General features: G+C 36.2%; 196 protein-coding genes and 2 pseudogenes (1 of these 198 running past the window's edge). 46 read left to right on the forward strand and 152 right to left on the reverse strand.

Annotated features, from left to right (window positions below; all coding sequences use genetic code 11):
* Positions 1–55 precede the first annotated feature (55 nt).
* The 8 genes from RBU59_RS05690 to kduI all read right to left on the reverse strand — a co-directional run bounded on the left by RBU59_RS05690 (position 56) and on the right by kduI (position 6,953).
* The gene (locus RBU59_RS05690) at positions 56–598 is read right to left on the reverse strand and encodes a GNAT family N-acetyltransferase (RefSeq protein ID WP_308146911.1); all 543 of its coding nucleotides are present in this window, start codon (positions 596–598) and stop codon (positions 56–58) included.
* Positions 595–1,779 (reverse strand): serine hydrolase domain-containing protein, encoded by a 1,185-nt coding sequence (locus RBU59_RS05695; RefSeq protein ID WP_308146912.1) that lies wholly within the window; start codon positions 1,777–1,779, stop codon positions 595–597. The genes RBU59_RS05690 and RBU59_RS05695 overlap by 4 nt, the downstream gene beginning before the upstream one ends.
* Positions 1,780–2,109: 330 nt before the next feature.
* Positions 2,110–2,373, reverse strand: coding sequence for a CD3324 family protein (locus tag RBU59_RS05700; protein WP_308146913.1), 264 nt, complete (start codon positions 2,371–2,373; stop codon positions 2,110–2,112).
* Between the two features lie 171 nt (positions 2,374–2,544).
* Positions 2,545–3,591: an FAD:protein FMN transferase gene (locus RBU59_RS05705; protein ID WP_308146914.1), complete on the reverse strand. Its 1,047-nt coding sequence runs from the start codon at positions 3,589–3,591 to the stop codon at positions 2,545–2,547.
* 59 nt (positions 3,592–3,650) lie between these two features.
* Positions 3,651–4,088: a DUF3788 domain-containing protein gene (locus tag RBU59_RS05710; RefSeq protein ID WP_308146915.1), complete on the reverse strand. Its 438-nt coding sequence runs from the start codon at positions 4,086–4,088 to the stop codon at positions 3,651–3,653.
* A gap of 206 nt (positions 4,089–4,294) precedes the next feature.
* Entirely contained in the window at positions 4,295–5,086 is a 792-nt protein-coding gene (locus tag RBU59_RS05715; protein ID WP_308146916.1) for a DUF7402 domain-containing protein, read from the reverse strand.
* Between the two features lie 19 nt (positions 5,087–5,105).
* Positions 5,106–5,909 carry a gluconate 5-dehydrogenase gene (locus tag RBU59_RS05720; protein WP_308146917.1) on the reverse strand — a complete coding sequence of 268 codons (804 nt, stop codon included), beginning with the start codon at positions 5,907–5,909 and terminating at the stop codon, positions 5,106–5,108.
* A gap of 180 nt (positions 5,910–6,089) precedes the next feature.
* Positions 6,090–6,953 carry a 5-dehydro-4-deoxy-D-glucuronate isomerase gene (gene kduI / locus RBU59_RS05725; protein WP_308146918.1) on the reverse strand — a complete coding sequence of 288 codons (864 nt, stop codon included), beginning with the start codon at positions 6,951–6,953 and terminating at the stop codon, positions 6,090–6,092.
* 266 nt (positions 6,954–7,219) lie between these two features.
* Between kduI and RBU59_RS05730 the strand changes: the two genes are divergently transcribed.
* The gene (locus RBU59_RS05730; protein WP_308146919.1) at positions 7,220–8,074 is read left to right on the forward strand and encodes a helix-turn-helix domain-containing protein; all 855 of its coding nucleotides are present in this window, start codon (positions 7,220–7,222) and stop codon (positions 8,072–8,074) included.
* A gap of 12 nt (positions 8,075–8,086) precedes the next feature.
* Here RBU59_RS05730 and RBU59_RS05735 read toward each other — a convergent pair whose 3' ends face one another.
* Entirely contained in the window at positions 8,087–8,668 is a 582-nt protein-coding gene (locus RBU59_RS05735) for a DUF6143 family protein (RefSeq protein WP_308146920.1), read from the reverse strand.
* 273 nt (positions 8,669–8,941) lie between these two features.
* Here RBU59_RS05735 and RBU59_RS05740 point away from each other — a divergent pair, with 273 nt between their 5' ends.
* Positions 8,942–9,382, forward strand: coding sequence for a C40 family peptidase (locus RBU59_RS05740; RefSeq protein ID WP_308146921.1), 441 nt, complete (start codon positions 8,942–8,944; stop codon positions 9,380–9,382).
* A 102-nt stretch (positions 9,383–9,484) separates the two neighbouring features.
* On the opposite strand, the gene RBU59_RS05745 is transcribed toward RBU59_RS05740, so the two are convergent.
* Positions 9,485–10,480, reverse strand: coding sequence for a LacI family DNA-binding transcriptional regulator (locus tag RBU59_RS05745; protein ID WP_308146922.1), 996 nt, complete (start codon positions 10,478–10,480; stop codon positions 9,485–9,487).
* A 19-nt stretch (positions 10,481–10,499) separates the two neighbouring features.
* Positions 10,500–12,044, reverse strand: coding sequence for a glycoside hydrolase family 32 protein (locus RBU59_RS05750; RefSeq protein ID WP_308146923.1), 1,545 nt, complete (start codon positions 12,042–12,044; stop codon positions 10,500–10,502).
* A 198-nt stretch (positions 12,045–12,242) separates the two neighbouring features.
* Between RBU59_RS05750 and RBU59_RS28760 the strand changes: the two are divergent.
* Positions 12,243–12,428: pseudogene (locus tag RBU59_RS28760) on the forward strand (TetR-like C-terminal domain-containing protein); the annotation flags it as partial.
* 8 nt (positions 12,429–12,436) lie between these two features.
* Here the strand turns inward: RBU59_RS28760 and RBU59_RS05755 are convergent.
* From RBU59_RS05755 to RBU59_RS05870, 24 genes are all read right to left on the reverse strand, one after another.
* Entirely contained in the window at positions 12,437–13,174 is a 738-nt protein-coding gene (locus RBU59_RS05755) for a CPBP family intramembrane glutamic endopeptidase (RefSeq protein WP_308146924.1), read from the reverse strand.
* 116 nt (positions 13,175–13,290) lie between these two features.
* Entirely contained in the window at positions 13,291–14,100 is an 810-nt protein-coding gene (locus RBU59_RS05760) for a MerR family transcriptional regulator (RefSeq protein WP_308146925.1), read from the reverse strand.
* 55 nt (positions 14,101–14,155) lie between these two features.
* A complete protein-coding gene (locus RBU59_RS05765; RefSeq protein ID WP_308146926.1) occupies positions 14,156–14,545 on the reverse strand; it encodes an FMN-binding protein in 390 nt (129 codons plus the stop codon).
* Positions 14,546–14,708: 163 nt separating this feature from the next.
* Positions 14,709–15,506 carry a LuxR C-terminal-related transcriptional regulator gene (locus tag RBU59_RS05770; protein WP_308146927.1) on the reverse strand — a complete coding sequence of 266 codons (798 nt, stop codon included), beginning with the start codon at positions 15,504–15,506 and terminating at the stop codon, positions 14,709–14,711.
* Between the two features lie 245 nt (positions 15,507–15,751).
* Complete coding sequence (locus RBU59_RS05775) at positions 15,752–17,260, reverse strand: ATP-binding protein (protein WP_308146928.1); 1,509 nt, start codon at positions 17,258–17,260, stop codon at positions 15,752–15,754.
* Positions 17,250–18,620 (reverse strand): vWA domain-containing protein, encoded by a 1,371-nt coding sequence (locus RBU59_RS05780; protein WP_308146929.1) that lies wholly within the window; start codon positions 18,618–18,620, stop codon positions 17,250–17,252. The genes RBU59_RS05775 and RBU59_RS05780 overlap by 11 nt, the downstream gene beginning before the upstream one ends.
* A 242-nt stretch (positions 18,621–18,862) precedes the next feature.
* Positions 18,863–19,858 carry a leucine-rich repeat domain-containing protein gene (locus RBU59_RS05785; protein ID WP_308146930.1) on the reverse strand — a complete coding sequence of 332 codons (996 nt, stop codon included), beginning with the start codon at positions 19,856–19,858 and terminating at the stop codon, positions 18,863–18,865.
* 703 nt (positions 19,859–20,561) lie between these two features.
* Positions 20,562–20,774, reverse strand: coding sequence for a cold-shock protein (locus tag RBU59_RS05790; protein ID WP_308146931.1), 213 nt, complete (start codon positions 20,772–20,774; stop codon positions 20,562–20,564).
* Between the two features lie 230 nt (positions 20,775–21,004).
* Complete coding sequence (locus RBU59_RS05795) at positions 21,005–21,496, reverse strand: CarD family transcriptional regulator (protein ID WP_308146932.1); 492 nt, start codon at positions 21,494–21,496, stop codon at positions 21,005–21,007.
* A gap of 209 nt (positions 21,497–21,705) precedes the next feature.
* Entirely contained in the window at positions 21,706–21,876 is a 171-nt protein-coding gene (locus RBU59_RS05800) for a chorismate--pyruvate lyase (protein WP_308146933.1), read from the reverse strand.
* A gap of 18 nt (positions 21,877–21,894) precedes the next feature.
* On the reverse strand, positions 21,895–22,335 hold the full coding sequence (locus RBU59_RS05805; protein ID WP_308146934.1) for a GNAT family N-acetyltransferase: 441 nt from the start codon (positions 22,333–22,335) through the stop codon (positions 21,895–21,897).
* An 18-nt stretch (positions 22,336–22,353) separates the two neighbouring features.
* Entirely contained in the window at positions 22,354–23,439 is a 1,086-nt protein-coding gene (locus tag RBU59_RS05810; RefSeq protein ID WP_308146935.1) for a 4Fe-4S binding protein, read from the reverse strand.
* Between the two features lie 157 nt (positions 23,440–23,596).
* Positions 23,597–24,073 (reverse strand): glutathione peroxidase, encoded by a 477-nt coding sequence (locus RBU59_RS05815; protein WP_308146936.1) that lies wholly within the window; start codon positions 24,071–24,073, stop codon positions 23,597–23,599.
* A 229-nt stretch (positions 24,074–24,302) separates the two neighbouring features.
* Positions 24,303–25,157 carry an AraC family transcriptional regulator gene (locus RBU59_RS05820; RefSeq protein WP_308146937.1) on the reverse strand — a complete coding sequence of 285 codons (855 nt, stop codon included), beginning with the start codon at positions 25,155–25,157 and terminating at the stop codon, positions 24,303–24,305.
* A 186-nt stretch (positions 25,158–25,343) separates the two neighbouring features.
* Positions 25,344–26,738 carry a L,D-transpeptidase family protein gene (locus RBU59_RS05825; protein WP_308146938.1) on the reverse strand — a complete coding sequence of 465 codons (1,395 nt, stop codon included), beginning with the start codon at positions 26,736–26,738 and terminating at the stop codon, positions 25,344–25,346.
* A 360-nt stretch (positions 26,739–27,098) separates the two neighbouring features.
* Positions 27,099–28,727: a PEP-utilizing enzyme gene (locus RBU59_RS05830; protein WP_308146939.1), complete on the reverse strand. Its 1,629-nt coding sequence runs from the start codon at positions 28,725–28,727 to the stop codon at positions 27,099–27,101.
* 55 nt (positions 28,728–28,782) lie between these two features.
* Positions 28,783–31,116: a PEP/pyruvate-binding domain-containing protein gene (locus RBU59_RS05835; protein WP_308146940.1), complete on the reverse strand. Its 2,334-nt coding sequence runs from the start codon at positions 31,114–31,116 to the stop codon at positions 28,783–28,785.
* A gap of 1 nt (position 31,117) precedes the next feature.
* A complete protein-coding gene (locus tag RBU59_RS05840; protein WP_308146941.1) occupies positions 31,118–31,762 on the reverse strand; it encodes a TetR/AcrR family transcriptional regulator in 645 nt (214 codons plus the stop codon).
* Positions 31,763–31,925: 163 nt separating this feature from the next.
* The gene (locus RBU59_RS05845) at positions 31,926–32,192 is read right to left on the reverse strand and encodes a hypothetical protein (protein ID WP_308146942.1); all 267 of its coding nucleotides are present in this window, start codon (positions 32,190–32,192) and stop codon (positions 31,926–31,928) included.
* A 28-nt stretch (positions 32,193–32,220) separates the two neighbouring features.
* On the reverse strand, positions 32,221–32,658 hold the full coding sequence (locus RBU59_RS05850) for a DUF2752 domain-containing protein (RefSeq protein WP_308146943.1): 438 nt from the start codon (positions 32,656–32,658) through the stop codon (positions 32,221–32,223).
* A gap of 260 nt (positions 32,659–32,918) precedes the next feature.
* Positions 32,919–33,809, reverse strand: a complete 891-nt coding sequence (locus tag RBU59_RS05855) for a GNAT family N-acetyltransferase (protein ID WP_308146944.1) — start codon at positions 33,807–33,809, stop codon at positions 32,919–32,921.
* A gap of 274 nt (positions 33,810–34,083) precedes the next feature.
* Positions 34,084–34,341: a CD3324 family protein gene (locus tag RBU59_RS05860; protein ID WP_308146945.1), complete on the reverse strand. Its 258-nt coding sequence runs from the start codon at positions 34,339–34,341 to the stop codon at positions 34,084–34,086.
* Between the two features lie 331 nt (positions 34,342–34,672).
* The gene (locus tag RBU59_RS05865) at positions 34,673–35,098 is read right to left on the reverse strand and encodes a DMT family transporter (protein WP_308146946.1); all 426 of its coding nucleotides are present in this window, start codon (positions 35,096–35,098) and stop codon (positions 34,673–34,675) included.
* Positions 35,099–35,352: 254 nt separating this feature from the next.
* Entirely contained in the window at positions 35,353–36,180 is an 828-nt protein-coding gene (locus tag RBU59_RS05870) for an AraC family transcriptional regulator (protein ID WP_308146947.1), read from the reverse strand.
* A 219-nt stretch (positions 36,181–36,399) separates the two neighbouring features.
* On the opposite strand from RBU59_RS05870, the gene RBU59_RS05875 reads away from it, so the two are divergent.
* Positions 36,400–37,881: an alpha-L-fucosidase gene (locus RBU59_RS05875; RefSeq protein WP_308146948.1), complete on the forward strand. Its 1,482-nt coding sequence runs from the start codon at positions 36,400–36,402 to the stop codon at positions 37,879–37,881.
* A gap of 39 nt (positions 37,882–37,920) precedes the next feature.
* Positions 37,921–38,775, forward strand: a complete 855-nt coding sequence (locus RBU59_RS05880) for an NAD-dependent epimerase/dehydratase family protein (RefSeq protein ID WP_308146949.1) — start codon at positions 37,921–37,923, stop codon at positions 38,773–38,775.
* A gap of 226 nt (positions 38,776–39,001) precedes the next feature.
* Here RBU59_RS05880 and RBU59_RS05885 read toward each other — a convergent pair whose 3' ends face one another.
* The 4 genes from RBU59_RS05885 to RBU59_RS05900 form a co-directional block, all read right to left on the reverse strand.
* Complete coding sequence (locus RBU59_RS05885; protein WP_308146950.1) at positions 39,002–41,626, reverse strand: glycosyl hydrolase family 95 catalytic domain-containing protein; 2,625 nt, start codon at positions 41,624–41,626, stop codon at positions 39,002–39,004.
* A gap of 97 nt (positions 41,627–41,723) precedes the next feature.
* A complete protein-coding gene (locus RBU59_RS05890; protein ID WP_308146951.1) occupies positions 41,724–42,608 on the reverse strand; it encodes a carbohydrate ABC transporter permease in 885 nt (294 codons plus the stop codon).
* A gap of 11 nt (positions 42,609–42,619) precedes the next feature.
* A complete protein-coding gene (locus tag RBU59_RS05895) occupies positions 42,620–43,606 on the reverse strand; it encodes an ABC transporter permease (RefSeq protein ID WP_308146952.1) in 987 nt (328 codons plus the stop codon).
* Positions 43,607–43,754: 148 nt separating this feature from the next.
* Entirely contained in the window at positions 43,755–45,368 is a 1,614-nt protein-coding gene (locus RBU59_RS05900; RefSeq protein ID WP_308146953.1) for an extracellular solute-binding protein, read from the reverse strand.
* Between the two features lie 195 nt (positions 45,369–45,563).
* Here RBU59_RS05900 and RBU59_RS05905 point away from each other — a divergent pair, with 195 nt between their 5' ends.
* Positions 45,564–47,294 (forward strand): sensor histidine kinase, encoded by a 1,731-nt coding sequence (locus RBU59_RS05905; protein WP_308146954.1) that lies wholly within the window; start codon positions 45,564–45,566, stop codon positions 47,292–47,294.
* A 151-nt stretch (positions 47,295–47,445) separates the two neighbouring features.
* Positions 47,446–48,213, forward strand: coding sequence for a response regulator transcription factor (locus tag RBU59_RS05910; protein WP_308148549.1), 768 nt, complete (start codon positions 47,446–47,448; stop codon positions 48,211–48,213).
* Between the two features lie 157 nt (positions 48,214–48,370).
* Here RBU59_RS05910 and RBU59_RS05915 read toward each other — a convergent pair whose 3' ends face one another.
* The 4 genes from RBU59_RS05915 to RBU59_RS05930 form a co-directional block, all read right to left on the reverse strand.
* Positions 48,371–49,900 carry a glycoside hydrolase family 43 protein gene (locus tag RBU59_RS05915; protein WP_308146955.1) on the reverse strand — a complete coding sequence of 510 codons (1,530 nt, stop codon included), beginning with the start codon at positions 49,898–49,900 and terminating at the stop codon, positions 48,371–48,373.
* Positions 49,901–49,957: 57 nt separating this feature from the next.
* Positions 49,958–50,809: a carbohydrate ABC transporter permease gene (locus tag RBU59_RS05920; RefSeq protein WP_308146956.1), complete on the reverse strand. Its 852-nt coding sequence runs from the start codon at positions 50,807–50,809 to the stop codon at positions 49,958–49,960.
* Between the two features lie 18 nt (positions 50,810–50,827).
* The gene (locus RBU59_RS05925; protein ID WP_308146957.1) at positions 50,828–51,736 is read right to left on the reverse strand and encodes a carbohydrate ABC transporter permease; all 909 of its coding nucleotides are present in this window, start codon (positions 51,734–51,736) and stop codon (positions 50,828–50,830) included.
* Positions 51,737–51,900: 164 nt separating this feature from the next.
* Entirely contained in the window at positions 51,901–53,205 is a 1,305-nt protein-coding gene (locus RBU59_RS05930; protein WP_308146958.1) for an ABC transporter substrate-binding protein, read from the reverse strand.
* Positions 53,206–53,595: 390 nt separating this feature from the next.
* Here RBU59_RS05930 and RBU59_RS05935 point away from each other — a divergent pair, with 390 nt between their 5' ends.
* Complete coding sequence (locus RBU59_RS05935) at positions 53,596–56,106, forward strand: GH39 family glycosyl hydrolase (protein WP_308146959.1); 2,511 nt, start codon at positions 53,596–53,598, stop codon at positions 56,104–56,106.
* 109 nt (positions 56,107–56,215) lie between these two features.
* Here RBU59_RS05935 and RBU59_RS05940 read toward each other — a convergent pair whose 3' ends face one another.
* The 6 genes from RBU59_RS05940 to RBU59_RS05965 all read right to left on the reverse strand — a co-directional run bounded on the left by RBU59_RS05940 (position 56,216) and on the right by RBU59_RS05965 (position 63,488).
* Positions 56,216–57,583: a hypothetical protein gene (locus tag RBU59_RS05940; RefSeq protein WP_308146960.1), complete on the reverse strand. Its 1,368-nt coding sequence runs from the start codon at positions 57,581–57,583 to the stop codon at positions 56,216–56,218.
* A gap of 86 nt (positions 57,584–57,669) precedes the next feature.
* Entirely contained in the window at positions 57,670–58,935 is a 1,266-nt protein-coding gene (locus tag RBU59_RS05945; protein WP_308146961.1) for an FAD-dependent oxidoreductase, read from the reverse strand.
* 362 nt (positions 58,936–59,297) lie between these two features.
* The gene (locus RBU59_RS05950; protein ID WP_308146962.1) at positions 59,298–60,512 is read right to left on the reverse strand and encodes a pyridoxal phosphate-dependent aminotransferase; all 1,215 of its coding nucleotides are present in this window, start codon (positions 60,510–60,512) and stop codon (positions 59,298–59,300) included.
* 15 nt (positions 60,513–60,527) lie between these two features.
* On the reverse strand, positions 60,528–61,514 hold the full coding sequence (locus RBU59_RS05955) for an NAD(P)-dependent oxidoreductase (protein WP_308146963.1): 987 nt from the start codon (positions 61,512–61,514) through the stop codon (positions 60,528–60,530).
* 31 nt (positions 61,515–61,545) lie between these two features.
* Entirely contained in the window at positions 61,546–62,448 is a 903-nt protein-coding gene (locus RBU59_RS05960) for an AEC family transporter (protein WP_308146964.1), read from the reverse strand.
* A gap of 14 nt (positions 62,449–62,462) precedes the next feature.
* Positions 62,463–63,488 carry a hydroxyacid dehydrogenase gene (locus tag RBU59_RS05965; RefSeq protein WP_308146965.1) on the reverse strand — a complete coding sequence of 342 codons (1,026 nt, stop codon included), beginning with the start codon at positions 63,486–63,488 and terminating at the stop codon, positions 62,463–62,465.
* 197 nt (positions 63,489–63,685) lie between these two features.
* Here RBU59_RS05965 and RBU59_RS05970 point away from each other — a divergent pair, with 197 nt between their 5' ends.
* The 10 genes from RBU59_RS05970 to RBU59_RS06015 all read left to right on the forward strand — a co-directional run bounded on the left by RBU59_RS05970 (position 63,686) and on the right by RBU59_RS06015 (position 71,799).
* A complete protein-coding gene (locus tag RBU59_RS05970) occupies positions 63,686–64,855 on the forward strand; it encodes a PucR family transcriptional regulator (RefSeq protein WP_308146966.1) in 1,170 nt (389 codons plus the stop codon).
* A 205-nt stretch (positions 64,856–65,060) separates the two neighbouring features.
* Positions 65,061–65,786 (forward strand): hypothetical protein, encoded by a 726-nt coding sequence (locus RBU59_RS05975; RefSeq protein WP_308146967.1) that lies wholly within the window; start codon positions 65,061–65,063, stop codon positions 65,784–65,786.
* A 452-nt stretch (positions 65,787–66,238) separates the two neighbouring features.
* Positions 66,239–66,448, forward strand: a complete 210-nt coding sequence (locus RBU59_RS05980) for a spore coat protein (RefSeq protein WP_308146968.1) — start codon at positions 66,239–66,241, stop codon at positions 66,446–66,448.
* A gap of 36 nt (positions 66,449–66,484) precedes the next feature.
* Positions 66,485–66,847, forward strand: coding sequence for a spore coat protein (locus tag RBU59_RS05985; protein WP_308146969.1), 363 nt, complete (start codon positions 66,485–66,487; stop codon positions 66,845–66,847).
* A gap of 18 nt (positions 66,848–66,865) precedes the next feature.
* Complete coding sequence (locus RBU59_RS05990) at positions 66,866–68,002, forward strand: zinc-dependent alcohol dehydrogenase (protein ID WP_308146970.1); 1,137 nt, start codon at positions 66,866–66,868, stop codon at positions 68,000–68,002.
* Between the two features lie 18 nt (positions 68,003–68,020).
* Entirely contained in the window at positions 68,021–68,245 is a 225-nt protein-coding gene (locus RBU59_RS05995; protein WP_308146971.1) for a spore coat protein, read from the forward strand.
* A gap of 27 nt (positions 68,246–68,272) precedes the next feature.
* Positions 68,273–68,578, forward strand: a complete 306-nt coding sequence (locus RBU59_RS06000; RefSeq protein WP_308146972.1) for a spore coat protein — start codon at positions 68,273–68,275, stop codon at positions 68,576–68,578.
* A 252-nt stretch (positions 68,579–68,830) separates the two neighbouring features.
* Complete coding sequence (locus RBU59_RS06005) at positions 68,831–69,907, forward strand: FecCD family ABC transporter permease (protein ID WP_330698489.1); 1,077 nt, start codon at positions 68,831–68,833, stop codon at positions 69,905–69,907.
* Between the two features lies 1 nt (position 69,908).
* Positions 69,909–70,670 carry an ABC transporter ATP-binding protein gene (locus RBU59_RS06010; RefSeq protein WP_308146974.1) on the forward strand — a complete coding sequence of 254 codons (762 nt, stop codon included), beginning with the start codon at positions 69,909–69,911 and terminating at the stop codon, positions 70,668–70,670.
* 10 nt (positions 70,671–70,680) lie between these two features.
* Complete coding sequence (locus tag RBU59_RS06015) at positions 70,681–71,799, forward strand: ABC transporter substrate-binding protein (protein ID WP_308146975.1); 1,119 nt, start codon at positions 70,681–70,683, stop codon at positions 71,797–71,799.
* Positions 71,800–72,047: 248 nt separating this feature from the next.
* Here RBU59_RS06015 and RBU59_RS06020 read toward each other — a convergent pair whose 3' ends face one another.
* The 13 genes from RBU59_RS06020 to RBU59_RS06080 form a co-directional block, all read right to left on the reverse strand.
* A complete protein-coding gene (locus RBU59_RS06020; RefSeq protein ID WP_308146976.1) occupies positions 72,048–72,749 on the reverse strand; it encodes an MBL fold metallo-hydrolase in 702 nt (233 codons plus the stop codon).
* A gap of 94 nt (positions 72,750–72,843) precedes the next feature.
* Positions 72,844–73,746: a competence protein CoiA family protein gene (locus tag RBU59_RS06025; protein WP_308146977.1), complete on the reverse strand. Its 903-nt coding sequence runs from the start codon at positions 73,744–73,746 to the stop codon at positions 72,844–72,846.
* A gap of 318 nt (positions 73,747–74,064) precedes the next feature.
* Complete coding sequence (locus tag RBU59_RS06030) at positions 74,065–75,303, reverse strand: radical SAM/SPASM domain-containing protein (protein ID WP_308146978.1); 1,239 nt, start codon at positions 75,301–75,303, stop codon at positions 74,065–74,067.
* Between the two features lie 83 nt (positions 75,304–75,386).
* Complete coding sequence (locus RBU59_RS06035) at positions 75,387–76,676, reverse strand: ATP-binding protein (RefSeq protein ID WP_308146979.1); 1,290 nt, start codon at positions 76,674–76,676, stop codon at positions 75,387–75,389.
* Positions 76,673–77,383: a LytR/AlgR family response regulator transcription factor gene (locus RBU59_RS06040; protein ID WP_308146980.1), complete on the reverse strand. Its 711-nt coding sequence runs from the start codon at positions 77,381–77,383 to the stop codon at positions 76,673–76,675. Before RBU59_RS06040 ends, RBU59_RS06035 begins: the two co-directional genes overlap by 4 nt.
* A 19-nt stretch (positions 77,384–77,402) precedes the next feature.
* Positions 77,403–79,073, reverse strand: coding sequence for an ATP-binding cassette domain-containing protein (locus tag RBU59_RS06045; protein ID WP_308146981.1), 1,671 nt, complete (start codon positions 79,071–79,073; stop codon positions 77,403–77,405).
* 23 nt (positions 79,074–79,096) lie between these two features.
* The gene (locus RBU59_RS06050; protein ID WP_308146982.1) at positions 79,097–79,738 is read right to left on the reverse strand and encodes a CPBP family intramembrane glutamic endopeptidase; all 642 of its coding nucleotides are present in this window, start codon (positions 79,736–79,738) and stop codon (positions 79,097–79,099) included.
* Positions 79,738–80,535, reverse strand: a complete 798-nt coding sequence (locus tag RBU59_RS06055) for an ABC transporter permease (protein WP_308146983.1) — start codon at positions 80,533–80,535, stop codon at positions 79,738–79,740. Before RBU59_RS06055 ends, RBU59_RS06050 begins: the two co-directional genes overlap by 1 nt.
* Positions 80,519–81,418, reverse strand: coding sequence for an ABC transporter ATP-binding protein (locus tag RBU59_RS06060; RefSeq protein ID WP_308146984.1), 900 nt, complete (start codon positions 81,416–81,418; stop codon positions 80,519–80,521). Before RBU59_RS06060 ends, RBU59_RS06055 begins: the two co-directional genes overlap by 17 nt.
* A 471-nt stretch (positions 81,419–81,889) precedes the next feature.
* The gene (locus RBU59_RS06065; RefSeq protein ID WP_308146985.1) at positions 81,890–84,583 is read right to left on the reverse strand and encodes an HD domain-containing phosphohydrolase; all 2,694 of its coding nucleotides are present in this window, start codon (positions 84,581–84,583) and stop codon (positions 81,890–81,892) included.
* A gap of 324 nt (positions 84,584–84,907) precedes the next feature.
* Positions 84,908–87,559 (reverse strand): translation factor GTPase family protein, encoded by a 2,652-nt coding sequence (locus RBU59_RS06070; protein ID WP_308146986.1) that lies wholly within the window; start codon positions 87,557–87,559, stop codon positions 84,908–84,910.
* 503 nt (positions 87,560–88,062) lie between these two features.
* Positions 88,063–88,791, reverse strand: a complete 729-nt coding sequence (locus RBU59_RS06075) for a histidine phosphatase family protein (protein WP_308146987.1) — start codon at positions 88,789–88,791, stop codon at positions 88,063–88,065.
* A gap of 177 nt (positions 88,792–88,968) precedes the next feature.
* The gene (locus RBU59_RS06080) at positions 88,969–90,993 is read right to left on the reverse strand and encodes a putative bifunctional diguanylate cyclase/phosphodiesterase (RefSeq protein WP_308146988.1); all 2,025 of its coding nucleotides are present in this window, start codon (positions 90,991–90,993) and stop codon (positions 88,969–88,971) included.
* Between the two features lie 255 nt (positions 90,994–91,248).
* Between RBU59_RS06080 and RBU59_RS06085 the strand changes: the two genes are divergently transcribed.
* Positions 91,249–91,950: a glycosyltransferase gene (locus RBU59_RS06085; protein WP_308146989.1), complete on the forward strand. Its 702-nt coding sequence runs from the start codon at positions 91,249–91,251 to the stop codon at positions 91,948–91,950.
* Positions 91,951–92,081: 131 nt separating this feature from the next.
* Here RBU59_RS06085 and RBU59_RS06090 read toward each other — a convergent pair whose 3' ends face one another.
* The 6 genes from RBU59_RS06090 to RBU59_RS06115 form a co-directional block, all read right to left on the reverse strand.
* Positions 92,082–92,873 carry an alpha/beta fold hydrolase gene (locus RBU59_RS06090; protein WP_308146990.1) on the reverse strand — a complete coding sequence of 264 codons (792 nt, stop codon included), beginning with the start codon at positions 92,871–92,873 and terminating at the stop codon, positions 92,082–92,084.
* Complete coding sequence (locus RBU59_RS06095; RefSeq protein WP_308146991.1) at positions 92,866–93,696, reverse strand: sugar phosphate isomerase/epimerase family protein; 831 nt, start codon at positions 93,694–93,696, stop codon at positions 92,866–92,868. The genes RBU59_RS06090 and RBU59_RS06095 overlap by 8 nt, the downstream gene beginning before the upstream one ends.
* Positions 93,697–94,830, reverse strand: coding sequence for a Gfo/Idh/MocA family protein (locus tag RBU59_RS06100; protein WP_308146992.1), 1,134 nt, complete (start codon positions 94,828–94,830; stop codon positions 93,697–93,699).
* Positions 94,831–94,908: 78 nt separating this feature from the next.
* The gene (locus tag RBU59_RS06105) at positions 94,909–95,661 is read right to left on the reverse strand and encodes a DeoR/GlpR family DNA-binding transcription regulator (RefSeq protein WP_308146993.1); all 753 of its coding nucleotides are present in this window, start codon (positions 95,659–95,661) and stop codon (positions 94,909–94,911) included.
* A gap of 188 nt (positions 95,662–95,849) precedes the next feature.
* A complete protein-coding gene (locus tag RBU59_RS06110) occupies positions 95,850–97,175 on the reverse strand; it encodes a CapA family protein (RefSeq protein WP_308146994.1) in 1,326 nt (441 codons plus the stop codon).
* A 36-nt stretch (positions 97,176–97,211) separates the two neighbouring features.
* Entirely contained in the window at positions 97,212–98,519 is a 1,308-nt protein-coding gene (locus tag RBU59_RS06115; RefSeq protein WP_308146995.1) for an amidohydrolase family protein, read from the reverse strand.
* A gap of 264 nt (positions 98,520–98,783) precedes the next feature.
* On the opposite strand from RBU59_RS06115, the gene RBU59_RS06120 reads away from it, so the two are divergent.
* Complete coding sequence (locus RBU59_RS06120; protein ID WP_308146996.1) at positions 98,784–99,359, forward strand: helix-turn-helix domain-containing protein; 576 nt, start codon at positions 98,784–98,786, stop codon at positions 99,357–99,359.
* Between the two features lie 290 nt (positions 99,360–99,649).
* Here RBU59_RS06120 and RBU59_RS06125 read toward each other — a convergent pair whose 3' ends face one another.
* The 3 genes from RBU59_RS06125 to RBU59_RS06135 form a co-directional block, all read right to left on the reverse strand.
* On the reverse strand, positions 99,650–100,414 hold the full coding sequence (locus RBU59_RS06125) for a flavodoxin family protein (protein WP_308146997.1): 765 nt from the start codon (positions 100,412–100,414) through the stop codon (positions 99,650–99,652).
* 12 nt (positions 100,415–100,426) lie between these two features.
* The gene (locus RBU59_RS06130) at positions 100,427–100,996 is read right to left on the reverse strand and encodes a TetR/AcrR family transcriptional regulator (protein ID WP_308146998.1); all 570 of its coding nucleotides are present in this window, start codon (positions 100,994–100,996) and stop codon (positions 100,427–100,429) included.
* 216 nt (positions 100,997–101,212) lie between these two features.
* Positions 101,213–102,400 (reverse strand): MFS transporter, encoded by a 1,188-nt coding sequence (locus RBU59_RS06135; RefSeq protein WP_308146999.1) that lies wholly within the window; start codon positions 102,398–102,400, stop codon positions 101,213–101,215.
* A 165-nt stretch (positions 102,401–102,565) separates the two neighbouring features.
* Here RBU59_RS06135 and RBU59_RS06140 point away from each other — a divergent pair, with 165 nt between their 5' ends.
* Entirely contained in the window at positions 102,566–103,453 is an 888-nt protein-coding gene (locus RBU59_RS06140; RefSeq protein ID WP_308147000.1) for an AraC family transcriptional regulator, read from the forward strand.
* Between the two features lie 220 nt (positions 103,454–103,673).
* Here the strand turns inward: RBU59_RS06140 and RBU59_RS06145 are convergent, their stop codons facing one another.
* Positions 103,674–106,808, reverse strand: coding sequence for a glycosyl hydrolase (locus tag RBU59_RS06145; protein ID WP_308147001.1), 3,135 nt, complete (start codon positions 106,806–106,808; stop codon positions 103,674–103,676).
* Between the two features lie 112 nt (positions 106,809–106,920).
* Between RBU59_RS06145 and RBU59_RS06150 the strand changes: the two genes are divergently transcribed.
* Complete coding sequence (locus tag RBU59_RS06150; protein WP_308147002.1) at positions 106,921–107,808, forward strand: AraC family transcriptional regulator; 888 nt, start codon at positions 106,921–106,923, stop codon at positions 107,806–107,808.
* Positions 107,809–107,891: 83 nt separating this feature from the next.
* Here the strand turns inward: RBU59_RS06150 and abc-f are convergent, their stop codons facing one another.
* The 4 genes from abc-f to RBU59_RS06170 form a co-directional block, all read right to left on the reverse strand.
* Positions 107,892–109,484 carry a ribosomal protection-like ABC-F family protein gene (abc-f, locus tag RBU59_RS06155; protein WP_308147003.1) on the reverse strand — a complete coding sequence of 531 codons (1,593 nt, stop codon included), beginning with the start codon at positions 109,482–109,484 and terminating at the stop codon, positions 107,892–107,894.
* 188 nt (positions 109,485–109,672) lie between these two features.
* Positions 109,673–109,936, reverse strand: a complete 264-nt coding sequence (locus RBU59_RS06160; RefSeq protein ID WP_308147004.1) for a CD3324 family protein — start codon at positions 109,934–109,936, stop codon at positions 109,673–109,675.
* Between the two features lie 183 nt (positions 109,937–110,119).
* Positions 110,120–110,542 (reverse strand): CoA-binding protein, encoded by a 423-nt coding sequence (locus RBU59_RS06165; RefSeq protein WP_308147005.1) that lies wholly within the window; start codon positions 110,540–110,542, stop codon positions 110,120–110,122.
* A 258-nt stretch (positions 110,543–110,800) separates the two neighbouring features.
* Complete coding sequence (locus tag RBU59_RS06170) at positions 110,801–111,979, reverse strand: PucR family transcriptional regulator (RefSeq protein WP_308147006.1); 1,179 nt, start codon at positions 111,977–111,979, stop codon at positions 110,801–110,803.
* 291 nt (positions 111,980–112,270) lie between these two features.
* Between RBU59_RS06170 and RBU59_RS06175 the strand changes: the two genes are divergently transcribed.
* A complete protein-coding gene (locus RBU59_RS06175; protein ID WP_308147007.1) occupies positions 112,271–112,432 on the forward strand; it encodes a hypothetical protein in 162 nt (53 codons plus the stop codon).
* A 193-nt stretch (positions 112,433–112,625) separates the two neighbouring features.
* Here RBU59_RS06175 and RBU59_RS06180 read toward each other — a convergent pair whose 3' ends face one another.
* The 4 genes from RBU59_RS06180 to RBU59_RS06195 all read right to left on the reverse strand — a co-directional run bounded on the left by RBU59_RS06180 (position 112,626) and on the right by RBU59_RS06195 (position 116,535).
* Entirely contained in the window at positions 112,626–113,636 is a 1,011-nt protein-coding gene (locus RBU59_RS06180) for a CgeB family protein (protein ID WP_308147008.1), read from the reverse strand.
* A gap of 155 nt (positions 113,637–113,791) precedes the next feature.
* Positions 113,792–114,331: a PadR family transcriptional regulator gene (locus RBU59_RS06185; protein WP_308147009.1), complete on the reverse strand. Its 540-nt coding sequence runs from the start codon at positions 114,329–114,331 to the stop codon at positions 113,792–113,794.
* A 67-nt stretch (positions 114,332–114,398) separates the two neighbouring features.
* Positions 114,399–115,583 carry a macrolide family glycosyltransferase gene (locus tag RBU59_RS06190; RefSeq protein WP_308147010.1) on the reverse strand — a complete coding sequence of 395 codons (1,185 nt, stop codon included), beginning with the start codon at positions 115,581–115,583 and terminating at the stop codon, positions 114,399–114,401.
* Positions 115,584–115,920: 337 nt separating this feature from the next.
* Positions 115,921–116,535, reverse strand: coding sequence for a TetR/AcrR family transcriptional regulator (locus tag RBU59_RS06195; protein ID WP_308147011.1), 615 nt, complete (start codon positions 116,533–116,535; stop codon positions 115,921–115,923).
* A gap of 156 nt (positions 116,536–116,691) precedes the next feature.
* Between RBU59_RS06195 and RBU59_RS06200 the strand changes: the two genes are divergently transcribed.
* Complete coding sequence (locus RBU59_RS06200) at positions 116,692–118,128, forward strand: MFS transporter (protein WP_308147012.1); 1,437 nt, start codon at positions 116,692–116,694, stop codon at positions 118,126–118,128.
* 314 nt (positions 118,129–118,442) lie between these two features.
* On the opposite strand, the gene RBU59_RS06205 is transcribed toward RBU59_RS06200, so the two are convergent.
* The 4 genes from RBU59_RS06205 to RBU59_RS06220 all read right to left on the reverse strand — a co-directional run bounded on the left by RBU59_RS06205 (position 118,443) and on the right by RBU59_RS06220 (position 122,026).
* A complete protein-coding gene (locus RBU59_RS06205; RefSeq protein WP_308147013.1) occupies positions 118,443–118,850 on the reverse strand; it encodes a DUF1801 domain-containing protein in 408 nt (135 codons plus the stop codon).
* Positions 118,851–119,149: 299 nt separating this feature from the next.
* Positions 119,150–119,953: an EFR1 family ferrodoxin gene (locus RBU59_RS06210; protein WP_308147014.1), complete on the reverse strand. Its 804-nt coding sequence runs from the start codon at positions 119,951–119,953 to the stop codon at positions 119,150–119,152.
* Positions 119,954–119,994: 41 nt separating this feature from the next.
* Entirely contained in the window at positions 119,995–120,744 is a 750-nt protein-coding gene (locus RBU59_RS06215) for a helix-turn-helix transcriptional regulator (RefSeq protein ID WP_308147015.1), read from the reverse strand.
* A 94-nt stretch (positions 120,745–120,838) separates the two neighbouring features.
* The gene (locus tag RBU59_RS06220) at positions 120,839–122,026 is read right to left on the reverse strand and encodes an alpha/beta fold hydrolase (RefSeq protein ID WP_308147016.1); all 1,188 of its coding nucleotides are present in this window, start codon (positions 122,024–122,026) and stop codon (positions 120,839–120,841) included.
* Positions 122,027–122,146: 120 nt separating this feature from the next.
* Between RBU59_RS06220 and RBU59_RS06225 the strand changes: the two genes are divergently transcribed.
* Complete coding sequence (locus RBU59_RS06225) at positions 122,147–122,740, forward strand: TetR/AcrR family transcriptional regulator (protein ID WP_308147017.1); 594 nt, start codon at positions 122,147–122,149, stop codon at positions 122,738–122,740.
* Positions 122,741–123,078: 338 nt separating this feature from the next.
* Here the strand turns inward: RBU59_RS06225 and RBU59_RS06230 are convergent, their stop codons facing one another.
* The 10 genes from RBU59_RS06230 to RBU59_RS06275 all read right to left on the reverse strand — a co-directional run bounded on the left by RBU59_RS06230 (position 123,079) and on the right by RBU59_RS06275 (position 133,456).
* On the reverse strand, positions 123,079–125,013 hold the full coding sequence (locus tag RBU59_RS06230) for an FtsX-like permease family protein (protein ID WP_308147018.1): 1,935 nt from the start codon (positions 125,011–125,013) through the stop codon (positions 123,079–123,081).
* Positions 125,010–125,696 carry an ATP-binding cassette domain-containing protein gene (locus RBU59_RS06235; RefSeq protein ID WP_308147019.1) on the reverse strand — a complete coding sequence of 229 codons (687 nt, stop codon included), beginning with the start codon at positions 125,694–125,696 and terminating at the stop codon, positions 125,010–125,012. Before RBU59_RS06235 ends, RBU59_RS06230 begins: the two co-directional genes overlap by 4 nt.
* 16 nt (positions 125,697–125,712) lie before the next feature.
* Complete coding sequence (locus RBU59_RS06240) at positions 125,713–126,960, reverse strand: FtsX-like permease family protein (RefSeq protein ID WP_308147020.1); 1,248 nt, start codon at positions 126,958–126,960, stop codon at positions 125,713–125,715.
* Positions 126,961–127,199: 239 nt separating this feature from the next.
* Positions 127,200–127,637, reverse strand: coding sequence for a hypothetical protein (locus RBU59_RS06245; protein WP_308147021.1), 438 nt, complete (start codon positions 127,635–127,637; stop codon positions 127,200–127,202).
* On the reverse strand, positions 127,630–128,082 hold the full coding sequence (locus tag RBU59_RS06250; protein WP_308147022.1) for a LytTR family DNA-binding domain-containing protein: 453 nt from the start codon (positions 128,080–128,082) through the stop codon (positions 127,630–127,632). The genes RBU59_RS06245 and RBU59_RS06250 overlap by 8 nt, the downstream gene beginning before the upstream one ends.
* A 32-nt stretch (positions 128,083–128,114) precedes the next feature.
* Complete coding sequence (locus RBU59_RS06255) at positions 128,115–129,422, reverse strand: alpha/beta hydrolase family protein (RefSeq protein ID WP_308147023.1); 1,308 nt, start codon at positions 129,420–129,422, stop codon at positions 128,115–128,117.
* Positions 129,423–129,570: 148 nt separating this feature from the next.
* Positions 129,571–130,323, reverse strand: coding sequence for a hypothetical protein (locus RBU59_RS06260; RefSeq protein ID WP_308147024.1), 753 nt, complete (start codon positions 130,321–130,323; stop codon positions 129,571–129,573).
* Between the two features lie 106 nt (positions 130,324–130,429).
* Positions 130,430–131,827 carry a sensor histidine kinase gene (locus tag RBU59_RS06265; RefSeq protein ID WP_308147025.1) on the reverse strand — a complete coding sequence of 466 codons (1,398 nt, stop codon included), beginning with the start codon at positions 131,825–131,827 and terminating at the stop codon, positions 130,430–130,432.
* Positions 131,824–132,522, reverse strand: coding sequence for a response regulator transcription factor (locus tag RBU59_RS06270; protein WP_308147026.1), 699 nt, complete (start codon positions 132,520–132,522; stop codon positions 131,824–131,826). The genes RBU59_RS06265 and RBU59_RS06270 overlap by 4 nt, the downstream gene beginning before the upstream one ends.
* Positions 132,523–132,913: 391 nt before the next feature.
* Positions 132,914–133,456 carry a beta-class carbonic anhydrase gene (locus RBU59_RS06275; protein ID WP_308147027.1) on the reverse strand — a complete coding sequence of 181 codons (543 nt, stop codon included), beginning with the start codon at positions 133,454–133,456 and terminating at the stop codon, positions 132,914–132,916.
* A gap of 257 nt (positions 133,457–133,713) precedes the next feature.
* Between RBU59_RS06275 and RBU59_RS06280 the strand changes: the two genes are divergently transcribed.
* From RBU59_RS06280 to RBU59_RS06290, 3 genes are all read left to right on the forward strand, one after another.
* Positions 133,714–134,409 carry a response regulator transcription factor gene (locus tag RBU59_RS06280; protein WP_308147028.1) on the forward strand — a complete coding sequence of 232 codons (696 nt, stop codon included), beginning with the start codon at positions 133,714–133,716 and terminating at the stop codon, positions 134,407–134,409.
* A gap of 1 nt (position 134,410) precedes the next feature.
* Positions 134,411–135,799: a sensor histidine kinase gene (locus tag RBU59_RS06285; RefSeq protein WP_308147029.1), complete on the forward strand. Its 1,389-nt coding sequence runs from the start codon at positions 134,411–134,413 to the stop codon at positions 135,797–135,799.
* Between the two features lie 112 nt (positions 135,800–135,911).
* Positions 135,912–137,810 carry a serine hydrolase domain-containing protein gene (locus RBU59_RS06290; RefSeq protein WP_308147030.1) on the forward strand — a complete coding sequence of 633 codons (1,899 nt, stop codon included), beginning with the start codon at positions 135,912–135,914 and terminating at the stop codon, positions 137,808–137,810.
* Positions 137,811–137,936: 126 nt separating this feature from the next.
* On the opposite strand, the gene RBU59_RS06295 is transcribed toward RBU59_RS06290, so the two are convergent.
* A complete protein-coding gene (locus RBU59_RS06295) occupies positions 137,937–139,382 on the reverse strand; it encodes an MDR family MFS transporter (protein WP_308147031.1) in 1,446 nt (481 codons plus the stop codon).
* 170 nt (positions 139,383–139,552) lie between these two features.
* Here RBU59_RS06295 and RBU59_RS06300 point away from each other — a divergent pair, with 170 nt between their 5' ends.
* Complete coding sequence (locus tag RBU59_RS06300; protein WP_308147032.1) at positions 139,553–140,170, forward strand: TetR/AcrR family transcriptional regulator; 618 nt, start codon at positions 139,553–139,555, stop codon at positions 140,168–140,170.
* Between the two features lie 151 nt (positions 140,171–140,321).
* On the opposite strand, the gene RBU59_RS06305 is transcribed toward RBU59_RS06300, so the two are convergent.
* The 23 genes from RBU59_RS06305 to RBU59_RS06415 form a co-directional block, all read right to left on the reverse strand.
* The gene (locus RBU59_RS06305) at positions 140,322–141,296 is read right to left on the reverse strand and encodes a serine hydrolase domain-containing protein (protein WP_308147033.1); all 975 of its coding nucleotides are present in this window, start codon (positions 141,294–141,296) and stop codon (positions 140,322–140,324) included.
* A 117-nt stretch (positions 141,297–141,413) separates the two neighbouring features.
* Complete coding sequence (locus tag RBU59_RS06310) at positions 141,414–143,795, reverse strand: excinuclease ABC subunit UvrA (RefSeq protein ID WP_308147034.1); 2,382 nt, start codon at positions 143,793–143,795, stop codon at positions 141,414–141,416.
* 30 nt (positions 143,796–143,825) lie between these two features.
* The gene (locus RBU59_RS06315; RefSeq protein WP_308147035.1) at positions 143,826–144,755 is read right to left on the reverse strand and encodes an AraC family transcriptional regulator; all 930 of its coding nucleotides are present in this window, start codon (positions 144,753–144,755) and stop codon (positions 143,826–143,828) included.
* 599 nt (positions 144,756–145,354) lie between these two features.
* Complete coding sequence (locus tag RBU59_RS06320) at positions 145,355–146,719, reverse strand: MATE family efflux transporter (protein ID WP_308147036.1); 1,365 nt, start codon at positions 146,717–146,719, stop codon at positions 145,355–145,357.
* Between the two features lie 18 nt (positions 146,720–146,737).
* Positions 146,738–149,482, reverse strand: a complete 2,745-nt coding sequence (locus RBU59_RS06325) for a sigma 54-interacting transcriptional regulator (RefSeq protein WP_308147037.1) — start codon at positions 149,480–149,482, stop codon at positions 146,738–146,740.
* Positions 149,483–149,557: 75 nt separating this feature from the next.
* Positions 149,558–150,382, reverse strand: a complete 825-nt coding sequence (locus RBU59_RS06330) for a histidinol-phosphatase HisJ family protein (RefSeq protein ID WP_308147038.1) — start codon at positions 150,380–150,382, stop codon at positions 149,558–149,560.
* Positions 150,383–150,433: 51 nt separating this feature from the next.
* Entirely contained in the window at positions 150,434–151,402 is a 969-nt protein-coding gene (locus RBU59_RS06335) for an SIS domain-containing protein (RefSeq protein ID WP_308147039.1), read from the reverse strand.
* 125 nt (positions 151,403–151,527) lie between these two features.
* The gene (locus tag RBU59_RS06340; RefSeq protein ID WP_308147040.1) at positions 151,528–152,364 is read right to left on the reverse strand and encodes a PTS system mannose/fructose/sorbose family transporter subunit IID; all 837 of its coding nucleotides are present in this window, start codon (positions 152,362–152,364) and stop codon (positions 151,528–151,530) included.
* Positions 152,348–153,127, reverse strand: coding sequence for a PTS mannose/fructose/sorbose/N-acetylgalactosamine transporter subunit IIC (locus RBU59_RS06345; RefSeq protein ID WP_308147041.1), 780 nt, complete (start codon positions 153,125–153,127; stop codon positions 152,348–152,350). The genes RBU59_RS06340 and RBU59_RS06345 overlap by 17 nt, the downstream gene beginning before the upstream one ends.
* A 22-nt stretch (positions 153,128–153,149) precedes the next feature.
* Positions 153,150–153,620, reverse strand: coding sequence for a PTS sugar transporter subunit IIB (locus tag RBU59_RS06350; protein ID WP_308147042.1), 471 nt, complete (start codon positions 153,618–153,620; stop codon positions 153,150–153,152).
* A gap of 53 nt (positions 153,621–153,673) precedes the next feature.
* Complete coding sequence (locus tag RBU59_RS06355; RefSeq protein ID WP_308147043.1) at positions 153,674–154,078, reverse strand: PTS sugar transporter subunit IIA; 405 nt, start codon at positions 154,076–154,078, stop codon at positions 153,674–153,676.
* Between the two features lie 454 nt (positions 154,079–154,532).
* Positions 154,533–154,934 (reverse strand): putative PEP-binding protein, encoded by a 402-nt coding sequence (locus tag RBU59_RS06360; RefSeq protein WP_308147044.1) that lies wholly within the window; start codon positions 154,932–154,934, stop codon positions 154,533–154,535.
* 84 nt (positions 154,935–155,018) lie between these two features.
* Positions 155,019–155,678, reverse strand: a complete 660-nt coding sequence (locus tag RBU59_RS06365) for an HAD family hydrolase (protein ID WP_308147045.1) — start codon at positions 155,676–155,678, stop codon at positions 155,019–155,021.
* 11 nt (positions 155,679–155,689) lie between these two features.
* Positions 155,690–156,103: a cupin gene (locus RBU59_RS06370; RefSeq protein WP_308147046.1), complete on the reverse strand. Its 414-nt coding sequence runs from the start codon at positions 156,101–156,103 to the stop codon at positions 155,690–155,692.
* A gap of 45 nt (positions 156,104–156,148) precedes the next feature.
* A complete protein-coding gene (locus tag RBU59_RS06375; RefSeq protein WP_308147047.1) occupies positions 156,149–157,036 on the reverse strand; it encodes a fructoselysine 6-kinase in 888 nt (295 codons plus the stop codon).
* A 66-nt stretch (positions 157,037–157,102) separates the two neighbouring features.
* Entirely contained in the window at positions 157,103–157,891 is a 789-nt protein-coding gene (locus RBU59_RS06380; protein ID WP_308147048.1) for a PfkB family carbohydrate kinase, read from the reverse strand.
* A gap of 4 nt (positions 157,892–157,895) precedes the next feature.
* Positions 157,896–158,327, reverse strand: a complete 432-nt coding sequence (locus tag RBU59_RS06385) for a secondary thiamine-phosphate synthase enzyme YjbQ (RefSeq protein WP_308148550.1) — start codon at positions 158,325–158,327, stop codon at positions 157,896–157,898.
* A 3-nt stretch (positions 158,328–158,330) separates the two neighbouring features.
* The gene (locus RBU59_RS06390) at positions 158,331–159,182 is read right to left on the reverse strand and encodes an amidohydrolase family protein (RefSeq protein ID WP_308147049.1); all 852 of its coding nucleotides are present in this window, start codon (positions 159,180–159,182) and stop codon (positions 158,331–158,333) included.
* Positions 159,183–159,201: 19 nt separating this feature from the next.
* Positions 159,202–160,749 (reverse strand): FGGY-family carbohydrate kinase, encoded by a 1,548-nt coding sequence (locus RBU59_RS06395; protein WP_308147050.1) that lies wholly within the window; start codon positions 160,747–160,749, stop codon positions 159,202–159,204.
* Between the two features lie 12 nt (positions 160,750–160,761).
* Positions 160,762–161,571: a BtpA/SgcQ family protein gene (locus RBU59_RS06400; protein ID WP_308147051.1), complete on the reverse strand. Its 810-nt coding sequence runs from the start codon at positions 161,569–161,571 to the stop codon at positions 160,762–160,764.
* Positions 161,572–161,581: 10 nt separating this feature from the next.
* Positions 161,582–162,397 carry a sugar phosphate isomerase/epimerase family protein gene (locus RBU59_RS06405; protein WP_308147052.1) on the reverse strand — a complete coding sequence of 272 codons (816 nt, stop codon included), beginning with the start codon at positions 162,395–162,397 and terminating at the stop codon, positions 161,582–161,584.
* Between the two features lie 112 nt (positions 162,398–162,509).
* The gene (locus RBU59_RS06410) at positions 162,510–163,832 is read right to left on the reverse strand and encodes an anaerobic C4-dicarboxylate transporter family protein (protein ID WP_308147053.1); all 1,323 of its coding nucleotides are present in this window, start codon (positions 163,830–163,832) and stop codon (positions 162,510–162,512) included.
* Positions 163,833–164,350: 518 nt separating this feature from the next.
* Complete coding sequence (locus RBU59_RS06415) at positions 164,351–165,364, reverse strand: SIS domain-containing protein (protein ID WP_308147054.1); 1,014 nt, start codon at positions 165,362–165,364, stop codon at positions 164,351–164,353.
* 206 nt (positions 165,365–165,570) lie between these two features.
* Here RBU59_RS06415 and RBU59_RS06420 point away from each other — a divergent pair, with 206 nt between their 5' ends.
* From RBU59_RS06420 to RBU59_RS06435, 4 genes are all read left to right on the forward strand, one after another.
* A complete protein-coding gene (locus tag RBU59_RS06420; protein ID WP_308147055.1) occupies positions 165,571–166,287 on the forward strand; it encodes a GntR family transcriptional regulator in 717 nt (238 codons plus the stop codon).
* Between the two features lie 222 nt (positions 166,288–166,509).
* Positions 166,510–166,890, forward strand: a complete 381-nt coding sequence (locus RBU59_RS06425) for an RrF2 family transcriptional regulator (protein ID WP_308147056.1) — start codon at positions 166,510–166,512, stop codon at positions 166,888–166,890.
* 93 nt (positions 166,891–166,983) lie between these two features.
* Positions 166,984–167,586: a class I SAM-dependent methyltransferase gene (locus tag RBU59_RS06430; RefSeq protein WP_308147057.1), complete on the forward strand. Its 603-nt coding sequence runs from the start codon at positions 166,984–166,986 to the stop codon at positions 167,584–167,586.
* A gap of 3 nt (positions 167,587–167,589) precedes the next feature.
* Positions 167,590–168,978, forward strand: a complete 1,389-nt coding sequence (locus tag RBU59_RS06435) for an MATE family efflux transporter (protein ID WP_308147058.1) — start codon at positions 167,590–167,592, stop codon at positions 168,976–168,978.
* A 40-nt stretch (positions 168,979–169,018) separates the two neighbouring features.
* On the opposite strand, the gene RBU59_RS06440 is transcribed toward RBU59_RS06435, so the two are convergent.
* The 12 genes from RBU59_RS06440 to RBU59_RS06495 form a co-directional block, all read right to left on the reverse strand.
* Complete coding sequence (locus tag RBU59_RS06440) at positions 169,019–170,095, reverse strand: lysylphosphatidylglycerol synthase transmembrane domain-containing protein (protein WP_308147059.1); 1,077 nt, start codon at positions 170,093–170,095, stop codon at positions 169,019–169,021.
* Positions 170,096–170,106: 11 nt separating this feature from the next.
* Positions 170,107–171,132: a glycosyltransferase family 2 protein gene (locus tag RBU59_RS06445; protein ID WP_308147060.1), complete on the reverse strand. Its 1,026-nt coding sequence runs from the start codon at positions 171,130–171,132 to the stop codon at positions 170,107–170,109.
* 307 nt (positions 171,133–171,439) lie between these two features.
* Entirely contained in the window at positions 171,440–172,723 is a 1,284-nt protein-coding gene (locus tag RBU59_RS06450; protein WP_308147061.1) for a LysM peptidoglycan-binding domain-containing protein, read from the reverse strand.
* A gap of 174 nt (positions 172,724–172,897) precedes the next feature.
* Positions 172,898–173,371 carry a TspO/MBR family protein gene (locus tag RBU59_RS06455; RefSeq protein ID WP_308147062.1) on the reverse strand — a complete coding sequence of 158 codons (474 nt, stop codon included), beginning with the start codon at positions 173,369–173,371 and terminating at the stop codon, positions 172,898–172,900.
* A 227-nt stretch (positions 173,372–173,598) separates the two neighbouring features.
* Entirely contained in the window at positions 173,599–174,207 is a 609-nt protein-coding gene (locus RBU59_RS06460) for an ABC transporter ATP-binding protein (RefSeq protein ID WP_308147063.1), read from the reverse strand.
* Complete coding sequence (locus RBU59_RS06465) at positions 174,197–175,117, reverse strand: ABC transporter ATP-binding protein (RefSeq protein WP_308147064.1); 921 nt, start codon at positions 175,115–175,117, stop codon at positions 174,197–174,199. Before RBU59_RS06465 ends, RBU59_RS06460 begins: the two co-directional genes overlap by 11 nt.
* Before the next feature lie 14 nt (positions 175,118–175,131).
* The gene (locus RBU59_RS06470) at positions 175,132–175,974 is read right to left on the reverse strand and encodes an ABC transporter permease (RefSeq protein WP_308147065.1); all 843 of its coding nucleotides are present in this window, start codon (positions 175,972–175,974) and stop codon (positions 175,132–175,134) included.
* A complete protein-coding gene (locus RBU59_RS06475; protein WP_330698491.1) occupies positions 175,971–176,957 on the reverse strand; it encodes an ABC transporter permease in 987 nt (328 codons plus the stop codon). Before RBU59_RS06475 ends, RBU59_RS06470 begins: the two co-directional genes overlap by 4 nt.
* Positions 176,958–177,033: 76 nt before the next feature.
* Positions 177,034–178,665: an ABC transporter substrate-binding protein gene (locus RBU59_RS06480; protein ID WP_308147066.1), complete on the reverse strand. Its 1,632-nt coding sequence runs from the start codon at positions 178,663–178,665 to the stop codon at positions 177,034–177,036.
* 377 nt (positions 178,666–179,042) lie between these two features.
* The gene (locus RBU59_RS06485; RefSeq protein WP_308147067.1) at positions 179,043–181,424 is read right to left on the reverse strand and encodes a hypothetical protein; all 2,382 of its coding nucleotides are present in this window, start codon (positions 181,422–181,424) and stop codon (positions 179,043–179,045) included.
* Between the two features lie 476 nt (positions 181,425–181,900).
* On the reverse strand, positions 181,901–182,719 hold the full coding sequence (locus tag RBU59_RS06490) for a MurR/RpiR family transcriptional regulator (RefSeq protein WP_308147068.1): 819 nt from the start codon (positions 182,717–182,719) through the stop codon (positions 181,901–181,903).
* A gap of 276 nt (positions 182,720–182,995) precedes the next feature.
* A complete protein-coding gene (locus RBU59_RS06495) occupies positions 182,996–183,448 on the reverse strand; it encodes a chemotaxis protein CheX (RefSeq protein ID WP_308147069.1) in 453 nt (150 codons plus the stop codon).
* A gap of 332 nt (positions 183,449–183,780) precedes the next feature.
* On the opposite strand from RBU59_RS06495, the gene RBU59_RS06500 reads away from it, so the two are divergent.
* From RBU59_RS06500 to RBU59_RS06525, 6 genes are all read left to right on the forward strand, one after another.
* Positions 183,781–185,058, forward strand: coding sequence for an acyl-CoA thioesterase/bile acid-CoA:amino acid N-acyltransferase family protein (locus tag RBU59_RS06500; RefSeq protein WP_308147070.1), 1,278 nt, complete (start codon positions 183,781–183,783; stop codon positions 185,056–185,058).
* Positions 185,059–185,190: 132 nt separating this feature from the next.
* The gene (locus RBU59_RS06505; RefSeq protein WP_308147071.1) at positions 185,191–185,742 is read left to right on the forward strand and encodes a MarR family winged helix-turn-helix transcriptional regulator; all 552 of its coding nucleotides are present in this window, start codon (positions 185,191–185,193) and stop codon (positions 185,740–185,742) included.
* 58 nt (positions 185,743–185,800) lie between these two features.
* Positions 185,801–186,487, forward strand: coding sequence for a response regulator transcription factor (locus tag RBU59_RS06510; RefSeq protein WP_308147072.1), 687 nt, complete (start codon positions 185,801–185,803; stop codon positions 186,485–186,487).
* Positions 186,474–187,463 carry a sensor histidine kinase gene (locus tag RBU59_RS06515; protein WP_308147073.1) on the forward strand — a complete coding sequence of 330 codons (990 nt, stop codon included), beginning with the start codon at positions 186,474–186,476 and terminating at the stop codon, positions 187,461–187,463. Before RBU59_RS06510 ends, RBU59_RS06515 begins: the two co-directional genes overlap by 14 nt.
* Before the next feature lie 259 nt (positions 187,464–187,722).
* Positions 187,723–188,406 (forward strand): ABC transporter ATP-binding protein, encoded by a 684-nt coding sequence (locus tag RBU59_RS06520; protein WP_308147074.1) that lies wholly within the window; start codon positions 187,723–187,725, stop codon positions 188,404–188,406.
* Positions 188,403–191,012 carry an ABC transporter permease gene (locus tag RBU59_RS06525; RefSeq protein ID WP_308147075.1) on the forward strand — a complete coding sequence of 870 codons (2,610 nt, stop codon included), beginning with the start codon at positions 188,403–188,405 and terminating at the stop codon, positions 191,010–191,012. The genes RBU59_RS06520 and RBU59_RS06525 overlap by 4 nt, the downstream gene beginning before the upstream one ends.
* Positions 191,013–191,114: 102 nt before the next feature.
* On the opposite strand, the gene RBU59_RS06530 is transcribed toward RBU59_RS06525, so the two are convergent.
* The 9 genes from RBU59_RS06530 to RBU59_RS06570 form a co-directional block, all read right to left on the reverse strand.
* Positions 191,115–191,744, reverse strand: coding sequence for a TetR/AcrR family transcriptional regulator (locus RBU59_RS06530; RefSeq protein ID WP_308147076.1), 630 nt, complete (start codon positions 191,742–191,744; stop codon positions 191,115–191,117).
* Positions 191,745–191,975: 231 nt separating this feature from the next.
* The gene (locus RBU59_RS06535) at positions 191,976–193,019 is read right to left on the reverse strand and encodes a ketopantoate reductase family protein (protein WP_308147077.1); all 1,044 of its coding nucleotides are present in this window, start codon (positions 193,017–193,019) and stop codon (positions 191,976–191,978) included.
* Positions 193,020–193,059: 40 nt separating this feature from the next.
* The gene (locus RBU59_RS06540) at positions 193,060–194,289 is read right to left on the reverse strand and encodes an alpha/beta hydrolase family protein (RefSeq protein ID WP_308147078.1); all 1,230 of its coding nucleotides are present in this window, start codon (positions 194,287–194,289) and stop codon (positions 193,060–193,062) included.
* A 47-nt stretch (positions 194,290–194,336) separates the two neighbouring features.
* On the reverse strand, positions 194,337–195,551 hold the full coding sequence (locus RBU59_RS06545) for an alpha/beta hydrolase family protein (protein WP_308147079.1): 1,215 nt from the start codon (positions 195,549–195,551) through the stop codon (positions 194,337–194,339).
* A 651-nt stretch (positions 195,552–196,202) separates the two neighbouring features.
* Positions 196,203–199,625, reverse strand: coding sequence for a glycoside hydrolase family 2 TIM barrel-domain containing protein (locus tag RBU59_RS06550; protein ID WP_308147080.1), 3,423 nt, complete (start codon positions 199,623–199,625; stop codon positions 196,203–196,205).
* Positions 199,626–199,650: 25 nt separating this feature from the next.
* Positions 199,651–201,837: an alpha-galactosidase gene (locus RBU59_RS06555; protein ID WP_308147081.1), complete on the reverse strand. Its 2,187-nt coding sequence runs from the start codon at positions 201,835–201,837 to the stop codon at positions 199,651–199,653.
* A gap of 184 nt (positions 201,838–202,021) precedes the next feature.
* Positions 202,022–203,794 carry an ABC transporter substrate-binding protein gene (locus RBU59_RS06560; RefSeq protein ID WP_308147082.1) on the reverse strand — a complete coding sequence of 591 codons (1,773 nt, stop codon included), beginning with the start codon at positions 203,792–203,794 and terminating at the stop codon, positions 202,022–202,024.
* A 45-nt stretch (positions 203,795–203,839) separates the two neighbouring features.
* Positions 203,840–204,757: a carbohydrate ABC transporter permease gene (locus RBU59_RS06565; RefSeq protein ID WP_308147083.1), complete on the reverse strand. Its 918-nt coding sequence runs from the start codon at positions 204,755–204,757 to the stop codon at positions 203,840–203,842.
* Positions 204,758–204,926: 169 nt separating this feature from the next.
* Positions 204,927–205,856 (reverse strand): ABC transporter permease, encoded by a 930-nt coding sequence (locus RBU59_RS06570; protein ID WP_308147084.1) that lies wholly within the window; start codon positions 205,854–205,856, stop codon positions 204,927–204,929.
* Between the two features lie 417 nt (positions 205,857–206,273).
* Here RBU59_RS06570 and RBU59_RS06575 point away from each other — a divergent pair, with 417 nt between their 5' ends.
* Both RBU59_RS06575 and RBU59_RS06580 read left to right on the forward strand, forming a co-directional pair.
* On the forward strand, positions 206,274–207,848 hold the full coding sequence (locus RBU59_RS06575; protein WP_308147085.1) for a response regulator transcription factor: 1,575 nt from the start codon (positions 206,274–206,276) through the stop codon (positions 207,846–207,848).
* 26 nt (positions 207,849–207,874) lie between these two features.
* Positions 207,875–209,665: a sensor histidine kinase gene (locus RBU59_RS06580; protein WP_308147086.1), complete on the forward strand. Its 1,791-nt coding sequence runs from the start codon at positions 207,875–207,877 to the stop codon at positions 209,663–209,665.
* A 127-nt stretch (positions 209,666–209,792) separates the two neighbouring features.
* Here RBU59_RS06580 and RBU59_RS06585 read toward each other — a convergent pair.
* Positions 209,793–209,898 (reverse strand): annotated as a pseudogene (locus RBU59_RS06585) (aminoglycoside 6-adenylyltransferase); the annotation flags it as partial.
* Between the two features lie 245 nt (positions 209,899–210,143).
* Positions 210,144–210,842 (reverse strand): nuclear transport factor 2 family protein, encoded by a 699-nt coding sequence (locus RBU59_RS06590; protein WP_308147087.1) that lies wholly within the window; start codon positions 210,840–210,842, stop codon positions 210,144–210,146.
* Between the two features lie 627 nt (positions 210,843–211,469).
* On the opposite strand from RBU59_RS06590, the gene RBU59_RS06595 reads away from it, so the two are divergent.
* Both RBU59_RS06595 and RBU59_RS06600 read left to right on the forward strand, forming a co-directional pair.
* Entirely contained in the window at positions 211,470–211,742 is a 273-nt protein-coding gene (locus tag RBU59_RS06595) for a CD3324 family protein (RefSeq protein WP_308147088.1), read from the forward strand.
* A gap of 121 nt (positions 211,743–211,863) precedes the next feature.
* Complete coding sequence (locus tag RBU59_RS06600) at positions 211,864–212,310, forward strand: GNAT family N-acetyltransferase (RefSeq protein ID WP_308147089.1); 447 nt, start codon at positions 211,864–211,866, stop codon at positions 212,308–212,310.
* A gap of 246 nt (positions 212,311–212,556) precedes the next feature.
* On the opposite strand, the gene RBU59_RS06605 is transcribed toward RBU59_RS06600, so the two are convergent.
* The 3 genes from RBU59_RS06605 to RBU59_RS06615 all read right to left on the reverse strand — a co-directional run bounded on the left by RBU59_RS06605 (position 212,557) and on the right by RBU59_RS06615 (position 215,422).
* Entirely contained in the window at positions 212,557–213,390 is an 834-nt protein-coding gene (locus RBU59_RS06605; RefSeq protein ID WP_308147090.1) for a DUF1835 domain-containing protein, read from the reverse strand.
* Positions 213,391–213,522: 132 nt separating this feature from the next.
* Entirely contained in the window at positions 213,523–214,488 is a 966-nt protein-coding gene (locus RBU59_RS06610) for a helix-turn-helix domain-containing protein (protein WP_308147091.1), read from the reverse strand.
* Positions 214,489–214,606: 118 nt separating this feature from the next.
* On the reverse strand, positions 214,607–215,422 hold the full coding sequence (locus tag RBU59_RS06615; protein WP_308147092.1) for a hypothetical protein: 816 nt from the start codon (positions 215,420–215,422) through the stop codon (positions 214,607–214,609).
* Between the two features lie 324 nt (positions 215,423–215,746).
* On the opposite strand from RBU59_RS06615, the gene RBU59_RS06620 reads away from it, so the two are divergent.
* Entirely contained in the window at positions 215,747–216,109 is a 363-nt protein-coding gene (locus RBU59_RS06620) for a BlaI/MecI/CopY family transcriptional regulator (protein WP_308147093.1), read from the forward strand.
* Between the two features lie 2 nt (positions 216,110–216,111).
* Positions 216,112–218,061: a M56 family metallopeptidase gene (locus RBU59_RS06625; protein WP_308147094.1), complete on the forward strand. Its 1,950-nt coding sequence runs from the start codon at positions 216,112–216,114 to the stop codon at positions 218,059–218,061.
* Positions 218,062–218,639: 578 nt separating this feature from the next.
* Here the strand turns inward: RBU59_RS06625 and RBU59_RS06630 are convergent.
* The 8 genes from RBU59_RS06630 to RBU59_RS06665 all read right to left on the reverse strand — a co-directional run bounded on the left by RBU59_RS06630 (position 218,640) and on the right by RBU59_RS06665 (position 229,467).
* Positions 218,640–219,281 (reverse strand): DUF4397 domain-containing protein, encoded by a 642-nt coding sequence (locus tag RBU59_RS06630; protein WP_308147095.1) that lies wholly within the window; start codon positions 219,279–219,281, stop codon positions 218,640–218,642.
* Between the two features lie 68 nt (positions 219,282–219,349).
* The gene (locus tag RBU59_RS06635) at positions 219,350–219,523 is read right to left on the reverse strand and encodes a hypothetical protein (protein ID WP_308147096.1); all 174 of its coding nucleotides are present in this window, start codon (positions 219,521–219,523) and stop codon (positions 219,350–219,352) included.
* A gap of 32 nt (positions 219,524–219,555) precedes the next feature.
* Positions 219,556–220,443, reverse strand: a complete 888-nt coding sequence (locus tag RBU59_RS06640) for a carbohydrate ABC transporter permease (RefSeq protein WP_308147097.1) — start codon at positions 220,441–220,443, stop codon at positions 219,556–219,558.
* 16 nt (positions 220,444–220,459) lie between these two features.
* Positions 220,460–221,389: an ABC transporter permease gene (locus RBU59_RS06645; RefSeq protein WP_308147098.1), complete on the reverse strand. Its 930-nt coding sequence runs from the start codon at positions 221,387–221,389 to the stop codon at positions 220,460–220,462.
* Between the two features lie 86 nt (positions 221,390–221,475).
* Complete coding sequence (locus RBU59_RS06650) at positions 221,476–223,041, reverse strand: ABC transporter substrate-binding protein (protein WP_308147099.1); 1,566 nt, start codon at positions 223,039–223,041, stop codon at positions 221,476–221,478.
* A gap of 146 nt (positions 223,042–223,187) precedes the next feature.
* On the reverse strand, positions 223,188–224,768 hold the full coding sequence (locus tag RBU59_RS06655) for a response regulator transcription factor (protein ID WP_308147100.1): 1,581 nt from the start codon (positions 224,766–224,768) through the stop codon (positions 223,188–223,190).
* A complete protein-coding gene (locus RBU59_RS06660) occupies positions 224,765–226,513 on the reverse strand; it encodes a sensor histidine kinase (RefSeq protein ID WP_308147101.1) in 1,749 nt (582 codons plus the stop codon). The genes RBU59_RS06655 and RBU59_RS06660 overlap by 4 nt, the downstream gene beginning before the upstream one ends.
* Before the next feature lie 23 nt (positions 226,514–226,536).
* Positions 226,537–229,467 (reverse strand): glycosyl hydrolase family 28-related protein, encoded by a 2,931-nt coding sequence (locus RBU59_RS06665; protein ID WP_308147102.1) that lies wholly within the window; start codon positions 229,465–229,467, stop codon positions 226,537–226,539.
* A 467-nt stretch (positions 229,468–229,934) separates the two neighbouring features.
* Here RBU59_RS06665 and RBU59_RS06670 point away from each other — a divergent pair, with 467 nt between their 5' ends.
* Positions 229,935–230,686 carry the 5' portion of an ADP-ribosylglycohydrolase family protein gene (locus RBU59_RS06670; protein ID WP_308147103.1) on the forward strand. 268 nt of this gene lie beyond the right edge of the window, so the window shows 752 of its 1,020 coding nt (coding positions 1–752); it begins with the start codon at positions 229,935–229,937; the stop codon falls past the right edge of the window.

Genomic DNA, 230,686 nt, shown 5'->3' on the forward strand with positions numbered 1-230,686 from the left:
TAAACATCTTTCTGCCTCTAATTTGGTATTCCCTAATCACCGTAAGAACAATTAATCAAATTAATCTACCCATTATAACCGTATCGTAGTAATTACCGTCCGATAGAATCTTATCTTTTCTTAATACTCCTTCTACCTCAAAACCAAAACTTTTATACAGGGAAATTGCCTTTTCATTTGTTTCCAAAACATTTAAAGTCATTTTCTTAATATGGTTGGAATCTGACCAATTAATAGATTCATTTAGAAGATTTTTTCCGATTTTATAACCCCAGAATTCCTTAAGTACACATATTCCGAATTCTGTTTTATGGGAAAAACGTTTAAGGTAAGTACCCTGACATCTTGAAAACCCCAACAACTTATTATCTGTTTCCGCAACTAAAAACAGATTCCTGGTTTTCTCACTGTCCTCTTTTATTAACTGCTTAAAATCCTCTTCGTCGATACCGGCTTCCCCTTTTTCCCTATCCAGATTCTCCGTTTCTCCATCAATCTGAACTCTTAGCCCAGATAATGCTTTCGCATCCGTCTGCACCGCAGATCGTATTATATAGTTTAATCCATTACTATGATATTCTTTTTTCGCTATAATCATCTGACCTCCTGTGAACTTAAAATAATATTACGAAGTTTTCTGGTAAGTGAGGTTGTTCCCGTATCGGTTTTCTGCATCATAAAAAGGATAGTTAATTTCTCCTTGGGACAATTACAGAAATATGCTCCGAGCCATCCATCCCAGCCATATTCAGAAAGGCATCCCATATCTCCCGCTTTACTGCTGTCTTTCATTACACGCATTAAATTACCGTAACTAAAACCGCATAAAGTCTGCCAGAGGTCAAATCCTCTCTGCTGAGTCTCATTTAATGTACCGGAGGTTAAATATTTGACTGTTCTCGGTTTTAGGATTGTAACACCATTTAAGTTTCCTTCCCTCATAAGCATATTAGCAAACTTCGCATAATCATCTATGGTTGAAACCAAACCGGCTCCACCGGACTCAAAAGCCGGCTCCCTGTCCATCTGCTGAATTATTCCCAAATGATTACCGGTATAAAGTTTTAATCCGCCCTCACCGTTATCTGCGTATGTCTTAACCAATCGGCTTCTTTTATCGGGTTCAACCCAAAATCCCGTATCAGTCATTCCAAGTGGTTCAAATATCTCTTTCTTTAAAAATTCTCCAAAAGACTTACCACTGGCTGCCTCCACAACAGCACCCAATACATCGGCAGATGTTCCGTACTGCCAGAAAGAACCCGGTTGATAAGCAAGGGGACACCTGCCAAGTTTATTCATCGCTTCTGCCGTACTCATGGGTGAATCGCTAAATAACCGGTCATCTATCTCTTTAAATAAGCTTTCCGTATCCTGCCCTGCCGGGTCAGTTCCGCCATAAACCAAACCGGAAGTCATGGATAGCAGGTCTTTTATTGTCACTTCCCGTTCTGCAGGAACCAGTTTATTTCCGCTAACAACCATTTGGTTTTTAAAACCAGGCAGGTATTTACTAACAGGTTCATAAAGATCTATCACCCCGCGCTCCAGAAGAAGCATTACTGACGCTGCTGTAACAGGTTTACTCATGGAATATAATCGAAAAATGGAATCTCTCTTAATAGGTATCTTGGCAGCAATATCTGCAAAACCATCCTCATGGTAAAAGATTTCTACTCCTTCTTTTATGATCAGTAAATTACCACCGGCTATCTCCTTTTTACCTACACTTGTTTTTAATAATTCCGTTATTTGTTTACTTTCTGTTAACCCAAACATAGTTATCCTCCTATGATTATTCAATCCATTTTAGCTATCATTTCGATAAATTTTAGATGAAACGAAAGTTAATCCGGAATGTCAATTTTAAGTTGATTATAGCATATTCTTCCAGAAGATAAAATATATAAATCAAAAAGGCAGCGGGTACACCCACTGCCTTTTAAGGTATTAACTATCAAACACCTCTGAGTTTTTCAATCTAACCATCCCCTTTCAAACTTAATTGACCGGTCAAATGTATTATCTCACAGATTAAAGAAGAAAAAAAGGAATTAAATAGTTATATTTATTTTTTATTTTTTTATCAAATATCTGTTCATACTTATTTCACTGTTTCTTATAAATAATTTTTCGTATGGTGTCTTCACCCAGATGAAATCGTTCTGCCAGTTCTTTTACTGTATCTCCCTGTTCAAATTGTAATTTTATCTTATTATTCCTTATGTCAATAAATTGACGGGTACCGCTTAAATAGCCCCAGCCTGCCTTATTACTTTTTTTAGGAATATAGATCAGGGATCCTTCCACATATTCCTGTATTTCTCTCAACAGGCGGTCCGGCAATACATCTACACCTTTTTTGTATTTCAAATAGCATTCCCTCCCAAAATAAATTGCTGCCATAACTGATACAATCAAAGCTTCTCATGCAAGCCACCTCCTTAAATTTTTAATGAAACAAGTATAACATAACTTTCAAAATTAATCCATTATTTTTCAATAAATGACTGTTAAAAGTTTAGATAATATATATTATGAATACTAATTAACTAAAGTAAATTCCGGACTGATATTCTCCATATCATCTTTCCATCCGGAGGATTTATAAATCTTATAATCTGTGGTTACGGCAATGCATTCCACTCCCTGAATGCTGTTTATAATGTGAAACCCTTTTTCTATTCCGGATACAAAAGTAACTTTTGTCAAGATATCCGCTAGCATATTACAATTTGGTGTATCACTGCTAATTACAATCGTATCACTCATAACTTTCGCATCTGCCGGATAACCGGTAAATGGATTCAAAATATGATGATACCGTTTTCCGTCTTTGATAAAATACCTTTCGTAATCACCGGAAGTTGACAGCGCCTGTTCAGGCATACGTATGATACACGTATAATTTTTATTGTCATCCTTTCTCGGATGCTGTACAGCAATCGCCCATAAGGATTTATCCTGTTTTTCTCCAAGAGCATAAACACTGCTTCCGCCAAGATTAATAATAGCACTCTTTACTCCATACTCTTTTAAGATTCTTACTGCTTCATCTGCCGCATATCCCTTGGCTATTCCTCCAAGATCAATTGACATTCCCTCTTTTAACAACTTTACACTATTATCCGCTTCTTTAATGCTTATATTTTTATAACCTACAAGTGGTAAAACCTTTTTTATTTCACCATCCGTTGGTACTTTCTGATTCTCTGTACCAATTCCCCACAGTTTTATTAAGGGGCCGACCGTTATATCAAAAGCTCCTTCGCTTAACTCAGAATATTTTATTGAAGTTTTTATCATATTTATGATTTCCGGATGTACCTTTACATACTCCTTGCCGGATGCACTGTTTATCGCACTGATATCACTTGTTTCTACTGAAGCGCTGGCTATTTGTTCAATTTCATCTATCCTATCAAATGCAGCATTGATAGCTTTATCAGCTTTGGGACCATAGGCTTTGATATCCATAATCGTATCCATTTTAAAGGCTTGTTTATCTACTTCTTTCATTTCATTGGAACAGCCGGTAAATAAACTCAGTAATAATATACCTATTCCTATAACATATAACTTTTTTAACATTTATATCCTCCAACTCCATGTAAGCTCTCTATTCTACTGCTACTTAGGAGGTCTTAAAATTACTTATTTTTTTCTTTCGGTTTTACTCTTAATTGTATTAGTTTAATTACATCACCCAATATTGAAAAGTTCGTAACCTGCAGCATCAACCACCGGCCGCCTAATGAAAATGCTGTACTTTCATATAAGGCTCTTGTATATTCACTGCAGGATGGAAGAAGCATATCAGCTTCAGAAGCCTCCTTATTACCGATTACAACAAGAGCTATAAAAGTATTCTGCATAGGATAAAGGGTGCATAAAGCTTTACCGCTTTTTTGATATTTTACATTCCACCCCGGCTGCATCGAGCATCGGCTGTATGATAATTTGGGAAGAATCTGATAAGTATCCTGCAAATAAGTATTTAGGTTCTGCCATAGTTCATTATTGACATATTCGTCTATCTGACCAGAAGCAGGTTGATTATCCGAACCGTATAGCAAACTCCATTCCATATGATACCTCCTTGAAAATATACTTCTTTAAAGCTATTGAAGTTAAAATACCGAAATTCAAAATAATACTGTGTATAAATGATTATTATATATATCAATTTTTTACCAATTATTTAGATTATAACACAAGAATAAAAAAATCCAAAGCTGCTGCCTTGGATTTTTAGATTATTTTATATAATTAAAGTCCTATAACTTCAACTGACCTATGAAATATCCGTACCGTAGACTTCAATCTGAGTTAAAGCAGGAAATGGTGACGGATCCTCCGATTTTATTAATTTGGACAATTGTACCCAGTTTATCTGCATTTTTTCAAAGCGGATTTCATGAGGATGGTCACTTTTATCTAACTCGGATATAATAGATTTTCCATTTGAAAAGGTTAAGGTTACCGATTTCCACCAGTTATCATGTGGAAAATCTGCTCTGGTGTAAAGTAAAACACAATCTATTTCCACGGTCCTGCCAAATTCCACTTTAATAGCAGCATCATCCTGTTTATTTATTCCCCAGGAAGCATAAGGCCAATTTCCGTGGCTGTCATTTATCGTAATACCATCAATAGCATTTTTGGCAGCAAATACTGACTCTCCTCTGGTCTCAACATTAGCAGAAGCATGGGGATAACAGGATACGGTGCCAGGTTTATCATATACATTAACAGCCAGGTTACGGTAAGTTTTATACTCAAACTCTTTTGCATCTTTTACGGTTAATAAATGTTTGTTACCGGAAAATGCTTTAGGGGACAGATTAAGACGCTTTTCTCCAAACGGTATTTCGTAACAAACCTTACCGGTAATATAGGTAAGTGATTTACCCAAAGCATCATCAAATTGAAGCCATATAAGAATATCTTTTTCAGAAGATTCTAATATAAACTTATCCCCCGGACAATATTCCCTTTGACAAAAAAGGGTTACTTCACCCTCACCATGGTTTTGGGCAATCATTTTATTTTCCTGATCTAATACTTTTAGTATAAATTCTGCCATATTTACTCCCCATATTTACTTATTTGGGCTGTTTACCAATATAAGCTAAGATACCACCATCAACATATAGAACATGTCCATTTACGAAATTAGAAGCATCCGATGCCAGAAATACTGCCGGACCTTCTAAATCCTCTGTTGTTCCCCACCGGGCAGCCGGAGTTTTGGCAATAATAAACTGGTCAAAGGGATGTTTGCTGCCGTCTGCCCGCAATTCACGCAGCGGTGCCGTCTGGGGAGTCGCTATGTAACCCGGACCGATACCGTTACACTGAATGTTAAACTCTCCGTATTCTGATGCAATATTTTTAGTCAGCATTTTTAATCCGCCTTTGGCTGCCGCATATGCAGAAACCGTTTCACGGCCCAGTTCACTCATCATGGAACAGATATTTATAATTTTACCATGGCCTTTTTTTATCATGCCTGGAATGACTGCTTTCGATACGATAAACGGTGCATTCAGGTCAACATCAATCACCTGCCTGAACTGTTCTGCCGTCATTTCACACATAGGAATACGTTTGATGATTCCTGCGTTATTCACCAGAATGTCAATCACTCCCACTTCTTTTTCAATAGCCGCTATCATTCGTTGTACCTGTTCTTCATTTGTAACATCACAAACATACCCATGGGCATCAATGCCCAATTCTTTATAAGCTTTTAATCCTTTATCCACTAATTCCTGATTTATATCATTAAAACAAATAACCGCTCCGGCATTTGCATATGCACTAGCAATCGCAAAACCAATACCGTAGGATGCTCCTGTTATTAATGCGATTTTACCTTCCAAAGAAAATTGATTTAATATGCTCATATTTTACACCCATTGCATATCGCAGGCAGTCCTGCGATACTGCCACAGAATAAAATGCGAAACAAAAGTTTCGCAGAGTGAAAGAATCACAGTGGCAACCTTCCTTCTCAAAATTTTCTTTCACTCCTGTTACTCCACAATAAACTTTTCTTTCTTGCTAATTTATAATATTATTATATCTTATCTGAGATCACGGTTATCCACTGCATCCATATCGCCAAACTCCTGATTTTCACCAACCATACCCCAGATAAATGTATATGCTCTTGAGCCGCTTCCGCTATGAATTGACCAGCTTGGTGAAATAACAGCTTCTTCATTTCTTACCACAATATGCCTTGTTTCGGTTGGTTCTCCCATATAATGCATAACAAAGGCATCTTCCGGAATGCCAAAATATAAGTAAACTTCCATCCTTCTGTCATGAGTATGGCATGGCATGGTATTCCAGACACTGCCTGGTTTTAAGGAGGTCATTCCCATAACCAGCTGACAGCTCTTAACTTGTCCCGGAAGAATATATTTACATATTACACGGTGATTGGATTCTTCCAGACTGCCCAGTTCAACTTTATTTTCCTCTTTGATGATAACAACGCCGTCTTCCTCATCCCCTTCCCTTTTAATCAATACAGTGGGGTATGATTTATGAGCAGGGGCACTGTTAAAATAAAATTTAGCTGGATTGTTTGTATCCTCACTGGTAAATGAAATCTCCCTGGCACCCATACCGACATATAATCCTTCCATACGACGGACTGCATATTTTTTGCCGTCAATCACAACGATTCCACTTCCTCCGATGTTAATGATTCCCAGCTCTCTTCTTTCTAAGAAGTATTCACAATGAAGCTCTTTTCCGGAAGATAACCCTAAAATTTTATTTACCGGAGTGGCTGCTCCTGTAATAATACGGTCAATATGACTGTATACCATTTTAATTTCATCTTTTGTAAACAGATTTTGAATTAAAAATTCTTCTCTTAGCCGGTCTGTTGTATAAGTCTTTATGTCTTTTGGTGATACTGCTGTTCTAACTTCCATTTTAATACCTCCTATATGCTACGTTAAACTGATTCTATAACTATCGCTGCGAATGATTCTGGAATTTCCATTCCTTATATTCCTTAAAAAGAATTATAGCATATAACATTTTCTCTTTCTTGTGATATATTGCATAAAATATTGCAAATATTGAACAGTATGATATACTAGGACTATTATCAGGGTAATTCTACTTGGACTGATTATTAACTGAGGGACTTTGGTACCCAAACATAGAATTGATTGTTTTAAGAAAGGAAAAAGAAATGAAAGCATTCAGTACCTGTAAAGCAGCAATGGATTCTTGTATTGAGAATAAAAATTTTGCTATTGCCCATCTGTATAATGACGAAAAACCTATGAATATGCATATTCATGACTGTTATGAGATCTACTATTCCATTTCCGGTGGCAAACAGTTCTTAATTGATAACCGGTTTTATAATATACAACCCGGAGATATTTTCTTTATTAACCAATACGAAAGCCACCACTTAATACAGATTGACCAGGAAATACATGAAAGAATCATTCTATCAGTGTATCCTGATTATTTAAAAGCCCTGTCGTCTATTGAAACAGATATAAATTATTGCTTTTCCAGAAACTTAACCGAACTGCATAAACTTACCTTAAGCTCACAGGATCAAAAACGCTTTTTATATTATATACATAAAATTTTAAGCACAAATGGCTTTGGGGCGGATTTAATCGAACAATCCGCCTTTATTGAATTAATGGTTTTTTTAAACTGCTTATTTCAGAGTAAACAAAAATTGTATGATTCCAATGATGAGTCCCTGTATCACGAACAGGTGGACCGGATTCTTACATACATTAATCAAAACATACAGAATCCCCTTACCATTAATGAGTTATCCGATCATTTCTTCCTGAGTACTTCTTATATATGCCGTATCTTTAAACTGGCTACCGGTACTACTATAAATAAATACATTACAGCCAAACGTATAACCATTGCCAAGTCCCTGCTTTCAGAGGGTTATACCGTGAATGAAGCAAGCGAAATGTGCGGGTTTAATGATTACAGTAATTTCTTAAAATCCTTTACTAAAGCAGTCGGCGTAACCCCTAAGAAATATGCCAGATTTACTTTATAATAATACTTCGAATCAATTGATACATTTTCCATTCAAAGGTTCTTCCCACCAGCCAAACGCAATTCTTCCCTGTGCTGTTACATCCGGTGATTCCGGATTGGATAAGAATATTAAAAAGGATCCTCCTGGGGGAAATATAAATTTACCTTTCTCTTCTGCCACCAAAGTTGTTTCAGGCTGCCCCCTTCGAACAAATGCTTTCATCCCACCGTTGGGATTACCGGCTACATTAGATGCGGATTGTAATTTGATCTTAGGTTTTGGAAGAGGAAATAGGGCTGTATTAGCCGGAGTAACATTCACTGAATCAATGGGTTCTCCCGGAGGAATTGTATTAAACCAGATCTGTGCCCGGAAAGTGGATTCCGAAATATCAGTTACCGTCCAGACATTAACATGGAGATTAACACCGGAATCTAGGGGATTATACAGCCATCCCCATGCACTGTTGCCGTTACCGAAAGTTAAATTATCATCATATCCAACAAAATATGCACCTTGTAATGATTTATATAATTCAATGGGTATATCTGCCATTTTGGTGAAATTACACTGTGAGTTGTTATAAGACAAATTCTGATAATAAGGAAGCATCTGAGTCACCTGCTTATTGTTATTAATTAAATAACCTTCATTAAGGTACTTCAATATAACTTTTTTTAATTTATTACTATTTTATGTTAAGCACATTATATTGTGATTAAGAAACTAGCCTTTTGCCATATAGTAACAATTTTCGACATTGGAACATAAGATAAAAAGACAGGTAATTGTGAAACAAGTATTAATTGTATGATATATACAGAATACTGGATATTTTTCCAATAACCTGGAAGAAATAAGATACGAAAGGAGAGTGAAAGTGAATTGAAATCTAAAAAAATCAAGGTCTTAACTTATTTTATCATTCCTTACAGCGCATCTGAAAAGTCAAAAAAAGATTCCACAGGTTTCCGCAAAGAAATTGTAAACTACGCACTGAAATTTGAAGGGAATCCGTATGTCTGGGGAGGAACCAGTTTAACAAATGGAGCTGATTGTTCCGGTTTTACGCAATCAGTTTTTAGAGATAAAGGAATTGATATACCCAGAACATCAAAACTGCAGGCAGCAGAAGGGCAAGCTATTTCTCTTTCCGATATAAAACCTGCCGATTTATTATTTTATAAGAAAAACGGCATTATTAACCATGTTGCCATATATATCGGGGATGGCAAAGTGATTTCTGCAGGCAGTCCAAGTACAGGTATCCGGGTATTGGATTATAATTACAGAAAACCTTATAAAGCAGTCAACTATATTGACTGATAGAACGAGAGGATGTTACAAAATAGTCTGAATATCCGGCTGTTAATTTTGCAACATCCCCGCCATAGAGTAGCTGAATACATACCAAACATTATTAATCTTTTATCTTGTAGTACCGCCGTCAACAAAAGAAACCGGTAAGATTGTTAAGTCCTCTATAGTTTCTTTATTGATTAATTTCATCAAGTGATTCACACAAGTAAACGCCATATCCTTTACCGGCTGCTTTATGCTGGATAATTGATATGCTCCAACATTTAAGGCTCTCAGCCCATCGTATCCGATTACCTGGACATCCATTGGAATATTAAGTCCCATTTGCTTTAATTTTTCTATTATTATCTGTCCTAACGAATCTGAACTTGCAAAAATTCCATCATATACAAATTTATCATGATTCATACATTCTTCCAGAAAACGACAGACCTTATGTTCCGTCTCTCCGCCCTTTTCTAGCGTAGTTTCTTCCCCGAATTCCATAGCACAGTAATCTATTCCCGTTTTTTTACAAGCATCCATAAAACCCTGCCCTCTTTTTAAGGTTTCACTACTTATGGTAGAACCGTTTCTGATATAGATAATATTTTTACATCCTGTTTCTATTAATTTTTCAGCAGCGATTTTACCGCCATAATAATTGTCACTGGCTACACAACACACTTTAGACTTAAAATGACGGTCGATGGAGATAATCGGTAAATCATCACTTAAATATTCATCACTGTTACTATAGGTTACACATATAAGCCCGTCCACTTTATTTTGCTTTGCCATATTAATATAAGCAAATTCCTTTTCTTTCTTACAATGTGAATTGCAGATTAATAATTTATAATTTATTTCTGCAAGTGCCTGCTCTACATAATTGACCAGCAAGGCAAAAAAAGGACTGATCAGATCGGGCACAATAATTGCAACCGTATTGGTCCTTTGTGCTTTTAATCCTCTCGCATAAGTATTAACCTGATAGCCTAACCGCTTAATTGACTGTTCTACTTTTTCTTTATAAACTGCCGTAACATATATATTATTAAGTACTTTTGATACGGTACCAACGGAAACGCCGGCATCTTGGGCAACATCTTTTATGGTAACCACAGCAAAAACCCCCGTCTCCTTAGTTTATTGAAAGTTCACACCACTCTTTTGTAATACTGTTTCCGGTTTCTATTATTTTTACAGATTTACCAAGTATATTTTCTTCCACTTCCACCGCACCGTATATTGTTCCGTTGTTACAAAGGAATTCTATTACCTCTTGGTCCAGAATAATTTTAAGCTCCTGTTTCTTATTACTGCCAAGAGAAATGATTGAACTTTCACTGTCCTTCTCAATTGTATTAATAATTAATTGGCTGGCTTTTAGGTTTAAGCATATCTCTGAATTACCGATTTGAATCTTTGTATCTCCTTCTGCCGAACTCTCCCAACTGAGTTTAATACAGACCGGATTACCTTCTAACGTTATTTTTTCTTCAACGAACGGACGGTATTTCCCCTCCAAACGTCTGAATTCCTCCATCGGATTTAATTTTAACCGTAACCCCTCCTCCGATTTGGTAAGAGATAATTCCATAGGAAGGGACATTAAACCGCAGTAATTTCCTCTATGGTTTTTCATCCGCAGCCAGGCTACACTGATAACTCTGTCCTCTATTCCGGAATATGTCTGAGCCGCATAAGATAACTTTGTACCGTAAGCACTTAAAACTCCGCTTTCCGCTTGGAATGTATAACCATCAAATGTACCGACTACATAATAACCGTCAGCTGACCAGAATACCCATCTGGTATCAGAAGTATTACCCACCGGCAGTTCAAATAAATCCGGACATTCCCACATTCCATCAAAATGCAGTATCTGGGTTTCTTCCCACTTAATCAGATCATCGGAACGAAAAATAGCAAAATCGTTACCATCTAAATACAACACCATAATATAGGCAGCGGATTTATTATGATAAAATACTTTAGGGTCCCTGTTTTCCTTTATTATATGATCCATACAAAAATGTTCATATTTTATTAAGGTGTTACCGCCATCTGTAGAATATGCCATTCTCTGAGTAAACAGGATATCACTTTTCTTAGACCATTCATTAGTCCCGCCTGCAGCTGTATAGTAATAAACTTGGGTATTTTTACCGTAGTTTAAATTATTAAAAACATCTATAATACCGCTTCCTGAAAAAATTGTACCATTTTGATCCGGACTAAGAGCTACTGGTTTATGTTCCCAATGCATTAAATCCTTACTTACCGCATGTCCCCAATGCATATTGCCCCAGGCAACACCGTAAGGATTCCACTGGTAATATAAATGATAAAATCCGTCTGCAAAAAGCATTCCATTAGGATCATTATGCCATCCTATCTCCGGTGCAAAATGAAGTTTTGGGCGGTAAGGATAAGAATACTCCGGTTTTTCCTCTTTGAAAATAAAAGATGCAGCAAATACTTCTCCACCATCACTTAATACAGTGATTTCCTTGCCCATCCACTTTGATACTTCCAGAGAAGCATAAAAATCACATTCCCTGTTTCCTAAACAAATATCGATTTCCTGTAATTTTTTGCCCTCTGAATAAAGATGCAGTTTAACCTGTTTTGAATTAACGGAAACGGGCATCCATAAAAATTGATTTGTAACTTTTAAATTCAAACTTTAATCCCCTTTCTTTAAGGTATAGCAGTAATATGAATCGTTTCATATTATAATACTACATTCCCTTAAACAAGTCAATATTTTACAGATATGTAAGCATTAAATCCTATTACAACAAATAGGAAGGCATTAAGTATTAACGGAGATATTACAATTATAAAACAATTGGAAAATTAGTTACAGGATAAGTTATCAGATATTATAAAATCTTTTTTTACAAAGGCAAAATCAGCCAATTACCCTATAATAAATGTTTTTTATTATAACAGCTGTATTGGAGCGTTTGAAACATGGCTTTCAACCGGTCAGAAACAGACTCCAGAGGAATTGGCTGTAATTATTGCAAATATAATAAAGAAATGTGAAACAGTGATTCACTAAACGATTGTTTATTTTAACAGACTAAGTACAGCCATGATAACGCTGGCAGTATTAAGGGTACAATGTACTATCATTCCAATATAAATATTTTTCTTTTTATAAACACAATATACAAAAGGAAGACACGCGATTATTCTTGTAAGAAATTCCCATGGCGAGAATAAATGATAAGCTGAAAATAACACCGTTATTATTACTGGAGTCCAGTTACCAAATCGGTTTATTCTCGGCATTAAAAATCCTCTGAAATAAAGTTCTTCCGCAATCGGTCCCAAAATTCCATTTGAGACGGCATATAATATGAAACTGATTATAATAATACACCTTGGATAATCTTTATAATGTATAAAGAAATCGGAAAGTTTAAAATATTCTGGTACATTTTGATATATGGTGTGAAACATTATATTTCTTTCAATCGGTGAAACGAAAGTAAACACAATTCCGCCAATAAGTATTAACACTGCCGATATACCTATTATTTTATATACCGGCATTTTTTCATGCTTAATAAAGGCGCTTAAAAGATTTAAATGGTTCGTTTCCCGTTTAGAAAAGAATAAGATAATACCGATCTCACTGGGAATTAATATAATTAAAATAATTACCGTAAAACTTAAGAAAGGCGGAATAACTGCCTCAAATTGAGTTGCCCAGAAATAAGTTCCAAAGATTAGAATAGCAGGAATAAAAACTAATAAAAGTAATTTTGGTACCGATAATTGTTTGATTTTATTATCCGTCATTTTTTGCTACCTCCAAGATTTTTGATTGACAGCCACTCAAGTGAACTTGGTGATTGTTCTCTTTGCTTTCCTGGAGATTATAAACCTTGGTATCATACCAAGGTCAATACCTTTATTTATTCAATTGGAGCAAATATTTCCAAATAGGCTTTTGCAGTTCCATGATTTACTGTAATTAGCATCATACTTATAATCACAATGCCCTTTCCATTTAACTGATTTTTCTTGGCATAATTATAACATTTATGAAACATATCCGGTAATATATCACCTTTATCAATGGAATCTTCCACTATGGTGTATAAGCATTTCTTATAAGACATTAAATTAGTATTATTAACGGTACTCTTACTGACATTCCGGGTTATTATCATTTTATTACTTTCAATTCCCTTTTTCGAATAGGTCAACAATCTTTTTATACTATCAACAATTGGTTTTCCACCTAGCTCAATTTTTTTCTTATGTATGTTTTCATATTCTTTATAGGCTCTATAGTCAGATATCTCTCCAATTACTTCAAACGCGGGCATTGACTGTACAGAAAATTTATCTAAATTCCTTGCTATCCTGTCACATGCCTCTTTTCCTTTATTTATGCTAGAGAGATAATTATTGAGTTCCTCTATCTTAGAAGTGATCTCCTTCTCCTTATCTGCCAATACGGATGAAATTTCTCTATAACTGTCACCTGACCATATACTGCCTATTTCTTTTATACTTAGATTCATGGAAAGGTAAAATTCTATGGAAAGCACCTTATCAATATCACTTATCGTATAGTTTCTATAATTATTGTCATTATTTTGATTTGGAAACAAAAGCCCTTTTTCTTCATAATATCTTAACCGATCTCTTGATATTCCGGTAATTTCTGAAACCTGCCCTATGGTATAGGTAGCGTATCTATTTTCTGTAGAACCCATTATAGATTCCTCCGTAATATTGTTTACTGCTCTAAAGGGCAGGTAAATGATTTATTTATTCTCTTAGCGCGTTTTCCACTGCTTTAAGTAGAGCCTTACTTGTTGTAGTTGCACCTGATACTACATCCACATCAATTTTCTGTTCAGTAAGTATATTATCTAAAACACCTTCCGCTGCTTTTGCATGTTCACTGACGCGTCCGTTAATGACGTCAATACTTTTAATTTCATGATTTTTAACAGTCACCTCAACCTGATATGTATAATGTCCATAAGTATACTTCCCATTATATGTCCCGTCATTCACTTTTTCTAAATCAACATTGTTAATTTCCATATTCCGAACCTTTTCATAATTCATTTCAGGAATAACCAACGTAAATATAAGAATTGCTAAGGTAACTGTCAGTACCATACCTACTAATATTACAATTTTTTTCTTCATACTATTTTCCTCCAATTATCATTTTTGTATATGTAAGTATATTTTATATTTCTTCTTAAAATAGACTATCATGAAATTGGATGATTTATCGCAAATACTTCTAATACTTTTGTATGATACTTCCTAATAACAGGCACTTCCACACGCTTTAACGATTTATGTTTTATTTTTCAATATCAATATTATTTTGAAGAATATTAATTAACTCTATTTTATTTTTAATCCCAAGTTTCTTATATATATTATATATATGAGTTTTAACGGTTGGAAGAGAAATTACAAGTTTATCACCAATGCTTTTATAACTATGTCCTTCAATCAGGAGATTTATTACTTCCCTTTCCCGATTTGTTATATTAAAATTTTTAAAAATTTCTTCCATCTGTTCTGAATGTGAATTAACGTCGGTTATTCCAACATTTTTTATTGAATTAGCCGGTGTGTTGCTTAATATAATAAAATTCTTAATGATGTAAAAAAGACTCATTCCGGAAAATAGGATATAATATATAAATATAGAAAATATCCCATATGGGAAATATCCCCCTATTACAGGTAACTTTTCTATCAACGTATCCAAAACCATAATTGGAAACATGATAAGTGATACTATTAGTAATTTTTTTATCCCAGATTTAATCATACTCTCATTAATTTTATCAAGATTTATTATCAATACTATAATATTATAAAGTACTACTCCAAAAAATATTATATTCGCAGCAATTAATATAAGTTGGCTATTTGAAATTTCATAAAGAGTACTTGCTAAGATAGGTATCATGGAAAGAAAAATCAGATACAAATCACTTTTTTTTGTTCTAATATAACCTTTTATTATCCTGATCAGTATAGTAAATGCATAAATCATTAATCCGCAGCCTATCGATGAAATATATCTTAATATAATAACAAGGCTTTTATTTTCTATCGTATTTACCAGATCATAAGCTGTTATCATTTGCTCCAATAGTATCAGTGTAAGGGATAAAGATGATATAATATGATATTTAAGTATCTTTTGCCGGTTCTTTAACCACAGGAAAAATCCCACTATGATAAACGATAAACCAATTGTATAGGAAATAAAATAAAAAAATATTATAAAATGCTTCATAAACCAACCCTATCCATCCCTGATATTCTTTAAATTATTGATATTTATTCGTTAATAGTCTATATTTATGCAGTCCATTTAATCATATCTTATAATTTACTAATTTCTTCCATGATATCCATATGCCTTTCTTCAAATAACAGGCTTCGGTTATATTTCGTATACATCTCACTTCCATATTCACCGATAAACTTCGAACTGTAAAAATTCACTGTAAGCTCCGTAACAAAGAAAACCATCTCCTGACTTTCTCCAAAGGCAGTTTCCATAAATTCGAAGACATATTCCAACGCATTGCCGGTTTCGGTTATTAGCTCCTTATGTCTCCCAGTTTCCTCATCAAAAAGAGACTTTATCACTTCAAATGCTCTTTCCGGCTCTTTTACCATCTTATTATTTAACTCTTCCGCATACCGTTTAAGACTTCCGCCGATTCGGTTTGATACGATAATATCTGTTTTGGTAGACTGTCCGCTTTCTTTTAACCACGTAAGCTTCCCCTCTTCTACTTCCATCAGATTCTTAAGAAGCACTTCCGGTACTCCAGCTTCCGACTCAAATATCTGCTGTTTCCATTCTTTTAAACAGTTAAACAACCGCTCCACGTATAAATCCATCTGATAAACTACTTTAAATTTGTCGTTTAAGCTGCTTAAAAGAAGACCGATAACATTCAATTTCTCATCAAAAGGAGCCCGACCAATCTTTGCAATAGCATTTTGTGTTATATTTCCCTTTAATATTTCCTTAACGGAATAAATTTGTTTGTATTTATTATATAATTCATAATAATTTGCAAAATCCCTCGCAATAGAATTATACTGGATGTACTGGATTACTAAATCTTCTGTAACCGGTATGTTTAAATTCTCGCAGGTTATTATCATTTCCGATAGATCTTCCCAGCCTCTGGCAGTTACAAAAAAAGTACCGTCAGGAGTCGTCTCAGCACGGTAAAAATTTTCTTTCCGAATATCAAGATAAGAAATTATGGAGCCGTGTATTCCCTGCTTATAGGCATATTCCCTCCAGGATGCTAAGTCCGGTTCGATATCAATTTTCCTTACTCTGTCAAGGGTTACTGTATCAAAATCACGCACGGAACGGTTATATTCCGGAGGATTACCGGCCGTAATAATAATCCAGCCTTCCGGTATCTTTTTGTTTCCAAAGGATTTATACTGCAGAAATTGCAGCATGGTAGGAGCTAAGGTCTCCGATACACAGTTTATTTCATCAATAAAGAGGATACCCTCTTTTAATCCGGTAAGTTCTATCTTATCATAAACCGATGCAATGATTTCACTCATGGTATATTCTGTTACGGAATATTCTCTGCCGTCATATACTTTTTTCTGGATGAAAGGAAGCCCCACTGCACTTTGCCTGGTATGATGGGTAATTGTATAAGCCACTAAAGCCACCTTGCATTCCCCTGCTACCTGTTCCATGATCTGGGTTTTACCGATACCGGGAGGTCCGATTAACAGAATCGGCCTTTGCCTTAAATTGGGAATACGATAATTGCCATATTCATCTTTCGCAAGATATGCTTTAACAGTATTTTTAATTTCTTCTTTTGCACGCTTAATATTCATTTTTGGAAGCCTCCAAGCTGTTTTCCTTTAAATTTATTAAATTTTCTATATTATCTCTTTGTTTTAAATCCTCAGGTTCGATAATGAGTTTCATTGCCCAGGGCGGTACCGAAGCATCTTCGTAGTTTTCTCTTAAAAAAGCAAAAGCTGTATCGTAAGGAGGTCTTGATTGCGGGAAAGTTCCCTGACCATCTGTAAAATATATGAGTCCTTTTAAATTTCTAAATACTTTTTGTTTTAAAAGTTGATTTACATAATCAAATACCGGGCGAAAATCCGTTCCGCCATTTCCGATTAATTCAAAATGGTCCATATATTCCTTTAATTCATCCTGACCGGTTATTTTCCTATCGGACCGTACCTGTTCGTCACATTGGATAATATGTATATTTATTTTTCGGAAATAACTTTCGTTTTCTTTTAAAACAGTGTATGTCTGCTCCAGAAACTCTCTCACCAGTTCACCGGAACAGGATAAAGAGGTATCAATTGCGATTACGATTTCCTCCACTTTCTTTGTTTCTTTGGACTCTTGCGGTTCAATCAAAGGCATATTACCATACAGCTGTAACCCGTAAGAATAAAGAAAAGTATCAAAAGAATCAATATCAACTACCGGTTCTTCTCGTAAAACAGCGAATTTTCTTAAGAACTTACGGTAATCATATTTTTTTCGGTTTTCTATTTTTACTTCTTCTTTTAGAGTTTCTGAGTTTTCGGCTTCCTCATTGGAAAATGTATCCATCTCTGTCTGCATCTTTTCACTGATATCTTTCCATTTTTGTTCCAGGGCTTCCATATTTGGATTTGGGCTTTGATTTGCATTCGGCCAAAGAGAATGATCATCCATTCGAAACTCCAGTTGCAGCTGCTCTAAATCCATAGGGGCCATATCAAGATTCAGGAGTAAACCATAAATTTTTTCTGCAGTGGGAACTTTAAATTTATTTCTAAGATTTTCATAAAAAACCAGACGAAATCTGGATGATGGATATTTAACACACCGGTATCTGATGCCATCAATTATATATTCCATAGCAATATCACAGGCAAGATCCCAAATTACTTTATTCTCCCTGTGCGGTTTAAACAGGTGACGGAAAATACAATGGAGAACTACATGCAGATAAGTCCTGTTTATAAGTATGGGATTGCTTTTAAAACGTTCTATTAGAATTTCCGGATCATAAAAAAGTCCCATTCCATCCGTACCTAAAAATTTCGTACCTGGTTTATACTCATAGTGTAAACTGCTTAAAGGAAGATTTAGAAACCGCATATACAGACTTAATTCTGACCTTGCTTCCGTTAATATGGTTTTTCCTACTTTCTGCAGTTGTTTTTCTCTGTCTTCTTCCATAATAATACCTCTTGCATAACACATCTGCGGGGGGGAGATACGTTACTGCCACATACCATTTATGGTATTCCTTTCTTCCCTTATACTTTCATTCAACAATGCTTCAGCCCTTGCATAAGCCATGTACTGCAAATGATTTACTTCAATTATATCATGCCTTCCTGGTTTAAATCTAAAGATTAGTTATTTCAGTGCTTCTTCATAAATCTTGTATTCTGGCTTATCGGTATTTGCTTAAATGATTATAGCTCAAAACTCTTTTCCTTTGGCGGATAATAAAACAGCCGTGCTTTTAATAAAATTCCCGCACATTCCCTGCGCCCGGTTCTGACTGCTTCCTCCAAGGCCTCCGTATAAATTTCCTTGGACATAATTCCAAGATTGGTTAAAAAATTAAGACCGTCTATATTATCTTTATGAATCATTATGTTTACAGCTTTATCAATATGTTTGGATATGTAACTCAAATACAGTTCTTCCAGACCCTCCTGCAATTTGTAAGGATATTTAAGCCTTACAAAAGCGATATTTAGAGCTGTTTCATGAATTGTCTGAATCTCTTCCAATTGAAAAACCAAATCATATTCTATTATATTCAGTTTTCCCTGTTCAAAGCACTGGCGGTACCGATAACCGGCTCCGTGAAGCTGATACTGAAAAACCCTCGCTGATATATTTTCAATAGATTCCTCATAATATTCCGGGAAAATAAATACTCCTTTTTCTTCTCCCTTGATAAATGTTATACATAATTCACTTGTAAGTTCTGTTAAAATTCCTCTCACACCGGTTATGTCCTCCGGTTTTGCTTTCACATTAATAGACAAAAGCTTCTCACAGTTCATAAATGCACCATTATCTATTCTGATTTTTCCGCCGTACATATTTACCGTACTCAGTTCCTTACAATTATAAAAAGCATATCCGTCGATTACCTCCAGATCCTCAGGTAAAGTAATCTCCTGCAACCGCTGTCCGTATATGTATTCTTTTTCACTGCCAGGTACCTTAAGACCCGCAATCTGCTCCTCAAGGATTTCAATTCCATCTGATAGTATGCTAAAAGCCCTCAGGGGATCTGAAAATGCATAAGGTCCTATTTTATTAACTGAATATCCATTGATAAAGGAGGGCAGGCTCACTGTATTCCCATACCCTTTGCAGGCTATAATGGTTATTTTATTCTGGTCCAAAGTATATTGTATTGTTATTTCAAGATTGGTATTATCCTGTTCCAATTTTATTAAAATTCCTCTCTTTTACGCATTTCATGGCATCTACTGCATGGGAATCCGTTTGCAATACATACCGTTACCGGTCAAAGCTCTGTGTTAACTCCATCTTAATATTGTCCTTTCACAATAGTCATATATTTATGACTATGTAAGATAAATGTGCTCTCTTGTACTCTTTCAAGTTCTGATTTATATTATACTAATCATAATTAAAAAAATCAATGAGGTGTATCAGATGTAAGAAGTATTAAAACTATTAAAAGAGAATGTAAATGGATATCTTGCAACTATAGACAACGGAATGTGTTTGAACCGATAAAACAAGGATATAAATCCGCGGATAATCCTGTCTTTAAAGTATTTTATGTGGAACATTGAGTTGCTTCCATTATGGATTTTTTCAGGAAAACCTCCAAGAAAAATCGAATTTTAAGCTAGTTTAAACTTAAAAGAATCTAGCTTACTGTCACTTAAGTGATTGATTTCCAAATGATCTTGTCCTTGTGTCTATACATGCGAACCCTGCCTGAAAGGCTTTTTAGTACATAGGAAGTTCGTAGAAATAACTATGAACTAAAAAAAGGATAGCACTAAGGCTATCCTACAAAACGTTCAGATTAAAATTGATATAAATATTCAAATGGATAATTACTTTCTAACACCAGAATAATATACTTTTTGAAACAATCCTCGTTTTATTCCGGATTTAAGCTACACAAACATTAACAGCTTTCAGTTTTCTGCTGTCTTTAGGATCTTTTTCGATATCAAAAGTTACTTTCTGACCATCTTCTAAGCTCTTAAAGCCGTTCGTTACAATTGCTGAAAAATGTACGAAAACATCATCTCCACCGTTATCGTTAGTGATAAATCCAAATCCTTTTTGTGCATTAAACCATTTTACTGTACCGTTATTCATTTAGGTACCTCCATTATAATATTTATATCAATTTAAACACTCGAGTATACTTTCGTGTAAACACCTTGACCTGACTTTAGCAGACATCATATGTTAATAAAAAAGCTGATCATATTCACAAATCATCAAAAATGACTTACAAATATAGGTCAGCTTCAAAATTTAAATTGATTATTAACATAATATAACACACTTGTTTTAAAAAGTCAAGTAATTTTTTTATTTTTTTACTAAAACATTGCATTATTAATTCTAAGTTTTGCCTGTTCCGTGGTTATATTAAAAACTATAGAGAATTCATCATTTAATAATTTTTCTACCCGCTGTAAATTTCTTTCATCCGTCATATTTAATGTCTTGCCTGTTTCAAGTTTCTTATTTCGCTCCCGTAGTATACCTTTTAGCATTGAAAGGCACTGCTTACATTCACACGCTTTTAATATATCACGATATTCTTTTTCTCTGGTTTTGTCATTCGCATTATATATTCCATTCATACTTGGAAGTTCTGATAAAAACAATTCCGCTTCTTCTAATGATGTTATTGATCGGAACATCAATTTATCCCGGTTTATTTTAACATATAATTTCCCGTTTAAGTCAAAAATAGGTGTTATTTGATAATATTGCTCCTGGGTTTCTACAAAACAGGGTATACCTATGTCCTCAATTCTACATACTCCGCTATTTTTATAAACAATCATATCATTAATTTGATACATACTAATACCCTTACTTTCTGTGCTTTACAAAAGGAAAAAACTACTTCGACAACACTTTACTGTTATCTAAGTAGTTTGTTATAGAAATAGTATATCACAAAATCTCAATTTCAGCTATCTATAAATAAGTTTTTTACCTTACTGCATATCGCTACTGTTCAGCCATAAAAGCAGCGCCTTTTCAGAAGTTTAAAACATCTTCTGATAAATTATAGTATAGTATATTCGAAAAATTCATATTTTAAATTGGTACCCTCCGTGATTTCAGGCGGCAATAAAGCCCGTGCAACCAGCTTTAATTCCGTCTCTGTAATATCCGTTCTTCTCAAATACGCATAATCTCCATCAATTCTTTCAACGATATAGTTCCAGATTTCCATTCCGATTCCTTCTTTCTATTATGTATCCAACCGTTTTAATTGCTGAATATTCTTATTTCGATATATTAAATCCTCTCTTTTTGTAAATCCTTGTTTTTCCCAAAAAGAATTACCTGTTTCATTTTTTTCAAAAGCTACCAGCGCAACTTTGTTAATTCCCTCCAGTTTTAATGCTTCCATAACATGTTCAAGTAAAGTGGCTGCAATTCCTTTTTTTCTGTGTTCTAAAGCTACGGCCGTATGGTGAATAAATCCTCTTCTTCCGTCATGACCGCTTAATATAGCCCCAATAATATTTCCTTTCTCCTCCGCAACAAAACAAGTAACAGGATTTCGTTTTAAATATCTCTCAATCCCTGCTTTGGAATCATCGAGATTATTAAGCCCCATACCTGGGGTGTGAATCCATAAATCATATACTCCATCATAATCCTCTAATGTCATATTCCTTATTACCATCTTTTACTTACCTCCAACCTATTTATCAGTCATGTATTTCCTATAACATTTGTTATACAGAAACCTGGTCGTATAAGAAAGGGTCCGAGTCGGACAGGCATCAACACAGTGGCTGCAGCCGACACATCGTAAACTTATCACCGATTCTCCTAACATAGCTTTACTCTTAATGTCAATTGACATAGGACATGTTTCATTACACTGACCGCATTGTATACATTTTGTATTACCAGTCGTTATTTTTTGTCCTGATAATTTACTGAGTAACCCCAGAAATGTTCCCAACGGACAATAATAACAATATCCCCTGCCAATGAAAGCAATCCAAAAGTATAGTATCATAAGAAGTTCGGCGGTAAGGTATTTATAATTTTCCACTTTACTAATTACTTGAGGAATACCTGGGATTGATATACCTGATAAAAATAATATCCACCATATTGTAAAGAAAAGTGCGATTCCAAGAAAAACCCAGCGGATTATGGTAAATGCAAATAGCATTTTAGGCTTTAACTTTTTCTTTTTTCCTATAAGGGGAATGGCCGAATCAAAAACTTCCGCAGCAAATCCATTAAAAAGACATAAGGTTGAGCATTGCCAACGCCTCCCGAATAACAGGGTCCCTACAATCACTAAAATGCTGAAACATAAATAAAATATTAAGACTGCTGATATTCCTGCTATTCCCCAACTTTGTAAGTGACTCTGGTAAATCGAAGATTCTGGGTATAACAGCTGCAAGGGAATTGTAGTCCATGGCAGCGGCATAACAAAAAAGTATATTTCTCCATTATTTAAAAATATAGGTGTAATAATATGTACAATTAAAGCAGTAATGATAAATCCAATTAAATTTCTTTTCCGTTTCCAGGTTCTATGGGACTTCAAAATTATTTTCAGCGTTAAAACAGAACATATTAATATAAATATGGTCTTAATCCAGTTCTCGTAAAATTGCCAGAACCATGATATCAATGCTGCGGTTTTGGGAGTTGCATGGCTGGCATAACCGTAATTTATTCCTGCTATAATGATACAGAGACTAATGTAAATCCAAAGAATCGTTTTTAATGCTACTAACTCTTTTGACTTTTTTGCTCTCATTTTGTTATTAAGTTCCTCTCTGAACTTCTGTTTAATTCAATTATAATTGTGTATATTTATTAAGTCAATCCATAAAAATAGCCGCTAATTAAGATTTATACTTAACCAGCGGTTATTAGCTCCACCCCTTTGCTTCTTATAGTGCAAGTGATGTTCTCTATTTTAAAAGCGCAGCTATGTCTTTCTCTAACTTTTCAGGTTTATCCGTAGGGCTATAACGTGCAATAACATTTCCCTCACGGTTTATTAAAAACTTAGTGAAATTCCACTTTATATTCGTTCCCATTAAACCTCCCTTAGCTTTTTTTAAAAAAGTATAAAGTGGGGCAGCGTTTTTACCATTCACATCAATTTTCGTAAACCGAGGAAAAGTTGTACCGTAATTTAGCGTGCAGAAACTGTTAATTTCGGCATCACTGCCCGGTGCCTGTTTTGCAAACTGGTTGCAGGGAAAATCTAAAATTTCAAAACCCTGATTTTGGTATTTAGTGTACAGTTTCTGCAAACCCTCATATTGAGGTGTAAAACCGCAGCCTGTTGCTGTATTCACAATTAGAAGAACTTTTCCCTTAAAGTTTTCTAAAGCAATCTCTTTATTCTGTATGTTTTTAACCTTATAATCATATATACTCATAGTTTAAAGTCCTTTCGATGAATAATTGCTATTAAGTTATCATTTGTATTTTTTAAAATTTAATTGTTTACAATTTTATTATATTCATTTCATCTTCTATTGTCAAGTAAGAATTAATGAGGACGTATTAATTTTAAAAGCTGTGTTTTCCTTGGGAAAACACAGCTTTTAAAATTATATTCTATAAATATTTAGTTATATCAGTAAACACCGGTTATCCCATGATTACTTATAACTTTTTCGTAACCGGAATCCAAATCTCAAATTTAGCATTTTTGGGTTCGGCATTCAGGTACAATTCAATATCAGGTGCATTGGCATATTCATATCCTGAAGTTGGAAGCCATTCTGTAACAATTCTTTTCTCCAGTTCCTGAATGGAAGCAGGCATCGTACCCTCACCTCTAAATATAGCCCATGTTGCAGCCGGCACTGTGTACTCCTCAAACGGTTCTTCTAAAGGTTGATCACTTGCTACGGCAATAAAATATCTCCATTCTTCTTTCTCGATACAGACACTGACACCAAGTACCCCCATAGGCTCTTTATTTATCATTGCAGCAATTTTTTCAAGAGTACCATCCATAGCAATCTTCTGCCACATCTGAGGTACAACTTCAAAATTTTTTTCGATATCCTGAGCTAACGGCTCAGCTACACCGATGATTCTAAATGCATTCTTTTTTTCAATCCTGTAATTCATTTCAGCAGCTCCCTTAATTGTAATTTTGAAGCTGACAGGCGGATAAGCCTTTAAGGTTACACCGTCAGCCTTTGCCTGCGAGGGTGTAATACCATGAACATTAGAAAATGCACGGGTAAATGCCGTTGGAGAATCATATCCATACTTAATTGCGACATCAATTACTTTTTCCTCTCCGCTTTGCAGATCAACTGCAGCCATAGCCATACGCCTTAAGCGGATATATTCGGAAAGCGGCACATTTGCAATATAGGAAAACATTCGTTGAAAATGAAAGACAGAACAGCAGGCAATCTTGGCAGCCTGTTCGTAATCTATTTCATCCGATAAATGTTCTTCAATATAATTAACAGCGTTGTTCAAACGTTCAATCCATTCCATCTGTTCAGCTCCTTATGAATTAAGTATACCAGCTTTCATATTATTCACCTCTCATTTACATGACCAATAATGAGAGGTAATCTTACTTTAATCAATTCTATCGTAATCGCTAACCAAAACAGTTTGATTTATTTTATATTAATAGAGATAAATTTACAACCATTATCTTTTCGATTAATAGTATTTCTATTCTTCATAACTGATAACCGGAATACCCGCTTCAATATTTTCAAAAATTTTTTTAGCTAGATGTAACGGAGCATTGACACAACCATGGGTACCTCTTCTTTTATATATTTCTCCTCCAAAGGAATATCTCCAGCTGGCATCGTGAATTCCTATGCTGCCATAAAAAGGCATCCAGTACTTTACTTCAACTTTATATCCCGGTCCCTTTAGCGTCGCTCCTTTTTGTTTATAATTAAGCATATAAACGCCGACAACCGTAGAATTTCCCTTACCCGGGTTCCCTGTAACCACAGAACCTTGCGCTATAAGTACTCCGTCCTTATAAAACCAGAGGTGCTGCCTGGTAATATTTAATTCCACATAAGTATTACCGATTTCATTTCCCTCCCTGGATAAAGCTTTTTGCTTATAAATCGGTTCTTTGGCAATAACCTTACCTTGTATAATATTATCCATTAATGCTTTCACTTCCATATCCTGATCAATTTTCCATCCATATAACCCGCCTTTTATCTCTAACCTTTTTCCAACGGAGGTTTTAAACTCTCTTGTAACACCGACAGTGTCATACTTTTTACTCAATTCTTTTATATAGTTTTCAATCTCGGATTTATTTATAATTATATCTAAATCCTCATTGACATTAAGCCAGTCTTTTATCAAACTTCCATCCAGTTTTTCATAGTTACTGCCAAACTGATAAGTAATTTGGGCAGATACATACTTATTTAATAACTTTCTGGTTTCTTGTGTTTTAGACGAATGAACGGTATATTTAGGATTCTCATAACATTGCTTTTCTTCTAAGTCTAACTTATTCTCTCCTTTTGATATGCTGTTTCTTATAACCTTATACAATTTTTCCCGATTTATCTTATTTCCATATACCTCTTCCATTACCGAATAGAAACCATCGGAATATGTAAAACGTACATTTTCCGGTTCGATTACTTTCCTGTTCAGACATTTCAATTTTTTTATTTCTTTATATAATTTTTCTTTATCATAAATATATAAATCTTTTATATCATAATTCTGATATTTGAATAAAGAACTGATCCATCCGGTGGCTTTCTGGATATGATAAATCTGAGAAATATCGTTATTCTCATTGTATTTCAAATTAATGGCATATCCTTTCAGTTCATTCGTATCGCCGTTTTTTTCTATTAACTTAAGTTTATAATTGTTTATGTAACGTATGAATAATTGATCCGTTTGAGCATATGCCTTTAGTGAAACATTCACACCATTGATTACCGTATGAAAAAAGAAATGATTACTAAAAAATAACGAGACAATTAAGTATATTAACAAAAAGGAAATCGTAACCGTGATACTATTCCTTTTAATCTTTTTTTTAGATAACACCATAATCTTAATAGACTTCATACTGATTTCTGCCCTCATCAAAAATAAGCTTACTTAAACCTAATAATTAATTCATCATATGTAAGCATATTTAATTTTAAAACTTGATAATAACTGTAAACCAGTTTATTAATATGAAAGTGCTGCTGAAATAATTTTATTACAGCAGCACTAAAATAGATTAATTAAGCTCAGGGGGTTTTTGATAATCCTTTTAAAAACAAAACCAAGATTAGTAGTAACCCAGCGCAATTGAATTTTACTTAAGATGATACCATATATTAATGAACCAAAGGGCATACCCCCTTTTGATATCATCCCAACAATTGTAAATACCCTGGACATATACGCATCAGGAGTAGATCTTCTTACCGGTCGCATTCATGATTTGGCCTCATCAATAATTTCTACATAACCTTCTGTACCATTAACACGGATTCTCTGACCATCCTTAATAACCTTTGTTGCATTTTCCACACTTACAACCGCAGGCAGTCCATATTCTCTTGCTACAACGGCACCATGTGTCATCATTCCTCCAACTTCTGTAACCAACCCTTTAATGGATACAAATACCGGTGTCCAGCTGGGGTCGGTAAATGATGTGACTAATATATCACCCTCTTCAATATTAGCATCTTCCATTTTGAGTATAATTCTTGCTCTGCCCTCAACTACTCCCGATGAAACAGCTACACCCGCCAAAGCGCCTTTTGGTATATTACCCGTATCATATTCACCGGATATAATTTCACCATCCGAAGTAATTACACGGGGAGGAGTAAGTTTTTCATTAATCTCATATTTTTCTTTTCTTTTTTCAATGATATTAAGATCAACGTTATTAGAATGAACGGTCTCGCAAAGTTCTTTAAAAGTCAGATAATAAATATCTTCCTTGTTACTAATTACTCCATTTGCAACTAATTTATCTGCTTCTTTCAACAAAGACTGTTTCACTATCCACATGTACCAGATAATCACATACTTGTTATATTCTCTGAAACCAGCATAGTTTCTTAATATACTGATAACTTTTCTGGTTTTTTTAGCTTTACTCTTTCCTCCTGGAAGTTTAATAAGCCGTCTTACGATATCCTCTTCCTTACTCTTAGCTTCCTTTAGTCCCTGTTCAAATTTCGTATTATGAGCACCTGGGCCAAAGGTTTTGATATTGCTTAAAATCATAGGTACTAATATCGTCGGCTTCTCATTCCACCTGGCTCTGGTGATGTCTATCTCAGCGGAACACCTCATTCCATAATTTTTAAGGAAATCCCTCAGGGCATCCCCTACTTCTTTTCCTCCTGTAAGACTTTCCAGATCTTTATAAAAAGTCTCATCACTGGCATACTCGAAATAATCCATAACCGCAGGATACTTTCTAACAACATCTGCTACATCTAAAAGCTTTAGACCCATTTCCGAGGTAACATTATCATAAACAGATTGGGCAAGGATGTCCGCAGCATTTTTCTCATTCAGCCATTTATTCATATTTTTGTTTATCCAGCTGGTAGCATAAGCAGCTGCAAACTCCGGACCATAATTTTTAAATATCTCATTTTTAATATTTTTAAAATCTTGTGAAATAAAGTCAAAAAGAGCGTCTCCCGATAAACCGGCTATTTTTTTCTCCCGCTCCAACATTAAAATTTCATTTTGTTTCATTCGTTTTTTCACAATAGCATGATCATTACGGCGATAACATTTTATAGTATCAATTCCCCATTTCAGCCATACGGAAGTTTTCATCATTGGTGCTTTTTGCTTATTTAACGATTTAATAAAATCTTTCCGTTTCATTAAATTAATTAAAGCTTTCTGCATTAGAACATCAACCGCATCAATACTCTTAACAAATATTTTTCCGGTTACTGGCGACCTAAGTTCTCTGGATATATCGATATATAATCTGTCTCCGATATTAATCATGGCAGAACCGGATACTAAACCGAAAAATGTCTGAAAAAAGGATAGTCCTAATGGTTTCATTGCTTCCGTCATCATTTGACGATGTCCAAAAGAAAAATAAAGGAAAATAATATTTTAGAGTATTTATGTCCTAACTTAACTTTTTAGTTATAATCCCTGTACTTCCATTGACCTTAACCAGATCACCTGTTTTAAGCTCAGTTGTTGCAATACCACAGCCCACCACCGCCGGTATTCCCAATTCCCTTGCTACAATTGCAGCATGGGATAATGGAGCTCCAAGATCCGTAATAATCGCCGCCGCTTTAGGAAATAATGGTGTCCATCCGATGTTTGTAACAGTGGTTACAAGTATTTCACCTTTCTTAAAATCTTTTGCCTCCTCAAAATTATACAAAATACGTACTACTCCCTCTACGGTACCCGGAGCCCCGGCAAAACCCTTGATGGAATCTTTATTGTCTACAATAACTTCTGCATTAGGATCATAGTAATCCTGTCGTTTATCTTTCGAATTCATCCATTCTTTTGTATTAAATCTGCCTCTGATTAATTGTGGAAAAACAGGCAGTTTTTGATATTCTTCAAAATTCTCCCGTCTCTTTGAAAGTTTATCCAGCATATTCGTATCACCCTGTAAGAAACCAGGAACTTCATTACAATACATCATAAATATATCTTCTCCGATCCCAGTGACAGAACCGATTTTCAGAAGTAAATGCCGCATAACCCGAAAAACTTTTACAAACTCATTTCTCAGGGATTCGCGGGTATTAGCATCCTTTGATAATTGTTCCAGTTTTTTATTTAGCCATTTTTGTTTACCAGGAAATTTTTGTACAAAAAGCTCTTTACCTTTCATAAATTCATTTTGCTGCTTTTTTAATAATTCAGCCGGTCTGAGGTTAGCATTTTTGAATTCGTTTATCTGATTTTCAATAAAATAAGGATCATCTGCCGGATATTTATAATAAACCTCAAATTCATGGGGACTCCTGTGGCCGTATAACTCAAGATATTTCTCAGGAGTTAAGGCGCCGTTTATTACCTGCTCAATCGCTAGTAACGGCTTCATACTTACAAGGGTCTGTTCACCGCTGAAATTAGAGCATAATAGATTCGCCAGCTCTTCTCCCGCCATCTTAGAAAGCTTTCTTCTAAGTGTAACCAATGTTGCACTTCCCGCGCCGCCAAACCAGATATACCATAAAGCAGATAAATATGGGCGTACATCCGCTGTCCACAATTGTAACAAATCCTGTCTGGTTTTCGTCTTCTCTATACTTTCAAGAGTTTTCACGTACCACACCGGTGTATGTTTCAAATAATACTCCTTTTGCTTTTTAGATTCTTTCATACGTTTCAGGCTTTTTTTTGCCCGAAGAAACATCTCCTTGATTAAATACAGCGTACTAAAAGGGTAAATCGGCACTTCAATATTATCCGGAATATAACCAAATACATCGCCTATTAATTCCTTGGCTTTTTTCACATCATATCCCAATACCTTTAATGAAGATATCATTACACTGATATTGGAATAGGTTCTCCCACAGATATTACCGAACATATAATACCCAGGTACTTTCTGGCACTCCATATCCATTTCATGGAGTAAACTAAAGGTAAACGGGCTCATCACATCAGGAACAGCTTCCCCTACATTGTTACTGCTCCAAAGAGCATCCATATCAAGACTCTGATTGATTTCATAAGTATCATAATCAATTGTTTTAAGAGTTGTAATTGGTCGTGCCTGAACAATATAAAGCCTTTTATCTTTCACCACCCATTCGAGATCAAGCTTACTTCCAAAAATCTTCTCGGCTCTCAAAGTGGTTTTATACATGGATTTTGCATATGGGGCAAAGGATTTATCACCCTGATATTTACTTTTCCTCCTTGATATGGTGAAGGGAAAAGCATTTTTTTCACCTGATACCAGTTGTTCGCCTGCTCCATAAACAAAATTCCCTACCATATTGACATGACTGCCGGTAATAGGATCAGCCGAAAATAACACTCCTGCCATCTCAGCCCTTATCATGATCTGAACTACAACTGCTATTTTGTGTTCTTCCTTAATTCCATGAATCTTACTATATTCAGTCACACGCTCTGATTGTACCGAAGCGGCAACCGTTTCTATTGCAGAAAATATATCTGCTTTTTTAACATCCAGTACAGATTCAAATTCGCCAGCAAAGGAAGTCTTATCACTATCCTCTGAAAGAGCGGAGGACCGGACTGCAAACGAACCGTCAGGCAGCAGGTCAAGACATTTTGAAATATCAGAAAAAGCTTCTGTCTTCAGCTTATTATTGTAAAACGCAGTGGACAAAATAACAAAACCGTTCGGTACATTAATTCCAGCCTTATACATCCTGCAAAGGGAGCTGCCCTTTCCTCCGGTATAATTTAAAGCTTCCGATGTAATATCCTGAAAACCATAAGCATAATTCATACTAGTTGACCTCCTTATAAAATGCATAACGTAATACCGCTATATATTCATCTATCTCTTTTATATACTTGTTATGTTCCTTACTATAATCGTTGCAGCGTTTTTCCGGAGAGGCCTGGGATTCACTATATCCTCTTAAGGTAAATACGATCACATCCAGGGCTTTTTCAACATCAACTAAAGGTTTAAAAAGTGAGTAATCAATATCCTTAAATAACTCCTTACGGACATCATAATACAACAGATTGGAGTACTCTTGCATTTCTGCACTTACTACAGGATCCTTTTCATAATAAGCGGATGCTGTAAAATCAAAGATAGCCGGGTATTTATTGGTTAGTTTTAGTTTTAATAGAAACATATCTCGAAATCTCTTTAAAACATCCCTTTGCTTCAAGTCTAATTGTGCATAATAGTCATCCATAATAATTTTGTAGGCATATTTAAATAAAAAAACATATAGATCCTTTTTTGTACCAAAATAATGAAATAGCAGCCCTTTTGATATTTCTGCCTCTGCAATGATTTCATCCGTAGTGGTTTTTTTGTAGCCATTTTTTGCAAACTTATTCATGGCAGCTGCTAATAAAACCTCTCTCTTAGTTTCTTCCATTGTAAATATTTTATGTTTCGTTAAATCCTCCATATAAATCCTCCCAAAAAACACTATTGACTAATTCAGTCAACGACATTATAATGTCATTGACTGAATTAGTCAATAGTGTTTTAAAATAAATTAATAGAATAAAACCAAATAAAGCCGGTATAAAATATACCGGCCCTTGATATTTATGTTTTATCAATCTTTATTATAATATTATTGCTAATGAACTAAATGCACTTGTTAATGCTGCTGCTATTGAAGCATAGAATACAAGACCTAGAACAATTCCAATAGCCGCAAAGATCAATGTTGCACGGCAATAATTTCTTCTGTTCGTATTTCCTTGGCCAAACCCCCATACAAACATCATGATTAAACCAACGCAAGGGATTGCTAATACAATAAGCGTTATAACCCAATCACCTAAACTCATTGGTTTTTCCAGTCCTCCATTTTGAAAATCGTTATCCATTACTACTCCTCCTTTGTACGTATGTGTGCTATTCATGAAGTTTATATTCCCAGTAAAGTTTCACTGCTTTATGCAAGTAATTATCTTTCCAGTATACTAACGGTTCTACGTTAGGATAATATACTTTCATACGATAAATATAAAAACTAACAAAAATAACCATACATATTATAACATTAAAGTTTATAAAAAATCTACATTTTTTTAATAAATTCTTTATAATTTTACAAATTATGACCTCAAACGCTATAAGCAGTAACAAAGGATGCATTTGAAAGGATTCTCTGAAATGACCAGTCAGTAATAATTTAGTTGCTCTGGTTATACCGCATGCAGGGCAGGGAATTCCTATAAATATTTTACTCAAGCATACAGTTCCAAAGATAGAATTCAGAATAATCATAGCAATTATACATAATACTACTCCTAACCAGTACTTCTTTATTAATTCTAATAGCTCATTCATTAATTTCTCCTATGTATTCAAAGGATATGATATTTTATATCTATCCTTGCTTTTTAATGATCATTCATTCTTACCATTCCAAAGATTAGAAAGTAACGTTTACTCTAAGAATGAAATAATAACCATTTTATAATAAAGTATATAGTTAGTCAAATTTTACCGTTATCTATAGATCAAAGTGCTTTCACGTTGATTTTTTCTTGCCCAAGTAATTTATACCGAATATACTACCTTTTGATAAATATACTAGAATATCTTTACTACTTCATTTTCCATACTGTTGCGGTAGTGTAAGGCCGAAGCCCAATACTATAATAAAATTGCTGTGACGAACCCACTACAGCAAGCTTTGCTCCAAGTTTCCCTACACGACTGATTCCCTCTAAAACCGCGGCCTTACCTAAACCCATTTTACGGTAATCCGGATCTGTTGCCACCGGTTCAATAACTGCATAACCGGCTTTTGGATCATACCACATACCGCAATAGGAAACAAAATTTCCGTCAGGAGCTGCAACGGCAACTTTTAAGTTTAGATCTACATTCGGACGAATCATTTCCTGTTTTGCTTCCTCCTCTGCTTCACTTGAAAAAGTAAATTCACCCTCTCCATTCAGCTCATGGTTAAAACCTTTCCACAATACCCGTCTGTATTGATATAGATCAAAAGTATCTTTCATACTTGTAACATAAAACCCTTCCGGCAGCTTATATTCAGTACTGGTCTTTTCCAGATAAAAGACGGCATCATTTTCTTTCCTATCTGTCGCAATTAAGCCCGACTTGGAAGCAATATCCTGAAATAATACATCAGTATCCGGGATAATTACTCCAAAATTACAATTATATGAAAGCTTATTCTTGGAATACTCCACTATTTCTTTTTTTAAATCAGTAAACTCCGGGAGAGTTAAACAAAAAGTCTCTCCCATATGACAATCAAAAGTGGCCAACCCAACTATTTCATTATTATTCTCCCATATACCAATCTTACCTATCGAGGATTTATCAAGCCAACCATGAGTAGCCATCCAGTCCCATCTCGCGTATGTATATTCTGAATATCCTAATTTAACAAGAAATGCTCTTACCTTAAAGTAATCCTCCGTAATACCGGCTATATTTGTATAATTTCTAAATTTGATCTGCATAAAATAATCCCCCTTTTTGATTTACATTACTTCTTTCGTTTCAAGTATCAGGTAAATACTATATCAACTATATACTTCCTTAAAATACTCTTTTTAGACTTTTATTCCTCAATCCTATCTTATTATATATAAATTATGAAAGAAATTATATTCCAAATATATCTATATTTATTCTTACCCAAAGTTCAGAGTACCCGGCTCTGTCTCGATGTTCTTTGACCTGTTATATAAAATAACAGAGGGCTTGGTATCATTGACCAGGCCCCCAGTTTTGTTATTCTTTATATACAATTTTTCTTACCGTTTCATATGCTAATCCAAATTCCTCTGATATTTGATTTATGGTATATCCCAACTGATACTGGATTTTTATCTTATTATTTCTGTTCGCAAAAAATCGTTTGGAGCCGTTTTTTTCTCCCCACTTTTGCTTCTCAACGCTGGGTATATATAATATTTCTCCGCTTATATGTTTTTGAATTTCGATTACCAGCTCTTTTGGTAATACTTCTGCTGCATTTAAATATTTCATGCTATCCGCTCCTTATTTAACTAAATTTCCATTTATTAAAATAAAGTGCAGAGTGTAGCAGACAGCTTTCTATGTTCCCATACAGAATAGTATACTATCGCTTACTCTGCATGGGATACTGCTTGATCGAGACTATTTCGTAAAATGATTCTGATTTTCATAACTTTTACACCTCCTAAAAGAAGTACTTAACCGCTTATATACACCATAAACCAATATGTGGAATGTGTCAAATTAATTATATAATATCAAAACGGATAACCAAATAAAATGACATACAATCTAGCCGAATCCGATAAAAATATTTACATGACTGGTTCATGTCCGAGACTTAGCCTTTTAGAAAAATAACCGCCCCCATTAGAAATAATATCATTCCAGCCATCTTCTTAAAACTGATTTCTGCGTTATTTATCAATGCATCAATCAGCAGCCCGCTTACCATCTGACCTGCCAGAACTAAAATTAATGTATTTGAGATACCTAGTTTAGGAATTGCTTTTGAAGACAGATAAATGATAAATGCACCAAAAAATCCTCCTATCAGCCAGATAGGATTCACAGTAGTCACTTTAGCATATCTTGGAACATTTCCCAGGCACAGATTAATTAGCAGCATAAAAGATAAACCTACAATCAGGCTATGTAAAGTTGCAATACTTGGCGTTAAATATTTGCCAAGCTGTGAATTGATTCCCGATTCAATTGTTGTAAAAATTCCTGCCAATATGGCCAGCAGCATTGCAAATATGTTCATAAAACTTCTTCCCCCAAATATCTATTATACATTGTAAACTGCGAAAGCATATTTGTATTAACTGTATGAATTTGTAATACGAACAGTATCGCAATCACTTGTCATTATATTAGATATGTGGCAAAAGATTATTATATACTCATAAACAATCTAAATTATATAAATATATCTTATACTTCCTGCTGTAACGCTGATTTACACAGACTCAATTAAATAATTTCTTTAAACCTTTGAATTAAGAATCTACTATCTCCTTATTTTTGCAATCCTTTGTAAGCAGATGGCGTCATTCCGTATCTTTTTTTAAAGACCCTGCCGAAATACCGGTAATCTTTGTAACCAACGGAATATGCTACCTGTTCAATACTCATATCAGGTTTCGTAAGAAATAATTGAGTCGCTTTCTCAAGCCGTAGAATATTGACATATTCCATCGGTGAAACGGAAAAGTATTTTTCAAAAAATTGTATGAAATAATTGGGGTGCAAAGGAACAATTTCCGCAATACTCTTTAACGTTATAACCGATTGCAGGTTTTGTAAAATATAATCATTTATCTTGGTTATAAAACTATCCGAACTCTGGGGTATTAATTTTTGAGGGTTTATATGTTCCAAAAAAATCTTGAATAATTCAATGAGAATCGCTTTCTCTGATAAGATATCCAGCAAACTTGATGAAGAATCCAAACTGATAAGCCGCTCAAAGAGCGGTGCAACTACCTCCCGGGGCGGTAAACAATGTAAAGTTTCCTTACTGTAAACCACCTTTTGTTCTCCGTTAAAGTTTAGATCAAAGTGGCACCAATATTTTAATACCGGATTTAATGGATTATGCATGTAAGTATGCTTTGTATTTGCGGGTATCAAATATAATTCTCCGGGTTTCGGGTAATAGGTATCTCCATTGATGATTATAGTTGCCTCCCCCTCCATAAAATAATAAAACTTGTAATAACCGTAAATACAGTCTGTTTCTCCCCAATCTGGCGCACATACATTAAAACCACGTAATAAACATTTCATCATTATCGTATCAAAGATATTTTTGTTTAATGATTTTACCTCATTTAATCCACTCAACTTTTTCCCCTCATTTCCATTCAAACTGCAACATAACTATTTGTCTCTATATTACGATAATGCATTAATTTTGTCCACATATATATTAAAATACGCCATTAATTTAATGAGATAAATACGTATAATTAAATTTATAATTTTATTGTTAATGGTGGCAGTGCGATAGCGGCTCCTTCCATGAAATTTTATGCTGCTGTGGCAGCGGAACGAGAGGTATTTATGAATAATAAAGTAGCTGAATATTTAGAAAAGATTAATAATGTAATTGAAAAAGGACATTATAAGGATGATTGGGAATCCCTTCAAACTTATCCTGTTCCAAAATGGTATAAAAATGCTAAGTTCGGCATTTTTATACACTGGGGAGTATACAGTGTTCCCGCTTTTGGCAATGAATGGTATCCAAGAAATATGTACATCCAGGGAACAAAGGAATATGAACACCACATTAATACCTATGGTGCTCATAAAGATTTCGGATACGCGGATTTCATACCGATGTTTAAAGCAGAACATTTTAATGCCGACGATTGGATGAAACTGATAAAAGCCTCCGGTGCAAAATATGTTATGCCCGTAGCAGAACATCATGATGGTTTTCAAATGTATGACAGTGCTTTATCTGATTGGAATGCGGCCAAAATGGGACCAAAAAGGGACATTCTGGATGAATTGAAGACTTCTGCCGAAAAAGAGGGACTTGTATTCTGTGCTTCCGACCATCGTGCGGAAAACTATTGGTTTTTTGGCGGCGCCCGTGATTTCAATTCCGGACTAGAGGATATAGAGTTTCAGGAACCATATGGTTATGCACATCCCGATTATTCCAAGGCAGAAACTGTGGATACGATTTCTAATGATATATATTCCACTCCCGCGTCAAAAGAACATTTGGATAATTGGCTGGCAAGAACCTGTGAGCTGGTAGATAAGTATCAACCGAAAGTAGTCTGGTTTGACTGGTGGATCCAAAATATCTCATTTAAACCATATTTAAAGAAGTTTGCCGCCTATTATTATAACCGCTCACTTGAGTGGGGTGAAGAAGTTGCAATTAATTATAAATTTGATGCCTATGCTTATCAGACGGCTGTTTTTGATGTTGAGAGAGGCCAGTTAAAAAATATTCGTCCCAGACTATGGCAGACCGATACGGCTGTTGCGAAAAATTCATGGGGTTATACGGAAAATAATGATTTTAAAAATCCTGTTGATATAGTTTGTGATATCATTGATATAGTAAGCAAAAACGGCTGTATGCTCCTAAACATCGGACCGAAATCCGACGGGACTATTACCGATGAGGATAAGGAAGTACTGCTCTCCATAGGCAAATGGTTAAATATAAACGGTGAATCTATCTATGATACTACTTTCTGGCAGACATATGGGGAAGGACCTACTGAAATAAAAGAAGGTGCCTTCACCGATATAGACAGAGCGCCGTTTACCAGTGAAGATATCCGTTTTACCTATATAGCGCCCTATTTGTATGCCAATGTTTTAAAATGGCCCAAAGATGGTGAAGTTACCATTAACTCCCTTGGGGAAAACACCTTTCGCGGCGCTGTAAAAGAAATTCAGATTCTGGGATTTGATGTGGCTGCTGCCTTTACGAGAAATAAGGAGGCTTTAACAATAAAAGTACAGGATCCTATTGACTCAGAATATCCGGTTTGTTTAAAGATCCTAATTGATTAACGGAGCACAATTTCAGATCGGAGATGGAGGAAACTTAAGATGAAAAAAATAGTTGTAACCGGCGGAAGCGGTAAGCTTGGAGTATGGGTTATTAAAGATCTGCTGGAGCATGGATATGAAGTTCTTAATGTGGATTCGAAAGTACCCAAAGAAAATATCTGTGATACCGTTTATGCAGATTTAAGGAATCTTGGAGAAGCTTATGGCGTTTTGCAGGGTGCGGATGCAGTTTTACATTTGGCTGCCATCCCTGTTGCTTTTTTATACCCTAATGAAGTAACGTTTCAAAATAATGTCATGGCCACTTACAATATACTTGAAGCTGCCGCAGGACTGGGGATTCAAAAGGCGGTTTTAGCATCCAGTGAAACTGCGTATGGTATCGGTTTTGCCAAAGAATTACACGCCCCTGTCTATGTGCCGTTGGACGAAGAACATCCCTGTCTTCCTGAAGATCCCTACGGGCTTTCTAAAGTAGTAAGTGAAAATATAGCAGAAGCCATTCACAGAAGGACAGGTATGCAAATACTTTGTCTTAGATTCGGATATATTCATACTCCGGAAATGTTTAAAAATTACCCGGAATTTAACAAAGATCCCTGGCAAAGGGTACGTAATTTATGGAATTATATCGATGTACGAGATGCCGCCAGTGCTTGCAGATTAGGTCTGGAAACCGATAGCCTTGGATGTCTTGCATTAAATATTGTTGCAGATGAAACGTGTATGGATCTTAAAAGTCTGGATCTTATGACAGCTGTATTTCCGGAGGTTAAGGATTATCGCGGTCCTCTGGATGGTTATACTGGTATTATCAGCAATAAAAAAGCCAAACAGCTTCTTAACTGGAAGCCGGTACATTCCTGGAGAGATAATATCAAAGAATTCGTTTGAGGCGGGAAAACCTTGATCTCTCCGGTAGTAGAACATAATAATATTTGCGCTCTCGATTAAGGAATTCAAGTAATCTTGCAGTCGTTTAAACTCTACTGTTACGTTATTGCGAATCGTCTCGTCAAGAACATGCGAGTCTTAGAAGAATAGCAAAAGTTTTTTATTTTCTATGAAAAAATTACCCCCGCAATCAATTAGTTAATAATTTATTACGGGGATAATAACTCTAGTTCGTTCTCTTCAGAAAAATTGTTATTTCATCCTGCATTTTAAATACGATTTCATCACCATTTTTATAGGTTATTCCATCTGATGTTTGAAAAGTACCGTTACCGACCAGACATCCGATTTTAATTGTCTGATTCGAATTTGACAATATAGAACATGCCACTCTTTCTTGTTCTGTATCCCATTCCAGCTTAGTAATCTTTGCATTTGTCCTGGTCATAAGCCCATAGATGGAGCCTTTTTTCCATTGAGCGGGAAGAGCCGGAAGAAGTTCGATTTCACCGGTATTGGAATATACTAACATTTCGTTTATTATACCGACTGTACCAATTGATGTATCCGTGCAGAAGACTCCCATGTTCCTATCTGTATTATGGTCTGTCATTAGAGAGTTAAAATATATATCACTGGACATAATGGTAGTTAACAAATCATATACTGCAGCTCCATTTTTAAGTCTGGTAGCAACCAATGCCTTATGAACCCACCCATGTGAGGCAGTATCATCTTTACCCGCATTTTCACGGTTTCTGTTCTCAATTGCTGTATTGCAGGCTTTTGAGAGTTTTTCATTATTCTGCGCTTCATAAGCAGGCCAGGCACAATATAAGTGGCTTATATGACGGTGCTCATTATTCTCATCATATTCGTTCATTGCCCACTCACAGAGTGCGCCTGTCTTATCATATTTATAATCGGGAAGCTTCTCCATTAGATTTTCCCACTTCTTCACTTCTTTTTCATATCCCTCATATGCCAAAGCTTTTTCCAATTTGATCATCATCTTAAGTCCATCCCTGGCAGCTGAAATATCCATAGTCGCATTTGCTGTTATAGTACTACCGTAGCCATTCGGTTTATTTTCCGGAGAATAAGATGGAAGAATGATATATTTCTCCCCGTCTGCAAGTTCTTTTTTCCCTTTTTTGTAACAGGCCTTTCCGTTAATATCGGTATAATATTCGGCAGTACAGAGCTGCTGCCAAAAATTAGCCTGTTTCACGGCAAGGGGATGTAATATATCTTTTAACAGGTCCAGGTTATCCTGCTTATATATATGACTTATCTTATCATTTACAGGTATTATCCGGTTTCCGAAACATTGCCAGAATTCATAGATAGGTAAGAGCATCCAGCTGGCACCGGCATTCCAGTATTGAAATGGATAGTACTGATCATATTCAACCATAATAGCTCTATCCCCGTCCGTATTGACAGGAACCAGAATTGCATCTTTCATTGAATAAACCATGGCCGCATTCTCTTCCCAATCCTTTAACTGTCTCAAGATGAAATAGATATATCCGACTGCAGCATCATATACATTACCTGTGTTCATACCGGAAACCTGAAGATTCACATTGGCATCCATTGTGTAGGCACCATTCCATCCAGGATTCCATTCACCGGTCCAAAGCCCGCAAAGTCTGGGTGCCGAAAATCCGGAACAGCAGGCTAACGCATACCTCCCCTGATTATAGACCCGTTCAACCAAAGCATCCTGTAAGCTTTTATTGTGCTTTTGTTTTTTTAATAAATCTTCGTTATAAGCGTCTTTGTCCTCTTTTGAACCAAGGCTGAAAGAAACGGAGTTATACAAACCAGCATGCTTTTTCCTGTGAGGCGTAAGTGCTAAATCATAAGAGAAGCAGCCTCTTTCATCTACGTATTTCTCAGCTATCTTTTGCGTATCGGATAGCAATTCACTCACAATATCATATTCTTTCAGGGTTGCGAAAACATCCAAGCTGCCCATATGGTGGGTACGTAACGTCTTTGTAATTAAATATATTTCATCCGCATCCGTGACGTTTACAACAGGATTTTTCGCAATTCCTACGTTAATTATTTCATTCGTATCATCACCAATAATCTTCTTTCTTGTTCCACCGACTGTTATAATTCTTGTAACACCTGCATATCCACCTTCCGACAACTCACTTCCTTCAAAAAACGGGTAGTGTGCAACCATAGCGACATAGGAGCATTCTTCATCCACAAGCTTCTTATACTGCATTTTTTCTTCCGGGCGATTTCCCTTACTATCAAAGACACCACGGTTAAAATTCTTCATACCGGAAAGGTCGTCAATTGAAATAGCAACATTAATTTTTGCTCCGATATCTGATTTGGTAATTTTTGTGACCGTGACATTATCTTCCCTTGAGCTAAAAGTGCTTCTCGCCCAGGTTCCGTTTTTATCGGTATAATTTACTGTTATTTCTGCTGTTTCATAATTTGTTTCCCTGGTGTAATTTAATAATTCCTCTTTTGGCATATTAAGTCTGACCTGGTGACCCGGATGAAAACAATAAAGAAAGGTACGGTTTCTGTTATGAATATTCCAACTGTCATCAAAATTTATAACAGCCTGTCTGGCTTCCTGAAGTTCTTTCGTTACTTCAGGCGGCACCGTACGGGGTTGACTGGAGGGAATAATAAAATACATATTCTGGTAGATTAACGTATCCGAATAAGGAGAGCAGGAGCATACAACGCCGTTTTCACCGTTACCGGATACCATTCCGTCACGCCACCCTGATTCTGTCTTATTATATTGATAGTATGGAATAATCTCCGTAAATGAATTGGAAGTTATTTTGGTACTATATTTATATGACATATTTAAGTCCTTTCGTTTAATTAGTTATATTATATAAAACGATATAGATTTATAAACCATAGCATTGACTTTTATAAAAGGAAAATGTCGTATTTTCCTATTCTTTTACCGAACCAACCATAATGCCTGTAACAAAATATCTCTGAAGAAACGGATAAACACATATGATCGGCAAAGTCGCTATTATCATGGCAGCGGTCTGAATTGAAACTGTTGTAGTACTTGAACTTGCACCAAATTGCTGAGATATAGCACTTACCTGGGTAGAATTAATTACTTCCATCATCAGATAGGATAAAGTCTTCAGGTTTTTCGACCGAACAAAAAATGCTGAATCATACCAATTATTCCAGTGCCCTACTCCAACAAACAATATACAGGTTGCTATAAAAGGAGTTGAGATAGGCAATATAATTTTTCTAAAAACCCTCCATTCGCTGGCACCGTCAATCTTAGCTGATTCCCTTAAAGAAGACGGAATATCAGAAAAAAATGACAGTCCTACCAAGATAAAGAAGGTATTTAACGCCCCGGGTATAATATATACAGCAAAAGTATCAATAAGATGCAATTCTTTCAATAATGTATAATAGGGTATGATACCTCCGGAAAAATACATACTGATAATTATAATAACCATATACAACTTGCGGTTCACCAATTCTTTAAAGGATAACCCATATGCTACCAGTGTGGTAAAAAGAATTCCTATGAAGGTTCCTAATATGGTTCTCAACACAGTTATTCCCAAACCCCTCAACCATTTAACATCTGAGAAAAATTTCTGGTAATTATCAAGTGTCCATTTCCTGGGCCACCAATATATGCCCCCCAATGAGGCATCTACTCCTTCATTGAAAGAAACAACCAATATATAATAAAACGGATAGATTGTTACAAACATTATTATTATACATAATAGATAATTAAAAAAATCAATAACTATGTCTTCCTTACTTTTCATTTTCCATGCTTTTAACATTATGGTTCCTCCTAAAACAGTCCGCTGCCAGATATTCGTTTTGAAACAAAATTAGTTGAAAATATTAAAACTAATGAAATAACAGATTGAATCATACCTACTGCAGTTGCATAGGCATAACGTCCCTGCGCTAAACCTACATTAAAAACATAAGTCTGAATGATATCGGAAGATGCACTATTCATTGTGTTACCAAGCAGGTAGCTTTGTTCAAAATTGGAACCGCTTAAACCTCCGCCGAATAAATTACCAATTGCCAATATTAGTACGGTGACTATAGTAGGTTTTATACATGGCAATGTAATGTACCAGATTCGCTTTAACCTGCTTGCACCATCAATTTGGGCCGATTCATACAATTCCTGATTAACACCTACAATCGCTGCCAGGAAAATAATGGTCCACCATCCTAACTCTTTCCATATATCAAGAGAGATTGTCAAACCCCAAAATAAATTAGGATTCGTCAGAAAACCCACCGGTTCGTTTATTACTCCAATCTTACCTAATACTGTATTGATAATACCCTCGCTTGAAAAGAATTGGAATGCGATTCCTGATATAACTACCCATGAAATAAAATGTGGCAAATAACTGCAGGTCTGAACTGCTTTTTTAAATCCCAAAGTCTTAATTTCATTTAACATGATAGCAAAAAGGATAGGAAACGGAAATGTGAATATCATTTTCAATACACTAATTGCTATAGTATTTCGAACTAACCGACTAAAATTATAATCATTAAAAAATTCTTTAAAATATTTAAAACCAACCCATTCACTGGTGAATATTCCCTTTACACCCATAATGATATCATATTTCTTAAAGCCCATAATAAGGCCAAACATAGGTATAAAACTGAAAATAATCAAGTAGAGTATTCCTGCTAAGACAAATAACTGTAATGGCAGCTGCTTTTTAAATGTATGTGTTTTATTTTTGTTTTTTGGCACAGACAGAAATTTATTCGCCGCTGCCTCCTGTTTTATTCTTTCCATCTTCCTTAAACCTCCTGCATGGATACCGTAACTACTTACCTCTGCTTATGCGTTAATAAGAAAAAAGAAAGCAACGTATAGTAAAAAACAAATGTGCTTACGTTACTTTCTCCTTCCTATCAGTCATTTAATCATATATACGATATGGTTAAAAACCGTACTTGTCCTTAATTTCCTTGATTTTTTCATTCATATAGCTGTTATAGGTATTGACACCTATCTTATCAAGCGCATCCATTAATTCTGTATAACTGCTTTCAAAGGCCTCATCATTATCTGAGAAGATAATTTTACCTTCCATATTTTTTTTCATCTCATCGAGTTTTGCCTTGATTACCCCTTCATCCGATGACGAGGTAGGCATGGCAATACCAACCTCCGGATATGATTTATAACCAGCACCATAAGGCGTATACTGAGCGGCTATGCTCTCATCAATCCCCGAAAAGTCCGCTAGCAAGCTAATCGTTTGCCTTGTACCAAGATAAAACCAAGTGTTGTATTTCTCGTTCATTTTTGCAGGATCTGATCTGGTTGCAAGCCAGTCTTCACTAAACTGAGGTACTCCATCAACTTCAGTATAATCAATACCTTCACGTCCCCACATAGTTAACTTCTGGCCTTCTTCTGAATAAAGGTAAGACAACACTTTAGCTGCTGCTTCAGGATTCTTACAAGTTTTACTTACAAATGTTCCTGCCCAACCCTTTCCAGTGGAATAAGCTGCATGAGTAACACCATTATCATCTGCCAAAGGACTTAATAAAGCCCAATCCGCACTTTCAGTAATTTTTTTCGATTCAGATTGCAATTGGTTTAAATTACCAACAGTTGCATACCAGCAATAAAATACACATCCGTTATTGTATGCATTCTGATGACCATCGGCTTCATTTTCATTTGCATAATCTTCAGCAGTAACAAAACCACTTCTGTACAAACTATTACAATATTGAAGATATGATTTATATAGTGGTGCTGTACAATCATAATAATAGGTAGTTCCGTCATAAGCACTATCCATCATACCATTCCATGTAGTAAACGGCTGGAATTTCCAGGCACCTCCAAGACCGTAAGGTGTCATATTGGGATAGGCTGTTTTTACTTTAGCTAAACATTCTTTAAATTCTTCCATAGTAGTCGGGACTGGTATACCTGCCGCATCTAACAAATCCTTGCGATAAAAGATCGCAGATTGCCCGGGTGCACCAACTTTTAAGTTATTCCATTCCTCTTTTGTATCATACCAATTAAGTAAGCAATAATAATTATCGTCGGATGATAATGATTTTGCTATAGCTTGTTGCTCATCATTCCCTGGAATTTTTACACCATACTTTTCTTCCAGTTCCGGATAAGAATAACTAAGGGACGAATTCGAGAGTCTGTCAAGTTCTGTTGATGATAATACTAAATCAGGTAATTCACCGGATGCAATCATAACCCCTAATTGGGTACTGTCACTTGCTACATTAACATTCAATTTAACACCTGTTTTTTTTGTAATTTCTTCCGGAATAATTCCAGTAAAAGTATTCACCGGCCACCAGGATTCATTGATATGCAGATCCAGTTCAACAACATCCTCGGAAGATGAAGCCGAATCCCCACTTGTACTGCTTCCCCCATTGTCCTGTGCCGTCGATTCCGGTATATCCTTTCCTGCAGTATTACTGTTTTTACTGCAGCCTGTCATACCAATTATCATGGTAATTGCCAGAATCACTACAACTGTTTTCTTAAATAACTTACTTTTCATAATACCTCTCCTTTCCTTGTTGTAATCTAAGTATATAACAGTTTTTTTTTACTATCCACTGCTAGAAATTAATGTTCTATGCGCTTTTTTAAGCATACATCTAAATTTAATTGACTCCTGCCTCTAATTGCAGTATCGTTTATTTAAATCATTTTTTTCTAATTCATATAAAGTATAGCAAAAGGCGGAAAAGTCATGTATGTAAGATGCATCAGTATCCTGATGAAATTAAAATATTTATATATGAATCTACAAATTACACGTAAATTAGTAATCGGCTATTTTATAGTTATATTAGTTCCAACCTTTGTATTGGAGTGGTCATTCTATCAGGCTAATTATTCTGCATTTATCAAAAATTATCTTCTTAACCAGCAGTATTCCCTCAATATTGCAAAGCAGAATTTTGATATTCAGTTGGAACAGATTTCCTCTGCAACAGCACCTTTCGAAAATAATGCAATACTTAAGAATTATCTGCAGGGCAATTATAGTACTGTTGCAGAATCACTTTATAACTACCTCCAATACTTACAGCCTCTGTATACTTCCACTAAAATTAATCCCTACTTGGCTAACCTTACTGTTTATGGTTACGAAAGATATCCTATGGATCTGGCAAATCGATTAACTTCCATCGAAAATATCAATGTTGATGGAGCATATATTGAAAAAATCAAAAGAAGTGCACCCGGTTTATGGAGATTCTCAGTGGATGATAATTATGCTCCGAGACTGGATTATTATAAAATGATATACTCAACCACTTATCCGTATTATCTTGGAATCATTAAAATAAAAACAAAGGTTCCTAAAGTTTTCAACAGTTTTAATTCCTTATCAGAGAACGATCTTTATCTCTATGTTGAAAGCAGTGGACAGCTTTATACATACGAGGGAAATACCCTGACAATTTCAGATAACACTTTGGACAGCCTTTATGAGGAAAATAGAAATTACCAGACCGTTGATATAGAAGCTCTATCCTGTAAAATCATACAGGTCAATCATACTAATTCAATCGTTAGTTATGACGGGAACCGTCTTATTGCTTTACTTATCATATTATTTCTGGTTCTTACTGTGCTATATTATATGATAGCGTCTTCCATCACAAGACGATTAAAAGCATTTAGTCAATATGTAAACGATACTGATGCAAATAATCTGGAGGAATTTCAGGCTCCTTTATATAAAGATGAAATCGGTGTCATGATTACTTCCCATAACAATTTGATTGAACGTATCATCCAGCTAACCAATGAAAATTTTCAAAGTCAAATTCAAAAAAGAGATGCTGAATATTATGCACTCCAGGCTCAGATAAAACCTCATTTTCTATATAATATGCTGGAAAATATCCGTATGAGTGCCGAGACACATAATGACACGGAAACAGCCGATATGCTTTTGACCCTGGGAAAGCATATGCGGTATAGCCTCAATATGAAGACAAATAAGTCTACACTGGAAAACGAGCTGTATTTTGCCAAAAACTATTTACAGATGCAGAAAATCAGATTAAAAGAAAAAATTGAGATAGCGATTTCCGTGTTAACGGAATTAGACAATGTATACTGCCCAAGGCTTATACTGCAGCCAATACTGGAAAATGCTATAAAGCATGGATATTGTATCGGACAGGTATTAAAGATTTTTATCCATGTTAAAGAAGGAACGGGCTCAGGAAACGAACCTAACATTCTGGTGGAAATAATTGATAACGGTAATGGAATAAATAAAGAAACCTTATCTTCTATTAATGCGGATTTAGAACAGATGAAAGTTGATTCAAATCAACATATCGGGATAAACAATGTGAACAGCCGACTAATAACATTCTACGGTTCAAGAGATGGCAGGCTTTATATTAATAGTGAACCTGGATTAGGAACTACTGTAAGCTTCTACTTAAAAAGGTTATGACATAATCCTAATCTGCCATCAGCTATAAGTTGAGATTTGCGGTTTTTTATTATATAATGGCATTGGATTAAGTTAACCAAAATGTACTAACGTAATAATAGATAAATATGAAATATTCATACAGGAAAGGAAATGAAAACTTTTGAAGATAATGATTGTTGACGATGAAGAAAATATAGCCAATGGTATTTTGTCTATCATAGAATCCAATGTAGATTTTCCTACATCTATTCATCTAGCTTACGACGGTCAGCAGGCTTTTGATATTGCAGCTGCTTTTAAACCCGATTTAGTTATCACGGACATCCGTATGCATATGATGAATGGGTTGGATCTGGTAAAAAACCTAAAGGAAAAAGAGTTGTGTAATAATTTTATTATTATCTCCGGTTATGATAAATTTACATATGCACAAACCGCTATACGGTTCGGAGTGATTGGGTATTTATTAAAACCAATTGATAAGCAGGAATTGCTATCGCTTATATATAATGTATATAATTCTCTACCTCAGACCTATTCTCTCATTAAGGATAGAATTCTTCCGGATTTGGAATACTTTTCAGTGAATCTGGATGAGGAAAATTATCCGACTTCTCTAAAAAAAGCAATTTTATATATTGAGAAAAATTACATGAATGATATCTCTCTGCAGACACTGAGTGATGAATTGTTGTTGCATCCCTGCTATATTTCATCACTTTTTGGCAAATTTACAGAAAACAGTTTTAAAAGTCTATTGGAATATATCAGAATTAAAAAAGCGGCTGAGCTGCTGCTGTTTGAGAAAGATATTACCGTATCGGAAATCAGTTATCTTGTTGGTTACAACAATGAAAGAAGACTTTATGATGCTTTTCAAAAACGTTTAAACTGCACTCCGGGAGATTTTAAAAATCTGTACTCCACAGCACAATAATTTCTTTTTTATCCGAATAGGATTATTAGTAAAATGCTCTTTGTTGATTACTGTGTTATTATAATAACAATCCTTAATGGAAACAAGTATAGACATATAAAAAACGCAGAAGAATGTATCACTCCTGCGTGGATTTACTTCTTATTCCTTAAAAAATCTAATCCAATACCAATACGTTAAAATCTTTAAAAATACTCTGCCCGTTTTCAGCAAATAACCCAATGTAAGTTCCTGTAAAAGTCATGGTTTTTGTACTTTCCGTGCAAAGCCCAACCACAAGTCCTGTTCCTATTTCAGTATAATGCTCACCATCCAGACTATAAGAAAATCTATAATATGTTTTATCAGATACTATTCTAAGATATATATTATCACCATTTGGAATTTCAACACTTGAAGTAACTGTAATAATATCATGAATGTGCTTTGCCAGACTTACCTTATAAATATTAGCTTCCACCGTAAGATATATTTCATAATGATACGAGTCATTATAAAATGCCGTTAGACCTGCTCTCATTCCCTGTATGGCTTTTGGAATACTCACATTAACTGTTGATACCGTTTCAAACCCTTTCTGGCGGATACCAAGCCAGGTTGGTGAATCTACCTGATCAAGTGTAATTTCAGTACCTGTTAATATCAGTTCTTTCTTTATACTATTTAAGATATAATTTTCCATATGTGGATTTCTGATGAAATTATAATGGAGACTGAATTTATCCCCTGAAAAATCATCATGGAAATTGTGATTAACGGGTTTCGGCTCACTTCCCGGAAGCGGTCCGTCCATTTCCAGAGAAATGAGGCCCTTCTCTCCTACTACCGGCCACCCGTCTTCTGTCCATGTAACCGGTGTCAAAAATGTTTCCCTTCCAAGGTTATGCAGTAATACTCTGTCAGGTTTTTCCTGGCAGGGGCGGATCCCCAGGCATACCAGCCACCAGTTCCCATTATGGTCCTGCATTATATCGGCATGTCCGGTGCTGTATATTTCCTCCCGCATATCATCTCTATGGGTCAAAATCGGATTAAAAGGACATTCTTCATACGGTCCGTAGGGATTTTCTGCCCTTAACATGGTTTCCATATGACCATATTCCGTACCGCCTTCTGCTAACATAAGATAATATTTGCCAAACCATTTGTACAGATGAGGACCTTCCGCATATCTGCCTCCGCAGCCCCGGCTGATCACTACACTTTCCGTTAAACGTTCTCCGGTAAACGGGTTTACTTCACATAAAAACATGGCTTGCATTCCATTTTTATCCATAGTGGTCGATACGAAATAAACTTTTCCGTCATCATCAAAAAGCAAGGACGGATCTATCCCTCCCTGATCAACCCATGCCGGTTCTGACCATTTCTTTGATATATCTTCAGTATGTACGATAAAATTACCTTTATCGGAAACATTGGTAGTTACCATAAAAAATGTTCCGTTATGATAACGTAATGTCGGGGCAAATATTCCACCTGATGGCCGGCAGCCTTTCAATTTAAGCTGGCTTTCTTCTGTCAGACAATACCCCTTTAACTCCCAGTTCGCCAGATTCTTGCTATGATAAATAGGCACACCTGGAAAATACTCAAAAGTTGAATTAACAATATAATAATCATCTCCTACTCGACATATAGACGGATCCGGATTATAACCGGAAATAATTGGATTTCTGTATTTCATCTGCTATTCTCCTATTATAATATTTCTTATTTGGCAATTGCGAATCTAATCACTCCATCAGCCTTTCAACCCGGACATTTTGATTCCCTGTATAAAGTATTTCTGGCAGGTCGCAAAAATTACAAGTACAGGGAGCAAGGAAATCAGCGCCATTGACATCATTTGTCCGATTTGTACATTCCCCTGAGAACCTTTAAAGAATTGTAATCCGATCGCAATTGTAAATTTTTCATTGGAATTCAAATAAATCAATGGGTTGAAAAAATCATTCCAATTATAGACCAGAGCCATAACCAATACGGCTAACATGACCGGCTTTACAGATGGCAGCAGGATTCTGGCAAATACCTGGAAAGAGTTTGCTCCATCAATCTTAGCAGCTTCATCTAATTCTTTAGGCAAGGTTCTGAAGAACTGAATGAAAAGGAAGATATTAAAAGCACCCCCACCCAGCCAGCTGGGAATAATTAATGGCCAGAAAGTATCCAGCATTCCCATCTTGTAATAAAGCAAATACTGAGGAATTAATGTGACCTGTGAGGGCAGCATCATGGTTCCCAGTAACACCATAAATAATACTTTAGACATTCTGGATTGAAATCTAGCAAATCCATAAGCTACAACGGAGGATGAAAGCACCGTACCGATTGTTGCCAGAAACGTAATGATTGCCGTATTTTTAAAATACATTTGGAAACTGGCACCTTTCCAGCCTTCCACAAAGTTTTCTACAGTTATTTTTTCCGGGATTAAGGACGGAGGCATTTTATAAATATCCGACATTGGTTTAAACGATGTGGATATCATCCATATAAACGGAAACAGACAGACAACCGCTGCAAAAATTAAAATCAAATAAGTAACAATCCTTGCAGCAATTTTGGTTTTTTTCTGTGATCTTGTATGCATTTTTAAATCCTCCTCTCATTAATCATCATAAAATACCCAGTGTTTAGACGTTGATACAACAACTATGGTAATTAACATAATAACTGCAAACATACCCCATGCCATCATAGAGGCATAACCCATTTTTCCATACAGGAATCCATTATTATATAAGTGGATAGCTGCAGTATATGTACTGTTCAGCGGCCCACCGTTGGTTAAAATCAATGGCTGCTGGAAGACCTGGAAGGCTGCGATAACCGTAACAATCAGATTAAAATATATCGTTGGTGTACATAATGGCAAAGTAATAAAACAAGTCTGGCGTATAGAACCTGCGCCGTCAATTTGTGCACTTTCGTAATAAGACTGGGGAATGTCCTGGATTCCGGCTAACATAATAATAATGTTATTTCCTATTGTCCATAATGCTAAGATAACAATGGATACCATCGCTATATTTTTGTCTCCCAGCCAGTTAGGTCCTTTTAACCCTACCAGAGATAAGACATAATTGATAATTCCGTAATCTTTCTGGAAAATCCATCCCCAGAGAATCGTAACTGCTACCCCTGATGTAATATATGGAATATAAAAAGCTGTTCTGAAAAATCCCAGCCCTTTTACTTTCTTACTTAATAACAAAGCAATAAAAAATGCAACTATAATACTGCTTGGCACAAACATTACAACATATTTCAGTGTATTTAAAAACGCTTTTCTAAATAAGTTATCATCTGTAAATGCATATTTCCAATTCTCAAGTCCAACAAATTCACCAACACCGGTTAGATTCATGTTGGTAAACATAAGATAAAATGAATATAGAATTGGATATAATGTAAGCACAAGGAACCCTATCAGCCATGGAGCAGTATAGATGTAAAAATTTCTTGCTTCTCTTCTTTTCATTGTTGAATATTGTTTTACTTTCTTTTGATTATTCAATTTTGCTATACCTCCTATCCTGTTATACAGGCATTTCAGCCGGAACATGGACTTAACCATTTTTCCGGCTGAAACAAAATTCCCAACCCCTTCTTATGCTTTGTAAGCGGTGATACTTACCTGTAAAATTAAACTCTGTTATAACCCTATTTTTAATGAACAATTTATTTGCTGTTTGCTTCATTAAATGCTTTTTCCAGGGCCGGATAATATTCATTCATCGCTTCATCTGCAGTCTTTTTATCAATTGTGACCGACTGCCAAATTTGTGTCCATACGTCTCCTACTGCTGAAAAAGCACCGCCCCAGATATTAAGTTTTGCACTGGCCAACCCATCCAGATAAATGCTATTGCTGATTGGCCCGTTCTTAATGTCTTTATAATAACTTTCTGCTACAGTTTTACAGGATGTTAAACCGACTTTGCAGGTTTCTTTTGCCATATCTTCATTAGTATATGCAGCTTCTTTTAAGAATGTCCAGGCAGCATCTTTATTCTTCGCGGTATTCACCATTGCATAACCGGTTGCATACATCAAATTGTTCTTTCCTCCGTTAGCAACTTTCGGCATAGGTACCGCATCCCATTGAAAATTGTCACCTACTTCATCAGAAATCAGCTTTGTTTCAAATCCACCCAATGTATACATTGCCGCATGTCCGGATACAAATAACTGTTCTTTCGGAAGGCTCTTTGCCGCAGTATCATCCGGCATTGCACCGCTTTGTATTAAATCACCAAATAATGTCAGTCCGTCTTTTACTTCCTGACTGTTAATTTGTAATGTTTTCAGATCATCGGAATATGCGCTTCCGCCTTTGCAGATGATTGACATACCTGCATCAATCCAGTGATTAACAATACCGTATGTAGCGTCCGCTCCTTCCCCGCCTGCAAATTTTTTCGCAGCTTCCGCTAAGTCATCCCAGGTCCAGTCTGCAGTCGGATAGGAAACCCCAAACTTGTCGAACATATCCTTGTTATATGCCAGCACAAATACATTTTCCAATAGAGGCATAGCTTCAAGTTTACCGTCCGGCCGGTAATAAGGTTCAATCATTCCTTCCGTAGTCACAGACTTAAGATCTACCCCTTCTTTTTCCACATATGGATTTAAATCCTCATAATATTTTGTATACAAACCATAATAGTCCGGAGACATCTGGATAACATCCGGTCCGGTGCCGGCTGAAAGAGCCGCTGTCATTTTCTGATCCCATACATGATCTGCCGTAGGAATAACAGAATGTTCCACTTCAATTTCCGGGTGAGCTTTCTTAAATACCTCTACCATGGATTCTCTGGATTTTTTCTCTTCATCTGCCCCCCAAGACCAGATTACCAGCTTTTGTTTTCCCCCATTTGCTGATGAGCCCTCAGTCTTAGCTGAATTTCCACCGCCACACGCCATAAGACTTGCTGCCATGATACCCGCCAAACCTATAGCTGCTAATTTTTTTAATATCATTTTTTCCTTCCTCCAATCCATAAACTCTTAAATAAATTAATAGTTATATATATACATCAAAGCTGCGCGCTTAACTTTGATATATTATCTTAATAAGGGTTCTGTAGTTTTCCTAATTTGTATATTGACTATACTATTTGTATATTTTCTATATTATTTAGAATTTTTTGTGATTTATAGCGTTATATATATTATACTTTTTCACCTTCGGGAAGTCGTGTCTATTTTAAGAATTTATACCTCACATTTTGCTCATCTACGTTAATTTTGTTGGCAATGGCTCAAAAATTGCTTTTTCACTTGTATTTGAAACAATGTTTTTGTATAATTTTTATACAATCTACGACATTTTTCAAACATGATTAATAAAAGTGACAGGAGAGTTAAAAAATGGTAGCAAAATATGAGTTAATTAAATACCCAAATGGAATGTCTATCCTTTTCTACGATATCAACTATTTAAAGGCAATTCCTCACTGGCATAACGAAATTGAGATAATTTTCGTTATTTCCGGCACCTTAGAATGTATTATTAGTGGAGATACCTTTTGTCTGAATAAAAACGAAATCGCAATTGTAAACTGTGAACAGATTCATTCCTGTATAAGCAGTAAAGAAAAAACCACTCAGATTTTGTTGCTGCAAATTAATGAACAGCTTTTCAAAAGCCTTAACATTGATTTATCCTCCATACACTTTGTCAATCAAATAAGTACTGATATTCAGTCAGACTACTATCATGAGAATTGTGAAGCCTTAATTAAATTATCAAAAAAACTGGCTTCGATCATCCCTCCTAAAAAAGATTCCAATCAATCTGCCATTAATCTTCTTTGCTGTAATATTATTTCTATGCTGCCAGTAGACGATTCCTATGCTGCTACCTCTGACAGACAGCTGGCAATAAAAAATAATCAGATTAACAGAATAAAAAATATCTTTGCTTATGTAGAAAAGATGTACCGCGAGGATATCTCGTTAGAGGATTTAGCGAGCTCTGAAAATTTCAGTCCCTATTATCTCTCACATACTTTTAAAAAATATACAAATACAACATTCACTCAATATCTTAACAGTTATCGGATCAGTATGATTCAAAAAGATCTAAGAAATACAAGTGATTCCATAACAGAAATCTATCTTCGCCACGGCTTTGGCAATAACAAGACTTTCAACCGTACTTTTCATAAATTGACCGGTTGTTCACCAAGCGAATATAGAAATAATTCAGCTACAGCATCGGAAGAATTTCACGTAATTCCCAAAAATGAAACGATAGATACCGGCATCGGCACCTATATTTATTATAATTCACCCAAACTTAATACCGGGAAATATCTGCTATCCGGACAAATAGATGAGGAAGCTCACCCGGCTCTGGCAGCCAATACCGAATCGAAACGTATCCTGATTACTGCTTCCACTTCAAAACGTCAATTTAAAAAATACTTTCTTACCACTACTTCAACCGGCAGGGCACACGATATTCTTCTGGCAAAATGGCGTCAGCAATTTGAAGTATTGCAAAATACATTGCATTTTCAATATATACGCTTTCACGGTATCTTCAACGACGAAATTGGTATAATAACCCGTTTTAAGGAAACTTATCAATATAATTTCTTTTATATTGATGATATCTTTGATTATTTACTAAGCCAGGGCTGTAAACCTTATATTGAGCTTGGTTTTATGCCAGAAGTTCTGAAATCGGATGAACAGACCATTTATTTCTATAAAGGTCATACCTGTCCCCCGTCCTCCCTATCTAAATGGATCGAATTAATACAAGCTTTTATGGAACATATCATAGGACGATACGGTAGGGCAGAAGTACTGACCTGGTTTTTTGAGGTATGGAATGAAGCGGATCTAAAAGATTTTTGGAGTGGTACTATAGAACAATATTTAGAACTATATGAAGCTACCGTTAAAACAATCAAGGCTTATGACCAGGGTTTTAAAACTGGAGGTCCCGCCGCTTCCAGTGCGGTTTATTGGGATTACAATATACTTCCCGATTTTTTAACATTTTGTTCTGCAAAACGGATTCCGTTAGATTTTATAAGTGTTCATTGTTATCCTGTTTCATTCCGAGTACTACCGGAATCAAAGAATAAACGACGTATTTATCATGATATCAATGACTTAACAAGGAATTTTGACTGGATCTATACACAGCTTAGCGGAACTGTTTTCACTGATGTTCCCATTCATATTACCGAATGGAATTCATCCCCTTTTGCCAATGATTACATACATGATACTGCTTTTATGGCTACCTTTATACTACATAACGTTATCGCGAATATAGATAGGGTTGAGCAGCTGGTGTTTTGGGAATTATCCGATCTTTTGGACGAAGATTATGTACCGTTTAACGAATTCGGTGGCAAATATGGTTTAATGAACCGCTCCGGTTTAAAAAAACCCTCATTTTTTGCTCTACAGGCTCTTTCCAGATTATCAGATGAAATCCTTAGTTGGGGAAGCGATTATATCGTAACAAAATCGCAGAACTGTTATCAGATATTATGTTTTAATCACTGCCATTATTCGGATGATTTTACTTCAGGGAAGGAAAATGTATTATCCTATTACGACAGATATTCTATTTTTGAGCAGGGACAAAAAAGACAATTTCAGTATACGATTGTAGAACAAGGAGATTTCTCTTATGAAATAGTCAAATATCAATTTGACCGTGAGAATGGAAGTATTTATGATTTTTGGTTAAAAAATGGTGCTCCTGAATATCTTACTGCTTCGCAGTTAACTTTCTTTCAGGCGAATAATCACCTGAAGCAATCCATTGAGTACCGAAGCTGCAGGGATTTTCTTATATTAAATGCAGAAGTTGAACCTTTAGGTTTTATTTTATACGAAATTAAACGGTTGTAGCAAAAATGGGCATTTGTAAAATTCTTAGCTTAAAAATAAGCACAATCATAAGTAAACTAAGGATTTCACAAAACCCTTTCAGTTATTCAATCAGTTTTCTTTATGTATCCTATACTAAAAACAGTGCTACAATTATCGTTGCTCCTAATCCGCTTAAAACTGGGATCAAATTCTTTCTTGCAAGTTCGGTTGCTTCGATTCCGCATATAGCTGCAACGGGAATTACTCCCCATGGAATAATAGTACCGCCGCCTACCCATACCGTAACAATCTGGCCAAGGGCAGCAAGTGATGCTATATGTATATCGCCTATTGCTGAGAAAGTCTGTGCAATGGAACCAACTAACGGAAGCCCGGAAAATCCTGATCCATCCAGTCCGGTAATAACTCCGACTGCAGTTTCTGTTAATACCATCGTAAATTTTGAAAGGGGAATCTGCGATGAAATCCAAAGCCCGATATCATTTAAAAGACCTGTTGCTTCCGGTCCAAGTACCGTCTTCGCAAACCCCTCACTTCCCATAAAAAAGAAGGAAGCAATAACAATTACCGGTGCAAATATTTTTATTGCAAACTTAAACCCCTCCTTTAAATGGTCTGTTGCTGTTTCAAGCGCCTGGCCAACTCCTTTATCCAAAATAGTAATAATACAGGTTAGGATTAGTGCCGTACCTGCAACAAGTGCTGTTGCATCTCCGCCGTTAATCTTAAAGGTAATCATGATAATAATATCTGCGATAAAGGAAAGCGGCATAAAAACTGCTATAAATCTGGCACGTTTCGGTTTCTTAATTTCTTTTAACACAAATTCTTTTTTTGTTATTGTCTGTGTACCCTTATTAAGCTTCATTTCTCTAAGCATCATAAAAAATGCTACACCTGCTGTAACCACCGACATTGTAATCCACAATGGTATCGACGCCTTTATTACTTCATTCACATCAATACCTGCCGCGGCTCCTGTAATGGAGGGAGCTCCCTGTATTACAAAATCAGAGGATAGACCCATACCATGACCGAAAATATTCATTGCAACCGCTGCCCAGATAACCGGAAGTCCAACTTCTCCGGCAACCGGAAGTAATAGAGCTCCGATTAATGCAACTGCCGGAGAGGGCCATATCAGCCATGAAACAATTAACATTGTAAATCCTATAATCCAGAAAGCGGCCTTATTATTCTTTATAATTTTCCTGACCGGAAACATCATCACCTCATCCGCCCCCAGATCGATCATGGCTTTTGACATTGATACAACCAATGCAATTACTATAATAATACTTAATAACTCAATAAATGAATGAATCAATGCATTATTAAGGATCTGTATTGCTTTAATAGCACTTCCTGAATAGATAAATCCGATGATAAGGGTACCTGCAATACAAGGAACTACTATTTCTTTTTTAAATAAAAGAGCAATTAATATAATAACGGTAATGACAATATAAGCAATATGCAATGATGTAAGTTCCATTCTGATTTCCTCTCTTTCCTTTTTGTTTACCCGGCTAAAATGCGAAACAAGATTATTTTAATTCGTTTCGCAATTGCCTATCCTGTTTACGATGCAAAAACATTCCATAGTCCTTCTTTTTTAATATTCTCTTCTATTTTATTAATATCCGTTTCATATAATCCAAGTTTCTTCATATGTTCAAATAGAACAGAACCGGAGAAAGTATATTTCTTACCAAGTCCCTCTTTTTTCTCCATTTCTTCATTCACATATGCGATTGCCTCACCGATTGCCGTTTTTCTGGATAGTTCAAGCAATGGTTTATTACGTAAGAATCTTGTACTGTTAAACCCTGCCAGAACCCCTGTTACAATAGCTTCCGTATGACCTACCAAAAGACCTGCTTTCTCACCGGCACAGAACAGATTCTTTATACCCTTTACCTGTAATGCATTGGTTCTTGGAGACATATCAAAATATCTCATAGAGTTTCCTTTTCCTCCGGCATAAGGATCTTCATATCGGGCATTCTCAAAACCAGGAATTTTATGAAGTTTTTCGATTGAATAATACGGTGTCATCAGCTTTGCGTGTCCGGTATCAAGAAGAATGATATTCTCAGCAAATTCCTTTAGGGCATATTGCTGACAGGCCTTTACACTTAAATGGTTTTCCATGAGTTCCTCCGGCAGCGGTATTACTGCAACACCTGTGGTATTCAGGGTTTCAACTATTTCAGGTGCCAAAGATTCTTTATAAAGCTTACAGGAACCGCTCATTGCGCCGATGGAGTCATCTGCTTTTTTTCCTGTTTTCTCGGTTATACCGCAAACACCGGTAAGACTTACCCTGCCGCCGAAACTCGGGCATCGAAGTACGCACATTGCACATCCATTGCCGTACTTACTGCAATTATTTATGGGACCGGCAGTTCCTGTCGTATCAATAAAAACATCACCTGCGTAAACCTCTCCGCTTGATGTCTGAATACTCCTTAAAACTCCATCTTCTACCTGTGCTCTGACTATTCTCTCCTGGAGTCTGATTTCAACTCCGATTTCTTTTAAGTAATTTGTAATAGCAACTGGTGTTTTTGCAATGTCATACAGGCTTGCATGGGCATGTCCCGGAAAATTGATATTGGTATGCCGGCAGTTTTCATCAATCATCTTAAATATATCTCCTCCGCCCATGGCAATCATTTCTTCTGTTGCGGTATATCTTCCGTTATTTCTCATGATTCCGCCGACTAAACCGGTTCCGAGAAGTAAATCCGTTCTTTCTATCAAAATAACATTTGCTCCCTGTTTTCTTGCCATATATGCTGCGGAACATCCTGCCCATCCGCCTCCGGTTATTATTATGTTCATTTGTATCCTCTCCGCCTTTCTGCTAAATTAATATTATCTTTTCCATATTGCTGCAATTTTATATAATGTATACCAGTCAACTGCCAAACTATTTAACCGGTATAAAAAAAAAAGCAAAGGAGCAGTAATTTTTCTGCTTCTTTGCTTTTTTTAAACTTATGAACTTATTTCTCTTTTCTATTAATGAAAAGAGTATACCTGTAGTTATCTTATTTTACAATAACCATATTGTACATTTTTCGACAAAAGTTATGGACACTTTGTATAATCAGATGACTAAAGCAGTAAAATAATACTTTAAAACCCTATTTTTACCTGCATTTAATCCAATCGGCACAAAGGGTTCCTACCTGCTTGTAAGCTCAAATCGAGCTCACCTTATCAAGTTCCTTAACAAATTCATCTAATTTATTCAGAGCTTTCTGTATATTTTCTGTAGATGCAGCAAAAGAAATTCTTATAAAATCTGAACATGACTTACCCAGACCCACACCCGGAATTACAGCAACATATTTTTCCTCTAATAATCTGCTTGCAAATTCCATTCCGCTCAGTCCTGTTTTAGAGACATCTACCATAATGTAAAACGCTCCTTTGGGAATTACGTAGGAAAGTCCTTTTATATTATCAAGTCCTTTCATAAGCAAAATTCTTCTTTTTGCAAATTCATGAATCATTGAGGTAATTTCTTTTATGGTTTGTTTTGTATCCATACCCTCTTCTACCCCGATCTGTATAAAAGTCGGTGAGCAAGTGGTAGAATACTGGTGTATTTTTAAAATTCCATTGATTCTTTTTTCACTGGCTGTAATATATCCTAATCTCCAACCGGTCATAGCATAGGTTTTTGAAAATCCGTTTATTATTACAGAACGTTCTTTCATACCCGGAAAGGAGGCAATCGACGTAAATTCAGTATCATCATATACCAGTCTGTTGTACATCTCATCCGATACAATAATAAAGTTATGCTTTATGGATAATTCACACAACTGTTTTAGCGTAGCGTTGTCATAAACCGATCCAGCCGGATTATTAGGATTATTGATTACTAACATTTTGGTTCTTTCCGTAATCTGTTTTTCCACTTCCCCAATATCAATCCCAAACTGATTCACCGGCTTCAGATTGATAATAACAGGTATACCACCGCTTATTTTAACCATGTTTTCATAATTCACAAATGCGGGAGAAAATATTATGGCTTCATCCCCCTCGTCAATAATGGATAAAATCGTATTATTGATGGCTTCGGCACCGCTGCTGGTTACTAATATTTCAGATTGGTAATCATATTCTATACCGGTTTCCTCCAAAGTCTTTTTGGCTATCTTTTTCCTTAATTTTTCATAACCCCTGTTAGAACTGTAATGGGTATGATTCTGGCTGATTGCATTAATGGCAGCCTCCTTAATATCCCTCGGTGTATTAAAATCCGGTTCACCGGCACTTAATGCGATGATTTCCTTGCCGCTTTTTCTTAATTCATCCACCCGGTTAAGAACTGTTCTAATGAGAGAGGGCTCAACCTTTTTAACACGGTTTGATTCTGCGGTAATATCATAAGTTTTGTTCATATTAATCCACTCCTTTTAGATAATATCATTCGAGCAAAATCCTTTATTTTCATATTCTTCTAGATTTTCAAAGGTTGTTTTGATCATATTCTCAATTGCCGTATCCGTATAAAAGCTCATATGAGCCGTATATATAACATTTTCATACTCCATAAGTTTTTTCAGAGTTTCACTTATGAATTTATCACGATCCACCTTTTTTCTTATATATGCAGTTTCAGAATCATATACATCAAAAGCTGCCGCACTGATTTTCCCAACTTCTATGGCATTTAAAACTGCTTCATAATCCATCAGGCCTCCTCTTGCCGTATTAATCAGCACTGCCCCGTGTTTCATGCGGTTTATGGTGTCGTGATTAATAAATCTTCTATTTTCTTCTGTTAGTGGACAGTGAAGTATAAGAATATCGCTTTCAGAAAATATATCATCTAATTCCGAATAAGTAACAAGATTTGTTACACTTTGATTCGCATACAAATCATAAGCCAGAATTCTGCATCCAAAACCACTTAATAATTTTATGGTCTCCGTACCAATTCTGCCGGTGCCTACAACTCCCACCGTCATATTGCGAAGTTCCCTGCCTTTTAATCCGGTTAAGGTAAAATCATAATTCTTTATCATTGTAAGCTCAAGCTTCATTTTTCTAAGGCACATTAAAACCATGCAAAGGGTATGTTCAGCTATGGCATTTGGTGAATACCGTGGAACATTTGCCCCTTTTATACTATTTTCTTTCATTGCTGCAAGATCCATATGATCCGTGCCGGCTGCCCTTGATACAATATATCTGACACCGGCCTTTTTTAATTGCTCCGTTTTCAACTGTGTTACTTTACAGTTGGTTGTAATCCATACCGCATCATAACCTGTGAATTTATCTGAATCAGAAGAATTAAAATCAAAATCTGCCATTTTAAGGTCAAACCTAAACTTCCGGTTGCATTCCAGAATATATTCTGTTTCATCCTGATTTACATAAAACAATAAAACTCTCATCTTAGCACTCCTTTCATTTTAAGGTTATATATTAAACCAATAAGATACTTACAAATGGTATTGTAATCAAAGATAATACTGTACTGACAAATACACAGGAGGACGCGAATACTGAATTACCTCCATATTTATCGGCAAGCATTACTGTTGTACTTCCGGCCGGCATTGCGGATAGCAATACAATCACTCCAATTACCAGGCTGTCGACAGCAAATAATTTTAATATTATAAGTATAACAGCAGGTATGATGATTAACCTAATGGCCGAATAGTAGAACAGTTCTTTATCCAATATTTCTTTTACATGAATTTCTGCCAGAATGGATCCGATCACGATCATGGAAATTGCCGTATTACAGTTTCCGATTCCGGAAAGTGTTTTTAACATAAAACCCGGCAGCTTAATCTGTGTAAACATTAAAATAAATCCTATGAATACAGCAATAATGCAGGGATGTGTCATCAATTTTTTTGCTGTGGATTTCCCGTCCGTATCGGTAAATAACTTAAGACCTGAAGACCACATTGCAAACCGGAGGGGAATAAGCGCAACAGATGCAAATAAAAGGCCCTGACTCCCAAAGACGGATTCTACAATTGGGTTTCCTAAAAAGCCTGCGTTGGAGCAAATGATTGCGTACCGTAACACAGCTTGTTTATCTTTACTGCTTTTTCGAAAAAGCATCCTGCTTACAATTACATAGATCACCTGGGTAATAATGGCTGCAGCTAAAACCGTAATGCAATTAATAAGTATACTGTAAGACCAATCTATTAGAAATGAATTTACAATATTGCAGGGGAGTATTATTTCTATAATCAGATCCGTCATTTTTTTTCTGTTATGGCACGTAATAATTCCTTTCTTCTGGGCATAGATCCCAGCAAGTATTAGTAAAAACAAAGTTCCCTGCATATTAAGCATCGATAACATATCCTCTCCCCGCTTTAGTACTTATCACCGAATTCATACCGGTAATAATTCATCACTGCCGTAATACCTTTATTTTCCTCAAAGCTGTCTTTTATCTTATTCACCGGATAGGAAACCGGTCGTTTCTCCAATACTTCCGTAATCCCCAGTGCAGCCTGATATGCCATTCTCTCAAGCGCTTCCGTGGTAAATGCAGCGGTGTGAGGTGTAACAATTACGTGCTCCATATGTAACAGAGGATTATCGGGTTTAGGAAGATTACCCTCAAATACATCAAGTGCTGCTCCCATGATTTTATGCTCTTTCAGAATATTGATTAATGCACTCTCATCAATAATCTCTCCCCTGCCGGTATTGATAAGATATGCTTCTTTTTTCATTAAAGAAAGTTCCCGCTCTCCGATTATATGCTTTGTCGAGATACTTCCCGGCAAATGCAGGGATAAAAAATCAGCGGACGAAATCACTTCATCCATATCATCCGTGAGAAGTGCATAATCCGTTTGTTTCTTCCCTTTTATCCTCCGGTTATAACCGATTACTTTCATATTTAGTCCGAATGCTGCAATTTTAGCCACCTGTGTACCGATATTTCCCATACCTATAATGCCAAGTGTTTTGCCGGATACATCACTGCCATACATTTTTCGTACTTCAAGATTGCCGCTTTTTAAACCATTGTTATAATGAATGGATCTTTTAGCAAGCATTAATATAAGTCCGATTGCATATTCGGCCACGGAGCTCTGGTTGGAACTCGCTGCGTTAGTAACCTGAATTCCAAGCCTGGTTGCAGCATCTACATCGATACAATCAACACCCACTCCATGCATGGCTACCACTTTTAGCTTTTTACAGGTTGTAAGGACCTTCTCCGTAATATTCCCATTCCGTGTCAGTATGCCGTCGCAATCCACTCCTTCCTCCATCAGTATTTCTTCCGTAATACCGGAACCCATCTTTAGCTCATACCCTTCTTCTTTCAGATATTCAATACCTTTTTTATCAATTGGTTCCGTAATTAATATCTTATATCCCATACAGCACCTCCGTTTTTCTTTATTTGATATAAAAAGTATAAAAGTATGCCTGTTTTCTTACAATAATCACTATGTACTGAATTAATTTAATTCGGTGGACACTTTGTCCATTTTCTTATTATCCTAAGAAAAATATCGTTGACGAATAACATATCTTGGCAGTATCCTTATAGAAACAGGAAAGTGTGGTGATTTTTATGAGCTTGATGATCAGACATATCGTTGAAAATCAATTACTTAGAGGTGTTAAGCTGGTTGCAGGTTTTTCCGGAGAATCCAATGTGATATCATGGGTTAACGTAATGGAAATACTTGACTCACCTAACTCAGTGCAAAGAGGTGAGCTGCTTGTAACAACCGGTTATAATCTAAACGAACATGAATTATTTTCTGATCTTATTTTAACACTTAAGAATAATGGTGTAAGCGGTATTGCAATTCAAACCGGATATTACATCGATAAGATACCCGGTTATGTCTTAGACGAATCTGACCGGCTTGGTTTTCCTGTGCTGGAAATTCCGAAAGATCTTACTTTCTCGGATATTCTTCGAATTCTGATACAAAAAATAAATGCATCAAAATCAGAAAATGAATTGTCAGATGAAGCAGCAAGGTCCAGATTCCAATCGATATTTGAAACTCTTAAGCAATATTCACAGATTTTGTTTCATGAATATACCGGTAAGGTTGCACATCTTTTTTATGTTCAACCCATTAATCAATATGCAGTCAGTGAGACAACTGCTCTTACTTGTATGAACAGGATTAAATCTTATCTGACCGACCGGGCTGATACCTGTGAATATCATACAGCCAAAAATGGTATCACCTCTTTTCTCCTTATTTTTGAAACAGAAAATAAATACCTGTCCATGATCTATGATTTTAGTATTGAACTGACATTTTTATCCGAACAGCAGGGTATTCATTATTATGTTGGCATTGACCGGATAAAATCTCTCGAATCCTTATATCTTTCATTTGAGCATGTTTTAGAATGCACTGAGTTACTAAAATCCATACATGCTAAAAGAGGTGTATGTTCTTACGACAATATGACTTTTATCAAAATGTTTGGGATTCTGCATCAGAATGAACATTCATTTGTATCAGATAATCAGGCTCTTCAGATTCTTCTTAACTATGACAGGATTAACCAAACCAATTATGTACAAACCTTAAGATATTATCTTGCGGATAACTGTAATGCCTCCAAAACTGCGGCGAGGCTTTATATCCACCGGCATACGCTTCAAAAACGTCTTGAAAAAATCTATGATTTATGCGGAATTAATTCAGATGATTATTTTGCACGGTTGTATATGTCCATATCACTGCTTTTTCACGATTACTTTGCTTTCTGACTGGTTTTTTTTAATATGGACAACCTGTATATGTTTTTTAACAAAGTGACTACTCTTTCAGGAAATCTCTTATATGGCTTTACATCATATAATCCATATGCTATTTTGAATTCAGAAATTACAATCGGCAATTGCGAAACTATATAGTTTTTTGAATATACCATGCAATTACTTAAGAAATTCCAACTACGAAAGGAGCCGGGATATGAGAATAAAAGGTGGTTATACAAGTTATGGGCAATATATAGGAATTTTAATGATGGATACAGTCTTTCCCAGACTTGTCGGAGATATAGGAAATGCCAGAACTTATAAATTTCCTGTCAAATACTACACGGTAAGAAATGTTTCTACCGATAAAATGAATGCATCCAATGCTGAGAAATTATTACTTCAACCTTTCATAGAGGCAGTAAAAGAATTAGAGAAAGAAGGCTGCAAAGCGATTACTACAAGCTGCAGTTTCCTGACCGGATTTCAAAAACAACTTGCGGACGCAGTAAATATTCCTGTATTTACCAACACGCTGATTCTAGCTCCCTTTATCCATACCATGCTTGGCAGCAAACTAAAAATAGGTATTTTAACCGAACGGGCCGATCTTATACATGATGATACCTTTAAACAGCTGGGCTGGTCAAGTAATGATATTCCGGTCAGCATTAGCGGTATGCCCGAGGATTCCCCTTTCTCAAAACTATTTATTCAGGACAACCTGGAAGAAGACCTCGAGGTACTGGAGGATTGTATCAAAGAGCTTACCTTAAGTCATATGGAGCAAAATCCCGATACCGGTGCAATTATTCTGGAATGTACCAATTTTGCACCATTCACTAATCTTATTCAAAACATCTCAGGTGTTCCTGTTTTTGGAATAAATCAACTGATGGAATATATGGATTCCTGTATCTGTGCACCTGAATATTATTAGTCTAATATACTTACCGTGAGGCATGTTTTCCTCACGGTAATGCTTTTATTTAATATCTTTATATTCTTTATTTGGATAAATTCGGATTATAAAATTTCCGTGATAATCTACTATTTCATGAATTCCATCTAAAATTTCATTCAAAAAATATCCCCCTTTCGTTTTCTTTTGTTGAAATGCCTTATATTCCTATATTCCTATCAACCAGCCAGTTTAGCATTTCCTTACTCTATCAATTCAACTTTTTTTAAATCTTATTTTCATCTCCTTTGTTCCATTTCGTTTAAGCATTTGTTGCTCTGAGCATTATTCACCTATGTTAAGCATTTATTCAATTTCAAGGCTATTAGAATATTTCTGATATTTTATGAGAAAATATTACAAGACTCATTCACTTAAATAAATTCTCATTTCCTAGTTTGATTAATTTATAAGAAAGCCGAGGTGATACTATGCTAAATGAAAAACTGGCCCCTAATGAAACCATGCAAATCCACGAAATACTTAACCTGAAGACGGTTTGTATGTCAACTTCAAAAATGATGGAAGGGGTTGTTTTCGATCAGGATCTAAAAGCATTATTAGAACGTGATGTCCAACAATCCATTATATCCATCCAAACATTACAAAAATTATTGGAGAAAGCTCCGCTTATCAGATAAATTCCGCATGAATCCATATTAGAAGGAGGTAACACAGTGATTAATGACTATCTAGAAATAAGAAATGCAGAGGGAATGCCGAAACTTGTTGACACAACAATGTCTACAGCATTCTTATTAAATTCCAAAAGTGGAGTAAGAAATATTGCAATTGCCTTGACGGAAGCGGCCTCTCCCGAAGTCAGAAACATATTGCACGACGAACTGACAAATGCGATACGTATGCATGGAGAGATTACCGCACTTATGGTTGAAAAAGGTTGGTTCCACCCTGTGGAACTGAAAAAACAATTTCAAATGGATCTGGAGTCCTCGTCAACCGCAGTACAGATAGCAAGTATGGATCTATTTCCAGGCGATACAAGCAGACGAGGAACCTTTGCAACACTTAATAAATAAAGTGGGAGGAAATAATAAATGAAAGCGGTAACTTTTCAGGGTATTAAAAAAGTAATGGTTAAAGATGTTCCGGCCCCAACCATTCTAAAGCCGGATGACATTATAGTAAAAATAACAAACAGTGCAATCTGTGGTTCTGACTTGCATCTGCTTCACGATATGATTCCTAATTTGCCCCAGAATTATATTATTGGGCATGAACCCATGGGTATAGTAGAAGAAATTGGCCCGGAAGTAACTAAGCTAAAGAAAGGAGATCGGGTCATTATACCTTTTAATGTTAGCTGCGGTGAATGTTATTATTGTACTCACGGACTTACTTGTATGTGTGATAACTCAAACCCAAATGGAGAAGCGGGAGGATTTTTTGGTTATTCGGAAACCTTCGGTGGGTATCCGGGTGGTCAGGCAGAATATATGAGGGTTCCTTATGGTAATTTTACTCCATTTCGCATACCTGATGATTGCGAACTGGAGGACGAGAAACTGGTGCTGATTTCCGATGCGGTATCCACAGCTTACTGGAGTGTATTAAATGCAGGGGTTGAAAAAGGCAATACCGTAACCATATTGGGATGTGGGCCGGTAGGTCTACTGGCTCAAAAATTTGCTTGGATCTTTGGTGCAGAAAGAGTTATTGCCGTAGATTATATTGATTACCGCTTGGAACATGCGCGAAAGTATAATAAGGTGGAATCCGTTAATTTTGAACAACATCAAAACGCAGGAGAATATCTGAAAGAAATAACTCATGGCGGTGCAGATGTTGTAATTGATTGTGTAGGAATGGACGGGAAAATGACCCCTATGGAATTTGTGGGTTCGGGACTTAAACTTCAAAGCGGTTCATTAGGAGCTTTTGTTATGGCAACCCAAGCAGTAAGAAAAGGCGGCATGATACAAGTAACCGGAGTATATGGAGGCCGGTATAACGCTTTTCCTTTCGGGGATATTATGAACCGTAATGTTAATGTGAGAACAGGACAAGCTCCCGTAATACCTATTATGCCGACTCTTTATAACCTGATTGCCAATGGTAAGATTGACCCAAGTGACATTGTTACCCATAAGCTTCCCCTTGAACAGGCACCTTTCGGTTACGAAGCATTTGATACCAAAACCGATAACTGTATCAAAGTTGTTTTAAAACCTTAAAAGAAAGGAGGATTCATAATGCAACAGCAGTACCTTGCCCCCAATGAAACTATGCAGCTTCATGAAATATTAACATTGAAAAATTTATGCTTAACAAAATCCATTACCATGTCCCCGTTGATTTCAGATGAAGAATTAAAAGCAATAATAACAAATGACATACAAAAATCTGTGCAGCATATCAAAGAACTTAAAGAATATCTGGAAGAATCCATGATTGCTTCCTCAGGTAGTAAAAAATAATCTATATTGATAGAAAGAAGGTTAATTATGAATGCATTAATTGAAAAATTGACTGGTATGGATAAAATGAGTGATCAGGTCATAGCAACAGATTTTTTGGTATCAACGAAAAGCGGTGTCCAAAATTATGCGGTTGCTATTACAGAAACCTTGTCAACTCAATTAAGAAATACCCTGATTAGTCAGTTAAATGATACGATAACGTCTCATGAAGCGATTACTGACTATATGATGAAAAAGGGTTATTATAATGCTTATGATTTACAGGCGCAATATAAAGTTGATTTGAAAGCTACTGATACTGCATTAAGTTTAAAAGCGGTTATTGGTTAATTGATATCTTTAATACTACTTGAAATATTATAATAAGCGATAATCGAGGCAAAAAAACTTTTTTGCCCTCGACTACCGCTTATTTTCATCTGTGAAACCACTACCTTATCATTGTGTTTCATGAATATGATAATTATTATCATTTATCCGGTTTACTCTTGACTCTGTTAAAACCGTATGATATATTTCAGAAGTTAGCTTTAGCTAACTCACCACGAGCAGATAATACTGCAAATTTACGAGGAGGTGTTTTTGATAAAGAATAAACAATTATTATTTGAGAATATGGGGATATTTGTTATTACTATATTCCTTTTACTGGCTGCAATCATCTTTTCTTTATGCTTTTCCGCCTCAGTTGGGCAAGCCGATGTTCCTCTTTGGCAAACATATGAGATACTGGTTAACAAAATATCGGGCGGTGTTTTAGGCTCTCTTCACGATATACCAAATTCCTTTGTTAACATTGTGTGGCAGGTTAGAATTCCAAGAGTTATTTTTGCAGTTTTTATAGGTATGGCTCTTGCAGTGAGTGGTGCCGTTATGCAGGCTCTGGTTCAAAATCCCCTTGCTGATCCGTACATATTAGGCATTTCATCCGGCTCATCATTAGGTGCTACCTTTGCTATTTTAATCGGATTTGGAGGCGGATCGCTCTTCTCTCAGTTTGGTTTGGCCTTCAGTGCTTTTATAGGTGCTGTGATTGCCTCTCTTGCTGTTTTACTCCTCTCAAGTGTTGGCGGAAGGATGACCTCAATGAAGTTAGTGTTATCCGGCTCTGTTATAAGCGCCTTATGCAGCTCATTTTCCAGTATTATTGTCTATTTTGCAAACAACGCAGAGGGAATGAAAACCGTTACGTTTTGGGCAATGGGAAGTCTCGCTGCATCCAGCTGGAGTAAAGTTCCAATTCTGGCTCTTGTGGTCAGTGTGATAACCGTATTTTTCCTGTTTCAACACCGAATACTTAACACTATGCTTTTAGGTGATGAAGCTGCTGCAACCTTAGGTATTCCTCTATCCAAGTATAGAAGATTTTATATGCTGCTTACTTCCTTTCTAACAGGTGTTGTTGTTGCTTATTCAGGAATGATTGGCTTTATCGGCCTGATTATCCCCCATATAGTCAGAGGATTGATCGGCTCCGATCATAAACGTTTAGTGTTAATAACAGCATTAGTTGGTTCTTTGTTTCTAATATGGGCAGATGTAATTTCAAGGGTAATCGTAGAAAATGTGGAGCTTCCAATTGGTATCATTACATCCATTATAGGTGCACCGATGTTTATCTATATTATTGTGAAAAAGGGCTATAATTTTGGAGGATAATATGCAGCTTAAAGTTAATAATCTACATGTATCAATCGACAAAAAAGAAATTGTCAAAGATGTTTCTCTGCTTGTTAATAACAGGCAATTTGTTGGAATAATCGGTGCTAATGGCTGTGGTAAATCAACCATGCTTAAAAGCATTTATAAGTGCTTAAAGCCAAAAGAAGGCTCCGTATTTTTAGATGACATTGACTTATTGAATACTCCGGCTAAAAAGGTATCGCAGAAAATGAGTGTGGTTGGCCAATTCAATGAATTAAATTTTGATTTAACTGTTTTTCAAATGGTTATGCTTGGCAGAACACCTCACAAAAAACTATTGGAGTCAGATTCCAAAGAAGACATTGATATTGTCCATCGTGCAATAAAACAAACTAATTTAACTGAATATATTAACAGAAGTTATTTAACACTTTCAGGCGGAGAGAAACAGCGTGTCATCTTAGCCCGGGCAATAGCGCAGCAGCCTTCTTTTCTGGTATTGGACGAACCGACCAATCATCTGGATATCAGATATCAGCTTGAAGTACTCTCCTGCGTTAAAAAATTGAATATTGGCGTGCTTGCTGCATTACACGACCTGCAAATGGCTGCAGAATACTGTGATTATATATATGCAATGAAAAAAGGTAAAATTATCGCACACGGAAAACCAAAAGAGCTTTTAACCGAAGAACTGGTTGCTGCTCTATATGATGTTAATTGTAAGATTTATGAGAATCCTATCACTCACAATTTAAGCTTTGTATATCAAATTTAAGGAGAATACTATGAAAAAAATATTAGCAATTTCAATGGCAGTAATTTTAACCTTTGCACTTAGCGGCTGCGGTACAAAAGGTCAGGTGATGCCTCGTGGAACTGAAACCAAAACTGCCACAGCAGAAAGCCAGACGGATACCAAAGATGAAACCCAGGCGGAAACTTCCGCCGAAACCCCTGTTACTGAGAGTACCGGTACAGTTTATCCTCTCACTGTTAAAAATTATACGAAAGCAGAAGGCGGTACAGAATGGAAAGAAAAAGATATCACATTTAATAAAGCTCCTGAACGAATCGTTGCTACAACACGTACTGCCGCTGAGTTTTTGATTCATCTTGGCCTTGCCGATAAAATCGTAGGTGTAGGTGGTGTATTTGGCGAACCGGATAAGGCTGTAGAGACGGAATTCAATAAACTCACTGACCTTGGCAAGTCCTATATCAGTAAAGAGGTTGCCATGAGTGTTAATCCTGATTTTATTTTTGGCCGTGGCGGGCTTTTTGACAATGCTGACTGGGGCGTAGGAACGGTTGATGATTTAAATGAAATGGGTATAAAAACTTATGTTATGGAATCTTCTGTAACCAGCGGCACATTTGATTCTATTTACAAGGATATAGACATGATCGGGAAAATTTTTAATGTACCAGAAGAAGCCAATAAATTCGCAGATGAGTTAAGAGCAAGACAGCAGGCGGTTGTAGAGACTTTAAGTGTTATTAAGGACGATAAAACCTTTGCTTATATACATACCAGCGATCCGGAAAGTTTGTTGATCTATTCAGCTTATAACGAAACTTTCTTTAATGATATGTTTCGAATGCTGAAACTTCAAAATGTATTTGAAGAGGTACAGGGTGATGTCAGTGTCGAATCTTTAATCGAAGAGAATCCGGACGTAATTATAACCTTACAATGGGACACCGAGGGTGAAGATGCAACGCAAACAGATGAGCAGGTCACCATGAATCAAGTTCTTACTAATCCGAAACTGGAAAGCCTGGATGCCATAAAGAATAAGCAGGTATTCGTTGCCAATTATAATCACCTGTTTGGTTATAGCTATCAAAGTCTGGATGGACTGGAAAAACTTGCAAGACAGTTATATCCTGATCTATTTCAGTAAAAACTCTTAAAGATATAATTGAATTATTTATTGATAATTATAAGTAAACCATATGATGTATTTAATAAAATATAATATATTTGTATAAAAACCTTTGTATTTTGGTAATAATTCCACTTTTTAAATGAGAATTAGGAATGTATTCTCTTTTAAAAGGTGGTTTTTATATGGATACAGAGAAAGAACAATAACGACAGATTAGTTCCAGTTTCCTCCTCTTTTATCCGCCAGTTTTACCAATCACATTTCTAATATGCATAAAAAGCTATACCATCTGTTTCATAACATTTGATATTACTGTCAAAGCTTAGCTCTCCTGGTTTTCCCGTAACTTTATTCTCCATAACTTTGCCTGCACCGGCATAAAGCTGATTAACCGTATCCGCAGGTACCAAAAGCGCATCATGAGATGCATATACCGTATCAAATTCCCTTAACATGCCCTGCAGCTTTTTCATGCTGGCACGAAAAGCTTCGAAATTGCGACCGTTTCCAAACATATATATCTTTCCCGTCTGTATGCTGTCCCCTCCTATCAGGAAATGTTTCTCTCTTTCGAGAAGCGCGATACTACCGGGAGTATGACCAGGCAGCAGTATTATCTCGAAACAATAGCTGCCCAGATTAATGATATCTCCCTCCCAGATGGGTTCCATGGAAACCGTAACTCTATTCTCATGCTTATTTTTATAATAATCAAATTCACCAGGATGCATAAAACGTCTTTCAAACTGACCTGCGCCGCCTACATGATCACCATCCGCATGTGTAAAAATTACTGTAACCGGAAGCTTCGTTATCTGCTCTATATATTCTTTCAGATTACCATCGCCTACGCCCGTATCGATTAAAAGAGCTTCCCTATCACCCTCAATCAGAAAACTTCGAACAAAGTCCTGTTCGATACTGTAAAAGCCCTGAGCTATTTTAATCGTATTATAGTTTATCATATTTTATCCTCTCCTTAATCAGTGATGCTACGCATTTAATATTGTTTATCATATTGAACTAAATAGTACCTATTAACAATGTATTTATAATGCTCTATAATAATTTATTCTCAATTATATAATCCATATATCTTTTTGAAACCAGTTGTCCTTCTCCACGTTTCAGACATTCCAGTGCGGTGTTAAGGATATCCGGTCTTATATCATTCATTTTGGATATATTTTTATTTTTATCCAGCATCATTTGTTCATACAGCTCTTTCTCTTTCTTTATGGATAATTCAATCTTATTACATTCATCACTAAAATCACTGATAAAAGCTCCTCTGTTATCTATCATGATATCATCGATTGAATAAATCCTATGACAGAAGACTATTTTTCTTAAACCGCCTAATTTATAGTCAAAACTCTTTTTAAGAAGTATTTTTTCATTCCATGAATCAAGAAATACGCATAGTCCGATTGATTTTTGTATCAGATTTTCATACCAGGATATCTGGTTATCATAACTGCTTTTATTAATTCCTAATACATAGATTGGGGTTATTTGACTGCTTTTATAATATTGATCTCTTTCCTGGAACTTTCCGATGCTGCTATGCTGTAAATGATAATCAATGGCTATATCATTACCATCGGAATTTGTAACATAACAGGTGCTATATATTCCGTTTTTCATTTTGTATCTGGCATGTATTTCATTTTCCGGAAAACTTTTTCTAAGTAAGGAATACAGCAGTCTCTTCCCTTTCTTCAGTTCTTCCGATTCGGTCAGATTTCCGTATGGGCAGGATTGTTTATCATAATGGGCAAAGTATGGCTCCACAATAGGTCCGGCTGCTAAATAAACACTGCTGCCGCACTCACTGCAAATTAATTTTCCATTATTGGCAGCTAATTTCCACTCTTCAACAAGCTCGCTGATATAATAATGATATTTATCCTTTAAATCATAGGTACATATTTCTTTTCCATTGTAAAAACAATTTTCCATCTTTTACCCTCTTGATATTTTGATTAGTAATATTTATTGTAAATTTTACCATAAAGTAATTCATAATAGTATATACTCTCAATAAAAAAGTGGCTTTTATCCGTCTCTCTAATTCATAACCAATTTCAAACAATAAAACAGGAAATCTCTTGATCTGATGCGTAAGTATAAATCTCTCCGGTATCATCTCCCGGTAATTCTTAAATTGTTTTTACCATACTTATTTACATTATAAACTAACGATTTAAAACTGTAAATTATAACAGGGGAGGGATTCTAAGAATCCCTCCCCTGTTATTGCAGGAGAAAGTTACCGTACTATTGAGCCTGCGCCAAATTAGCACATAATTTTTTTAAATCATTAAAATTATCCTCAATGAATTTGTAATTAGTTTCACATAAGTCACAGCGTTCATATATACTTCCGGTGCTCAGGTAACTTCTGGCCCTGCAACCGCCTCCGCAAAAATATTTGTATTTGCATGAATTACAGCCATTCATTAAATCAACATTAATATTCAGAAACTGGTTGTTAACATTATATACAATCTCTTCCAGTGACATTTCAAATATATTTCCCAATGACAATTGCGGGATATGAAGCATATGGCATGGATATACAGTACCGTCCGCTGCAATACTGACCAGATTTTTGCCAGCACCGCATCTATTTTTACACTGCAGCCCGATTGTCTCAAATGCTGTATCCATAATAGGTATGTTTTCCCTTTTTAAATATTCCTGTACAGCCATAAATTCTTCCTTATCCAGTAAATAGTCTTTAAACACCTTATTATCATTTGAAGCTGTTAATAAACTGAAATTGAATGTAACTCCAAGTTCTCTTGCAAGTAGTTGATATTGCTGCATAAACTCAATATTTTTTTTATGAAGCGTCACTATCATATGTAAAGGTACTTTTCCTTTCAATTCCATAAGGGTTTTGAGGACTTTGGGCATTATTCCTTTATCCCGAATAAATGAAGTTTCTTCGTTATACCCATCCACAGAAATGTCCAATTCAGTAATATGTGGAATGACCTCTAGATATTTCTCCAGGGAAAATGTACCATTGGAAATGATTCTTGTATTAATTCCTAAACTTTTTGCATACTTACATATATCAGCCAAGTCATTTCTATAGAATGGTTCCCCGCCTGAAATAACAATTGTTTTTGTCTGGCTATTATGTAATTGCTCTAAAATATAATAAATCTTTTCAGTTGGTAAATCTTTTTTACTGTTGCGGTCCTCCACATAAGAATAACATCCTAAACAGTGCAGGTTACATTGATCCGTTACATGGACATATGCTGCCGGTATTGTTTTCTCAGATCCTGTATCTGTTTTAAAATAACTGCCTTGTTCTAATGCATTATACAATTCCCTGTTCTTTTCATCCACATATATTTCATCCGATGTTTCTATTTCCTTTACTAAGCATTCTCCCTGATTATCCAATCCGATCAAAGCACCTGTTTTACAATTACCGATCATTCTGATACCATCTACTTCAAAATGCACCACTTCATCATAAAATTTGTTATTTGTTAACATACTCCCGCCTCCAATGTATTTTATAATCCATATCGTAGCACATTTTTAAAAGAATTTTGCTTAAATGTAATATTTTTACATTTTCATTGTAATACTTTGTCCTTATAAAAATATAAAAGTATATTTGCATAAAAATAATTGGAATCACTTTTCGTTTCCAGTAACCCCCCAAATTCCTCAGCTGTTTTTTTAGCACTCATTAAACCAATACCATGCAATAATTTATCTGATTTGTTTGTCTCCAGACTCCCGTTTAATTCTTTTAAAGAGTAGGTATTTTTTATACCAATAAAAAGTGAGTTGTTTATGTAATTCATCTTTATCTGAAAATACCGGTCATCAATATCCAGTTTTTCAGTTCCCTCAATAGCATTATCCAGAAGATTACCTAATATAGCAGCTGATTGGGCATAGGAAATATTAAGTTTCTGCGGTATATTTATGATTTTATCAACTTTGATTTTCTTTTCTCTGGCTATAGCCAGTTTAACATTTAAAATAGTGTCAATTGCAGGGTTATCGGTCGAAACCAGATAATCTGCTTCGATTACGGAATCTGTAATTTCAACTATTAAATTTTGTACATCTGAGATTTTATTTTCTTTCAGCAAGCACTGTATTGCTTCTAAATTATTCTTCATATCATGTTTAATATTTCTTATTGTTTGCATATTTTCATGCATGGATAGATAGTATTTTGCCTGATATTGAACTTGCTGCTCCAATATCGCATTTGTTTTTAAAGTATCTATCAGTACAGATAATTTATCAAATAAATAAAATGCAATGATATTTACATAAATAATATTGATATAGGTTGGGATTAAAAATAAATACACCTTTTCAACAGAGATTCTACTATTCAATGCCAAAATTAGTATACACGGCATTGTAACGATACTGCTTACCGGAATTGTGAGTATTATCTTCCACAATGACTTATATAGTATTACAGGTTTAAATTTACCCACTCTGGCAGCCAGTTCTAACAAAAAGAAAAATAATAAATGGGATAACGAGATGACATTAAGATTAGGATTGCTTTCCGTATTATACAAAAAATAGGAAACAGACTGACAGCAACCGGCAAGTGCAAGTAATATAATTCCATATATTATCCTTTTACTCACGCTTTCTTTATAAAAAAGCAAATAAATCAAACTCCAGGTTGAAATATTCAGAAGATTTACGTAAGGAACCTCGACCTCAATAAAGACGGTAAAAATGATTAAAAGGACAATAATACTTCCTATATAAGCTGATTTTTTGGCCTTGCTTTTACCAAATACTTTGGAATAATATCTTAAAATAACATATAAATCGAATGTATTTATTAAGAAATATCTTATTAAACTTAAGTGAAAATTATTCATAAGCCGCTTCTCCATTTGATATAATTCATATGATTCTCTTTAATTGTCTTCTGATACTTCATACTAATTGGGAGAATGTCCGAATTTATCATACGAACTTTGTTAGTTTCTACTTCACACAAATTTTCAAAATTAATAAGATAAGATACATGGATCCGGGCAAAAAAGTTATTGTCAAGTTTCTGCTCAACATTGGACAACTTATCGTAAAACAGATGCTCTTCCTTATTGGTAACCATTCTGATTTTTCTTTTATTACTTTCAAAATAAATAATATCCTCAAAAGGAACCTGATAGTTTGTATTCTCTACAGAAAAAAAGAAAAATTTCTTGGACGAACATAAATACTCAATAGCATCATAAACAATAATATCAATTTTTTCCTGTGTAACAGGCTTAATCAGAAAGCGGAAAGGCAAAACTTCAAAAACATGAAATACATAGTCCTTATAATCCGTCATAAAGATAATGATTGCTTTTGTATCCTTTTCTCTTATTTTTTGAGCCGTTTCAATACCGTTTATACCTGGCATAATAATATCCAGGAAATAGATCTGATAAGCAGTTTCATTCCCGAGCAGGTAACTTATTAATTTATCACCGCTATAAAAAATATCACATTCCATATTTCTAAACCCCAAGTTTAATATGTAATTTTCCACCTCCGAAGCAATCGCTTTATTATCTTCACAAATTGCTATATTCATATACTACCCCCTCAAATCATTATTGTGGCTTTGACTGCATTATATGATATAGCTGACCTTTGGATTCCATCAAATCACTGTAAGTTCCGTTCTCCCCCAGTTTTCCATGATCCATAACCAAAATTTCATCAAATTTAACAGCTATTTTTTCATCCAGTCTATGTGATATTATAATACATGTACTCTTGGATTGCAAAAATAACTCCATAATATTTACAGAAGAATTAATATCCAATGCAGAGTCCGGCTCGTCTGCAAATATAATTAATGGATTTTTTTTCATTTCTCTTACAAACACAACCTTCTGCTTTTCACCGCCTGAAATTGAATTCTCGCCAGTAGTATTGATTCCTCCGTCCCGCTGTATTCCTATCTTCTGAATATCAAGGATATTCTCAATCTCTTTCACATTAATATCAGATTTTTCAGAATTACTGCCGATGTTTATATTTTCTTCGATTGATTTATTAAAAAGAAAACTAAGTTGTTCCATAAATGAGACATTACTCCAAAAGTTTTCCTCTTCAATCTGTTCTAAATCCGTGTCATCATATAATATCTTTCCGGTATACCTTTCCTTAGGGATCAGACCTGCCATCAACTTAATTAACGTACTTTTTCCGGAGCCGTTTTCTCCTACCAGTAAGTATTTTTTACCCTTTAAAAAGGTATAATTGAAATTATCCACTGCATAATCCTCTGAATTTTCGTATTTGTAACATAAATTCTGAGCAATGATGTTATGATTAAATGTAAGATTTTCTCCGACCCGATCACAATTATCGTCAAATAATTGTTCCATTTTTTCTCTGATTGTATTAACTGATTTTATCTTGCTGACCGATGTCAAAACACCAATAACCGGATTTGTGACATAAAAAAGTAATTGAATTAATGCAAAAAGTGCTCCTACGGTTAAAGTATTCTTTATAACCAGATAACCTCCCAAAATGAAAACAAGCAGTGTTAAAAAAGTAGTCAGAAACATTAAAAAGGATTGTATAAAAACCATATAATTCCTGCAGTTCTTTTTATCACCCTCTAATGTTACAATTTTCTCGTTGCACTCAAAGGCCGCTCCTTTACCATAAGAAAAAGCTTTTATTATATTAAATCCTGAAAACATTTCCGTTAACTTCCCCATGGTTTCTGTATTATCCCTGCATAAAACATCATTATAGAATGCAGCTTTTTTCGACAGAAATGACGGTATAAAAATTGCAACTCCTACAACTGCCAGAACTATAATTAAAAAAGGCGGATAGACATAGATAATTCCCAATGCAGCCATAATAAACAGACTGATTTTTTCCATCAATTCTATTTTTCCTGAAATAAAATTATCTTCATACATATTAAGGTCATTAAATAAGAAAGAAATATATTCGGAAGTATCTTTTTTATGAAATTCAGTTATTTTCTTAGCAAATAATTTTTCTATTATTTTTATTTTTATTTCTTGAATACTTTTCTGAATATATAAATTTTTTAACCTTATATAAAAATTATAACTAACTACCTGTGTTATAACTATTATAATTGTAATAACAATATATCGGTAAAAAAGACTAAAAACGCTGCTCGTCAAAGAATCTGTAATCAGTTTGAAGCTGAGAGAAAACAGTATCATGGTAACATTATATAACAACATCATCCCTATAATCCCTATTCTATATTTCATTTTTTTCATGTTTTCACCTCCGTTTCAGCATATTATTTAACCAATTGAGAAGCTAATATATTATTCACCAAATGCAGAAAAACCGGTATTGACAGATTATTCGTCCTGGAATATACAAATGCTAATATTAATCCCATAGGCAGCCGATAGGTTAAATTCAATAACAGCGGATCTGAACTATGAAAAATAAATGCAAATACGATTCCGCTGACTAATATCTTAAGTATGGAACTATTCACCAATCTTTTTGTATAATAAAACAATATACCGCGGGCAAAGGTTTCTTCCGAACAAGCAACTGCTAAATTTTGTATCACTACACCAAGTAAAACCTCAATACTTATTGTTCTTTCTTTTAAAATAAAAATTATTCCTAAAATACTCCCGATTAATATAAATATTTTTTCAATTTTACTTATTTTTCCAAATCCTATTTCTTCCATTTTTACGGAATACTTAGCTTTGGTAATTAAGATAGGATATATAATAAACCCTGTTCCCATGGAAATCCATGTAAGTATTGTAAATCCCCACTTATTGGAATTAATGTTTGTAAAAGCCATACTTAATAACTGTGCCAGCAATATTGTCAAAAATAAGGCTGAATACACTAAAAAGATTATAAATACTATACCAAGTATATTTCTGAATACTTTCCCCTCAACTTTATTCATCACAAATCTCTCTTTTCTAATTTTTTCATACCCAGCAAGTTAAAAATTATGGCATACCCGATGCACAATACTATATGACTGATAAATAAAGAATTAATATTGATACCCTGTGTATTGATTTTATCTGTTGTATTTACAACGTCATTACTTAATTCAATAATATAATACCATGGATTAAAATACCTGATTAACGGCAAATTAAAAGTATTATGCACTACTAATACAGTAAAGAAAACGCACCCAATGGTTAAGGTAGGTTTTAAATAAGTTCCCAAAAAAAGAGCATACTGAACCACCAAAAAATAGGAAGAAAAAAAAGTTGCTATCAATACATAAGATAATAATTGAGCATTTTCACCGATAAAATCCACGGTAGCATACTGTTGGTTTTGACATACAAATACATAATAAAAAAATATATTCGAAGCGGAAGATACTAAAAAAATAAGGACACTGAAACTGGTAATGGCCAGACTTTTACCAATATACATATTTTTCCTGTTACGTATTCTATAATTGAGCAACGATATACTACCATTCTCCAGTTCGGTTGACAAAATTCTGGTACCTGCAAAAGCCATGATAATTGGTGCTATAAAAAAAATGCTTGCATTTAATATTTGAGTAACTGCCCAAAAGAGTGCGTTTTGTCCAGTCGGTCCTACATAAGAATTCGACATAGCACTGGCCGCAAATAAAATCCCAATACCTAAAATTGCTAACATGGAGAGATAGTCATTTCTTTTGATTAATTTTAATATTTCAACTTTCCAGATTAGTTTAATCGGAGTTTTCATCCAGAACACTCCCTTCAAAAAAATCATATAAGGAACTTTCCTTAACACTGATATCTAAAATCTTTTCTTTCTGTTCTTCCAATTTTAGGACAATTAATTTTAGGACTTCCGTATCAGTAAAGAGAATTTTATTACCCTCAACACTTATATTTTTCCCAAGCATTTCAGACACTCCCGCCAATTTTCCCATATCCATATTTACTGTCATACTATATTGTTTTGTTATTTTAAATTTATCGTTATAAACAACTTTTCCTTTATGAATCATAACAACCCGGTCACATATCTCGGTAACATCCGATAAATCATGACTTGAGAAAAGCACTCCTGCTTTTTCACCTTTTGATTTATTCAATATTAAATTCTTCAGCATCTTTTTCCCAATCGGATCTAAACCTACAAAAGGCTCATCTAAAATCAAAAAATTGGGATTATTTATAATTGCTTCTGCTAATCCCAATCTTTGTTTCATTCCAAATGAGAATGTCTTTACATATTTATTTTTCTTGGGAAGCAGTTCCACCAGCTTTAACGTATCAATAATTTCTTTATTAATCTGCTCTTTGTCTTTTATCCCTGTTATCTGCAATAATAATTTCAGATTATCATATGCATTTAAATACTCATAAAAGTTCGGCTCTATAAGTATTCCAAATTCATTGAGTTTAGAATTTACCTTTAGCAGAGAATGATTTCTATAAATAACATCTCCTTTCGTAGGATATAGGTTTCCTGAAATGCAATTTAGAATCGAAGTCTTACCTGCTCCGTTTTTTCCAATAAGCGCAACGATTTCTCCAGCATTGACATCAAATGAAACATTATCTACCGCTGTTATTTCTCCATATTTTTTACTTAACTCAGATATTTGAAGTAATGCCATTTAGTACCTCCTATTATTTTGCATATATTTACTATATAACCTCTTTTTTATTTATCCTACTATTCAGCCAGATGATTCCTTTTTTATAACTACTAATATACACAGCATGAGGTTTCATCTGACTGATTAATATGTATTAAGTAAAATTCTTCAATTTCCGCTATTAATCAGTCAGCTTTATCCCCTCTCATTTCATACTATTTTGTACCGAAACTAAAGCATCCAACAACAGGAACACCTGCGGTTACACAACCTAATGTTGCATTTGCTAAATTAAATAACATATCCATTTCCTCCTTTTCCATTTATATATAGAAACCTTTTATGTATTTCTATGTTTTGTATTATACTCAATTTTTTTCCATTATTTGGTATTCTGTAATTTTTAAGTTATTTTAATGTAATTATTAAATTCTTATGAAATAAAGCAGATCAGGCTTAAAAAAATAGTTTTTAACCTGATCTGCTTTATTATACTAATACTTTTTCAATAAATTCCGTTACAAGTTCCGGATCAAACTGGGTTCCTGCATTTCTTTTAAGTTCCATAACAGCCGCCTCTTTTGTAATCGGAGCCTTATAACTACGGCCGCTAGTCATAGCATCATAAGCATCCGCTATAGCTATAATCCTTGATAAGAACGGTATATCCATACCTTTTAAACCTTTGGGATAACCGCTTCCATCCCATCTTTCATGATGGGCCAGTACAAATTCTGCCATCTCAGCCATACCATTCACTGTACTGAGGATCCGGTAACCTATCTCCGAATGGCACATAACACTCTTCCATTCGACTTCTGTTAACTTTCCTTGCTTATATAGAATTTCTTCATTAATACTGATTTTACCAATGTCATGAAAGTAACCCAATTTTTTGAGCAACTCTATCTTATTATTGGATAAACCAAGGGCTTCTCCCATTTTCTCGCATAACTCCGAAACCCTGACGGAATGAATTGCCTCAAACTCATTTTTTTCATTTACCGTATTGATTATCGTATCAATAATTTTGCGTTTGATAGCCGGACTTTTATCCAGTTTCTGCTTATACATATGCGCCTCAGCTTTTTTATAAATCTCCGTAATATCTTCATCCGGATGATTTTTTGTCTGATAGCCGAGGGAAATAGATATATTTATTGAGTGTATTTTTTCATCTAAAGCTCTGTTATTTATCTGCTCAATAATCTGCTCTGCTTCTAATCCATCCGTTTTAGGCAGGATTATTACAAATTCATCTCCGCCGTGACGTACAACAATATCACTGTTCTTGCACACCCTGGTCAGCAACTCAGCTGTTTTTTTCAGTGCCTGGTCTCCTACTACATGCCCAAAAGAATCGTTGATTAGCTTTAATCCGTTCATATCCGCCATGATAATTGTTATAGGCAGATTAATCTCCGAATCAATAACTATCAATTCATTATCAAAATATCGTCTGTTATATAACCCTGTAAGCTGATCATGATAACTTAAATAAAGTATTTCTTCCTCCGAATTTTTCCGGTCTGTTATATCCATAAAGGTAACAACCGCACCTACAATTTTTCCCTCCCGGTATTGAGGGTGTGAAAAATATTCAACAGGAAAAAAAGTACCGTCAGATCTGTAATACACCTCATCCACAGCATGGGTATATTCACCTTTGGTAAGGGCATTATGTACCCTGCACTCATCCAATGGAATTGATACTCCGTCAGCATTTTTATAATGAATCAGCCAATGCATGGTTTTGCCGATCAATTCATCCTGATTCTCATATTTTAGCATTCTAAGGCAGCTTGCATTACAAAATGTACAATTACCATCTAACCCTACACCATAAATTGCCTCGGCGGTAGAATCCAACAGCAGTCTTAAATCGTCTTCTCTGTTTTTTAAAGAAATATTAGCTCTCTCAAGCTCTTTTGTCCTTATTCTTACATTTTCTTCAAGGTTATGAATCAAATTATAGATTCGCTCAGCCATTTGATTAAAAGCAGTTGATAATTTTCCTATTTCGTCATTTCTATAAAACTTTGCTCTTATATTGAAATTTCCTCTTGTAAACTCTTCTGTGATATTAATAAGATTATAAATGGGTTTGAAAATCATATCCGCACTTTTCATATATACAATCATTGCTATAATAAGCGCTGCGATAGAAAATATCACCGATAAACGGAAACTATAGGAAATCAAAGATGCAAACTGGCTTTCCGGAATGGAAGTTATAATCAGCCAATTCAAACCGTCCTTATCATATTTCGTTAATTTTATATGATATTTTTCACCGGGTATTTTTGAAATGAAATTATTTTGTTTATTAGATTTATAATACCTAAAAGCATTTACAATTAACTTATCCTTGATCTCATTAATATTGATTCTTTTTATCTGACTATCCGTTGCCACCTTAAAATTTGCCTGTTCCATTGAATTAGCCACCAGATCTCCTGTATTCATTTCTATTATATAAGCTGATGCATTTTTGCCTTTTAAAATATTTTTTAAATATTTATTTATATTGCCAAGAATAATATGGGTACCTAATACTCCCTCCAGGTTGCCTTTACTGTCATAAATCGGATATGCCGCAGATAAAGCAAGGTCATCCATGACAAAATGTTTATAGATAGGTGAAAATACCGGCTTCTTTTCTTCTTTAGCCATCTTATACCAGTCTCTGCCCCGTGGATCAAAAACATCGGTCTTATCAACCAATTTATCAGAAGTCAAATCCTGTTTTGTAGAATAATAAAATGAATGTCCCTGCGTTGCGGCATCATTCTCAATGATTTCGATTTCATTATTCTGGTTTCTTCGGGCACCGTAATATTCACCCTTTTCAGTGCCATAACTGAAGCTGTAAACTTCATTGCTGTAGGTTTTTATTACTCCGGCAAAGAACTGTTCACGTTCTTTTTTATTATGAATGCCTATTATATTATTTTTTAACAGGTTACTGTTTTCCTCATTAATTGTAATTGGGAGATTAATTAAAGATTCAATCTTATTAATAATAACCGTATTGGTTTGCTGTTCCATTTCACTAATAATATTATCTTTTGAGGTCTTCCAATTAATAAAGACAATAAACCATATTATACTGAATGTCACAACCATAATTAAGATAAAAGTTATAATTATTATAACTTTCATTGATATTCTTTTTTTCTCCATATTTCCTCCTGGAGTAGCCTTGTTTCAATTAAATGTGGTATAATTCGACAATTTAATTATATAGTAAATATAGACTATTTACAATCACAATCTGTAAATACCTGTATAAAAATTTGTTGAATCTGTATGATTGAGAATGTAATTTTCCAGGTGTGTAACCGAATAATTAATGCCTGTAGATTATTAAACTACAGGCATTGGTTATTATAATATTATGTTGCTTTCCTATCAATATATTGACAGGCTTTTCTTTTACATGAATCTTTATACTCACCTTATAAGGTTTCATGCAAAATGGATGACCGGCAGGACCAACCGGTACTTTTAGTTTTTAATATCTTTGTTCACAAATTCTTCCATCCTCTGCTTTGCTTCCGGGGATAAGGTATCTATCAGATGATTCCGGTTTCTTCCTTGTTGTTCCTCATATTCCTGTTTTATTCTTTCATTTACGGTTTCAATATCCACTTTTAAATCACTAGCGGATAATAAGGTACATCCCGCACCTCTTATAATAATCTGCTGTAAGCCATCCGAGGTTGCTACCGTTATATCATATTTACTCCGATTGGAGTGGGCAAATTTTTCAATATACTGATCCGCCGTTTGTGCCTCTTTCGTGTAAACCATATGGATATTATGATAATCAATAATTTCCTCATTATGCCCCTCTACGCGGTATGCATCAAACACAACGATAATCTGGCATTTCCGGATTCCCTGATAATTACTTAAAATATCAAGTAATTTCATTCTGGCACCGTCCATATTGTCAGCTATATGTTCTTTCAGCTCAGGCCAGGCATGGATAATATTATAACCATCCACCAGAAGATATTTTTCTTTGGTTTCTTTCTGATTGTTTGTATATGAGGAAGGCGCATAATAGCTATCTCTGGCTGTCTTACGCTTTTTCCAGGTTGATTTCTTACCCTGGTTCGAATAGAAAGTAGAATTGATGATATGGTCAATTTCTTCAAGACTAATAAAACTCTCTTCCCTATCTGTCTCTTTATTTATAGATACTCCACTTGAGGCAGTATCCCTGCTTTGAAGATATCCCTCCAAATGCATGTAATCCTTTACCTTATCCCAATCCACTAAAAATCCGGCACCATGTGCACAAAATACAGAACCGGTCGGATTAGCGATATCCCTTTCCGAATCATAACCGATACGTTTAATCACTTCTTCTGCATTATGGCATGGTTCATAACCTTTCAGACTGCAGAATAACCTGCCAAGACCTTTGGTATAGGCAATCACTTCTCTCTGATAGTTCCTCATAGTAACAACAGGTGCACTCCCAACAAGTATCACCGTTTCACCGTTTGTCTGAGATATTTCGCAGGTACCGCACATTTTTTCTATGTCAGTCATAGCCCTTCCTACCATTTTCTCCGGTAATTCCAGTTGGAAAGCATAATAAGGTTCCAGCAGTATGGACTTAGCTTCTTTTAATCCCTGGCGTACTGCACGGTAGGTAGCTTCTCTGAAGTCACCGCCTTCGGTATGTTTAGTATGCGCCCGTCCTGCGATTAATGTGATCTTCATATCTGTAATAACTGCTCCGGTTAATACTCCTTTATGTTTTTTTTCTTCCAGATGGGTTAATATCAGTCTCTGCCAGCTTTTACCCAATACATCTTCACTGCAGTTTAAACAAATTTCCAGACCACTTTCCGGCTCACCCGGTTCCAATAACAGATGAACCTCTGCATAATGCCGCAATGGCTCAAAATGTCCAACACCTTCTACCGTATTGGCAATTGTCTCTTTATATACAATTCTTCCCGCATCAAAAGCTACTTTCATGCCAAAACGGGTTTGTATAAGGCTTTGCAAAATCTCTATCTGTACCTCTCCCATGATTTGTGCCTGGATCTCCTGCAGCTGCTCATCCCAGACTATATGAAGTTCCGGCTCTTCTTCTTCGATCTGATGTAATTTAGGGAGCATTTCTCTCGGATCACAACGCTCAGGTAATATAATCTGATAGGACAATACGGGCTCCAATACAGGTGCCGCTGAGGTTGCCTCTATCCCTAAGCCCTCTCCCGATCTGGTTTTACTAAGTCCTACCACTGCACATACCGAACCCGCCTCTAACTCATTCACCGTCTCAAATTTCGTTCCGGAATAGATTCTTAACTGATTGACCTTCTCTTCCCATTTGCCATTAGAAAGGACATCTTTCACCTTAAGTCTTCCTCCTGTAAGTTTCAAATAAGTAAGGCGGTTCCCCTGCTCATCTCTTGCTATTTTAAATATCTTGGCCCCAAATACATCCGGATAAGCCGGTATCTTAACATATTCAGCAATACCCTCCATAAATTGATCGACTCCGTCTAATTTTAAAGCTGATCCAAAATAACACGGAAAGACCTTTCGATCTCTTATGGCTATATTAATCTGGCTGTTTTTAACCTGCCCTGACTCCAGGTAGGTTTCCAGCATTTCTTCATCACACATCGCCAACTGGTCATAAAATTCCTCTGCCCTGATTTGTCCAAATTCTATACATCCGTCGTCTAATTGCTTTTTTAATGATTTGAGCAGTTTTTCTTTATCCGTCCCGTTCTGATCCATCTTATTAACAAATAGAAAAACAGGTATTTCGTACATTGCAAGAAGCCGCCATAATGTTTTAGTATGTCCCTGTACACCATCCGCACCGCTTATTACTAAAATGGCATAATCCAGAACCTGTAGGGTTCTCTCCATTTCAGCAGAAAAATCCACGTGGCCCGGGGTATCCAATAAGGTTATCTGTATATCTTCTATTTCTAACATGGCCTGTTTGGAAAAAATAGTAATTCCTCTTGCCTTTTCTATCTCATAGGTATCTAAAAAGGCATCCCGTTTGTCCACTCGGCCCATTTTACCGATTTTACCGCTTAGATAAAGCATACTTTCCGATAATGTTGTTTTACCGGCATCCACGTGAGCCAATATTCCCATCACTAATTTTTTCATGATCTATTTCAAATCCTTCGTTAATTTTCTGTTTAAAATAGAGCTGTCGCAGATAGCCTTATTTAGCATTGACAACCCATTGTTTTTTCTATTATGATACCATTATCATTGGTGTCTGATATTTTTATAAAACTACTTCCTGTATTTTCAATCAAGGCTTTAGTAAATCCTTTTCACAGTTTTTTATTTACTACTGGCATTTTTAGAACATTATAACATGAATTCATCTATTAATATAGCATGAAAATGGACACTGCGGAGTAATCATAAGACCATATATAAGAAAGCGCTGACGCGCTGTCACTTTAGTGACAATCTACCCTAAAGGATATTATCCTTTTGCGTGTTCATGTGCATCCTACCCGGAGGGCTTTTAATTTCATAGGGAAGTTCGGAGAACTTCCTATGAAATTAAAAACAGGGCAATCGTATTATTTGCCCTGTTTTACTAATTTACACATTTAATTTAATTTATATGTAGTATTTAATGATACCCAATACTATCAGTCATGCCGTTCTTCCATATTGTCATAAGTTTCACAGAATCTGCCCATAAAGGAGGGGTTTTCTTCTGCTATATAAAGATGTGAAATATCTCCAAATGAGCTTACTCGAAAGTAAGCCATTCCTTTTCTGCGTTCCTCCGTATTGAGAACAGTCACTGATGTAGGTGCAGCAAAAAAACCATGCCATAAAACCATCGGTGAGATTCCTAAAAGATAACCTAACATTACACATTCAACGCCAAAGTGGCAGAATAAAATGATAGTATCATTATTCGGTCTGACTGCACGGTATAATTGCCCCTCACGTTGATATCCGTGTTCTTTTAATATTTCATCCAGTCCGGTATAAACACGTTTTGCTTCCTCTATAACATGCCCCTCATTCATAATCGGGACAGTGTGCCATAGATTTTTATCATAAAATTCCGTCACCTTAGTCCAGTCACCAGGAAGCCAGTCCCATGTGATTCTATCTTCTCCTGTTTTTTCATCTTTAATCGGTGCATTAAATTCTCTAAGCCATGGAAGAACCTTTGCTTTCCGATTCATCTTATTAAGAGTAAGGGATGCTGTATCTTTCGCCCTTCCTAAAGGTGATACATAAAATTCTTTTACATTCATGTTTTTAATTCTATTTGATAGTAATTCGGCTTCCTTCCACCCTTTTTCGGTAAGGGAATCTATAGAATAATCAGGGTCTCCGTGGCGGATTATAATCAGTTTCATAATAATACCTCTAGCACTTTCTTATATTCAAGTTATACTGTTCCAAATTTAGATCATGTTCTGAGTGAACAATTTTACAATAAATGTCGGTATTATTATAATATAAACAATACCAAAAGTAAACGAAGTAAGGGGTTATTTTAAGAACAGTTGTTACATTTGTATCATTTCCGGTATTTATTTACTAAGTATTTGCATTTTTTCTATATATTCATCTAATTCACTTACTCTCAATGGCTTGCCGATATAAAATCCTTGTATATAATCACATTGCAGCATCTTAAGATGTGTAACCTGTATTTCTTCCTCTATGCCCTCTGCTACTACTGAGATTCCTAAATTATGTGCCAGTATTATCATATTTCCGATAATCTCCATATTTTTGTTTTCATTCAGCAAATCATCTATAAATGATTTATCAATTTTCAAAATGTCAATGGGTAATTTTCTTAAATAACTTAAAGAAGAGTATCCGGTACCAAAATCGTCCAAAGATATACTTATATTTCTTTTTCTTAATTCCTCCAATATTATTATGGAATTTTCAATTGAGCTGATTAATATGGATTCTGTTACCTCTATCTCAAGATATTTCGGGTCTAAATCTGCCTCTTTCAGAGCTTCGTCTATTACCATAATAATATTAGAATCTTCCAGCTGTTTCACTGACAGGTTTATTGAAAGTACCCCCTCCAGATTATATTTGGTCTGTAGATTTTTATATGCTTTGCAGGCAGTTTTTATAATCCATTCTCCTAGTGAAATGATCATTCCCAATTCTTCTGCTACCGGAATAAATTTAGCCGGACTCACCATCCCAAGCAAAGGTGAGTTCCATCGTGCTAAAACTTCAAATCCCCGTATATTATCCGTCTTTAGATTATAGATGGGCTGAAATACCAAATAAATCTCGTCTTTTGTTAAGGCTGATTTCAATTCAGTTTCAAAATTTATTTTATCTATCAGTTCACTTTTCATTGCATTTTCAAAAAACTGTACTTTATTTTTACCCAATTCTTTAGCCTTATACATTGCCGTATCGGCATTCCTTAACAGTTCCACCTGTTGGGCCCCATCACACGGAAATGCTGCCACACCGAAACTTGCACTGGTCTTAATCTCTTTATTTCCAATGATGAAAGGTTTTAAAAATTCCTGTCTTATACTTTCCAGATAATCATAAGCTTCCTTTCGGTTTAGATTCCTCTGAATTATTAAAGCAAATTCATCTCCTCCGATCCTGCCTATAAGATCCTCTTTATGAATGCCCTTACTAAGACGATTAGCAGCTTTTTTTATAAATAAATCCCCTATGTGATGTCCCATAGAATCATTTATTTTTTTAAATGAATCAATATCTATGAAAACGGTATAAAAGTTTATTTCTTCATATCCGGAAACCTCTATAAGTTCATGGATTTTGTCCATAATCGACTTTCTATTGGGTAATTCCGTTATCATATCATAATGAGCCATATGGTATAGTTTTTCTTCATTTAACTCTAATTCCGTATTCTTATCATTTAATTCATTATATCTGAAACTAAGTTCCGCATGAGTGGCAGTTATATTATTGTACATTTTTTCCAGTTCTTCTCTTTGTCTTACTTCAGTCATATACATCTTATTAAGTCTGTAATAATGTGCCTGATTTATTAAATGGACAATCGGAGCAATTACGATTACCAGTGCAAATAACAGCAGTTGGACAATATAATAGGTTGTATTATATTTAAAAGGGGTTTTTGATAGCACCAGAGAATAATACATTCCTACAAATAAAGTGGATACGGTAACATAATTAAGCATAACTTTTGTTATTCTTATTGATGAGATGATTATGTTAATAAAAGCAATGGTCCATATTCCGGGTCCAATAAAAGGATAAATTCTTATTGTAACAAAGATTAATACCACAGAAAATAAAATAGAGATCCAATGTGTTATAACTCTGGTTTTAAGCTTTAAGTGTGGTGTAATAATAAAACAAAAACATAGTAATAACAAAAATATACTGTCCAATACAGAACTTTTAAGTTTGTAATGCATTATGTAATTCACTATGGAACCAATAAACAGAACAGGTATTCCATAATAGCACCCAATATAATTTTCCATGGTTTCAATTGTATCCATATCATTGGATTCATTAATAATTTTAATTATCCCCGGAAAAGTCTTCGGTATTTTTATCTCTTTCACGTCTCCACCTCAAAATAATTTAATCATCAATTTACAATCATTGTCGATTTTAAATCAATTTTAGCATATTTTGTTACTTTTTTCAAATTTTTTCCCATAAATTAAAGTACCTGAAAATGGCGAAAGGATAAATCGTCTCCTACCCTTACGAAAGAATCAACATAATTTTGCTTTTCTGACTTTGCATCTATTTTATCAAAGTATCATACATTATTTAAAGATATGAGTAAATTTTATTTAAATACGGAGAGGCCAATGACTAACCAAGACGGAGTATCAATCATAACCTGTACCCATTTACCTGTTTATATGGATAATATATTCGATAATTATTCCAGACAAACCTATCCCTTTAAGGAATTAATCATTATTCTTAACAGTTCCAGTTTAAACATTGCCAATTGGCAAAAAAAAGCACAAACATATGAAAATATTAGAATTTATCAGCGTCCGGAAAGTGACTCGGTTGGAGCCTGCCTGAATTATGCAGTTAAACTAACCAGATATCCATACATTGCTAATTTTGACCATGATGATTATTACGCTTCAAACTATTTGAATGATTTTATGGATATAGCGCCTATTGATAATGCAGAAGTATTTGGAAAAAAAACGCATTACGTCTTTTTCGAAGATCAAAAAAATCTGGCGATAATCCATCCGGGCAGAGAAAACAGTTATGTTGACTATATTATTAACTGTACACTTTTTGCAAAAAAAAGTGTTTTTCAAAAAGTACAGTTTATTGACGATAATGTTGTAGACGAACAGTTTGGAGAAGATTGTACCAATTTGGGTATTAAACTTTATGCTATCAACAAATACAATTTTGCCTATATCCGCCATGATGATCTCAGGCTTCATACTTACAAACTGGATAACCGCCAATTATTACAGCAATATTGCCAATTTGTTGCCCAAGTTGACGACTATAAGCCCTGGGTAAATAGTGATTAATATAAAATCAACAGCAGAAATGAATAGGCTAAATATTCATCATATATAGAATCCCGAACAGTCAAAAGCCGCCACAATTGTGACGGCTTTTGAATTTAATTTTTCTTTTTCACTGGATCTGCAGCTGATTCCTAATGCTTATTGATATGAAGTAATTCCAGAATATATTGGTTTACAGCTTCCTTGTGTGCCGCCATATCTATATCCTTATTAACAATTTCATATAATTTTGCACCGGATATATACTTTTGATAATACGTGCCATATTCATAAGGATGAACTAAATCATTTTGATTTGCTAATATAATTGTCGGTATATTTACTTTTGACAAGACAATTGAGTCCTCTATAGGTGATAATCCGGGTAATGAAAGGAACTTCCTGTAGTTTTTCACTGAAGCTTCATCTGTAAAATATTTGCAAAAAGCCTGTGTTGTATAGCGAGAAATACCTGAAATATAACTATATGATTTTGTTTTTTTGAAATCCAACAGGCTTCTGTTTTTTAAACATACCGCACATTCTGCGAACCATCCCTGAATTTTTATATCCATCGGTAAGTGTGTCCATGCATTCCGAATCAGAAGCAAACCATTAAGCCTTTCCGGTTTTGCGGCTGCAATGGCAATACTGACTGCTGCTCCCATAGAAATACCAGCCAGATAAAATTTATCAATATTTAAATAATCAGTTAATGCGATCACATCATCAGCCAGAGTTTTAAAATTATAGGTTTCCCAATTTACTTCACTCTCTCCATGCCCCTGTTGATCCGGTATAATAAGTTTTACACCATTTATTGGCACATAAATGTTCTTAATTTGCTCCAGACTTCCGCCTAATCCATGCAAAAAAATGAACGGAATTCCTTCTCCCATACTCTCATAATGCAGCCTTATATTATTATGTAAAATATCAGACATATCCTAATTTTCCTTTCAGAAATTTAAGACTTCCAGGAATTTGCTTTTCTGATAAACCATGCATAATTAACGGACCATGATAGTTATATTTTCTAAGCAATTGAATATATGAACCAAAATCCAATTCTCCCTCCCCGGCTGCTACAAAATCCAGTTCTTTTCCATTTGAAATATCTTTAACATGGGCAAGCACAATATCCTTCCCCAACAATTCAAATGCCTCATTCAGAACAGCTTCCATATTATTTATCTGGGAAGGCAAAAACAGATTGGCTCCGTCCATAATAATTCCTAAGTGCTTACTCTTAAAACTATCCAGATATTTTCTGGCCTTATATGGTGTATTGATAATATTGCTTGCTTCGGTTTCCACACCGAGAATTATGTTACTATTAGATGCAAATGCTAAAATCTGCTCAGTTGTTTCCATTAGGTCATTCCATGCCGCACCGTTTAAATTTCTTTCATCCCATTTCCATTTACTTTGGAGATTCTTCGAGCCGGTACATAAGGTAACAACGGGAATTTCCAATATAGACGCAATTTCGCACAATATTCCAAAACGCCGAATACCATCTTCTCTGTTTTGTAAATCGGGATCTATCATATTAAATGTGCCGGATATGGCATCCAAAGTAATTTTATATTTTTTTGCCGTATCGTTAACCTTTTTTATTGTTATTTTATCTATATGATCCGGTAACGTTTCCATTCCTGCCGAGGTGAGATTAAATTGTGTATGATAAATTCCGAGAGTGCTCATTTTTTCGAATATTTCTTCTAAATTACCCTCAAAGGATTTTGAGAAAATACCAATTTGCATTTATATTCCTCCTTTCATATCTTTCAAATATGTTTTTCGTCCATTATTTTGATAAGATTCATAGGATGCAATAATTGCCCTGAGTGCTGCTATCCCGTCATCCAGATCAGCGCCAACTTGTTCTTTTCCATCTAAAATAGCTTCTGCAAAACTTTCCAATTGGCGGCGGTAAAAATGTCCGTCCGGTTCAAATGGTTTTTTAATCTCTCGGGTTGTCTCATTGCAGCATTCAACCTCCGATGTTTTAAAAATCCACGGATTGTACACTTTCGCAAATACAGTACCGTTAGTGCCATAAATTTGGAAACCCTCATGCCAGTCTGCACGTACTGCGATTGTCAAATCCAGATTCCCTATGGCTCCATTCTCAAAATCACAGGCAATCAGCCAGGAATACAGATTTCCCTTTATAACATGTTTTGTTTCTACACTGATTATATTTCCCATCAGATATCTTGCAGTGTCAAATAAATGGCTCCCATGACCCAGAAGATAGTATTTCTCCAGATCCGCTTTCGGATTACCAGCCGGTTTTTTCATACTGGGACTGGTATAAATCGGTGGCATAACATTATCACAAACCTGATAACGGCCTGTACTGTCACAATACCAAACCTTAAAAGTGGTTACTTCACCAATTTCTTTCTGAATGAAATTCCTGGCGTATAAAATACCGCCGTCAAAACGTTTCATATTTCCAACTTGGACAATAAGTCCTTTTTCATTGGCTATATCCCGTAGCTCCCCACATTCCGAAAGATTTACTCCTAATGGTTTTTCTACCAGAACATGCTTACCGGCCATTAACGCCATTTTTGTACAAGCTGTATGAAACTGGTCCCCGATACCGATGATAACAGCGTCTATTTCCGTATCTTTTAACATCTTTGAAAAATCCGTATAAACTCTCTTCGGAGAATAAACCGCTTCCATTTTAGTCAGTAAATCTTCTGCCACATCGCAAATAGCTATCAATTCCACATTTCTTGCTTTTACCGCAGCTTCAAAATGTGCCGCCTGACAGATCGTTCCACAGCCTAAAATACCGATTTTTAAACAATTACTGTCTTTTTTAATATTTACTTTCATAATAGTCACCTCACCTTTTGAGACCATTTTAGCATCTGTTTGCATTAAATTAACCCCTATTTTATGCTGTATTTTGCATGTTTAAATGAAAAGCCAAATAAAGCACGCATATAAAATGCGTGCTTAGATGATTTTATTTTTATATTTCCTGTTCAATTTTTCGTTAACCGGATTCTCACAAATTATCTTACTGACTTCATTAATGGAACAAATTCTGTAATTTGCTGTTTTCTCCAGTTTATCCACTGCGCACATAGCAATCACTTCATCACTGTTTTCGACGAACAACTGTTTCACTCCGGCCTCAGCTTCATAGGGTACCGGAACACTAATACCGTTTTTCGAATCCACCGCATATACTCCGATATAACATTGATCAAAATGAAAGTTTTGCAATTGTTTTATAGCCATATCACCCACGGTTGTCTGCGATCCTTTATCACACCTTCCCCCTATAAAAATCACCTCTGCATTTGGCCTTTTTCTAAGTTCATTCGCTACCGGGAAACTGTTAGTTACCACTCGAAGAGAAATGGAAAGTGGAAGAAGCGATGCCAGAATGAGATTCGTGCTGCCTCCATCAATTGCTATCATACTATCTTTTTTAATTAATTCAAGTGCCTTTTTAGCAATAAGGAACTTCTCATTTTTATGAACATGATTGCGGGCGTCAATACCCGGAACAGGTACCTTATAAGGAATGGCTCCGCCAAATACACGTTTCAAAACTCCCTGGTTCTCTAATTCACTCAGGTCCCTTCGAATCGTATCCTTGGATATTACAAACTGTTTAGAAAGATCATTAACAACAACCCTCCCGTATTTATAGAGTTCATTTAGTATATACTGCTGTCTCTCATCCTTTAACGTTTCCATCCCCCCTTATATCGTTTAGCCATACGCTTTAGAAACTATTTCGTTTTGGAATATACCATACAATTGATACGAATTTCAGTACTTCCGCTATCAAGTATTTTTATTCCACACACAGATATTTTAGCATACAAATTATATTTAGGGAATTTTATTTTATATTAAAAACTTATGTGCTCATTAACTCCATACTATTCGATTATTTCCGTATGCAAAAGCTTTTGCATTAATACTTCAAGCCGTTTTAACTCCTTAACAGCCTCTTTATCGAAATTCATACGATTGTTATTTTCCTTAATCTCATGCATTAATCTTGTAAAATGTAACAGTCTGAAATCAACACATTTATCTCCTGTCATTTTAGAATAAATATACATAGGTCTTATTTTAAGATCGCTTATTATTGTTATATTTTTACCATCCATTTTACCTTTAGAAAACTTCAAACGGACCAAATTATTAAGCCTCGAATTCGGAATATGCTCGTGACAGGAAATGAGATCACCCAGGGCATATACAATCAATCCCTGTTTCTTTATTCCGGAAAACGGATCAAGGAAAGAATACTTTTCCATAGGCTGAATCCCATGGGGATGATTTCCGATGATGATATCGATTCCTAATGTTATCAGTTTCTGTCCCATATTGATTACATTCTGGATCGGATAGGATTCAAATTCCAGACTCCAATGAATGCAGGCAATAATTATATCTACATTCTTCTCTGTTTTTGCCGTTTGAACCTGTTTCTCTATCAATGAAATATCACAATCCGGGCGGTTAAGTCTTATGGAATTGGCCAGGTAGTCCTTACCCTCAGGTACCGGCTTCCCATTGGTAGAGAAGGTATAGGAGAGGAAAGCAATTCGAATACCGTTTTTTGTAATAACCAGGAAATCATCTCTCTGCTGTCTGTTACTTGCTGTCCCTACATGGGGACAGCCCTTTTTATCAAGAAATTCAAGTGTTTCCAATAATCCCTCTTCACCCATATCCAGGCAGTGGTTATTAGCGGTTGAATAGACATTAATCCCTCTGCCTTCTCTGTAAAAAACATCAAAAAACTCCGGTGTATTGTTAAGGGCAGGTGCTTTTAAAATATTCTTCGGCACAAAACTTGCGGATACGGATGGAACTACCGGAGTCTCAAGGTTAGCACAGCAAATATCAGAATCAAATAAAAAATCTTCTGCCTCTTCCCATAAATGAGTCGTATTATCCGTCCGTATATGGTGCGAAGCCAATATATCTCCTCCTGCAGTAAAACAAAGTCTGCTTTCTTCTTCAAAACCTAACGGTAAAATAAAATTCAGATCCTGATTTCTGAAATACTCTTCAATATTTTTCCCTTTCTCCGCTTTTTCTACCGGATGATAAAAATATTTATATCCCCACCACAACTTCTCACCTAATTTCATATATCCTGCATTTCCCTCAATTTCCTGAGAGTACTGAAACTTATTTTTATGAAGCATCCCATTAATCCAACATACCAGTTTTAAAATATTTGTTATCATATATTTATCCCTCTTTCGACACCTGAATTACTTAATTTAAATAGTATTAAGTAATTCTTCCACCTGAGTCTGCTTTTTGATTTGCGGTTTATCTATTAATAGTTCTCCCCTCATTACCATATCCACCTCGGATAAAACCCGTAAATCGGTTAACGGATTTTGCTTGACTACGATAAGATCTGAAGCTTTACCAGGTTCCAGTGTACCGGTTATATGATCTATTCCAAGTATTTTGGCATTCAACCTGGTTGCATTATGTATGGCTGCCTCCGGTGAAATTCCGGCATATTTAACTGTATAGTCAAGTTCGCGCCAAGTATTATACTGCGTAACAAACGGGCAGGAGGAATCGGTACCAAGTCCTACCAGGATGCCAGCTGCGGCTGCCTGTTCTAATCCTTTAACCATTCCGTCAAAAACGATCTTAGAGTTTTCAACATTAACAGGACTCATAAGCGTATCCTTAGGATTCAGCTTACATATGGTAATTGCCGGATAAAGTGTGGGTATCAGACAGGAATATCCCCGAAGAGACTTTGGATTATTTAAGAAGAGTTCAATTATTTCCTGATCAAATACACTACCATGCTCTATGGTATCTACCCCGCCCATCAAGGCTATCCGCACACCCTCAGTACTTTCTGCGTGGGCTGCTACTAATAAACCGATTTTATGTGCTTCGTCACAAACGGCGGTAATTTCCTCCAGTGTCATTGCCATCCGGCCGGCTTGACCTACCACTCTGCTATCGGTAACCCCACCGGTGACACATATTTTTATAAGATCCACCTGTTCATGTACATTCATACGTACAGATTTTCTGGCCTCCCAGGGAGAGTCTGCGATACAGGCAAAGCTTCCGGAACCATGTCCGCCTGTTACAGAAATAGCAGGTCCGGATACAATTAATCTCGGTCCTTTCATTTTACCGGAATCAATCCTGTCTCTAAGGTTAACATCCGAATAAAATAAATCTCCCACAGCCCTTATGGTTGTTACTCCTGAATTAAGTGCCGACAGAACATGATTTTCTACCATACCATCAAGTACTTTTCGCCCGATCTTTGTTCTTAACAAACCGACCAGCTTCTCCTGTGACTTTCCTCCGCTGATCGCTTTCATTGGTTTACCGCTTCCGAAAAGATGCGCATGGGCATTTATCAACCCTGGCATAACATATTTACCGGCTATATCAACACTGCTATAACCTGCCGGTATCTTTACTTCAGATGATTTACCGATTTGTTTGATTTTACCGTCACTTATTAAAATGGACATATTTTCTCGGAAGCCGGAATTTATACCATCAATAATACGGCAATTTGTTAATGCATAATTGGACATAATAACATCTCCTTTTTATAAATTATATTGATTTGCATAACAAGATTAGATTTATATCCCATACAATTTAAATAATTTCTGAGATAAATATTATCTTAAAGACAACTTAAGCAAGTAATAAGTATTAATACTATGATATATTCTGCTGCTATTGACTTTATATGTTTTCAAAGCTAGTATTATAAATAGTTTTTAACTTTGCAAGTATATACCCCGCTTCTTAGCGGGTTTAGGACTTGACTACCCGATTTTGGAGGATAGAACATGAATTTTATAAAGCTGAAGCAAATCAGGAAAACAAAGGGATATACACTATCAGTCCTTAGTAATAAAACCGGCTGTACTTCCAGTTATCTGTCCCAGTTGGAGCGGGGGCTCAAGCAGCCTTCTTTGGATATGCTCAGGCGTATCAGTAATTGTCTTGAGGTTCCAATATTCGAACTTTTATCGGAAAACGAGGCTTCTACTATACTGAATAAAGGTACAGCTGATAAAAAATACGATATTATCCGGCATAACAGCAGGAAAAAATTTGTTATGCCGGAAATACGCACTGAATACGAATTCATCACACCATATTCGGCAGATGATAGTGACACCTCAAGTGTTGTTGGTATGTATATCACTCTAAAACCAGGAAAATGGTCGTGTGAAAAATCAGTTTCCCTAAACTATGATTTCAGTATTTTTGTCATACAAGGTACCGTTGAGACCTTAATAGAGGACGATAGGAAGACACTATCGGCGGGTGACAGCATATATATTTATTCTGGAATACAACACAATTTTTATAATGCAGGGAATACCGAGCTTATAATGATCGGATTTGGCAAACGTTAATTGGGTAAAAACCATGTGTTTCCGTATGCTTCTCACCCAAAAGCCTTTTTATGTCACAGGAAATTAAGTATTTTTCTAATTTAATTCAAAATATTAACTCACAGTTAATTAACTTTGAGTTAATATTAATTCATACCTTTTCACCTGTCAATAAAAATCTATAGGGTTTGACTATCGGATCTAACGAATTTAACGTTAAAAAGAAGCATCTAGTTTTTGATCTCGATGCTTTTGGTACAATTTCTCCAAATACTTTTTGGAGACTATTTTCAATTTTTTAACTAAATTTATTAAACTATTAATCTGGTAATAAGAGATACAATTAATTTATTAATAATTCCTACATGCACTTTATAATAATAACCTTCTGATTTCTCAAGCCAGCCTTTTTTGTTCCAGAAGCTATAATCAGCTAAGTTTTGTGGTGCCTTTGAAAATGCTTTTTGCTGCATTCTAAATGTCAGAAGTTTTATCAGGGTTGGTTTTACTGGGTTTGTATTAATTATTTTATTATAGAATTTCTCAGTTTGTCTTATTAATTTATCCGTTTCCTTTTGCAGCATCTTCTCATCTTTTTCATGGGGCGGGGCGTATGTTATACCTGCCCTTGCACAAATTATAAATCCCATTGAACCTAACATGAATGACAAAATTTTAGTAACAAAACCAATTCCCACAGCTCCAGTCGTTACGACTACCATAGCTTTCTTCCCATGAAATTCCGGCCGGTGGCAGCGGTAAGCAAATCGGTCAAGAAAATTTTTCATTATCCACGATACATTGTATGTATATACCGGTGATGCAAATATTACTGCATCCGCCTGCTTCATTTTTCTTTCCAGATTTTCTCTATCGTCTTTTAACGGACACTTATCTTCTCCTTTTTCGATGCATATATAACACCCCTTACATAATTCAAGCCTAGTCCGGCTTAATTGAATATATTCAAATTCAATTTCTTCATTTTTTCTATACAGTTTTTTTTCTATTTGGCAAATAGTCTTATATGTATTTCCATCAACTTTGGGACTACCTATTACTGCGAGGATCTTCATTATTCTCCCTCCCTATAACCTTATCAGATTATTATCCACTATTGAATTTATCAATTTATCTCTTTCTTCTTTTATTTCAATATTTATACCTGTCAACATGTGGAAGGCTTCCTGTCTCAAATAGATACTTTGCATCGTAACTATTAACTGAAATGCAATCACTCTTAGTTCTGTTTCTGATTTGCTTGTATTATATACTTGACTTAATGCCGGAAGCAGATAAAGACAAATTCTGAAATTACCTTTTAACAAATCATACTCGGTAGAAAATTTGTTTAGTCTGCTGTTTTTCATTGCTATGTCAGACATAGAAATAAGCATTTCTTTTATATATTTAACCGGATCACTCAAATCACCTCCCAGTTTTTCCATCACTTCCGCCATGGACTCCATCTTCATAGATACCGCTTCTTTAATCAGATTATCTCTTGATTCATAGTAGTAATTAATGAGCCCAATTCCTATTCCGGCAGATTCTGCTATTTTTCGGACAGTAATATCGTCTGGATTTTTCACGGAATCAAGTAGCTTAATTGTAGCTTCCATTATTTTTTTCTTAGTTTCTTCTTTCTTAGAACTCATTTTACACCTTCTTCACAATATTGAACGTTTATTGAACATGTTCAATTATATACAGATTCCATTTTCTTGTCAATACTAATTTATACACATATTAAACAAAAAAAGACGTGATGATTACCACGTCTTAATTCTAACCTATTCAGTTACTCACGGTTCCAGCATGTATTTAAGAATGAACTCTTCCATTCTGCCCCAAAGAAATTCTCCCGGGTCTTCTTAACTCATAGAACGAACTTTTTTTCTATTTGTCCTTCCACGTAATATCACTATGGATATAATACTAATCGGTATAAAAGCAATTATCATAGAAACAAAAATCATAAATTTTACACTTATCGTATCCGCAAGTGTACCTGCATATAATAGTGAAATTGTTCCTGCCAGGGAACCATAAAAAGCATCTACCAATCCATTTGCCGTAGTCTGATATTTATACTCTATATGTACTCTAACGACCTCACGGGCCGCCGGAATCAGAAGACTATATGCTCCAAACAAAATAACCGTTCCCATAATAACCATCCAAGGTACCGTAGCGATAAGATTGATTCCAATGGCAAGAAAAATCATAATTGAACATCCAAATAGTCTCTTTTTTGCGGGAATTGCAGTAAAAGCCCCTGAAAAGAAAAAAAGAGTAAATTGTGAAATACATCCAATGAAAGAATCCACTCCCTGGATTGCCACACCACCGCCAACAGACTTTAAAACCATAATCTTTAAATTATTGATTGGTGCAATTGCCAGCCCTATAAAAAACATCATAACTATAATCAACAGATAGATGGGAATTCTCATGATCGACATAATATCTTTCAGTGAAATAGAAGTCCTTGCCCCCTCTTCCACCGGTGAATCCTGTGTTAACAAAGAAATAATAAATGTTATAATGATAAAAACCGTTGAGCAGATCGGCATCAGGTAAAATCCAAATTTACCAATCAGAAAACCCATAATCAATATGACAACAGCGTATCCGGCACTTCCCGCACTCCTAGATCTTCCATAAAGCATACCGTCATAATTTATACATTTTAGCATCCAGGTTTCGAGGATGGAACCCATAGGGCCAAGCATAAATCCAAATAAGCCGTATAACACGGAAAACACGATAGGATTCTTAAAAAAGTACATTCCCAGCTGAAGGAAACAGGCTATGCCAAGACCAAAAAGGAAAACTTTTTTATTCGTGCGTAGTTTGTCACAGACACTTCCCCACACGAACTGGCCTGTAAACGCACCTGTCATATAAATAGAAACCATGATACTGACTGTACTTTGTGCGTAACCCCGTGATAATCCAAACGCTGTAATATAGGCAGCAAATGTTGCAAATATGGACCAGTATACTGCCTCTATAATTCCAAATCGGATAGCTAGCTTCTTTTTCGTCATAGTTTTCATAATCATTCATCTTTCTTAAGTTTTTCTGTTATAAAATAAGTCAAGTAGCTATGATTATAGTACAATTTTCTTGACGATTCTACCAATTTATGCTTAAATATAATAACAATCTTTCAGAGATTTATAAAATAATAACATTATTGAATGAAGACGGGAGATATTAACATGCCAGATAATTTTATTCGAATCAACTTGAAAGAAAATGTAATTTACACAGATGATAATGGGCTTCCCATAAAATCTGCCGTATATGCGTTATCGCAATTTCCCGGTATGACCGGAACCTGCCACTGGCATAATGAAATCGAAATCATTCTTATTCAGGATGGCTGTATGGGATATTATGTGGAGGGGAATACGTACCGTTTAAAAAAAGGATCAGGGATAATAGTAAATACGGACCGGCTTCATTATGCGATGCCATTAAAAACATCAGAATGTATCTTTGATGTGCTGTTATTTCACCCCTCTTTGCTGACTTCCAACCGTACCATTCATAATAAATATGTTGATCCCCTGCTTAGAGATTCACAAAATGATGCTATTCTATTAGATAATACTTCCATGTGGTACACAAAAGCCCGTGAACAAGCTGAAGATGTTATTACTGTCTGCCGCCGGAGGGAAAACGGATATGAAATGCGTTTGCAAAGTATGCTTTCTAATCTCTGGCTTCTGCTCTACGAAAATACAGTTGCCATTTATGGTTCCCGCACCAATATGTCAGTTTCCGTAGCATCTATGAAAACTATGATAGAATATATATACGGCCATTATGCTGAAAAAATTTCACTGGATGATATTGCAGCTGCAGGAATCATGTCACGTACAAAATGCTGCAATTTGTTTCGCGAAAATATGAATCAGACTCCCATGGAATTTATTACCAGTTACCGTATTCATAAAAGTATCGAATTACTGGCAGATAACTCCCTCTCCGTCAGTGAAATTGCTCAGGAATGTGGTTTTTACGGAGCGAGTTACTTTGCAGAAACCTTTCGTAAGATAACCGGTTTCTCCCCCCGAGATTACAGAAAAAGTATAAAAAATTAAGCTATATGCTCTATATGATTTAAAGCTATTAATGCTTGGAGAGCCCTACTAAATAATCAAAAGGACATTTCCCGGTATAAGAGTGGAAAATTCTGCTAAAGTAAACTGGTCATTTTAATCCTGCTTCCAAAAAGGGTATCCTAAAAGATTCTGTTCAAATTTTTAGAATACCCTCTTTAATAAAAGCTTGTATGTTTACATAAACTCAGTTGCTTTCATATTAAACATTCTTCTTAAATCTTATATCAGGCGAGATAAGAATTCCCGTTGGTTTTAGTTGATATTCATATGCCCAGCTTGTTCCTGTTGTTCTCCAGGCATTCGGTCCGGCCCAGCTCTCTGTTTTATTGCAATTATGTATTGTGCCAAAGGTATTTACACGGTTTCCATAGGTAACTATTTGTAATTTATGTATCCCTTTTTTTACGTCTTTCATGTGTAATTCGTAAGGTGAATATGCAATATATCCTTTTTGTTCACCATCCAGAAGAACTTTTATAACCGGGTTACGGAACTGGGAAATCTGTATTATAAGGTCGCCTTCCATTGTATCTACCTCCAGGTTATATGTAATATTGCCACCATAGAAAGGTAATCCCTGACTTGTTATATTTCCAAATCCTATCTTATTAATGAGCGAAATAATCTTTTGGTTACTACCTGAAACCTTAACACCAAAGTCGCCAAGCAGATACATTGCTTCAATATTCGTTTTGGAATTATAAAGTATCTCGACTATGATTTCATTTTTGCCGGCAAAAAGCTCTGGTAATATCATTGTCTTGATATCACAGTCGGTGTACCAGCCGTCAATCATATTCTCTGCTTTTATTCCATTAACATATACCTTAGTATTTTCCGGGTTTTCTAATGCAAGTTTAGCCATTCTGACTTCAATATCTGAAAAAACCTCATATCTTAAAGTCAATGTGTGTTCATAACCCTCTTCCTTTTCATCTACCCATGGCTGCGCAAAAGCTTCCATTCGAAGCGGGTACCCCAGCTTCTTACGGAACAGGTTATCTATTCTTAAGATTTCTTCCCGTGGCTGCCAGTCTTCCTCATCAAACCGATATTCAGCCAGATCAAGCATGTAAACATTAGGTTCGCTTAAAGTAAAAGAAACCTCTGAGGGTATAGTAATTCTAATATTTTTCTCACTTTCAATATGTTCTTTCTGAGCGTTCTCGCGGATTACATTCACAGCTGAATCCTCATGTACCAGTTTTAACAGTAAACTGTCATGTTCAAACATTGTGTGCTGCAGAATCGTATCACCATGTTTATGTTCATATTTACATTCCCTTATGTTACCTGTAACGGCATCATAAATAATAACCTTCCAGATTCCTTTTATAGATATAGTAAGTTCTTCTCTGGCTGGAATATCCGGATTTCTCATCTTATTTACATGGGCAAGAAACAGCCACTTATCATCTCCCTCTTCCCGAAGCTGGTATATTAGATTATTCGTTCTGATACCAAGATCATTCCGGATATCAATATCCCTATACTCTTCCAGGGCATTTAATAATTCATAACGGTCAAAGCCTATCTCCCTGCAATTCTCCATCAACTCTATAGGCAGTTCCGCCGGAACAGCATCTACCAGTCTTGGCATACCGCCTGTAAATATAACTTTGCCGCCATTTTGTGCAAACTTTTTCAATCTGCTAAGGGTAGTTTCCCTGATTGTTACACAATTAGGTACTACAATAACATCATATTTCATTCTACCAACTTGTAATCTATTGTCACAAATTGATGTTTCTACGTTTAATTCCGGTAATAAAGACTCTGAGATAAAATCAAAATCAATCAGGCCATAAAGAAGCCATTCTATTAATTTTTCAAATTTATCATCCATCTCTCTTCTGATTCCGCCGGTCTTCTCCTCTGTACCCCAATACAACCAGTAGGATTCAATCGGATGAATAAGACCGACTTTCACTTCACAGTTTCCTCTGGTAAGTGCTGTATTAATTCTTGAAAAATAATTTTCAACATAAGGATATTCCTGATACCAGGGGGATTGATATCCAATGGCCGCCGGATAATCTCTCTTAGCTTCCCCCGCCATGGAGGTCCAGGTAAGATGGTGAACACGTACGGTTACTCCCAGTGCCGCCTGCCAGTCTCCCTGCAGTTTATGCCCTCTGAAGTCAAAATCCCAGTTGGTTACACCATATAATTCACTTAATACACCCTCTCTTCCATATTGGTGAGCAGCACTTTGCGCCTGCTTAACTGTAGATAATTCTCTTCTGTCACAAAGCATATCGACACCCGGGAGAGTAAAGGAGCGGTATGACCGCATTGCCTCACCCAAAGCAGCCGTCTGGGATTCTAAAGTAGGTTCTTCCATCATATGCCCTGCCAGCAGAATATTATGCTCCTTACACCAGCCCCCAACCGTATCGGCAAAGGCATCGACAAAACGTTCACAGATATGATCATGATAATGATAACGTGCCACAGAATACTGTTCTTCTCCTAATTCCCAGAATAATTCCGGCAGTTGATCCAATATACTAGTCCCATAGGTCTTCTGAAAAGTATCATCAAAATCATCTGTATAGGGAACTGTAATTTCTTTCTTTTCAGTTGCAAACCCAAGCTTCATTTTGTGGGAAAATTGCGGTTCATCGGTAAAGATTGCCGGAATCGTCTTGCCAAACTCCTCCCCGACTTCCTTAAAATAATTTTCATGGGTGACTTCTATAAAACGTTTTACCGCATTTTTATCTAATGTATTTAAATATGCCTGATTATTAAACCAGGGATTATCACCAGAGATTTCTAAGTATGCAAACCATTCCTCATACCCGCCCGGTAAAACCTCATTTTCTTCCAACCTTTTATAATCAGCCAGGTATCCATCGTCTAATTTAACTCCATAACGTGCCAGAAAGGTACGATTTTCACTTCTCACAGCCTGACCGGAGGAAGAAAAGTTATGATTTTCTGACTCTTCCTTACCTAATTTATTCGGAGAGAATACCAGATAACGAATGCGGTATCTTAATTCCTTTGTAACGATTCCACCACCTGCCCCGGAGGGCCAGCGATCCTCATCATAAAGCCAGGTTAACATTCCTCTCTTTTTAAATTCCTTATTCGAATATTTCACAAGTTCCATAAAGTCTTTCCCCAGATACTTAAGGTTCATTCCGGTTCTGCAGTGGATATGTCCACCACCCATCCCCATATCCTTTAATGCTTCAATGGTTTTATCCACACTTTCTTTTGTCATTCTGCAATTCCACGCCCAAAAAGGAGTTCCCCTGTATTCGGCGGTGGGATTTGTAAACAGCTCCTTGCTCAATTCATTTTCTGTTTTTCTTGGATATAACATACTTCTTCCTCCTGTTAAATTACTTGTCTTGCACTTAAGTAAAAATTATTATACAATAAACTGTACTTTCTTTTATTGGGGTATTCAGCTTTTTTATAGGGGGTAATCAACTATGCTTGCATATTATGACACTGGTGAAAAACTTTTTGGTGAGGAAGATATCTTTATTAATAAATGTAAAATGAAAGAAACTGTCCTTCATGCACATAGCTATATTGAGATTGTATTTGTTTCAGACGGAAATGGTATTCATAAAATCGGAAAAGAAGATTACCTGTGTAAAAAGGGAGAAATTTATTTTATTAATCACGATATTCCACATCAGTTTATTGCAAATGATGACTGTGAGTTTGAAATATACAATTGTATTTTTAAGCCAACGTTCTTTCATAACTCTTTTATTGACAGCAAGAAATTTTACAATGTTACCCATGATTTTCTTCTAAAAATATTAGATGGAGATGCCACCTTAAAAACCCCAAAAATATCTTTAATTAATACAAATTTTATATATATTCAAACACTTTATGAAGATATGTTAAAAGAATACACCCTTAAGGATGAAGGGTATACGGAAGTTTTTAAAGCAGATTTAATCAAGCTTATTATATTAATCTTAAGAACGATTAAAAAAGAGACAATTGTAAACAGCAATGTTTATATAAAAAATGACCTTCTTGAAAAGGCCATTGACTATATACATTGTAATTATTATAAGGATATCACGATTGAAGAGCTTTCTATGATGGCATTTTTAAGCCAATCACACTTTTGCAGACTGTTTAAAGAGTATTCCGGGATGACAGTAAAAGAATTTACTCAAAAAATAAGAATAAAAGAGGCTTGCAGACTTCTGGACAAATCAAATAAGAAGATTGCAGATATAGCAGCTGAGGTTGGTTATAATGATATAAAATATTTTCTCAGCCTTTTTAAAAAACAGATTGGAATGACACCAACTGAATATAAAAAGCAAAATGTTACCACTGACTACCTGTAAATTTCACTTCAACTTTCATTACTTAAACCGCGAACCAGAGAAGACTGAAAGTTAATCTACCCGGCTCTGACTGATATTGAATTTTATACCACATACTGACGCTTAATTAAATATTCCTGATATTTCATAGGATAGTAATTGGCTTTGTTATTATCTATCTCTAATATTGCTGTTGCTATATTGGAGATAAAATAACGGTCATGAGAAACAAATAGTATCGTGCCATCATATTCTCTCAGTGATTTTTCCAACGCTTCTTTTCCCCTGATATCCAAATGATTTGTTGGTTCATCCAAAATTAAAAAATTATCGTGTTTTAGTAAAAGTTTGGCAAGTGTCAACCTGACTTTTTCACCACCGGACAATACATTAACCTGTTTTAAAGCATCGTCTCCATTAAATCTAAAACAGCCCAAAGTATTACATATCTGAGTTTTTCCAAGATCAGGATACCTATCCCATAATTCCTCAATCACAGTATTATTGCCGGATAGTTGTGCTACTTCCTGGTCAAAATACCCAATCTCTATTTCTTTTCCGAAAGAATAACTGCCATTTAGGGGTTTTAAATTTCCAACCAGTGTTTTAACCAATGTTGATTTACCGGTCCCGTTTTTACCAATTACAGCAATACGGCTGCCTCTGTTAATATCTAAGCTGACTTTACATAATTCTTGATTATATCCAATACTTAACTCCTTAATGAGCAAGACTTTTTTAGCTCCCTTAACACGGCATGAAAATTGTGCGTGAAAAGTAGACGTATCTTCTTTCCTCTCTTCTATTACTGTCATACGCTCCAGGTATTTGATTTTTGATTGGGCAAATTTAGCTTTGTTTACTTTATATCTGAATTTTTCGATTAATTCTTCCAAATGTTTAATTTCTTTCTGCTGGTTTGCATATTCCTTATTCTGCCTGATAATATCATTTCTTTTAGCATCTATAAAATAAGAATAGTTTCCGCTGTATCGAAAAGCCGTACGATTTTCTATTTCATATACAATATCCGCAACATTATCAAGAAACATCCTGTCATGAGATACAACAATTACAGCTTTGGAATAGTGCTTAACATAACCCTCCAGCCATTCTATCGTTTCCAGATCCAAATGATTGGTGGGTTCATCTAAAAGTAAAATATCCGGTTTGCTTAATAAAAGCTTTATAAAAGCCAATTTAGTTTTTTGGCCGCCTGAAAACTCATGTATTTTTTTCTGTAAATCATTCACAGGAAATCCAAACCTGGTAAAAATAGACTCGATTTCCCTTTTATAAGTATATCCGCCAAGACTCTCTAAGCGTTGTGATAATTTTCCGTATTGATCTAAAATATCTTGATTATAATCTGTTTGCATCACTACTTCCAATTCCTTTAATTTGTTTTCTACATGGTGTATTTCTTCAAATGACTTTTCGAATTCATCTTCAACCGGTATCTCTTCACTGGTAAATGCCACCTGTTCCAGATAACCTATGGTACATTTTTTATCACTTATTATCTCTCCTGAATCCATTTGTTCCAATCCAGCTATTATTTTTAACAGAGTTGATTTTCCACAGCCATTTTTACCAACCACCGCAATCTTTTCTTTTCCTTTTATCTCAAATGAAAGATTCTTAAATATATCCTGTGAACCAAACGATTTGTAACAATCTATAATCTGATAGAGCACAACAATCACCTCTTACAATTAATTTCATTTATTTGAATAAAATGTTATCAGTTTATAGGTATAAAAGGCAAGCTACTACTTGATACAGTGCTATTTAATATCAAAAAAGCCGCTGCAAATTTATAAATTTATCTCACCTTGTCAGATCCAAGCTCAATAAATTTATAATATTGCAACAGCCCCTATAATTATTTTTGATATAAAATCTTTCTTATTGCGTGGGTTGAAAGGAAATATCTTTCTGAGAGCTCATCAACTGTTATACCATTTTGATATTCCATAATAATCTCTTTATTTCTTGTCAGTAAGGCTGTTTTGCAGCCAGATAATTCTCCCCACTCCTTATGCTTTCCTTCTTTAACAGGAATATAAAGATAATCCCCCTGAACATATTCCTGTAACTCCTTGATCAGATAGTCAGGTAAGATTTTAGTTGCGTTTATATAATTCATGCAAGCTCACTCCTTGATATTAAAATTCAAGTTGAAAAGCTGGCATAATGTAAATGCGACTTCTATTACTCCATGCAGCTGCCGCAATCATTTACCAGCTTGCATGGAGTAAGACTTCTGTTCGTTTTTCAATATTCATATTATCACCGCCTCTTTCAGTTCTAAGCAATATATATAACCTTTCTAAACACCCGCCAGGAATTTGTGAAACTTATGAATTCCGCTGCTAAGTAACATCATCGGACAGGCAATTGCCGTCTCCAGTCCGACTTTTTTGCATTCTTCCACGTCTGCAGCCTCCACGTCCTTTTTACTGTGGAATAAAACCCGTACCACACCATTTTCTTTCATTTTGGGAATCCATGGTGTAATTTCATTTTTCTCAAGGTAGATGTAAGCACATTCGGGTACTTTCGGTAACTCGGAAAAACTCTTATAGATTTTTAATCCCAAATCGCCGGCAGCCTTTGGATTAAGAGCATAAACATTGATATTGTTCTGCCGGAATGCAGACAGAATCATCTTCATGGAAGGATCATCATTAAGCGGATAACCCAGAATCAAAACCTCGTTACCACTGAAAAAGTCTTTCGTTAGCTTAGCCATAAATTTACCTCCGTTTAGACAAAATAATTCATATCGGCATAACTGCAGATTGAAAGTCTATATTTATTATCATAACGCAATTTTAACGGCCGTCAAGAGCAAATCAAAAGAAATTATCAATATTTAACAATTTAGGCCAAATCAATTAATTTGCTATTCTTTATTTTTATTTGTATTTTATAAGAATATTGTCTTATACTATTCTCAGACCTTGTATCCCAGGTTTTTGTCTGGCCTATGTCTTGAGATTATTCCTATTTAATTTTTTTTCGTCATATCCCTGATATAAAAAGCTACCTGATATGGAAATAATTCATCTGTTTCACTAAGTTCGCAGCCCAGTATCCGTTTAATATTCTGTATACGATAATTTACCGTATTTCTATGAGTAAAAGTATCCTCAGCAACCCTTATAAGACTGCGGTCATTTTTAATATAACTCCTTAAGGTATTAATATAACTGGTATCATGTGCTTGATCATAGGCTTCTAAAACTCCCAGGATATCATTGGCATAACTTGTGAGGATATCCGCATCATCAATGGAAAAGAGTATTTTAAAGAACCCCATTTCATCAAAATCAATAATTTCTTTCCCTGTTCCCATTGACATTCTCATTGCAGTTTTTCCTCTTTTGTAGCTGGCTGAAAGATTCTCAATATGTTTCACGACAGGTCCGATACCTAAGTGAAAACGCTTTTCTTTCGCAAAATAAGAAAAGCTTTGTAAAATAAGTTTTGGCAGCTCCATATATTGCTTCTCTTTACTATTATTAAGAATCAGCACAAGAAAATCTTCCATGCGGATAAGCCCATAGGAAGTATTGATTTTATCATTCCCTTTCCATAAGCCAAATAAATTTTCAAGTTTTATTATTGCCTGATTATAGTTAAGTTCATCCTCCATGGTCTTTTTAACACAGATACAATAAACCTGGAAAGCTCCTTCTATGTCATACCTCTCTCCTAACACCTGTCTGATGTTTTCCTCCGAGAATCGTCCCTGCATCACCTCTCGAAATGCATTTCCTATCTTTTTCTCAAATTGTTTCTGATCAATAATTCTCATGCAATAAGCCTGGATCAATTCAGTTATGGATATTTCCCAAGGCATTTCAAGCAGAGGAAAATTATGTATCTCACACCAGCTCGCCACTTCTTCCGGAATATATTGCAAGTACATTCCAGTATTTATAATAATACCTGCGCATTCACCCTTGGCCATCTCCTGTACTAACTTGAGCAGCCAGCCGGATTGAACCGCTTTCATGCCTGTTGTTATTGCTAATTCTTCTCCATGGAATCTGGACACAATTGTTTCATCCTCAAGCATATGCACCCAGCTTACTACGGTATCCATGCCGGCTTTTCCGGCAGCTATCTTAAGCCGAAACTGTTCCTTTGTTTCTTCATATAATTCCCAAAAACGCACCGCCATACGAACCAATCTCCTTTTTTATTAATATTTTTAGAGTAATAGCATCAATTGCATAGTATATTCAAGACACTATATAGCTTCGCAATTGTCCACCTTGTTTCACCTATAAAGATGATATTTTTTAACAAAATCAATCCAGTTCTAAAAGAACATTTGTTTTGTATTTTTAATACAAAATTTACCTTTATATTCAGACTAGCAGATCATATACAAAAAGTCAATTTATACGTATAATTGTATCAGAGATAAGAAATAATATGAAATGTAACTATAGTGAAGGAGGAGATCTTTATGTATATTGGTAGCACAAATTTGTATCTGGATATAGTAAAAGCTAATACCAAAGTTCCGGCAAGCTGGATGACTTCAGAAAAATATGAAAATTGTGAAGGTTTTTCCCAAATAATGGCAGGAAGGCATAACAGACTAAGGCTCTTTCAAAAAAAGAAATAGAAGACTCTATAATGGTATATTAGGAACAAATGGAAGCCTGTTGTTTTAACAGGCTTTTATTTATTGTATCTATGAGTACGGCTTGATCCAACCTTAAAAGAGACTGAAGATAGTTATTTTTATTTCTAAATAACTTACCTGCAGTCTCTTAAATTTACTGGTTAGCTTAGTTAATCAGTATCAATCACCTTTTCTAAATATAATGTGCAACTGTATCCATCACAGTTCTCGCCCGATGGACAAGTCTGTGCTTTTCATTTACTTCCCGCTGACCGTTCAGTGCAATCTTTTCCATTTCGTTTTCATGTGTCAGATAATAATCTACAAGTTCCAGAATCTCTTCCGCTGAATTTGACCACTCAAGGTGTACGCCTTTTTTAAAGTAATATTCTACACCCTGGGAATATTGTGTAATATGAAATGCCCCGCATCCAAGTGCCTCATAAGTTCTGGTAGATACATAGGTTTTTGAAGTAGCAACCTGCTGGATCCCTAACGCAATCTTAGCAGAGGAATAAACATAAGGTATTTCCTCAACCGGCAATATACCGCCGTAAAATGCTGTTGGGAGTATATACGCCCTGTCAAAATCAGTCCACCATCTTCCCCATACTTTTAAATTTTTCTCTTTATCTACTAAAGGTTTTATTACTTGATAGATGCCATCTACTCTGAATTGATAAAATATACTTTTTTTTGATTCTGCGTCGACGTGCCTAAAGCTATAGTTATTTCCTAAAAATACCACGTCTTTCTTATATTCAGGTTTAGGAGGTAATTTAATATAACGTGGTGCACAGGCATTAGGCTGTAAACAAGCCTCAATTCCAAATTTTTCATATTCCGGTATTAGATAATCTACCGGCGTAAAAACCAAATCTGCTCTTTTAGCAGCAGGAAGAGAAACCTGGCCACAGCAGACAGGGTCATCCGCAGACCACCATACATGGAATAATCCTTTTTTCTTAAATAAATCAAAAAATTCATTTATATCAACAATGTCTTTCCACCAGCCATAAGAGTATACGAAATCCGGTTTAAATTCCTCAATAGCATTTGTCAAAACTGTCTTCAGTGAATCAAATTTATTAATATAATCCTCACCTATTAAAATATTTCGGACTTCACATCCTGCCTCCAAAAAACCATTGTGTATTTCATTATAAACCTGGGGGCTGAATACACATGTAAGAATCTTATACATTTTTACATCACCTCTATGATTCATATATCTGCAATGGATCTATCCAATCAATGCCATTCGTTCTGGTTTAAGCAAACATCCTATAGCACCATAAAAGAATATATCCTGCTAATAATATATGCAGCAATGTAGAATAATGTCTATTTTTATCATTGTTAGTATTTCAATTCCGATATCGTTTCCTGACACCATTCAATGGAAGCCTTGGATGTTAATATCCCTCTTCTTAATGTTGCTTTCAGAAAACGTGCCCTTTCAGCTGATATATCAGGAATTCCCTGCAATAATTCATGTTCATAACCTATATATTTATTCAGTTCATCTTCCATCCTCTGTTTATATTGATTTAACATTTCTATCACATTCTCAGGCGGAAGCTGACTGGAGAATAGGAATTTCAGCATAAATTCGGAACGAACCGGCTGTATAAGCGTATCCTCCGAAAGCCAGCCAAAGAGTTCTTCTCTCCCTTCATTTGTTATTTCGTATTTAATTTTTCTGGATTCCTTATCCTCTGATAATTGCCTGATACATCCTTCCTGCTCTAACACTTTTAGTGTGGGATAAATATGTCCGAAATTTTCATGCCATATCCCTGAAATAACAGTATCGCAGTATTTTTTAATATCATATCCTGTACTTGGTGAAATATTTAATATTCCCAAAATAGCATATCTGGATTTATTTTTCATCATATATCGATCTCTTCTTTCTCTACTATACTTCATATTTCAATTTGTATCACTACTGCCCTTTTATGACTTACTGCTGCCCCTTGCTAATCTTTTCTAAGGTTGCAGCTACATTAGATAAATGGTTAAATTCTCTGAACTTAAGTGATATGTTTTCACAGTTTTCCTGTATCTGTTTATCCGATAATAATTTCATTACTCCGTCTCTTAAATTTATTGTATTTATTTCTTTAAAATTACCAATAATACCAAGCCCCATATCCTTGACTCTTTTTGCAACCATATGCTGGTCATTAACCATTGGCAGTGTATACAAAGGAATGCCGTAATAAAGCGCCTCATTAACACTATTAAATCCGGCATGCGTAATAAAAACATCAGTTTGTTTTAATACAGTTGATTGAGGAAGAAAATTTTTTACATAAAAATTAGATGGGATTTTCCCTAATTGATCAATATTGCACTTGTTACCGATTGACATTACAACAAAATAGTCCGAATTTTCAAAGGTTTTCATGCACATTTTATAAAATTCCATAAAATCAGTATTAACACTGCCCAGTGAAATATAGATTACCGGACGTCCATTTTTATCCTTAAATCCTTCAAACTCTGTATCAATCTCTTTTCCAAGGGCGGATCCCGTAAAAAGATAATCAGAACTGTCTGATAACGCTGATCCGTTAAACTCCGGTATCGTATACACTACATTCCAGTTGGCTTTACTAATAAAGACATCATCTAATCCCGGAACGGGTATCTCATACTTCCTGCAGATTCTCTCCAATATTTCATAACAATGATCCAACTGTGGATGGATTCCTTTCACCATCATTGATGCCGGCACCGGAGCTTGGCTCATTGCGAAACTGGAATGTGAGCTGACCACCGGTATCTTTATAATCTGTTCTAAAAAGAACGGTCCGCCGAATAAAGAATCACCGATTATCATATCATACGGATTCTTTTCAATCAACTTTAAAACTCCCGGAAGCATCACTTCTGCATAAAGAAGTATATATTCCATCAACATATAGAAAGGATGCCTGTCCGTAGGCCGGTAGGACTTAAGAAATTCGTCCAATTCCTCAGAATAATTCAGAAATGCTGCACCTGTTTCCATAACCTTTTCTTTAAATTGTAGTGAACAAAAATAATCCAGTTGATTTCCCCTGTCTGCCATTTCTTTCACTAAGGGAAGGGTTGGGTTAATATGTCCGTATAAATTAGCATTGATAAATAAAATTTTAGCCATTATATTGCCTCCTATATATCACTCTGATACACTTCATGTTATATCAGAGTGATATATTTGTCAAGATAAAAATTAATTCACATAAACATATATTCAATCAAATCTTATATTTTAGAAAAAACATGATTTTAAATAAAAACAGATCATACTAAGAAATATTCTTATGTATGACCTTATCTTTACTTATTCTTTAATCTTATCCCTGCTTCTCTCATCGCCGTAATAGCCTGTTTATTATGAACATTAGTTTCACTAGTCATGGACAATACTATTGATCTTATATTTACTTTCTGGCTATACTTTCCCTAATCAATAATCTTCCTATAAAAGCTGCTGTCTATTCGATTAAAAATTTGTAAACAGCATCAACTCCTGCCTGTAAAATGCGCTCATTATCAATCTTATTTTTACAGAATACAATTTGATCCACAACAGCATTAATTAATTTATAAGTTACAATTGCGGCTGCTTCAATATCTTTTACCTTAATATATTCTTTGTACATATAAAAACATTGAAGTGTCATCTGCCATGTTTTCTCCCGCTGCTTTTCCTGTACGGCTGCTACTTCCGGTATGGAAAAGCAAAGAATATTCATCTCAAAGTTCAGCTCTTTTGAAATTTGGTGGATTTCAATCAATCCCTCGATTAACCGGCGAAACCACAACTTAAGATCAGTCTTGTATAACTCCATATCCCTTGATAATTCATCATGTACTTTAATATAAGATTCATTATACCGGTCTAAAATTTCTAGAAGTATAGTATCTTTATCCTTGAAGTAAGAATAAAGGCTGCCTATTGATACATTTGCAACCTGTGCGATCTCGTTTGTAGTAGTATTGTAATAACCTTTTTTACAAAAAAGCCGGTATGCGGCATCTAATATTTTTTCTTTCGTCTCAATACTTCTTTTTTGCTGTGGCTTACGTATTGATTTATCCTGGTTCATACCATCAACTCCTTATGTTTATTTTAAAGCAGTTTATTTTATTTGTCAATAAATATGAGTTTTTACTCATTTTCTTATTGACAGATTCGGTTAAAGAGTTTATATTCAAACATGAGCTTTTACTCATATTAATACAAGAAAGAAGGATATATCATTATGCAATCAATTCTAAAGAAAAGAAATATGACGGTGATTACCGTCGCTCTCGGTACATTTATGACCTGTTTTGACATTAATGCGGTGAATGTTGCACTGCCTCTGATGCAAACAGCTTTTCATACAACCATCTCCGTTGTTGAATGGGTGGTTGTCGTTTATTTACTTACACTATGCTCAACACAACTCACCTTTGGCAGAATATCAGACCTGTACGGATTAAAAAAAGTTTATATATCCGGTTTTATTGGTTTCACCGTAAGTTCTCTGTTTTGCGGAATATCAGTGAATATTTCGATGCTAATCGTGTTTCGTATTATTGAAGCATTAAGCGGTTCTATGATGATGGCAACAGGAAGTGCTATCGTCACCAACTCAGTCTTGCCGGAAAATAGAGGGAAAGCACTTAGCGTAACCTCCATTGCCGTAGCGGTAGCAACCTGCGCCGGCCCTTCACTTGGTGGTTTTCTGGCCTCCTGTTTTGGATGGAGTAGTATCTTTTTTATTAATATCCCTCTTGGAATAATCGGTACACTCCTTGCCCTGCGAAACATTCAATCCGATATTCCAAAAGCCGGTGTTAAATTTGATACGATCGGAAGCATACTTATTATGGCGGCACTTACTCTGATCCTTTTCCCCCTTGATATGAGCGGTAAAGCAACCGTAAATTCAATAACGATTTTAGTATCGCTTTCTCTTGGTATTATTTTACTTATTGGTTTTCTTATATATGAAAAGAAATGTGACCATCCGATACTCAATCTAGACCTTTTCAAAAATAGGGTTTTCGCTGCAAGTAATTTTGCCGCAACTTTTTTCAATATGAGCGAATTTATAATGGTTTTCCTCGCTCCTTATTATCTTCAGCAGCAGCATATGTTATCCGTATCCGGATCCGGATTAACAATGCTTCCTATGTCTTTGATGATGATGGCAATAGCTCCTATAAGCGGCGCAATCTCTGATAAATCTGATAGCCGCCTTATCAGTTGTGCTGGGTTAGGTATTCTGGCAGCGGCATGTCTCTTTTTTGGAAGCTTTCAGGCGGATACCCCTATCATTATGTTATTGCTTGCATTCGCTGTCACCGGTATCGGAGCAGGACTTTTCCATACTCCTAATAACAGTGCGGTTATGGGAAGTGCGCCGGCACAAAGCAGAGGTGTTGCAGGTGCTACCCTTGGAACTATGCGCAATATCGGCATGGTATTGGGAGAAGCGATTTCCGCTGCTCTGCTTTCCTCCAATGTCAGTTATGCAACCACCACTTTAGCCGCTAAAGGCATTCAGGGTACTCTCCTGCAACAGAATGCATTCAGTTATGCAATGCATATTATTTCTATAACATCCGCTTGCTGTGCACTGGCAGCACTGCTGCTTACACTGATCAGAGGAAAAACTAATAAAGACTGTCAGATAAAAAACATTCAATAAATTTGATTTTCCCCCAGACGATGTTAATCGTTGCCCGGTATCTGCGTACATCACCTCAAACCAAGAAGTTATCTATAAGAAGCACATAAAGGGGTCTCTTCCAAAAATCAATCTTTTGGAAAAGACCTCTACTCTTTGAAACCATTTTTGATGATTCCCTTTGTCTGATTTATTTCCATACTTCTTTTGAATTTTCTAGTACTAAATGCAATTTCACCCACTGCTCTTCCATCGGTCAATTTATTACCTTCTTCAGTAGATACAAACAAGCACTTGGGTCTAAACTTTTATCCCCATGTAAATGCGAAAGTCAGTCATCCTTTACGGGATGTTTTACGGCTGTACTTGTTTAAGTCAATGGCAGCGCGGATCAACGCTTTTAATGCCTCCTCATTCAACTCTTCTCCCTCATGGATGTCAATTGCTCTCCTCGTATTTCCCTCCAGACTTGAATTAAAAATATGCATAGGATCCTCCAGTGATGCTCCCTTGGCGAACGTCATCTTAACTACGTTTTTATAAGTCTCCCCTGTGCATATCATTCCATCATGAGACCAAACAGGAGTCCCTCTCCACTTCCATTCCTCAACTACTTCCGGGTCGGTTTGTCTGATCAAATTCCGTACCTTTAAGAGTATCTGACCCCGCCAGTCGCCTAATTCCTCGATTTTCTCATCAATTAGCTGGGATGGAGATTTTGAATCTTCTGATTGCTTTTCCATTATAATTATCCTCCATTTAATTTCGTAATCTTTTTTCTATTTTCGCTAAAATGTTGATGCTGCAAATTATTGATATGTGCTAAATATTCTTCAAAAGCTTCCATGTTCTCTCCTAAAATCAATTTTTACAAAAATTAATTTTTCGGATAACATAAGACGAAAAAGTAATATATATTATAATCATTTATATCAATAACTAATACTTTTTTATTCTTCTTTTAGTATATAAATTTTTCATTTTCATCTTGCACGTTAAAACGCACCCATTAATTCTGATAATGAGTGCGTTCAAACTTATATTAATAGCCTTTTCCATAAAAAATATCTTTATTTTTAACTTTTTTATGGTGGCCAAGTGCCGTTTTAGCAATCTCCTTTATATTACAGGTTCTTGCTTTTCCTGAACAGTTAGTTACGCAGGAAAGACACATGATACATGTCTTTTTGTCCACCTTAAAATCTTGATTAATCGATCCTGTTGGACACATTTTCCTGCATATACCGCATCCATTGCATTTGCTTTCTTGAAAGTCTAAATTTGCAACTAATTTAGGAACGAAACCCTGTGGTAAAGAACATAATAATTTAATAAATAGCTTATCCTTATTATCAGTAAGTTTTATGGAAGTATTTTTTTTAAATTGTTTCCTGACAAACTCTACTAATTCTTGTTTCTCAGCATCCGTTGGCCTGTTACCTATTATAGGTAACACAGGTTCTAAATAAGAATGTTCGGCAACAATCTCTGCTGCTCCATTAACTATGAATCCATTCCCGCTCGTAATTTTCCATGCATGATAAATTGCATTTCCTTTATGAGCATTTCCCCACAATGCTATCAGTAATATCGGTACCCCACCTCCCTTTAATCTCTCCATAAATTTTCTCAGGGGTTCCGGCATATCGCTGGCATACACTGGAAAAACAAGAATTAATTGATCACAATCAATATTATCTTGCAACCGGTTACGTGCTTCCAAAGGTGTAATGTTTACTAATTTAACCTGCAAATCCTCACTCTTTAACATTGTTCCTATGTACTCTGATATAATTCTACATTGCCCTGTTCCCGTAAAATACCAAATAATTAATTTTTTCGTCATATCTTTTACCTCCTGGCAATAGATTATAACATTACGTTCTATTATACTTTCAAAAATCTGCTGTTTTTAAATGTAAACTGAGCGGTCATACCGGTAAGCTTTTTATTGGTGGATGCAAAATGAGACGGACTGTCAAATCCAGCATCTAAAGCGGCAGTTGTTATATTACCATTCTTCAGTATTAACTCGTATGCTTTCTTCCACTTCTTCATTAAAATATACCCTTTGAGTGGGATTCCGGTATATTCCTTAAATAAGTGTGTTATACGGCTTTCTGATAAACTTACTTTATCAGCTAATACTTTTACTGATACATTAAAAAAATCACTTTGTTCCAATTGTTCAATTATTTCTCTTACTCTTACGTCCAGTGATTTTTTATCAATGTTCGTAATAAAAATTGTTGAGTTAAATTCTTCAATAAATTTTTTATATTCTTCTATTGCCACATTAGTCAGCAAGTATAAAAAATCCGTTTTTTTATGTTTGCTTACATCTATAAACCCATATCCCTTAGTTTTATTTATATAATGATCTCTCATATAAAATGCAATATCAGAAGTAGGTTCTATTAACATGGTATAATAAACATCACCTTTTACACAAAAACGATGTTTCACATTAGAATCTAATATAATACAATGATCCAAAATCTTTTCTCCATTAATCTCGACCTGAACTTTAGTATATAAACATAGAAAAAGTTGCAGCATCCAATGTTTATGGATATCTGCACAGGGCAAATCCGTAAACGCTGAAATATACTCGTTTTCCCAATAAATTCTGTTCATACTTATACTCATTCCTTTCGCGCTGCTCAAGGCACAAAGTCTTATGTTGACTTTAGCAGCTTTCAAACCTGGTTGACCATATACGAATCAGTAATCAGCCTGTTACCCTCAATAATTCTTTTACAAATAGTTTGCTCTCATTTATCCACGGACTGTGGCCGGAATGTTCAAACCATACAATTTCTTTTATAGGCGCGTTCAGAACAGTGCAGTATTCTTCTACCAGTGATGTGGGAGCGTTTACATCGTGACGACCGATAAAGAAGTAGACCGGTACTTTCACGGACTGATAATCCGTTCTCAAATCAACATCATAAAGCTGTGGGTATACTGTATTGAACGTATTGATGATTCCGCGGAAATAATTGATTTTATCGAGTATGCCATACTCGCTTGAGAAAAGGTCACGAAATGTATTGTAACCGCCATTGTAAATATCAGGGTTCGATGTCATATATGCACTTAAATAGTTTAGATATGCCGCGCTTTTCCAGGTAACATCATTTCCGTAATAAGGCGGTTTCCCATTGTCTTTTAATGTATTCATTGTTTTGGTGTCGCCTTTTTTACGGGCAATTTCCATTGCTGAATCGTAATCCATAATTTCAGTATCGAGAAAAGAAATCATTTGTCCCGTTCCAATAAAAGCATGATACAATTCGGGTGCTTTATCAATCAAGAAAACTCCTAACGCACTGCCCCAGGATTCCCCGACAAGATAAATTTTTTCTTGCCTGAACGTTTTACACAAGTATTTGCTCAACTCATAACCATCATCGATATAGGTTTGTACGGTAATGTTGTCTATAGATGCTGCTCCATAGGATTTACCCGATCCGGCCTGATCCCAATTTACCACAACAAAATGTTTCTCCAGTTCGGCTAGGTCGTGTCTGACTGCTGCCATTTGGGAGCCGCCAGGACCACCGGCTAAAAAAAGAAGTACCGGTTTGTTCTTATCATATCCGCGAACACTAATCCACTCCTTGCGCCCATTCAGTATTACCTGGCTTAGTTCAGCTATACTGTCCTCAACTTTGTTCCCGTTTTCATCGTGTATGACAGGAGTTGACGCCATTAGCTGGGTAATCCAAACAAATGCCGTGCATAGAACACAAATCGAAGCGAAAATAATCATATTCTTTTTTATCTTGCTAGTAATCTGTTTTTTGTCCATCTTTTTTTTCAGTCGTACTGCAAACCTTATACCTCCCACAAGCAATGTAATCAGTGAAATAACTGCGGCAAGCAGAAATAGAACAAAGATAATAGTTATTATCATAAAGACCCATCCTTTACGTTTTTTGACCGTCGTTCAATAGAATGAGTATAACAAAAATTTGAATACTGGTCAAGATGCTTTTTTTGTGATATACTGCTTAATACGAGGTGATGATTTTATATGGACAAAAAGAAAATAATTCTGGACGCTATGCGAGAGCTTTTTATAGAAGGGAAAGCCGGTTCGGCTTCCGTTAGTGACATTGCCAAAAAAGCTGGCATTGCCAAAGGCGGTCTATACTATTACTTCCGTTCAAAGGAAGATGTTTTAGACGCCCTGCTTGAAAGAGAATACAGCGATATCATTCAATCATGCAAATCCATAGTAGAAAGCAGCAATGAAAACGCTATTTCAAAACTGGCTCTCTTATTGCGAAGTTACCGCAGTTTTTATGTTGACGCTTCTTTGGATGAATATTTGCACATGCCGCAGAATGCAGCCTTGCATCAAAAGTCATTAGCACAGATATTATCAGCTTTATCGCAGGTTATATCAAAGATTATTAGTCAGGGGATAGAGGAAGGTATTTTTAGTGGCGAATATCCTCAGGAATATTCCGAAATAATTATGTCAGTATTTACATTTCTGCTTGACCCCGGTATCTTCCCGAGGACAGCAGAGGAAAACGCAATGAAGATGAAAGCGTTGGCCGACCTCCTGGAAAAGGGGCTTAGCGCCCCAAAAGGATGTTTATCATTTCTATACGGCCAGTAGATATCTCTTACCAAGTGGGTGTTTAACTGTATTAGTGACAATTTGTATCTGGTGTGTCATGGGCACCCATTGTCTTCAACTTAAGCTTGTTTATCTTATTAAACGGTGTGCATGACGCGCCAGAGATGGATTGTCACTGAAGTGACACAGTGCATCCTGCCCGGTAGGGCTTGTTATTTACTATGGAAGTTCAGAGAACTATCCCCGTAAATGAATAAGGTCTGATTTTTTAATCAGACCCATAGCGGATAATAAATTTCTCCTATAACGAAAGCAATATCTACAAATAGGCACTGGAAAAAGATATTCAAAACATATGGTTCAATTCCAGCAATTCTTTATGTATCCCTCATACTCAACAGTTTTAATGGCTCGCTTTTCAGATTACCACGTATCCTTGCTAAGGAAATACCTGCTGATAATATAACCATGAACACTCCGGTCAAAATATAAACCCAAGGACCAATTAAAGAGGTATCAAGCTGTACATTAAGTTCCGAGTCAGAAGCACCGGCCCAATTACTGTAGAGCGTACTGAATGTTTCAGCTTGTACCTGTCCGGTAAACTGTTTCATAGCATTACCCGTTAGTAAGTATCCCATCATTGTACCTGCAATACTGCCTAACAGTGCAATTACGATGATTCCTGACAGCAGAGAAATCGTACAAGCCCTTTTGTTCATACCGAGAGAACGCTCGATTGCTGTCCTTTTTTTTTGTTTACCTATGAAGATCTGGCAAAAAAACAATAAAATCAGGGTCGCAGTCAGTATACCTGAAATAAACAAAGCTAAGGCAATTTCCTTGATTTGCTCCAACCCTTCCTTTATCTTTGTGTATCCTTTATCATAAAAAGTAATCTCAAGATCGTCAACCCCTTGTTTTTCCCAAACTTTCATATAAGATTCGATTGTTCCGTTGGGAATTCGAAATACAGTATTGTACCCCATCATGGGTCCATAATCAAGTATATTATCTTCGTCACTGTTTTTTACCGATGCGGCGGGTATCACGACCGCATTTGAAGGCATATCATAACCGGTGGACCGTGCCACCTTATTAATTTCATTATATATACCGGCTATTGTATATTCGTTTTCATCAAAAACTTCATAATGCCTGCCCTGGGCATTCAGCAAATGATCAGATATACCTAATAGTTTGTCACCAGGTGAAAAATCCCTTCCGGCAGAGTCTCGGTAATCTGCATAATACAGTGGAAGTGTTAATTTATCCCCCACAGAAAACCCATTCATTTTTGCAAATTCCCGGCTTATTAAGCAAATCCGTTGTCCCTCCCTGTATTCTTCCTCCGTGATGTCACGGCCTTCAATGATATTGGAGTTGCCATTATAAAATGACATCAGAAGTTCAGTACTGTCTGTAGGTACAACCGGTATAGTCTGTTCAGACAGGTACATTGCTTTTGCCAGTTCCAGCCATCTCTGTCCACGAGGGGTATCATAAAATCCATCTGTCACCTCATCCCATGGAGCAGTCATCGGGAAACGATCCGGTATCCGTTCCCCGTCAGAACGGTATTGTGTGGAAGTAACAGGCGGTTCTTCCTCACGGGGAGAAGACCGGTATTCTCTTAAATTGTTTGTAAAAGAATCAGGGAAATATTCTACTGTTAATTTGGGAAAGTTATTATGCCCCCGTTTAAAAGCCAGTGCCATAACATACCGCTTACCGGCATACATTGGCTGGGGATTTGGATTGTAATGATCACAAAACAATAGAGTTTCCCAACCCTCCAGCTTACTATCGGTACCGTATAGAACTCTTTTAATTTTCAATTTTACCGGATGATCCGGTATGCAATCCTCGACCGGTTCCAATTCCATAATCGGAAGTTCCTGTCTCATTTCCGAAACAAGTAAAAAGGAAACGTTCTGCTCATGTACTATCCAATCCGGATTATATGCTCCGTAGTAAGGTCTTTTTACCGGAGGCTGAATATAGTTTGCTCCATCAAAATCTAACACCTTATCAGAAATGACAGAACCGTATTCCGCCATCAGTCCTTGTGAAACAAATTCCTTCTTTTCCGCATCCCATACTTTCCGCTCATGCAGTGCGGCCGGTTTTTGTTTTACAATACCAATGGTAACAAAAACCTCGTCCAGTCGTTTTACGTTCTCAGAGCTAAGAACATAAAGTCCAGCTCCTAAAGCAAGAAGTGATGAAGACAGAAGCAGAAGCAACAAAAACAGAGCCGTACGCAGGGGCGTCCGTAACATTTGCCGTATACTTTTTACGAAAATGTTCATACCTGTATCCTCCCGGCAGCGCTATCCAGAGTCAACTGCCCGTCCCGCATCCAATAGATCACATCAGCCTGTGAACCAACATATTGATTATGGGTTATAACAATTACAAGATATCCCCGGTCATGGGCCAATTTTTTCAATAATTCAACTATATTTGCCTCATTCACCGAATCCAGATTACCGGTGGGTTCATCTGCAAGAAGGATCTTACCGCCTGCCGCAAGCGCCCGGGCTATGGCTATACGCTGCTGCTCTCCGCCGCTCATAGCCACAGGAAACTGTTTGTACGTTTTCTCACCGAGCCCGACCTCCATAATCAGTCTCTTAGCGGTTTTTACTGCCTCTGTTTTCTTTATCCCCTGCAGTTCCAAAGGATACATTACGTTCTCCAGTGCGGTTAGCAAGGGGAACAAATTGAATGACTGATAAACCACTGAAGCGGTCTCTCTCCTGTAGTGGTCCCTGTCCATCGAAGCGATATCCGATCCTTCCACTAATATTTCACCTGAAGTTGGCAGATCCAAACCTGCAAGTAAAGACAAAAGCGTACTTTTACCGCTGCCTGACGGTCCCATAACAGCATACAACCGGCCCGTACAGAAATCGCAGGTGACATGTTTCACTGCCTCGATTGTTTGGTATTTACTCCTGTATGTATAACTTACATCCTTTACCTCTAGCATTATCACTACCTCCTGTTTATTCCAGAGCCGATAAAACAGTCATTACACTGAACCTTCCGATTAATATCATCGCTGCCATAGTTCCGGCCATGTAGCAGGCAAAAAATATCCCGGTAACTACCAAAGTCAGCAGCACACTTACTTCCGTTAACAGTGCCGCACTTAATACGCCAATTACACTTCCCATGAGATTTTGTGCCGCGTTTTCCAGAAAAAGCAATGTAAAACAATTTTTTCTGCTCATACCCAGGGAGAGCATGATAGCAATTTCAGATTTCCTGCTTTGCAGCATCAGATAAGACATCACAAATCCTACAAGACCGACCGTTACAAAAATAAAAGGAGTAAATACACGCATGAGTGTAATATTATCCACCAAACGGCTGGCCGCCCGAACGAACGTTTCATCATTCACCGTCAGTGCAATACCCCTATGTGAATGCTGGGCCTGGGATATGACCGGCATAAGGTGCAGTTTTTTCATCTCCCCTTTGAACTCGTTCAGACTCAGAGGATCAGCCACACGAAACCGTACGGAATCCGCAAAGAACATGACACCGGCTTGTTTATACAAGTTTCGGACCCATTTTGACGGAAACACGATCTGGGGAGGTTTGCTGTCTTCCGCACTATTCCACATCTCACTATAACACCCAACAATTTTTACCTTGAATACTCCCAGCCAATTATAGGTGAGGTCGTACCGGTCTTTTGGGTAAGTGGGATAAAAGAGAGTTATCCATACGCTGTCTCCGATTGAAAGTCCGTTTCTTTCCATATCCTGATCCCGAACAATGCACAATGCGTTATCTTCTTCCAGAAATTCCGGTCCATATCCCTTAAGAAAATCTATATTCTTCACCGACAGAGATGGGGAAGCGGTAAGCGTATTGACGCCCAGGGACAAAGGAAATGTTACATCTCCGGTTTCCATAGACATTACATCTTTTTCTTTAATTTGCCCCAGAGCACTCCCCATTTGTACGGTATATAATAACTCCGTTACATGAGGAGATTTTATCAACCCATCAATTACATTTTCCTGAATTAAGATTCCTCCCGAAGACATCGTACCATTTAAATTACTGACTCGTGCATACACTGACACAGCCTCCGGCAGTCTGGCAAGCTGCTGCAAATTAGCCTTAAGACCACCGATAAATAAATACAAAAGCAATTCAATCAGCATACAAACCAAAACCACGAGAAAACTTTTCATCTTATGCCGTCTTACATTTAAAAAAGCCTTTTGCAGATAGAACATAACACACCTCTGTGATTGATTATTTCTCCTTATAGGTAATTTCTTACAAAAACGGTAACATCTAACACAAAACTTATCAATTTAAGTAAGCACCCTTACGGATGCTTTCCTCTTATTAAGATATTTCCATTATATACCATTTGTTGTATAAATACAAAATAATTGTATCATTATAATAAATAATTTTACATATTGCAGCTGCTTTATAAAGATAACTGTTTAAATGTACTGTTTAAATGTCATACTGTATTCCCTTGATTTTTCTGGTACTTTACCAGCTCTGAATTAAGTTCCTTTGCTTTGAGATTATCAAGCCACCATAAAATCACATTTACTAAGACCGAGATGATGAGGACTGAAAGTATAAACCACAGCAGCTCCCTGACTTCGGCAACATGATTTAAAAAGACAAAGCTCGTAAGCAATGCTTCCAGGAATAGAAGTCGAAAGACTTTTCTGAAAATCATCTGCTTTAACGTCAGTTCTTTTTTTGTATAGGTGAAAATCAACGGAATAATACTAAGAAATCCATAAATAAGAGGCATAAAATACGCTTCATAACTAAATGTCTGCTCTCTTTCAAAACACAGCCCCATAATACCCATTGCCACATTTACTAAGGTGACTATAATAAAAAAACTAATCAATACTATTTTTAAATGCTCCGTTTTACTCATTCCTGGTTCCTCCCCTCAGTTTTTTCTTCAATTCTGAAACATATTTTCTGGATATGATCACACTTTCCCCATTTGTCAGAACTGCTGAGAATCTGCTGTTTAATGCAGGTTTTAGAACATGTATCTTCATAAGGTTTATTATAGTATTCTTAGAGCAACGGAAGAATTCCTTATCCCCATATAACTCCTCAAACTTGTAAAGATACATCTTTATCTCGTAAACACAATCTTTCAAATAAAGATAGACCCTGTTATCTACACTTTCCACGTAATAAATATCGGAAAGCGAAATAACATGAATTCCGCTTTCATCATAACCCTCAATACTTTCCTGCCTTGATTTTATGAACTGTATCATTTCAGCTACTTCTTCAGTAACCTTATAGCACTCGATCAATATCCGCTCCTGTTGGTGTGTCGGAATATTCGTAATTTCTACCCTCATAATTTATATATTCCCGTCCGTTTTTTATAGTCCTATCGAAATGAATAGGATTCCTTTATATCAGGTTTATCCATTTGTTTTAGGTAATGATTGTAATAATCTAAGATTACCTCATTCATGGTTTGAATGCAATCTGTTTTATTGATTTTTCCGCTTCCGAGTATAGACGCGATTGCCGGTGAGAAGAAAACAAGGTCTGTAAAATTCATATGTTCGGCACCATCAAAATGCGTTTCCATGGCATCTGCCGCATTTTTCAAAATAACGTTATTCACATATTGATCTTTATACTTAAGCCCTTCCTTATAATGTGCGGTTGTATCGATGCATAAGAGCGGTACCGGATAAGGAATTTCATTTATTGTGTATTTGTTATCGATACAGGAAATCTCTTCTCCAAGCATAGTTCCATCCAGGTCTATTACTGCATCAATATCTGTTCTTTGTCTTCCTACTGTCACAGCTGTTGCTCCTCCAAGAGAATGTCCCATAAGACCTATCCTGGTAACGTCAATCCGATCAAAAACACCGCCCTCCTGCTGGACTGAGGTTTTTTTTATTATTGTATCCAGAATAAAATTCATGTCAGCACAGCGCAGCTTCATCCAATCCCTTGTTATGTCGAAAATCTCATTTTCCGAGACTCCTTTCTCATTGATTCTGCCTACACTCTTCATGAATTCCGGGTTCACTGTAATAATCTTCCCATCTGCCTGTTTGGTAACAAAGGCATGATAAGGATGATCAATACTGCATACCACATAACCATTCGAGGCAAGTTCGTTATAAGTGGAGTAATTGCTCATTCGGAACCCAAAGGCACCATGGGAAAAAACAACAAGGGGAAATTTCTCATTCTTCTCAGTTTTGGGATACCAGAACTGAACTGTCACTTCGCGGTTAGATCCATCGGTTTCAAATGTCTCAAGACGTTTTTCATCCTTCCAGGTATAAACTTCTGTTGCTATTTCATAATTACCGCTTACCGGAAGGGACTTACACTGCGGAAATAATAAAAATGGCATAGCTGCCATAGTGATGATCATCAGACTTAATAGGAATCCTGTTATAGCAACTGATAATCTATACTCTTTTCCTGATTTCTTTCTAATCAATATCCCAATTCCTATCAACCCTCTCAGAAATAATAAACCGAAAAGTAACATCCAGCGAAATCCCCAATGCACCAGACCTGCTGCAATTAATAGTAAAAATACTGTGAACTGAAACACATTCAGAATGCCTTTTTCTTTCCTTAAAAGACTTTTTTGCTTTAACCTAACTACAAAAAATATTATTTCTGCCATTAACGTTATTAGAAAAATAATAATACCTATCATACATTCTCCTCTTTCTCCCGGCTATAATACAGGGTATAAGATAAATATATGACAGGTATTATTTTTCTTCAATATAGATAACAGTAAGATTCGAAAAGTACCGGTAAGTTGCATCTTAGTACTTATCTCTTTATATTAATTCACCGGATTAATCTATTAGGGAATATATTAAGATACTTTCAACCTTCTTATCTTTTATATGAAAACTCATTACATCCACATAATTAACAGGTTCATATCGAAAATCGTCCTCTTGATCACTCAATTCGCCTCCCGTAAGATTTCCTTCAGGATAAGCGTTTTTGAGCTTTTCAAAGCTATCTCCGACTTTAATATTCCTTACCGTAGGATAATCCGGATCGGTAATTTCAATACTAAAGATAGTTGACTTCTTATCATCAGCTGTTTGAATCGTTTTTATAAGCAGCCCGGAATATTGGTATTGCTTTTCAGTCATTCCGTTAAGCTGGTCCATGTTCAACCCATCCTCTTTTGAATAAGTATGAGACTTGATTTCTTCTGCTTTCCCCAGTATACTCTCAATTTTCTGATCATCAACACTGTCTGAAATGGCAATTGTATTCTCCTGGTAAACAAATGCCAGCTGTTTTAAAACAACATTTCCATTCTTCTTAACCGTTCCCTCTTTAATTACTTCTTCAGAATCCTCCTCTGAACCGGCATCTGCTGTATCAGCCGAGGTATCGGTCTTGTTTTCGTCCGCTGTATTGATTGGTTTATCCGTCTGGGATTTGTTACCGGTATCTGTTACTATATCGGATGGTTTATCCGTTAATGTATTTCCCGGTGATTTAATTTCGTTCTTCCCACATCCCCCCAAGATCATTCCGCAAAATACCATAAACATGGTCGTAATAACTATCTTTCTAAATACTTTCATTGCTGTTCCTCCTTCAAATACTTTAAATTAACTTGTTTATGTTACATTGTTATTATAAATAATAACTTTATCAGAGTAATAACAAACTAGTATCATTCTTGTAACATTATACGAAAGGAAGCAGGAGTGAAACGCTGGTTCCAACTCCAATTTCACTTTCAATGATTAACTGTCCATTAAACTTCTCAACAATTTCTTTACAAAGAGAAAGTCCCAGCCCTGAACCTTTTGCAAGGTTAGAATTTTCCGCCCTGTAAAATCTCTCCTGTACCATAAAAAGTTCATTCTTATGAATTCCAATACCCTGATCACTAATTTTTATAACTGCTGTATTCTGTACAGCAGAAGTCTCCACTCTGATATGTCCTCCTGCATTAGAGTATTTAATTGCATTATCAAAAATATTTGCAATCGCATGAGTCATCAGTATTTTATTAACATCCGCCCAGACTCCATTTTTTAAATCTGTTTCTATTAATATTTCTTTTTCTTCTGCTTTTGGTTTCATCTCCTTAATAACATGCTTCGTTAATTCCGATAAATCTTCCTTATCTATGTTTAGCTCGCTAGTTGCTTTATCGAATCTGGAGAGAATTAACAGTTCATTTATTAGCTTTGTAAGGCGTTCGGATTCATTTTCCAGATGGAAGTAAATCTTTTTTAAGTCTTTATCCTCATTTTCACCCTCGTATAGATATTGAGAAAAGCCCCGAATTGCGGCAAGAGGCGTCTTTAACTCATGAGATACATTGGAAATAAACTGCTTTTGATACTGTATATATTCATTAAGTTTAATACCCATCTGATTTAATCCTGCTGCTAGCATCCCCAGTTCATCTTTCCTTTTTAATTCAACCCGGTCAAATTGCTGCTTTGAAAACTTTTCTGTTGCCTTAAGAAGATATTTAATCGGCTTAGTTGTTCTACGGGCAATATACAAACTTGAAAGAGTGATTAGAATAATAAACCCACCTGCACCGATTATTAATATAAATCTGATTTTATCCATAATATCGTAAAAATAAGATATATCTTCTACTATCTCGAAAACATAAGCATTTTGATAATAATTATCTTGAATAGGTATTGCAAAATAAATCAGGCTTTTATTCGTAACCGTGTAAGAATAATTTCCTTTCAAAGCATTTTTAATATTCGATCTATAAATTTTTGGAGAACCGTTATAAACCTCTATTCCATTTGCAGCCGATCCTAAGAGCTTCAGATTATTATTATAGATTCTTACTTCCCGTCCTGAAGCTTTTAAAACTTCAAGGACATCCTTTGCCAAAACGGAAGCATCTGCCTGAGTTGTTGATTTTTCATATCTTGTAAGTATTTCTCTAAAAGAAAGCTCACAAATATCTGCTTTTTCCATCATCTGCTTCTCTATTGTTATAAAGCTATAGTGCTCAATCGCTTTATTTACCCAGATAATAATAATGGAAAAGGATAAGATAGAGAAAAATAAATAACTTAGCAGAAGCCTGGTTGCATATTTCATTCGGTATCACCTCCAAATTGGTAACCGAATCCATAGATGGTCTTTACATACTTCGGGTTCTCGGAATCATCTTCCAGCTTCTTTCTCAGCCGCATAATTGTCATGTCAACACTCCGGCTGTCACCTAGATAATCGTACCCCCATATTATTTCCAGGAGTTCATCTCTGGTAAAAATCTTTAGGGGTCTTTTTGAAAGAGTTTCAAGAATTTTATATTCTTTTGCAGTCAGAGAAATTAGATTTCCACCCTTTAATACCCTTTTAGTTTCTGGATTAATTTCCAGTTCTTCACATACAATCGGATCTGAATCATCGTTTTTAATCCGGTCACTCGGTTCATATCTTCTTAACACAACTTTGATTCTTGCTAAAAGTTCTCTATTATCAAAAGGCTTTGTCAAATAATCTTCTGCCCCAAGCTCAAGCCCCAACACTTTATCTATAGTCTCATTCTTTGCGGATAACATTATAACGGGAATTGTAGATTTTTTAACTATTTCCCTGCAAAGATCGTATCCGGAATAGTCCGGTAACATTAAATCCAGCAAAACCAAATCCGGATGGAAGGCTCCTATCTCCATAAGTCCGGTAACACCATTTTCAGCCGTTTTCACCTGATAATTTTCCCTCTTTAACACCAATTCAACCAGATCTCTAATTGCAGCCTCATCGTCTATTACAAGAATTTTTTTCAACTTAGAATTCTCCTTTCGTAATTTATATTATTTAGGCAATTGCGAAACTATATAGTTTTTGAATATACCATGCAATTGATACGAATTTCATAGCTTCATATGCCCTATGGGCAAGATTCAGCTCTGAAATTGTATTAATTACATGGCATATAGAGACAATATTTGAGTTTCGCAATTGCCTATTTATTTTATTTTAATTATATAGAATAAAATATCCGTCATCCTTATTATCACCTTAATGATCCCTGGGTAGACAATTACTATCCCTGTTTAATCTTCTATGCTTCCTCTATTATATGTACCGCAGAAAAAAACACGCTCAATGCTAAGCGTGTAATTTGTCTTGTCTTTATTATCTTGTCTTTATATTAGCATCAATTAAAAATTTAGTTTAATTAATCTTTGTTAATTCACCTGTTACAGAATCTATTACCAACCCATAAACTTTTATTTTCTTCGGAACTAATGGATGCTTACGTATCAGTTCAACAGTTTTATTAATAGAAATATCTAAATCCATAAAACCGGACAACCATGAATCAAAGTCGATACCATAATACTTAATCATATCAATATTTTGTTCCGTTATACCAAACGCTTTCATTTTCTCTATCATTTTTTTACTATCTGTATACATAGCACCGCAATCGGTATGACCAATTACAAGAATTTCCTGGACATCTAAATCATAAATTCCTATTAGCAGACTTCTCATTACGCTTCCAAATGGATGGGAGATCATTCCTCCTGCATTTTTTATAATTTTTGCATCCCCATTCTTTAACCCCAATGCTGCAGGTAACAATTCAGTTAATCTTGTATCCATACAGGTGACTATAGCGATTTTTTTATTTGGATATTTACTGGTAATATACTTTTCATAACTTTTATTTTCAACAAAAGCCTTATTATATTGTAGTATTTCATCAATCATAATAATTTATCCCTTTCCTTTTTATTATCTGTGTTTTATATTGATATCATCGTTTTTATGTTCAAGTGTATCATGTCTTATGCCTGTTGTAAATATACATAAATTGTAAATTGCTAACCCTATTCCCATTTTGGTAATTAATCAAGCGTCAAACTCTATGATTCAGCCTGTAAGTAAGAAATATTGTTGACTTTACAACCGTTATATGGTACAAGTTGGTAAATAACAATTATTGAATTATTTTCTTGGAGGCTGCCATGTATACAATACTGATTGTTGATGATGAACCGGATATACGAAACTTAATAAAAGAAACCTTAACACAAAAGGGTTATCAATGTATTATTGCGGTGAATGGTATGGATGCATATGAAAAGCTGAAGAAAAATTCAATGGATCTTATTATTACAGATATTATGATGCCTCTTCTGGATGGGTTTAATCTCGTTCGCGAAATACGTAAAGATAATAATATTCCTGTTATCTTTTTATCTGCACGTGATGAAAATATGGATAAAATTTTAGGTCTCGGGCTGGGTGCGGATGATTACCTTGTAAAGCCGATTAGTATGGAGGAATTAGCCGCGCGAACAGAAGCTCTTCTTAGAAGAATTAAAATATATGATACGAACCAGTCATATAAAACACCTATTATTGAGGGTTGTTACACTCTGGATGAAGAGAAAAGACTTCTGCTTATTGGTGGAGAAGAAATACCTCTGATTGCAAAGGAATATAAATTAATGGCCTATTTTATGAAGAATCCCAACAGAACACTTACAAAAAAACAACTATATAATGCAGTATGGGAAGATGAATATTGTTTTGATGATAATACCATTACTGCAACACTTAGCAGACTTCGCAGTAAAGTAGAAACGAATACCAGAAAATGCATACATACTGTCAGAGGTCTAGGATACAAATTTTCAGTAAAGGATTATGATTGCTGATATGAAGAAAAATACTTTATCCAAGATTTTCACCCGTAATTATATCATTATACTTATACTCTTTTTACTTTCTTTAGTATTAACAATAACAGCATTTTATTTTGAGAATGAACAGTCTAAATCGAAAGTAATGCTTTCTGCTGATAAGCTGATGAATGATGATTATAAGAAAATCGACTATACCGAAATTTCAAAAATCGGAGGAGGTTTGTATGTTATCGACCGTAATTACAATCTACTTCGTTCTGTAGGAAAGCAAATATTTACTGCAACTCCGATTCCAAAATCAGAATTCACGGATTTTCTCGTTTCCGCAGATGACAGTTCTTATGATATCTCTGTTAAATATAATGAACACAATAATTTTTGGCTTATTATCACCCGACCCAGGCAGGTCAGATTCGAAATATTATTATATCTTGATAACAGCAGTGGTTATACTTCCATTCTGTTCTTCTTTATTGCCGTAATTATCTGTCTGAGTCTTTCGCTTCTGAGTATTGTGATTTATTCTATCCTGACTTCTGCCTCACTAAAAAAACCGCTGTCCCAGCTGAGAAATGAAGCGGACTGCATTAAAAGCGGTTGCTATGAGCTTCCAGCTCCGGATAGTAATATAAGTGAAATACACAACGTCCAGGAAGCATTTTATCTAATGTCAGAAAAAATTTCCCATGAAATAAACCATACAAAGCAAAATGAAGAAAACCTTAAGAAATTAATGCTTGATATATCCCATGATTTAAAAAATCCGCTTATGAGTATTAAAGGATATGCAGACCTTATAAAGAATTTAGATTGGGATGCTGAAAAGAAAAAGATTGAACAATATGTGGATATAATTTCAGAAAACAGCTCTCGGGCTGACAAACTGGTCAAAGACCTCTTTCTGCTTGCCAAAATGGAAAATGCCAAGGATGTATTTAACCTTGTAAAAATGGATATCACGGAACTATTAAAAGCAACTTTGATTGAAAGATATGATGAACTTGAGGCTTCCGGATTAAGGACAGTCTTTGACATACCTGATCAAGAGGTAAACATCAACGGAGATGCAGAACAGTTAAAACGGGCAATCTCAAATATATTGGATAATGCATTAAAATACCGGGAGGAAAATACAGCACTGCATATAAGTCTGCTCGAAAGTTGTGGATATGTAAGAATTACCTTTACCAATGGGACTATACTGAAACATGATAATAATAACAATCTTACCAAAGCTTTTGTCAGGTCAAATCATGCTAAATCCCTATCTCCTGAAGGTGCAGGTCTCGGTCTTAGTATTGTGGAAAAGATAATTACCCTGCATGGCGGAACAGTTTCTTGTGGATATAAAGACAAATTATTTGAAATCTGCTTAACCATTCCAGACCTGGAAAAAATTTAACATTGGTGTAAGATTCCTATAAATTTAATTTAATGTCTATAGACTACTCTTTATTAGTGAAGCCAGACAAAAAGAATATGGCTGAATTATTTGAAATGAAGGGAAGTTTATTATGAGTTATAAGAAGAGAATATTGTTAAAAGTTATTTTAGGCACAATTTTATCTGCCTGTTTATTAGCTGCTTTAGTCATTATGCCGGTATCCGCTGCAGAAACCACCTTACCCTCCGGAATTCATTGTTCTGACATTGAAAAGGTTTTTGATGATTACTACAAAGAAAATCAAAGCCAAACCGCAGGTACTGCCATTGAAATCTTTAACAGTAAAGGTGACGTATTTCAGAAGTGTTATGGTTACTCCGATATTAAAAACAAAACCCTGGTGGATAATCAAACTGTATTTGACTGGGGCTCCGTTACGAAAACTACTGTCTGGGTCAGCGTTTTGCAGCTAAAAGAACAAGGGAAAATTGATTTGGACACTGATATTAAAGAATATCTGCCACCTGATTTTTTTTCTAAAATCAAATATGATACTCCCATCACCATGCGAATGCTTATGAATCATACGGCAGGCTGGCAGGAATGCCTGGAGCTCTGGGTTGAAAACAAAGATGATATCAAACCACTTGGTGAAGCATTACAGGATGCTGAACCGGAGCAAATCTTTAAACCCGGTACTGTGCAGGCTTATTCGAATTATGGGGCAGCTGTTGCCGGATATGTGGTGGAGTGTATTACCGGAAAACCTTTCTATGAATATGTGAATATGAATATATTTGAACCTCTGGGTTTGAAGCATACATCAATCGCACCGGACTTTTCAGATAATCCTCAAATTGGTGAAAAACGCTTACAATTAAAATGTTACTCAACTGACAATCAACTTCTCGGAAACGGGTTCAGTTATCTATCACTATATCCTGCGGGAAGTATTGTGGGAACAATAGAAGACTTTGCAACGTACGGTAAGGCTTTTTTCCCAGAAGCAGGATCAATAACTCCTTTATTTAAAAGTAATCATACTTTAAAAGAATTATTATCTCCCTCATACTACATCTACGGTACAAATATACCGGGTTGTTATCATGGATTTTTTATGCTAAACGGGAAAAACCAGATACTATTTCACAATGGCGGTACGGCCGGTTGTACCTCCTTTCTTGGATTTGATCCTACAGCCGGTATTGGATATGCAGTATTAACGAATCAATGTGACAATAATATCTATGCTTCCAACAGTATTACAAAAGTATTCGGATCGTCTGCCAATGAAGCAAGCAACAATGACTCAACGTTTACCAAAAATTCTATACCTAAAAAAATTAGTGGCATTTATCTCAATACAAGAACCGTTACGAAAGGACATTATAAAATATACAGTACACTCTTTTCCCTTGTACGTTTATATTCGAAAGAAAACGGAGACTTGTATTTAAGATCATTATTGCTTCCTTTCGGCGGAACGCACTTGAAAAAGATAAGCGGCACTGCCTACACATCCGATATGATGCCAGGCCTTAACATATCGTTAACAGAAAATGCAAATGGGACAATATGTTTACATTTGCCTTCAAATGATTACATTAAGATAAACAGTACTTTAGGTTATCTGCAGGTAATCTTGTTATATTTATTTGCATTCTCAATTTTATTTGCAGCTTTTTCACTTATAGCAGATATTGTCTGTTTTCTAATTAATAGGATTAAGAAAAAGAAAGCAAACCTGTCTTCTATCAATATTGAAAAAGCCTTCCTTAACCTGATGATTCTCTTAAACACATTGAATATTCTGTCAGAATTAAATGACCCCAATAAAGTACCTGTTTGGCAATTTTTATTCTCAGGTATATGCGCTCTGATACCGATTGCTTACACACTACACTTAATTATAAAATTAAAAACCATGAAATGTACAACCAAACATAAAATCGTCTATATTCTCACATCTGTTACGGGTATAATATTTACGATCAATATTGTATATTGGGAAATGTATAAATTCTGGTAATAAATTTACTCTCCGTTAATCAGTTACGGCTGCTAACAGGTTCTATTTTCAAGCCTGATGGCAGCCAATATACTATAGCTTTGATTAATTATATTAATATCCCGTCCGAGCTGAGAACTTAACAGATTATTTTTCCTGGTGAATCGTTTCCAGTTCTGCCTTTTTATGCATTGGCAAAAATATTGCGGGAATCACTGCAACTACAGTAAAACCTATGGCCCACCAGAAAGAAACATTAAATGCACTAGAAATTGCATGAAGATTGGATTCAGAATGGTTCGCCATTTGGTTTTGAACAACAGTCGCAAGAATTGCCGAACCAAAAGCCCCGCCTATGGTCTGAAAAATTCTTGTGGCAGTACTTGCATGAGGAACCTGATCACTTTGAAGTCCAATAAGTGCAGATGTCATAATTGCAATAAACAAACCGCCAAGACCCGACCCTCTTATTAACAAAGCGACAGCTAAAAATATCATATTCGTATCCGTGCCCGAATAGGCAAACGGAAGTGTGCCGACCGCAATCGCAGCTAGGCTCATCAGTACGATATTACGCGAGCCATTACGATCGGCCGCTTTTGCAGCCCAGCTTCTGGTAAGAAGCATACCTATTCCTTGGGGGAGCAGCCATAAACCGGCTGAAAGGGCGCTTGTACCACACACTTCTTGATAATAAAGCGGCAGCAGCAGCAAAGCACCGTTCGTAATGATTCCACTGAAAAGCAGCAGGATATTAGAAGCTGAAAAATTAACAGATTTGAACAACCGCAGATTCAGAGCTGGTTCCCGTTTCGTGTTTAGAGCATAAGCGACGTAGGATGCCATCAAAACGATAGCAATACTTAAGGGGACATAAACAACACCGCTGTTTATACCCCCTTGTATTCCAATCTGGGCAATGCCATAAATTAGAAGAGCAAACGCTGGTGAGAGCAATAACAAACCAAACACATCAAGAGATGCTTTCTTATCCGAATGTTTATCAACCGGTATTCCCCAAAAAGCTAATATAATCGCAACAATGCAGATTGGAATATTAACCCAGAAGATGGCGCGCCAGTTCAGGCTGTTAACGATAATTCCTCCCAATACTGGACCTAGGATCGGTCCAAGCAGACTGGGTATGCTGACAATCGCCATAATCCGCCCGACATTGTGCCCACCGGAAACCTGGACCAATTCTGTTTGCAGTACCGGCATCAATAAACCGGCACCGACACCCTGAATCACCCGGAAAACAATCATGCTTTCTAAACTCCATGACAGCATAGTACAGACAGAGCCAATCAAAAAAATCACCAATGAAAAGATGTATAGTCGTTTACAGCCGAATCGTTTTGTAGCCCATCCGGAAATCGGAACGACCAGCCCCATCGCCAGAATATATCCTGTCGTCACAAACTGTACGGCAGAAACGGCTGCTTTCATATCATCAGCAATTGTATGAATCGCTACATTGACCATCGTTGAATCAAACAGCGGTGCCAGCGCGCCTACAACAAGAACAATGGCAACTCTTAGTACGATTGGATCGAGTTTTTCTTTTGCTGGTTTTAAATTTTCTTTACTCATGAATAATCTCCTTTCACTCAGTTAGAAAACCTTGAGTTTCTTATGTGATTATGATATGATTAATTTAATTCTTATTCAAGATGGATTTCTTACAAAAAAATAAGAAACTATACGTTTTCTATATACAAGTTCACAAGAGAGATAAATCATTAGATTAGGAGGTATTAAAAATGGATGAAAAAAAGAAAGATACTCGCCGCCGCGGGGGAATCCTGGAAGAAGCTATTCTTAAAGCCGCATGGGAGGAACTCTCCACTACCGGCTATACGGATATGACTATGGAAAGTATTGCAACCCGGGCGGGAACAAATAAGGCTGTTCTTTATCGCCGCTGGCACAATAAGACAGAGCTTGTAATTTCCGCCATTCATAAAAACATACCAAAAATCACAGATGAGATACCAAATACCGGAAACCTGCGTAACGATATGTATACCTATCTGCATGAGCGTGTTGAGCCAATGAACCTAATCGGTGGGCAGACAATCCGGGGACTTTTTATGGAACCATTTGTGTGGCGAACTATCATTACATCCATGCCGCAAATAAATGAGCGGAGATTAGTAAATAAAATAACAACTGCCATTACAGGGATTTTAAAAAATGCGGAACTTCGTGGTGAGATAAGTCTTAAAAAGCTGACACCCCGGATCATCTCGTTACCACTAGATTTATTACAGTACGAGCTGATTACTAAGCTGGAGCCCGTATCTGACGAAGCTATAACTCAGATTATTGACGATATATTTCTTCCTATTGTTTATATCCATGCAGGTGTCATCAACTAAGAAGAAAGTGACATCTACCTTTTTGCATTCGTGTGCATCCCGCCCGGCAGGGCTTCTCAAAAGCGGACCCCCACCTGCATTTTTCGGCCCGCTTTCTACCTATTTATAATTCAAAATACTTTACACATTATTGCCAGGATGATTGCTGAACTCAATTTTCAAACACCGGCTCGATATATTCCTTAATAAGTTTCAATCTGTCTTTAGCATGTCGCACAAAAAAACAAGCGATGGAAATTACCATTCTTTTCTTTGTATTGACATAGATTACATTTCCGCCGTCTCCCATAGCTGCATAGATCTGTTCTTTATCATCAATAATCCACCATAGATATCCATAAGCAAATTTTCCCCACCTGCTATGTTCCTTTGTACTCTCCTTAATCCACCACGCCGGTATTATTTGCTTATCCCTCCATATTCCGCCGTCTAAGTATAACTGACCTATTTTTGCCATATCCACAGGTGTCAGGGAAAGCCCCCAGCCTGCTGTATTTATTCCTTGCGGGTCGGCAACCCATCCGCTAACATTTTTCTCCTTAAAAAAGGCAAGCTGCTCTTCTTTATCATGTAATATCACACTGTGTTCAACATGGATTTCCAATGGAGAAAATAAATTTTCTACTGCAAAATCCAGCACGGATTGTCCAGTTGCTTTTACAAAAATGCCCGACAGAATATGTGTTCCTATAATGGCAGAATACGTAAATTGTCCCGCCTGCCTTTTGCCTCCCAATAAATCCAGTGCAGCTTTTATCCAGTTTTCGCTTGCAAAAAACTGTTCATATGGTTCCTTTTTATATTTATATGGAGCCGTCATTGTGAGCATATTTCTGATTGTGACGCTCTGTATCGTTTTTTCGTCTCTACTAACATCGTAATCCGGGAAAAAATCCAATACTTTCTTGTCTATACTTTTGATATATCCTTTCTCTATGGCGATTCCAATCAGTGCAGAAAAAATGCTTTTTGTCACCGATGCTACATGAACTGCATTAACAGCCGTATATCCGTTAAAGTAATTTTCATATCGTATTTTACCGTCTTTTAAAACAACTAAACCTGCTGTATTGCTATAGCTGCCGTTTATTATCTTTTCTAACAATATCTTTTTTCTTTGATCCACATAGACTCCTTTCTTACCAAATACTGATGGGCATAAATCCTGAAGAATAGCGTCTTATGCTATTCTTCCAAGCCTCGCACCCGAGGCTTTTGGCTCGCATGTCTTTCGCGAGACTATTCACACCAGATACCTCCCCGTCTTAGAGTTTGAATTATTTATTAATTGTTGCGGTGTTCCTTTTGCTATGATTTCTCCTCCCATGTCCCCCCCTTCCGGACCAAGTTCAATGATATAATCACAACTCTTTAAGACCTCTGTATTGTGTTCAATGACAATCACCGAATTGCCCTCTTCCACCAGCTGATCTAATAGCTTTAACAGCAACGCCGTATCATATAGGCTAAGTCCGGTCGTTGGTTCATCCAGTACATAGAGGATATTGCCTTTTACCTGCCGTCCCAGCTCTTTGGCAAGCTTCACTCTCTGTGCTTCACCACCGCTTAAAGTAGAAGACGGCTGGCCGAGTTTTAAATACCCCATGCCTATCTGCTCCAGGATACATAAGGGTTTCACAATGTTATACTGACCGTCAAAAAAGGAAACTGCTTCTCTTATACTCATATCTAACACATCGGCAATTGTTTTTCCTTTATAATCTACAGAAAGACTTTCTTCATTAAACCGCTTGCCATGACACGTCTTACAGAGCTTATCTACGGAAAAATCAGAGGTAAGAAAGATCCTTTCATAACCACTGCCGCCACAGTCCGGGCATGCTCCTTTCGAATGAAAGGAAAAATGACCGGCACATTTATTTCTCATTTTTGCTTCCGGCTGTTCTGCAAAAAGAGCCCGTATCTTATCCCAGATGCCAATATAAGAGGCAGGTGTAGAATTGACATTTCTTCCAATGGGCTCCTGGGATATCTTAATAAAACTGCTGATCCGTTCCACTCCCGTTATCCCTGCTGCATAGCCTGCTTTACAGTCAATATCATTCCAGAATTGACTTATATGTGCTTTTTTGGATTTGCATACATATGATTTTCCAGCTCTGCTTGCATATACTTTTTCTGCTTTGTATGCACTGGCTAATCGTTTCAGTAGTATCTCAATCAGGGAACTCTTACCACTCCCTGATAACCCGGCAATCCCGACCATAGCGTGAAGCGGGAAGGTTACAGTTAAATCCTTTAAACAATGGGTATTAGCATGTTCAAGAGTAAGACAGTCTTCTTTATCAAGGATATGTTTTCTGACTGACCGTTCCGACATCAAACGTTTGCCGTTAAAATACTGACTAAGCAGCGTATCTGCTTTTGTATATTCTTCGTAATCCCCCTGGTAGACTACCGTTCCTCCTTCAGAACCGGCTTTCGGACCAATCTCGATAATATGGTCTGCAAACCGAATCATCTCTTTATCATGCTCCACTACAAGCACGGTGTTACCAAGGTCTCTTAATTCCATTACCGCATTGATCATACTTTGTTTCTCTGACGGATGTAATCCTGCCATCGGTTCATCAAAGATATAGATCAGGGAATCCAGCCCGGATTCCAGATGGAGATGGAGAAAAATTCGTTGTACCTCGCCACCGCTTAAGGAAGCCATCTCCCTGTAAAGAGTCAGATGTCCTAAGCGAAACCGGATCAGATGTTTTAACTTCTCCTTCACATTTTTTGCCACATTCCTGCCAAACTGAGATAATTCTTCCTCCGGTATTACATTTAGGAAATGGAGAAGACCGGACAGTGTCATCTGTCCCAACTGACCGATTTGTTTCCCACCAAGGAATACTTCTCTTGCTTCTTCACCGATTCGGTCCCCATGACAGGTTGTACATGTAATCTTCTCATAGTACTCTTCCACATCCTCTCCCTTTTCATAAGCATTTTTTAATATTCGCTCGAGACAGTAGCTTTGTTTACCATTGTCATACATTCCGTAGACTACTTGACCCAAAATATCTTCCGGGAGTTCCCAGAATGGGGTATCAAAATAAATACCGTATTTCTTCTTTAGAATCCGCAGGTAACCATCTGTTACCTGAAGGTTTTCATAAACCTTTGAAAGGGATGTTGTTTTATCTGGAATCAACTGCCCCAGATTGATATCGTGATAAGAACCTCTGCCCTGGCAGCTAAGACACATGCCCTCGGCCGTTGTATAGAGAAAGCAACCTGGCGAGAGATGTTCCCTATTCACATCCGAAGTATTACCGTCACTGGCATAAATCAGAGCCAGCTGATTAAGAATACCTGTCTTTGTACCAACTGTAGAGCGGGGATTACTCTGCCTTATTGTATTCTGGCGTACTGCCACCGTAGGACCGATGCCCTCCATACTATCGAACCGTTCCTCGTTATCAAGTCCGGCCAGAATGCCAATCGACCTTAGATACTGGTTCTTACCCTCCTCAAATAGAATATCAAAAGCAAGACTGGATTTACCGGAACCACTGATACCGGTAAGAACCACCAGCTGCCGTTTGGGAATTGTTAGATTAATATTTTTCAGATTATGGATTCGTGCTCCCTGAATCTTGATTTCTTCCATATGCTCACCTCTGAATCGATTTGCAGCATATTAGAAATGAATGGGCTCAATGGGAACATAGATGTCCACCTCATGGATATGTTTCTCATTGGCAGACGGATCGTTACGATACACTTCAAATGGATTATAGTCTCTTGGAACAAAACCACTGCCTGTGATCCACTCTTGATACATATAATTCCAGGCATCTTTATACTGTTCCTGATGAATCTGAAAATGCCCGACAGCATACAGACCGCCTTCTAATTTCATTCTTCCAAGGATACTGTCTTCCTGAACCCGAACGTTCTCCGGCACCGTCAGACACAGACTGGTACGGAACTGGCTCTCCACTCCAAATTCCGGATTGTCATGATACATGGCAAGCACCCAGTTCTGACCTTCCAATAATAAGTGCTGCTTCTTTGCAAAAGCTAATAATGTCTGTATCAGTCCACTATACTCTTTTGCTAATGTCTCATAAGTACCTGTATGTCTTACATAAGCGACCTGTATCTCTTTCAGGTTTTCAATGGTAATCCGCCCTGCAACAGGAAAAGGATCTCCTGCCCATTCTTTCTTAGCTGTGTTCTTATTGTACTCAGACAAAAGATAATAATCTTTGCAATTCTTGCTATATTCCATCCGATATTCTCTTGGACTGATACCATAGTAGTTCTTAAATGCCCGTGAAAATACGGCTGAATCCGAAAATCCAAGTTCATAAGCTATGTCCGTCATATTTTTATCCGGCCGGTGTGCTAAAAGAAACTGTGCCCTCTCCATGCGAATCCGGTTCATATAGTGGGCTATCGGTTCATGTAACAAACCCTGAAAAATACGGCTGAAATGATATTTGGAAAACCCGGCGGCATTAGCAAGATCCGTGGTGGACAGGGACTGTCCTATATGCTGTTCGATGTAATCCTGTACTTTGTGAATTCTTCGAATATATTCTTCCAGACATTTCTGATCTGGCATATGATTCCCTCCTGTTCCTGTTAATTTCTGTTATTCCAAGTATAACAGAAATGTTATTACCTGACTATTCCTTCTTATCTGCGTAAAAAAGAATGTATTTACACTTAAAGGGGGAGAACTTCTTTTATGCTATCACAAAGTATTTTTAAGGTATTATTTACAATCAAATTTTTTACTAACGATATTAAAAACAAAACCCTGGTGGATAATCAAACTGTATTTGATTAGGAAATGTATAAATTCTGATAATAATTTTATTCTCAGTTAGTCAGGTATGGCTGCTTACAGATCGTATTTTCAAATCTGCTGGCAGCCATGATGACATGTTGCTGTTGGCTAAAGGAAAAAATAGTAAAATACATGTCTTTTAAAAAACTCAATTGAGAAAACCTTTCTCCTGCAAAAGTTTGTTAATTACAGAAAAAAGCCGTATCCGCATTTGATATCTCCTCCAGGATATATCGATACAATACTTTTATCAATTCCAACGTTTAATATCTTCCGGTACACCCTGGTACTGAGAGTATGCCATCAAACGACTAAGCCTGATAGTTACTGGAAGGACGATTGATTTTACCAGTCATGAAGCAACTTACAATTTAATTGACTTTATGAACTAAATTATTTAACCAAATTCCTGATGATTTTCTTTTAAATCCGATTACTAATCTTACCATTTGCTCTAATTGACCAACTAATAATACAATAACTATACTATTTACTTTTAGAATATAAACCATAAATAAAGTACTTCCAATACCAACCAACCACATGATTCCAGAATCTAAGAAAGTTAAAAATTTAGAATCTCCTCCGGCTCGTAAAGCTGAAAACACTATTACATTATATAGTCGGAATGCTATTTTTATTGACAGAACTTTCACAATAATCACTGCTAATTGGTGTAAATCCGGACCAGATAAGCTAAATAAACTTACAATTTTGTCAGAAAATGTCATTATTATAGAAATAATTGTAACAGCTGAAATAATTGCAATTCCAGTAAAATAATCCGCTTCCCTGGTAGCTTTATCATAATCTCCTTTCCCCAAGCTAGCACCTAACATAGCACCAGTTGCATCACTAATACCATTAACAATAACATAAAACAAATTAGCTATTTGATTTCCAACATAATAACTATCCAATACATTCTTGCCATAACATCCAAAAGCTTTAACAAACATACTATTTCCTATCCCAAATAAAGCTTCATTAATAACTAATGGATATACTTTTCCATAAACATTTTTGATAAAATCCTTAGAAAAAGTAAACATATCACGGATATTACCAATAAAAACCTGTTTTGAAAAATAAGCATAAAAAATATGTATAATTAATGAAATCATTTGAGATAAAAAAACACTTAAGCCAGCACCATAAATTCCCAGTGCAGGAAAACCAAAAATCCCAAAAATGAGAATATAGTTAAGACTAATATGAATGATTGTTGTTATTATTCCTATATAAAGAGGTATATATGTTTTTTGAATGCTATGGTATGCGAATGTGAACGATAAAAGTATACTAGTTGGAAAAAACCCCCACACTGCAAATTTCAAATATTCCACTGCATCATTGATTACATAATTATCATTAATAAAAAATTTTAATAACTGTTTTGTAAAAAGACAAGATATTGTAAACCAAACTAAAGCATTTAGAAACATTGATATCAAGCTTAATCCAAATGTTTTACGCATATTCTTGTGATCCTGTGAGCCAAAATATTGTACTAAAAATATATTTATCCCAACTGCAATACCAAAAGCCGTTGCTTGCATTAAGGCATCCAGTTGAGTTGCCGTTCCAACCGCAGATACTTTACCAATCCAACTGACCATCATTGTATCAATGATAGCCGTTGAACTGGTTAAAATAGATTGTATCGCCAAAGGAATCATAATTTTTCCTGTTTGAGCATAAAACTTTTTATTTCCGATATATCTTCTTAATAGCATAAAATCCCCTTTGTAAATTTAATTCTGAAACTGATTATTGTATACATAATCATATATCCATGCTATTTCACTAACAGGCAAATCAATACGATAATGCTCTTCTATATTACTAAAACTTTCTTTAACATAATTAATAAATTCTTTTTGATTTTGTTCAAAACTATCTAATTCTGAATATACTGCTACAGGTGTCTTGGTAACCAAACGTTCTACTAAACAGCAGATATGCATTTGCAGCCCGATTTCAATCTTTCCAGTAAATTTAATATGAAGTTTATCTTGTAAAATTAAAATTGAATCTTGTACTAAACTTAATACCTTATCGACATTAAGAATAGTAAGAAATTCAACTAAATTTTGCATTGAAAAATTTTTTATTATATTTTGTCTAAATCTTTCAAACGTTGTTTCGTTAACATTTTCAAACAACAACTGCTTGAGTTTTATTCCTTTATTAAAAGAGATAACATCCTCTAAAGCTATAAATTCAACGTCACTTATATTAGGATTTAAAGTACCACATATAAATACCACATCATATGTGTTAAATATCTCGCAATTTTTACCATGCGTAAGCAATTCGAAATAGTCAATACTTACTAAATGTATGCTCAAAGAATTAGGTAGGCTATCCTCAAAAAGCTCTATAATCTTATTCGTAACATCTATGTTATTTTCAGAAGTGAATACAATAGCTTTTTTTTTGCTTTGCTTTATAACTGCCTTGTAATCGATTTTTACTCCGTGAGTTACTTTATTCAAAATATTTATCATAGACATGTTTTGTTTAATCAGCATTCCTGTTTCAATAGCAATACCAGTAGAGACATGATTTATTACCCCTATATTAATATTGGGTATATCCGATAATCTATCTCCAATGGATTCTAACGATCCTATATCAACTAAAATAATGATTTCATCAAAGTGTTGGTTTAATATGATATTTTTTTTTAGAGCTAATACAACTTCTTCAAAATTACTTTCTAACGGCATGTCTATAGCATCAAAAATCAAATTTCCTATTAATCTATTTGCCACATCTGCTATACTACTTGCAGTTGAATAACCATGGCATATAATTATTCCTCTAATTTTTTTTACCTGAATTTTTCTATTGTAATATTTAATTAAAAAAAGAATTAATAACTCATCGATTTTGCTTACAGGTACATCTAATAAATTGTTTATTTTATTAAGAAACTCTTCGCTTATCATCATTTCATCTTTAAAATAACGGTTGATATTTATTAATAACGTTTCAAACTCCATAAAATGTTCCTGTTCCCATCCATTGATGTATGAACCATTTGTCACTTTTGAATATATATTTCTTGCTATTACAAAATTAAAATTTCCAGGAAGAATAATATTATATTTATCAATAAGACTATTTGAAATCTGTGATAAAATTTTTTCTATCGATTTAAGCTTAAGATCAGAATAATTTTTTTCATAAACAATATAATCAAAATATCTCTTAATTACATTAAAAATTGTATTTAAATATAAATCTATTTCATCATTATGATCAATATATTCTAAACTCACTTTCAATAATTCATTATAAAATTCCGTAATTTTATAAGCTCTCGGACTAACTTTAATATTATTAACATTAATAAGTGAATTGTCTTTATAATAACTTTTATCCACATCTTTAACACTGGAAATAATGTTTTCCGGTAAATGATATACATATAATTCCAAACTTTCTTTGTTATGTGAATGTAAAGCATTTGCGCAAGTAATACTGATGCAGTTTTTAAGCTCACGCACATTACCTGAATAATCATAATCTAAAAGCAGCTGTAAAAGTTTATTGCTAAGTAAGATTTCCATCCCTATTCGATTAGATTCCTGTTTTAAAAATCGAATAACTAATTCTTCTTTTTCAAAAATAGTTCTTTCAAATAAACTTGGTAAATTAATTATAACAGGAATTCTTCTAAGTAATGTTTTTAATAGTACTTCTTCGGGATTATACGTTGTTGCAAAAATTAACCTGACTTTAGCTTCTCTTTTATGTGAATCTCCAGGAATGGTATATTGTTTTGTATCTAATAAACTAAATAACTTTTCCTGGCACAACTTAGGTAATGCATGAATCTCATCAAAAAAAATAATTCCCTCTTCCGCCTCAGTTAGCAAACCTATTTGATCTTCTATTGCGGTTGGATATGCACCTTTTTTATATCCAAATAACATGTCATCAAACCCATCTATATTATTTGCGTATAGTGAACAGTCAATTATATTAAATTTCTTATTTTTATGAACTATTCCTTTGTCAATGGCATATTCATATACTAACCTTGCCATCATACTTTTCCCGGTTCCTGTCTTTCCAACTAATAAAATTGGTAATCCTGTAAAGGGATACGTAATCGCCGATTTGCATTTTTCAACACAATAAGATAAACTTAAATTATAACCAATCGCTTTATGAAAATTTTTTACCCTGTTTTTCTCATAGATAACAAAATAGTTTAACTCTTCTATATTCGAAAAAAATTCATTTTGTAATCTAATCTCATTAGCAATTTCAAAAGTCCTTTTATGTAAAAAGTATACAGGTCTGGAATTTATTTTAATGACTAATTTTTCTTTTACGAGATCATTTAAATACTGACTAGCTAAATTTCTGCTTATATGAAGTTTCGCGCTGATATTATTAGCACTATATTGATTTATGTTATTTTTATTAAATTCACCTGTATACTTAATCAAATAATTCAATACTTCACTTTTTGTAGTTTCCAAATGAAATTCCTCCTATAAGAATAGATCGACGATCACAATACTTTTTCTTCCTCTTTAAACCGCAGATCTGCTCCGTTAAATGTTTATTGGAACAAAAATCGGTTTTCTCTTGTCAAATGTAGTAATATATTCAAATCCAATTTTTTTTAACAAGTCATAAGCTATATCAAAATCTGCTGCTATATCATCCTTATTATGAGAATCTGATCCTACCGTAACCATTCTGCCGCCACATTCATAATATATTTTTAGTATTTCTTCATTTGGAAAAGGATGTCCTATTCCTTGACGCCAGCCTGAAGTATTTAACTCAATTGCCTTGCCCTTACTTATAACCAGCGTGAATATATCTGTCAAAATAGAATAGAAAGGACTGTAATCTTCTAATGTTACCGACATTTTAGCAGCATAACGGGAAAAAATATTAAGATGCCCTACACTATCAAAATCCGAGTTACCAACTAATGTTAATACTTCTTTAAAATATTTAAAAGCTATATCCTTTATCGGCGATTGTGTATAATCTATATCTTCCATATACTGATTATCAAAAATATGAACAGAACCTATTATAAAATCATATTTCCCTTTCCTAATAATTTCATCAGCTAAAAAAAGATTATGGTATGACTGGCCCAATTCAACACCTCTTCGAATGGTCAATTTATGGCTATACTTTTTTTGAAGAGATCTGATTTCAGCCAATGTTTCAACAGGCTGATTGTTGTAAGAACATTTTCTGCCTTCTATTAAAAAAGGATATATTTCAAAATGATCTGTTATTGCTATTTCTACTAACCCTTTTTCTATAGCGCTTAAACACATTTCTTCAGCTGTGTTTTTTCCATCTAAAGAATTAGTGGTATGCATATGATAATCTACTCTAAATTTATTTATCATGAGGTCCCTCTTTCAAAAATTGGGAACCTTTCAGTTCCCAAAAATTTAAGATTAATATTCCATTTTCCACATATATCTTCTAACAGACATTGGATGACCTCTAAATTCAGATAAGGCATTTGCATATTGTCTTAGTACAGTCATACATATAATTGGAGTAATAAATTCTCTTACTTCTTCATCAATTCCAGTCATAATAAAATCGTCAGTATCTACTAATGTAATTTTATCGCTAAATTTTTTACAGAAAGCATGTGCTCTTTCATCTAAATATCTTGTTCTGCCTGAGCTCTTCACAATTAAGAATGGTACATCATAGTCTGTAATTTCAAAAGGTCCATGAAAATACTCCCCAGAATGAATTGAATTTGAATGAATCCATTGCATTTCCATCATTAAACAAATAGTAAATGAATAAACCGTTGGATAGCATCCACCACTTCCCATTGTATAAATAACCTCTTCTCTCTTATGTGTTCTTCCAAACTCAATAGCGGAATTCTTGTATTTCTCAATGTTTAATTGCACTAAATTATCCAGGCAATCAATTGCCTTAATAGCTTTTTCATATTTTTCTGATGGCTGTAAGGTATTTAAAATATTATAATTCATAGCGTGTAAAACTGCAAAGTTATCATCTGATCCAGGTTTATCATCATGATGTAATGGACATTCTGCCTCTTTCCATAGTGGAGAATCCGTATCATATGTTAGTGAAATAGTTAGTGCACCTTTACTGCGAGATAGTTTAGTTGCTTCTACTGTTTCAGGTGTTGTGCCTGAAAAAGAGCACGTAATTACTATTGATTTTTCACTTAAAGCTTTCGGCACGCGATACACAAATTCATTAGAAGTATAAACTGATGACGGAACATCACATTCACAATCCATCACATATTGAGCAGGCATTAATGTGGCTTTTGATCCTCCACAAGCTACGTAATAAATATGATTGATTTTTCCTTTTTGCTTAACAGCATTAGCCGCTGCTTTAATTAGTTCAATATGTTCTTTTTTCATTGTTTTTAATCTCCCTTTTTATTTTTATAATAGACGGAAACTTTGCACCTGTAAAATGCCTGTTTACCATGAATTTAAGATAAAATAATTTAATTAATATGTACGAAATTTCGGTGATTTTATATTTAAACTACTAATATTCCTGTATAAGCCGCTAAAATTCCTAAAACCATTGTTATTAACATAATTACTAATACCGGAACTTTCTTCTTTATTAACCAAAAAGCTGCGCCGGTAACGCCTAATTTGGCTATACCAGGCATTATATTATCCAATAAAGACTGTAAAGTCATGGCACTTTCTCCTGAACCACTAATGGTCAATCCAAACGTAATATATATTAATTGAAAAATCAGCCCACCAACTACAATAGCTCCCAATATTCCAGCTGCTGACATAAATTTTTCCATCAACCCAGATTTTTGAATTTTATCCAAATAATCAGTTCCTAATTCATATCCTTTAAAAGCACCTTTAAATCTTGCCCAAAATGCTGGTACATTATAAAATAATAAGAATACTATGGGTCCAAGAATACTTCCAGTCGCACATAATCCTGCACCTACTGCCGTACCAATTATCTTAATTGTTCCTAAAAAAATAGAATCTCCAATACCTGCAAGCGGCCCCATTAACGCAGTTTTTACAGTACTTATTGTATCTTCATCAAAATCCTCTGTCATAGAATTTTTTTCTTCCATAGCTGCTACAATTCCACAAATAAATGGTGTGAGTGGAAGATTACAACAAAAGAATTCTAAATGTCTATTATATGCCCTTTTTAACTTTTCTGGTTGATTTTTGTATAATTTACGAACTATAGGATACATTGTATATGCAAATGCCATATTTTGATAACCCTGGTCATTAAATGATGCATCTAATGTGCAACATCTTAAGGTCATATTTGTAATATCCTTTTTTGTTAATAGCCTTGTTGATTCATCAGAATTCGTTTTCATAATCATTCACCCCATCCACATTTGCTGTTGCTTCAACATTATCTAATTTAAAATTAAATTTTGCAAAAACAAGAATTAGCCCAATTATTGCTATTCCTAACATCGGAATTTTGAAGTAACTTGCCAATACATACCCTAATGCAAAGTAGGGTGCTACGCTCTTATTAATAATTAACTGACATAACATTGCAATACCTACAGCCGGCAAAACACCACTAGCAATTGACATGCCGTCAATTACTGCTTTAGGCATACTACTAATCAGAGAAGTAACTGCATCTGCACCAAAATAAAATCCACCAAATACTAATAACCCTTTTATTGTCCAAGTTATGAAGCCAGATATAAAATGCATCCAATAAACGCCTTTATAGTTTCCTTTTTCAGCCAGCTTATATGAAGAAGTGTTGCAAAGTAATCTTGTAGGACCAATTATTAAAGTTCCCAAAGTTAAACTCAACATTCCTATTGGCATAGCTAACGCAAGAGCCACATCGGTTCCTTTACCAAGTGAAATTGCAAATGCAGTAGCTAATATTCCAGCAACACCAACATCTGGAATTGCTGTATTGCCAATTGCAATAGCACCAATGAATAAGATTTCTAAAGCTCCGCCAACAATAATTCCTGTTTGTAAATCCCCTAAAATTATTCCTGTGATAGCACCAAAACAAATTGGCCTATGTATAAATGTTGTACCAATCCACCAATCTGCACCACCTAAAAAACCTAAAATCCCCAATAGTATTGCTTGTACTAGCATATAATACCTCCTGATTATGTTTCTATACTAATTGTTGAGCTAACACCTTTTTCTGAGTTGGTGTTTGTCTAATCTCAACTTCAATTCCGAAATTGATCATGTCTCTTATCATGTCAATCTCTTCATCGGTTACACTAACCGCAGAACTTATTTGTCTCGTGTTTTCTCTAGCTTTTACCCCACCTAAATTAACTTGTTTGATTTTGGAGCATCCTTTTGATAATCTTTGGGCATCTTTTATATTCGAGACAACTATAAATAATATATACTTATCTGTGACTCCACTATTAATAGCCTGAATAGAGTCATCAATATTTTTAACAACTAATTTAACATTAGCAGGTTTAGCTAATTTTAAAGTAGTCATATGTAAACTATTGTTTACCACCTCATCATTGGCTACTAATATACAATCTGCACCCAGATAAGATGTCCAAGCAAATGCAACTTGCCCATGAATTAGCCTATGATCCACTCTCAATAATTTAATCATTTTTCCACCTCCTTATAAAGTATCCTTTCAAACGATAATACTTTACCAATTGATTAGAATTCTTCATCACTAATTGATTTTCGTTCACAATACTTTACAAAATCATTTCTTTTTTCAAGAATATCTTTAATCATTTTATCTGTACTTGTTTCTTCCGATGTAGTTAATTCAAGTAACAAATTCAGATTTAATCCACTAATGAGATATAACCCATTTACATCGAGATATTTCATAAATTCATTGTTTACACTACCACCAAATACATCTGTAACAACAACCAAATCAACATTTGCATCCTTGCTTTCAACAATTGTTTTAACTTGCTGTTCAATGCAATCTTCTCCGTCAAGATATGCACAAAGACATTCTATATTTGATTGTTCTCCCATAATTATTGATAATGAATTTAAAATTCCTTTTGCAAAAGTACCATGAGTAGCTAGTAAAATCTTTCTCAAACTTTTCCCTCCTTCCAATTTGATACTTACAATTTTTATTATATCGTGAACTCAATTATTGTCATCCTTTTCGCTTTCACTTCGCCATTATAAATGTATTATTTACACTGGAATATAATAATTCATAATGTTTTCTTCATTGGAAATCAGAAATACTCTTGTGTCGATTCTTTAGCAATGCTTGCATTTAGTAAACAGCATTTTATTTGATTTATATAATCAACATAACAATTGTTACAGTTCATCAGAATAATGGTAAACCTTACAATCTATTCAGTATGCTTTGAGCGATCAATTTTCGCGATAAAAAACCCCCGGAGTTTAACAATGATTCAAATTTTTCAATGTTTTACTCTGGGGGCAATGTCATATCTTTTACGAATTAAATGTATAGCATAGTTTTAGCAAGTATTTTCTATCAAGAAGAAAGAGTTAATATATCAAGAAAATTCAATCATTTGAAATTTTTCAAAGTTTCTTCTACTTCTTTTGCAGTACTTAATGTAAATGCTTTTTTAACCAATTCCTCGCAGGTCGATTTCGTAAGTCCTTGAATCTGTCCTTTTATCCGTAGTATAGATCCAGGAGACATGCTGAGTTCATCCAGTCCAAATCCTACCCAAAGGGGAAGTAAGATTTTATCCGCCGCAGCTTCTCCGCAGATACCTGCCCAGATACCATTTTCATGAGCACTATCTACAATTTTTTTAATAGAACGGAGTACCGCCGGATCGTATTGGGAATACAGATGGGCAACCTTCTCATTCATACGGTCAACCGCCATGGTGTACTGGATCAGATCATTGGTTCCGATACTAAAGAAGTCTACCTCTTTTGCAAAGATGTCCGCCAGCAATCTGGCAACCAGAATTTGGGGCCATTTATCAATAAAAAAATGTATGTCATTTGCAGTGTAGGCAAAATTCTATAAAATTTATAGTTAAGGAATGAAATGAAATATTTCACATAATTTTTCTTTACACTCTGTATAAGAATTTACAGAAAAATCAGCTTCATGAATATCCTGTTGTAAACCAGAACCCAGATAAGCTATTACATATGCACCTGCACGCTTTCCGGCAGCTATTCCTACCGTAGAATCCTCTATTACAATGCATTCCTCGGGTTTTGCTCCAAGATATTCCATAGCTCGTTGATATATCTGCGGATGGGGTTTACTTTCTGTACACATATCTCCGCATACGATGGTATCAAAAAGGGAAGTCATCCCCATTTTGTCCAGAGCAATAATAATTAATTTTGTAGATGTGGAAGATGCGATCGCTGTTTTTACTCCTTTTTCCCGTAAAAAGTGAAGCATCGGAACTAGTTCAGGCATAGGCTGGATATTGGTGTTTTCATACGTATTGCCAATTCTTTTACGGGTAATTGCCAGCTCCCCCTCTGACACAGGAACCGGGCCTCGTTTTAGGATATTTTGAAGAAATGTTTTATCACTGGATCCAATCAATTGCTGTCTGTCCTTTTCAGTCAAAGTGATTCCATGCTCTTTCAATGCTTTCTCCAGATATCTCTTATTGCTTTCTTCCGTATTGGCAATTACTCCGTCAAAATCAAACAGAACATATTTTTTACTCATGATCTCCTCAATTATTCCCCAAATAACTTGCGTGCAGTATCTTGAATATAAACTACTTCTTCTGGAGATAAATCCATAAAATCACTGTTTTCCATAGAGCAATTCGAATCCTGTACATACATCATCTTGGTATTTCGCTGGGTAACTGAATAGAACCATACTTCTTTCGGAACATTATATACTTTTCCCTGCTCCATAAGAGTAAGTTCAATTTTAAACTTATCTTTCTCTCTTTCTGCTGTAATAAGAATGGCCTTTCCGGCAGTCAGAATAAACTGTTCATCCGTAGTGTGATGAATCTCTAAATGAGCAATACCTTCGATATCATTATCTGGCTTCCAATTCTTAATACTTACAAGCCATTTCTCATTTTTATAGACGCAAAGGATTCCTTCTTGATTGTTTTCGTAAATATCTGGTTTCATTTAATCTTCCTCTCTATTCCCTTTTATTATTTTGCAGCGAAACACTTATATTTCTGTTTTTCCAACTATCGGTGTACCATAACCAAAGGCACCCTCCATTGCGCAAACCCGGGCAGCAAACGCAGCGCCTTTTCTCATTGCCTCTTGAAGCCGTTCTTTCATTTTCTTGTCATCTGCTTCTATAATTGCTCCTGTTTCCGATGATTCTAAAAGGGAACACAAGAAAGTTGCAAAATAAGAATCTCCGGCGCCCATCGTGTCGATGATATCATCTGCATGTACGGCATTTGCATATAGGATGGTGTCCTTGTAAAGCAAATAGGAGCCATCCTCCCCAACAGTTCCAAGCACTATCGGAACTCCAAAGGACTGCACTTTTTTCATTTCCTCTTCACGCTTCTCATCTGTAAGATGAGCACAGGATAAAATAGCAATTGTAATATAAGGACAAACTTTTTCCAGATATTCATCTGTCCATCTGGTAGAAAAGTCATAAGCAATCGGAACGCCTGTGGTCTTAAGTTCCGGAAGGTTCTCTTCAATATAACTGTTTAAATTAGTATATATCAATTGAAATCCTTTGATATATTCAAAATCCTTTTCCGTAAAATCAAATGAATGCTCCTTGGCAATTCCACCCTTATTCGATCCAAGAAACACACGATCACTGTTCTTTAGTGTCACAAGGGCAAAACCATTTTCTCCTTCAAAATGACGGCTTTGACTATCATCTATACCAATCAATCTCAACGTGTTCTGAACACATTCCGCCACTTCATCGGTTCCGTATTTTCCAAGATATGCTGCTTTTGTACCATTGAGTGATGCATATACACAGGTATTCACACACTGTCCGCCCGGATACATCATTCCCCGGGAAAGATATTTGTCGCATACGTTATCTCCAATTGCAATGATTTTGCAGTTTTCCATTGTTTCTCCTTTTTCCTTTATTGGTAATATAATATGCCTTTATTAGTTAATCATTTTTTCACTTTGTCATTTATATGGATTAAACTGTTGAATAATTTCAGTTGCTCTTGTTTTCCCTCGAAGCATACATTTCGGAATATCTTCTCCCAGGCTAACTCCATAAGTGAATGCTGCAATAAAGGAATCGCCTGCACCTACGGTATTAACTACCGGCACTTTTTCAGCTTCCTGCTTGTACCATTTACATCCATCATATGCAAGACTTCCAGCTTCTCCAAGCATTGCGATTACAACTTTCGCACCCTTTTCTTTCGTTTTCTTCATGAAGTCTCTTATATACTCATCATCCTTATCATAAGAGAAAAATGCATAATCCAGATATGGTATGATAGTATCATTACTATCCTGTTCCAGTCTCTTTGAAAAATCATACACCCATATTTGTCCGGGTTGTTTCAAATTCTTTATATACCGATTTATCTTGGTCCAACGTTCTGCATAAACAATATCGAAGTTTTTAATAAATTCCAGATCTTCCGGAGCGATTTCTATCTCTTCCATTGCATTTCCCTCAAAATGAAGATGCTTTTTATCTCCATCTACAAGATCCATCGTTGCCATTCCTGTTGGCCGCTCTATTCTTTTTAATATCCGAAAGGGAATCTCCCGCTCCTTTAACCGTTCTTCTAATGCCTTAGCAAATACATCATTGCCAAGGATTGTCATTTCTGTTACATTTCCGCCTAAATCTTTATAGTTAAACGCAAAATCAATACTGTTTCCTGTTAAGTAATAACGATCGAGCTTATAATAGACATCAATGCAATTATCACTCATGGCAATTGCTCTTTTCATTCTTTTATTCCCCCATTGCATAAATCATATATCTTCGATTTTTTATTCCGTCATATTCGCAGAAGTATATGTCTGCTGCATGTCCCAGCTTTAGTCTTCGGTCCATGATCGGAAATACACAATGATTACCGGTCAAAAGGGATTTTAAATGTCCCGGTGCATTCCCACCAATCGTTCCATATGTGGGAAGATAATGATTGTGATTATATAGATCATTTTCAGGCGCTAATCTATCGAGGGTTTCCATAATATCTTTTTCTACACATGGAAGACTTTCATTTACCGTAATCCCTGTAGTTGTATGCTCTGTAATTACGAATACCACTCCATTTTCGATGCCGCTTTCTTCAACAAAATCTCTTACGCTCTGTGTAATCTGTATCATCTCAAACTCTTTGTCCGCACAGACAGCAACTTCTTTTAATTTGAACTGCATCATCTATTCCTCCAATCCAAGAAATCTCAGTGCATTTTTATAGTTTATTTTTTCCATCGTTTCATTGGAAAAGCCAAGGCTGTCTATTCCTCTTTTACTTCTTACCGGCCGAATTCTCGGGGAATCTGATCCGAACATAATCTTATCTGCAATATTGTGTTCTACCCATAATTCTCCCATATCTTCTTTGAATACCTTGTGAAATATCTGATACGGTCCGTCAAAATTCACTAAACCTGTACTTGCATAAGCATTTTGATATTTTAAGAGCAATGCAGCTGTTACCTGAACCCACGGCCATCCCATATGAGTCAAACAGATATTGATTTCCGGGTATTTATAAAAAATCTCTTCAAAATCAATTGGGCAGGAATATTTTGCCAATGCATTTTTTTCCATGGATAATCCCGCATGAAAAATAATTGGCTTATGATACTTTTTACAGATATCATACAGCGGAATAAGTTTTTCATCATAAGGATACATCTGAAGACGGGCTGTATTAATAAATAAGCCTTTCAAATTCAATGTTGTAAATGCATGCTCCAAATTTTTTACTGCGTCCTTATTTCTTGGATCTGCAGATGCGAAACCAATAAAGTAATCCGAATCACATGAAACCAGCTGCGCAATCTCATCATTTGAAATAGCTGGTGCCCCTGTCTCTGCTGAGCAATCTTCTGGAAGCAGGAAAACCCTCTGTATATCTGCTAATGCATATTGCTTTTTTAAGAGTTCAATACCGGCAGGACTCATAAGATGAAAATTCATTTCATCACATCGCTGTTCAAACCTTTCTTTATCCTGACAAATAGGCGCATAAAGCACCGGACGTATATGTGTGTCTATTACCATTTTTTCGAAACCTCCCGTTTTAATGTGTCTGCAGTCTGTGCATCAGTTCTTTATTATTCAAATATAATTCCTTATATATTTCATATTGATCTTTATAAAATTTATGATTGTACATATCGGGTGTAATAATAGTCCCTTTTGGAAGCGCATTCTGAAGTGACTTAAAATCCCGTAACGCACCACAGCCAACAGCTGCTAACATTGCATCTCCATAGGAAGAACACTGATAGTTTTCCGGTATATGAAGTGGCATTCCAGCCATATCACAGATAATCTGCATCCATGTTTTATTTTTTGTTCCTCCTCCTGCAGTAATAATCGTTTTAGGTGGTATTCCCATCTCCTTAAAAAGAATTAAATGCTGATAAGTCGAATACCCAACAGCTTCTAATGCTGCTCTGTTTATGTGCTTTCGATTATGATTTCCTTTTAGTCCGAAGAAAATTCCGCTTGCTAATGGATCCTGAATGGGACTCCGTTCTCCATAAATGTACGGAAGAATCATTAATCCATCCGAACCGGGTTTAATCTCTGCGGCTTCTTTTGCCATGATAGCATAAGCATTTTCTCCTTCGTTTTTTTCATCTTCCAATTCTTTCTGATAAAAAGTATCTCTGATCCAGCGTGTGAGTGTCCCTGCGGCATTTGTTCCATCTCCAATACAAAAGGTATTCGGAATGGTAAATACCTTTCCACCTTTAATGGTCCCATTTCCATATGGCGATCTATAATCTTTCACCAAACGATTTACACAATAGTAATAAAACATAGAAGAACCATATTGAAAAAAAGTGGTTCCTGATTCTACAAGTCCAACACTGATGGCTTCTGAAGTAGAATCTCCAGTTCCTGTAATAACAGGTGTTCCCACGCAAAGTCCGGTTTCTTCTGCTGCCTGTTTTGTGATACCACCAATAATATCTGTTGAGTACGCACATTCAGCCAGCTGATCTGGTCTGCAAAAATGATTGCAATTTTTCTCATTTATGCTTCCATCTGCATTGTAAAGCGGCCGGAAAGACCCTTTTGCCAGGAACTGATCAATGACATATCGTCCAGTCAGTTTTGCTGTAATATAGGAACTTCCTGTTAAAAATTTATAGGTTCTTTTATATATTTCCGGTTCATGATTCTTGATCCATAATATCTTTGTTGCTGTGTCACCGGAACAAACAGGATGACCAAATAATCTGTATACCTCCTGTTCTCCATAATATTCATTTAACCAGCTGATTTCCTCTGTTGCTCTTGCATCGATTCCATAGAGGATAGCTGGTCGAAGCGGAGTACAGTTTGCATCCACAGGAAGGCAGTCTGTTCCAAGAGTGCTCGCTCCAACGCAAACAATATTCTCCGGTTCAACCCCACTTTTCTGAATAAGCGATTTTGAAATTTCACAAAACTCTCTCCACCATACCTGTTGTGCATCATGCTCAAAATAGCCCGGCTTTGGATTGTCCATCGTATGATTTGCAGAGCAATCAGCTATCACTTTAAAATCATCCCCTATAAGCATTCCCCTGGATTCATAGGTACCTATATCAATTCCTAAAAAATAGCGTTTCAACTATCCATCTCCTTATAGTTCAGCTCTGATTGCCTTTACAATATCCATAAATTCGTGAACACTGCTTTCATCCACCCGTTCATTAAATATCCCATCTTTTTTAAATGCAGAACCCATACATACTGCATCGGAATATTTTAGCTTGTCTCTGACATTTTTGTGATTGCATCCGGTATTGCAGAATACTGGTACATCTTTAGCTTTTGCGACTTCATATACCTTAGCCAAAATGTTATCATCCGGTTCCTCCCCGGCTGCTGCTCCTGAAACACATAAACCATCTGCAAAATCACCAAACATAATGGATTTTGCAACTGTTCGAATATCCCTCTGTACCAGATAGGTATCAGCTTCCGGATTTACTTTGAATAACAGTTTCATATTCTCTATTCCGAGAGCTTTCCTACGTCTGACTGCTTCTCCGCTATTCGAGTAGTAGACTCCATATTCTCCCATGTAAGCACCGGAGAAACAACTCCGTGCAAACATTGCATTTGTTGCAGCTGCCAGATCAATGGTAGCTATAGGGTTTTTTACAACATTGACACCAAATGGTACTTTGACTTCATCTTTTAGATTTCCAATGATATATGCCATTGCAGATACCGTGGCAATATCTGTAACAGGCTGATATGGCAAACTAAATTCATTTGCAAAAAGAATACCATCTACCCCACCATTTTGAAGAGCAATAAGATCCTGTCTTGCGTGCTCTAATACCGTGTTCATGTCTCCACAGAACCCCGGGTCTCCCGGCAGTGCATCTAAATGCAGTAAAGCTATAATCGGTTTTTCTACACCGAACATTTCACACGTCCACATAATTTTCTCCTTAATTCAATTCATTTGTATTCATTTTTATCCATGCAATAATATCATCAATGGCTTTATCCGGGTCACAATAATATCGCCGGTCACAGATTTCAAAAGACACGGTTCCTTCATACCCCCGTCTCTTTATTGCTTCATAATATTCTTTCATTGGAAAATCACCATCACCGGGAACCGTATGTCCTCTGTCATTAAAATGAATATGTTTAAGTTTTTCGCCCAGATTATTAAACCAGTCATCAACTGTTTCATCTGCATATGTCATCTGATCCAAATCAACCATTCCAACAATACTTTCAGATCCAATCTCTTTTAACATCTGTGCAATATCTTTACTTGTAATGAGAACATTGGTTGTAGTAGTTTTCAATTCCTCCAGTAATAACCGGACATTTTTCTTCTCACAGTATGCTGCAAGGGTAACCATCGATTCTCTGCAATACTTCCAGGCTTCCTCTCGAGAGTGGTCAAAATACCCAAAACCCGTACTGATCTGGACATTTGGGCATCCTAGAAATTCAGCTGTGTCAATTGCTCTCTGATAATAACGGACACTTGACTCTCTTGTTAAGTTATCTGAGGTACAAAAATTTACCGGATAAGTACAGTTTTCAGGGGTCATCGCCATAACACTTAATTTACGGCGGCGTATATCTTTATCAAGATCGATTAACCTGCTAAGAGGATAATCAAACATATTTAACTGCGGAGCAGAACAATATAAATCAATACTATCAAATGGTGAGTTCTCCACCTTATCTAAGAACTTTTTAATTGGATATCTAAGATAGTGATAATTCATCGGTGCAAATTTCATTGGTAAAGCCTCCTATATTTTCTTTCAATATAGGACCCCTGGCTTCCGCCGTAAAAAGCGCAGATGCCAGATTGAGGTCCAATTGATTATCCGGCTCATTATAAGCCAGGATTTAGAATATAACTGCTCCAATAAGTACAGCGGCTACAACTGATACTGAGGTGCATACTAAACCGGGAATCATATAGCTGTGATTCAATACAAATTTACCTATCCTGGTCGTTCCAGCGGAATCAAACGCGATTGCTGCAACACACTGTCCGGAGGCAGGAATAAAGTAGTTGGAAGAACAGGCAATCCATCCGGCTACAATAATATTGGCAGGAAGTCCTAATGCAATACCGATTGGAACCATAATCATCGTGGTAGAAGACTGACTGGTTGTAATCGCACCGACAATAAATACTGCAACGATGTAAATCCATGGATACTGATTTGTTAACGAAGACATATTGTCTGTGATGAAAGAAGCCTGATCACCGATAAATGTATTTACTAACCAGCAGAGGCCGAATGCTAAAACAACGGCGAACATACCGGTACGAAAAACTGGCTGATCCAATACTTTGTTACTGTCAAGTTTGGTTAAAAGAATCATAACAGCCGCTGCAACTAACATGAAGATTTCAATTACTGTAGTTAATGGTAATTTGGTGCCATCATCATCAATAACAGGAACGAGCTGTTTTACTGCACCTAATAATACAATGCCCACCATTGCAGTTAAGAAAATTGCTACAGAAAGTTTAGCTTCTTTAGTAGTTTTCTTTTCTTCAATATGCTTCTTCGTAAAGTCTTCTATCTGCCCTGAAGCAACACGCGCCTGGAATTCCGGATCATCTTCAAGCTCTTTTCCCTTTTTGATTACAGCTAATGCAGCTGCAACAGTTCCGATTAAAGTTGCTGGAATACAAACAAGCAACAGCGTGAAGATATTAACCTGTGTATAAGGCGATTCTGCCATAAAAGCGAGAATACCAACGGTTGCTGCAGAAATCGGACATGCTGTAATTGCTTGCTGAGATGAAACAATAGATGCTGAAATTGGACGTTCCGGACGAACTCCCGTATCAATAGCAATTTCATTTATTACCGGAAGTAAGCTATATACAATGTGCCCGGTACCACACATAAATGTAAATATGTATGATACAATTGGCGCCAAGATTGTGATAAGCTTCGGATTTTTACGAAGAATCTTCTCTGCTATCTTAACTAAGAAATCCAGGCCGCCGCATGCCTGCATGGTGGCTGCTGCACAGATGACTGCTATCATGATCAGAATGACTGTGATTGGCGGATCTGAAGGCTTAACATGTAAAATAAAAGTCATAATGAGCATTCCAATACCACCGGCCATTGCCAGGAATGTTCCCCCCTTACGTACTCCCAAGAAAATAATTGCAAGGACAATAATCAATTCAATCCAAAACATTGTGGACCCTCCTCTAATTGAGTAATTTTTGATTTGTTCGTTTTTAAAGATGGTGCGCACATCCTTAGCCATTAATACTCCGCAATCTTTATTCTCCGTTTACTCGAGATACTATATTGTATTATTTTGTATTGCTTTGTATATAATACAATATATGTTTTTCTTTTACCTTTGTCAATCATGAAAATTTGTTTTCTCTGTATTGAACAAAGAATAAAATTTGTTTTTAGCTGTTTTTCACAAAAATAATACATTATAATACTTTTAATATTTTTGATATATCTGCTAAATTCTTTTCAGATACCAATCAAGCGCCTCTACCAGGACTCCTTAAAAATGAAAAAGAGTCTGACGCGCTGTCACGACAGTGACATCTTCCTTAAGCGCGTCATGTGCATCCTGCCGGTCGGGCTTTTTGTGCAATAGGACGCAATTTCCTATTGCACAAAAAAGTCTCAGTGGGAAAATTCTCTCCGCACTGAGACAATACAAACACTTTCCAGCAAAGGGAATTAATTTTAGTATTCAACTTTCCACATATAACGACGTGTTGATAGGGGATGTTGACGGTTTGTTGCCAGCTCATGATTATATATTGGATATATATTATTAAACAAAGAATGATTAAAGTAGTCTACAACAGATACATCAATTGTAGACAGCCCAAGTTCCTTTGCATCCAGGACTTCAATACGCTTAGCATATTTTTTAAGAAAAGTAAGTGCTCTTTGATCTAAAGTACGCGTAGACCCTTCAGAAATCTGTATCATAAATGGTCTATTTGCATCTGTGATTTCAAAAGGTCCATGGAAATATTCTCCTGTATGGATACTGCTGGAATCAAGCCATTGCATTTCCATAAAGATACAGATACTTTCCATATAAGCTGCACCGTAACTTGCACCACTTCCCATGGTATAGATAACAGTGTCATCTTTATACTCTTTTGCAAATGAGACCGCACGTTCTGACACATGGACACGTGCTTTACGAATGATATTGGTAATCATTCCTGCACCCTCATAAAATTTGTCGTAATTCTCATAACCCTCTTCTGACTGTGCAAGAAGTTCCACTGCAACGTAAAGTGCACACATTGTTTTTTCACCGGAATAATCAATATCACCTTTAAGATGATCCGGGCTGGCATCAAATGAATATAATACAATATAATCACCAAATTCAATAATTTCAGACTCTTCAAGCCAGGTTAAAATAATTACAGATGCTCCCATCATTTTCCCTAACTTTGCAGCTTCAATTGTTTCGGGCGTATTACCTTTGTGGCAGGCAAGAACAATAATTGAATTCACACCAAAATCTTTTGGAGTGCTGTGAACAAATTCATTACTATTAATCCACGCAGATTTAATAGTTGCGCTTTCTTTCTCCATAAAAGTTTTTGCTGGATAAAGGGCTCCTAAAGATCCTCCGCATCCTACGAAGTAAAGTGATTTAATCCCACCCTTATCTTTCTTTTCTTCTAAGATTTCCGTAATAATTGATTTAATCTCTGCACTTTTGTATGTCATTGATTCTCTCCTTTTAATGTTTTATGTTTGTTTTGTATTTCAAATATTATAGCATTAATATAATACAATATAATACTTTTGTCAATTCTTTATTTGTTTTATGAATAAAAAATTATTTTTATATACATTCGTAGTGAAATGTATTACAATATATTTGTTAATACATTTAATCAATTTTATTCTATCAGACACAGAAAGGTTTATATATGGAATTAGATAATACAATAGCAACACCGCTCTATCAGCAGCTAGAAGAGATGTTGCGTAAAGAAATCGAAAGCGGAGAACGACCCGCAGGAAGCCGAATTCCAACTGAAAGTGAATTAAGCCAACAATACAATGTAAGCAGAGTAACTGTACGAAAAGCACTTGCTGGACTTGCTGATCTTGGCTATCTGGAACGCAAATCCGGGAAAGGTACTTTTGTAGCTGAAAAGAAATTTCAAAGAGGTATTTCTACCGGTGTTATCGGTTTCACAGAGTTGTGTAGACACATGGGCTTTACCCCAGGTGCAAGAACTATAAAAATAGCACTGGAAGAGCCTACCGATAAGGAAAGTGAGCTCATGAATCTTAAACCCGATGAGAAAATTGTTGTAGTTGAACGAATTCGTTACGCTGACTTAAAGCCGGTACTTCTGGAATCCAATAAATTTCCGGAATCTTTCTCTTTCTTATTCGGAGAGAATCTTAACGATTCTTCCTTATATGAAATTTTAAAGGAAAAGCATAACATAACTTTAGAACATTCTTCAAAAACAATCGATATTACTTTTGCCTCAATAAAAGAAGCCAAAATATTGGGAATTTCCAAAGGTTATCCGCTTCTTCGCATTGACAGTGTGATTCATGACCCTGACAATACAATTACAAATCTTTGTCAGCAGCTCTGTATTGGGGACAAATTTAAATTAATTGTATAAGTGTATAGATTCCTTACTTATCTAATCTGTCATCTCAATCCATACAATTTTTTACTTCAAAAATCCCCCTCAATATGTTTACACAGACATACTGAGGGGCTAGAATTAGGTTCGATTGCCAAGAAAGACCTAGTTTTATCAAAATCATTATTGACAATGTAAAACCTATCATTTATAATCATAGACAAATACAGTCTGTATTATCTTTGTGGAGGAGCTGCTATGAAATACACAAAAGCAACTAATTATGCTTTACATATAATGGCCTATTTTGTAAAGCAAGAAGGTAAAGACAATTTAAGTCTTCAGCCATTAGCTGGTCACATGAATATATCACCTACCTATCTTTCCAAGATACTGACACAATTAGTCAAAGCTGATCTGATTCAGTCTACGCCTGGTGTAAATGGAGGTTATAGTCTCAGAAAACCAAAGAACGAAATAAGCTTTTATGATGTCATTCAGGCCATTGAAGGCAGCGGAGCGCTTTTCACTTGTGAAATGGATGAGAATCGTGATTGTCACATAGAAAAGGTTATGAGAGACGCGGAAGAGAAAATGGTGAACCATCTAAAAGAAAAACGTATTTGCGATATTATATAAAAATGAGCTAAAACACAGGCAGCTGTAACTGTTCATTTTTTAATCCAATTATAGATATTTACAGTCTGTATTATATATTATAGGAGGTCTATTATGAATTACAAACATCATTCCAATGAACCGGATATTAATTTTTTAAACAAAATTGCTTTCTTAGATAGCAGGCAAAGAGAACAGCTCATACCACCTGAAATACTTATAAGCCAGATGCCGATTCAAGTAAATCATACTTTACTTGATGTCGGTGCAGGCTCAGGCTTTTTTACAATTCCTATGGCCGCATGTACCTCTAATAAAGTGTACGCTATGGACCCTGACAGACGTATGCTAAATGTTATAGAGGCGAAAGCTAAGGAAAAAGGACTTACTAATATTGAACCGATTCAGGAATATATTGAAAACTTAAGTATACCTAATAGCAGTGTTGATTTTGTTATGGCATCCTTAATACTACACGAAGTAAGTTCACTGACAGAAGTACTATCAAATATATTTGAGGTACTAAAGACGGGAGGACACTTGCTATGTCTTGAATATGAAAAGGATGACCTGATAATCGAAGGTCCGCCAATGTCCATTCGTATTAGTTCAGAGGAGCTACAAAAAGCATTGTCTTTAACCGGCTTTGAAATTGTGAAGAAAACTAACATTAGTGATGCTATCTATACTGTTTTAGCAGTTAAGAAAGAGAGGTAAACTATGGATTCAAATAGAGACATGCTCATTACCAGACCCGTAAGTAAGCTTTTATTCCAATTTTCGCTTCCTGCCATTGGTGGTATGATTATAAACTCGTTGTATAATTTGGTGGATCGTATATTTGTCGGCAGAATTGGCGGTCTTGCCATGACTGGGATCGGATTAAGCTTACCGTTTATGATGTTGCTATCCGCCGTAAGTTCATTGATCGGAATAGGAGCCTCAGCACTCATTTCAATTAAGCTGGGAGAAAACAACAAGAAGGAAGCAAAAAGATTACTTGGCAATGCCATAACATTACTTTTTGGTTTAATGCTCTTAATGACACTATTAGGTCTTATATTTAAAATTCCTGTCCTTAAAGCATTCGGTGCCAGCGAAGCAACTATGCCTTATGCAGAGGATTATATGACTGTTATTCTCTATGGTGCTGTCTTCCAAGGTATTGGAAGTGGATTAGTGAATGTGGTAAGAGCTGCGGGTCATCCTGTCAAATCAATGATGATTGTAATTGTCGGAACCCTTATTAATATCATTTTAGATCCAATTTTTATTTTCAGTCTTAACCTGGGCATATCCGGTGCAGCTTGGGCAACAATTATTGCTCAGTTTGTAACCTCTATCATGATAATACAACACTTTTTCAGTGATAAGAGTCAAATAAAAATTGAAATGAGTAAATTAAAACTCCATTCAGTAACTATAAAGTCGATCTTAAGTATTGGATTTGCTTCATTCGCCATGCAACTATCTTCCGTTGTGGTCAGTATCCTATCCAACAACGCACTTAAAACATACGGCGGTGACATTGCTATTGGGGCGATGACAATAATCAACTCGGTGATGGTTCTATTCCTTATGTCGGCTATGGGAGTTACACAAGGTGCTTCACCAATCATAGGTTTTAACTTTGGTGCTAAACGCTTTGACAGGGTTAAACACGTCTTAAAGCTTGAACTGGCTGCCGTCACATCGATTTGTACAATAACATTTATACTTGTTCAAGTTTTTCCGGTAATGCTCTCTAGTATCTTTACCAATGAACCGGAGCTTATTTCAAAAGCAAGTTCCGGAATGCGGTTATTTTTATTAATGCTTCCTTTTATAAGTGCCCAGATTGTAGGGGCCAGCTACTTTCAATCTATCGGTGAAGCGAAAAAAGCAGCCTTTTTAGGACTTTTAAGACAAGTACTTTTACTGATACCACTACTGCTTATCTTACCTAATTTCTTAGGATTAAATGGTGTATGGGGAGCCGGTACTCTATCTGACCTTTTCTCCAGCCTCGTTGCCATAGTCGCTTTAAAATCAGCGTTCAGCCACTTAAACAAACTCGAAAACGAGTATCGCACAGAAGAAACAGATACCTTGTCCATTATAGCGGAATAATCAAGACTTAAGCTTCTGGAATAATACGGTCAAGTCCGAATCAGCTCTCTAATTCCTTAACGAGTCTGTGACTTGACCGCTTTGTTCGCTGAATGCAGTCACACCCATTCAATAATACAACTGCCATTCCTATAATAAAAATTAAATAGAAACTGACACTTCTTGTTATAATCATGGAAGCAGTTAAATATTTTTCTGTAAATATGCTGCCTAAGGCATTGATATATATAATCTCTGTAATACCTTGTGCTCCCGGTAATGGTAACATATCTACAGCTACATAAATTGCGGCCTGGATTAAAAATATTGTTAAGGGATTACCAGTTTTTAAATAAAGCCCCATATAAATAAAAACAGGTATGAGCAGAAGAGAAACTCTCTGGATAATAGTCAGTAAAGTTAATACTCCCATTTTACCCTTATTACTAAATAAAAATCCTATCGAATCTTTATAACCTGTAATAAACGAATCGATTTTTTCATTACGGTTATGATTTTCTTTTAATATTTTTAATTTTGTTAATAAATGGATCACTTTATGGACTATCCCTTTTGCCTTTTCGGGTATTGACATAAATGTAAGAATCGCCAAAAGCACTATTACATTTAATGATAAACCCAGATAATATACCCATATATAAATACCGAAATACTCTTTAATGCCTTTAGACCAATAAAGGCAAAGACCTGTTCCCATAAGAACCATGATCAGTTTGTAAAAAAGTGCCATGGATAAAAGTGCTGCTGTGCTTTTAGCTGTGCCGTTTCCGTCCTTCGCCATGTGATAGAGCTGGAACGGCTGCCCTCCTGAGGCAGAGGGTGTCAGCCCTGAATAAAAATAGCCGATTAAAGTATATTTAATGCATCGAAAGATAGACAGTTTTTTACCTTTTTGCTTTAGCAGCAGCCATAAAATAATACCTTCCATCAATACAAATGTCAAAACGGCCGCAATACATAGGATAAGCCAAAATAAGGATATTTGTTTCATGCTTTTTATTAAATCCGTCGTGTTAATCCCTTTATATATTGTGTAAGCGGTAAGGAAAGCCACTGCTAAAAACAAAATTACATTTGCATATTGCTTATGTTTTTTAAGAAAAGAAAGTAATCTCATTGATTCCTCCTCTAGGCAAACATATATTTTTTCTTGGCAAATCGGTAACCGGAGATTAACACTTTATCGCTTATAGGCTCCGGTAATGAAGAAATGACATTAAATGAATAATACTTAACTTGCTTATAAAGAAAAGTATCCATATTTTTAAGCTCATACCATAATTTTTTCATTTCGCATTTGTACTCCTGTTCATTTGACAGAGAGCACAAAACGGAGGTTATTAATGTCAGCAGAGAGATTTGGCGAATCATATACTTTGCAAGCTTCGGAGATCTTTGTTTTATTTCTTTTATGTTACAGCTGTTTAAAACTGCTCTTGTCACAGTAAACTGCTGATCGATTCTCCGTATCATGCTTTTTTCATTTACTGACTGATCTTCTCTTCCGATGTAATATTGATAAAAATCGATATCCAGGTATATCAGCTTTTTTACATAGGGCAGAGGCTGGTATGCAAATATATTATCCACATAAAAAGTATGCTCTGGCAGGCTTAAACCGGACTGTCTGAGAATGTCTGTCCTAAAGGTTAATGAATGCATCAGAAAATATTGTGACACAGTAAAATATTTTATATCATCCCAGGAACAAATCTTGTTCTCCTCAAATACATTTCTATAATGTATTTGATTAAACGTGCCTTCCTCCAAGCGATTATATACATAATTAGAAATAAATAAATCTATGGTCCGTTCATTGCTCTCCAATATTTCTTTTATCTTGTTTAACAGAAGCAAATAACTGTTTTTGTCCACCCAGTCATCAGAATCCACTACTTTAAAATAGATACCTCTTGCCCTTTCTATACCGACATTGACACCCGAACCATGACCCCCATTTTCTTTATGCACTACTTTTACAATATTAGGAAATTGCTCTGCATACCGATCTGCAATGATACCGGTACTGTCTGTAGATCCATCATTTACGATAATAATCTCTACATCTTCCCCACCAGGTAGAAGAGAATCAATACATCTCTCTAAATATTTTTCAGAATTATAACTTGGTACTACAAACGTAATATACTTCATAATTTAATATCCTTTTCACATAATAAAATTTATAGTTTTGTTGATTCGTGTTGTTGCATTTCCGAACTATTCAACAGCTTAAAAACTATATCTTTATCATAACCGAAAAGATTAAGAAACTTTTTTAGAATAAATGAAAGAAATTCTAAAGAAAAACAGAAGATTTATAGAACAAAGTATCAGTCTGCTGACACTTTCGCGGCCGGCCTCCAATCGTTAGATTTTTAGTTCTAACTTTTGGCGGTCGGTATATAGCGGACTCTTTCGCTTAAGTCCGGTCACTTTAGTGACAATTACCTATAGCATGTCATGTCCCTAGTTTCTCAATTACAAACTGTGTATTTACTAATAACCAGATATTAGTTGTAAAATACATTATATTCCACACGGAAGCCCCCTGCAGACCGTTACTTTTCACGTATTCCAAATAAGGGTAACCTACTCTGATATCTTTAAACCAGGCAATATACTCCCGATCACCATACACATACTGAAAATAAGACGAGCGGGAACGTTCATTAAACTGTATCGGTGCACCGACGTCTATTGCCAGATCCATGGCAGAATTATAATTTAAAAAGTTTGCATAAGTGACCGCTGCAAAATAAGGAAATTCCCAAAGGTAACCTACAATTGATATACCTAAGATACATTTTTCTGGTGAAATAAGTTCGACCGCATTATCCAGAGTTTGTATCACTGTCTCGAAGGGCAGCACGCTTATCGGAAGATTACGTGGGTATCGAAAGGCATATGTCAACTGATATAATACGCTGTTTGCAGCCTGGCTCAAACCGGCATAATCAACACCGGCATATATAATACCTGTTGATACCTCAAAGGTGCTTGGGGCTATGGTAATTGTAACATAAAACCCTTCTGTGTTTAATTGCTTTGTTACGTCTGCTATAAACTCCGTATAAGCTTCCCGGTCCAGTGGATGTATATAGGGCGTGTCAATATTAATACCATAATAACCCTTGCTGCGAAGATTTCTTAAGATATTATCAAGAAAATTATTCCTTATCATCGCATTGCTTATTAAGTTGTGGGCTATCTCTGTATCAACATCCTCTCCCTCATGTGGCGCATTTACAAACATAATAGGCGCTACCCCGTATTCTTTTGCTATCTGCACTATTTCCAAATCATCTATCTCAATCAGATCACCATTTGACAGGAGCCGATAAGAATAAATCGTAAGGTAAGTCAGATACGGCAAGGTTTTCTTAAGAGTCTCCCGGTCAATAAACGGAAAGGCAAATCCATTGGTCTTACTTGATGTAGTTTTATTATCCTCATAATGTATCACCAGTTCCTCTCCGCTATATAGCTTCCTATTTGAAATATTCGGATTATTTCTTAGTAGTTCCATTACATCCATCCCTTGCTCTAAGGCAATACTCTCCAAAGTGTCTGCTTCTTGTACTACGTATATTTGACTGGGTTTAAGGATTAATAGTGCTTCTCCTTCTGTCAGATTATCAGGATTACTTATATCGTTTTCCATTGTTACTCTTTCAGGAGATATACCATAGGTATCTGCGATGCTGTAGATCGTATCGCCTTGTTGTACTACATGAATGTACATGAATAACCTCGAATCCATATTTAATATTATTTATAGTATGACAATAAATGTAAATGTTTCATTTCGGTTTAATCATCTCATTTCCGCCATTTATTAACGAAATAATCAAACAGCACAAAAAAAAACAGGTATATCTTAAGAATACACCCGTTTATTAAAGGATTCCTTTATACATTAGTTTAATATTGCGACCCCAATATTTAAATAGGCCGCAAAAATTATCCAAAGCAAATAAGGAACCATCAGGAGCCCTGCTGCTTTATTAATCCTGTAAAACCATATTGTAGTTATTAAGACCAAAACAATTAACAAAAGAATAACAAAAACAGATAACCAATACCACTCAAAACGGAAAAATACGATTGGCCAGAGGAAATTTACAAACAACTGTATCCAATATAAATTAATTGCCTTTTCACGGTCCGGTATTTGTCTCGATTGATAAATAATATATGCTGCGATTCCCATTAGCAGATAAAGTACAGGCCATATGACACCAAACAGCCAACCCGGAGGCGACAAAGGCGGTTTTGTTAACGTTGTGTAAATCTGCCCGGCATTTCCGGAAGCTGAGCTGCTAAGAACACCTGCCAGCTCGGTAATAAGTACGAATACAAGGAGTTGGAACCAATTAATTTTTTTCATCATAAAATATACACCTCCATATTATTATATTCGTAGGCAATTGCGAAACTAAATAGTTTTTTGAATATGCCATACAATTCATACGAATTTCAGAGCTTCAGTTGCCTTCCGGGCAAGATTCAGCTCTGAAATTGTATTAATTGCATGACATATAGATACAGTATGTGATCTTCGCAATTACCTAATTATATTCGTGTTTGGATTTGTTTATTCTAACGTTTAAGAAACAATCATTTTGCAATCTCTTCAAATTTTACCACTCTGGAACATATACACTCTGCCAGTTCCAGGCTGTGTGTCACGACCAGAAGTCCCAGGCCTCTCTTCTTAATTGTGTTCAGCATCAGCTGCCATATCTGCGCCTGGGTTATCACATCCAACATAGTACTCATTTCGTCCGCAATAATAAATTGCGTTTGAGGACCTAATGCTCTTGCCACACAAAAGCGCTGCAATTCTCCTCCTGATAACTCGTTGGGATAACGGGTCAGCCATTGTTTTTCAATACCTAATTCTGTTAAGAAAGCCTCGTCAGGCCTCCATGCCTCTGTTAAGGTTTTCTTAAGTTTCCACCTTGGATTAATGGCTTTTTCAGGATGCTGGTAAATCAACTGCACAGGACAATAACCCTCTTTAGGAAGAGGCTTTCCGTTAAAAAGTACACTGCCGGAAGAAGGCTTCAAATAACCTGATAAAATCTGGGATAAAGTGCTTTTCCCACAACCGGAGGGACCAATCAGGGCTACCCGTTCCCCGGCATCAACTCCAAAATTTATATGGTTTAATATTATATTATTTTTTGTATATCGAAAACTAATATCTTTTGCTTCAAGTAGCATGAATACAACACACCTCTCCTCCTCGCAATGGTCGTATGGCAGGTCTTTGTTCACATTCTTTCGTCCTATGGTGACATCTTGGGGCAAACAGGCATCCTTTCGGAAGATTTCCCGCATAAGGCTGCGTCCCCTCAATAGGTTGAAAACCATTTTGCGGCATAGCCCGCCATAATGCTTTAGTATATGGGTGCCGCAAAGCATCCGCTCCTGATCTGAAGTCTTCTGCATCTGCTATCTCAACCGTGGTGCCTGCATAAAAAACAGCAATCCGGTCTGCATAAGTCAATGCAAGGTCAAGATCATGGGTTATCAGCATAACCCCTCGTCCCTCATCAGCAAGTGAGCGGAAATGTCCCATAGCTGTCTGCGCTATCTCTTTACTTAAACCCGGTGTCGGTTCGTCCGCAATAATCAGTCTTGCATCGCTGATTACGGCCGTTGACACCAGAACACGTCTTGCCATTCCTCCGGAAAGCTGAAAAGGGTACATCTTTTTCACTGCATCTACTAATCCATATTTCTTAAATACCGCTTCCTGTTGCTCCTTACTGCCGCCCACGCCCATCACTTGCTTCCCTACGTGCATCAACGGATCCAGATATTCAACGGACTGCGGCACAAGTGTCATTTCTTTTCCCCGAAGCTTTTGCTGCTGTTCGACTGTGAGTATTTTATCACAATACAATATTTCTCCATTCACTCTTGCATTGTTCGGCAAAATCCCCAATATAGCATGAGCCAGCAGGCTTTTTCCCGATCCGGATGAACCGGCAACAGCGAGAATTTCTCCTTTCCTAACAGTTACACTTAAATCACTTATTACCTTTATTTCCTTTTGTTCTAATCCCTGCCCGTACATTTGAAAAGAAACCGACAGATTCCGAACATCAAGCATATTGGCAGTGCTCATCTTATTTTCCTCCTCTATTCCTGCGCGCTGACAGGATCCATAAGCAGTTTAATCTGCTCACCCAGTTTGTCAAACAACATTACAACGATAATCAGCATTACTCCCGGGAATAAGACCAGCCACCACATACCGGTTGCTATATGTTTCAACGCTTCCGATAAGATAATACCAATCGCAGGCGCATCTATAGGCAGCCCGAAACCTAAGAAGGTCAATCCTGCTTCATGCAGGATTGCATGAGGAAACAGTAAAATTAATCCTATAATGAATTGCGGAAGAACATGGGGAACAATATGAGACAATGCGACCTGCATCTTACTGGTGCCGAATTTTCGTGATGTTTTAACATATTGTGCATTTCTGATTTGCATGACCTCTCCCCGGATTACACGGGTTAGATTCGGCCAGTGTGTAAAGGCAACACCTATGATAACACCTTTTAGTCCTCCCCCCAGCATAAAGGAAATCAACATAAGCAGAACCATATGAGGAACTCCCATGAACAGATCCACAAAATAGGAAACTGCCTTATCTACCCAGCCCCCTGCGGTTGCCGCAAGCAGGCCAAGTGCAAGCGCCATAAAAGCACTGACCGTTGCTGCCAGCGTACCGATTAGAATACTGGTGGACAATCCCTTAACCGAACGATAAAACATGTCCCGACCCAGGTAATCCGTTCCAAAAGGATGTGCGATTGAAGGCACCAGTTTTTTCGCCGAGTAATCCGGTGCATAGAGCTTTGGACTCATAACAATTCCGGTTATGGAGAGGATTACAAGCAGTAATATAATAACACATGCTAAGACAACAGTTCTGGTTCTTCGGTTTATTTTATACTTAATATTTTGCTGTTTCATATGAGCTTTCCTCCTTCCCGAATATGTGGGTTTAGAATTCCGTAAAGGAGGTTTGCAGTTAAATTGCCTGCAAATACAAATAGAACAGAACATAACGCTATACCAAGCATTAAAGGAACATCCCCCTTTAAACCGGCGGCACTTGCGGCGCTGCCCAAGCCGGGATAAGAGAAGACATTCTCCGCCAGAACACTTCCGCCAAACAGTTCACTAAAAGAAGCGAACTGCAGGGTTATAGCAGGAATAGCGATATTTCTTAACCCATGTCTTTTAATTAAAGTCCATTTACTTTCTCCCCGGGCTTTCGCAAATAAAATATAGTCCGTTTTTAATACATCAATGATTTTTTGTCTGGTATGCAAGGCTATTCCAGATATTCCGGTAATACTCAAAGTAAGGGCTGGCAATACAAGATGGTGAATCCGTTCCAGGAGGGTTACCTCACCTGAAAGTTTTCCGATTGGTACCGATAATCCGATGGGAAACCATCCCAGATTTATGGAAAACAACATCAGAAACAGTAACCCAATCCAGAAAGTGGGCGTAGAGGATAATACAAAGCAAAAGGTTTTCACAAATTTGTCAAAAAAACTCCCCTGAAATGCTCCTGACATAACACCCAGAAAGAATCCAAGTATACCGGATAACAGCCAGGCAACCGCCATTAAAGCGAGTGAAGCAAGAAAACGGCTCTCCAAAATCTGTCTTACCGGCTTTTGATAGGTAATGGAAGTTCCCATATCACCATGCATCAATTTGGAAACCCATATTAAGTAACGTTCGGCCGGTCGCTTATTAAGGCCCCAATATTTTGCAACATTCTCTCTTTGTTCCTGAGATACATTGGATTCGGCTCCTACATAAGCATCAACCGGATCAACAGGGGAAGAAATAACTAATAAAAAAGTAACAATGCTAACTCCAACCAATAAGAGTATCATCCGAAACAAATTGTTGACTATATGTTTCAAAAGTTGATTCATTAAGTTTATCTCCAATCATATCCTCAGGCGCTTGGCTCTTTTTGACGCAAGCGCCTTTCTTTCTTACTTTTTTCTTCTAATTTATAAATGTCCATTCATTTAAATTCTGGATAACAGGTGCCCCGTGGCCATGAGGATGTATCCTTTGTACACCTAGCTTCAAACCGTCACGGACAAAGTATGTATGATCAATATTGACTAACCAGATATAAGGGAAGTCGACATTAGCACCGGTACTTCCGTCATACTGCGCCTTTTTGCATAACTCAATTGCCTCATCTTCTGAAGTAGCCGCAATCATGGCATCCAGATATTCATCAACTGTGGGATTGACATACATCGCAGAATTGCTTAAATTTATCACATCGGCTCCCGCAAAAGAAGAATGAAACGCATTGTAAACATCAATGAAGCTGTAATCACCCGTACCAATACAGGTCGGCACATTTCTGATAATCTGCTTGCAGGTCGTCCAATCAAGAGCTTCGGCTATTATGTTAATACCAAGGAGTTTCGCATTTTCACTGAGAGCAACTGCTAAATTATAACGCTGCAGATCGTCTGTGCGGCCGGTAATACGGAATTCACACTTAAGTCCGTTTTTTTCACGGATACCATCACCGTCTGTGTCCACCCATCCAGCCTCTTCCAGCAGTTTTTTGGCTTCTTCGACCTGTCCGTCCGTAAGCTTTGGCTCCTCATTAGCCCAAGGTAATCCCTCAAAACGTACCCAACTGGCAGTACCGATTCCATTGAGAGCATTATTAATAATCTCCTGGCGGCTGATACCGATATTCAATGCTTTTCTGACAGCCGGATCTGAAGTAACGTTATTACCAACCGTTTCACCGGCTGCATTTACTGTCTCGGGAATACACGGCAGGTTAAATCCTCGGTTATCCGAAGTTTTGATGGTTTCAATATGCATACCCTCAACGGTTTCCCTTGCATATTCAGGGTTAACCATAACAAGGTCCAACTGACCGGACTTTGCAGCAGCAAGTGCAGTTTCCTCATCTATACTTAGAAATGTGATTTGTTTAAACTGTGGCTTTATTCCATAGTAGTAATCATTAGGTTCCACAATGAGCTGCTGTCCCACATCCAGTTGTTTTACCTTAAAAGGTCCGGTTCCGATTGGGTTAGCTGCATAGGTATTGTTATATGCATGTTCCGGCACAATTCCCAGCAAAGCCACCGTACGTGTAAACGGAGAGTATTCTTTGTTCAGGGTAAACTGCACTTTATTGCCATCAATAATCTCAGCTTTCTTAAGCATGGTTAAATCCACGCTGGAACCACTGTTCTTAGCGGTGTTAAATGTGAACACCACATCTTCTGGTTTCAACGACTGTCCATCTGAGAATTTAACGTCATCACGGATCGTGAAAGTATAGACCAGACCATCCTCACTGACCTGATAATCCGTGGCCAGGTCACATTCTGTCTTTACATCGGTAGTGATTTTCAAAAGAGCAGTATGAAATAAACCATAACCGTAGGTACCATATCCGGTGCAAGGATCAAAATTACCGTCCACAAAACCGCTGCCGATAGAAATTGTAAGATTATTCTGTAATTTTTTAGGAGAAATCTCTGTAGATGATGTAACTGTTTCTTCCTTCTTATTTGTATTCCCGGTACAACCTGTCAATGTGGACAAAGTTAAAGTTGCTAAAATAAATAGCAGTATTAATTTTTTTTGCATTATTCAACCTCCATGTTATGTTTTACAGCTTAAAACCAATTGATATATATTCAAACAGGTTTCATGTTACATGACATAATTATTCAATACAAGCCCTATAGGGGGATGAAATTATGCAAATTACTATATTCTGTTTCGTAAACCTAAAGGAGATTACGAGATTATCATTTTATTAGTGGGATACTTATATAACACAGACAATTATTTAAGATTAACTAAATAAATAATTATTACAGCTCAAGTAAATAAATAGAAAAAAATACTTTACTTATTTTCAAAAAAGATTGCACAAGCCAGCGTCGGAACCCGGCTTGTGCAAAATGTAGAGGTGACTTTGGAATGTCAAAGCCAAATCCAAGGCTTACCTATCTTCCATATCATTCATTAAACATATAAAATTGTAATACATTCTCGTTTAAAGCTTCACCGGTCTTAAAGATCTCTGCTATACTGCTGCCTTGCATCAAATTCAGACTGTAGCTAAACTGATAAAAACCGCCTAGACTTGCTTTAAAATTGGTTTCCCAAAAATTGTTCATTACCCAGGAGTATACCTCATCGCAGTTTGTCGAACCCTCCCCCATCAGCTTAATGGGGTGCGCTTTTAGCGTTCCATAACTAACCAAAGGGGAATCAGGGGTGGTAATTAATACACTGCTGTCTTCCTGACAAAAGGCAACACCGTTCTGCACCGCATAAAAATCCACACATGTGCCCGGAAGCTGGTCAATACGCGGACGTAGAATGGCACCGGCTTTATCGATGAATATTTCCTGTGCCGTAAAAGGCAGCGCAAGATATAGGTTCTCAGGCTCCCAAATGCTGTTTTTATGTACCCGAAAGTCAAAATCGATCTTAGGTGTGAGTTTATATGCCGTTACGATCAGACTGCACTCCTGTACTCCGTCCATGTGATATTTAAGTTCTGAACGTGAATAAAGCATGCCATTCTCAAGTACTTTCACATCATACAGTTTACCTTCGCTGCGATGTGTGCGAGCTGCTTTTCTATTTCTTCCCATGTTGCGCCGCACTTGCAAATAATCCTCTGTAATGTCTCTATCCGTCACTTCATAAACCGGTGTAAACGCTGCATACGGATACTGTATATTAATCAATTCTTTTTCTTCCTGTTTACTATAAATGGAGCTGATTCCTTTCCCAATTTCAAAATCGATTTTAAAAAACTTGTTTTCAATTCCGTCAATACTGATACAACCGCCGTTTTCTAAATCTTCACAAAGCCGCCAGTACAGATCGTTAATGCCCTCTATCCCGGTCGGTGCCCTCCTTCCTGCAGATACAAGAGGTCTCTCCGGTAATTCTTTTAGTGCAAATGTTTTCGTCTGCCCTGGTGCAAGAGAAAGCCAGATACAAATCTTAGGGCCCCTGGAATAGCTGCTTATCTGGAAAGGTACACTATCTCCTGACTCATCGTCAATTACTTCAAAATGACTGTAACCATAAAAATGCTCCAGATCACAGGTAAACATTCCTACAAAATGTACTGTATGCGGATTTACGGCACGTAGTTTAAGAGTTTTATGCAGCGATATTGCCGTTTCTCCCAATGACTGCTGCACATTTTCCCGCATTATCACTACAGCCTCACTGGCTTTTAGTGCATATAAACGTTTCCATTGATCCAAATTATTCACCTGCGGATGAAACGGCTCCGTAATTGATGAAGAATAACCCCAGGTGTGTTCTCCGTAAAACATCAGATTATGTAAGGTCTCATAATAATATGGTTGAAGCTGCTCCTTTTCTTTGCACTTCATTTTCTGCATTACATGGAAGCTGCGTGCAGCATTACGGTATTGAATCACATCTGCTGGTGTGGAACCGATACCGTCTGCCCACCAGTCTGTCCAGTCACCGGAATAGACAGGAATTTCTTCCGATTCATTCATAAGCCGTGTAAAGAATTCATCTAATGTACACATCTTTAATTGTATATCGTCACTTTGTGAATTAAACAATTGAACGAACTCCAATATTTTTAGTGAAGGCGGTGAGTTATCCGTCATATTCCCGCTGAGCGACACAGGCGCAAAGGTATATGGATATTTCTGACCTAATAAAGAGGATACATACGCATTAATACGTTTTACTGCTTTCTCAAAATCACTTCCCTGCATACTAGTCATTCCATCCTGAAGCGTATATTCAAACCATGCCGCTTGTGCAATCCCAAGTTCATTGCCAAGATTATAATGGTCCCCGTTCCAGCAAAGGATTCTCTTACCTTGGGGAGACTCCCAGTAAAAAGGTGCCTGTTTTTTGAATAGCGGATGATATCCGTGATGCGTGTGTATACACGACATGAGATTTTCGACCCCATTTTGTGCTAATATATCTGCGTATCCCCAGCTGTAACCATTGATGTCAGCAGTTATCGCACTTTTTGCTGTGAGTCCCATCTCTGCTCTTTCGGCAGAACATTCCTGCATGATTTCATTCTGCACATAAGCCGGTACAAGATCTGTAAGATTTAAGTAATTGGCTGAAAGACCAATATTACCACTATTTACAGCAGCAATAAATTCTGCTTTTTCCTGCTTAGAAGCCACCCTTAAAAATTGCTGTACACACCAGTAACTTTCGCAGTTCCATACAAATTGTTGATTCTTCTTTATCAACTGCAAGACTTCACGAATAAATGCAATATGATGTGCTTTCATTTTTTCTTGCGTGTCGGTGTATCCCACATCCGTATGGGAAAGGTGAAGCAAATAAATCGTAAACTTTTTTTTCATAAAATCCTCCTCCTATTTTAAACTTCTGAAAATGCGGTTTCCTCTATAATAATGCTTTTGTTCCATATGAAAACCATCTTATCAGGAGTTGTTTCACAAAACGTCAAAATATATCGTCCATAATCTGTATTGTTATTAACTTCAAAGAATTGCAAAAAAACCTTTTCATTTAAATCCAATTTATTATCCGATTAATATGATTTGTATTTTCATTTTCATTATATATAATTTGAATATTTAAGTCAATAATATTTCTACACTTTTCCTTAATTAAGAGAAAACTATCAGCGAACTGACGCCCTCGTGCCCGGGCCGGGTCCCTGGCAATTAATTCTCTCCAGCAATTGTCTGGGTCCCTGCAGGGCTTTTATTAACCAGGAAATTCGGGAAACTTATCATGTAAATGAAAAAAGATAACACACCTTAAAATACTGTTAATTTAAGGTGTGTTATCGATATAATTATTTTGAGTTTTTTTATATTTCTTTGTCCATCACTGCTAAAGCTGTTCGCTGTAAATTATCCTCCGCACTGTTTCCCATCTGCTGTAAAATTTCTTTACTTAATACATCTATTATATACAATTGCGATATTTTAGAAACAAGAGAACCGCTGTTTAAAGGTTCACTTTTACCCACAACATACAGCAAAGCCGTGGCAAACTTAGCTAACGGAGATTTCAAATAGTTCGTCACAACAATTAAGTTTACTCCTTGCCTTGCTGCCATTTTGGAAATACTTATCATATCCTTAGTTTGTCCGCTTACAGAAAATAGTACCAGAACATCATTTTCTTTCATTATGGAAGTACTGATTAGCTGAAAATGGCTATCAGAAAAGTTGATTACATTTAAACCATAACGTAAAACTTTGTTACGAAATTCCTGAGCAGCAAGCCCGGAGTTCCCGCTGCCAAAGGCGTAAATAGTGTTAGCCTGCAAAACCAGTTTTGCTGCTTTCTTAATTTGTTCGTTATCCAGTAAATCATGTGTTGATTTTAGCGCCAGAATCATATTTTCAAGAATCCTGTCGGCTTCATTACTACTATCATTTTCTGAATTATTTACGTTTTGAGATAACAGAAAACGGAACTCTGAATATCCTTTTAATCCAAGTTTTCTACAAAAGCGTAACATTGTAGCATCCCCAACATTCACTCTTTCAGAAAACTCCGTTATCGAAAGCATAATTATTTCTTTAATAGGATTATTACGGATAAAGTCAATAATAACCCGCTCCTGCTTCGTTGCATATGATTCCATAAGACTAATTTTATCAAATATATTTTCACTCAAAAATTTTCCTCCCTACTACCAATCAATCTTTGGCTTAAGTATATTCTGCAGGATATAAACTGTCAATAGAATGTACCTATATATGAGTATTTCTTACTAGATAAAACAGCTTATGTGTTCTTCTGTTAAATCAATCCCTGACTGCTCCTGATAATTCACATTTACCAAACCGAGGTTATGCTTTCCGTTTTGAAAACATAACCTCGAATTAACTTTGCTCTGACCTTACGGTACTTAAACAGATTTGCTTATATTAAATATAAGTTCCAGCTGATCTTATAAATTCAGTCCAATATTAAGTTCTATTTTACCAATATCAGTCTCATACTCAATGGCTATCGTCTCAAAACTGTTAATTTCAGCGTTTTCCAAAATAACATTGGGAGGATTAATCTTAGTTAATAACCCAAACGAAGAAAGTTTCGTTGCGGAAGAACCTGCAATCATACTGGACAATTCCCCCAGTGCACTTTTAGCCATATCATCAATGGAAGCAACACTCATCCCCATCATCATTATAGATGCCAATTTTTTTGCAGTATCTAAAGGCATAGAAAGAGCTATGTCACCCTGAACCGCACCTTGAAAACAAACTATTGTCGATAAATCTAAATTCAAGTACATTTTATTTTTCTTTTGAATATTACACCTTTTAATATTATGTACTCCGAATTGTTCCAAAGTAACACTGAAAGTTTCTAAAATAGCATTTATATACTTAACATCCATAGCTCTCAAAATCTCCTTTTAGCCTGCTGCCTTTATGTATAAATTTCGACACTTCATAAGATTAATATTACAGCTCACAGACTATATACCTATAAAAATAGGCTTAAAGAACTACGCTTAATATGTTGCATAAAGGTCACAAAGACTCATTAACGTTTGGCAGCCTCCTATTAATACTGAAATGTCAATACACAAACGAATCGTAAAAAATAAATTTTAGACAATATATTGACTTTTAAACCCATTTCTATTATTATATATTTAGACAATATATTGTTTATATAGTATTAACCAACAAAACACATCATTGATGAAAAGGAGAACAAACTATAATGCAAATTAATGTAAACGAAATAACTTCGATGGTTGATGACCAAATTCATATTGTAATTTCTGGATTATCCTCAGGCAGCATATTGAAAATTAAATTAAATACAGCTCTGCCATGGTGTCCCAGTCTCGAATTTTCCTCTTATGCCAATTATATAGCCAACTCAACAGGCATCGTTGATTTGGACACTGCTGTCCCAATTGAGGGCACTTATCGGCATGCCCATCCAATGGGCTTAGTTTATTCTTTGCAAGCAACTGCACCTCTCACCCAAGACATATCAGCCAATATCAACGTCGATCATCCGATGTTTTTCCACTTCACCTTTGAAACCGATATGCAAACGGAATCCTTACAAATAACAAGGTTATTCAAAACAGATGATATACATATAACCCCTATACACGATTCCTTTAACGGTCAGCTCTTCCACAATGGTGACAAAGCACGCAAGATGATTTTAATGCTTGGTGGTTCCGATGGTCAAATGGAAGCACTTAGCCTTTTGGCAGCACCACTTGCTTCCAGAGGCTTCAATGTTCTAGTAATTCCATATTTCGGAGCGGAGGATTTACCGGAAAAACTTGAGATGGTACCGCTTGAATATTTCGAAAAAATCTTTCACTGGATTGAAACAAATACACTGACACAAATGAGTGACATCTATCTGCATGGAACATCGAAAGGCAGCGAACTGGCTCTGCTGCTCGCTTCACGTTATCCGCAGATTAAAAAAGTAGCAGCAGTAGAAGCGCACACTTATTGTTTCCAAGCTTTAGATGGTTTAATGAGCGGGAATCTCGTTTCCTCTTGGTCTTACAAAGGCACTTCGATACCGTTTATTCCAGTTGATAATAACATCTTTTTCGAAGAATTAAAAAAAGATGTTAAAAACAATGTTCCATTTGGATTTGCCAGTACTTATAAACACTCAATTGAAAATGCAACTAACCGGGAAGAAGCACGTATTAAAATAGAAAATGCTTCTGCGGACATTCTGCTGATTTGCGGAAAATCGGATAATATATGGAATAGTTATGACGGTTGTCAGGAAATCCTAAACGCTGCTAAGACACATACCTATAAGCAAGATATCAAACTTTTAGCTTATGAGGATATGGGGCATCCGTTGCCGATTCCCTATGTCCTCCCCATTGCATTAACACTTAAAATGCCGATGAATGGAGGTATCTTCACTTCCGGTGGTACTATTGAGGGCAACAGTGACGCTCAATATGATTCTTGGAAAAAGACAATTGCTTTCTTTTTGGCATCTTAATGTTTTGATAACTGCATGCTGTTGCTGCCTGCTTCTTACTTGATTTACAAAATCCTCTGTCCATTGAGCCGCATTTATGGTATCATAAAAAGCAGTAAAACGAATCAAAAAGATTAAAGAGGTTGATACCCAATGGATTTTAACAAAGAGCTGAAAATATTGCATACAATGGAGCAGGTTTTTGCCACTTTGATTGCTGCATCGAATAAAGTGCAAATGGCAGGCGATATGTACTGTGAGCCATTGACTGAAAGACAATATATGACAATTCTTGCAATTCTTCATTTACCGGAAGATGAGACGACCTTTGTCAATATTGCCAATAAACTCGGCACTTCAAAACAGAACATCACACAGATTATTAACAGTCTGCAGAAAAAGGATTTTGTAACCATTGTTCCCAGTCCTAAAGATAAACGTGCCATCAACGTACGCTTGACTCAAGCCGGACTTGATACCATGGTAAAATGTGCAAAAAACGTCACTGCAGAATTTATGGCAGACTTATTTAAGGATTTTACCCAACAAGAATTGGATCTTTTATGGAAATTACTATTGAAGCTCTATTGTTTTGACGGTAATAAAATGGATGGATACGAAGAAAATGTCCAGATTCCCAATACATTTACGGCAGAAGAATTGTATGACGTGCTTGAACGATTTGTAAAAAGACGAAGTGGTTAGCTCTGATAGGAGTTAACCGCGACACTACAGGAGCAGTAATTAGGAGGTTAAAAAATTAATGAAACGGATATTTTTGGTTGAAGACGATAAAGCAATTGCTAAAAACCTTATACTTTTACTTCGCTCGGAGGGTTTTACAATTACCCACGCTCCTACACAACGTGAAGCACTTGCAGCCCTTGCCAGGAATAAATTTGACTTGGCTCTTGTTGATATTTCCTTGCCTGACGGTAATGGCTTTACAGTTTGCAACGAAATTAAAGAAACAGGGGATATCCCAGTTATCTTTCTGACTGCATCCGGAGACGAAGCGAGTGTTGTAACAGGGCTTAACATTGGCGCGGACGATTATATCACCAAGCCCTTTCGTCCCCGTGAATTGATTGCTCGAATAGGAACTGCACTTAGAAAAAGCGGACGGCCCGGGACTGATTTTGAAATAAGGGGGCTTTTAATCGATACCGCAAGCGGCATTGTGAAAAAAAACGGCAATGAAGTCTTTCTTTCGGCGTTAGAATACCGCCTGTTACTGGTGTTTATAAACAACCCAAACAGTATTATTACAAGGACCAGACTTCTTGACGAATTGTGGGATGCTGCGGGGGAATTTGTTAATGATAATACCTTAACTGTGTATATCAAACGTTTACGGGAGAAAATAGAAGAGGATCCCTCAAGCCCGCAAATCATTCTTACTGTCCGCGGGACAGGGTATCGATTGGGAGGTCAGTATGCTTCGGAATAGAGAATTTCGCCGTTTTGCCGGTTTGTTCACTCTCCTGTCCGCTGTCACGGTAATTCTTGGCTTTTCGATCAATGAGGCGGCAGGAATTCTTGCCGTCTCTTCTGCTGCCGCCTTTGGCACCGCCTTTTATATATTTACCAAAGCCAGGTACAAAAGTCTTGCACGGATCTCCGACCAAATCGATCTTGTACTTCATAATGCTGACCATCTGTATATGGGGGAAGCGGAGGAGGGTGAGCTCTCCATTCTGCACAGTGAGATAACAAAAATGACGCTTCGTCTTCGTGAGCAGAACGAGGCGTTGAGAAAAGAAAAAGAATATCTTTCCAATTCCCTGGCTGATATCGCTCACCAGCTTAGAACTCCTCTCACCTCTGTAAATCTTATTCTTTCCCTGCTTAGGAACAGCCCTGATGAAAAGGACCGGAAAGCATATGTAAGGGAAACCGAGGAATTACTTATACGAATGGATTGGCTGATAACTTCCCTTTTAAAATTATCCCGCTTGGATGCGGGAATTGTGGTATTCCAAAGGGAGCAAATAGAGGCAGACAACTTAATCCGTACTGCTCTTCGCCCCTTTCTAATCCCAATGGAACTTCATGAAATTTCTGTACAAATAAATGTACCAAAAGATATGGTGATTCAAGGAGACCCGGGCTGGCTCTCGGAAGCAATTCAAAATATTATAAAAAATTGCATGGAAAGTACCGGCGAAAACGGTAAGATTGAACTTGGCTGCACAGACAATCCTCTCTTTACCGAGATTGTCATTCACGACAGCGGTCCAGGTTTTGCAAAAGAAGATTTACCTTGCCTGTTTGATCGGTTTTATCGTGGAAAAAGCCAAAATGCCACAGGATACGGAATTGGACTAGCTCTCTGTAAGATGATTATAACACGGCAGGGAGGAACGATTACCGCTAAAAATCACTCACAGGGCGGTGCGGTATTTACTATTCGTTTTCCAAAGTGACGAATCTCTCACCAAATCGTCACCATGATGTAACTTGAGAGTTCTATTATAGTGAGTAAAGGAAACTTTCCTGACAGTCTCATTTGAAATATGACAATTTAACCGGGAGCTGAATTATCACATTTCGCTTAATTCTCCTACGCCGTTTACGGCTGCAGAGCAGCCGTGTCGCGGAGTATTACAAGAATGAGTCTGGTTAAATCTTCGAACAAAACTTTAGACTCGCAAAAAAAAGTGCATAAGAAAGGAAACTCACATAATGGAATTTTTAAAAATTGAAAATCTATGCAAAACCTATGGCAGGAACGAAAACCAGGTTACTGCCCTTGACCATGTATCCCTTTCAATCGAAAAGGGAGAGTTTACCGCCATTATCGGTTCCTCCGGCTCCGGCAAATCTACATTGCTTCACATTATCGGTGGCGTGGATATTCCCACAAGCGGTAAGGTTTACCTGGAGGGTCAGGATGTATATGCGGGGAGCAATGAAAAACTAGCCATTTTCCGCAGGCGGCAGGTTGGACTGATTTATCAGTTTCACAACCTTATTCCCACTTTGAATGTGGTAGAAAACATCACCCTGCCGATCCTGATGGATAAGCGCAAGGTCAATGAGGAACGGCTGAATGACCTTCTTACAATGCTTGGACTTAAAGAGCGTAAAACCCATTTACCTAATCAGCTTTCTGGTGGACAGCAACAGCGAGTATCCATAGGACGCGCTTTGATGAATGCTCCGGCAGTCATGCTTGCTGACGAACCCACCGGTAGTTTAGACAGCCGGAATGGGCATGAAATCATCAAACTGCTAAAGGAAAGCAATAAAAAATACGGGCAAACCTTACTTCTTGTTACCCATGACGAAAATATTGCCCTCCAAGCTGACCGTATTATCGGTATATCCGATGGTAAGGTCGTGAGAGATGAGAGGGTGCGGCCATGAATATTTTCAACAAAGTTACACTGCAAAGCATGAAAAAAAGCCGCACACGTACCATTGTCACAATTATAGGTGTTGTACTGTCCGCTGCCTTAATTACCGGGGTTGCCACCTTTGGTGTTTCTCTGCTTAACTATATGACACAAGGCGCGATTCAAAAATACGGAGACTGGCATGTTGCCTTTCCTGCAGTTTCCTCGTCTTTCATGCAGGAACGAACCAAAGACGCGGGAATCGCCAATATTGCGGCTTTTGAAAATATCGGTTACGCGCCTCTCGACGGCATAAAAACTCCGGATAAACCCTATCTTTTTATAGCCGGTTTTGATGAGAATGCATTTCATTCCTTACCTGTTAACTTATTATCCGGAAGGCTTCCGGAAAACGGCGGTGAAATTGTTGTTCCCCTTAGCGTCGAAGCAAAAGGCGGCGTAAAAATCGCACTGGGTGATAAACTCACACTTGCTGTCGGAAGCCGTATGGCAGGAAATAAAAATCTCGGTCAAAATACACCTTATCAATCCGGACTCAAAAAAGGGAGAGTCAAAGAAACTCTAAAACCAAAATTTGAGAAAACCTATACCGTTGTCGGTATCAGCGGGAAACTCGGCTTTGAGGAAGCTACTGCTCCTGGATATACCTTGATAACGAAAACGGATGAAAAGGACATAGTGGACAGCTTCTCATTATTTGTCACCCTGACAAATCCGCATAAACTGCACACTTATTTAAAACACACCGCCGGCAGCCAGGCTTACGTCCTTAACGATTATGTACTGCGTTTTATGGGACTTTCCGATGATAATATTATCAACATGTTTTTATACTCAGTTGGCGGAATTGTAATTATCATTATTATGATAGGCTCGATCTTTTTGATCTATAACGCCTTCACTATCTCCCTGAACGAACGCACAAGGCAGTTTGGAATCCTTTCCTCTGTAGGCGCCACAGCAAAACAGCTGCGGAATTCCGTGCTGTTTGAAGGGCTTTGTATTGGCGTTGTTGGTATCCCCATTGGGGTAATCGTTGGCATAGGAAGTATTGGCCTCGTAATCTTTATTGTTTCCCGAAGTTTCGGAAGCATTCTCTATAATAATGTGCCATTTACCATGACAGTATCCCTCCCGGCCATTGCAGCTGCTTCGGTAGTCAGTTTGGTTACTATCCTGATTTCAGCCTATATTCCGGCCAGAAAAGCTGCAAATACTCCCGTAATGGAGAGTATCCGCCAAACCAACGAAGTCAAAGTTGAATCAAAAGCTGTGAAAACTTCAAAACTGGCACAAAAAATATATGGTTTGGAGGGTGTCCTAGCACTAAAGAATTTTAAAAGAAATAAGAAACGATATCGAAGCATTGTATTATCCCTCGTATTAAGCGTAATGCTGTTTGTGTCGGCCAGTGCTTTTGTAACGTATATGGAACAGGCCTCGGAACGGGCAGCAGTGGTTACTGACTACGACATCGGTTTTGCCTCCCAGGACATAGAGGATTCTAAAATGTTGCAGCTTTACAACAGGCTAAAAACCGCCGAAGGAGTTTATGAAAGTTCCTATCAAGCCCTTATGAAATATACCTGCACTGCCAAAGCAGAGTATCTTACAGACAATTACCTGAAATACGTGGATTCACCTTCGCCGGATGAAATGGTGACTCTGCCAATGGACATACAGTTTCTTGAGGACAGCACCTATCTGAATATTATCAAAAGCTTAGGCTTATCCGAAAAAGAATACACTGGACAAAATGCGAAAATGATTGCTGTTGCCCAAATGAAGAATCACTTAAAAACCAATCAGACCCAAGTGGATGACGAATTTAACGATCTGTTCAAGGCTTCTTCCATGGATTTTACCATCCACCCCGAGACAAAGGACCGTCAGATGATGGAACAGGGGCAGAATGTAAGCATACAGTTTGTCCATACCGTACCACCTGATACGCTGCCAATCCTGGAAAACTCCGGACCTAAAAATCCATTTCTGTTTATAGTGATGGCTCCCTATTCCCTCAAGGAGAAGTTTGAAACTAAAGATTCACCTGTGGCAATTAAAGGTCTTACTTTCCGTTCAAAGAATCCTGCAAAGTCAGTGGCTGAGATGAAAACAATGCTTTTAGATGAAGACATAACATCAACAGAATACAACCTGTTCAATACCTATGAAATGCTGGATGAGAGCCGTAATACTATATTCATTGCCAATGTGTTCGCTTATACTTTTATTATTATGATTTCCTTGATTGCAGTTGCCAATGTATTCAACACCATCTCCACCAATATCAAGCTACGCAGACGGGAGCTTGCCATGCTCCGCTCTGTGGGTATGTCAGAACGGGATTTCCAGAAGATGATGAATTTTGAGTGTGCCTTTTATGGCATGCGAGCACTGCTCTGTGGACTTCCCTTAGCTGCAATCTCTTCCTGGCTGGTTTATAAAGGAATGTTCGCCGGAGGGGCTGACAATATCGAATATGTATTTCCGTGGAGCAGTATGGCAATCAGTGTATTCAGCGTGCTTTTTGTAGTGTTTGTTACCATGCTGTATGCCGTTAGCAAGTTAAAAAAAGAGAATATTATTGATGCACTTCGGGATGATATGACCTGATGTAAAATTAGAAATATATGAAATAACGGCGGTTTTGAAATAACAATCAAAACCACCGTTTCCTTTTACTTTAATACGCACTTCCTAACAGATCTTAATCCACTAACGCTCACTCGGCAAATGTGCTGACAAATGGGTTTTTTTAAATGCTTCATAAAAGTTATCGCATAATTCTTTCTCACTAATATGATAATATGACTCCCATTGATCCTTATATAACGCAAAGCTAAAAAAAGGCATCAATCCAGTAAAAAACTCCATAATTAGTACTTCTGTCTTATCCTCTGGAAAATAAAGACCTTTTAATTCATATGCTTTACGAATGCTTTCAATTTCAGCATTAATAATCAAATTTCCTAATTCCATAACAACGGAAAGATTTGACGACTTTTTTGCAGATTCTGCAACTGCGACCTTAATAATATTTCTTTTTTCCATAACAAAATGAATATATCCATCAAAGAGGACTTTATAATTATCTCCACTAACAACATCAGGTGTCCCCTCCAGACTTTTTACCAACATCCGTCTGGCATCGTCCACAAGACTGGAAAAAAGTGTTTCGAGTATCTCATCTTTACTTTTAAAATAATAGTATATTAAAGCCTTATTTACCCCTGCTTCTTTGGCAATATCGTCAACACGAGCCTTATCAAATCCAACCTCAGAAAATATATTTTCAGCGGTCAATAGAATTCTTGCCTTTGTTTCCACTGCATCCCGTTTATTCATAAGTTCCTCCTAAGTAAAAACTAACCACATAGTTAATTATATGTCCCAAAATTTCATTTGTCAAGAGACGTTCTACTTATAGGAGTTTTATCATTGGTATCTAATTGACTCTATCCAGTAATTAGTTTTCATATATTATTATTATTGCTAAGTTGTAATTGGCGTTGTGAATACATTATGCGGCGGATTGAATGGTTAAAGAATTTCTGTTTTCTGTTACTGGCAGTCATTTCACAATATGATCAGTAATCCAATCAAGACAGCGATGGTAAGTAGAGGAAACATAACCCCTCCCCACTTCATTGGGATACTTTTACTTCCCTCAGGGATCTCCGGACCCTTATCTTCATAATAAGGTAAAAGACTGTCAATAGACGGCGTTGGCACCCCGCTTTTACGGATCAGGGGCATAATTTCATAGGTTAAATGCTTGATTTCATCATATCCGCCAGTCATGTGGCCTTCAATACTCGATTTATACTTTTCGCTGATCAGCATTTTACTTAATACCATAACCATTACAGGTTCCGGCACCCAATATACACTTTTTAATATACGTGGAGTTACAGGGATCCCGCATTTTTCCAGTGCTCTGAAGGCTTCCTTGATACCCCTTAAACCGAGAACCACCAAATCTCTCGTCCGCCCCATACGCTTCATTTTGACTTTCGCGGCTAATAATGCAGGAGCAAAAGCAGGCATTAAAACAGCCACATGATATTTATGCCAGTTATCCATGTCCTGGCGGATTTGTACTTTATAGCCACGCATGCTGCTTAACAGTTCTGCCACCTGACGGGTCCTGTCCTTTACAATACCATTCACTTCGCCAATCGGAAGAGACCAAATAGTATTCTCATCAACAGGAACATGTCTTATTATATGACCGACCCGCTCCCCTCCGGGAGCAGGAAAACCCGTCATAACCCTTTCCTGACCCAATAACGAAATGAAATCGCCTGGTCCAACCGCATTATTCATCATGAATAAAAAAACAGGTACTTTTTTATTAGCAGCCAGCATGGGCAGTATTTGCCCAACTTGATTTTTTCGCATCACCACCATGACAAGATCGTATTCGTCCTCCGCACCAAAGGAATCCGTCAATTTAATGGGCGTCACCGTTTGTACGCCGCTTACTTCATCTTCCAGCACAATACCGTATTTTTTATAATCCTCCAACCGTTTACCACGAGCCAGAAGTGTGACATCCTTGCCCGCTTCTACCAGTCTGGCCGCCATAAGGCTTCCTAACGGTCCGGCCCCGAAAACCAATATTTTTTCCATTTAATACACTCCTTGCTGTTATTAACTCCTACAAAACAGAAACTTCTTGAAAAATTTCGTCAAGCCAGTCAAATACGAGTGCACTCAAAAGCCCGGTGTTTTCTCCCAAACAATGGGCTCCGGCTCCGTCTTCAAATGCTGTTACTATCATCTTCTTTTCTATATTTCTGACCAGCATAAAAAACTCATCCTGCATTTTCTGTGTGGCTGGATTTGCATATTCCCCCTCGCTTGTTACATTTAAAAACGGGCAGTGAATCTTCTCCGGATCGACTGAGAAATCTTTTGTCAGATCAATCATACCGACCATATCATCATAGGAAAGCCCATTTCTCCATGCCATCAGCTGAAACATACGGATATTGAACGGTGACATTTTTACTTCATCAGATTGAATTGCCATTTCTTTCATTATCCTCTGAATGTCAATGATGGCGTAATTGGTCACACAAGCTTTTATCCGCTTATCAAAGGCCGCAGCTCTTGGTACATAATACCCTCCTCCACTTGCGCCATATACAGCGAGCCTTTCTCCATCTACATCCGGCCTGCTCAAGGCGTAATCCACTACTGCATTCAAAGGAATCTCCGAATCAGCTCTGAAAAAATGCCCTTCCATAGGCAAAATTCCCTGTCCCGGCAGATCCACCGTCATGAAATGATAACCCCGTTTGTTTGCCGACGGCCCTAAATGTAAATAAAGGTCTGTAAAGAAAGTTTCTCCTCCGCCGATTGCGATGATCGTTTTCTTTTTTTCTGCGTTTGTTTCAGCTTTAGAAAAGCATCCGGGCAAGAAAGTATTCTCAAACGGGATCTTTATTAATTCTATTTGGGGTTCTAACAAGGTTGCCGCCTTTATGAAACATGTCATGGATTTATAATAAACCGCCAAGAAACCAGGATTGTCAGGCGTAAGTGCAAACAAAGCAGTCCGATAATAAGTGGAAGCCCGTATATAAAATTCTCTTGCACTGACAACATGACCATCTGCTTCAGCCTGTTTTGCTTTTCTTTCTACACGTTCAGCCATCCTGGGCCATTCTTCCGCCCAGCTATCCGGATTATAGTCCTCAATTTGTGCCGCAGTATAAAACATTTCCCCAATTTCGCCACCGCCATTGCGAACGGTTCCCAATGCCAATTGAAAAGCAAAATCCATACTGTTATCTTCAAAATAGACTTTATAGAACTGTCTGTGTGCATCTGCCACTTTTTCTGTTTGCTTTAGTAGTTCCTGAATTCTATTTTTACTTTTCATTGTTAAGTCTCCATATCGATCTATTTTTCTCTGCTCTATTTCCTTTGTCAGGCAAATACTTCATCCAACCAGTCAAACACCAATGCACTCATCAATCCCGTATTTTCGCCAAGGCAATGTGTTCCGGCACCTTCCTCAAAAGGAGCCACTAACATTTTTTTCATGGGACTTCCTATAGCTTCAAAGCACTCATCCTGCATAGCTTTTACCGCAGGATTCGCATACTCTCCCGCACTGGTAATATTTAAAAACGGGCATGTGATTAATTTGGGATCATAGTAGAACCCTTTACTTATTTCCATTATTTCCGAAATGGATTCAATGCCATGACGCCAAGCCACTAATTCCATCATTCTGTAATTCATAGGTGATATTTTTTCCGTTTGCTCTTTGGACTTTAATGCAGTATATGACAGAAACCGATGAAAATCATTAAATACATGGTTCGCGATGCAGGCTTTTATACGTTTATCATAGGCAGCTGCTCTCGGAATAAAATAACCTCCCTCACTGATTCCGTACGCTGCTATACGATCTGAGTCAACATCCGGCCTATTTAAGACATAATCTATAATGGTTTTTAGTGGAACTTCTGTATCCGGCCTATAGATATGCCCTTCAAAGGGAAGTGTTCCCTGTCCGGGAATATCTACGGTTAGAAAATTATATCCTCTTTTTACTGCAGAGGGCCCGATATACAGGTAAAGATCCAGAAAGAATGTCTCTCCCCCGCCTACCATAATGAGTGTTTTTTGCTTTTCATTATTTTTTGCCGCTTTGATAAAACAGCCTGGTAGTACAGTATTTTTAAAAGGGATTTCTATGTATTCAATCGGCATATTGAACAAAGGTGCTGCTTTCAAAAAACTTGATTTATAACGATCTGCAATCAATTTAAAATTGGTATCACTGGGTAATAAAGCCGCCAGGGCTGTACGATAGTAACATGCGGCCCGTAAATAGAATTCTCTTGCACTGACATCATGATTTTTTGCAGCTGCCTCCTGTGCTCTTTTTTCAACTCTTTGCGCCATTATAGGCCATTCTGCAGCCCAGCTATCCGGGTTATAATCCTCGATTTGTGCCGCAGTATAAAACATTTCTCCTATTTCGCCTCCACCATTGCGTATACAGCCTAAAGCCCATTGAAATGCGAAATCCATGCTGTTGTCTTCAAAATAAACTTTATAAAACTGTCTGTGTGCATCTGCCACTTTTTCTGTTTGTTTTAATAGTTCTTGAATTCTTTTTTCACTTCTCATCTCTTATCCTCCATCTTAATAATTCCATCATTCTAATGTAAACTATCATAAAAATTGATATCCTTCTTTTTATTTGCGACCTTTCATAACTACCATCCTTTCATTTTTATTTATTATATATAGACCGGTATTTATTAATCTTTATACCAATCTAGCATACAATCAAGTTACATTTTACTAAATCAAATCTTTTTATTTAACGTGTTTTTTATGCCAATAATTATACTAACCACATAGTTAATTAATTGCAGTACTAACTAACTACATAGTTAATTATATGCGCCAATTTCTTACTTGTCAAGAGATATTTATTTTAACTTCAGACACAGTCTAACCTAATGTTTTATAAATAATAGTCAACATTGTCCATCTCTTTTATAAATTTCATATAACTAATTACAAAACACCAATATTGTTGCTATGTGATATATCTTATTCCCTTCCAGCGCGGAAAAAGTATTGTAGTGGAGAATTTTATAAGATATACCACATATCCATAAAATTTATTAGTCTTGTAATTGCTAAAATTTATATCGTTAGTATTTTGTTTTTCAATTATATAATCAAAAAGCGCGGCATTTCCTTTTGGGAATCACTATTCTCTCATTTCATATAGTTGTTAAATAAATCCTGCCATCAGTGTTCTGTACGTTACTTATCTTCCCCATAAAATTGAAACCACTTAAAATCAAAACTGCTGCCCGGTAAAAACAAAAAACTCACCTTTTGATTTCCGGTAACTTTATTTACCCTGAACTCATATTCCTTATAATCAGCCGAATATGGAATTTCAAAACTTTGTCTTTCTTCCGATTCATCACCTTCGAAATTAATGTGGATAGTGTTACGATCCGTTCTGGATTTCCCGCAGATAACCACTTTGTTAATACCCCTGTCTCCAAAATCCATATTCTTAAAATCAATGGCAACGTTATTCCCTATCTTTTCTATTGCCTCCTTTGTAACCGTAAAACAATCGCCATATATGTTATTGTATTCAACAGCGGATAATCTGGCAAAGGCTTTTTCATAATAAGTAAAGTTAAAGCCCTTAATATCTAATTTGTCCTTTATCCCGATACATATGGCAGTAATTCCTTTTAACCGTTTTGGAAGTCTGTACGTCTCGGCTTGATACGTATTCCAAATAAAATCTTTATCATATTCCGTATCCAAAAGCAATTGCGAATCTTCCTCTCCAGGAATTCCCTCCCAGATTTCAATCTGAGTCGAATTATGACTTAAATGATAAATTGGTATGGTTATTTCATCCGATCCATATTCACCAAAATCCACATTCTTAAATCCGATGTAGTTCAAAGCATTATCGGTTGCAACGCCCCCTAACAACCCGCTGTGGAATTCTCTGTTGCCATAGTTGTAAAGACCGGCGGAAACGAACTGATACGGATTGATTAAAATTTCACCCAAACCGGTTATTTGAAATTCCAGTTCCGAAATAACCTGGGGATTTTTACCTCCGTTTTTAGCCGTACAGCATAGGCGAAACTCACCATCTCCCATTGCAGTAACAATGGCTTCCCTGCCCTTTACCTCTATCTTAGCTACGTTGGAAATAATGCCGTTTACCGTCATGGCTTTCCATTCAATCTCTTCATAAGTCGCATTTTCCGGAAATATTCTGGCGGATACGATTGTTTCTTTCCTTTCTTTGGTTAAATGGTTATTCCCTTGGTTTATCAGTTCAATTTTTCGGATTGGTATTTCTATCACATCTTCTGACTGCTTATTCTCAGTTATGGAGGAAACCCCGGGTATCTTTTCACAATGCAGGGCATCTAAGCGCAGTACTTCAGTTTTCATTCCCGGTGATGAGACCTGGCAGGTAATACTGCCTGCTTCCTGCTTTGACGCTATCATTGCGAGAAGTTTTCCAGAGAATAATCTCCTGCTGGTTCCTTTATAAGAATCATAGTCTGTACTATCGCCATTATCAAGACCTACAAGTCTTCCTGCACCGCTTACCCTTACTTCCACCCGGTTATTCGCATTCCTAACCGGTACACCGTTCTTATCCGTCATTGATATTTCTACAAAGACCATATCCAACCCATCCGCCTTTAGTGCAGCTTTATCCGGTTTTAAAACAATATTTGCCGCATCTTCAAAGGAACTTTGCATATCCGTCGCAATAACCCGGTCATTTTCATCATAAGCTACCGCCTTGATTATACCCGGTTCATAGGGAATCTGCCATTCCCCGCTAAGTTGTTTTCCCTTTTCATGATCAATACAAAACAGACCTAAAGAAGTATCATTAAAGAAGAGTTCTGTCTTCGGTGCGTTTGAATAGACTCTAATATCAATCAATTGCCCTTTATTAAAATCCCAAAAGGGAAGAAGATGCACCATAGGATTTTCTTTGTAATCGGTCCATTCTGCCTGATAAATAAAAAAGGCATCTTTTTTAAATCCAGCGGTATCTATCTGCCCGAAATAAGAATTCTTCGTAAAGTAAGGGGTTGGTTCCCCTATGTAATCAAAACCGGTCCAAATGAATTGACCAAGACAAAATTTTGCATCCCGGTCATCTGTAATATTTTTTTGTGAATTTTTTGCCCCCCAATTGGTAGAACAATTTCCCAAAGAAGAACATTGCTCGTCTTCATGGGTGACCAGTACATTACCGGCCGGAAAATGGTAGATTCCCCTGCTTTGTATGGTAGCAGCGGTTTCACTTCCATAGATAATCCAATGGGGATATTTTTTATGATGTTCTTCGTATAAAGCTTCTCCATAATTATAGCCTGCTATGGGAAGTTCTTCGGTACATTTTTGAGCATTTTCCCATTTCATATAATTAGATGCAATGGTCACCTGGCCATTTTTCTTAGGATCGTGTTTAAGGACCAGATCCCGAAGCATCCTGGTTATTTCAAGCCCTCTTTCACTGGCATGGGTATCATAAATCTCATTCCCAATACTCCACATAATAATACTTGGATGGTTTCTGTCCCGACGAATCCAACTTGCTACATCCTTATGGCACCACGTAAGGAAAAACCTGGCATAATCATATTCGGTCTTCGGCCGTTCCCACATATCAAAAGCTTCAGAAACTACTAAAAACCCTAGTTCATCCGCTAAATCCATTAGTTCCACCGCAGGCATATTATGGGAAGTCCGGATTGCATTCACTCCCATCTCCCTTAATATCATAAATTTTCTACGAAGGGCAGCTTTGTTCACTGCCGCCCCCAAAGCACCCAAATCATGGTGTTCGCATACACCATGGAGCTTAATCTGTTTCTCATTCAGGTAAAAGCCTTCATTACTGGTAAAGCGCAGAGTGCGAAAGCCAAAGTTCTGGCTTACCGAATCAATAGCTCTTCCCTTTATGATCAGCTCTGTTTTTAACACATACATATTGGGGTCATGGAGATTCCAAAGAAGGGGATTGTCTATCCTTAAAACCTGTGGATAACGTGCAACTTCCTTACTTAGTAAAATTTCCTCCTGGCAGACTGCCACTGTATTCCCTGCTTTATTAAGAACCGTATTCTTAAGGACGCCCTTCTTGTAACTCCCGGACTCATCGATTAATTCAGCTTCAATTTCAAGCCTCCAGCCCTCTGTCTCCTTACTGGTAGTTATATAGATACCATCTGAAATAAAATGGGCCGGTTCTGTGACTTTGAGCCAGACATTTCTATAAATACCGGCACCGGAATACCAGCGGGTATTTAAATTCTGGTAAACCACACGAACTTTAATTTCATTTTCTCCTGGTACTAAATAATCCGTTATGTCAAATTCAAAAGAGGAATAACCATACTTCCATTCCCCCACCATACGAGTTCCCACATATACGGTAGAATCCATATAGATTCCCTCGAAATAAAGGAAATAATGCTTATGATCCAGGTCATCTATGAATAATTTCTTTTGATACCAGCCCTCACCTGTCTCATACAAATCCTTTGTATTATAAATCAACCAGTCATGAGGTAAATCAACCTCCTGCCAACGGATATCCTCCTGATTTATCCTTTCTGGAGAGGTTGAAATATCCTGTTTTGTAAATTTCCACCCATCATTTAATAAATATCTCATTTTTTCTTGATTCCTTCCTCTCATTTCATATAGCAGTTAAATGAATCAGATATCCCTTAAAATCTCCCGATATTTTATTAAGATTCAAACCGGCGTACATTAATGTATCTCCGCCATAAATTTTGTCTTCCCCTTCAATTCTATAATTCCTGTTAGGATTAAGACCCTTTAAATAAATTCTCCTGCTATGACAATTGGGTCTGTTTAACACCTGAATATAAGTCACCAGTGCTTCTTCTTTGTCTTTTGATACTACCTGAAAACAGTCATAAAAATGATTTGTCCGATATGAGGCAATGCGGTAATAATCACCGGTGCGGATTAACTCATTGAACTTTTTATACAAAGCGATCTGTTCCGGTATCATTTTACGGTCTTCTTCCGGTATTTTCGTTACATCCAATTCATACCCAAAGGTTCCGGCAAGTGCAACGTATCCCCTTGTTTCAAAAGGTGTTACTCTTCCCACATTATGATTGGGAGAATCGGATACATGGGCACCAATGGAAGATAAAGGATATATGAGTGCCGTTCCTTCTTGTATTAAAAGCCGTTCAATCGCGTCCGTATCATCCGAACACCAGATCTGCGGACTGTAATAAAGCATTCCCGGGTCAAATCTGGCACCACCGCCGGAGCAATTTTCAAGTAATAAATCAGGAAATTCATTTAAAAGACGTTCCTGTAATTCATAAACCGCAAGGACGTAGCGGTGGCTTAATTCTCCCTGACGGTCTTTTGGAAGTCCAAGACTGCCTAAATCCGCCAGCTGTCTGTTCATATCCCATTTTACATACTCAATATTAGCACTTCTAAGGATTCCCGCTACGCTCTCATAGGTGTGTTCCAATACTTCTTTTCTTGTTAAGTCCAAAACATATTGGTTTCTGCATAATCCCCTGGTACGTCCCGGTATACCAATCGCCCAGTCAGGATGATCCCGAAATAGATCGGAGTCCGGCGATATCATTTCCGGCTCAAACCAGATACCGAATTTCATTCCTAATTTATTTACTTCCTCCACCAGGTTTTTTAAACCCTTATTAATTTTTTCCTCATTCACTCTCCAATCGCCCAAAGCCCTGTTATCATCATATCTGTTTCCAAACCAGCCATCGTCCATTACAAGCATTTCAATTCCAAGTTTTGAGGCTTCTTTAGCAATAGAGATCAGTTTATCGGAATTAAAGTCAAAGTAAGTCGCTTCCCAATTATTTATTAAAATAGGCCTCTGCTTCTCTTTATATTGTCCTCTAATCAGATGGTTTCGGTATAAATCATGATAGGTGCGGGTCATTCCGCCAAGCCCTTCTATGGAATGGACCAATACTACCTCCGGAGCTTGAAAGGTTTCTCCCGGTCCTAATTTCCAGCAAAAATGCTCGGGATGAATTCCCATGACAGCCCGGACGCTTTCAAATTGGTCTAAAGATACATTTGCAATAAAGTTCCCGGAATAGACAAAATGCATACCATAAACCTCCCCTGTCTCCTGGGTTGCTCCTCCCTCCTTTAAAGCAATAAACGGATGGTATTGATGGCTTGATTCACCTCTGGTTGATCCGATACCCTGAAACCCATGGCACACTTTACTCTCCTGAATATGCCTCTCCCTTGCCCAGGAACCATGAAGGGTAATGAGCTCAAATTCCTTATTATCCATATCAATACAGGCGGATAATACCTTGGTTAAATAGATATCCTTTTGTGCTGTATTTTGAATCAATACACTTCTTATGATAACATCTGTTTCTTCAAATACAGCGTAGAAAAAAGTAACTGAAAGCCCCAAATTTGAATCTGCCAGCTTTAGTTCTAAGGTCATACATTGGTCTTTTTCGGCAAAAACAGCTGGTAATCCCCTAAGCTTCGGTTTACCCTCGTATATTTTATAGGACTCATAAAATAATTCTAAGGCCTCATATCCCTCCTGATCCCTGATTTCTATTGCTGTCTCCCTAAAATCACCTACTCCGCCGGTTGGATATTCAAAAGGAAAAGTATCCAAAAAAGGAAGCTTATCCCGTTCATTCGTAGAAGGTGTAAACGGCGGTTCTTTTATTCTTAACAAGTCCGCCGCATCCTGTCCCCTTATTTTTTTTCCATAATAAACATGTCCAACATATTTTTGATCTGCAATTTTAATTAAATAACTGCTGTCTTTTGAATCCAGTTTAAATACACACGTATCTTCATAATAATTAATCGCCATTTTTATACCTCACTTCTTATTTTAATAACATTTTTTCTATATTGTAACAGGAATGTCCTATCTCTGTCTATTCCTCCTTATATTTTTAATGGACTTTATAAGAAAACACATTAAGTGTTTCTATAAAGTCCATTTATCTATTACTTGGAATAACGATTAAAACACCGGCAACTAATTTTATTTTTTATTTGACTACTGCCTCTCTGGCCAGTTTTTGAGCTTCTGCATTAGCCTTGTCTACTTCTAACACCTTATCGTAACCAAGACCCATGGCAGTATCCTGCATATCTTTAATATACTGATTAAATTCTGCCTCATTTTTGGCAAATACTGCTTTCCAGGAGAATTCCTTAATAACTTCCTGTATCTGGTTTCTTATTGTAGTAATATCAGATGCTTCCGCCGGTGTGGAATAACCGCTGCCTGGTGAAACTACAATCTGATTGTTTTTCGTAAAGTAGTCAACTGCATTTTTAGCATCCATATGGGTCTGCCAATCCTTCTCGATATTAGAAAGGCTCTTCTGAGTATATGAGTCCCATAAACTGTAGTCATAAGGAAATCCTGTATCAGGATTAACTTCACCGACAGATATAGTCTTATAGTTTAACTGAGACATACCATCCTTATATTTTCCGCCGCCCTTTTCCTGAGGCATATCTGTATTGGCTGGATCTGTCATACACTGATATCCCAAATCCGTTAACCTCGGCTGATTGTCTGTCATATCCCAGGTAACGCCTTTTTCTCCTGTTGTAATTAAGGTAATTGCTTCCGGTGAATAATACCAGTCAATAAAATCCATTAATCTTTCTTTATCTTTTGCCTCACTGCCAATCATCATTGCTACACCCGGATTACCTTTTGCATAACATCCCCATGTATATAATTTGAAATCATCGATTGCAGCCGTATCAAAAAGCTTTCCATCTCCTTTATGCTTATCTGTATTATAACCGGCAGACAGCCATGGCCAAGGTGACCATAAGATAGCACCATCAACGTATTTATTATAAACTGTATCATAATTCTGGGTTGTGGAATCCGGATCCACTAGTCCCAGCTGATTTGCCTGGTAGAAAAACTTAAGACCCCTGATATACAGGGAATCATCCTCAAGGGTACTCTGCGGTTCTGCGGAATCATCTGCTTTTTGCCATAAAAATCCTGTATTGGCATATCCATAGTAGGAGGGTATCTGAGTCGCTATATTCATAAACGCACCATCCCAGTCTTTAAAGAAAGAGAAGGCATATGCTTTTTTACCGGAATCGCTAACAACATTCATATCCTGCATCTGTTTCATAACAGGAAGCAAATCTTCCATTGTTTTCATCACAGGATAACCCATCTGCTTATATAGATCCCATCTTAAGTAAGTTCCAAAATTCAAGGTAGTCCCCCCTAAGGGTTGCGTTGCCGGGTTTTCTGAAACTTCCGATGGAATTCCCCAGGTACCGGGTACTGTACTGTTATTTTGATTGGAAAATTCTATGGCATCCTTATATTTCTCCAGATTTTTTTTGCCACTCATCATATCTGTCATATCAACAATCAATTTCGCATCCACTAAATCCTGCAGTTTTCCTCCCGACATAGGATATATAATTAAATCACCTAGATTGCCGGCGGCACTGCGTGTCTGATACAAGGTTTCTCCACCACCTGCTACGTTGGGGGAAATAATATTTAATTCCATGTTAAATTTGTCTTTAATAATTTTCCCAAACCACCCGGTCTGAATACCTTGATAATTTGCAAGAGAATCGAATACATCTACAGTAATAAATTCCTCATATTTTTTACTTCCATCACTGTTTGCAGATTCTTCTTTCACAGTGCCTGTATTCGTATTGGTTTCTACCTGCGCGGTTTCCTTTTTACTCCCTGAGCATCCGGATAACAGGGATATCACCATTCCCAGACACAAAAATACACTAATAATTTTTTTCCTCATTTTTTCCTCCTATACATTATAAGTTTTATAATAAATTAAAATTTATTATCCTTTTATGGATCCCATCATAATTCCTTTAATAAAGTATCGTTGGAATATAGGGTAAATAAATAATATTGGCAGTACTACTATGATTGAAACCGTCATTCTTATGGATGTCGGTGTCTGTTGTGTTATTAATGACTGCACATTTACACTTCCGCTGGTATTCGTCTTAACTAACTGCGCTAAGGAATTAGCCTGGTTAATATACACATAGAGCAGATACTGTAAGGAGTAAAGCTTTTGGTTTGTTATGTAGATCAAAGTATCTCCAAAGGAATTCCATTGCCCTACCGCAGAAAAAATTGTTATTGTTGCAAGGATTGGTTTTGAAATGGGAAATATAATCCTGAAAAATACGGTTAATATTCCGGCTCCGTCAATTTCTGCCGCTTCTTGCAATGATACTGGCGTTGATTCTATGTAAGTCTTAACAAGAATAATATTAAAGGGCTGTACAATTGCAGGAATGATATATACCCAGAAGCTATTCGTTAAATGAAGATTTTTCATAGTAAGATACATAGGTATCAAACCGGCATTAAAATACATGGTAACTACCAGAAGCCGATACCATAATTTTCTTTTCCACATATCCTCCTGGGAGAACAAAAACCCTAGAAAGGCAGAACTCATTACGGTACAGGCGGTTCCAATGAATGTCCTGCCCACGGAAATCAAAGCTGCCCGTGAGAGCCCCTCCAGTTTTAGGACTTGAATATAATTTTCAAAATGTATATTTTTTGGCAGGAAGCGAATAAATCCATTCGCACTTAAATCATTGGCGCTTATTGTATTAATAATAAGATAGTAAAATGGATAGGAACATGCTAAGGTAAACAATGCAAAAAAAGTATAGTTAACTATATTAAAAGCAATATCCTGTCCTGTATTATTCTTTATCTTTTTAAGTATTTTCATTCTAAACTCCTATCTGTGCGCCACAGCGTACAATAAAATCAGGATGTTGAAAAACCGCTTTGTTTTTCAACTTAAATTCCATCCGTGCACCACGGTGCTCATAAAGTCAGGATATTGAAAAACTGTCCTTGTTTTTCAACCTGTCACCCATTACATACTTCATTTACTTTTATATAATTGACTGTCCACGGGTTTTTTTAGATACAAAATTAACAAAAACCAGCAATGTAACACTAACGATACTTTTCATCATACTTATAGCGGTAGCCAGTGATAAACTGCTTCCAGCCATACCAATGTTATAAACATACAGATCCAAAACCTGTATATGTTCTTTGTTAAAGGCATTCTGAAATACATAATATTGGTCCATACCATTATTAATAAAATTTGCCACACTAAGCATAAGCAATACAAAGAAAGTGGGCATTAATTCCGGAATGGTTATATATTTCATTAATTTAAAACGGCCTGCGCCGTCTACCTTTGCTGCCTCATATAATTCCTGATCGATACCTGCAATAGCTGCCAGGTACATAATCGCTCCCCATCCAAGTCCTTTCCAGGTTCCCCATAACCACATAGCTAAATAGGTATGTTTATCACTATCCAGGAAATTAATAACGCTGTCTGTAATTCCCCACTCCTGCAAAAGTGTATTTACCAATCCTGTATTGGATAATAAATTAAAAGCAATCGAATAAACAAGAACCCAGCTGATAAAATTAGGTATGGTAGTTAAGGTCTGTACAATCTTCTTAAAGGGAGTGCACTTGATTTCATTAAGTAAAATTGCAAATAAAACCGGCAAAAATGAGGTCGCTATACCAATTGTGCTCATTGCGAAGGTGTTCTGCATGACTTGTCCAAGTTGCTTTAGCTGCATTTTATTTGCAAACAGAAGTTTAAACCACTTAAGACCTACAAAATCCGTTTGAAATAACTTTAAAGGTGCCTTATAATCATAAAAAGCATAGATCCAACCATGTAATGGAAAGTAGGAAAATGCAAATACTAATACGAGAAAAGGAAGAGTTAATAAAAATAATTGCTTCCCACGTTTTGAATGTCCATTTTTGACGTTTTTTGATACTGACATCTATTTCTTTCCTCCTCTCATAAACATCCTCATCAGTTACTATAACCCTGCCTGATAAGCATGATGTCTATGTTTTTGATTTATGTTGATTTTATCATTCCGCTGAAATTCCTTCTACCCAAAAAATCCTAGCATTTACCTTAAAAAAAGCATATTTCATTATTAAATCCTCTAAATTTTAAAGTAAATAGTAAGAATTTTTAAGGTGGAAATAATTAAGGTTAACTGTTATGATTAATAATTACAATAATTAATCCATGATACACGATATCGCTATATTGTATACATAATATATAAGAAATCTTATTATTTTACAAATTGATATTCATAATATATAATTGGTCTAAGATGGGCAGTATCACTGGAAAACAGTGAATACGAAATTTCTATTACAAGAAAGGCAGATGTGATTTTGTTATGTATACAGTTTTAATCGCTGATGATGAAGCTATCATCAGAAGAGGTTTAAAAAAAATAATAGATTGGGGAATGCTTGGATTTGAAATAATCGGAGAAGCTTCCAATGGAGTTGAAACCCTTGCTTATATAAACGAACATAACCCGGATATCGTATTGTTAGATATTAAAATGCCCGGAATGGATGGCTTAGAGCTTTTAAATAAAGCTCGTTCAGAAAAATACAAAGGAAAAGTTATCATTTTAAGTGGATATTCCGATTTTAAGTATGCTCAGGAAGCGATCCGATATGATGTAAAATATTATTTGACAAAACCCATTGATGTTGTTGAATTAAAAGCTGCTTTATCCTCACTTTCCGAACAAATTAAGGAGAAATCCGCCCATCGTTCAACAGTCAATCATTATAAGGAAAAAGCTGAAAATACTATTTTACTGGATCTGCTCCAAGGTACAGCTGATTTAGCAAACATAAATTTTGATGATTTGCATATGACTTCAAATATCTACCAGGTGTTGATTTATGAAAAATACAGCCGTAATATTGCTGATATCACATATCATTTTTCCGAATTATTGAAAGTGACAAATCAGGATAACAGTTCCTTTCTTATTGTTAATGCCGGAAATAATGAAGTAATTATACTAAAAGGAGAATTTGCAATTCAAAAATTCAATGAATTTTTAAACCGTTTTGAACGGGAATTGAAACCACAAAAAGGTTCTCCTCTGGATTCTCTATTTATAGCATACGGACGTACTGTAACGTCACCTAAGGATATCCATATCTCCTATAAAGACTCCTCTTCTTTGTTACAACGCCGTTTTTTCTGTGAAATCAACCAGCATACCATCGGTTATAAGCAGCTTCCAGAAAATAATAATAATGCTTATTATATGACACATGAGCTGTTATTAGATTACTGTTCAAAGTTGGTTGCTTATATCCAGTCCTTTAATCGTAAAGCGGTCGCTGATACCCTCCATAATCTGGAGATCAAATTGTACAATTCACAAGACTGCATTCATGATATTAAATTATTTTTAACTGATTTATTTATTGAAATCAAAGATAAATTGAATAACTTGTACTCTGCAAAAAAATTGACCATACCTACCAATACACAGATCATTGATTTTATTCAAACCAAAAACTATCTTTATGAAATATTTTTATTCTTTACTGAGCAGTTTGAAGTTGTCTTGAACTCTATTGGTAATTTTTCCCGTGAGAGCGTTATTGATGATATCCTGTATTATATACAACACAATTATATGGAAAACATAAGATTAGAAAATATAGCTTCTCTTTTTGGATATAACAGCTCCTATCTGGGCAAAATATTTAATTTGAAAATAGGCGAGAGTTTCAATTCCTATGTGGATAAAGTAAGAATCGAAAATTCTAAAGAACTATTGATTCAAAAATCATTAAAAATATATGAAATTGCAGAAAAAGTCGGTTATCAGAATACAGACTATTTTTATATGAAATTTAAAAAGAACACCGGTTTAACCCCGGCAGAATACCGCAAAAAGTATGCTACCCCGAACGATAATAGGAAAGACCTATAGGTTTACACCTTCTTACAGGAGAGGATATGATTCTAACAAAAAAAACACATACCGTAATACGGATAAAAGTCAAAAAGCAAATGTACTTTATATTAATTCCATTAATTATCATACCTGTATTGTTTATCGGAATTGCCTTAACTTCCTACTTTGTAAAAGCTTTGTACCAACAAACCAGTTCTCAGCTGGAGTCTGATAATATCCGGGTAAAGTCTATCGTAGTTGATTGTGTTATCAATCTTTTTAATGTGTCCTCCGATTTATTAGATGATAAATCCCTTCATAAATTACTAACAACTAATTATACCAATTCTGAAGATGCTTTGGCTGCAGTCGCTGACTATGACCGCTTTCAGGATTATATGGATACTACTACGTCCATGACCTCAGTGACCGTATATACCACAAACCCTACTCTTCCTGATGGTAAATATATTAAAACCGCTACTCCTGAAATCATAGATAAATTATTCTCCAAGGTTTCTGTTCCATCCGGCAGTTCCTGGGGGTATAATTTTTTCGATCGGAATATTGGTAATACTTCCTCGGAATTATTATTGGTTCGATCTATTCCCCTGGTAAAAACTCATTACTCTGCGATTTTAGTTATTACGGTCAGCAATAATTTTTTAAAAAATAAAATCCAGAATAATTCTTTATACACGGCAATATCCCTTAATAAGGAACCTGTTTTTTTCAGTACTACACGCTCTATGCAGGGAAAAGACCAATCAGTACCAATTGATTATAATTCACGGTATTTCCTTTATAATGGATTGATACAGTATAAAAATAAAACTGTATTTGGTTATATATCTTCTCTGCCCGTATACCAGTCAAAAGATATACTTTATGTTACAACCATTGATTTTGCTGCCATTGATAAATTTATTAAAATTGTTATTATGTGTGCAGCCATTACTTTGCTCTCTATTTTAATCCCTTTATTGGGAATTGTCTTCTATACTAATTTTTTCAGTTCCCGTATTTTAGCATTAAGGCTGGCTATGAAAAATGCCAGCAAGGGTGATTTTAATATGATTGATTCCCTTCGAGGAGATGATGAACTGTCAGAAACCTTTACCGATTTACAGTATATGGTACTGGATTTAAAAGATAAGGAAGCTAAAATGTACGAAGCCCAGTTACTTGAAAAAGAAATTTTGAATCAGCAGCAGCAAATGGAATTTAAAATCTTGGCAAGTCAGATAAATCCCCACTTTATATATAATACCCTGGAGACAATTCGGATGCTGGCTATTGAAGAAAATAATCAGAATGTATCCAGCGCCATCTGGCTGCTGGGTAAATCCCTCCGTTATGTTCTGGAAAATACAGAAACCTTTTCTACTACCCTGGATAAGGAGTTGGATTACATTAATGTTTATTTGCAGATTCAAAAACTTCGGTTTGAAGATCGAATTGATTATACCATTGAGATACCGGAGCATTTTGCACCAAACGAATATCAGATACTTCCCCTTTTATTACAGCCAATCGTTGAAAATGCAGTATTACACGGACTTGACGATATTTCAAAAAATGGTGATGTTATAGTAAGGCTTAGTACAGATAACAGCACACAGTTAATAATTGACATCATGGATAACGGCAAAGGGATGCCGGAAGAAGTGATTAAGACTTTTAATTCTGATATTACACTGGATAAATCGGCTTCTGACAGAACAAGTATCGGCTTGAACAATATAAAAAGACGTATCCGCTTATTTTATGGAGACAATTATTCCATAAATATTAAAAGTTCCACCGAAAATGGAACCCATATTCAATTAATTCTTCCTTTAATCCCTATTTAAGCTTTAAACTACTCACCATTGTCTGAGTTTACTGTTCAATTATAATATATATTTTTTATACATGCCCCAGGTATATTTTTTAATCTGTTACAAAGTATGTAACATCATAATCCTGGAACTCGTCTTAAGGAATATTAATGTTGGTATGTGATCCTTCCAATGTCATAATCCTAGCGACTATCCTGCAATGCAACATCAAACAGTAAATCCATCATTTCCTGTTCGTTTCTCATAAAATCCTCCGAATGTCATAGTTCTCTTTCTATCAGTATCTTTTATGACATTATGTTATCACGGTAAGAAACAGAAAGCAAAAAGAGACACAAAAGCAAGAAAGCCTATTTCCTTTGTTTGTTAATACTAATAAAATTATTTTTTAGTTTTTATTGTTCTTATCTGCTCAGCTAATCTGCAGTTTTAAAGTATTGGATCATCTGATTACATAACTCCTTCAACCTCTCTTCATTCCATATCCATATTATTCACCGGCCACCGTAATATTTAAGTTTTTAATCTTCCCATCATTAAGAGTGAAGCAAAAGTCCAAGGGAACAGGACTGCCTTCAAAATTACCGGAAATGGTGGCAGTAACAACTGTTTCACCGTTTTTCTCTGAACAATTGGTGATTTCAGTCATAACCTTGGCGCTCCTGTTTGCCTCAAGAATATGCCTGCTGACGGCTTTAGGCCCATAATATGTTTCTTCTTCATCAACCAGCATGGCATCCTCCGCAAAGCATCCGGCTAGCAAGTTATCATCATAGACATCTGAAGCATGATAATAGGCTGCAATCGGCTGCGGCAATGGAATTGCTCTGCTGTTAGAGGAAAAAACATTGCAAAGCCGTGTGATTTTATCTCCGTCCATCATAAAATGAAAATCAAGAAACAAGGGGTCAGGCAGACCGACCTTGTTGTAATCACCATCACATCTTGCAGTAACAACAATCTCTTTGGCATCTTGAACAGCATTTATAACTTCCAGCCTCAGATGAACACCGAAGTATTCGTGGTCACTCCACTCTTTAATGTCTGGTTTCCCATAATATTCTTTTCCTGCATCGATTACGACAGCATTCTCGGCAAAAATTGAAAGAAAGGCCACAGGGTCGTTCGCGTTTACTGCCTGAAAATGTATCTCAACCGCTTTAGGTATTTGAAATCTATTGTTTGTCATAGTCATCTTTCTCCTTTATATCGTGCGGACTATCCCGCAAGGTGTGCTGATATCAGCTTGTATAAATAATTCTGGCTCTTTTATTCATCCGGAATGGTTCGCTCAGTAGTGATAACTGTAGCCCCAGCTTTTGTAAGGTGTTTTACAATTACCTCCCCCATTCCTCCCTTAGTACCGCTTGTTAAGAGAATGCGCTATCCCTCAAGTTCCTTAGGTTCAATTGTTATATAATTGAAATTATCCATGAATAGACCTCCTCTTTTATAATTTGTTAGAATTTTTCACGCTTTAATTATATAAAAGATAACCTGACAACATATTGTCAGGTTATCTTTTATATTTTCTGGTAATTTTATTTAATTCATTCTTAAGACATAAGTCTTCAATATTTCCATTGAGTTGAAAAATCTTAACTGCTTAATTCTTGTCATCGTGGAAAAATTGACATGAAAACTATTATAAATTATAATTGATATGAAAACTATTAAATTATGCGAGTATAGATTGGAGGGGATGAACTATAAGGAAAAGCAGGAAACATTGTGCATAGCAAAGGCTATTGCATATCATTTAAGCAGAAAATCAATAGCCTTTGCTACCTTAAAGAATAATTTTTAGGAGGTCACAATGGGCTATGTTCACGCTTTGGAAATGCTGCCCCAGGAATTGATTGAAAAAATCCAAGAATATGTTGATGGGCAAGTTATATACATTCCAAAAGTAAATTCGAAAAAATGTAAATGGGGAGAAAAGACAGATACGAAAGCGTATTTCAAAGAAAGAAATTTTAAAATATACAATAGTTATAAAAACGGTACGACAGTTATTGAACTGTCAGAGAAATACTTTTTAACTCCCAAAAGCATTCAACGCATTATACGAAGTATTCAAATTTTATGAGTAGATGTGTCACTTTACAAAGTGGCACATCTATTTTTTACAACGATTTGTGCTCCCCTATTTGAAATGGAAAACGGTATAATGGATTTGTAAAGATAACAGAGGAAAGGGGAAATATCCAATGGAAATTGTGAAAGTAATTGATAGCGATAAAACAAAGTACATGGAGTTGCTGCTTATTGCAGATGAACAGGTAAGTATGATAGAAAAATATTTGTATCGTGGTGAAATGTTCGCCTTGTGTGATGATGATGTTAAATCGATTTGCGTTGTTACACAAGAGCAAGACAGCGTTTATGAAATTAAGAATATTGTTACTGTTCCTAAATATCAAAGAAAAGGATATGGACAATATCTAATTTCATTTATCGCTGATTACTACAAAAAGTCTGGCCGCGAGTTATATGTTGGAACAGGCGATAGCCCTATGACACTTCATTTCTACGAGAAATGCGGATTTACAAAGTCACACGTTGTTAAAAACTTTTTTGTAGACAATTACGACCACCCTATGTATGAAAATGGACAACAGTTAGTAGATATGATTTATTTGAAAAGACCTCTATAAAATGGAGTTGTGTCCTCCCAATAGGGATATTAAAAACCGTTGTCAGGCGGTAGAATAGCTATTACCTAAACAAAATACGGCAGCCTAACGGCGGTATCTCAAGAGATATCGCCGTGCTTGCTCTGAGCCTCTTGTCATTGAGGCAATCAGAGGGCTTATTTAAAATCAAAAATTTGAAGCGAAATCAAGTTACGAAAAGACAAGGATCTTAACACGACCACTTTGAACAGAAATCTGATATTATTGTTAAGACATACAAATCGTTCTTGCATATTTTCTTTCAGAATCTTCAACTACTCTGATACTTCCAGCTTTTATCATATGTTCAATCCTTGAAGCATACCACCAATCACCTATGCCTAAAGGATAATAACCCAGTATATCACCAATAACTCTCGCTTCCTTGGCAGGATTGGATGAAAGTCGTCTTCTAATCAAAAAATCATAAAAATCTTCTGGTACACCTATTAAATTTCCATTAATCACTGCTCTAAGAGGACTATTATTTTCTACCAATTCTACCCATTGATTACCGAACATTCTTATTTCAGACAGAGTTATTTTTTTCTCATAGACAAGAAATTGGCTGAATTCTTCTGCTGATACTTCACCCCAATTACAATATTTTTTAATCGTATTTATATCTGTTTGTACGTACTCAGGTAGTTTAACAACAAATGTATCATTTGAATAATTCCTTAGTATATGACACAGGTAGTAAAGTCCGCATAATGAATATGGGCTATCACTATACCATATTCGTATCGATTCGCCTTTCTTTAAAAACTCTAAAAGTCTACTAAATTCCTTAATATATATTTTAATAGCCATTTTAAGTTCTTTCAATACCTCTTGGTTATTATCCCACCCATTTTGCGTAAACATAGACAAAATCAAATCTTGCCTATACTGACTTTCAATGGATTTTTTAATGTCTCCAATATCCAGCATAAAAGCAAGGCAAATCACTTCATCAGAGCATGAAGTTGAACCATTTTTTTCACCAATTTTTATTGTATTACTGCTCTTGGAAGCTTTCATTGAGCCAGCTTCACTATCCCCAAATAAAATCTCTATCATTAATATATCTCCTGCAATATTAAGAGCACTACGTCTGCTCAGGTATTTTTTTAGTCCCTAATTTGAAAAGCGGGAGAATATCCCGTATATCAGGATTATACAACACGTTGTCCAATTGTCCATACTACCATTCTATTTTACTCCACTTGTTTTTATAGGCACAAAATATCGAATCTTACCGTAATTCCACTCATTCAACTGTTTCGAATGTGGTCCGGCAAAATGGTATAACATATGGCGTCCCATTGATTCATCCAAATCTAAATGTTCCTGCGATGCAAGCCAAACCAATATCCCCTTATATATCCGATCATATTCGCTGAACTCCCAACTATCCGCAAGAGCAGATGCATATAAACCGCCATCGAATTGAATAATCTCAAATCCTTCGGTGTCCGCTTCGGTCATCCAATCTTCAAGAATAAACACCCAAACGAGTTTATTGTGTTCGGCATCATGATACATAAAATCACGAGGGTTTATTTTATCAGCGATTCGTAAGCTGAGCCGTCCCCACATTGAATCAAATCGACGGTGGATATCATCACTCTCGACATTGAGGTATCCCGAAGTTACCATTCGGCAAGTCGGCATTTCAATAACAAGAATATCTGGCTGTCGTTCCACTTTTTCAGCGACGGCTAACAAACGATTCACATTTGCCGTATTTCCATCGTAATCCACATTGACAAGCTGAGTTTCAAGTTCTTTCGCTTTCTTATATAGCATCTTGACATCCGATTTTTTACCGAAATCAGCTTGTTCGATTTGGTGTATAAATTCTAATACAATTTCTTTCAGTTCATGCAACAGCGAAACTTCTTCATCAATATGTTCAACTTTTTTACCCAGCACCTCTAAAACAATCTCAGAACCGGATGTATTGAATATGCGCTGAATATCCTTAATACTAATATTCAACTTGCGTAAAATTAGAATCTGCTCCAATCGTTTTACGGCAGCTTCGTCATACAACCTGTAAGCGTAATCATCGCTTCGAACGCTTGTTATCAGCCCCATATCCTCATAATAACGAAGCGTACGGGCTGATATATCGTATTGGGTTGATACATCTCTGATTTTAATTAATTCACTCACGGTTTATCCTCCTCTTTGTTGGTTTTAATCATAGTATAAACTATTCCCCAACGGCAGAGTCAAGGATGTAAGAGAATACATTCGTTTTTAAGTTTAATATTTCATTTACTTTTACTTATTATTCTTTCCATTCAATTAAGTCAGATGCATTCGAAAGGTATTCTTTAGTCGCTGAATTCCACTCATCTTCGGTTACTTCTTTATCTTCAATCATAAATACATCATAATCGGTACTTTCCGTCATACCATTTTCATCAACACTGTGATATTTTGAGAAATTTACCCTTGAGACTTCATTACCATCGGAGTCCAAAACCAGATAATAGTAATTTATGTGAGTCGGCGCTGCACCATCACGTTCGTATAAGATTGCTCCGTTGTTTAGCGGGGATTCGTAATCCGGACCATTGTGCCATAAAACTATTTTACTATCTTGATATGTAAAAATGGCATAACTGCCGCCTGCAATAGGACGCAGATGAAGTTCTGGTATTCCATCCCCGTTCATATCAAACAAGGCATAGTAGGTTTTAAAATCTGGTTCCAAAGAAATATCTTTCAATGTAACAACTCCATCACTTATCTCCTGTTTTGGGTCTTTTGCATTTACACTACCTGCTAAGAAATCGTCGTATGCTGCAATTGCCTCCTTATAAGCAGCTGATTCATTATTATCAGTAGTAGTTTCATCGTTACTGGAAGAAGATACTTCCTCCGATGTCTGGGGCGAAACACTATCAGTTGGCTTGGCAGGATTCTCTGTAACTGTTGCACTTGGTGCAGGTGATGTATCAGTTGTTGCACTTGGTGCAGGTGATGTATCCGATGTTGCAGTAGTGTTGGTACTGTTTTGACTACAGGCGTTTAGAGTAACCAGAAATACGGATAAAAGTAAAAGATAAAGAGGTTTTACTAGAAAGAGTTTACGCTTCATGATGTCCTCCTAAATTTTTATTTATGGGCAAGGCCATTATTCATTGGTTCTTGCCTATCCATGTATTATAATCCAGATTATGTAAATGTCAAGGGTAACATCTATTAACTCTGTATGTATACCAATATCCTGCGTTTAAGGCTATAAAGTACAATGGATATGGATTATTTTCCGTTCCCTTTACATAATTTCTAAATAAAGCCAAATGGGTTTATTGGTTTTACTTCTTGAGATATTCGCAATTTTATCAATTGACAAATCAGGTTTATAAGCATAAACTAATTATATGGTTTATAATTATAAACTTGATTGGGAGGTACATAAATGGAAAACCTGAAGATATGTGAAAGTGATTACCGCTTTATGTTGGTGGTATGGGAGAACCAACCGGTGGCATCGGGCCGCCTTGTGACGCTTTGCACCGAAAAACTCGGCTGGAAAAAGTCAACCACTTATACCGTGTTACGGAAAATGTGCGAAAAGGGACTACTAATAAACGAGAATACCATTGTGAGTGCTATCGTTCCCAAGGAACAGATACAGGCTTTTGAGAGTGAATACTTTGTTGAAAAGGCTTTCGAAGGCTCACTGCCAAAGTTTCTCACCTCGTTTCTCGGTGGTAAAACCATATCGGAAAAGCAAGCCGACGAACTCAAACGCCTGATTGATGAACACAAGGAGAGGTGAATATGGAAGAGTTGTTTTTAATAATATTAAATATGAGCATTACGGCTGGCTATGTCATACCCGCAGTAATTTTCATCCGCTTACTTCTAAAGAGAGCCCCGAAAAAGTATTCCTATCTGTTATGGTCTGTCGTGCTTTTTCGTCTTATTTGCCCCGTCTCCTTCTCCTCTGTCTGCAGCATCTTTCAAATACAACCGTTTGATATGACAGCCGCGTTCAGAGGTAGCCGTGTTTCACTTAATTTTATCCCTGCCGATATAGGGTATATGAAAACTCCGAGAGTAACTGTTGGTATTCCTGCCATAAATTCCCTCATCAGCGGAAGTTTGCCTACAGCTGCTCCAAACACCAGTGCTAATCTTCTGCAAATATGGATTTTTTTCGGAACGATCCTTTGGTGTATCGGTATCGCCACTCTCCTTATCTACAGTATCGTCACCTATATCCGCCTGAAACATCGTGTATCCACTGCTGTCCGGCTGGAGGGCAATGTTTATGAAACCGATAAAATCCGATCACCTTTCATTCTTGGTTTTGTTTTACCCCGAATTTATATTCCTTTCGGCTTGGGTGTGCAGGAGTCAGAATACATTCTCCGTCACGAGAGATATCATTTAAAACGAAAAGACTATCTGGTAAAAGCTTTAAGTTTTTGTGTGCTGGCCATTCACTGGTTTAACCCACTTGTCTGGCTTGCCTTTGTTCTCATGACACAAGATATGGAGATGAGCTGTGATGAAAAGGTACTTTCAGAAACAGACACAGATATTGTTCATGATTACAGCACATCCCTTCTGGCTTTTGCAGCAAACCGACGTATTCCGGCAGCAAGTCCACTTGCCTTCGGAGAAGCTGGTATACGGGAGCGGGTGAAGAACATTTTACGATTTAAGAAACCAAAAAAATGGGTGGTCATTCTCACCGCCATTCTCTGTGTTACCGCCGTCATTACCTGCGCCGCAAATCCATTGAAAGAAGCAATCACAAAGTCAAACGATGTACCTTATGGTAATTATGTATTTGAAAAGCAGATCTATATGAATCCTCTCAGCTCTTTTATGGTCTTAGATGGGTTTAAGGAATATTACACGCTTACTAAAAATCTGCTAATACTGACGGATAAGACCGGCATCCAGCAAAGATATGCAGTTACCTATCAGAAAGATTTGGTAGATGAACAGACGTTTAAGAATAGCTTTATGATTAATATTAACATTCCTGATGTTACCAAATACAAAGACAAATATCAATACACACTAACTAATACATCCGGTTCTGCTGTTTATCGTATTTATCTTATGGATGATGAGATATGGCTGGCACAAATACACAAGGACTCCGCTAATACTCAAAAAAGCGAATATATCTGGAGTATTTATAAAATTACAAGGATTGGGGATATACCCATGAAAGCTACAATATCCGGAACACAGGACGGCGTTTTGGACTTCCTCTCTCACCAGCAAAATTTTAAGTCGGGCTACAATAATGACACATGTTATAACATCACTCCAAACTATATTCGGCAAAATTCCGATTATTTGATTTTCAAATATGACACCTCCTGCGCTTCCCTACTGTTGTATGAGGACAAAATATACCCTCTTGGTGAATGGTTCGGTGGTTATGGCCTGACCAGTATGTCTCTTTTCGATTTAGATGGTGACCAAAAACCGGAATTGTATTTCACCTATTCATTTGGCTCCGGGCTTCACCGTTCCAACGCTGCATATTTTGATCCAATTGCAAATAAAGTTATTGTTTTTAATTATACACATCCGAATAGCGATATGCTTATTACTCCAAACTACGATGGGGGACTATCTCTTTATGACGCTGACATAAAAACAATAGACAGCTTTGTGAATTTCGAAATTGAGAAAAAAGATTATATTTCAGATATTACTTATGAAAATGGACAAATCTCATTAAACCCTATACCAAAGAAGTAATCGGAATCGTTATCACGAAAAACTTATTACAGATGCAATAGGGCGGTCTACACAAACCGCCGCTGTATATTCGTTACACACCAAACACTGGTTGCCACACCTTATTCCATTGTCTTATAATGAGCATTGCTTTCTTTTGAGACAATCGCAAGCACCCATGGGGTGCTTGTAACCATATGAAAAGTTTCTGGCTCTATATCAAGATTTAGTACATGTTAAAATGAGAAGATTATCCTCACATTAACCTACCAATTACCACCCCTGCTTCTGTGCCTTTTCTTAAAACTTTTCATAATCATCCTGCGATATATAGTTGCCATGGCTGTGATTCACTTTGTATTATGGAAAGAGATAGCAATATGAAAGAATTTTACCTCTTTCATTAGCAAGATTAGTGCCATGCCTGGCATACTCAAAAGAAAAAGGCTGCGATAACGCAACCTCATTCTTCTGACCAGTCTTATTTGTAAATACATTTCTGCTTATAAGTATCTATTTCCCTGTTTTCTTTCTTTTGACTTACATTCACTCAGCTAGTCGACTTCTTCTGAAACTTCTATATATGTCGTTCTTCATGTTTACATATCATTCATATTATTTTCTCCATCCAGTAATAATAATGCATCAAGTTCAGGTTTTTCGCCTAAAAGGCCTATTGCATAAACCGTATAATACTTATCAGCGGTAAGATTAACATCAGGTACTGTAAGAACAACATTTGAGGTTCCTGCTGCTCTAACTTGCAGTGTATAATTCATCGGAATAACATCAGTATAATTCGTTATGTGTTTAAATGCAATGTTACTAAAAACAACCGTTCCATCTGGTAACGTAATATCTACCGCAGGAGCATTCGGCGAAAGATGTAAAAATCTTATCATAGCTTTGCCTGGCTTTCTTATTCCGTTAGTATCAGCAATAGCCAGTAACCCTATATCACTAAGATTACCAACTGCAGCTACCGTTAATATAGAGTTCTTATTCACGGTTAACATATTAGCTAATACAGGAGAATTTTTAGTTCCAGCAACATAAAGAGATATTTTATACCTTCCTTCAGGTATAGATAAATAATCTGTATAATCACCATAAGCAAGATTATTAATAATTAATTTATCATTAGCATATATGTCAACATTAGGCGCGTCTGGCACTGTGTGTATTACACGAACATAACCCGTTGGCATATCATTTCCAGTATATTTTGTGTTGTTATACATTTTTTCCTCACGATTAATATAGTATGGTATAATATATGCTTAAATTTATTCATATGATATTTATTTGTTTAAATTTTACCTTCGTTATTCTTTTGTTGAACCTCGTCAAAGATATTACTATTATTCGATTTATTTTTCGTATTCTGGTAACCCATCATTAAATTTTTCAATTCCGTTACTTCAGCCATCATTGTAATAAAATCTTCTTTTGTTATTGGCTTTTTACCATGCAGGATTTCCACCTGCTAAACCAGTCACCCTTTTCCGGACGCGCTCATCCTTTCACTGCACCGATAATGATACCTTTTAAGAAGTAGTTTTGAAAGAAAGGATATATTATCAGTATAGGTAATGCACCCATAACAGCAATTGCCATCTTGATACCTGAGGATGGTAATACAATGTCCTGATTAATAGAAGCACCACCCTGTGCGTTGGATAGCAGGAACTGAACATCCATCAGCATTCTGTTCAAAAGCGACTGGACACTATACATGGAATCTTTATTGATATAATACAAACTATTAAGCCAATCATTCCAATAAGCTAATCCAACTAATAAGGTTACTGTTGCTACAATTGGAATGGACATTGGCAATACAATTTTATTTAAAATAAGTCCCTCAGTTGCCCCGTCTATACGTGCTGCTTCTATAACTGCTTCAGGAATATTAGTAGTAAAATAAGTTCTCATCATTATGACATAAAATGCACTCATCATTAATCCGGGAACAATATATGCCCACCATGTATTTTTAATATGAAAGTTCTGCGTCCACATAATATAGGAAGGTACCAGACCACCATTAAATAACATGGTAAAAAATATAAAAAAGGAAAATATGTTCCTTCCAGGAAGGTCCCTTCTTGATAACGGATAAGCAAATAACACTGTTAATAATACATTGGCAAGAGTACCTACAATCGTTACTCCGCCGGATATAATATAAGATCTTATAATCGTTGTAGAATCTACCAACAAGTATTTATATGCATCAAATGAAAGCTTTTTCGGAAAGAAGCTATAACCATTGTGAGTTAATGTCAGTTCATCCGTAAAGGAAGAAACAATAAGCAGTATAAATGGAAGCAAACAGAATATTGCTAATATAATTAAAATTACATTTGCCATTATTTGAAAACCTTTTCTTCTTTCAACCATTTTTATTTTTCCTCCTTTAGAATAGCGCATTTTCTTCGCTTACTTTTTTCACTATAAAATTAGCTGTCAAAACCAGAATAAATCCGACAACAGATTGGTAAAATCCTGCCGCCGATGTCATGCTTACGTTGTTCAGCGTAATTAAACCACGGTATACATAGGTATCAATTGTATTGGTTACGTCAACTAATAATCCACTGTTCAACGGTACCTGATAGAACAATCCGAAATCTGAATAGAAAATCCGCCCAATTGACATCAGGGTCAAGGTTATGATGGTAGGTTTTAAACAAGGAATTGTAATGTGCTTGATTTGCTGCCATCTGGATGCACCGTCTATCGCGGCTGCCTCAAAATACCCCTTATCGATACCAACTAAAGTCGCGAAGTAAATAATACTGGTATAGCCAAAGCCTTTCCACAGATGCACTGAGGTTAAAATGAATGGCCAATATTTTGGTGTTGAATACCAGGGAATTGGTTTAATTCCAAGTGGAATAAGAATACTATTATTGATGAAACCTGAGTCTGCACTTAAGAAGGCATAAACCAAATAACTGACCACCACCATTGATATCAAGAAAGGAATTAATATAATTGTTTGATAGAGTTTTTTCAATTTGACTTCTTTAATTTCATTTAATAATATAGCAACTATGATAGCCAATACCGTACCAATAATAATGAAAACCGCATTATAACATAAAGTATTTCTGGTAATAACAAAAGCTTCCTTTGTTTTGAATAGAAATTCAAAATTTTTAAATCCCACAAATTTACTTGCAGAAAGTCCTTTGGTATAATTATACTGTTTAAAAGCTATTTGTAATCCAAACATTGGTATGTAATTATTGACGATTATATATATAACTCCTGGTAACATCATCAGATATAGTGGGATATATCGATTGAGCTTTTTTAATTTTTTTCTGATCTCAAAATTCATCTAAAAACCCTCCAATACAGAATAATAAGGGGGATAGCCGTTTTGTCGCCGTTTCCCCCTTATATGCTGTTATAATCTGTGAATTATCATTTATTTGCCTCTAACCATTCATCTAATTGACTTTGCTTTTCTTTAATAATGTTATCCGAACCTGCAGCTTTCAAATCTTTTATGAACTGAGGCAATGCCACTGCAGGATCTACTGAACCGCATTCCAATGCGTTCGCATATTTATCTTTAACATTTTTACATGCAGCAACTTCATTGATTACATTTTCATTATTCCATCCAAATCCTTTAGCTACTGAAACGATAGCTGTTTTGTTATATTCATCGGTTTGTTTCCAAAGATTCGTATCCGATCCTTCCCAAACAGGAGTAATCATTTCATTGAGCCATGCCCATGGATAGCTGGGATAACCTGTGTTAGTTCCGTCAACGCCTTGTGGATAACGTACCATAGTCTTTGCTTCATTGGCAAATTCATAGTGTTTTCCTTCAACACCGTTTACTAATATATTCTGTAATTCAGGATTAGTGTAAATTTCATTCATAACCTGTACGGTTCTTTCCGGTTTTTCACTGTTGTGAGCAACATACCAAAGAATATCGAGTCTGTTCGTGGTTGTATAAGCATCTGTCATTGGTATAACAACTATTTCTTTACTGGAAGCTTTCTCCATCTCCGCTTCGATCCCTGGTTTTACATTCGTAAAGCGTCCAAATGCCTTATTTGAAGCAATCATATTTGCCCAAGGTTCTGTATTGGATGCAGCATCGGGCATAATTAATCCTTTTTGTGCCCATTCATATCTTCTCTCTACAATTTTACGATAGGCATCTGTTTCATACCAGTCTACTACTGTTGTATTATTAGGATCTTTACAATCTTCTAATACGCCCAAATCACCTCCTAATTCATCAACCATAGTCATAGTGTTCATTGATCCGCCGTTAGACATAACTGGGTACATATCCGGATATTTCTCTTTCACTGCCTGTAAAAGCGGTACTAAATCTTCTTCTGTTTTAATATTTGAATAATCAAAGCCTAATTCATCCGCAACTGATTTGACAAAAGCAAAACCCCATGCTACTGCTTTTTCTTTATTGGCTGGTACCGCATAAATACCGTTATTTATTGTTGTACATGCCCAATCTTCTGCACTGATCTGTGCTTTCATTTCAGGTGCATATTCATCCAGATATTGTCCGATTTCAACAATCTGTCCGTTACTTACTGCTGATGTAAAATTACCTCGGTCACTATAGAGCATATCCAGTTTCTCACCGGAAGAAAACATAAGATTTTGCTGCTGTGCATAAGTACCAAATCCAACGCGTATTATTTCAAGTGTTGTATTATACTTTTTTTGTAATATTTCACTTGCCAATGCAGAAACCTCTTCACAATCTTTTGTTCCAGCTGTTCCGGGCAGCATGAGTTTAACGGTATACGGTTCCTGTTTGCTGTAATCTTTCGCCTCTGTTTTGGTTTCTGCTGTTTCTAAAGTATCATCTGCTGCCTTCCCCGTTTCAACTGCAGAACCACTTGTCTTACTGTCGCTTGCTTTATTATCAGCCTTACCACATCCTACAAACAATGTGGTAAGCAGAGTAATTACAAGCAAAAACGTAATTAATTTTTTCATATTTCACTACTCCTCCTTAATATTTTATTAGGTATGTACTTTCTGCTGTCTATAACTAAATTATAGCTAATTTTGTTCAGTGGCTGCTACCCGAAAAGTGACCCAAAGTATTCAATTCATGACTTATAATTGAATACTTTGTAATTCTACTTATGATTTTCTTGTTTGATTTCACTGGGGGATATCCCAAAAATACGTTTAAAGGACTGAGCGAAATGTGAAAAGTTGCTATATCCAACTTTTGAAGCAACTATGCTGACAGAGAAATTTGTTGTTTTCAATAAATGATTTGCAATATTCATCTTCTCCTGCTGGATATAATCTGATAACTTAATTCCTTTTTCCTTTTTAAAGAGTCTTGATAAATATTCAGGATTCAGATAAACAGCTTCTGCAATATCTTTTCTCGTAATATTCTTCTGCATATTCTTATGTATATAATCCAATATTTCATCCATTCGTGATTCATTGACATTTTCTTGATTATCCATGCCTTTCAGATAATTCATTGTAAACACAATCAAACTTTTCATTCGGGCTACCGAAGTATATGAATTCATCAGAGCTTCATAATTATAGTCACTTTCTCCCTCCATATAAAGATCACTCTTTACATTTCCACAATTTTTTATTCCCTCTAAAAATAAATACACATAATCCTTATGGAACTTTCTCAGAGCTTCATCATTCATCCTGCCAGACTGAGTCATACGATCCAGGTATTGACAAGCTTCCATCTTTAGTAAATCATAGTAACCCTCTTTGATGTATTGAGCCCATTTATTACAATCCGGTGAAATATATTCTGTTCCCATCTTTATAGTATTGTCGACTTCCAGAATACCGTCTTTCTTAATTACATTTTGCCTGCTTCTTTTTTCCAGCCTTTTTACCTCGGCAGGTATTTCTGAAAAAATAGTTGTTTTACTTGGATACAAAGCAATTTTACATCGAAACAGCTGTTCTGCAGTCTGCATAAACAAGATCATTTTCTGTTTTAAGTCCAGCCTTTCGTTCTGTTGTTGATATAGAAGAATAAAATGTTCACTATCCAGACAAATAACAATCAATTTACCTATCAATGTTGTAAGTAATTCGTTCCATATATTGTCAATAGCATAAAATAATAGTTCATTTTCCCATCTTTCTCCTTCAAAATCAAACAATTGAATCATAACCATTTCACATGGGCTGTCTACTTTCAAATCATAAGACAGAACAGATATATACTGAACAACTTCTTTCACATCACTTTTCAATGCAAGCAAATATTCTCTCAGAAGACTGCTTAATGTCTCTTTTTCTCTCTTTTTCAAGCCTAAAGCATAATTATAATAACGCTTTACAGTAGTATCGATTTTAATCTGATCAATTGCTTTTTGAAGAGAACTTTCAATTTCTTTATAGGTAACTGGTTGTAACAAATAATCAAAACCCTGCAAATGAACTGCTTTTTGCGCATAGGAGAAATCAGAATGGGCTGTAAGGAAAATACATTTTATAGTATAATGATGTTCTAAAACCCATTCATACAAATCCAAACCGCTTCCCATCGGCATTTCAATATCACAAAGCAATAATTCAATTTGCTGTGTGTGAATGATATTCTTCGCTTCAATAATATTATACGCTGTAAACTTTTTATCGATATTAATCAGTTCCCAATTTACACCTGCCAAAATACCCTCTATTACAGTAGGCTGATCATCCACAATCAACAGATTCATCCTTCATACTCCTCTCTTTTACTTTCCATTGGCTCCTTGGGCACTTTAGCGGGCAAAACCATCTCACATTGTGCTCCTTCCTCCAAATTATTACATTGCAATATTGCCTTATCACCATAAATTAAAAACAAGCGTTGGCAGATATTTGCTATTCCAACGTTATTCTCTGTGTATTGATACGGTGTTTGGGCATTTAATTGTTCCAGTACTTCCTGGCTGAAACCATTTCCATTATCTGTGACTATTATATCCAGCAGATTCTCCTCTTCCATTTTTAATTCAATAATTCGTATTGTTATCTGTAAAGTCTGATTTGTTTTTCTGCCATGTTTGAAAGAATTTTCAACAAATGGCTGAATCAATAATACCGGTATAATACAATCTTTCAGCTGTTCTTCTATTTCAAAATCGCATTCTACATCCTGTTCTAAACTATACTTCTGCAATGAGATATAATTTTTCACGTGGTTAATTTCATCTCCTATTGTCACTAAAGACATATTATCTTTAAAAAAATACCTTAAATAACTGGATATTTGAATAATCATATCCTGCATTTTTTCATAACGTTTCAGTTCTGCCATACCATAAAGGTTTTTTAAACAATTTAGGAAAAAATGCGGTTTTATCTGTAACTGGAGATATTGCAATTCAGCACGGTTTTTCTGTAATCTCCTCTCCCAGGATTCTATTTTAAGGTTTTTGATTTCTATCATCATCTGGTTAAATGTCACATTTACTTCCTGAAATTCTCTTATCTTATAATTAGAATTTACTTTTTCATCAATATTTCCATCCCTGATCTTCTGCATCGTTTTAATCAGATTTTCCATTGGTCTGAAATATGATTTGGATATCAGTACATAACCAATAGGAATCAGTAATACCATAAAAAGAGATAAAATTAAAAGTATTGTCTGTATCCAGTTCATATAGGAGAAATACCCTTTATATGGAATAAAATAAAAAATTCGAACATGCAGCATATCAGAAGATTGATTTACCGCCATATACTTTTTCTCATTTTCTGTCAGGTAGTATTCCTGATCTAATTTTTCTGTCACAAGATCTCTCTCTTCTACCTCGCCCTGTCTAGAAAGCGCCTCACCTTGCATGGTTGTATAATAAAGAAATCCTTCTCCCTCAGAAGTATTCTTAATTTGGTTTTGAATAGTTACACTTAAATCCACAAACAGGAATGTATACCCACCGTTATATCCTAATAGACGCACCAAAAACCCCTCTTTGTTAATACAAAATGGCTGCCATCCCTTCGCACTATTCTCTTTCGGATTTTTTAGGTATTCCTCTACAATCTGACTCATACTTTCTTTGGTTTTTAAAGAATACCTGCTTTCCTGATAAAAAAAACGTTTCAGATTATTTTCTTCAGATACCAGACATACACTCCCTAGATTTTGGTTATTCTTTAACATCGTTTTATATTTTAATCCGATTTCATAGGCGGATGAAAATATGGTTAATTTATCCACCTTATGAATCATATTCGCATGATCATAATCGTTTGCCCAGTAATCAGCAATCGTTTGACTGACCTTCTGCAATTCATATTCCACCTGGGATTGATATAGAATTATCGTATTTTTACCACTTTGTGCAACTTCATTGTTTAAGGTTTTTATTGAATAATAATTATAGTACAAAAGGCAGGAAATCATAGGCATTACAAATATTCCCACTGTAAAGATCAAATGGTTCTTCAACGATGTTGATTTGAATTTCATATGTATTATTCACTTTCTTCCTTTTAATCTTTTACTTTCATGATGTATAAGTTTGACCTGGCTGATATACAAAGATACTTACATTCTTTATCTTTCCAGATCATACAGGCAGGTCTCTTAGCTAATGCTAATGATCTAACCTGCTCACCCCTATAGCAATAGAGTAAATTATCTGATACATAAAGCTCCCCATTCTCTGCAGCAAGGGCACTATATTCCCCCCTGTATACCGCAATCGTTGGATTATGTAAATTGAAGTTCTGATCCACTTTTAATTTTAAAACATATTTATTGTATTCATCAACTGCATAAAAAACCCCATTTTTTTGTACAGCACAAAGCCCTGTTGCTCTTGCCAGAGCAGGATTATTGGTTATTCCCGTTATTCCATCCGGTGCTATATAGCAAGTTTCATCCGGAAGCTGTATCACTGTTTTCATATCTCCATTATCCCTCCACTGATTTACAGGATAATATAATTTTTGTAAAGAGACTTCCGAACGTAACTTAGGTTCTAATTCATAGACTGAGCTTTCTCCCTTTTCTGTGTTCATACTTAAAACACGAATTCTTCTATCTATTCTGAAGAAAGGATAGAAGCATGCTCCAAAATCCTGGCGGGATCTTTCCCCGAATTCTTCTATATTCAACTCCAAAGTCTCTCCCTTTTTTGCGAATTTAACCGGCTTGTATTCAACTACCATAAGTAAATTTCCCAAAGTGTCACATGCCAGGGATAATGGTCTGTAGTGGGTAGATAACAGCAATTCGATTTTAGCAGTTTTCTGATCCCATTTATATACTCTTTTTAATCTAGAATCACAAATATATAAATTACCATTTTCATCTGCACACATAGAATCAATACAATCCAGGTTTTCCAAAATAGCTTTCGGCTCCCAGGATCTATCCGGCATCTGTATATGAGTTTCGGTATCTTCTATCCATAGGTTTGCTAACTGCCAGTATCCTACGGTCTGTTTACTATTGGCATCATAAACAGCATTAAGAATAGTATATTTCATCTGCGTATAATTATGGAAATTCTGAAATTCTATCTTTTTGCAATTCCATGTTCTGATGACAGATTCATATGGATTATCAACCCAAATCACACGGAATGCATACAAATTAGCAAAGATCAGATTCTCACAGCAGGATAATTCAAATGGTTGGCAATAGCTGCCCTCAGCAACTTCCTCCTCTGTTTGAATACCATAGAATTCCCAGTTTGCAACGTGTTTCATTAATATTTCCTGCCTTACATGATGTTCAGAAGATACCTGATACATGATTCCCTTTGTGGCTGTATCTGATATATAAATACCGGCTGCAGCATATGGGCTGGCAGTCCATAAGTTTTTAAAAGTACCTCCACCCTGATTGGTAATCCAAAGACTCCAGTACTGAGAATCCCATTGATAATCTTCATTATAATCCCATGTCCTGGTTTTATTATAAGCAGGTAAATACTCAGTATCTTTATCAATGCGGCCATGTCCGCCTACAAATTTTATATCATAAAGATAAGAAGACATACCGGACTGCCACTTAATAGCAACTGCTCTCGGATTTCTTCCGGCGCAATCAATCCCAATGCTCTGGATTCTGTTCTTCCCATTTACAGGCGTTTCAATCATAGCTTTGGGAGCTCCAATTCCTGCAAACTTATCTGTATTATCCTTTAAAATAATCTGCGTTGCAATCGGAAGGAATCCTAATAACTGTGTATTTTCTTTTAGGCTAAGGGTATCACTAATAAAGTATTTTCCTTGCGGAAAATATAAAATATCTGAATCTTCAATTGCTCTTCTGATTGCCTCGGTATCGTCTGTAATTCCATCTCCAATCGCACCATACTTCTTAATATTGGTCCAGTCCTTTTGAAGCGGTAAGTCAGGAGTATCTGAGACGCAGCTATATTTCTTATCGGGGGTGTTCTGTAATTCCATAACTGTTTTAACTTCCATCTCCGAATTTCCATACACTGCCATTGCACCATGAATAAAGGATTTGACAATATACTGATCTGAATCCGCATGATAGTTTTTTTTACTATCTTTCATATGGGCAAATATCGGTACTGCTTCTGCCAGTATATTTCTCATATTATATTGTGTACAGACATTATTCTCTGAGGCAATTAATATACCGGTAGAAAGATTAGCAAAACAACAATCTTTCATAATTACCTTATCCCAGTAACCATCCATGGATTCTACTGCCACAGGTATTTGTTCAAATACTACTCTGGCCATTGTCATACCGCTTTGTGTACATAGAATACCTGATTTTCTTTGTCTTGTAAAATAGCAGTCCGTCATTACAAATGGCCATCCCGGCGAACATTTTCCTGTATAAATGCCCCAATCACCACCTGAAAAAGATAATTGTTCCATTTCATTTCCTACCGAATGAATACCGGCAAGACCTTCTCCAATCTCAAAATGACAATAGGAAACATAACAATTCTGTGCAAAATGGGCCCGTATTACTACTGCATTGTTATTGCCTGATTCTATTGCAAAGTCTATATTTGATAAAGCGCTATAAAAAGTACCTGGATTAGCATCTTTTACCTCTTCATCCTTCTCAGGCATATTTGCAGTAAACCAGCACATATATTTTGCGGTTTTTATGGTATGCTCTCTATCCAAACGAAAACCTGCTGCATTTTTAATCAATGTAATTTTAGGTCTTTTTATACCAAACCCAAATAATCTTATTCCTCTGGGAATATAAATTGTCTTATTGATATAATAGTCTCCCTCTTGTAGCATTACAATTCCATAACCATATTTTTGTTTAACATGGTAAAGAGTGTTTTGTAATTTATCCGATATATCAATCTTTCCCGGCTCTAATTCCTGTCCGTCATTAACTGTTACAACCTCAACTTTTTCATCCTCTAAACAGCTTTGATAAATGGATCGATAGGTAATATTATTTTTCATTTCAACCCCATGCCTTTCAATTTTAATAGAAAGTTGAAAAAACAAGTTTTTTCAACTTTCCCGACATGATGCCGTTCTGGCGGCATCTCAAACAATGTATGAAGAAGCTTGGAATGAGTACCCTCCGTACTCATTGTAAGGTTCTTCCATTGCGAAAGCGTTTTTCTTTCACCATGCTCACGCATTAAAATTTTACAGCAGTTCCATTATTAGTATAGAAAAAAAGGAATGCAAAAGCCACTTAATCTATGATATAAACTATCACTATAATGACTTTTTATACACCAATTATGATAATCTAATTTCTTTCTATTGATTTCTTAATAACCTTCTGTTAGCTTTGACTTAATAAAATCAAATAGATAAAATTTATTTAAAGAGAAGTGTGAAAGAAATACACTTTCATACTGAGGTTTGCGTTCTAAGAATGAATGCAAACACTCATTCTCAGGACTTGGGGGCAAATTATGAAACAGTTACTCATCAAACAAATACTGGAGGCTCTTGCTGTTGGCGACAGTTTTTCAAAATCAACTGAATTTGCATCAAGAGAACAAATTAAATCCTCCTTTTATTCCATAGAATCCCTATTATTACCTTCTGAATCTCTGGCGCATAAAGATATGCGCTATGGCCAGGTTACAGATGACACTGAGCAAAATATCTTTCTACTTGAGGATTATTGTAAAAGCAGTAGTATTACACCCGAAGTAGCCGCAAACAGCCTGATCCGATGGTATAAGGAATCTGCAGAGCCAGAAAAATATATTGGTCCCAGCTCCAGAAAGGCAATTCTCGCAATAATAGATGGTATGGATATCAGTCTTTCAGGGACTCAAGGGACCTCCTGCGGCGGAATCATGCGTGTACCCTCTGCTTTTTTATGCAGTCCTGATTTAAATTCTCTGCAAAATAATATTATCAGCACGTTACTGCCTACCCATAATACAAATATAGCCATGGAGGCAGCAATAGGCTATGGTTATGCCCTATTTGCCATGACGAAACAATACAGTATAGATAACATCATACAAGCAGCGCTAAAGGGTTGTGAAATAGGTCGGAAGAAAAAAAATGAAGAAATGGATCTGGCCTGTGCTCCTTCCTGTCAGGCTCGTATTCCAGTTCTTCTTCATTATCTGCCGCAATTTAATTCTGATGACATGTTACTAGACTTTTTGTTCTATGTTTTTGGAACTACCATATCTTCCTGTGATGT

Source organism: Anaerocolumna sp. MB42-C2, from assembly GCF_030913705.1.
GTDB lineage: Bacteria > Bacillota > Clostridia > Lachnospirales > Lachnospiraceae > Anaerocolumna.

What these genes read in the sequence shown, in the direction of transcription:
- RBU59_RS05690 (WP_308146911.1), bottom strand. Translation starts at nt 598, where the DNA reads ATGATTATAGCGAAAAAAGAATATCATAGTAATGGATTAAACTATATA.
- RBU59_RS05695 (WP_308146912.1), bottom strand. Translation starts at nt 1,779, where the DNA reads ATGTTTGGGTTAACAGAAAGTAAACAAATAACGGAATTATTAAAAACA.
- RBU59_RS05705 (WP_308146914.1), bottom strand. Translation starts at nt 3,591, where the DNA reads ATGTTAAAAAAGTTATATGTTATAGGAATAGGTATATTATTACTGAGT.
- RBU59_RS05710 (WP_308146915.1), bottom strand. Translation starts at nt 4,088, where the DNA reads ATGGAATGGAGTTTGCTATACGGTTCGGATAATCAACCTGCTTCTGGT.
- RBU59_RS05715 (WP_308146916.1), bottom strand. Translation starts at nt 5,086, where the DNA reads ATGGCAGAATTTATACTAAAAGTATTAGATCAGGAAAATAAAATGATT.
- RBU59_RS05720 (WP_308146917.1), bottom strand. Translation starts at nt 5,909, where the DNA reads ATGAGCATATTAAATCAATTTTCTTTGGAAGGTAAAATCGCATTAATA.
- kduI (WP_308146918.1), bottom strand. Translation starts at nt 6,953, where the DNA reads ATGGAAGTTAGAACAGCAGTATCACCAAAAGACATAAAGACTTATACA.
- RBU59_RS05730 (WP_308146919.1), top strand. Translation starts at nt 7,220, where the DNA reads ATGAAAGCATTCAGTACCTGTAAAGCAGCAATGGATTCTTGTATTGAG.
- RBU59_RS05735 (WP_308146920.1), bottom strand. Translation starts at nt 8,668, where the DNA reads ATGCTTCCTTATTATCAGAATTTGTCTTATAACAACTCACAGTGTAAT.
- RBU59_RS05755 (WP_308146924.1), bottom strand. Translation starts at nt 13,174, where the DNA reads ATGACGGATAATAAAATCAAACAATTATCGGTACCAAAATTACTTTTA.
- RBU59_RS05760 (WP_308146925.1), bottom strand. Translation starts at nt 14,100, where the DNA reads ATGGGTTCTACAGAAAATAGATACGCTACCTATACCATAGGGCAGGTT.
- RBU59_RS05765 (WP_308146926.1), bottom strand. Translation starts at nt 14,545, where the DNA reads ATGAAGAAAAAAATTGTAATATTAGTAGGTATGGTACTGACAGTTACC.
- RBU59_RS05770 (WP_308146927.1), bottom strand. Translation starts at nt 15,506, where the DNA reads ATGATAACAGCTTATGATCTGGTAAATACGATAGAAAATAAAAGCCTT.
- RBU59_RS05775 (WP_308146928.1), bottom strand. Translation starts at nt 17,260, where the DNA reads ATGAATATTAAGCGTGCAAAAGAAGAAATTAAAAATACTGTTAAAGCA.
- RBU59_RS05780 (WP_308146929.1), bottom strand. Translation starts at nt 18,620, where the DNA reads ATGGAAGAAGACAGAGAAAAACAACTGCAGAAAGTAGGAAAAACCATA.
- RBU59_RS05790 (WP_308146931.1), bottom strand. Translation starts at nt 20,774, where the DNA reads ATGAATAACGGTACAGTAAAATGGTTTAATGCACAAAAAGGATTTGGA.
- RBU59_RS05795 (WP_308146932.1), bottom strand. Translation starts at nt 21,496, where the DNA reads ATGTATCAAATTAATGATATGATTGTTTATAAAAATAGCGGAGTATGT.
- RBU59_RS05800 (WP_308146933.1), bottom strand. Translation starts at nt 21,876, where the DNA reads ATGGAAATCTGGAACTATATCGTTGAAAGAATTGATGGAGATTATGCG.
- RBU59_RS05805 (WP_308146934.1), bottom strand. Translation starts at nt 22,335, where the DNA reads ATGGTAATAAGGAATATGACATTAGAGGATTATGATGGAGTATATGAT.
- RBU59_RS05810 (WP_308146935.1), bottom strand. Translation starts at nt 23,439, where the DNA reads ATGAGAGCAAAAAAGTCAAAAGAGTTAGTAGCATTAAAAACGATTCTT.
- RBU59_RS05815 (WP_308146936.1), bottom strand. Translation starts at nt 24,073, where the DNA reads ATGAGTATATATGATTATAAGGTTAAAAACATACAGAATAAAGAGATT.
- RBU59_RS05820 (WP_308146937.1), bottom strand. Translation starts at nt 25,157, where the DNA reads ATGGAATGGATTGAACGTTTGAACAACGCTGTTAATTATATTGAAGAA.
- RBU59_RS05825 (WP_308146938.1), bottom strand. Translation starts at nt 26,738, where the DNA reads ATGAAGTCTATTAAGATTATGGTGTTATCTAAAAAAAAGATTAAAAGG.
- RBU59_RS05830 (WP_308146939.1), bottom strand. Translation starts at nt 28,727, where the DNA reads ATGATGACGGAAGCAATGAAACCATTAGGACTATCCTTTTTTCAGACA.
- RBU59_RS05835 (WP_308146940.1), bottom strand. Translation starts at nt 31,116, where the DNA reads ATGAATTATGCTTATGGTTTTCAGGATATTACATCGGAAGCTTTAAAT.
- RBU59_RS05840 (WP_308146941.1), bottom strand. Translation starts at nt 31,762, where the DNA reads ATGGAGGATTTAACGAAACATAAAATATTTACAATGGAAGAAACTAAG.
- RBU59_RS05845 (WP_308146942.1), bottom strand. Translation starts at nt 32,192, where the DNA reads ATGGATAACGATTTTCAAAATGGAGGACTGGAAAAACCAATGAGTTTA.
- RBU59_RS05850 (WP_308146943.1), bottom strand. Translation starts at nt 32,658, where the DNA reads ATGAATGAGCTATTAGAATTAATAAAGAAGTACTGGTTAGGAGTAGTA.
- RBU59_RS05855 (WP_308146944.1), bottom strand. Translation starts at nt 33,809, where the DNA reads ATGCAGATCAAATTTAGAAATTATACAAATATAGCCGGTATTACGGAG.
- RBU59_RS05860 (WP_308146945.1), bottom strand. Translation starts at nt 34,341, where the DNA reads ATGAAATATTTAAATGCAGCAGAAGTATTACCAAAAGAGCTGGTAATC.
- RBU59_RS05865 (WP_308146946.1), bottom strand. Translation starts at nt 35,098, where the DNA reads ATGAACATATTTGCAATGCTGCTGGCCATATTGGCAGGAATTTTTACA.
- RBU59_RS05875 (WP_308146948.1), top strand. Translation starts at nt 36,400, where the DNA reads ATGAATAATAAAGTAGCTGAATATTTAGAAAAGATTAATAATGTAATT.
- RBU59_RS05880 (WP_308146949.1), top strand. Translation starts at nt 37,921, where the DNA reads ATGAAAAAAATAGTTGTAACCGGCGGAAGCGGTAAGCTTGGAGTATGG.
- RBU59_RS05885 (WP_308146950.1), bottom strand. Translation starts at nt 41,626, where the DNA reads ATGTCATATAAATATAGTACCAAAATAACTTCCAATTCATTTACGGAG.
- RBU59_RS05890 (WP_308146951.1), bottom strand. Translation starts at nt 42,608, where the DNA reads ATGTTAAAAGCATGGAAAATGAAAAGTAAGGAAGACATAGTTATTGAT.
- RBU59_RS05895 (WP_308146952.1), bottom strand. Translation starts at nt 43,606, where the DNA reads ATGGAAAGAATAAAACAGGAGGCAGCGGCGAATAAATTTCTGTCTGTG.
- RBU59_RS05900 (WP_308146953.1), bottom strand. Translation starts at nt 45,368, where the DNA reads ATGAAAAGTAAGTTATTTAAGAAAACAGTTGTAGTGATTCTGGCAATT.
- RBU59_RS05905 (WP_308146954.1), top strand. Translation starts at nt 45,564, where the DNA reads ATGTATGTAAGATGCATCAGTATCCTGATGAAATTAAAATATTTATAT.
- RBU59_RS05910 (WP_308148549.1), top strand. Translation starts at nt 47,446, where the DNA reads ATGATTGTTGACGATGAAGAAAATATAGCCAATGGTATTTTGTCTATC.
- RBU59_RS05915 (WP_308146955.1), bottom strand. Translation starts at nt 49,900, where the DNA reads ATGAAATACAGAAATCCAATTATTTCCGGTTATAATCCGGATCCGTCT.
- RBU59_RS05920 (WP_308146956.1), bottom strand. Translation starts at nt 50,809, where the DNA reads ATGCATACAAGATCACAGAAAAAAACCAAAATTGCTGCAAGGATTGTT.
- RBU59_RS05930 (WP_308146958.1), bottom strand. Translation starts at nt 53,205, where the DNA reads ATGATATTAAAAAAATTAGCAGCTATAGGTTTGGCGGGTATCATGGCA.
- RBU59_RS05935 (WP_308146959.1), top strand. Translation starts at nt 53,596, where the DNA reads ATGGTAGCAAAATATGAGTTAATTAAATACCCAAATGGAATGTCTATC.
- RBU59_RS05940 (WP_308146960.1), bottom strand. Translation starts at nt 57,583, where the DNA reads ATGGAACTTACATCATTGCATATTGCTTATATTGTCATTACCGTTATT.
- RBU59_RS05945 (WP_308146961.1), bottom strand. Translation starts at nt 58,935, where the DNA reads ATGAACATAATAATAACCGGAGGCGGATGGGCAGGATGTTCCGCAGCA.
- RBU59_RS05950 (WP_308146962.1), bottom strand. Translation starts at nt 60,512, where the DNA reads ATGAACAAAACTTATGATATTACCGCAGAATCAAACCGTGTTAAAAAG.
- RBU59_RS05955 (WP_308146963.1), bottom strand. Translation starts at nt 61,514, where the DNA reads ATGAGAGTTTTATTGTTTTATGTAAATCAGGATGAAACAGAATATATT.
- RBU59_RS05960 (WP_308146964.1), bottom strand. Translation starts at nt 62,448, where the DNA reads ATGTTATCGATGCTTAATATGCAGGGAACTTTGTTTTTACTAATACTT.
- RBU59_RS05965 (WP_308146965.1), bottom strand. Translation starts at nt 63,488, where the DNA reads ATGGGATATAAGATATTAATTACGGAACCAATTGATAAAAAAGGTATT.
- RBU59_RS05970 (WP_308146966.1), top strand. Translation starts at nt 63,686, where the DNA reads ATGAGCTTGATGATCAGACATATCGTTGAAAATCAATTACTTAGAGGT.
- RBU59_RS05975 (WP_308146967.1), top strand. Translation starts at nt 65,061, where the DNA reads ATGAGAATAAAAGGTGGTTATACAAGTTATGGGCAATATATAGGAATT.
- RBU59_RS05980 (WP_308146968.1), top strand. Translation starts at nt 66,239, where the DNA reads ATGCTAAATGAAAAACTGGCCCCTAATGAAACCATGCAAATCCACGAA.
- RBU59_RS05990 (WP_308146970.1), top strand. Translation starts at nt 66,866, where the DNA reads ATGAAAGCGGTAACTTTTCAGGGTATTAAAAAAGTAATGGTTAAAGAT.
- RBU59_RS05995 (WP_308146971.1), top strand. Translation starts at nt 68,021, where the DNA reads ATGCAACAGCAGTACCTTGCCCCCAATGAAACTATGCAGCTTCATGAA.
- RBU59_RS06000 (WP_308146972.1), top strand. Translation starts at nt 68,273, where the DNA reads ATGAATGCATTAATTGAAAAATTGACTGGTATGGATAAAATGAGTGAT.
- RBU59_RS06010 (WP_308146974.1), top strand. Translation starts at nt 69,909, where the DNA reads ATGCAGCTTAAAGTTAATAATCTACATGTATCAATCGACAAAAAAGAA.
- RBU59_RS06015 (WP_308146975.1), top strand. Translation starts at nt 70,681, where the DNA reads ATGAAAAAAATATTAGCAATTTCAATGGCAGTAATTTTAACCTTTGCA.
- RBU59_RS06020 (WP_308146976.1), bottom strand. Translation starts at nt 72,749, where the DNA reads ATGATAAACTATAATACGATTAAAATAGCTCAGGGCTTTTACAGTATC.
- RBU59_RS06025 (WP_308146977.1), bottom strand. Translation starts at nt 73,746, where the DNA reads ATGGAAAATTGTTTTTACAATGGAAAAGAAATATGTACCTATGATTTA.
- RBU59_RS06030 (WP_308146978.1), bottom strand. Translation starts at nt 75,303, where the DNA reads ATGTTAACAAATAACAAATTTTATGATGAAGTGGTGCATTTTGAAGTA.
- RBU59_RS06035 (WP_308146979.1), bottom strand. Translation starts at nt 76,676, where the DNA reads ATGAATAATTTTCACTTAAGTTTAATAAGATATTTCTTAATAAATACA.
- RBU59_RS06040 (WP_308146980.1), bottom strand. Translation starts at nt 77,383, where the DNA reads ATGAATATAGCAATTTGTGAAGATAATAAAGCGATTGCTTCGGAGGTG.
- RBU59_RS06045 (WP_308146981.1), bottom strand. Translation starts at nt 79,073, where the DNA reads ATGAAAAAAATGAAATATAGAATAGGGATTATAGGGATGATGTTGTTA.
- RBU59_RS06050 (WP_308146982.1), bottom strand. Translation starts at nt 79,738, where the DNA reads ATGAATAAAGTTGAGGGGAAAGTATTCAGAAATATACTTGGTATAGTA.
- RBU59_RS06055 (WP_308146983.1), bottom strand. Translation starts at nt 80,535, where the DNA reads ATGAAAACTCCGATTAAACTAATCTGGAAAGTTGAAATATTAAAATTA.
- RBU59_RS06060 (WP_308146984.1), bottom strand. Translation starts at nt 81,418, where the DNA reads ATGGCATTACTTCAAATATCTGAGTTAAGTAAAAAATATGGAGAAATA.
- RBU59_RS06065 (WP_308146985.1), bottom strand. Translation starts at nt 84,583, where the DNA reads ATGGAGAAAAAAAGAATATCAATGAAAGTTATAATAATTATAACTTTT.
- RBU59_RS06070 (WP_308146986.1), bottom strand. Translation starts at nt 87,559, where the DNA reads ATGAAAAAATTAGTGATGGGAATATTGGCTCACGTGGATGCCGGTAAA.
- RBU59_RS06075 (WP_308146987.1), bottom strand. Translation starts at nt 88,791, where the DNA reads ATGAAACTGATTATAATCCGCCACGGAGACCCTGATTATTCTATAGAT.
- RBU59_RS06085 (WP_308146989.1), top strand. Translation starts at nt 91,249, where the DNA reads ATGACTAACCAAGACGGAGTATCAATCATAACCTGTACCCATTTACCT.
- RBU59_RS06090 (WP_308146990.1), bottom strand. Translation starts at nt 92,873, where the DNA reads ATGTCTGATATTTTACATAATAATATAAGGCTGCATTATGAGAGTATG.
- RBU59_RS06095 (WP_308146991.1), bottom strand. Translation starts at nt 93,696, where the DNA reads ATGCAAATTGGTATTTTCTCAAAATCCTTTGAGGGTAATTTAGAAGAA.
- RBU59_RS06100 (WP_308146992.1), bottom strand. Translation starts at nt 94,830, where the DNA reads ATGCAAACAGATGCTAAAATGGTCTCAAAAGGTGAGGTGACTATTATG.
- RBU59_RS06105 (WP_308146993.1), bottom strand. Translation starts at nt 95,661, where the DNA reads ATGGAAACGTTAAAGGATGAGAGACAGCAGTATATACTAAATGAACTC.
- RBU59_RS06110 (WP_308146994.1), bottom strand. Translation starts at nt 97,175, where the DNA reads ATGATAACAAATATTTTAAAACTGGTATGTTGGATTAATGGGATGCTT.
- RBU59_RS06115 (WP_308146995.1), bottom strand. Translation starts at nt 98,519, where the DNA reads ATGTCCAATTATGCATTAACAAATTGCCGTATTATTGATGGTATAAAT.
- RBU59_RS06120 (WP_308146996.1), top strand. Translation starts at nt 98,784, where the DNA reads ATGAATTTTATAAAGCTGAAGCAAATCAGGAAAACAAAGGGATATACA.
- RBU59_RS06125 (WP_308146997.1), bottom strand. Translation starts at nt 100,414, where the DNA reads ATGAAGATCCTCGCAGTAATAGGTAGTCCCAAAGTTGATGGAAATACA.
- RBU59_RS06130 (WP_308146998.1), bottom strand. Translation starts at nt 100,996, where the DNA reads ATGAGTTCTAAGAAAGAAGAAACTAAGAAAAAAATAATGGAAGCTACA.
- RBU59_RS06135 (WP_308146999.1), bottom strand. Translation starts at nt 102,400, where the DNA reads ATGAAAACTATGACGAAAAAGAAGCTAGCTATCCGATTTGGAATTATA.
- RBU59_RS06140 (WP_308147000.1), top strand. Translation starts at nt 102,566, where the DNA reads ATGCCAGATAATTTTATTCGAATCAACTTGAAAGAAAATGTAATTTAC.
- RBU59_RS06145 (WP_308147001.1), bottom strand. Translation starts at nt 106,808, where the DNA reads ATGTTATATCCAAGAAAAACAGAAAATGAATTGAGCAAGGAGCTGTTT.
- RBU59_RS06150 (WP_308147002.1), top strand. Translation starts at nt 106,921, where the DNA reads ATGCTTGCATATTATGACACTGGTGAAAAACTTTTTGGTGAGGAAGAT.
- RBU59_RS06160 (WP_308147004.1), bottom strand. Translation starts at nt 109,936, where the DNA reads ATGAATTATATAAACGCAACTAAAATCTTACCTGACTATCTGATCAAG.
- RBU59_RS06165 (WP_308147005.1), bottom strand. Translation starts at nt 110,542, where the DNA reads ATGGCTAAGCTAACGAAAGACTTTTTCAGTGGTAACGAGGTTTTGATT.
- RBU59_RS06170 (WP_308147006.1), bottom strand. Translation starts at nt 111,979, where the DNA reads ATGGCGGTGCGTTTTTGGGAATTATATGAAGAAACAAAGGAACAGTTT.
- RBU59_RS06175 (WP_308147007.1), top strand. Translation starts at nt 112,271, where the DNA reads ATGTATATTGGTAGCACAAATTTGTATCTGGATATAGTAAAAGCTAAT.
- RBU59_RS06180 (WP_308147008.1), bottom strand. Translation starts at nt 113,636, where the DNA reads ATGTATAAGATTCTTACATGTGTATTCAGCCCCCAGGTTTATAATGAA.
- RBU59_RS06185 (WP_308147009.1), bottom strand. Translation starts at nt 114,331, where the DNA reads ATGATGAAAAATAAATCCAGATATGCTATTTTGGGAATATTAAATATT.
- RBU59_RS06190 (WP_308147010.1), bottom strand. Translation starts at nt 115,583, where the DNA reads ATGGCTAAAATTTTATTTATCAATGCTAATTTATACGGACATATTAAC.
- RBU59_RS06195 (WP_308147011.1), bottom strand. Translation starts at nt 116,535, where the DNA reads ATGAACCAGGATAAATCAATACGTAAGCCACAGCAAAAAAGAAGTATT.
- RBU59_RS06200 (WP_308147012.1), top strand. Translation starts at nt 116,692, where the DNA reads ATGCAATCAATTCTAAAGAAAAGAAATATGACGGTGATTACCGTCGCT.
- RBU59_RS06205 (WP_308147013.1), bottom strand. Translation starts at nt 118,850, where the DNA reads ATGGAAAAGCAATCAGAAGATTCAAAATCTCCATCCCAGCTAATTGAT.
- RBU59_RS06210 (WP_308147014.1), bottom strand. Translation starts at nt 119,953, where the DNA reads ATGACGAAAAAATTAATTATTTGGTATTTTACGGGAACAGGGCAATGT.
- RBU59_RS06215 (WP_308147015.1), bottom strand. Translation starts at nt 120,744, where the DNA reads ATGAACAGAATTTATTGGGAAAACGAGTATATTTCAGCGTTTACGGAT.
- RBU59_RS06220 (WP_308147016.1), bottom strand. Translation starts at nt 122,026, where the DNA reads ATGATAATAACTATTATCTTTGTTCTATTTCTGCTTGCCGCAGTTATT.
- RBU59_RS06225 (WP_308147017.1), top strand. Translation starts at nt 122,147, where the DNA reads ATGGACAAAAAGAAAATAATTCTGGACGCTATGCGAGAGCTTTTTATA.
- RBU59_RS06230 (WP_308147018.1), bottom strand. Translation starts at nt 125,013, where the DNA reads ATGAACATTTTCGTAAAAAGTATACGGCAAATGTTACGGACGCCCCTG.
- RBU59_RS06235 (WP_308147019.1), bottom strand. Translation starts at nt 125,696, where the DNA reads ATGCTAGAGGTAAAGGATGTAAGTTATACATACAGGAGTAAATACCAA.
- RBU59_RS06240 (WP_308147020.1), bottom strand. Translation starts at nt 126,960, where the DNA reads ATGTTCTATCTGCAAAAGGCTTTTTTAAATGTAAGACGGCATAAGATG.
- RBU59_RS06245 (WP_308147021.1), bottom strand. Translation starts at nt 127,637, where the DNA reads ATGAGTAAAACGGAGCATTTAAAAATAGTATTGATTAGTTTTTTTATT.
- RBU59_RS06250 (WP_308147022.1), bottom strand. Translation starts at nt 128,082, where the DNA reads ATGAGGGTAGAAATTACGAATATTCCGACACACCAACAGGAGCGGATA.
- RBU59_RS06255 (WP_308147023.1), bottom strand. Translation starts at nt 129,422, where the DNA reads ATGATAGGTATTATTATTTTTCTAATAACGTTAATGGCAGAAATAATA.
- RBU59_RS06260 (WP_308147024.1), bottom strand. Translation starts at nt 130,323, where the DNA reads ATGAAAGTATTTAGAAAGATAGTTATTACGACCATGTTTATGGTATTT.
- RBU59_RS06265 (WP_308147025.1), bottom strand. Translation starts at nt 131,827, where the DNA reads ATGAAATATGCAACCAGGCTTCTGCTAAGTTATTTATTTTTCTCTATC.
- RBU59_RS06275 (WP_308147027.1), bottom strand. Translation starts at nt 133,456, where the DNA reads ATGATTGATGAAATACTACAATATAATAAGGCTTTTGTTGAAAATAAA.
- RBU59_RS06280 (WP_308147028.1), top strand. Translation starts at nt 133,714, where the DNA reads ATGTATACAATACTGATTGTTGATGATGAACCGGATATACGAAACTTA.
- RBU59_RS06285 (WP_308147029.1), top strand. Translation starts at nt 134,411, where the DNA reads ATGAAGAAAAATACTTTATCCAAGATTTTCACCCGTAATTATATCATT.
- RBU59_RS06290 (WP_308147030.1), top strand. Translation starts at nt 135,912, where the DNA reads ATGAGTTATAAGAAGAGAATATTGTTAAAAGTTATTTTAGGCACAATT.
- RBU59_RS06295 (WP_308147031.1), bottom strand. Translation starts at nt 139,382, where the DNA reads ATGAGTAAAGAAAATTTAAAACCAGCAAAAGAAAAACTCGATCCAATC.
- RBU59_RS06300 (WP_308147032.1), top strand. Translation starts at nt 139,553, where the DNA reads ATGGATGAAAAAAAGAAAGATACTCGCCGCCGCGGGGGAATCCTGGAA.
- RBU59_RS06310 (WP_308147034.1), bottom strand. Translation starts at nt 143,795, where the DNA reads ATGGAAGAAATCAAGATTCAGGGAGCACGAATCCATAATCTGAAAAAT.
- RBU59_RS06315 (WP_308147035.1), bottom strand. Translation starts at nt 144,755, where the DNA reads ATGCCAGATCAGAAATGTCTGGAAGAATATATTCGAAGAATTCACAAA.
- RBU59_RS06320 (WP_308147036.1), bottom strand. Translation starts at nt 146,719, where the DNA reads ATGCTATTAAGAAGATATATCGGAAATAAAAAGTTTTATGCTCAAACA.
- RBU59_RS06330 (WP_308147038.1), bottom strand. Translation starts at nt 150,382, where the DNA reads ATGATAAATAAATTTAGAGTAGATTATCATATGCATACCACTAATTCT.
- RBU59_RS06335 (WP_308147039.1), bottom strand. Translation starts at nt 151,402, where the DNA reads ATGAAAAAAGAACATATTGAACTAATTAAAGCAGCGGCTAATGCTGTT.
- RBU59_RS06340 (WP_308147040.1), bottom strand. Translation starts at nt 152,364, where the DNA reads ATGAAAACGAATTCTGATGAATCAACAAGGCTATTAACAAAAAAGGAT.
- RBU59_RS06345 (WP_308147041.1), bottom strand. Translation starts at nt 153,127, where the DNA reads ATGCTAGTACAAGCAATACTATTGGGGATTTTAGGTTTTTTAGGTGGT.
- RBU59_RS06350 (WP_308147042.1), bottom strand. Translation starts at nt 153,620, where the DNA reads ATGATTAAATTATTGAGAGTGGATCATAGGCTAATTCATGGGCAAGTT.
- RBU59_RS06365 (WP_308147045.1), bottom strand. Translation starts at nt 155,678, where the DNA reads ATGAGTAAAAAATATGTTCTGTTTGATTTTGACGGAGTAATTGCCAAT.
- RBU59_RS06370 (WP_308147046.1), bottom strand. Translation starts at nt 156,103, where the DNA reads ATGAAACCAGATATTTACGAAAACAATCAAGAAGGAATCCTTTGCGTC.
- RBU59_RS06375 (WP_308147047.1), bottom strand. Translation starts at nt 157,036, where the DNA reads ATGGAAAACTGCAAAATCATTGCAATTGGAGATAACGTATGCGACAAA.
- RBU59_RS06380 (WP_308147048.1), bottom strand. Translation starts at nt 157,891, where the DNA reads ATGAAAAGAGCAATTGCCATGAGTGATAATTGCATTGATGTCTATTAT.
- RBU59_RS06385 (WP_308148550.1), bottom strand. Translation starts at nt 158,327, where the DNA reads ATGCAGTTCAAATTAAAAGAAGTTGCTGTCTGTGCGGACAAAGAGTTT.
- RBU59_RS06390 (WP_308147049.1), bottom strand. Translation starts at nt 159,182, where the DNA reads ATGGTAATAGACACACATATACGTCCGGTGCTTTATGCGCCTATTTGT.
- RBU59_RS06400 (WP_308147051.1), bottom strand. Translation starts at nt 161,571, where the DNA reads ATGTGGACGTGTGAAATGTTCGGTGTAGAAAAACCGATTATAGCTTTA.
- RBU59_RS06405 (WP_308147052.1), bottom strand. Translation starts at nt 162,397, where the DNA reads ATGAAATTTGCACCGATGAATTATCACTATCTTAGATATCCAATTAAA.
- RBU59_RS06410 (WP_308147053.1), bottom strand. Translation starts at nt 163,832, where the DNA reads ATGTTTTGGATTGAATTGATTATTGTCCTTGCAATTATTTTCTTGGGA.
- RBU59_RS06415 (WP_308147054.1), bottom strand. Translation starts at nt 165,364, where the DNA reads ATGACATACAAAAGTGCAGAGATTAAATCAATTATTACGGAAATCTTA.
- RBU59_RS06420 (WP_308147055.1), top strand. Translation starts at nt 165,571, where the DNA reads ATGGAATTAGATAATACAATAGCAACACCGCTCTATCAGCAGCTAGAA.
- RBU59_RS06425 (WP_308147056.1), top strand. Translation starts at nt 166,510, where the DNA reads ATGAAATACACAAAAGCAACTAATTATGCTTTACATATAATGGCCTAT.
- RBU59_RS06430 (WP_308147057.1), top strand. Translation starts at nt 166,984, where the DNA reads ATGAATTACAAACATCATTCCAATGAACCGGATATTAATTTTTTAAAC.
- RBU59_RS06435 (WP_308147058.1), top strand. Translation starts at nt 167,590, where the DNA reads ATGGATTCAAATAGAGACATGCTCATTACCAGACCCGTAAGTAAGCTT.
- RBU59_RS06440 (WP_308147059.1), bottom strand. Translation starts at nt 170,095, where the DNA reads ATGAGATTACTTTCTTTTCTTAAAAAACATAAGCAATATGCAAATGTA.
- RBU59_RS06445 (WP_308147060.1), bottom strand. Translation starts at nt 171,132, where the DNA reads ATGAAGTATATTACGTTTGTAGTACCAAGTTATAATTCTGAAAAATAT.
- RBU59_RS06450 (WP_308147061.1), bottom strand. Translation starts at nt 172,723, where the DNA reads ATGTACATTCATGTAGTACAACAAGGCGATACGATCTACAGCATCGCA.
- RBU59_RS06455 (WP_308147062.1), bottom strand. Translation starts at nt 173,371, where the DNA reads ATGATGAAAAAAATTAATTGGTTCCAACTCCTTGTATTCGTACTTATT.
- RBU59_RS06460 (WP_308147063.1), bottom strand. Translation starts at nt 174,207, where the DNA reads ATGCTACTTGAAGCAAAAGATATTAGTTTTCGATATACAAAAAATAAT.
- RBU59_RS06465 (WP_308147064.1), bottom strand. Translation starts at nt 175,117, where the DNA reads ATGAGCACTGCCAATATGCTTGATGTTCGGAATCTGTCGGTTTCTTTT.
- RBU59_RS06470 (WP_308147065.1), bottom strand. Translation starts at nt 175,974, where the DNA reads ATGAAACAGCAAAATATTAAGTATAAAATAAACCGAAGAACCAGAACT.
- RBU59_RS06475 (WP_330698491.1), bottom strand. Translation starts at nt 176,957, where the DNA reads ATGAATCAACTTTTGAAACATATAGTCAACAATTTGTTTCGGATGATA.
- RBU59_RS06480 (WP_308147066.1), bottom strand. Translation starts at nt 178,665, where the DNA reads ATGCAAAAAAAATTAATACTGCTATTTATTTTAGCAACTTTAACTTTG.
- RBU59_RS06485 (WP_308147067.1), bottom strand. Translation starts at nt 181,424, where the DNA reads ATGAAAAAAAAGTTTACGATTTATTTGCTTCACCTTTCCCATACGGAT.
- RBU59_RS06495 (WP_308147069.1), bottom strand. Translation starts at nt 183,448, where the DNA reads ATGGATGTTAAGTATATAAATGCTATTTTAGAAACTTTCAGTGTTACT.
- RBU59_RS06500 (WP_308147070.1), top strand. Translation starts at nt 183,781, where the DNA reads ATGCAAATTAATGTAAACGAAATAACTTCGATGGTTGATGACCAAATT.
- RBU59_RS06505 (WP_308147071.1), top strand. Translation starts at nt 185,191, where the DNA reads ATGGATTTTAACAAAGAGCTGAAAATATTGCATACAATGGAGCAGGTT.
- RBU59_RS06510 (WP_308147072.1), top strand. Translation starts at nt 185,801, where the DNA reads ATGAAACGGATATTTTTGGTTGAAGACGATAAAGCAATTGCTAAAAAC.
- RBU59_RS06515 (WP_308147073.1), top strand. Translation starts at nt 186,474, where the DNA reads ATGCTTCGGAATAGAGAATTTCGCCGTTTTGCCGGTTTGTTCACTCTC.
- RBU59_RS06520 (WP_308147074.1), top strand. Translation starts at nt 187,723, where the DNA reads ATGGAATTTTTAAAAATTGAAAATCTATGCAAAACCTATGGCAGGAAC.
- RBU59_RS06525 (WP_308147075.1), top strand. Translation starts at nt 188,403, where the DNA reads ATGAATATTTTCAACAAAGTTACACTGCAAAGCATGAAAAAAAGCCGC.
- RBU59_RS06530 (WP_308147076.1), bottom strand. Translation starts at nt 191,744, where the DNA reads ATGAATAAACGGGATGCAGTGGAAACAAAGGCAAGAATTCTATTGACC.
- RBU59_RS06540 (WP_308147078.1), bottom strand. Translation starts at nt 194,289, where the DNA reads ATGAAAAGTAAAAATAGAATTCAGGAACTACTAAAGCAAACAGAAAAA.
- RBU59_RS06545 (WP_308147079.1), bottom strand. Translation starts at nt 195,551, where the DNA reads ATGAGAAGTGAAAAAAGAATTCAAGAACTATTAAAACAAACAGAAAAA.
- RBU59_RS06550 (WP_308147080.1), bottom strand. Translation starts at nt 199,625, where the DNA reads ATGAGATATTTATTAAATGATGGGTGGAAATTTACAAAACAGGATATT.
- RBU59_RS06555 (WP_308147081.1), bottom strand. Translation starts at nt 201,837, where the DNA reads ATGGCGATTAATTATTATGAAGATACGTGTGTATTTAAACTGGATTCA.
- RBU59_RS06560 (WP_308147082.1), bottom strand. Translation starts at nt 203,794, where the DNA reads ATGAGGAAAAAAATTATTAGTGTATTTTTGTGTCTGGGAATGGTGATA.
- RBU59_RS06565 (WP_308147083.1), bottom strand. Translation starts at nt 204,757, where the DNA reads ATGAAAATACTTAAAAAGATAAAGAATAATACAGGACAGGATATTGCT.
- RBU59_RS06570 (WP_308147084.1), bottom strand. Translation starts at nt 205,856, where the DNA reads ATGTCAGTATCAAAAAACGTCAAAAATGGACATTCAAAACGTGGGAAG.
- RBU59_RS06575 (WP_308147085.1), top strand. Translation starts at nt 206,274, where the DNA reads ATGTATACAGTTTTAATCGCTGATGATGAAGCTATCATCAGAAGAGGT.
- RBU59_RS06580 (WP_308147086.1), top strand. Translation starts at nt 207,875, where the DNA reads ATGATTCTAACAAAAAAAACACATACCGTAATACGGATAAAAGTCAAA.
- RBU59_RS06590 (WP_308147087.1), bottom strand. Translation starts at nt 210,842, where the DNA reads ATGACAAACAATAGATTTCAAATACCTAAAGCGGTTGAGATACATTTT.
- RBU59_RS06595 (WP_308147088.1), top strand. Translation starts at nt 211,470, where the DNA reads ATGGGCTATGTTCACGCTTTGGAAATGCTGCCCCAGGAATTGATTGAA.
- RBU59_RS06600 (WP_308147089.1), top strand. Translation starts at nt 211,864, where the DNA reads ATGGAAATTGTGAAAGTAATTGATAGCGATAAAACAAAGTACATGGAG.
- RBU59_RS06605 (WP_308147090.1), bottom strand. Translation starts at nt 213,390, where the DNA reads ATGATAGAGATTTTATTTGGGGATAGTGAAGCTGGCTCAATGAAAGCT.
- RBU59_RS06615 (WP_308147092.1), bottom strand. Translation starts at nt 215,422, where the DNA reads ATGAAGCGTAAACTCTTTCTAGTAAAACCTCTTTATCTTTTACTTTTA.
- RBU59_RS06620 (WP_308147093.1), top strand. Translation starts at nt 215,747, where the DNA reads ATGGAAAACCTGAAGATATGTGAAAGTGATTACCGCTTTATGTTGGTG.
- RBU59_RS06625 (WP_308147094.1), top strand. Translation starts at nt 216,112, where the DNA reads ATGGAAGAGTTGTTTTTAATAATATTAAATATGAGCATTACGGCTGGC.
- RBU59_RS06630 (WP_308147095.1), bottom strand. Translation starts at nt 219,281, where the DNA reads ATGTATAACAACACAAAATATACTGGAAATGATATGCCAACGGGTTAT.
- RBU59_RS06640 (WP_308147097.1), bottom strand. Translation starts at nt 220,443, where the DNA reads ATGGTTGAAAGAAGAAAAGGTTTTCAAATAATGGCAAATGTAATTTTA.
- RBU59_RS06645 (WP_308147098.1), bottom strand. Translation starts at nt 221,389, where the DNA reads ATGAATTTTGAGATCAGAAAAAAATTAAAAAAGCTCAATCGATATATC.
- RBU59_RS06650 (WP_308147099.1), bottom strand. Translation starts at nt 223,041, where the DNA reads ATGAAAAAATTAATTACGTTTTTGCTTGTAATTACTCTGCTTACCACA.
- RBU59_RS06655 (WP_308147100.1), bottom strand. Translation starts at nt 224,768, where the DNA reads ATGAATCTGTTGATTGTGGATGATCAGCCTACTGTAATAGAGGGTATT.
- RBU59_RS06660 (WP_308147101.1), bottom strand. Translation starts at nt 226,513, where the DNA reads ATGAAATTCAAATCAACATCGTTGAAGAACCATTTGATCTTTACAGTG.
- RBU59_RS06665 (WP_308147102.1), bottom strand. Translation starts at nt 229,467, where the DNA reads ATGAAAAATAATATTACCTATCGATCCATTTATCAAAGCTGTTTAGAG.